Raw genomic sequence first — 223,882 nt, 5'->3', positions numbered from 1 at the left:
CCGCTGGAAGGCGAGGGCGATGCCGAGGACGGCCGTCGTGGCGAGCGCAGCGTGACCGACGGGATCGTCGCCGCCTGCGACGAGATCACCCGCCAGGACCCGCGCGGCGACGTGCTGGTGTTCCTGCCCGGCGAGCGCGAGATCCGCGACGTCCACCACGCGCTGGAGCGCCGCAAGTACCGCGACACCGAGGTCCTGCCGCTGTACGCGCGGTTGTCGGTGCGCGACCAGGACCGGGTGTTCAATCCCGGCGTGCAGCGGCGCATCGTGCTGGCGACCAATGTCGCCGAGACCTCGCTGACGGTGCCGCGGATCCGTTACGTGATCGATCCGGGCCTGGCCCGGGTCAAGCGCTACAGCCAGCGCGGCAAGCTCGACCGCCTGCATATCGAACCGATCAGCCAGGCCAGCGCCAACCAGCGCAAGGGCCGCTGCGGACGCATCGCAGAGGGCACCTGCTACCGGCTGTATTCGGAGGCCGATTTCCAGTCGCGGCCGCTGTATACCGACCCGGAGATCCTGCGCGCGGCGCTGGCCGGCGTGATCCTGCGGATGCTGGCACTGGGATTGGGCGATGTCGACGGTGCAGGCCCGGGATCGCGCAAGCGCGCATCCAGGCGCGAATCGGGGATCGCACGGACCATCGAGGATTTCCCGTTCCTGGAGCCGCCCGAGCCGCGCGCGATCGCCGACGGTTGGCAGCAGCTGAACGAACTGGGCGCGGTCGACGAGGCGCGCCGGCTGACCGCGACCGGGCGCCTGATGTCGCGGCTGCCGGTCGACGTGAAGCTGGCGCGGATGCTGGTCGCCGCCCAGGCCCACGGCTGTCTGCGCGAGATGCTGGCGATCGCCTCCTTCCTCGGCATCCAGGACCCGCGTGAGCGGCCGGCCGACCAGCGCGGGGCCGCCGATGCCGCGCATGCGCAGTTTGCCGATCCGAAGTCGGAGTTCGTCGGCATCCTCAAGCTGTGGGCCGCCTACGAGGACGCGCACCAGGAGCTGACCCAGTCGCGGCTGCGCAAGTGGTGCGAGAAGCACTTCCTCGGCTTCCTGCGCATGCGCGAGTGGCGCGAGCTGCACCGCCAGCTGAAGCTGATGGCGGCGGACATGGGCTGGGCGAGCGATAGCGCTCGCGAGCCACGGGTGGCCGGGCGCGGCGACCCGGAGCCTGCCCAGCCGCGCGATGACGGGCCGCGGGATGCCTGGGGTGAGATCGACACGGCCACCTATGCGACCCTGCATCGGGCGATCCTCGCCGGTTTGCCGACCCAGGTCGCGCATCGTGGCGATCGCGGCCTGTTCGAGGGGCCGCGCGGACGCCGTTTCCAGTTGTTTCCCGGCTCGCCGCTGTCGCGCAAGCCGCCGCCGTGGGTGCTGTCGGCGACCCTGCTCGATACCGAGCGGGTCTGGGGCCTGACCAATGCGGCGATCGAGCCGGACTGGGTCATCGCCGAGTTGCCGCACCTGCTGGCCCGGCGCCAGCACGACCCGCGCTGGGCGCGCTCGCAGGGCCGCGTCGTCGGCAGCGAGCAGATCAGCCTGTTCGGACTGGTGCTGGCGCCGAAGCGGCCGATCCACTACGGCGCGCTGTTCCCCGAGGAGAGCCGCGCGATCTTCGCCCGCGATGCCCTGGTCAGCGGCGAGATCAACACCCGGTCGGCGTTCCTGGCCCGCAATCTCGCGACCCTGGCGAAGGCGCGCGAGGAGGAGGCCAAGCAGCGTCGCGTCGGCCTGGTCGTCGACGAGGACTGGATGACCCGCTGGTACCTCGACCGGCTGCCGGCGGACGTGCACAACGCGCAGGCGCTGGATGCCTGGTATCGCAAGCTGTCGCCCGTGGACAAGGCCGGGCTGGAATGGTCGCTGGACGATCTGATGGTCGTCGACGAAAGCGACGCGGCGCGGTTCCCGCCGTACATCTCGCTGGGCGATGCGCGATTGGCGGTCAAATACCGCTTCGAGCCGGGCGCGGTCGACGACGGCATGACTGTGGCGGTGCCGTTGCACCTGCTCAACGCACTCGACCCGGTAAGGCTGGGATGGCTGGCGCCGGGATTCGTCGAGGACAAGGCGACCGCGCTGATCAAGTCGCTGCCGAAGGCGCAACGGCGCAATTTCGTGCCGGCGCCCGACTTCGCCCGCGCGTTCCACGAGGCCCATCCCGACGGCGATGTCGCCGACAGCCTGGGCGGCGCGCTGGCGCGGTTCCTGCACAAGCTCACCGGCGCCGAGGTCGCCGCCACGGACTTCGACGAGGCCGCGCTGGAGCCGCATCTGCGGATGAACCTGCGGCTGCTCGACAAGGACGGCCGCAAGGTGTTGGCGGAGTCGCGCGATCTGGACGATCTGAAGCGGCGCTTCGGCGAGCGCGCCGCGCGTGCCTTCGCCGCACGCGCGGCCGACGGCCTGGCCCGCGACGGTCTGACCGCGTTCCCGGACCAGTCGATTCCGGCGTCGGTGCCCGGCGCCGGTGGGGTGCCGGCCTGGCCGGCGCTGCACGACGACGGCGACAGCGTGTCCTTGCGCGTGCATGCCGAGCGCGAGGTCGCCGAGGCCGCGCACCCGGCGGGCGTGCGGCGGCTGCTGGCGCTGGCGTTGGCGGACCGGATGCGGCAGGCCCGCCGCCAGTTGCCGGTGTCGCCGAAGACAGGGCTGTTGTACGCGGCGATCGAATCGCAGGCGCCGCGCAGCGACGGTCTCAAGGACGGCGATCGCCTGCGCGCGGACCTGGTCGATGGCGCGTTCGCGGCGCTGTCGTCCGATGGACTGGGGACGATCCGCGATCCGCAGGCGTTCGCCGAGCGTCTGGACGCCGTCGGCAAGGGCCTGTTCCCGGAGGCGGTCGAACGCCTGAAGCGCGCCGAGGGCATCCTCGCCGCGGTCGCCGAGGTCCGCGCCGGGCTGGAGTCGCCGTTGATGGGCTGGGCCAGCGGCAATCTCGACGACATGCGCGCGCACCTGGCCGCGTTGGCGCCACCGGGCTTCCTGCGCGATGTGCCGGCCGAGTCGTTGCGCGAGTACCCGCGTTATCTGAAGGCGCTGACACTGCGCGGCGAGCGCGCCCTGCGCGATCCCGCCCGCGACCAGGCGCGGATGCTGGAGCTCAAGCCGTTCGTCGATGCACTGGACGCCGCGCGCACGCAGGGCCGTGCCGACGATCCGGCCTGGCGGGCCTTCGCCCACGATCTGGAGGAATTGCGGGTATCGCTGTTCGCGCAGGAATTGGGCACCCGCGGCGGCGTATCGCCGAAGAAGCTGGCGCAACGCTTGCAGTCACTCGACCGCTCCTAACGGTATACCTCCCAACGGTACGCCCCAGCCCCCTGAGTCAGGGGGCGATTCGTGCCGCAGGCACGAATGGGGGTGTGGAAGCGCAACGGCGGGGCCCAAGGTTTGCGCAGCAAACTTTGGGAGATATCCGGGCGCAGCCGGATATCGTTCCCCCCTGAGTCAGGGGGCGATTCGCGCCGAAGGCGCGAATGGGGGTGTGGAAGCGCAACGGCGGGGCCCAAGGTTTGCGCAGCAAACTTTGGGAGATATCCGGGCGCAGCCGGATATCGTTCCCCCTGAGTCAGGGGGCGATTCGCGCCGAAGGCGCGAATGGGGGTGTGGAAGCGCAACGGCGGGGCCCAAGGTTTGCGCAGCAAACTTTGGGAGATATCCGGGCGCAGCCGGATATCGTTCCCCCCTGAGTCAGGGGGCGATTCGTGCCGCAGGCACGAATGGGGGTGTGGAAGCGCAACGGTGGGGCCCAAGGTTTGCGAAGCAAACTTTGGGAGATATCCGGGCGCAGCCGGATATCGTTCCCCCCTGAGTCAGGGGGCGATTCGTGCCGCAGGCACGAATGGGGGGTGTGGAAGCGTAACGGCGGGGCCCAAGGTTTGCGCAGCAAACTTTGGGAGATATCCGGGCGCAGCCGGATATCGTTCCCCCCTGAGTCAGGGGGCGATTCGCGCCGCAGGCGCGAATGGCGGTGTGGAAGCGCGCCGGCGCGGCCCAAGGTTTGCGAAGCAAACTTTGGGAGACATCCGGGCGCAGCCGGATATCGTTCCCCCTGTAGGAGCGGCGTAAGCCGCGAGGGCCTTCCCATGAAAGCTCCATCGCGGCTTACGCCGCTCCTACGAGATGCGATATGGCACGGCCCCGGCCCCCTGCAGAGAGGGGGCGATTCGAATCGCAGATGCGAATGGGGGTGTGGAAGCGCGCCGGCGCGGCCCGGAGCCTCCCGGAGCCGTCACTCCACCCGCTTGACCTTGGCGCGGGTGTTGTAGCCCTCCACCGACATGTACCAGGCGGTTCCGACCACGCTGGGGCGGATCGTCACCTGTGGGTTGCGATTGCGCACGCCGACCAGGGAGGCGCTGTCGACCTGCTCCCAGACCTGGCCGTTGTCGAGGGTGTAGCGGCGGCCCTTGCCGAAGCCGCGGAACTCGCTGGTCACGGTGCCGACCACCGGCTCCTCGGAGCCGAAGCTCAGGAAGCCGCGGTTCTCGTCCTCGACCTTCTTCTTGGCCGCGGCGGCGGCCAGCGCGGTCTCGGCCTCGATCTTGCGGCCGAGCCAGCGGTTCAGACTGGCCAGCTCCTCGGCGTCGAGCTTGTCCAGGCCGGCGGCACGGAATTCCTCGGCGCTCATCTGTTGCTGGATCGGCTGGTCGCTCGTCGCCTGCTGCTGCGCCAACGCCAGCGGACTCAGGGCCAGGCAGCCGAACAGGGCAAGTGTGCGAAAGGACAGGGGGCGCATCATGGTGTTCCTCCAGGCAGTTGGCGCTAGTGTAGTCGTCACGAATGCCGCCATCACGTCCGCGCTCCCCACGCCACTCCCCCCGATCCTCTTGAACGCGTCCCCTCCAACGCCCGCCGACGACCTGGCCCGGCTGCTCGATGCGCCGGCGCTGGAGGCCGTCGACGCCGGCGATCGTGAATCGCTGCGCGACGCGCTGGCCGCGCCCGAGGGTGGCGCGGACGCGCGCGACCCGCTGCCGGTGGTGCTGGACATGCTCGACTCGCTGAGTCGGCTGGGGGCCGATGGCGACACCGTAATGGCGACCCTGCTGCGCCAGTATCCGGCCCTGCCCGGGAGGCTCGGCAAGGCGTTCGAGCAGCGCCATCCGGCGGTGTTCGGGCTGCTGGAGGGGCAGCAGGCGGCGACCCAGGTACGCGCGCTGCATGCCGAACAGGCCGGTCACGGCAGCGCCGAGGGCCTGCGCCGGCTGTTGCTGGCGATCGTGCGCGACCTGCGGGTGGTGTCGATCCTGCTGGCGCGCCAACTCGCGCGGATGCGGCACGCCTCCGAGCTGGACCCGGAACAGCGGCGTCAACTGGCCCGCCTCACCCGCGACATCCATGCGCCGCTGGCCAACCGGCTCGGCATCTGGCAGTTGAAGTGGGAACTGGAAGACCTTTCGTTCCGTTACCTGGAGCCGGACACCTACAAACAGATCGCGCGCCTGCTGGATGAGAAGCGCGGGGATCGTGAGCGCTACATCGAGGGCGTCAAGCAGACCCTGCGCGAGGCGATGGCCGCGCAGGGCATCCGTGCCGAAATCGCCGGCCGGCCCAAGCACATCTACAGCATCTGGAAGAAGATGCAGCGCAAGGACGTGCCGATCGGCGAGCTCTACGACCTGCGCGCGGTGCGGGTGATGGTCGACGACGTCGCCGCCTGCTACGCCGCGCTGGGCGCGGTGCACGCGCAGTGGGCGCCGGTCCCGGCCGAGTTCGACGACTACATCGCCCGGCCCAAGCGCAACGACTACCGCTCGCTGCACACCGCGGTGATCGGACCGGAAGGCAAGACCCTTGAGGTGCAGATCCGCACCCACGAGATGCACCGCCAGGCCGAGCTGGGCGTGGCCGCGCACTGGAAGTACAAGGAGTCCGGCAGCCAGGCCGCCGACGCCGCGTTCGACCGCAAGATCGCGTGGATGCGCAAGCTGCTGGAGGGCCGCGACGACGAGGCGATCCTGGCCGGCGAGCTCGACAGCGAGCTGATCGAGGACCGGGTCTACGTGCTCACGCCCAAGGGCGAGGTGGTCGATCTGCCGGCCGGGGCGACGCCGCTGGATTTCGCCTATCACGTGCATACCGAGGTCGGGCACCGTTGCCGCGGGGCCAAGATCGACGGCCGGATCGTGCCGCTGGATCACAAGCTCAGCAGCGGCGACCGGGTCGAGATCATGACCGCGAAGACCGGCGAGCCCCGCCGCGACTGGCTGATCGAGTCCAACGGCTTCCTCGCCAGCAGCCGCTCGCGGCAGAAGGTCCGCACCTGGTTCCACAAGCTCGACCGCGCCCGCAACGAGCAGGCCGGCAAGGAACTGCTGGACAAGGAGCTGCGCCGGCTCGGCCTGCTCGGGGCCGACCTGGCGCCGGCGCGCGAGCGCTTCAGCGTCGCCCACGACAGCGACCTCTACATCCTGGTCGCGCTGGGCGATCTGGGTCCGCACCAGATCGGCCGGGTGCTGCTGGAACACGAGCGCGCGCAGGAGGCTCCCAGGGCCTCGGCGCCGCCCGCGGTCGCGAGCGCGCCCGCGCCCGCGCCGCAGCGGCAGCCGGCGCGGTCCAGCGAGTTCACCGTCGAGGGCGTCGGCAACGTGTTGACCCAGCTGGCACGCTGCTGCCAGCCGCTGCCGGGCGAGGCGATCGTCGGCTATCTGACCCGCGGTCGCGGCGTCAGCGTGCATCGCCCCGGCTGCGCGACCTTCCTGCGCCTGTCCGCGCAGCAGCCGCAGCGGGTGCTGCCGGTGGAATGGGGACGGGCCGGCAGCAGCCACGAGATCGACGCCGAATTGCGTGCGATCGATCGCAAGTGGCTGCTCAAGGACATCACCAACCTGGTCGCGCAGGACAATGTGCACGTGACCAACATGCGCAGCGACTTCGAGCGCGATCGCGCCCACGTGCGCATCCGCCTGCGCCTGCGGGTCGCCGACTTCGGCCAGTTGTCGAGCGTGCTGGGCAAGCTGGCGTCGCTGCCGGGCGTGGAGTACGCGCGCCGGGTCTAGGTCCGGCTTCGTCCAGGCCCGGCTCACGCGGCATGCAACGGCAAGCGATTATGCTGGGGCGCACATGGACAGGAACCGCAACGCGCGCAGGGGCCCGGGACGCCGCCGGATCGAGCCGACGCTGGCCCCGGATCGGGCCGATGTCGCCGCGACCGGCGATGATTGGCGCCCGCTCCGGCAACGGCAATCCTCGCCGGCGTGGCGTTGGTGGGGCGCGCTGGCCTGCATCGCGCTGGCGATCGTCGCGCTGATGGTGTTCAGGCAGCCGCTGGCCGATCGCCTGTGGCCCGAAACCCGCGCCCAGCAGCTGCGCACCGATGCCGAGCAGGCCTTGTCCGAGGGGCGGCTGACCGCGACCGACGGCAGCGGCGCGCGCGAGTTGTACGAAGCCGCGCTGGCACTGGAGCCCGATCGCATCGAGGCCCGCGCCGGCCTGTCCCGGGTCGCGCGGCAGGCGCTGGCGCAGGCGCGGATGGCGATGGATACCGGGCGCTACGATGATGCCTATCGCATGTTGACGCTGGCCCGTGAGCTGGGGGTGCCGCGGGCCGACGCCGATGCGTTGGCCGCTCAGCTGCGCGCCCGCGAAACGGCGCGGGCCGACGTCGATCAATGGCTGGTGTCGGCGGCCTCGGCGCTGAAGGCGGGCGATCTCAGCGGCAACGACCATGCGGCGTTGCCGCTGTACCGACGGGTGTTGGCGGTGCAGCCCAACCGTACCGAGGCGCTGGAGGGGCGCGAGGATGCGATCAGCGCGATGCTGCAGCGCGCCTGGGACCGCATGCGGGCCGACGAGCTCGCCGCCGCCGGGGCGCTGATTGCGCAAGCACGCGGCTTCGACGCCGGTCACGCCGAGTTGCCGGACGCGACCGCCGAACTTGCCCGGCTGCTGGAGCGCCGCCGCGAGCGTGCCCGGGCGGCGCTGGGCCGGGGCCGCCTGGAGCAGGCGCGTACGCTGTGGCGGAGCGTGCTGGCGGTGGAGCGCTACGACATGGAAGCGCACCAGGGCTTGCTGGCGGTGGCGCGCGCCCAGGCCGCGCAGGCGACCCGGGAGGCGCGCGATTTCCGTTTCGACGCGGCCGAGGCGGCGCTGGCCGAGGCCCGCGACACCGCCGCCGATGCACCGGATGCGGCCCCGGCGATCGCCGAAGCGGAGCGTTCGCTGCAGCAGGCGCGGCAGTCCCGGCAGCGTCTGCAGGCGGTGGACGGTTCGATGACGCCGGCCGAGCGCGAACAGCGGGTGAGCCGGTTGCTGCGCTCGGCGCTGGCCGCCGAGGAGCGCGGCGACCTGCTGCTGCCGCCGGGCGAGAGCGCCTTCGATGCCTTGCGTGCGGCGCGCGCGCTGGCGCCGGACGACGCGCGTATCGCGCGGGCCACGGCGCGGCTGCTGCCGGCTTCGCAGCAGTGCTATCGCGACGCCCTGCGCGGCAACCGCCTGCAGCGCGCCGGCCGCTGCCTGCAGGCCGGCGAAGTGCTGGGCGCCGATCCGGACACGCTGCGCGATCAGCGGCGGCGATTGGCCCAACGCTGGATCGCGGTCGGCGACGAGCGCCTGGGGGCGGGCGAGCTGGGCGCGGCGCGGGCGGCGCTGGAGGCGGCCCGCACGCTGGATCCGTCGGTGGCGGGGCTGAATGCGTTCGCCAGGCGGGTGGAGGCGGCGACCGCGGCCAACTAGTCCGCGCCCGGGGCGGTTCCGTCGCGGCCCAGCAATACCCGGCGCACCACCTCGCGGCCGGCATCGAAGGAGAAGTGGCGCTGGACGTTGTCGCGGGCGTTGGCGGCCAGGCGTCGCCACAGGCCGGCGTCGCGATAGGCGCGCACGATCGCGTCGGCGAAGGCGTCCGGGGTGTCGGCGACCAGGACATCGACGCCGTCGCGAAGATGCATGCCCTCCACCGCGCACGAGGTAGCGACCACCGGCTGGCCGTGCGCCATGCTCTGGTTGACCTTGCCCTTGACCCCGGCGCCGAACCGCAGCGGGGCGATCGCCAGCCGCGCGCCGTCCAGGTACGGGGACAGGTCCGGCACGTGGCCGTGGATGTGGATGCCGTCGTGGCCATGCCGGGTCGCGATCGGGTCCGGCACGTCGGCGCCGATGCAGTGGAAGCGCAGCTCCGGCAGGCTGGCGCGGACCTTCGGCCAGACCTCGTCGAGGAACCAGCGCACCGCATCGACATTGGGCGGATGGCGGAAGCCGCCGACGAACATCAGGTCCTGGCGCGCTTCGTAGTCCGGACCCGCCGCGGCCAGCCGGTGCAGGTTGGAGAGGATGTCGACCCGGGCGTCGGGCGCGTCGCTCGCCAGCAATCGCCGCTCCACGTCGCTGACCACCAGGGTGGCGTCGCTGCGCGCGATCACATCCAGTTCGAGGGCGCGGGTCCGCTCGGCGCTGCGTGCCAGTGCCGGGTCGGCGGCCAGTTCGGCGCCGCGCCGTTCGCGCAGATAGTGCAGATCGACGCTGTCGAACACCACGCGCGCCCGTGGCGCGTGCAGTCGCAGCAGCGGCAGCATCTCGCGCATCACGTAATGGCGGCAGACGACGGCGGCGTCGAAGCGCGGTCCATGCTCGCGCAGCCAGGTCGGCCAGCTGCCCGAATGCGGCGCGTACCAGACCTCCACCCCCAGTTGCTGGAGCTCGACGGTGGCGGCGCCGGCATGCTGCTGGTCGGCGGCCATGAAGACGACATGGGCGCCTTCCTCGCGCAGCAGTCGCATCAGGTTGACCAGTCGCAGCGAGCCCGAGTCGCGGTCCGGCTGCGGGGTCAGCGCGTCGACGACGAGCACGTTGCGGCGCCGGCGGGGGCGCGCCGCCTGGTCCGGATCCGTGCCGGGAACCGACTGAGCGGCCAGTTCATCGCGCCATTTGTCGGCGAAGATGCCGCGGTTGCGGACCTGGTAGGCCTTCGGTCCCTGGCTGGTGTCGGTGCCGGAGGTCGTGCCCTCATCGTGGACCACCCGGGCGGCCGGCTGATAGATGGACTTCAGGCCGTGGCGGCGGACCGCGAAGGCCAGGTCGGTGTCCTCGTAGTAGGCGGGCGCATAGCGCGGGTCGAAGCCGCCGAGCTGGATGAACAGCGTGCGCGGCAACGCCACCGCGGCCCCGGACATGTAGTCGGCCTCGCGCAGGAAGGCGTAGCGCGGGTCCAGTGCGGACTCGAAGCGACCGTAGTTCCAGCCGCTGCCGTCGGCAAACACGATCCCACCCGCCTCCTGTAGACGTCCATCCGGATACAGCAGCTGCGCGCCGACCAGGCCGGTGCCGGGGTGGGCGTCGAAGGTCTCCAGCAGCGCGTCCAGCCAGCCCGGCTGGGGCACGGTGTCGTTGTTGAGGAACACCAGGTAGTCGCCAGTCGCCAGTGCGGCGCCATCGTTGCAGGCGGCGATGAAGCCGCCGTTGGCGGCGCGGCGGTGGTAGCGCAGACCCTCGACCTGGGTCAGCGCCGCTTCGGTCTCGTCGCTGGAGCCGTCGTCGACGACGATCACCTCGACCGGGGCGGTCGGCGGATGCGCCGCGATCGCGCGCAGGCAGCCCAGGGTGTGGGCGAACTGGTTGTAGACCGGGATCACGATGCTGGCCCGCGGCTGCACCGACGCCGGCACCGCGAACGGTTGCCACGGGGTCGCCTCCGGCAGGAACAGCGCCGGGCGCTGGTGCGCGGGGACCCGATGGAACTGCTTGAGCACCCGCTGCCAGGAGGCGCGCCATCCGCGGGTACGCAGGCTGGACAGGCCGCGCCAGGCCAGCCCGGTGGCCCGGTCGATCAGGAACCGGAGGTGGGCGAGACTCATGCGGCTACGGTGTCTGGCATTGCTGAAGGAACTCCATCGGGCGGTCGGCACCGGCGCTGGGACGCGGTCGGGCTGCGCTAGACTCGGACGATTCAGGGGCGCAGCCCCGCCATTGTCCCACGCCGTGGCCCGGAACCCGCACAAGAAAGCCAAGTACGACGAAGACGACAACGACGACGCGCCGCGCCCGCAGTGGCGCCGCCGGCTGGTCACGGCGGTGCTGGCGCTGGCGGCGCTGGGCCTGGGCTTCCTGATCCCGTACACGGTCTACCTCAATCACGAGGTGAGCGAACGCTTCGGCCAGTTGCAGTGGCAGATCCCGACCCGCGTGTATGCGCGGCCGCTGGTGCTCGAACCGGGGTTGGCGCTGGATGCGGCGACCCTGAAGACCGAGCTCGATGCCGCCGCCTACCACGAGGGCGACGGCCTGGCGCCGGGCACCTACCGGCGCGACGGCAGCCGCTGGAAGGTATCCAGCCGCGGCTTCAACGATGTCGACGGCGCGGTGCCGGCGCGGCGGCTGGAGCTGACCCTGGCGAGCGGCCGGGTGTCGCGGCTGCACGAGGTCGGAGTCGATGGCGAAACCGGCAAGGCGACCAGGCGCGCGCGCCTGGATCCGGCCCGGATCGCGACCCTGTACGGGCAGAAGCAGGAAGAGCGGCGACTGGTCCGGATCCGCGACGTGCCCGAGTTGCTGGTGACCGGTCTGCAGGCGGTCGAGGACCGCGACTTCGCCCATCACCACGGCATCGATGTCGGCGGCATGCTGCGTGCGGCCTGGGTCAATCTGCGATCGGGCCGGGCCCGCCAGGGCGCGAGCACGCTGACCCAGCAGCTGGCGCGCAGCGGCCTGCTCGGGATCGGCCGCGAACAGACCTTCACCCGCAAGGGCAAGGAGATCCTCTACGCGCTGTTGATCGAGGCCCGCTACGAGAAGGGCACGATCCTGGAGGCCTACCTGAACCAGGTCTACCTCGGCCAGCGCGGGGCACAGGCGGTGCACGGCGTCGCCGCCGGCGCCGAGTTCTGGTTCGGGCGCGACCTCAAGAGCCTGAGCACCGAGCAGATCGCGCTGCTGGTCGGCATCGTCAAGGGACCGTCGGCCTACGATCCGCGCCGGCACCCGCAGTCGGCCCTGCAGCGGCGCAACTTCGTGCTGGGCGAGATGCACGAGACCGGCCTGATCGACGACACCGAGTACAAGCGCGCGCTGGACGCACCGCTGGGAATCAGCGACAGCCCCGGCAGCCTGTCGGCCAACCGTTTTCCGGCCTATGTCGACCTGATCCGGCGACAGCTGGCGCGCGACTATCCGGCCGATGCGCTGTCCGGCGCCGGCCTGAGCGTGATGAGCGGCATGTCGCCGTCGGCCCAGGCTTACGCCGAGGCCGCGGTGACCCGCACCCTGAAGTCGCTGGACAACGAGCGCCGGCCGCCGCTGGAGGCGGGCCTGGTGCTCACCGACGTCCACAACGGCGACGTGGTCGCCCTGGTCGGCAGCCGCGAGTTCACCGCCCATGGCTTCAATCGCGCGATCGAGGCGCAGCGTCCGGTCGGCTCGCTGATCAAGCCCTTCGTCAACCTGCTGGCGCTGGCGCAACCGGGGCGCTGGTCGCTGGCGAGCTGGGTGGACGACTCGCCGGTCACGGTCACCCTCGGCCGCGGCAAGACCTGGTCGCCCGGCAACTCCGATGGCCGCAGCCACGGCAGCGTGCGCCTGATCGACGCGCTGGCGCATTCCTACAACCAGGCCACGGTGCGGATCGGCATGGACGTGGCGCCCGAGCGGATCGCGGCCCTGCTCAAGACCCTGGCCGGGATCGAGGCGGAACCGAATCCGGCGCTGATCCTGGGGTCGCTCGACCAGAGTCCGTATGCGATGGCGCAGGCCTACCAGTTCCTGGCCTCCGGCGGCGAGATCCAGCCGTTGCACGCGGTGCGCGGCGTGCTCGATGCCGGCGGCAAGGCCCTCAACCGCTACGACGAGGCGCCGGCGCCGGCGCAGGAGGGCGATGCGATCGCCGCGCGCCTGATCACCATCGCGCTGCAGCGTGCGGTCAGTGGCGGCACCGGCCGGCGCCTGGTCGCCGACGGTCTCGGCCACCTGTCCCCGGCCGGCAAGACCGGCACCAGCAACGACGGCCGCGACAGCTGGTTCGCCGGCTGGACCGGCGATCATCTGGCGGTGGTCTGGGTCGGCAACGACCAGAACAAGGCGACCGGCCTGTACGGCGCGACCGGTGCGATGCGGGTGTGGTCGAACATCTTCCTCAACCTGCCCACGGCGACCCTGACCGTCGGCAACGAGGGTCTGGACTGGCAGTGGGTGGTCGGCTCCAACAGCACCGATGCCGGCTGCCCGGAGGCGCGCCGGTTCGCCTTCGTCGCCGGCTACGCCCCCGAGTACGCGTCGTGCACGCTGCCCGAGCCGGAACCGGAGGAGCGAGACGAGGGCCGCCGGAGTTGGCGCGACTGGTTCGGCTTCGGACGCGACCGCGACGAAGAGCAGGCGTCCTCGCAGCCCTCGCCGCAGGAGACGCCCGCGCAATGAAACGCTTCCGAAATCGCCGCGCCCGGCTCCTGCCGATGGCGCTCTGCTCACTGCTGCTGGGCGCCTGCGCGAGCCGTGCGCCCGAGCGGGCGCCGCCGCCGGACTTCGATGCCGCGGCCGCGGTCGCCGCGATCCGTGCCGCCGGCACCGCCAGCGGCGGCGAGCTGGACGTGCAGCCGTTGCGCGACCCGCAGGTCAGCGACCTCAGCGAGGAGGCCACGCGGCTGGAGGCCGGCCGCCTGTACCAGGCCGCCGCCGATCGCCTCGACCAGGCCCTGGAGATTTCGGCGCAGGATCCGAACCTGTTGCAGCAACGCGCCGAGATCGCGCTGTTGCTGGGCCAGACCGACTTGGCCGAGCGCCTGGCGCTGCAGGCGCGCGCGGCCGGCACCGATGTCGGCCCGCTGTGCCGGCGCAACTGGGAAACGGTGGTGCGCGCCCGCGCGGGTGGTTCGCGTCCGCCCGATACCGCCGGCCTGCCCAGGGTCTCGGTCGAAGAGGCCGGACGGCGACGCGATGCCTGCACGGTCGCACCGCCGCCGCGTTACTGATTGCGGGACGAGGCGATGGCAGAACAGGACTCCCGGCTCGCTCGGGCGGCGCGGGAAGCGCTGGAGGAGGGCGGCGCGCTGGCCCGCAACCTGGAGGCGTTCGCGCCGCGTCCGGCCCAGCAGGCGCTGTCGGTGGCGATCGCGACCGCGTTCGAATCGCGCGGCACGCCGCTGGGCACCCTGATCGCCGAGGCCGGCACCGGTACCGGCAAGACCTTCGCCTACCTGGTGCCGGCGTTGCTGTCGGGGGTCAAGACCATTGTTTCCACCGGCACGCGCGCGCTGCAGGACCAGCTCTATCACCGCGACCTGCCGCGCGTGCGCGACGCCCTCGGCGTCGGCCTGAAGACCGCGCTGTTGAAGGGGCGCGCGAACTACCTCTGCCACTACCGGATGCATCAGGCCAAGGGCGAGCCGCGTTTCGCCAGTCGCGAGATCGCCGCCCAGTTCCAGCGCATCGTCGCCTGGGCCGGACGCACGCGGATGGGCGATCTGGCCGAGGTCGAGGGCCTGGGCGAGGATTCGCCGCTGATCCCGGTGGTGACCTCGACGGTCGACAATTGCCTGGGCAGCGAGTGCCCGTTCTTTTCCGACTGCTTCGTCGTCCAGGCCCGCCAGCGGGCGCAATCGGCCGACCTGGTGGTGGTCAATCATCATCTGCTGCTGGCCGACCTGGCGCTCAAGCAGGAGGGCTTCGGCGAGATCCTGCCCGGTGCCCAGGCCTTCGTCGTCGACGAGGCCCATCAGTTGCCCGACCTGGCCTCGCAGTTCTTCGGCGAGGCCCTGAGCGCGCGGCCGCTGGTGGAGCTGGCGCGCGACGCCCTGGCCGAGTGCAAGGAGGTGCCCGGCGCGCTGGCGGCGGTGCAGGAACCGGCGCGTGCGCTGGAGCAGGCGACCCGCGCACTGCGCGCGGCGATGGACGACCTGCCGGTGCGCGGCACCCGCGCGCGCGCCGCCGAGCTGGCCGCTGCCGAGGACGCGCTGGAGGCGCTGGCGCAGGCGCTGGCCGCGCTGGCGGCGGTGCTGGAACCGTTGCGCGGCGCCTCGCCGGGCTTCGAGGCCTGCACCTTCCGCGCCGGCGACTACGCGGCACGGTTGCGGCGCTGGCGCGACATCGCCGCCGACGAGGCGCCAGCGCAGCCGCCGGCGGACCCCGACGACCGGATGCCGCCGCAGGTGCCGGACGACGCCGACAGCGTGCGCTGGTACGAGCTGACCGCGCGCGGTTTCCGTCTCAGTCGCACGCCGCTCGATGTCGCCGGGCCATTGGCCGAGCACCGCGAGCGTTCGAAGGCGGCGTGGGTGTTCACCTCGGCCACGCTCGCGATCGGCGGCCAGTTCGGGCACTACGCCGACAAGCTCGGCCTGGCCGAACCGCAGACCCTGCTGGCGCCCAGCCCGTTCGACTGGCAGACCCAGGCGCTGTGCTACCTGCCGCGGCGGATGCCCGATCCGGGGTCGCGCGACTACGGCACGGCCCTGGTCGATGCGGTGCGGCCGGTGCTGGAGGCTTCCGGCGGACGCGCCTTCCTGTTGTTCGCCTCGCACCGGGCGTTGCGCGAGGTGGCCGCGCTGCTGCGAGGTTCCGAGTGCCCGTGGCCGCTGTTCGTCCAGGGCGAGGCGCCGCGTGGCTTGTTGTTGGAGCGCTTCCGCGCCTCCGGCAACGGGGTGCTGCTGGGGGCGGCCAGTTTCCGCGAGGGCGTCGACGTCGCCGGCGATGCGCTGAGCGTGGTGGTGATCGACAAGCTGCCGTTCGCCGCCCCCGACGACCCGGTATTCGAGGCGCGGCTGGAGGCGATCCGCCGCAACGGCGGCAATCCGTTCCGCGACGAGCAGTTGCCGCAGGCGGTGATCGCGCTCAAGCAGGGCGCCGGCCGTCTGATCCGCAGCGAGCGCGATCGCGGGGTGCTGGTGTTGTGCGACCCGCGCCTGCTCGGGCGCAGCTACGGCAAGGTGTTTCTCGAGTCGCTGCCGCCACTGCCGCGCAGCCGCGACGTCGACGACGTGCGCACCTTCTTTGGGCGAGAATGTGGGTTCGAGGCACCCGCGCCGCGCGGTGCCGACCTGTTCTGAGGAGAGCTTCGATGGCTGACGACAATGCCCGCGACAAGCCCCGCGTTCACGGCCTGGGCGGCGTGTTCTTCAAGGCCGAGGATCCCGGCGCGCTGGCCGCCTGGTACGCCGAGCACCTCGGTGTCGGCGTGCAGGACTGGGGCGGAGCGGTGTTCCCGTGGCGCCGCGAGGACACCGGCGGCAGCGCCTACACGGTGTGGTCGCCGTTCAAGTCCAGCAGTGAGTACTTCAAGCCCAGCGACAAGCCGTTCATGCTCAACTTCCGCGTCGACGACCTCGACGCGATGCTGGAGGCGCTGCGCGCGGCCGGTTGCAACGTGCTCGACCGCAGCGAGGACGGCGAGCAGGGCCGGTTCGGCTACGTCGTGGACCCGGAGGGGCACCTGGTCGAGCTGTGGCAGCCGGCCGTGGAAGAGAGCGGCGAGTGAAGCTGCTGGCGCTCGAGACCGCGACCGAGGCCTGTTCGGTCGCGCTCTGGCTCGATGGCGAGGTCGTCGAGCGTTTCCAGGTCGCGCCGCGCCGTCATGCCGAGCTGACCCTGCCGTGGGCCGGGCAGCTGCTGGCCGACGCCGGCGTCGCCCGCGGCCAGCTCGATGCGATCGCGGTCGGGCGCGGTCCGGGGGCGTTCACCGGCGTGCGCCTGGCGATCGCGCTGGCACAGGGCATGGCGCTGGCGCTGGACCGGCCGTTGTTGCCTGTGTCGACCCTGGAGGCGTTGGCGATGCGCTCCAGCGGCGGGCAGGTGCTTGCCGCGATAGACGCGCGCATGGGCGAGGTCTACGTGGCCGCCTATCGGCGCCGCCAGGACGGTCAGGCGCTGGCGCGCCAGGGCGAGGAGGCGGTGTTGCCGCCGATCGAGGTGAGGCTTCCGGAAGGCGCGGAGGCCTGGCACGGCGTGGGCACCGGGTTCGACGCGGTCGAGGGCGCGCTTCGCCAGCAACTGGGCGGCCGTCTGGCATCGGTCGCCGCCCAGGAACTGCCGCACGCCGCCGATGTCGCCCGTCTCGCCGCGGCGGCGTTCGCCCGCGGCGAGTCGGTCGCGCCGGAGCGGGTCGAACCGGCCTACCTGCGCAACAACGTTGCGCTTACCCTCGCCGAGCAGCAGGCCCTGCGCGAATCGCGCGCCGAGTGAACGGGACCTGGCCGCTGGCCGCGACCGGGCTTTCCCGTGAGGACCATCGCGGCTTACGCCGCTCCTACGAAGAGCGGGCCGGTCCCCGGTCTGGGCCACATCCTGCCTTGCCTCGTGCTGGCGATGGCCGGCATCGGCGATGCATTGCAGACATCCGACGGCTCCGGTAGGAGCGGCGTGAGCCGCGATTCTCGTGCGGTGCCGCAGCGGTGAGCGCGGCGTCAGTCGTCGATCAGTTCGCCGCCGGGCAGGAAGTTCCAGGTACGGGTCACGTGGAGAATGTCGGGATTCTCCTCGGTCCTGGGCAGCGGCGGATACGGCTCGGCGAGGCGGGCGATGCGCAGTGCCGAGGAGTCCAGCAGCGGGGTGCCGCTGCTCTTGACGATGTCCGAGCGCTCGACCGATCCGTCGCGACGGATCGCCACGCTGATCACGACCTGGCCGCCGAGCCGGCGCCGGCGCGCTTCGTCGGGATAGTTCAGATTGCCGATCCGCTCGACCCGGTCGACCCATTCGCGCAGATAGCTCGCCCAGGCGTATTCCTGGGTGCTGGCGGAGACGAACTTGCGCTTCGGGCGCTTGGCATAGCGTTCCGAGCGCAGGTGGATCTCGGCCGCCAGCCGCGCCATCGCCATGTCGCGCTCGATCTTCTCCTCGCCCGGCGGCAGCGGCAGGGTGTCGGGATCGGGGGTGTCGCGCTCGCGCGCGACGGTGGTGTCGCCGCGTGCGCTGCTGATGACACGTGCGACCGGCTCCGGCTGCGCCTGCGGCGACTGCGCGCGCAGCGGGCGCGGCGCCACTCCGGGCTGCTCCTGCGGCGCCGGACCGGTCTGGTTGTCGCGCGGGCGGGTGCTTTTGTCGTGCTCGCCGCCGCCCTGGTTGCTGGCCTGGGCGAGGAAGTCGGCCTGGGCCTGGGTCAGCGGGCTGCGGGTCTGGGTCAGGATCACGTCCAGGGTCGGCACCACCGGCGCGGCCCGCTCCAGCGCGAAGCCCACGCCCAGCAACAGCACGCCGTGGACCAGCAGCGACAGCACCAGGGTCGCGGTCAGGCGGCCGTCTTCGGAGGCTGGCGTGGAGGCGGCGAGGGAGGACATCTGCGGGGCGGCGGGACGGATTGGAAGCTCGATTGCGACAGGATAGTGCAGTGGCGGATGCCGGGGAGCGTCCGCGCGGCCCCCTAGGCGGAGGCTTGCGCGGCGGCCCTGGCTTCGATCGCGTCGAACAGCTGGCCGGCGATGTTGGTGCCGAAGGCGGCGTCGATCTCGCGGATGCAGGTCGGACTGGTGACGTTGACCTCGGTCAGGTAGTCGCCGATCACGTCCAGGCCGACGAACAGCATGCCGCGGCGCTTCATCTCCGGGCCGACCCGGGCGGCGATCCAGCGGTCGCGTTCGCTCAACGGGCGGGCCTCGCCGCGACCACCGGCGGCGAGATTGCCGCGGAACTCGTCGCCCTGCGGGATCCGGGCCAGACAGTAGTCGACCGGCTCGCCGTCGATCAGCAGGATGCGCTTGTCGCCGTCGGCGATCTCCGGCAGGTAGCGCTGGGCCATCGCCAGCCGCCTGCCTCCCTCGGTCAGGGTCTCCAGGATCACGTTGAGGTTGGGCTCGCCGGCGCGGGCGCGGAAGATCGAGCGCCCGCCCATGCCATCCAGAGGCTTGAGCACCGCCTCGCCATGCTCGGCGACGAAGGCCTTCAGGATCGCGTTGTCGCGGGTGACCACGGTCGCCGGGCAGCATTCGGGGAACAGCAGCGCGGCCAGCTTCTCGTTGTAGTCGCGCAGGCCCTGGGGGTCGTTGACGATCAGCGCGCCGGCCAGCTGGGCGATGCCGAGGATCTGGGTGTCGTGGATGTACTCGGCGTCGACCGGCGGGTCCTTGCGCATCAGCACGACCTGGCCGTGGCCGAGCTCAATATGTGATGCCTGTTCCAGTTCGAACCAGCTCGTCGCGTCCTCGCGCACGCTCAGTCCGGCCACCTGCGCGATCGGCCGGCCGTCCCGCATCGACAGTCCTCCCGGCGGTACGTACAGCAGGCGATGTCCGCGCCGCTGCGCTTCCAGCAACATGGCGAAGGTAGAGTCCTTGGCGATCTTGATGGAGCCGATGGGGTCCATCACGACGACGATGTCGAGCGGCATGGCGAGCGCTATCGTGGGGGCGTCGAAGGGATGGCGATAGTAGCAGGGGTCGGCAGCGCGGGCGCGTGCCCGAGGCGACGGCCTCACCCGCCGGCGCGACGGCAACCGACGGAAGGGTGCCGTGCGTCGAAAGTTCGCGTGAAACCAGCCTGTTTAGCATTTTCGTCGTGAACTTTGTGCTTGACAGTGGCTGTCAGGCTTGGAATAAAGGCGGGTATCGCGAGGCACCGCGAGACGCGACATAACTATCAGGTGCCCGCACATGGGGAAACCCCGGGGAAGCAGGAATGTTTGACGAGGGCCGTACCGGCAGTCTCGATGGTTTGAGGGTCATGGTGATCGACGACTCCAAGACCATCAGACGCACCGCAGAGACGTTGCTGAAACGTGAGGGCTGTGACGTGGTCACCGCCATCGATGGATTCGAAGCACTGGCGAAGATCGCCGACCAGCAGCCGCATATCATCTTCGTGGATATCATGATGCCGCGACTGGATGGGTATCAGACCTGCGCGTTGATCAAGAGCAACCAGCTGTTCAAGGGCACCCCCGTGATCATGCTGTCATCCAAGGACGGGTTGTTCGACAAGGCGCGCGGCAGGATCGTCGGTTCCGAGCAGTACCTGACCAAGCCATTCACGCGCGAGGAGCTGCTCGGCGCGATCCGCACACACGTTCACACAGAAGCACACAACGCCTGACCGGGGGGTAGGGCAACGATGGCACGCATTCTCTTGATCGAGGACTCGCCGACCGATACGGCGGTCCTGACCCAGTTGCTCGAGCGCAACGGCCACCAGGTGCTGGCATCCGACAGCGCCGAAGACGGTATCGATGTCTGCCGCCGCGAGCGCCCCGACCTGGTGCTGATGGATGTCGTGCTTCCCGGGATGAACGGTTTCCAGGCGACGCGTGCGTTGTCGCGCGACGCCGACACCAAGCACATCCCGGTGCTGATCGTCAGCACCAAGGGCATGGATACGGACAAGGCCTGGGGCCTGCGTCAGGGCGCGAAGGACTACATCGTCAAGCCGCCGCGCGAGGACGAGCTGGTCGCGCGCATCAACGACCTGCTGGGCGATTGAGGCGACAGTGACGACAGCGATGACCCCGTTCGACGTGCTGGCCGACTACGAGCGCCGCAGCCTTGCGCACGTGGTCGGCCTGCCGGAGCAGATCGACGCGCCGGGCATGTGGCGCGGCGTCGGCTACCGCATCGGCAGCCACCGTCTTGCCTCGGATTTCGACGAGGTGGTCGAGATCCTGACCCTGCCGCAGGTGACGCCCGTCCCTGGCGCGCAGCCGTGGCTGCTCGGCCTGGCCAACGTGCGCGGCAACCTGTTGCCGGTGGTCGATCTGAAACAGTTCCTGCAGGGCGAGCGGACGGTGCTGCACGAGGGGCACCGGATCCTGCTGGTCCGACAGCCCGGCGGCAACGTCGCGGTGTTGATCGACGAGTTGTATGGTCAGCGCAGCTTCGTCGAGGAGAACACGGTCGAGGCCGGAGAGGCCGAGGGCGGCGCGGAGAACGTCGCCATCGCCGGCCGCTACCAGCACTTCGTCGATCGCGCCTATCGGCTCGACGGCGTCACCTGGGGCATCTTCAGCCTCGACAGACTCACCCGCACCCCCGAATTCAGGCAGGCCGCGTCGGACATGCCGCGCGCCGAACATCTTGCCGGACCAGGCAATCGCAACGCACTTGAGGTCGAATCATGAGCAGTGACATGAATAACGCTGTAGGCAAGGTCCGCCAGTACGGCGTCAATACCTGGCTTACGGTGCTGGGTTTCGCCCTGCTGGTGTTCGGCCTCAATACCGGCTACTCGATCTACAAGGCCTCGCGCCTGGGTGGCGCCAGCACCTCGGCCTCGGACTTGCGCGTGCTCTCGCAGCAGTTGGCGGTGCAGGGACGAGCGGCGGTCGGCGGTGACCAGGCCGCGTTCGACGCGTTCAAGACCACCAAGTCGGAGATCGACGCCGACGTGTCGGAGCTGAATGCGAACTTCGGCAGCACCGACGGCGTTTCCGGGCCGATCCGCAGCGTGTCCGAGACCTGGGCGCCGCTGGGCAAGAGCGCCGACCAGCTGATCGCCAGCGAGCAGGCGGTGCTGGGCTTCGCCGGCAACGCCAACAACTTCAGCGCCAAGGTGCCGCAGCTGCAGGCCAACCTCGACGAGCTGGTCCGCGCGATGTCGTCCAGCGGCTCGCCGTCCTCGCAGGTCTACTACGCCCTGCGCCAGGTGGTGCTGTCGGGCACCATCGCCCGCCGCATCACCGAAATCCAGGCCGGCGGCAGCGGCGCGTCGATGGCCGGCGAGGCGCTGGCCCGCGACGTGCTGGTGTTCGACAACGTCCTGGCCGGTCTGCGCAACGGTGCCGAGAACCCGAACATCACCGCGCTGAGCAACTCCGGTGCGGTCGCCGCGCTCGGTCAGGTCGAGGCGCTGTGGGCGGAGATGAAGAAGGATGCCGACGCGATCCTGGCCGCCTCGCCCGACCTGTTCCAGGCCCAGACTTCGGTGACCACGATCACCGAGGGCGCCGACACCCTGCTGGAAGGCAGCGATCGCCTGTTCCAGGCGTTCACCGCGTTCGGTTCGCTGAAGGACACCAGCCTGCTCGGCAACATCTGGATCAGCATCGTCTCCGGTGCGATCGCGCTGCTGGCAATCGTCCTGCTGGTGGTCTCGCTGAACACCGCGCAGAAGCAGCGCTACCTGACCACCAAGGAACTCAACGACCGCAACCAGGAGGCGATCATGCGCCTGCTGGACGAAATGGGTTCGCTCGCGGAAGGCGATCTGACCGTGAAGGCGACCGTGACCGAGGACATGACCGGCGCGATCGCCGACTCGATCAACTTCGCGGTCGAGCAGCTGCGCAGCCTGGTGCAGACGATTACCGACACCTCGGTGCAGGTGGCCTCCAGCGCCCAGGAGACCCAGGCCACCGCGATGCACCTGGCCGAGGCCGCCGAGCACCAGGCCCAGGAGATCAACTCCGCGTCCAGCCGCATCAGCGAAATCGCGCAGAGCATCAACCAGGTCTCGCGCAACTCCGCCGAGTCCGCGGACGTGGCGCAGCGTTCGGTGCAGATCGCGACCAAGGGCGCGGGCGTGGTGCGCCAGACGATCGCCGGCATGGACAACATCCGCGACCAGATCCAGGAGACCTCGAAGCGCATCAAGCGGCTGGGCGAAAGCTCGCAGGAGATCGGCTCGATCGTTGAACTGATCAACGACATCTCCGAGCAGACCAACATCCTGGCGCTGAACGCGGCGATCCAGGCGGCGTCGGCCGGTGAGGCGGGCCGCGGCTTCGCGGTGGTGGCCGACGAAGTGCAGCGACTCGCGGAACGCGCGTCCAACGCAACCAAGCGAATCGAGACGCTGGTCCAGACAATTCAGTCCGATACCAACGAAGCTGTCAGCTCGATGGAGCAGACGACGTCCGAAGTGGTCGCGGGTGCGCGACTGGCCGAGGACGCGGGTACCGCGCTGGGCGAGATCGAAAAGGTGTCGTCGGACCTGTCCGGGCTGATCCAGGGTATCTCCAACGCGGCGCAGCAGCAGACCAGCGCGGCGTCGAACATCACCGAAACCATGAACACCATCCAGTCGATCACCGCACAGACCTCGCAGGGCGCCAGCCAGACGGCCCAGTCGATCGGAAACCTGGCCCAGCTGGCCGCCGATCTGCGTCGTTCGGTTGCAGACTTCAAGCTCCCGGCCTGACCCGGGACCGGCAGTAGGATGAGCGAGCCGAGCATGTTCGATTCACGGACGCAGACATTGCAGAGGTTGCGCCCCCGCGCAGGAGCGGAGGGGCGGGCATGACCGTGATGAGCGATGCGATCGATACCACCACGCTTGGTTGGATCAAGCCCGAGCTCGACCAGACCCTGAGTCAGGCGCGCGAGGAGATCGAGGCCTTTGCCGAGAACCAGGCCGACACCTCGCGGATGCGCAGCTGCGCCGCCCACCTGCATCAGGTGCACGGCACCCTGAGGATGGTCGAGCTGTACGCCCCGGCGATGGTCGCCGAGGAGATGGAGCGCCTGTCCCTGGCGCTGCTGCACGGCGAGATCGACAACCGCGACGAGGCCTGCGCCGTGCTGATGCGCGGCGCCGTGCAGCTGCCGGATTATCTGGAGCGCCTGCAGGGCGGCCATCGCGACATTCCGATCGTGCTGCTGCCGCTGCTCAACGAGCTGCGTGCGACCCGCGGCGAGGTGGGCTTGAACGAGAGCGTGCTGTTCGCGCCCAATCTCGACCGGCCGCTGCCCGACAGCCTGCCGATGCCGGTGTCCGGTACGGTCAGCGAGGCCGAATCGGCGTCGCACCTGGGCGCATTCCGCCAGGTGCTGTCCAACTGGCCGGAGAATGGCAGTCCCGCCGATCCGGCGGCCCTGGTCGCGGCGATCGACGGACTGTTGTCCGACGTCACCGTCGAACGCCTGCGGCGGATGCTGTGGGTCGCCCATTCGGTGGCCTGCGCGATCCGCGACGGCGCCCAGGAACCGACCCGCGCCCTGCGCCAGGCCTTTGGCGGCGTCGAGCGCGAAGCCCGGCAGATGCTCGAGGGCGACGATTTCAGCGGTCCCCGCAGCACGCCCGCGGCGGAACCGACCCGGCAGCTGCTCTACCACGTCGCCCACAGTTCGGCGGTTCATCCCGGACTGGACGGGCTGCGCAAGACCTTCGACCTCGACGCCCAGCTGCCCAGCGAATCGGAGCTCGAACATGCCCGCGGCAGCCTGAGCGGACGCAATCGCGAGCTGCTCGATACCGTGTCGGCGGCGATCAAGGAGGACCTGCTGCGGGTCAAGGACGCGCTCGACCTGTACCTGCGCACCAACCAGAACGACGTGTCCGACCTCGCTCCGCAGGTCGACGTGCTGACCAGCGTCGCCGATACCCTCGGCATGATGGGGCTGGGGATGGCGCGCAACGTCGTGGTCCAGCACCGCGACACGCTGCGCCAGGTCGTTGCCGGCGAGCGCGCGGCCGACGAGGGCGTGCTGCTCGACGTCGCCGGCGCGCTGCTGTACGTGGACGCGACCCTCGACGACCAGGTCTCGCGGTTGGGCCACGTCGACGAGAAGGTCGCCGAGGACAGCCTGCTCGCCAGCGAGTCGCGACGCGTGCTCGACGTGGTCGTGCGCGAGGCGATCGCCAATTTCAGCGACGCCAGGCAGTCGTTCGTCGCCTTCGTGGAGACCAACTGGAGCCACGACGAGCTGGTCGAAGTACCGCGCCTGCTGGATGAGGTCAGCGGCGCGATGCGGATGCTGGAACTGCCGCTGCCCAGCGAATACCTGATCGGGCTGCGGCGCTACACCGAGGCCGAGCTGCTCGGCAAGCGGCGGGTCCCCAGCGGTCCGCAGCTCGACACCATGGCCGACACCCTGGCCAGCCTGGAGTACTACCTGGAGGCGGTGCGCGAGCAACGCCCCAACCGCGACCGGATACTCGACATCGCCCGCCAGAGCCTGGAGGCGCTGGGCTACTGGCCGGTTCCGGACGGTGCCGACCATGTCGCCGCCGGCGACGTGCCCGGTGCCGTCGGCATCGACGAGGAGACCCGCCAGGCGGTGTCGCAGGCGCTGGCCGGGGTCATGTCGCAGGACATCGTCTCCGGACCGGCGGCGACGCCGAAGCCGGTGGCCACGTCGTCGTTGGCGACGCCCGAGCCGACCGCCAGCACCGCACCGGCGGCGCAGGGGCCGATCAGCGGCGCCGAGGGCGGCTTCGAGCAGAACGAGGACATCGACGACGAGATTCGCGAGGTCTTCCTCGAAGAGCTGGTCGAGGAGATGGCGAATCTCGGTGCGCTGCTGCCGGTCTGGCAGGAAGAGCCCGACAACATGGAGCGCCTGCGCCCGATCCGGCGCGTGTTCCATACCCTCAAGGGCAGCGGACGACTGGTCGGCGCGCGCGCGCTGGGCGAGTTCAGCTGGAAGATCGAGAGCATGCTCAACCGCGTGCTCGACGCCGATCATGGCCGCAAGGCGAGCCCGGCGGTGGTGGCGATCGTCCAGCAGGCATTCGAGACGCTGCCGCAGTTGCGGGCGGCGCTGGAGGGCTCGGCCGGCGTCACCGCCGATCTCGACGCCATGGCCGAGGTCGCCGACCGCATTGCCGCGGGCGAGGAAGCGTTCTATACCGCGCCGGTGGTGGCCGATGTCCAGCAGCCGGAGGCCGAGGCGCCTCCGGCAGCCGAGTCTGCGGGCGATTCGTCCACGGTCGACGAGCCCGTCGTCGACGAGCCCGTGGCGCAGGATCAGGCCAGCAGCGGGGAGGCCGATGCCGACGTGCCGGCGCAGGCGCCGCCCGAGGGCGTGCCGGCCTCGGTCGACGCGGTGTTGCTGGAGATCCTCGATGCCGAGGTCACCGGCCACCTGTCGACCATCGAAACCTGGATCGAGAGCGCGCAGGCCGCGCCGCAGCCGGCCAACGATGCCCTGCAACGCGCGATCCACACGCTCAACGGCGCGTTCGCGATGACCGAAGTGCCGGTGATCACCGAGATCACCGGTCCCGCCGAAGGTTATGTCAAGCGCCTGCTCGCGCAGGGCGGGGGTGTCGGCGCCGAGGGCGTCGCGGCGCTCTCGGCGGTTGCCGACGCGATCCGCAGCACCCTGGCCGCGTTGAAGACGCCTTCGCCGCGCGTGCCGGTGTTCGAGGGGCTGTCGGCTCGCGTCGCCGCGTTGCGCGACGCGCTTCCGAATGTCCAGGCCGCACCGCCGGAGCTGGTCGAGCCGGGTCCCGCCGCCGGTACAACCGGTACCGCGAACGAGGTCGAGCTGGACTCGCTGGACCTCAGCGGGTTCGCCGATCGCGCCGAGGATGCGATTCCGCAGAACCTGCTGCGGCCGAGCGCGGCCGTGGAGCAGGAGCTGGCCGAGGCCGCCCGTATCGAAGCCGAGCGGCAGGAAACCGAGCGGCAGTCGGCCGAGCGCCTGGAGATCGAGCGTCTGCGGGCCGAGCGCGCGACCATCGAGCAGGCCGAGGCCGAACGCGTCGAAGCCGAACGTCGGGCTGCCGAGCGTGTCGAGTCCGAGCGGCTCGAAGCCGAGCGCCTTGAGGCAGAGCGCCTCGAAGTCGAGCGCGCTGAAACCGAGCGAGCCGAAGCCGAACGCGCCGAGGCGGCCCGTATCGAGGCCGAGCGCATCGAAGCCGAGCGTGCCGAGGCGGCCCGTCTCGAAGCCGAGCGCGCCGAAGCGGCCCGTCTCGAAGCCGAGCGTGCCGAAGCCGAGCGCGCCGAAGCGGCCCGTCTCGAAGCCGAGCGTGCCGAAGCCGAGCGCGCCGAAGCGGCCCGTCTCGAAGCCGAGCGCGCGGAAGCCGAGCGTGCCGAAGCGGCCCGTGTCGAAGCCGAGCGCATCGAAGCCGAACGTGTTGAGGCGGCCCGTCTCGAGGCAGAGCGTCTCGAAGCCGAGCGCGCGGAAGCCAGGCGCCGCGAGGCCGAGGAGGCCGCCGAGTACGCGCGCCTGGAAGCCGAGTATGCCGAGCAGGCCCGGCAGGCGGTCGCGGCGGCAAGCGTCCCCGAGCCTGCGCCGGCGGCGACCCACGCGATGCTGGCCGCATTGGCGGTGGAGTCGGATCCGGACCAGCCGCTCGATGTCAGCGAGCTGGACATCGAGCTCGTCGACATCTTCGTCGAGGAAGGCGGCGATCTGCTCGATCACTCCGATGGTCTGCTCGCGCGCCTGCGCGAGGCGACCGACGATCGCGATGCGCTGATCGGCCTGCAGCGCGACCTGCACACGCTCAAGGGCGGTGCGCGCATGGCCGGCATCATGGCCGTGGGCGAACTGGGCCACGTGATGGAGTCGCTGCTGGAGGCGGTGGCCGAACAGCGGCAGGCGCTGGGTCGCGATGGCGTGCCGCTGCTGGAGCAGGGCTTCGACCGTCTGCACGCGATGATTACCCGGGTCGGCGAACGCCAGTCGATCGCGATGCCGGAGGCGATGATCGCCGAGTTCGAGGCGCGCGCCCGCGGCACCACCACCCTGGTCGCGACCGATGCGGAGCCGATCGCGACCGAAGCCGGAGCCGAGAGTTCGACCGTTGCCGCGAGCGAGCCGGCGCAGCCGCTGCGTCCGCTGTCGGCTCCGATCAGCGAGGATGTGCTCGGCGACGACGACGAGATCACTGCCCGCGCTCCGCAGGAGCAGGTCCGGATCCGTGCCGACCTGCTCGATCGCCTGGTCAACTACGCCGGCGAGGTCGCGATCTACCGTGCCCGTCTGGAACAGCAGCTGGGCGCGTTCCGCGGCGCGATTGCCGAAATGGCGCAGACCAACACCCGTATGCGCGATCAGTTGCGCCGCCTCGAGATCGAGACCGAGGCGCAGATCGTCGCGCGCTACCAGCGCGAGGCGGACAGCGCCGAGCAGGCATTCGATCCGCTCGAGCTGGACCGCTTCTCGACCCTCCAGCAGCTGTCGCGCGCGTTGTCCGAGTCGGCCAACGACCAGGGCAGCCTGCAGCAGACCCTGGACGATCTGACCCGCCAGTACGAGACCCTGCTGCTGCAACAGTCGCGGGTCAGCTCGGAACTGCAGGAAGGCCTCATGCGCACGCGCATGGTGCCGATCGACTCGATGCTGCCGCGCCTGCGCCGGGTGGTCCGTCAGGCCTCCGGCGAGCTGGGCAAGCAGGTCCAGTTGAAGCTGGAAGGCTCGCAGGGCGAACTCGATCGCAACGTGCTCGAACGCATGACCGCGCCGCTGGAGCACATGCTCCGCAACGCGGTCGCGCATGGCCTGGAGGCTCCGGCCGAGCGCAAGCAGGCCGGCAAGTCCGAGGAAGGCAGCATCCGTATCGCGGTGCGCCGCGAGGGCTCGGAAGTCGTGCTGGTGGTCGGCGACGACGGCCGCGGCCTGGATCGCGATGCGATCCGCAAGCGCGGCGTCGAGCGCGGCCTGGTCGGCGAGAACGCCGTGCTCGCCGACAGCGAGCTGGACATGCTGATCCTCGAGCCGGGCTTCTCGACCGCCAACGAGGTCAGCCGCCTGGCCGGCCGCGGCGTCGGCATGGACGTGGTCGCCAGCGAGGTCCATCAGCTCGGCGGCAGCCTCGACATCCATTCGGTGCCGGGCAAGGGCGTCACCTTCACCCTGCGCCTGCCGCAGACGCTGGCGGTCACCCAGGCGGTGTTCGTCAAGGTCGGCGAGACCTCGTTCGCGGTGCCGATCGCTTCGGTGCAGGGCGTGGGTCGCGTTGCCCGCGATGTGCTGGAAAGCGAGTCGCCGAGCTACGAGTACGGCGGCGAGGACTACGCCGTGCACGACCTCGGCGAGCTGATCGGACACGGTCCGGCCAAGGCCGAGGGCCACCTGCAGATGCCGGTGTTGCTGATCCGTTCCGGCGACCTGCGCGCGGCGGTCTGCGTCGACCAGGTCATCGGCAACCGCGAGATCGTGGTGAAGACGGTCGGTCCGCAGGTCGCCTCGGTGCCCGGCATCTTCGGCGCGACCATCATGGGCGACGGCCGCGTGGTGGTGATCCTCGACGTGGCGCCGCTGGTGCGTCGCCGCAACGCCTTGCCGCGCGATGTCGCGATCGAACCGCCGCAGGTGGCGGAGACGCGGCGGGTGCCGCTGGTGATGGTGGTCGACGATTCGGTCACCATGCGCAAGGTCACCGGTCGCGTGCTCGAGCGCCAGGGCTTCGAGGTCGCCACCGCCAAGGACGGTGTCGACGCGCTGGAGCGGATGGCCGAGATGGTGCCGGACCTGATGCTGCTCGACATCGAGATGCCGCGCATGGACGGCTATGAGCTGGCCACGCAGATGAAGGGCGAAGCGCGCCTGCGCGACGTGCCGATCGTGATGATCACCTCGCGTACCGGCGAGAAGCACCGCCAGCGCGCGATGGAGATCGGCGTCAACCGCTACCTGGGCAAGCCCTATCAGGAGGCGGAGCTGTTGCGGAACGTATACGAACTGCTGGGCATCGAGCAGAAGAATGACTGAGCCCGTACGCCGCGTAGCCCTGCTCGTGCGCCACCCCGCAGCCGGCGAACGGCTGCGGAGCCTGCTGGCCGAGGCCGGCATCGAGAGCGTGTTGCAGGGCGATCCGACCCAGATCGCGGTCGAGTCGCTGACCCAGGCCAGTCCGGAAGTGGTGCTCGTCGCACTGGACCCGGACATCGAGGACGCGCTGGAGCGTTTCGAATCGGTGCTCGGCAATCCGGGTATCGACGTCATCTACGAAGAGGCCGAGCTTGCCGCCGCGCGTGAGGGCTGGGAGGCGGCGCGCTGGAAGCGCCATCTGCTGGCCAAGTTGCAGGGCCACGATCGGGTGCTGCCGCCGCGCCCCGACGGCGCCCACGACGAGCCCGCGTTGCGCCTGAGCAGCGTGCCGGAGGTCAGCGACGAGGATTACGCGGCGTTCGATCCCGTCGCCGGTGCCGTCGACGGTTTCGACGTGCCGGAACCGGAGCGTTCGTCGCCGGCGCCCGTAGGTGCCGCCGACCCGGCCGCTCCCGCGATTGAAGCCGGCCCGGTCGAAAGCAGCACGCTTGAAACCACCAAGGTCGAAACCACCGCATTCAACGTCGAAACCACCGCATTCGAGGCGGCTCCGTTCGAAACCGCCGCGTCGCCTGAAGTGCCGCCGCCGCCGCCGATCGAAGCGGCCGCGGACGAGGCCGGCCCGGCGCGTCCGCAGGCCGGCTACGCTTTCGACCCGGTGAACGCCGAGGATGCCGCCGATGCGGGCAGCCCGGACGAAGCGACGTCGGGCTTCGAGATCAGCTTCGATGCCAGCGCCGTCGAGTCCGACGACAACGGCGATCTGGAGTTCAGCGAAAACGACAGTGAAAGCGGTGGCTTCGATATCGTCTTCGATGACGGTGCGCAGAGCGGAACGGCGCCGAAGGCGCCCGCTGAGCCGAGCTTCGGCCTCGACGAGCATCTGCGCAGTCTGTCGCTGGAACCGCAGCAGGAAAGCGACGCGGCGGCGGGCAGCGAGACCATCGACACGACGGCAGCTGCGGCGGAACAATCCGCCGCGGAGGCGCCTGCCGCTGCCGTTCCGGTGTCCGCTTCGACCTTCGGCGAGCTGACCCTCGACGACGGCAACGGCAGTTACGCCCCGGCCGATGCGCGCGCCGACGACGAGCGCTTCGGCCGCGATCTCGCGGACCTGGACCAGCGCATCGCGTCGCTGGAGCTGGTCGAGGACCATGTCGACGCGCGCCTGCCCGGTGCGGTGCTGGTGCTGGCCGGAATCGGCGGCCCGGACGCGGTGCGTCAGTTGCTTGGTGCGCTGCCGGTCGATTTCCCGCGCCCGGTGCTGGTGCAGCAGCGGCTCGACGGCGGCCGTTACGATCGTCTGGTCGCGCAGATGCAGCGGGCGACGACCCTGCCGGTGCACCTGGCCGAGCCGGGACGCATGGCGATGGCCGGCTTCGTCTACGTGCTGCCCGCGGGGCTCGGCATCGAGACCGCCGCCGACGGAATGCGCTTCGTCGGCGAAGGCCAGATTCTGCCGGCGCTGCCGTCGGCAGACAGCGCCGTGCTGCTGCTCAGTGGCAGCGATCCGGCCGATGTCGACGCCGTGCTCAAGCACCGAGTGGGAGGGGCGCTGGTGGCCGGACAATCGGCCGAGGGCTGTTACGACCCGGCCGCGCCCGAGCAGCTGGCCGCCCGCGGAGGCGACCTCGCGGCGCCGACCGACCTTGCACAACGCCTGGCCGAGCGCTGGCCCGGTTAAGACCGTATCGCCGAGGAAGCAGTAATGTCCGATTCCCGTTCCAACCCGGTCGCGGCGCCGGCCAATGACATTCGCGGCGTGCTGATCCAGGTGGCCCGGGCGAGGTTGTTGCTGCCCAACGCGACCATCGCCGAGGTGCTGTCCTATGCGCCGCCGGAGCCGTTGGCCGACGCGCCGGACTGGTTGCTCGGACGCATCCGCTGGCATGGCTGGAAGGTGCCGCTGGTGGGGTTCTCGGCCCTGGCCGGCATCGCCGGCGAGCAGCCGGGCCTGGGCAGCAAGGTGGTGGTACTGAAGGCGCTGGGCGGCAATCCGCGCGCGCCGTACTTCGCGATCGTGGCGCAGGGCTTCCCGCGTCTGGTGACGGTCAGCCGCGCCGGCCTGGGTGTCGAGGCCGACCAGGAAGGCCTGCCCGACGGCGTCCAGGCACGCGTGCTGCACAACGACGAGCCGGCCCTGCTGCCGGACCTGGCCTTCGTCGAGGCGCGGATCGTCGAGGCGCTGTCCCGCCAGGCCGCCTGAGCCGGCGGCAACGGGCACCTGGCCGCGTTGGCGACCGCTCCGCCCGCGCCGATGCCGCGACTGGCTTCGGTCGACGCGCTGCGCGGGCTCACCGTCGCGGCGATGCTGCTGGTCAACAATCCCGGTGACTGGGGCCATGTCTACGCGCCGTTGCTGCATGCCCACTGGCACGGCTTCACCGCGACCGACCTGATCTTTCCGCTGTTCCTGTTCATCGTCGGTGTCTCGTTGAGCCTGGCGCTCGGGCGCCAGCTGGACAAGGGTGTCGCGTCCGCCGACCTGTTGCCGCCGGTGGCGGCGCGCGCCGCGCGCATCGTCGGGCTGGGCCTGTTGCTGCATCTATGCGCGTGGTGGGCGTTCGACCTCGAGCACTACCGGGTGATGGGCGTGCTGCAACGGATCGGCCTGTGCTACCTGGCGGCGGCCGCGGTCGCGCTGTGGTTGCCGGCGCGATCGCAGTGGGTCTTGCTGCTGGCGCTGCTGGCCGGCTACGCCGGACTGCTGGGGTGGGGCGGCTCGCTGGCGCCGCTGGACAACATCGCCAGCCGCATCGACACCGCCGTGCTGGGCGTGCACCTCTACGAGTACGAGGCAATCGGCGGCCGCGGCCACGATCCCGAGGGTCTGGTCAGCACGCTGGGAGCGTTGGCGACGACCCTGCTGGGCCTGCGCGCCGGCGACTGGCTGCGGCTCGGTCATGCGAAGCGGCTGCCGCTTGCGGCGATCGTATTGCTGGCGGCGGGCGCGGCCTGGGCCACGTGGCTGCCGTTGAACAAGAACCTGTGGACGCCGTCCTACGTGTTGTGGTCCGGAGGGCTGGCCTGCGCGTTGCTGGCGTTGTGCCACTGGCGGGTCGATGTGCGCGGCGGCCCGCCGCTGGGCCGCGCGTTCGGCGTCAACGCGATCGCCGCCTATGCCGGTTCGGCGTTCATGCTGTACGGACTGGTCGCGGCAGGCTGGCTGGAACCGCTGTACCGGCACGGCTTCGCCGACTGGATGACGCCACGCTTCGGACCGTACCTGCCATCGCTGGCCTACGCGCTGGTCTTCGTCGCGTTGTGGTGGGGCGTGGTGCGCTGGCTGGATGCCCGTCGGATCTACTTCAAGGTCTGAGCGGGCAAGGTCTGAGCGGGCAAGGTCTGAGCGGGCAAGGTCTGAGCGGGCAAGGTCTGGCAGGGCAAGGTCTGGCAGGGCGAGGTCTGGCGGGGCAAGGTCAGCGCGGAGCGCTCAGCGGAAGTCGCCGAAGCGCGCCTGCAGCGCGGCGATCGCGGCCAGGCCGGCGGTCTCGGTGCGCAGGATCCGCGGGCCCAGTCGCAGGCCGTCGAAGCCGGCCGCCTGCAACTGCTCGCGGTCGCGTGGCGACCAGCCGCCCTCCGGACCGACCGCCAGCACCACGGTCGACGCCGCCGGCGGCGCGAGCCTGGGCAGGGCGGCGTCGCCTTCGGGGTCGAGGGTCAGCCGCAGGCCGCCGTCGGGCAACGCCGCCAACGCCTGATCCAGGGGCGCGGCCACCGCGACCGGCGGTACCCGTGTCCGACCGCTCTGCTCGCAGGCCGAGGCGACCACGCTGCGCCAGTGGGCCAAGCGCTTCTCGGCGCGCGCGCCGTCGAGCCTGACCTCGCTGCGCTGCGACCACAGCGGCACCACCGCGGCGACGCCGAGTTCGGTCGCCTTCTGCAGGATCAGGTCCATCTTCTCGCCGCGGGCGACGCCCTGCAGCAGCACGATCGACAACGGCGACTCGCGGTCGACCGCGGTGGCGGCTCCGACCGCGACCCGCAGCTCGCGCTTGCCGGCGGCGACGATTCGGGCGTCGTAGTCGTTGCCGTCGCCGTTGAACAGCACGCAGGCATCGCCGACGCCGAGCCGCAGCACCCGCACCAGGTGCGCCGCCGCGCCTTCCGGCAGCGCCAGTTCCTGCCCCGGCGCGAGCGCGGCGTCGACATGGACGCGGGTCAGCCTCATTGTCCGGCCCCGTCGATGGCGGCGTCGATCGCGGCGACGGTGGTGGCGGCGAGCAGCTCCAGCGCCTCCTCGTCGATGCAGTAAGGCGGCATCCAGTACAGCACGTCGCCAAGCGGGCGCAGCAGCACGCCGTCGCTGGCGCCGCCGTTGGCCAGGGCCGCGCGGTAGGCGTGCAGGCCGATCCGCCGCGCCGGCTCGAACGGCGTGGCCTTGTCGCCGTTGCGGGTCAGCTCGAACGCGACCACCATTCCGGCCTGGCGCACGTCGGCGACGTGGCGGTGCTCGCGCAGCGGCGCCGCCAGCGCGGCCATGCGCTCGGCGGTCGCGCGGTTGCGGACAATCACCCGGTCCTGCTCGAAGATCGACAGGGTCGCCAGCGCGGCGGCGCAGGCCAGCGGGTTGCCGGTGTAGCTGTGCGAGTGCAGGAAGGCCTTTTCGCGGGATTCGTCGAGGAAGCCCTCGTAGACGGAGTCGGTGGTCAGTACTGCCGCCAGCGGCAGCGAGCCGCCGGTCAGGCCCTTGGACAGGCACAGGAAGTCCGGCGCGATCCCGGCCTGCTCGCAGGCGAACATGGTGCCGGTGCGGCCGAAGCCCGCCGCGATCTCGTCGGCGATCAGGAACACGCCGTGAGCGTCGCACAGCTCGCGCGCCAGCTTCAGATACAAGGGGTCGTGCATGCGCATGCCGCCGGCGCATTGCAGACGCGGTTCCAGGATCAGCGCGCAGACCTCGCCGGCATGGCGCTCGAGCAGTTCGCGCAGTGCATCGGCGGCACGGCGGGCGCGGTCGGCGGCGGTCTCGCCCGGTTCGCACAGGTAGGCGTCGGGGGAGGGCGCGAACAGCGCCTCGGCCAGCAGCGGTGCGTACACCCGGCGGTACAGCGGGATGTCGCCGACCGCCAGCGCGCCCAGGGTCTCGCCGTGATAGCCGCCCTCCAGCGCGATGAACCGGGTCCTGCCCTCGATGCCGCGGTTGCGGAACCAGTGGAAGGCCATCTTCAGCGCCACCTCGACCCCGGCCGAGCCGTTGTCGGCGTAGAACACCTTCGACAGCGGCGCGCGCTTGCCCTCGCGCGGCGCGATCGCCAGCAGCCGCTCGGCCAGCTCGACCGCCGGTGCGTGCGAGCAGCCGGCCAGGATCACGTGTTCCAGCGTCGACGCCTGCTCGGCGATGGCGGCGGCGATGCGCGGCTCGGCATGTCCGAAGATGTTGGTCCACCAACTGCTGATCGCGTCCAGGTAACGGCGGCCATCGCGCCCGATCAGCCAGGGGCCCTGCCCGCGCGCGATCGGCAGCAGCGGCATCAGGCCGTCCTCGCCGGTGTCGTTGCCGCCGTGCAGGTGCTCGCGCATCTGCGTGCAGGGGTGCCAGAGCACGGCGAGGTCGCGCTGGCGCCATCGACGGGCGGTTTCGACGCCGGCCTCTGCTAGCATCGCGGAATCGTGATCGTTCTTGTCCATTCCGCCATTATCGTGCCTGTCGCCCCGTTTTCCCGAATCGCGCCCGACCGTCGCGGCCGCACCGCCGGTGCGACGCCGTGAGCCGCCGTCTGCCGACCATCCATGGCATCACCGAGCACGATGCCGGTCCGTACCGTCTCGAACGGCTGGACCTGGAGTTCAGCAACGGCGAGCGGCGCCGCTACGAACGCCTGCACGGGCGCGGCCATGGCGCGGTGGTGGTGGTGCCGATGCTGGACGCGGAGACCGTGCTGCTGGTCCGCGAGTACGCCGCCGGCGTCCACCGCTACGAGCTGGGCCTGGTCAAGGGCCGCATCGACGCCGGCGAGACGCCGTTGCAGGCGGCCGACCGCGAGCTGAAGGAAGAGGCCGGCTACGGTGCCCGTTCGCTGACCGTGCTGAGGGCGTTGACCCTGGCGCCGACCTACATGAGCCATGAGGCGCATCTGGTGGTCGCCCGCGACCTGTACCCCGAGCGCCTGCCCGGCGACGAGCCGGAGGAGCTGGAGGTGGTGCCGTGGAAGCTCGATGCGCTGCACGAGCTGATCCTGCGCGAGGACTTCTCGGAAGGACGCTCGATCGCGGCGCTGTTCATCGCCCGCGAGTGGCTGCGGATGCAGGCGGCATGACGCCGCACTCGACGCCCCGGTCCACGTCAACACCCGACATCTGGAAGGAGATCCGAGTCCGATGATTCCCAATGAGCTGCGCGAGCAGGTGATCCGGCTGGCCTATCGCGCCGCCGAGGCGATCCTGGAGGTCTACGACAGCGAATTCGCGGTCCAGCACAAGGACGACCGTTCGCCGCTGACCGCCGCCGACCTGGCCGCGCACCGCTGCATCGTCGCCGGCCTGGCCGAGCTGACCCCGGATATCCCGGTGTTGTCGGAAGAGTCCGCCGATGAAGTGCCGCTGGAGCGCCGGCGCGGCTGGCCGCGACTGTGGGTGGTGGACCCGCTCGACGGTACCCGCGAGTTCGTCAAGCGCAATGGCGAGTTCACCGTCAACATCGCCCTGGTCGAGGATGGCGTTCCGGTGTTCGGAGTGGTGCAGGCACCGGTGACCGCGGTGGCCTGGCACGGCGGCCTCGAGCTGGGCGCGTTCCGCCGCGAGCACGGCGCCGATGTCGCGCTGCAGACGCGTCGGCCGGCCTCGCCGCCGCTCAAGGTCGCCGCCAGCCGCTCCCATCGCGACGAACACACCGAGGCCTTCATTGCGCGGATGGGCGAGGTCGAGCCGATCGGGCTGGGGTCCTCGCTGAAGTTCTGCCGGATCGCCGAGGGCGGCATGGACGTCTATCCCCGCTTCGGACCGACCAGCGAATGGGATACCGCGGCCGGCCAGTGCGTGCTGGAGGGCGCCGGCGGCGTCGTGCTCGATCCGCAGGGGCGGCCGTTCCGCTACAACCAGCGCGACACCCTGCTCAACGGCCGCTTCATCGCCCTGGGCGATCCGCGGCTGCCCTGGCGCGATTGGGCCGGCGAGGGCGCCTAGCGCGCCGGCCGGCATCCGCCGTCCGCGCACGCATCGCCATCGACGGCGGACGCGCTCCCGGAGTGAAACATGGCTGAAGCGAGACATGACTGAGGAAAGCCACGACATCGACCGCCTGCTCGAGATCATGGCGCGCCTGCGCGACCCGCAACGCGGTTGCCCATGGGACGTCGAGCAGGACTTCGCCAGCATCGCGCCGTACACGATCGAGGAGGCCTACGAGGTCGCCGATGCGATCGACCGCGGCGATATGGCCGATCTGAAGGACGAACTCGGCGACCTGCTGCTGCAGGTGGTGTTCCACGCGCGCATGGCCGAAGAGCAGGGCGCGTTTGCCTTCGCCGATGTCGTCGCCGCGATCAACGACAAGATGGTGCGTCGCCACCCGCATGTGTTCGGGGACGCCTCGGTCGAGGATGCGCGGGCGCAGACCGAGGCCTGGGAAGCGCAGAAGCGGCGCGAACGCGAGCGCAACGGCGACACCGACGGCTCGGCCCTGGCCGGCATCGCGCGCGGTCTGCCCGAGTGGCAGCGGGCGGTGAAGCTGCAGAAGCGCGCGGCCCGGGTCGGCTTCGACTGGCCCGGCATCGACCCGGTCCTGGCCAAGCTGGAAGAGGAGGTCGGCGAGGTCCGCGCCGAGTTCGACGCGGACGGCAAGCCACCCGCCGACACCGCCGCGCAGGCACGGCTGGAGGAGGAGATCGGCGACCTGCTGTTCGTCGCCGCCAATGTCGCCCGTCACGGCGGAGTCGACGTCGGCAGCGCGTTGCGCCGTGCCAATCTCAAGTTCGAGCGCAGGTTCCGGGCGATGGAGGCGATGGCCGCCGCCGACGGCACCCCTCTTGAGAAGCTGGGCCTGGACGCGCAGGATGGTTACTGGGAGCGGGCCAAGGCGGGCGAATGAGGCCGCCGTCCCGCTGCCGGGACAATCCAATCACTGAGCATCATGGCGGGGGGCTTATGAGCTGGTGGTCGAAACTGTTCGGCAGGCGCAGACAGGCCGCGGGCGAACACGCGGTGATCGTCTCCTTCGATTACGGGTCGCGGGATCTGACACCGCTGCTGACCCTGGGCGAGAGCCTGCGCGAGGCGGTGCGCAAGGCCGGGACCGGCGAGTACGACGGTCACGAGGTGGCCGAGAACGGCAGCGACGGCGCCTTCTTCCTGTACGGCCCCGACGCCGACCGTCTGCTGGAGAGCGTGCGCCCGATGCTGCTGTCCAGCGGGCTGCTCAAGCACCCCAGCGTCCGCCTGCGCTATGGTGAGGCCGGCCGCAACGCGCCTGAAACCGTGCTTGAGATAGGCTGATGGCGAGACGTTTCAACAGCTTCCGCGAGTTCTATCCGTTCTATCTGGACGAACATCGCGACCGCACCAGCCGCCGGTTGCACTTCGTCGGCAGCTGCGGGGTGCTGGCGCTGGTCGCCGTCGCGATCGTCCAGGCCAACGCCTGGTGGCTGCTGGCGGCGCTGTTGTGCGGGTACGGATGCGCCTGGGTCGGTCATTTCTTCTTCGAGAAGAACCGTCCGGCGACCTTCAGTCACCCGTTCTATTCGTTCGCCGGCGACTGGGTGATGTTCAGGGACATCCTGACCGGGAAAATCCGGTTCTGAGAGCCGTGTCACACGCGGGTGGTCGCTGCCCGCGGTGATGGAGGTTCACGGTCGCGGCGTTCAGCCTGGAGTGGGGGATTTGACCGAATCTGGCGGCTGCTTTCACAGGGCATCGACCTTGTCGAAGGCAGCCTTCACGAAACTGAAGACGCAGGAGCTGGTATGCAAGGCACACGCGAGGGCGGGTTGGTCCTGATCGTCGAGGACAATCGCAACATCTCCGAGATGGTCGGCGAATACCTCGAGGGGCGCGGATTCGAGGTCGATTACGCCGCCGATGGTGTGGACGCCTACCGTCTGGCGACCGACAACAACTACGACGTGATCGTGCTCGACCTGATGCTGCCGCGGATGGACGGCATCGAGGTCTGCAAGCGTCTGCGCGAGGAAGCCCGCAAGTCGACCCCGGTGCTGATGCTGACCGCGCGCGACACCCTCGACGAAAAGCTCAGCGGGCTGTCGGTGGGGGCCGACGATTACCTGACCAAGCCGTTCGCGATCCAGGAACTGGAGGCCCGCCTGCGCGCGCTGATCCGCCGCGAGCGCCGCCAGGTCGGCGGCGAGGTGCTGAAGGTCGCCGACCTGGTACTGGACCCGGCCAGCCTGCGGGTGACCCGCGGCGGCAACGAGCTGCAGCTGTCGCCGATCGGCCTGCGCCTGCTGACGATCCTGATGCGCGAGTCGCCGCGGGTGGTCAGCCGGCAGGAGATCGAACGCGAGATCTGGGGCAATGGCCTGCCCGATTCCGACACCCTGCGCAGCCATCTGTACAACCTGCGCAAGACCATCGACAAGCCGTTCGACAAGCAGCTGCTGCATACCGTGCAGAGTGCGGGCTATCGGATCGCGGACATCTCGCAGTCGCCGGACTGACGGCGCCTCCGGTCACCCGCCACCATGTCGCACGGCCTGCCGCGCCAGATCAAACTGGTGTTCGTCCTCCAGGCGCTGATCAGCAGTCTGCTGATCGCGATGGGCATCGTGCTGCTGGGCATGGCGGTGCGCCACGGCATCCTGCATCACCGGATGCAGGCCGAGGCCGAGGCCTACTGGTCGCAGCGGGAGCGGGATCCGGCGCATCCGCTGCCGATGACCTCGAACATGGAAAGCTTCCTCGATCTGGGCGATGCGTCCAGACCCGAGCACACGCTGCCCGAGGGATTCCAGGCCCTGTCCGAAGGGCTGCACTGGCTGCCGTCGCGGCGGCTGAGCGTGTACGTGGACCGGCGCTCCGAGGGCACGCTGTACCTGCAACTGGCGGCCGGCGACATCGAGCTGGCGATCCTGCTGACCGGCCTGTCCAGCCTGTTGCTGGCGATGCTGACGATCGCGGTGATCTCGTGGCTGAGTTACCGCACCTCCAAACGCCTGGTATCGCCGGTCAGCTGGCTGGCCAACATCGTCTCGCGCTGGGATCCGCGCTCGCCCGATACCGAGGCGATCGCCAGCGACGAACTGCCGGTCGACGCCGGTCGCGAAGTGCGTTCCCTGGCGCGCGCGCTGCGTGGCCTGGCCGGTCGGGTCGAGGAGTTCGTCACCCGCGAGCGCGACTTCACCCGCGATGCCAGTCACGAGCTGCGCACGCCGCTGACCGTGATCCGGGTCGCCGCCGACCTGATGCTGGCCGATCCGGAGGCCAGCGTGCAGACGCGGCGCTCGCTGAGCCGGATCCAGCGCGCCGGACGCGACATGGAGTCGGTCATCGAGGCCTTCCTGATCCTCGCGCGCGAGGCCGAGATCGCCCCCCAGAGCGAGGAGTTCGAGGTCATCGACGTGGTCCGCCACGAGGTCGATCGGGTGCTGCCGTTGCTGGAGGGGCGTCCGGTCGAGCTGACCGTCGACGACCGCGGCGCGCCGCGCCTGTACGCGCCGCCCAACGTCCTCAACGTGATGCTCGGCAACCTGCTCAGCAATGCGGTCCGCTTCACCGAGAGCGGGCGGATCGACGTGCAGGTCCACCCCGACCGCATCGAGGTGCGAGATACCGGGATCGGCATGAGCCGCGAGGCGCTGGCGCGGGTGTTCGACCCGTTCTACCGGGTCGACCCCGAGCGCGACGGCCGCGGCATGGGGCTGTCGATCGTGCGCCGGCTCGGCGACCGCTTCGGCTGGCCGGTCGCGTTGCACAGCGCGCCGGGCGAAGGCACCGTGGCCACGATCCACTTCGAGCTGTAGGCGTTCCGGTGCCCGTGCCGGACCGGACGACGGGCATCCACGGCTGTCCCCGGGCTGAATCCGCGGCGCGGCGCGGACCGGGCCTGTCAACGCTCCCGCCGGGCGGGCGTTGAAGCCGATACCTTTCCCGCATCGATCCGGTCCGGCCGCCTGATGAGCGCTTCCTCCCGTTCCCCCGTCACCTCCCGCCGTCGTTCCTGGGGCCGCCTCGGCACGATCGCCGTCGTCGTCGCCGCGCTGGCCGCGGGCGGTTACTACCTGAGGCAGCGCAGCGCGGAAGCGTCGTCCTCGGCCTATCGCAGCGCGCAGGTGGAGCAGGGCAGCATCCGGGTCGGGATATCGGCGACCGGCAGCCTGTCGGCGATATCCACGGTCGATGTCGGCAGCCAGATTTCCGGCCAGGTCACCGAGGTGCTGGCCGACTACAACGATCATGTCGACAAGGGCCAGGTGATCGCGCGCATCGATCCGAGCACCTATCAGGCGCAGATCGCCCAGGGCGACGCCTCGGTCGCCAGCGCCCGCGCCAGCCTCGCCACCGCGCAGGCGGCCCTGGCCAACGCCGAGGCCGACTACCGGCGCAAGAGCGCGCTGGTCGGCCGCCAGTTGGTCGCGCGCAGCGATGCCGACCTCGCCCTGGCCGCCCGCGATCAGGCGCTGGCCCAGGTCGCCTCGGCGCGCGCGCAGATCGATCAGCAGATCGCCTCGACCCGGACCGCGCGGCTCAACCTCGATCGCACGGTGATCCGCTCGCCGGTCGACGGCGTGGTGCTGACCCGTTCGATCGAACCGGGCCAGACCGTCGCCGCCAGCCTGCAGGCACCGGTGCTGTTCCAGATCGCCGAGGACCTGTCGAAGATGGAGATCGTGCTCGCCATCGACGAGGCCGACATCGGCCAGGTCAAGCCCGGGCAGGCGGTGGCCTTCACCGTCGACGCGTTTCCGGATCGCCGCTTCCGCGGCGAAGTGCAGCAGGTGCGGCTGTCGGCGACCAACACCAGCAACGTGATCACCTATCCGGTCGTGGTCTCGGTCGACAACCGCGAGCAGTTGTTGCTGCCGGGCATGACCGCCAATGCCGAGATCGAGGTGGAGAGCCGCGACGACGTGCTGCGGGTGCCGAACGCGGCGCTGCGCTACCGCCCCGACGACGGCGAGTTGGCGACGCCGGCGGCGCCGTCGCGGCGCTCCGGCATGCAGGACGAGTTGCCGCGGATCGCGGCGGCACTCGATCTCGAGGCCGGACAGAAAGGTCTTTTCGATACCGCGCTGGCGGCGATGCGCGAGCGTGCGCAGGCCCGGCGCGAGGCCGCGGCGGCGGGCGATCAGGGCGGCGGCAGCGTGCTGTTCGGCGGCGGTCGTGGCCGTGGCGGTCCGGGGGGCGGCGGTTCGGCCGGCAGCGGCGGGATGGATGGCGCGCTGCGCCAGCGCATGGTCGAGCGCTTCAACCAGCAGTTCGAGGCGTTCCGCGCATCGCTCGACGAGGGTCAGCGGGCGCGGTGGGATGCCGAGCTGACGGCCCTGGTCGGCGCGCGCCGCGCGCCGTTGTACCGGTTGCGCGACGGCCGGATCGAAGCGGTGGCGGTGCGCGTCGGCGCCAGCGACGGCAGCTGGACCGAGGTGTCCGGCGACATCGCCGACGGCGATGCGGTGGTCACCGGCCGCGAGCGCGGCGCCCAATGAATGCGGTGACGGATACCCGGGAGGATGCTCCGGCCGTGATCCAGACCATCGGCCTGGGCAAGGTCTACGCGGCCGGCACCCCGGCCGAGGTGATCGCGCTGCGCGATGTCGACATGCGCATCGGGTCCGGCGAACTGGTGTCGATCATGGGACCGTCGGGCTCGGGCAAGTCGACCCTGATGAACCTGATCGGTTGTCTGGATACGCCCAGCAGCGGCCAGTACCTGTGCGGTGGCACCGATGTCGCCAGCCTCGATGCCGAGCAACGCGCGCAACTGCGGCTGGAGCGGATCGGCTTCGTGTTCCAGGGCTTCAACCTGCTGGGCCGGATGAGTGCGCTGGAGAACGTGGCGATGCCGATGGGCTATGCCGGCATCCCACGCCCGCAGCGCCTGCAGCGTGCGCAGGAAGCGCTGGCCGCGGTCGGCCTGGCCGAGCGTGCCGGGCACCGGCCCAGCGAGCTGTCCGGCGGCCAGCAGCAACGTGTCGCGATCGCCCGCGCGCTGGTCAACCGGCCTTCGATCCTGCTGGCCGACGAGCCCACCGGCGCGCTCGACAGCCGTACCGGCGAGGAGATCCTGGCCTTGTTCAAGCGCCTGCAGGACGACGGCCAGACGGTGGTCCTGATCACCCACGACCCCGGGGTCGCGGCGCACTGCGACCGGGTGATGGAGATGCATGATGGGCGAATCACCGCGTGAGGCCGTGCCCCGTCGGCACCGGCTGCGGTGATGAGCGCCCGGCCATGGGCTGCTTGCATCGCAAGCGGCGGGCGCACATGGAGGTGCGCCCCGGACTTGTCTCGCGAAGCAGGATGCGAAGCCGAGCAAGGCCGGGCCGGTGGTTGGAGTACAGGGGTGTCGCGCCAGGGACGGCATCCGAGGCTGAGGTATCTGGAGATATGTACGCATGAACCTGCTCGAAGTCCTGCGCACCGCCGCCTTCGCCCTGCGCGGCAACTGGCTGCGCAGCGCGCTGACCTCGCTGGGCGTGATCATCGGCATCGCCGCGGTGATCGTGATGGTCTCGGTCGGCCAGGGCACCCAGGCCGAGATCGACAAGCTGGTGTCAGGGCTGGGTTCGAACCGCCTCGACATCAGCCCCGGCGCGGGCCGGCCGATGGGGGGCGTGCGGATGAGTTCGAGCAGCTTCTTCACCATCAACGAGGGCGATGCCGACGCGATCCGCCGCGACATTCCCGAGGTCGAGTACGTCGCCGCGTCGCTGCGCGGCGGTACCCAGGTCGTGTTCGCCGAGAACAACTGGTCGACCCAGTGGCAGGGCGTGCAGCCGGACTTCTTCTCGATCGAGAGCTGGGAGATCGCCAGCGGCGCCGCGTTCGAAGCGCGCGACTATTCCAGCGCGGCCAAGTCGGTGATCATCGGCGAAACCCTGCGCCGCGAGCTGTTCGGCGACAGCGACCCGATCGGTCAGACCCTGCGCGTCGGCCGGGTGCCGTTCACCGTGATCGCCACGCTCAAGCCCAAGGGGCAGGGGGGGTGGGGTCAGGATCAGGACGACATCCTGCTGGTGCCGCTGGAGACCGCGCGCCGGCGGCTGATGGGCGCGATGGCGCTGCCGCCGGGCGCGGTCCAGCAGATCGCGCTCGGGGTCGCCGACGCCGACGACCTGTCCTACGTGCAGGGCGAGGTCGAGGCGCTGTTGCGCCAGCGCCATCGCATCCAGCCCGGTGCCGAGGACGACTTCCGGGTCCGCAACATCGCCGAGATCATCGAGACCCGTACCGCGACCACGCGGCTGATGTCGCTGCTGCTGGGCGCGGTGGCGACGATCTCGCTGGTGGTCGGCGGCATCGGCATCATGAACATCATGCTGGTGTCGGTGACCGAGCGGATCCGCGAGATCGGCCTGCGCATGGCGGTCGGTGCCGGCCCCTCCGACGTGCGCCGGCAGTTCCTCGCCGAGGCGATGCTGATCTCGCTGATCGGCGGCGTGCTCGGCATCGCGATCGGCGTGGTCGGGGCGCTGGTGGTCGGCCGTATCGGCTCGTTGCCGGTGGCGCTCAACGGCCAGGTGATCGGGCTGGCGGCCGGCTTCTCGATCTGCACCGGCCTGTTCTTCGGCTACTACCCGGCGCGCAAGGCCTCGCAGCTGGATCCGATCGAGGCGTTGCGGCAGCAGTAGGCGCGGCGCTCAGGGCGCGACCGGGCGGGCGAGGATGCCGTAGGCGCGGCTCGAGCCCAGCGTCAGGCCGCGGCCGTCCGGCGCCGGCGAGATCGAGAAGCTCTTGCCGACGTAGCGGCCGTCCTCCTCGCGCTCGAACGCCATCGTCACCGGCGCCGTCCCGGCATGGTCGGAGTGGATGCGCAGGATCAGGCGTTCGCCCTCGAAGCCGACCTCGTAGGAAGCCTCAAGCTCGTCCGCGCGATAGCGGCCGGGATGGATCGTTGTGGCGTCCGCGGCCGACTCCGTGTTTCCAAGTGCCACCCCGTACAGGGCGAGCGCCTGTTCGCCCAGGGCCTGGGCGTTGCGGTCGCCGCGGTTGCACAGCACCGCGACGCCGATGCCGGCGTCGGGCAGGTGGGCGAAGGCGCTGCGGAAGGCCTCGGCCGATCCGCCGTGCTGGATCACCCGCTGGCCGCCGCGTTCTCCGACCAGCAGACCGCCGGCATAGGCCAGCTGCTGCTTCGGATGCAGGGCGACGCTGCCGTCGAGCAGGGTGCCGGGCTTCAGCAGGATGCGGCGGATCTCGGCGGTCCAGACGACATGCCCGCTGGCGAGATCGGCCTGGTAGCGGGCGAGGTCGTTGATCGAGGTCATCAAGCCGCCGGACCCGCCGAAGCGCGGGTAGGTGTCGCGGACGACGAACGCCCCCGCCTGGTCGATGTAGCCATGGGCAACGTTGCCGCCCTCGGCGTCGCCCTGCAGGATGTGGCTTCGCCGCATGCCCAGCGGATCGAGCACGTGGCGCTTGAGATAGTCGGGGAAGGACTCGCCGCTGACCCGCGCGACCACTTCGGCCAGCAGCAGGTAGCCGCCGTTGGAGTACAGGTACTGCGTGCCTGGAGCGAAGTTGGTGGTCTGCTGGCGGTACAGCAGTTCCAGCGCCGTCTCGCGGGTGTTGCCGGAGGCGCTGCCCAGTCCGGCCATGCGGATCAGCGACAGGAAGTCGCGGACGCCTGAGGTGTGGTGCAGCAGCATCGACAGGGTGACCGGAGCGCTGTACCGCGGCAGCTCCGGGATGAACTCGCGGACGTCGTCGTCCAGCGACAGCTTGCCGTCGGCCACCAGTTGCGCGACCGCCAGCGCGGTGAACTGCTTCGACACCGACGCCGCGTAGAACAGGGTGTCGCCGTCGATCGGCCGGCCGGCGTCGACATCGGCGAGTCCGGCGAAGGCCATCCGATCGGCCTGGCCGTCCCGGAACAGTCCGACCGCGCAGCCCGGCGCGCCCGCTTCGCTGGTGCCGGCGACCAGCGATTGCAAGGACGGTTTGCCGGCCTCCGATGCCCAGACCGGCGCGCAGGCGGCGGCCAGCAACACAACAGCGACGCGCTTCATGACTCCAACCTCCAGCAGGCCCGGACGGACCGCGCGGTCCGTCCGGGTGACGGGCGTCCGATGCTCAGAAATCGAACCTGACGCCGACATTGTAGGTGCGGCCGATCACATCGTAGAGCGAGCGCACGGTGGGGAAGCCGCCGGTACCGGTGATCGGCGGGTCCTTGTCGAACACGTTGCGGACCGATGCGAACAGGCTGATGTTGCCGTTGGCGCCGGTGTGGAAGTCGTAGGAGCCGCCGAGGTCGAAGTAGGTGCGCCCGGAATGGGTGAGGATGTTCATGTCCTTGGCGGTGTACTCGTTCTTGATCCGCCCGCCGCCGACGTGGCGCACGCCGGCATTGAAGGCGAGGTCGCCGATCCGGTAGTTGGCGTACAGGTTGCCGCGCCAGCGCGGCGACCCGCCGATGCTGGCGATGGTCGGCTGGTCGGTGCTGCCGGCCATGTCGATCACGTTCTGGCCGTCGTCCAGGCGCAGGGTGTCGACGTAGGACAACAGGCTGCGCAGGCCCAGTTGTCCGTTGCCGACCGGCAGGCTGTAGGACAGCTCGAAGTCGGCGCCGCTGACCCGCATCGTCTGCAGGTTCTGCGGGGACACGTTGACGTGGTCGATCTCGCCGCTGACCGGATCGCGCACGATCAGGTCGCAGACCGCGGCCTGGCCGTCGTAGCAGCGTTCGACGATCGAGCGGGCCTGGAAGGTGGTGATCGCCTTGTCGACGTCGATCCGGTAATAGTCCAGAGACATCACCAGGTCGGGCAGCGGATTGAGCACGATGCCGGCGGTGGTGGTGTCCGCCTCCTCGGGCTCGAGCTCGGCGTTTCCGGAGGTGATCGACTGCACCGAGTAGGTGCTGCCCAGCTCCGGGTCGAACACGTTGAAGATCGCCGTGGTCGAACCGCCGAACAGCTCGGCCAGCGACGGCGCGCGGATGTCGCGCGACTGGGTGGCGCGGAACCGGATCAGGTCGTTGACCTGCCAGGAGCTGCCGAGCTTCCAGGACACGACTGTGCCCGAGGTGCTGTAGTCGGTCATGCGCGCGGCGAGGTTGAGGTCGAGCGAATCCGCCCAGGCGGTGTCGACGGCCAGCGGAACGACCAGTTCGCCGAAGGCTTCCTTCACCGTCACCGAGCCGCTCCAGGGCACGGTGTTGCCGGTGTTGAACGCGCCCGCCATCGACAGCGGATCGGAGGTGACCACCGCCTTCTCGCGGCGCCATTCCAGGCCGGTCGCCATCGACACCGGGCCGGCCCAGGTCTCGAAGGGCTCGCCGCGCAGGGTGGCGCTGGCCGCATCCTGGGTGATCCTCGACATCGTGTGCGAGGTGCCAAGGACGTAGTCGCGCGCTTGCTGCGAAGGCGCGCCCTCGCCGAACAGGTTGATCGGCTGGCAACCTTCGGCGCGGGCGGCGGCGTCGCGGCAGACGGCGGCGCCGGTGACCGGGTCGATGATCGAGTCCAGCGCGTACTCGAAGGTGGAGGTGATGCGCTTCTTCGACGAATGCAGGTTGGTCTCGCTCTCGCCGTGGGTGACGTAGGCGTCCCAGCTCCAGTAGTTGTCGAGATAGCCCTCCAGGCCGGCGACGAAGCGCGCGGTCTCGCTCGATTTGTCGTTGAAGGCGCGGGCGTAGTCGCGGTTGTAGCGGCCTATGGTGAAGCTGGTCAGGCCCAGATCGTCCATCGACTGGGCGATGCTGTCGGGAAGGAAGGCGTTGTCGCGCTTGATCGTCAGGCTGGAGTCGTTGCGGGTCAGGCTGTCGTAGCGGGTCTTGGATTTGGCCCAGGACGCCTCGACGAAGCCGGTGATCGCCGGCGAGAACTCATAGGAAACGCGCCCGTAGGTGCTCTGGCGCTCCAGCGGCGCCTCCAGCACGAACGCCGCCGAACCGTCGGCGCCGTCGCCGCCGACCATGCTCGACTTGGTGACCAGGTCGCCGTACTCGAACGGGATCGGGTTGCCGTCGGCATCGAACTGGATGCCCTTGAGCGGGCCGCTGTTGATGACGCCGCCGTAGGACCTGTTGGCGTCGCGGGTGTTGCGCACCAGCAACAGACGCGGCTCGTCGTTGTCGGGGGTGTAGGCCGGATTGGCGATCTTGCCCCAGCCGGCCGCGCCCCAGTCGCGGCTGTCGAGCCGTTCGATGCCGTCGCTGCTGGCGCTCTCGGCGGCCAGCAGCAGGTGGCCGCGACCGTCGGCGAAGGCGTGGCCGAAGGCGATCGAGCCGAGGTTGTTGTCGCGATCGCCGTGGCTGGTGGTGCCGGCCTGGAGCAGGCCCTTGAAGCCTTCCAGGCCGCGATCGAAACGGAAATTGACCACGCCCGCGACCGCGTCCGAGCCCCAGGCCGCGGAGGCGCCGCCGGTGACGATGTCGACGCTGCTGATCAGCGCCTGCGGCACCGAGTTGATGTCGACCGGCCCCTGGATCTGGGTCGGCACCACGCGCTTGCCGTCGACCAGGACCAGGGTGCGGTTGAAGCCAAGGCCGCGCAGGTCGAGGTAGTAGCCGCCGGCGTACTGCGAATTGTTGGTGGTGCTGACCGGAGTCAGCGACGGGCGCACCGACGGCATCTGGTTGACGACCTCGGCGACGTTGGTGGCCGCGGTGGCATTGATCTCGTCGGTGGTGATGCTGGTGGTCGGGGTGGGGGCGCTGAAGCCGCCACGCATCACCCGCGACGCGGTCACCGTGACCTGGTCCAGGTCGGTGGCGGACGCCTGTGCGGCGGGCTCGGCTGGCGCCTGCGCCTCTGCAGTGGATTCCTGAGCGAGCGCGCCGCCGGCGCATGCCCAGACCGCCAGTACCGACGCGCAGGCATGCACCAGCCTGTGCCTGCGAACCGGGGCGTGTCGCTGCGGATGGTCCGCGAACGGGCGGGAAGGGTGTGGGGCCGAGCTGGCTGACATTTTCTTGGCGCGCACTTTCTCTCTCCGGTGATGCGGTTGATGTCGCGTGTTCGCGGGGTTGTCCGATCGTGGTGCGTGGGCGCCTGGTATCCGTGTCCGCTGTCGTCGTCCGGCCCCGCCCTCCGCGGTCGATCGCCATTGCCCGGGCGCGGGTCCCTGCCGCGCCGACGCAAAGGCGCCCCTGGTCCAAAGGCCGCGTTTTCGGTGGGCGTGTATTGCAGCGACGTGAAACGGGCCTTTCAATGCACCTTAGCCAGCGGGTTCGACGTCAACCAATGAAAAGGCACGGCGCGGGGATAACTTGAGGTTATCCATGGACGCAGGCTGGGAAGGGAGCTGCGTGGATGCGTCGGACACCCGTCGCGTTGGTGTCGGCGGGCAGGGCTTTACCCGATCAGTTCGTCGAGCAGTCGCGTCTTGACCAGCTTCAGGAACCGCTTCTGGATCGTGCTCAGGCTCTCGCCCTCGCGGCAGGTGGCATACAGCGGCACGTCCAGGCGCGGCTCCAGGATCCGGGCCTGGATGCCGTCGGTGTCGGCATCCATCGCCGTGAACGGATCGACCAGGGCCATGCCATGGCCGTCGGCGACCAGCGAGCGGGCCAACTGGTAGGTCTGTACCCAGATCGAGACCTCGGGCGCGGGATCGATGTGCTCGATGTGGGTTCGCAGCATCCGCCCCAGGCCGTCGTTGGCAGCGATGCCGATCATCGGGCGCCCGGCCAGCGCGTCGACAGGGATCGGGGCGCCGGTGTCGTCCCACCAGCCGGCCGGCGCGATGACCCTCACCGGCGCGCTGCACAGCGGTTCCTGGTGGATGCCCGGGTGGTGGATCTCCTGCAGGGTCAGGCCGATGTCGCTTTCGCGCACCAGCAGCGACCGGAGCATCTCGCGCGAGTGTTCGGTGACCAGCTCGATCGAGGCGTCGGCGAATTCCTGGCGGATCCGGGTGATCGCGGCCGGGACCAGGCGGGTGGCCAGGGTCGGGATGCTGACCACCCTCAGCGGGTGGTGTCCGGACTGGCGGATGCTGCCGCACAGGCGCTCGAGTTCGCGCAGCTCGTCGAACACGCGTTCGACCCGATCCTGCAACAGGCGTCCCTCGCGGGTGATCCGCAAGCGTCCGCGCACGCGGTTGAACAGTTTGAAGCCCAGTTGCAGTTCCGCGTGCTGCAGCAGCTTGGTCGCGGCCGGCTGGGTGATGTTGAGTATCCGGGCCGCCCCGGTCAGCGTTCCCGCCTGCAGCGTTGCCTGGAATATCTCGATGTGGCGCAGGCGCATGTCGGTCCCGGTCGCACTGTGGATACGTCGTCGAACGGGGATTATCGGGTCTTCGCCGGGGCGGCCGGAACCTCCATCGGTCATGGCTTCCAGAAATTCAGGAAGCCGGTGATCACCAGCGCGTTGGCGAAATCGATGAAGAACGCGCCGACCAGCGGCGCGACCAGGAAGGCGCGTGGTGCCATGCCGTAGCGCTGCACCAGGGTCTGCATCACCGCCATCGCGTTGGCGGTGGTGCCGAGCATGAAGCCGACGAAGCCGCCGCCCATCACCGCCGCGTCATAGTCGCGCCCCATCACCCGGTAGACCAGGCCGGCCGCGAACAAGGTCACCAGCAGGGCCTGGGCGACGAGGATCGCCAGCAACGGCAGGGCCAGCCCGGCCAGTTCCCACAGTTTGAGGTTCATCAGCGCCAGGGCCAGGAACATCGCCAGGCAGACGTTGCCGATCACCTCGATCGTCGGCGCCGACAGCTTCAGCCATCCGGTGCGGTCGTCGACATTGCGCATCAGCGCGCCGACCAGCATCGCACCGACATAGGCCGGCAGGGTCAGCCCGATCGCGCCGAAGCCCTTGCTGATCCACGCACCCAGCCACATCGCAAGCAGGATCCACACGACGCTGCGCAGCGCATGCGCTTCGCGCATCTGCGCGGACGCGGCCCCGACGGCGGTGTCGTGCGACGGGGCGCTCGCCGGCGCGCCGGTCGCACCGGACCCATCGCCTCCCGGCGCATGCAGGCCGTGGCGACGCATCAGCAGGGTCGCCACCGGCCCGCCGAGCAGGCCGCCGCAGATGATCCCGGCCATTGCCGCGGTGATCGCGACCGACTGCGCGCCGGCCACGCCGGCTTCCTGGAACAGCGGCGCGAACGCCAGCCCGGTGGCCGGCCCGCCGGCCATCGTGGTCGAGCCGGCCAGCACGCCGAACAGCGGCGACAATCCGAACAGGCTGGCGATGGCGATGCCGGTCAGGTTCTGGATCACGGTGAATGCGCCTGCCAGCGCGAGGAAGATCATCACCTGCCGCCCGCTGACGCGCAGCAGCGACAGGCTGGCATGGGTGCCGATCGCGGTGAAGAACGCCACCATCAGTGGCGTCTGCAGGCTGGTGTCGAGCGAGAACAGGGTGACATCCATGCCGTGGGCGAACAGCGAGGCCAGCGCCAGCAGCAGGCCGCCGACCACCGGGGCCGGGATGTTGTAGTGCGCCAGCACCGGGATGCGTCGGCACAGGGCGTGGCCGACGAACAGGCTCAGCCCCGCCAGTGCCAGGGTCTGGGTCGCGTCCAGTTCAAGCATCGGGCCTCCCGTTGCGGAGCGTGCGCGGAGCGCGCCGGCGGGTGCCTGCCACCGCCGTCACCGGCAACCGCCCGCGGTCGATGTGTGGGCGAGCAGGCGGCCGGCGAGGACATCGCCGAGCTCGCCGTCGGCGATCGCGGGCTGGCCGTTGACCAGCAGATGGACCACGCCGCGCGACGGTTCCCGCGGGCGCAGGTAGTCGGCGCGCGGTGCGTAGGTGTCCGGGTCGAACACCACCACGTCGGCGAAATGGCCCGGGCGCAGCACGCCGCGTTGTTCCAGTCCCAGCGTCCGCGCGCTCAATCCGGTCGAGCGGTGGATGAACTCGCCCAGGGTGAGCACCTTCTGTTGTCTGACGTAGGTGTCGTACTTCTTCGGGAAGGTCGCGTACTGGCGCGGATGGCCGTCGGATCCGTCGGAACTGGTGATCACCCAGGGCTGTCGCATCAGCAGGCGGATGTCGTCCTCGTCCATGTTGAACGAGGCCACCGATCCGGCCGAGCGCACGCCCGGTGGGCGCTCGTCGCCTTCGACGATACGCAGCGCCGCCGCGATCGGATCGATCCCCCAGCCGCGCGCGACCGCGTCCAGCCGCTGGCCCGTCCACGGGTGCCCGGCGGCGGTCAGCAGCAGCGAGCCGGCACCGCCGCGGCGACGCAGGTTGTCCGCCATCTCCGCGACGATCCTCGCCCTCAGGGCCGGGTCGCGCAGGCGCGCGAGCATCGCCGGACGGCCGCCGTCGAGGGCCCAGCGCGGCAGCAGCGCCGATTTCAGATTGGTGCCCGAGGCCAGCCAGGGGTACTGGTCGGCAGTGACCCGGATGCCCTCGGCGCGCGCGGACTCGACGATCGAGACCAGCTCGGCTGCCTCGCCGTGGACGTCCACGCCCAGCGCCTTGATGTGGGCGATGTGCACGGGCAGCCCGGCGCGGCGCCCGATCTCGATCGCCTCGCGGGTGGAGTCGAGCAGGCCCAGCGAATACGAGGATTCGTCGCGCTGGTGGGTGTCGTAGATGCCGCCGTGGCGACCCGCCTCGCGCGCGAGCGCGACGACCTCCGCGGTGCGGGAGAAGCTCTGCGGCGCGTAGAACAGTCCGGTCGAGAAGCCGAAAGCGCCCTCGCACATGGCCTTGTCCACCAGGGCGCGCATCGCCTCCAGCTCGGCGGCATCGGGTGCGCGGTCGGCCTCGCCGAGCACCGACCGCCGCACCGGGCCGAAGCCGACATAGGGGGCGAGGTTGGTGCCGACGCCGTGGCGGGCGAACCATTCGCGCTCGGCCTGGACGTCCGGGCTGCCGCCGCCGTCCACGCCGATCATCAGGGTCGTCACGCCCTGGTACAGCCACGGCGCGTTGCGACGCGTGCCGGGATCGTCGGCGCGCACGTAGGTCGCCGGGTGCGCATGCGCGTCGATGAAGCCCGGCGCGACCACCTGTCCGTCCGCATCGATCCTGCGGGTGGCGCGGTAGCGCCGTTCCAGCGCCGGTCCGACCGCGACGATCCGATCGCCGCGGATCGCCACATCGAGCCGTTGCGGTTCGACGCTTTCACCGTCGTACACCGTGCCGCCGACGATCAGCAGGTCGACGTTCCGTCGCGCGGGAGCGGTGGTGGCGCATGCGCTCAACGCGATCAGGAGGCAGCCGGCCTGCAGGGAACGACGGAGCGTGCGGTGGGGACGGGTGCGATGGGTCAAGAGCGGGAATCCATTGGGAGAGGGCGGAGACGGCTATCCCCAGAAGCCGGGCGACGGAGGCAGCAGGAGGCCGTGCCGGAAGCGCGCGCCGTCGGGATCGTCCTCGCGCAGCCACCAGGGGCCGTCGAGGTCGATGAAGTCGGCGCGCGGCGCCAGTCGCAGCGCCGGTGCGATGCCGAGAGAGGAGCACACCATGCAGCCGACCATGATCTGGAAGCCGGCCGCGCGGGCGGCATCGAGCAGCTCCAGCGCCTCGGTCAGACCGCCGGTCTTGTCGAGCTTGATGTTGACCGCCTGGTAGCGCGTGGCGAGCCGCGGCAGGTCGGCGGCGACGTGGCAGGACTCGTCCGCGCAGATCGGGCGCGATGGCGAGAAACCCTCCAGCACGTAGTCCATGTCGGCCGGCAAGGGCTGTTCGAGCAGGGCGACGTCGGCCCGTTCGAGCAGCGGCTGCATCCGGCACAGCAGCTTGTAGTCCCAGCTCTCGTTGGGGTCGACGATCAGTCGCGCGTCCGGCGCCCCGGCGCGGACCGCGGCGATCTGCGCATCGGGCGCGGTGGCGTCGACCTTGACCTTAATCAGCGGCGCGTGGGCGACCGCCTCGGCGGCGGCGCGCATCCTCGCGGGGCTGTCGATGCCGACCGTGATCGCGGTGACCAGATCGCGCGGCGGCTCGATCGCGTTGCCGCCACCGCGTCCGGCCTCCAGGTCCCACAGCGCCGCGTCGAGCGCATTGCGGGCGGCGCCGGGGGGCAGCAGGGCGCGCAGCTGTCCACGGTCGGCACCGGCTTCGAGTTGCGGCCTGGCCCGTTCGATCTGTTCGAGCACCGAGTCGATGGTTTCGCCGTAGCGCGCGTAGGGCACCGATTCGCCGCGTCCGCAGCCATCGCCGTCGTGCAGTCGCACCTCGATCACCTCGGCCGAGGTCTTGACCCCGCGGGAGATCCGGAACGGTGCCGCCAGCGGCCGGCTGCGATGCGCGGCGCTCAGTCGCCGAAGCATGACTGCACCCGGTCGACGATTCGGGAAACGCCCATCGAGACGGGATCCTGGCATGGCAGGTCGAAGGCGACTTCGATCGCCCGGCACACGTCGCGGGCGTCGTCGGCGCCGAGTCGCGACGTGTTGAGGGCGACGCCGACGACCTGCACGGCGGGGTTGGTCAGGCGTGCGGCCGCCAGATTGGCTTCCAGGCAGGCGCGCAGGTCCGGCAACGGCTGTCCCGGCAGTCCGCGCATGTGCGCGCGGTTGGGCTCGTGGCACAGCACCAGGGCGTCGGGCTGGCTGCCGTGCAGCAGGCCGAGCGAGACGCCGGCATAGGAGGGATGGAACAACGAGCCCTGGCCCTCGATCAGGTCCCAGCCGTCGTCCTCGCGCGGTGGCGAGATCCACTCGGCGGCGCCGGAGATGAAATCGGCGACCACCGCGTCGATGGGGACGCCGCCGCCGGCGATGAAGATGCCGGTCTGGCCGGTGGCGCGGAAATCGGCGGCCAGGCCGCGACGACGGAACTCCTGCTCCAGGGCGAGGGTCGCGTACATCTTGCCGACCGAGCAGTCGCTGCCCACGGTCAGCAGGCGACGCCCGGCGCGGGGACGGCCGCTGCCCACCTGCAGCAGCGGGGGATGGCGCGCATCGAACAACTGCAGGCCATTGCGGTTCGCGGCGGCGACGATCGGCGCGCAGCTGGACAGGCGCTGGTGCAGCCCGGAAGCGACGTGCATGCCGTTGTCCAGCGCGGCAACGATGTCGTCGACGGTGTCCGCGTCCATCAGCCCGCCGGCGTTGGCGACGCCGACGATCATGGTGTTCGCGCCGTTGGCGCGGGCCTGGGCGAAGTCCATGTCCGCAAGCCCCACCGTGGTCCGGCATCCGGACCGGCGGTGCTGGCCGATGCACCATTGCGGCCGCCAGTGCGCCAGGCCGCGCGCGGTCTTGGCCGCCAGCTCATCGTGGGCATTGCCCAGATAGAGCAGATAGGGCGGTCCCCAACCGTTCGGAGGGTGTTGGACCGGTGGGTGTGCGGAGCTCGACGTGGCGGCCTCGGAGGAGGTGGCGGACATGACGTTGGCGGAAGTGTCCATTCGCGTGTGCGGAGTGTGGAGAGGCCGCGGCAGGGCGCTGTCGGGCATGCCGCGGGCGTGCGATTCACCTTAGGTAGCGGTCGCCGCCGGCACCAATGAAAAGGCACCGCCCACGCATAACGGCGGGTTATGCGTGGGCGCTGCGGTCCGGGACCGCGCCGGCGGCGGGCCCGCGGCGGTTGGCGGTATGCTCGGGGGCGTGTGGATCACGCCGGTACCGGAGGTTGCAATGCGCCGTATGCTCGTCACGTTGTCCCTGCTCTCATCCATGGTGATCGCGATGAACGTCCAGGCCGAGGAGGCGACGACCGCCAGGACCGCCCTGGTCATCCACGGCGGCGCCGGGTTCGTGCCGAAGGACGCGCTCAGCGAGGAGGACCGGCGCGAGGTGCATGCGACGCTGAACCGCGCACTGGATGCCGGCAATGCGGTATTGGCGGGCGGTGGCGCCGCGCTGGATGCGGTCGAGGCGGCGATCCTGGTGCTGGAGGAGTCGCCGCGCTTCAACGCCGGCAAGGGGGCGGTGTTCAATGCCGTTGGCGGTCACGAACTCGACGCTTCGGTGATGGAGGGCCACACGCGCCGCGCCGGCGCGGTCGCCGGCGTGAGCACCGTGCGCAACCCGATCCGGCTGGCCCGCGCGGTGATGGAGCACAGCCCGCACGTGATGATGGCCGGCGCCGGCGCCGAAGCCTTCGCCGATTCGCGGCCGGAGATCGAGCGGGTCGAGAACGCCTGGTTCGATACCGAGCACCGCCGTCGCGCGCTGGAGAAGGCGCAGGAGAGGGAAGCGCGCGACCGCAATGCGGGAATCGACGACGGCGACGAGGGGCCGGCCTATTTCGGCACCGTCGGCGCGGTCGCGCTGGACGCGCACGGCCATATCGCCGCCGGCACCAGCACCGGGGGCATGACCAACAAGCGCTTCGGCCGGGTCGGCGACTCGCCGGTGATCGGCGCCGGCACCTGGGCCGACGACCGCTGCGGCGTCTCAGGCACCGGCTGGGGCGAGTTCTACATCCGCAATGCGGTCGCCCACGATATCTGCGCGCGGGTCGCCTATCGCGGCGACAGCCTGGCCGAAGCCGCCGACGAGGTGGTCAACCGGATCGTTCCCGCGGCGGGCGGCGACGGCGGCGCGATCGCGCTGGACCGCGACGGCAACATCGCGATGCCGTTCAACAGCGGCAGCATGTTCCGCGGCTGGATCGGGCCGGACGGCACCCGCGGTACCGCGATCCACGAGGCCGACGACGACCGCTGAGCGCCGCGCCGGCCCGGAGGGGCGGGCCGGGAGCGGCGGGTGTGCCGGCCGAGCGGGCGGGCGTTCGGCCCCGGTAATGTCCGGCTGTGGCAAAATCGTGCGCTGTGCCGGATTCCGGGCGCGGCCATCGTGCCGGTTCCGGTCCGGCGCCGGCATCCCGCGGCCATGACCCGGCCGGAGGCCTGATCCAGCGCTTCCGGCCGACTTCGCACGCGTCGCGGTCGCGCCGGTCCACGGCTTCCTCCATCCAGCGAGACCCACGATCCATGGCCGATGAATTCGGACACCTGCCGCGGCGCCCCAGCCGCATCTTCAAGGCCACGATCTGGTCGATGCAGGGGCTCAAGGCGGCCTGGCTGCACGAATCCTCGTTCAGGCTCGAGGTCTATCTGTTCGTGGTCCTCGCACCGCTGGGCTGGTGGCTTGGTCACGGCCCGCTCGAGCGGGCGCTGATGATCGGTTCGATGATGCTGGTGCTCAGCGTCGAGCTGCTCAACTCCTCGATCGAGGCGGTGATCGAACGCTTCGGCGACGAGCACCACGAGCTGGCCGGGCGCGCCAAGGACATGGGCTCGGCGGCGGTGTTCGTGGTGATGATGAACGTGCTGCTGGTCTGGGGCGCGATCCTGGCGCCGCGGCTGTTCTGAGCCGCCCCCATTCCGACCGGCCGCCGGCGGCCGTAACCCGACAGACGCAGGAACCTTGCGGTGATTGAACTACTGACCGATCCGAACGCCTGGATCACCCTCCTGACCCTGAGCGCGATCGAGATCGTGCTGGGCATCGACAACCTGGTGTTCATCTCGATCGCGGTCAGCAAGCTGCCCACGCACCGGCGCGAGGTCGCGCGCAAGTTCGGCATCGCGGTCGCCTGCGTCACCCGCATCTGTCTGCTGCTGACCCTGGCCTGGCTGGCGGGGCTGACCCACGATCTGTTCAGCGTGTTCGGCCAGGGCATCTCGGTGCGCGACCTGGTGCTGATCGTCGGTGGCGGCTTCCTGCTGGTGAAGGGCACGATGGAGATCCGCGACCTGATCGCCGGCGAACCCGAGTCCGACGACGTCCATACCCGTCCGGCGGCCTCGTTCTGGATGGTGATCGCGCAGATCGCGGTCATCGACATCGTGTTCTCGCTCGACTCGGTGATCGCCGCGGTCGGCCTGGCCGACCAGCGCGTGATCATGGTGTTCGCGATCCTGCTGGCGGTCGGCGTGATGCTGCTGGCGGCGCGTCCGCTGGGCCAGTTCATCGACAACAATCCGACCATCAAGATGCTGGCCCTGGCCTTCATCGTCCTGGTCGGCGTGTACCTGATCGCCGACGGCCTGGAGATGCATATCCCGCGCGGTTATATCTATGGCGCGATGGGCTTCTCGGCCCTAGTCGAGTGCCTGAACCTGTGGGCCAGGCGTGGCAGCGAGCGCCGTGTCCTGAGCGATTGAGCCGTAGGCTCCGGTCGGCTCGGGCCGGCCCCGTTGGCAGGCCGTTGCGGGTGGCGTCCGCCGCCGCCGTTGCGCCGCGGGCGCCACGGTGGTGCAATCGGCGCACCGTCGTGCTTCGAGGAACCGTCATGGAACTGTCGCGCTCCCGCCCTTCGTTTCGGGGCCTGCCGCTGAAGTGCCTGCTGTTGGCGCTGCTCGCCTCGTTGCTCAGCGGCTGTGGCTACAACACCATCCAGGAGAAGGACGAAGCGGTGACCGCGGCCTGGTCGCAGGTGCTCAACGTCTACCAGCGGCGCGCCGACCTGGTGCCGAACCTGGTCGCGACGGTGAAGGGCTACGCCGCCCATGAGGAGCAGGTGTTCACCCAGGTCACCGAGGCGCGCGCCAAGGTCGGCAGCATCAACATCGACGCCGCCGACCCGGCCTCGATCGAACAGTTCCAGCAGGCCCAGGGCCAGTTGCAGAACGCGATCGGCCGGCTGTTGCTGGTCAGCGAGAACTACCCGCAGCTGAAGGCCGACCAGAGCTTCCTGCAACTGCAGGCGCAGCTGGAGGGCGCGGAGAACCGGATCAGCGTCGAGCGCCAGCGCTACATCCAGGCGGTGCAGGACTACAACACCTACATCCGCCGGTTTCCGGTCAACCTGACCGCGATGATGTTCGGCTACGAGCCCAAGCCCAATTTCAGCGTCGAGAACGAGGCCCGGATCCAGCAGGCGCCGACGGTCGACTTCGGCGACGGCAGCGGCGGCTGATCGCCGGTGACGGGGCTGCGCGCATGGTTGGGAGCCTGGCTGCTGGCGGCCGTCGCGCTGCTGTGGACGGTACCGGGCCTGGCCCAGGCGCTGGCGCCGATTCCGCCGCTGGATTCGCCGGTGGTCGACACCACCGGCACCCTCGATGCGGCGGCCCGCCAGTCGCTGGAGGCCCGGGCGCTGGCGCTGCAGCAACGCAAGGGCAGCCAGTTGCAGGTGCTGATGGTGCCGACCACGCAGCCGGAGGACATCGCCCAGTACGCGGTGCGGGTGTTCGAGACCTGGAAGCTGGGACGCAAGGGCGTCGATGACGGCGTGCTGCTGGTGGTCGCCAGGGACGACCGGCGGGTGCATATCGAGGTCGGCTATGGACTGGAGGGAGCGATCCCGGACGCGACCGCGCACCGGGTGATCCAGGAATACCTGGTGCCGCGCTTCCGCGCCGGCGACTTCGCCGGCGGCGTCGGCGAGGCCAGCGCCGCACTGGCCGGCCTGATCGACGGCGAGCCGCTGCCGGCGCCGATGGCGGACGCCCGGCCGCGCGCGGACAGCGACGGCGACAACGACTACTGGGCGATCGCCTTGTTTGTCTCGCTGTTCGTGGCCCAGTTCGCGCGCGGCCTGTTCGGTCGCCTGCCGGGGCTGGCGCGCGGGGTGATCGGCGGCGGACTGTCCGGCCTGGTGGCCTGGATGTTCTCCTCGATGCTGCTGATCGGCGCAATTGGCGGCCTGATCGGATTCTTCATCGGGCTGCTCCCCAAGGGTGGTGGTCGCGGCGGCCGGTTTGCCCGCGACAGCGGTTGGGGCGGCTTCGGTGGCGGCGGTGGAAGCTGGGGCGGCGGCTCTTCGGGCGGTTCCGGCGGCGGTTGGTCCGGTGGCGGCGGCATGAGCGGAGGCGGCGGCGCCTCCGGGAGCTGGTGAACCATGGCCCGTCTGCAACGCCTGCTCCGTCACCTGTTCGCGCCGTCCTCGCGGCGTCGGTTCCCGGCCGACGCCCTGCAGCGGATCACCCGGGCGATCGTCGACGGCGAGCGCCGCCACCGCGGCGAGGTCTGTTTCGCGGTCGAGGCCGGGCTGCCGGCGGCCATGGTCTGGCGCGGTGTCGACGCCCGCGACCACGCCGCCGACGTGTTCGCACGGCTGCGGGTCTGGGACACCGAGGCCAACAACGGGGTCCTGCTGTACCTGCTGCTGGCCGATCATCGCATCGAGATCGTCGCCGACCGCGGTTTCGACGGCCGGGTCAGCGATGCGCAGTGGCGCGGTGTCTGCCAGCTGATCGAGACCCGGCTGAAGGCCGGCGAGCACGAGGCGGCGGTGGTGGCCGGCATCGAGGCGCTGTCGGAACTGGTCGCCCGGCATTTCCCGCGCGCGGAGGGCGATGCCGATGTCAACGAGCTGCCGGACGACCCGCACCTGCTGTAGGCGCCGTCGCGGCGCTCCCGCGTGAACGGCGCGCGGGCGGGTGTTCCCGATCCACGTCCACGGTCGGGCACAATAGGGGCCCCGCCGCCGACCGGAGTCCGCCGTCCGCATGATCGTCCTGCACCAGATCGATCCGATCGCCTTCGGGCTGGGTCCGCTCAAGGTCCACTGGTACGGCATCATGTACCTGCTCGGCTTCCTGACCGCGTGGTGGCTCGGACGCCTGCGCATCCGCGCCGGCCGCCTGCCGGGGGTCGATGAGCAGGGCTTCAGCGACCTGCTGTTCTACGCGATGATCGGCGTGGTGCTGGGTGGGCGCCTGGGCTATGTGTTCTTCTACGGGTTCTCCGAGCTCCTGCAAGACCCGTTGATGCTGTTCCGCATCTGGGAAGGCGGGATGAGCTTCCACGGCGGCCTGGTCGGGGTGATGGCGGCGGCGCTGTGGTGGGCGCGCCGCAACGGCCTGCATTTCTTCGACGTGATGGATTTCGTCGCCCCGCTGGTGCCGCCGGGCCTGGGGTTCGGACGGCTGGGCAACTACATCGGCGGCGAGCTCTGGGGCAAGCCGACCGGCGCCGACTGGGGCGTGGTGTTCCCGCACGCGCTGCCGGAGCAGTACGCCAACCTGCCGCTGGAGCAGCTGCGCGCGCTGCACGCGAACGGCGCCCTCGACGCCTTTGCCCGCCATCCCTCGCAGCTCTACCAGGCCAGTCTGGAAGGGCTGGCGATGTTCCTGCTGCTGTGGTGGTTCTCGCGCCGTCCGCGGCCGCGCTACGCGGTGGCCGGCATGTTCGCGCTGCTGTACGGCTGCTTCCGCTTCCTGGTCGAATTCGTGCGCGTGCCGGACGTGCAGCTGGGATACCTGGCCTTCGACTGGCTGACGATGGGGCAGGTGCTCAGCACCCCGCTGATCGCGCTCGGCCTGTTCTGGCTGTGGCTGTCGCGACGCTCGCCGACCCTGCAGCCGGTCCCGCCGACGACCAAGGAGTAGTTCCGATGCGCGCCTATCTCGACCTGCTGCGTCACGTCCTCGAACACGGCACCGACAAGGGCGACCGCACCGGCACCGGTACCCGCAGCGTGTTCGGTTGGCAGATGCGTTTCGACCTGTCGCAGGGCTTTCCGCTGGTCACGACCAAGAAGCTGCACCTGCGCTCGATTGTCCATGAGCTGCTGTGGTTCCTGCGCGGCGACACCAACATCGCCTACCTGAAGGACAACAAGGTCTCGATCTGGGACGAATGGGCGGATGCCGACGGCGAACTCGGTCCGGTCTACGGCCACCAGTGGCGGCACTGGGGCGGCGACAAGGAGGGCGGCATCGACCAGATCCGCTGGGTGGTCGAGGAGATCAAGCGCAATCCCGATTCGCGCCGGCTGATCGTCAGTGCCTGGAACGTCGCCGACCTGCCGCGGATGGCGCTGATGCCGTGCCACACGATGTTCCAGTTCTACGTGGTCGACGGCAGGCTCAGCTGCCAGCTCTACCAGCGCAGCGGCGACATCTTCCTCGGCGTGCCGTTCAACATCGCCAGTTACGCGCTGCTGACCCACATGGTCGCGCAGGTCTGCGAGCTGGAGGTCGGCGATTTCGTGCACACGCTCGGGGATGCGCACCTGTACTCGAACCACTTCGAGCAGGCCCGCGAACAGCTCGCGCGCGCGCCGCGCGCGCTGCCTCGGCTGGCCTTGAATCCGCAGGTCCGCGACATCTTCGGGTTCGACTACGACGACATCGCGATCGAGGGCTACGACCCGCATCCGGCGATCAAGGCGCCGGTCGCGGTCTGACATCCGCGGGTACCGGTGGCGTCCGCCTACCGATACCGGCATCCATCGCCACAGGGGAGGCGAACATGCGCACCACACCCGGAAACGACTTCCTGCGGCGGACCGCCGCACTGCTGTTGTCGGTCGCGGCGGCGGCGCCGGCGCTGGCCGGCAATCGCGCCTACGAGGCATCGCTCGACCGCTATTTCGAGCTGACCTATGGCACTCGGCTCGCGGCGGTCGACGTCGACCGGCTGGTCGAGGACTTCCGCGCCAAGATGGCCGGGAAGCCGCAGACGCAGAGTTGTCCCGCGCTGAAGCGTGCGATGGACGACTTCGCCGACAACGAGTTCCGCGACGCCGTGCAGGGCTACTTCGGTTCCGGTGAGCTGGAAGCGCAGATCAAGGACGTGCTGCGCCGGCGCTTGTCCCACGAGGACCTGGAGGCCTTCATCGCCTTTGCAGACAGTCCGGCGGGTGCGGCCTATCTCCGCAACAGCCAGGCCGCCGACAGCGACGTCCAGGCCACCCTGAAGGCTTCGCATGAGCAATTGATGAGCTCGCCGGCGATGAAGAAGCTGGTGTCGGACATGGGGGCCAAGGTGTTGCCGGTCATGCTCGAATGCCAGAACTGAGATCGCACCGGGTGGAGCGCGGGCGATGACCGGGCTGGTCCTGGTCGCCGCGCTCGACCGCAATCATGTCATCGGTCGCGGCAACGAGTTGCCGTGGCGGTTGCCGGCCGACCTGAAGCGGTTCAAGGCGCTGACCCTGGGCAAGCCATTGTTGATGGGACGCAAGACCGCCGAGTCGCTCGGACGTGCGCTGCCGGGACGACGCAACCTGGTGCTGACCCGCGGCGGCCGGGTGCCGTTCGAGGGTATGCAGGCGGTCGCCAGCGTCGAGGAGGCGCGTCGCCTGGCCGAGGCCGATGGCGCCGACGCGTTGTGCGTGATCGGCGGCGGCGAGGTCTATGCGTTGTGCCTGCCGATGGCGGAGCGGATGTGCCTGACCCACGTGGATGCGGCGGTCGAGGGGGGCGATGCGTTCTTCCCGCGGTTCGATCCGCTGGCGTGGCGGGTGCTGGCGCGCGAGGCGCACCCGGCCGATGCGCGGCATGCGCACGCCTTCGAGTTCGTCGACTACGTACGGATCTGAGCGTGCGGGGCTGAGCATTCGGTTCCGAGCGCGCTGACCCTGGCGTCCGGCGTCAATGCGGCGGCGGACGATAGTGGCCGTTCAAGGTATACGCGAACAGCACGTTTTCCTCGCGGGTGCCGTGGCCGACGTTGTGGATGATCAGCGGCACGCCGTCGCTGCCGCGCCGGTCCGAAACGATGCCGATGTGCGGCAGGCCGCTTCCGGGCAGGCGCCAGCTGACCAGGTCGCCGGGCCGATAGTCCCCGGCACGCGCCCGCAGCGGCAGCGACCAGCCCTGGCGTTCGAACCAGCGCTCCAGGTTGGGCACCCGGCGGTGGTCGATGCTGCGGTCCGGGCGCCGCAGCCCCCAGCGTTGCGGATAGGCGTCGAAGTGCGCGCGCATGTCCTCGTGGACCGCCTGTTGCAGGTCCAGGCCCTCGGCGCGCAAGGCCCGCACGACGACGTCGCTGCAGACGCCCCGGTCCTCGGCGACATCGCCACCGGGGTAGTCGAGGGCGACATAGGCGGGATCGTAGAGACGGGTGCGACCGATCCGCGCCCGCGCGGCCCGCACCCTGGGCGGGGCCTGGGCTTCGGAACGCGCCGGGTCGCTGGCGGGCGGTTGGCGGGCTTCGCCGACGGTGGCCGTCGCGGGTGCGACCTCGGGCACCGGGTCGACCGGTGCCGCGCCGAATGGCGGCAGCCGGATCGCGATCAGCAGTGCGGCGAGCGTGATCATCGCGCCGATGGCCGGCCACACCCATCGCCGGGGTGCCGCGTGCCGACCGGAGCCGCGCGCGGGCACCCGCTCAGCGCCGCTGGCCGTTGCGCGGCTTGGACTTGTGCCGCTGCCTGGGCGGGGCCGCAGGCTGGTCGCGGCCGGGCACCTGGACCAGGTTCAGGCCTTCGCAGTCGAGCTGCAGCGCGGTCAGCTTGCCGCCCCAGACCGCACCGGTGTCGATCGCGTGCACGCCATAGCCGATGAACAGGCCCAGCGTCGACCAGTGTCCGCAGACGATCCTGAGATCGCGCTCGGCGCGACCCGGCACCTCGTACCAGGGATAGAGACCGGCCTGCTGGGTGCCCGGGACGCCCTTGTCCTCGAACGAGATCCGTCCGCGCGGCGTGCAGTAGCGCAGGCGGGTCATCACATTGATGATCGCGCGCAGCCGGTCGTTGCCGGCCAGGCGCGGGTTCCAGGCCGGGCCGTCGCCGTACATCGACCTCAGCAGCCGGCCGTACTGGTCGCCGTGCAGCTTGTGCTCGACTTCGCGGGCGTGGCGCTCGGCCATCGAAACCGTCCACTTCGGCGCAAGCCCCGCGTGCACCATCATCCAGCCCAGCTCCCGGTCGACGTGGCAGAGCTTCTGCATGCGCAGCCACCCGAGCAGGGCGTCGCGGTCCTCGGCCAGCACGATCCTCTGCAGGTCGGGGTTGACCTTGCGTTGCTCCTCCTCGCTGCGCTGGCCGATCGCCAGCAACGACAGGTCGTGGTTGCCGAGCACGACGACGGCGTGTTCGCGCAGGGAGTGGACCAGCCGCAGGGTTTCCAGCGACTGTCCGCCGCGGTTGACCAGGTCGCCGCAGAACCACAGACGGTCGCGGGCGGGGTCGAAGGCGATCTTATCCAGCAGCCGCTGGGTCGCGTCGTAGCAGCCCTGCAGGTCGCCGATGGCCCAGATACTCATCGCAACATGGCCCCGGTCAGTGCAGCGTGCGCGGCACGGTCAGGGTAAAGGGCGGAATCGGCGCGTCGAACTGGGTGCCGTCGTCGGCGAGCATGCGGTAGTGGCCCTGCATCGTGCCCAGATCGGTTTCCAGCATCGCGCCGGAGGTGTATTCGAAGTCCTCGCCGGGACGCAGCCAGGGCTGCTCGCCGACCACGCCGTCGCCCTCGACCTCCTGGACCTTGCCGTTGGCATCGGTGATGACCCAGTGCCGGGCAAGCAGGCGCGCGGGCACCGTGCCGCGATTGCGGATGTGGATGGTGTAGGCGAAGACGTAGCGATCCTGTTCGGGCTCGGACTGGTCGTCCAGATAGCGGGTCGCGACTTCGATGTCGAGGGCGTATTCGGCGGGGCGATTCATGCGGACAGTGTACCCGGCACGGGCCGGGCGGGCGGGTCTTGCGGGCGGTGGGAATCAGGAGGCCAGGGCGTTGGCGAGACGCACGAAGTCGGCGACCTCGAGCTGTTCGGCGCGCAGGTCCGGACGGATGCCGGCGGCCTCTATCCGTTCGCTGTCGCATTGCTGCGAAAGCGCGTTGCGCAGGGTCTTGCGGCGCTGGCCGAAGGCGTCGCGCACGACCGCCGCGAACCGGGCCGGGTCGTCGATCCCGATCGTCTCGGGGGCGCGTGGCAGCAGCCGCACCACCGCCGAATCGACTTTCGGCGGCGGACGGAACGCCCCGGGAGGGACGCTGAACAACGGCGTCACCTCGCAGTAGGCCTGCAGCATCACGCTGAGCCGTCCGTAGGTCTTGCTGCCGGGGCCGGCGGCCATGCGGTCGACCACCTCCTTCTGCAGCATGAAGGTCATGTCGCGGATCACCGCGGCGTGCTCCAGGGCGTGGAACAGGATCGGAGAGGACAGGTTGTAGGGCAGGTTGCCAACCAGGCGCAGCGGGCCCTCCTCGCCGGCCAGCGCGGTGAAGTCGACCTCCAGCACGTTGCGGTGGATCACCCGCAGGGTGCCGTGCTCGCGCGCGGCCTCGGTCAACGGAAAGATCAGGTCGCGATCGAACTCGATCACGGTCAGCCGGCCGTGCGCGTCGAGCAGCGGAAAGGTGATCGCGCCCTGGCCGGGGCCGATCTCGACCAGGCGGTCGTCGGGCTTCGGATTCACCGCCCTGACGATGCGATCGATGATCCCGCGCTCGTGCAGGAAGTGCTGGCCCAGCGACTTCTTGGCCTCGGCGGAAAAGCCCTTCGATGGCGCCCTTGCGGGATCGGTGGAGTGGCGTCGGCTCATCGGTTCGGGACTCGGGACAGGGGCGTGCGCGGCATCGTGCGGCGACGGGCGATCCGCGCGCAGGCATCGGCGGCGGCGAACAGGCTGGAAGGATCGGCGCGGCCGCTGCCGGCCAGGTCGAGCGCGGTGCCGTGGTCGACCGCGACGCGCGGGTAGGGCAGGCCGAGGGTGATGTTGACCGCCTGCTCGAAGCCGCTGTACTTGAGCACCGGCAGGCCCTGGTCGTGGTACATCGCCAGCACCGCGTCGTAGCCACGCAGCTTGCCGGGCAGGAATGCGGTATCGGCCGGCAGCGGACCGATCAGTCGCATGCCCTCCTCGCGCAGGGCCGCCAGCAGCGGTTCGATCACCTCGATTTCCTCGGCGCCGAGATGACCGGACTCGCCGGCGTGCGGATTGAGGCCGAGCACGGCGACGACCGGGTCGGCCAGGCCGAAGTCGTCGTGGAGGGCGCGGTGGACGATCCGCAGGCTGCGTTCGAGCGCGGCCGCGGTGATCGCATCGGGAACCTCGCGCAGCGGCAGGTGGGTGGTCGCCAGCGCGACCCGGACGATGTCGTTGGCCAGCATCATCACCACTTCGCAGCCGGCCTGCGCGGCCAGCAGCTCGGTGGTGCCGGTGTAGGCGATGCCGCCCTCGTTGATCACCGCCTTGTGCACCGGCCCGGTGACCAGGCCGTCGTGGTCGCCGGCCAGGCAACTGGCGGCGGCGCGCTCCAGTGCGCCGATCACCGCCGCCGCGTTGCGGGCGTCGGGGGCGCCGGGCGTGGCCGGCACCGCATTGGGAACCTCGACGATCGCCAGCTCGCCCGGGGTCGCCGGACCTTCGCCGGGGGCGGTCAGAGTCAGCGGCAGTTCCAGTCGCGCGGCCGCCTCCCGCAGGCTGCGGGCGTCGGCGAAGGCGGTCAGTCGATAGTCGCGCGGGCGCTGGGCGAGGCGGACGCACAGTTCCGGCCCGACGCCGGCCGGCTCGCCCGGCACCAGCGCGAGCCGGGGCAGGGCCATGTCAGCCGCCGCTGGCGGCGTCGGCCGTCTGCGGGCCGACCCGCAGGTCGACGAAGGCCTCGCCGCGCAATTCGCGCAGGAAGCGGTTCCACTCGTCTTCCAGCTTGCGCCGGCCGATGGTCTCGGCGACCTGGTTGCGGCGGTTCTGGTCGGTGACGTTGGTCTGGCGGCTGCCGGTGCGCTCGACGATATGCCAGCCGGTCGAGGTACGGAACGGCGCCGATACCTGGCCGTCGGCGAGACGGGTGACCTGGCCGCCGAATTCGAGGCCGAAGGCGTCGGCGCTGAACCAGCCCAGATCGCCGCCGCGGGCCTTGCTGTTGAGATCCTGCGACTGCTCGCGGGCGAGGGTGTCGAAGTCGGCGCCGCCGGCCAGGCGCGCGGCGAGGGTGTCGATCTCGGCCTTGGCCTCGGCGTCGCTGTTGTTCTCGTCGACGCGGATCAGGATGTGGCGCGCCTTGTACTGGGTGACCATCTGGTCCGGAACCGCGCTGGCGTCGCGGGTTTCGACCATCTGCAGCAACTGGAATCCGCTGGGGCCGCGCAGCGGTTGGCTGACCGCGCCCGGCGACATGTCGCGGACCATCTGCATGAACGCGTTCGGGATCTCGTCCAGGCTGCGCCATCCCAGATCGCCGCCTTCCAGCGCGTTGGGGCTGTCGGAATAGCGCACCGCGGCGGCGGCGAAGTCCATCTCGCCACGGTCGAGCAGGGCCTTGATGCCCTCGATCTTGCGTTGCGCGGTCTCGATCTGCTCGGGGGTCGCGCCGTCGGGCAGGGCGACCAGGATGTGGGCGAGGTGGTACTGGGCGCCGCCGGACTGCTGGGCCTCCATCGCCGCCTCGATCTCGGCGTCGCTGACCGAGACCCGCGACTGCGCGTAACGCTGGCGCAGCTTCTGGATCATCAGTTCTTCGCGGACCGATTGCCGGAACTCCTCATAGGAGGTGCCGTCGCGGGCCAGCTGCTGGCTCAGCTGGTCGATGCTGATGCCGTTCTGGCCGGCGATGTTGGCGATCGCGGCGTCGACTTCCTGGTTGTTGGCCCGGACTCCGGTGCCCTCGGCGCGCGCGACCTGGAGCTTGACCAGGACCAGACGCTCGAGCACCTGCCGTTCCAGCACCTCACGCGGCGGCAACTGGCCTTCGCGGCCGCCGTACTGGGCGAGGATGTTGGCGATCGCGCGCTCGAGCTCGCTGCGCAGGATCACGTCCTCGTCGACGATGGCGGCGATGCCGTCGATCGTCTGTCCCTGTATCGGCGCCTGGGGCGTCTGCTGGGCCTGGACGGACGAGGTGAACATGGCCGCGGCAAGGGCACAGGCAAGGTATTTCTTCATAGGATCGGATCGGGCGAGGAGTCGACGTTGTCGTCGGTGATGAGGGACGGAGGGACCAGGTACAGGTCGTCTCGGTCGTAGCCGAGAATAGCACGGCGCAGTTCGCGCTCGGTTTTCTGGCCGGCCGAGCCCAGGCCCTTGAGCTCGAACTCAAGGCGCAGCGAATCGTCGAGGTCGCCGTCGCGGTTGCGGACGTAGCGGCGGGCGACCAGGCGCACCGCCAGGCAGCAGCTTTCCCACTGCACGCCGGCGATCGACTCCAGCAGTTTGTCGTCGAGCAGCGAGTAGTAGTAGCGGCCGACCACGCTCCAGTTGTGGTCGATCGGATACAGGAACGAGAAGTCGACCTGCTCCAGCAGGTCCTCGCGGGTGGTCGGGTTGCGCCGGTAGCGGTAGCCGAGGTTGACCACCCCGGCCTCGCCGATCAGGTAGCGCAGGCGCAGGCTGGCCAGATCCTCGCCGCGGAACTTCGGGTCCCACTGGTAGCCGACGTTGATGTTCCAGCGGTCGCTGGGCGAGACGCTGACGTCCGCGATCCAGGCCGACTTGCCCTGTTCGATCGGGCGCTCGCCGCCGAGGGTGGTGCGGACATCGTCGAAGTACTGGATCTGGCCGATGCTGGCCGACAGCCGCTCGCGACCGTCGTCCTCGCTGATCAGGCGGGTGGTCAGCGCGGTGGTCAGCTGGTTGGCGTCGGTCTGGCGGTCGGCGCCGGTGTAGCGGTTGTCGCGGAACAACTGGCCCCAGCTGTAGGTCATCGCGGTGGTGTCGAACCGGGGCAGGTCGGACTGGTCGCGGTACGGCGCGTTGAGGTAGTAGATCCGCGGTTCCAGCGTGTGCAGATAGCGCTCGCCGCGGATCGTGGTGCTGCGGTCGAAGTAGACCCCGGCATCGAGCGAGGCGATCGGCAGGCTGCGACTCGGGGAGTCGTTGCGGAATCGCGCGATCAGGTCCGGAGTCACCGTCCCGCCGGTTTCGTCGGCGAAGGCTTTTGCACGATCGGTGGCGATGCTGTCGGCGAGGTTGGCGTCGAGGCCGTACGAGGTGTAGCGCCAGGCCAGGGTCGGGCGCAGGAACCAGCTGGCGCCTTCCAGCGGCATGCTGATGTAGGGCTTGAAGTCCAGGCGGCTGCCTTCGTCGCGCACATCGTGGCGGAACTGCACCGCCTCGGCGGACAGTCCGGCCTCGAACCAGTTGCCGAACGGCTGCGACCAGTTGAAGTTGGCACGCGGCAGGCGGTCGTAGCGCAGATTGCGCTCCGGAACGGTGTAGTCGGTCAGTTGCTGGTGATCGGCCATCAGGCCGGCATCCCAGTAGCGGCCACGTCCGTACAGGCCGATGGTGCTGGTCATCTGATAGGACGAGCGGCCGAACAGGCTGTTGCTGAAGTCGTCCAGATAGTGGGTGTCGCTGACCCAGCCGAGGTTGGCGCGAGCCTGCCAGCGGCCGCCGAACCAATCGCCGAGGTTGTGGTTGGCCTTCAGCCGGAGCAGGCCGCGGTCGTCCTCGGGCAGGGTCGCGCCGGCGATCGGATTGCCGTTGTCGTCGCGCAGGTAGCGGTCCGGCTCGCTGCCGGGCAGCTTGTCGTGCGGCATCCATTCGCCATAGAACTCGCCGCGGCCGCCCGGGTACAGCCAGCGGAACTCGGTGCCGATCATCGCGCCGCGCTCGGACATGATCCGCGGCGTCAGGGTGGCGTCGTAGTTGGGCGCGAGGTTGAGGTAGATCGGCTGCTTCCAGTCAAGCCCGTTGCGCCCGGACATCGAGATCGACGGGTACAGCAGGCCGGTGCGGCGGCGGTCGTCGATCGGGAACATGAACCACGGGACGTACAGGATCGGCACGTCGTGGATCTTCACCACCGCATTGCGCGCCACCGCCATGCCTTCCTCGGTGTCGATGTCGATGCGCTGGGCCTTCAGCTGCCATTGCTGGTCGTCGGGATCGCAGGTGGTGTAGGTCGAGCCGACCAGCGAGCCCTGCGCGCCGTGCAGGTCGATCCGCTCGGCGCCGCCGTTGCCGCGTCGTTCGGTCAGCTGGTACTGCAGGTCCTGGATGCTGTGGCGGTCGGCGTTCTGGTCGCCTTCGGCACGCTCGGCGAGGATCCGCATCCCCGAGTCCTGGTAGCGCACCCCGCCTTCGGCGACGTACTGGCCGCTCTCTTCGTTGTAGCTGAGCACGTCGGTGTGCAGGAACTGGTCGCCGCGGCTGAGTCGGACGTTGTCCTGGACGACGATGTTCTCGCCATCGCTCTCGCGCGACAGGCTGCCGCCCTCGATGTCGGTCGGCGCGTTCGGCCGGTCGGCCGCGGTCGCGTCGGTCGCGGGCGCATCCTCGAACGGCGGCACGGCGTCGCCGACCGGACACAGGCTCCAGTCTTCCTGTTCCTCGGCCGCCATCGCCGGCAGGGCGAGGGCGATGCACAACGAAAGCGGGAGCAGCTGGAGGGTCTTGCGCACGCGGCCTTCCATATTCAGAGACGAAAGCGGTCGCTAGCTTGCCGCATCGGCGATGCCGGCGGCAACGCGGGAGCGGTCCGGGGGCGGTTCGTGTTCATTTTGGTCGCCTCGGCGTCGATGCCCTTGTTCAGGTTCGCGGATCAGCCGCCATGGCCGATCAACTCGCGGACATGGGCGACGCTGCACTCGCGCAGCGCGTCCAGATCGTAGCCGCCCTCCAGCATCGACACGATCCTGCCGTCGGCGTGACGGTCGGCGACCGCGCCCAGCTCGGCGGTCAGCCAGGCGAAGTCGTCGGCCTCCAGCTCCAGCTGCGCCAGCGGGTCGAGACGGTGGCCGTCGAAGCCGGCCGACACCAGCACCAGTTGCGGCCGGAAGCCGGCCAGTGCCGGCAACAGGCGTTCGCGCCAGACGCTGCGGAAGGCCTCGCTGCCGCTGCCGGGCTGCAGCGGGGCGTTGAGGACATTGCCGATGCCGCGTTCGTGGACGCGGCCGGTGTCGGGGTAGAGCGGCATCTGGTGCGAGCTCAGATACATCACCCGCGGGTCGCTTTCGAAGATCGCCTGGGTGCCGTTGCCGTGATGGACATCGAAGTCGACCACCGCGACCCGGGCCAGACCGTGGCGTTCGCAGGCGTGCGCGGCGGCCACGGCGATGTTGTTGAACAGGCAGAAGCCCATCGCGACCGAGCCGGTGGCATGGTGGCCGGGCGGACGTATCGCGCAGAAGGCGCGCCGGGTCGACCCGCCCATCACCGCGTCGACCGCGGCGATGCCCGCGCCCGCGGCATGCAGGGCCGCTTCGGCCGAGTCGGGTCCGAGCAGGGTGTCGGGGTCGAGCGGGGTCGGTTCGGTCACCGGGGTGTCGAGCACCAGGGCCAGCAGGGCGTCGTCGTGGACCCGCAGCAGCTGGCCGCGGCTGGCGCGCGGCGCCTCTTCCCAGGGCAGTTGCGGGAACGCCCCGCGCAGCGCGTCGGTCACCGCGCTCAGCCGGGACGGCCGTTCGGCATGGCTGGCGCCGGGATCGTGGCGGAGGCAGGCGGGGTGGGTGTACAGGCGCATCGGCTCAGCGCGGGGCGCGTGGGCGCCAGGCCATGTTCATGTACGCGTCGCCGCGGCGCAGTTCGTCGAGCATCTGTTGCAGGCGCCTGCTGCGGGTGTCCTCGCGCCGGGTGCGGGCGATCCAGCCGAGACAGTCGTTGCGCTGGCAGGCGGGGCGTGCGCGATGGGCGTCGAGCAGGCCCCTCTCCCGCAGCGCCGCGAGCACTTCGGCGGGCATCGGGTCGAGTTCGCGCTTGAGGCCGCCGGCGGTCGCCATGCCGATCCTCAGACCCGGCGCCGCTCGTGCTTCCACAGCACCTCGCCGTGGCCATCGGCGCGGGCCAGCACCCGCGCCAGCACGAACAGCAGGTCGGACAGCCGGTTGAGGTAGCGGATCGCCTCGGGACGGACGTCCTCGACGCGCGCCAGCGCCACCGCCTCGCGCTCGGCGCGGCGGACCACGGTGCGGGCGACATGGCAGCGCGCCGCCGCCTCGCCGCCGCCGGGCAGGATGAAGTCCTTCAGCGGCGGCAGGGCATCGTTGAACCGGTCCAGGTGCGTTTCCAGGCGCTCGACGTCCTCGCCGCCGATCGCGGCGTGGCCCGGTATGCACAGCTCGCCGCCGAGGTCGAACATCTGGTGTTGTACGCCGGTCAGCAGGGTGCGGACATCGTCGTCGATATGGTCGCAGGCGAGGACCAGGCCGATGCAGGAATTGGCCTCGTCGACGGTGCCATAGGCGGCGACCCGGGCCGAGTCCTTGCCGGTGCGGCTGCCGTCGCCCAGGCCGGTGCTGCCATCGTCGCCGGTGCGGGTGTAAATCTTGGAGAGACGGTTACCCATGATCGGGGGGCGGGGGACGTCACTGCCGGAGCCGCGGCCCGACAGCCCGGTCCCTTATGCCGTCTGCGCCCGCAGCGCCGGAACGCGGCTGCGCAGCAGGGCGAAGCCGCCGAACAGCAGCGCCGAGTAGAACAGGGTGCCGAGCACGGTCCACTGGAAGAACGGGATCGCCGCGGTATAGGCCATGCCCAGGCCGCCGACGCTCTTCGGGTACTCCGGCATCATCAGCCAGGCGCCGAAGTTGCTGGCCACGAAGAACAGCACCGACGCGGCCAGGCCGAAGCCCAGCACCCGGCCGCCGCCGACGCGGCCACGCAGGCCGAAGCCCAGGGCCGTGGTCAGCGCCACGCAGGCATAGCCCAGCCAGATGCCGACGCCGCTGAACCAACTGGCGTAGATGCCGCCGTTGATCGAGGCCAGCGCCAGGTCGGAGATCAGCATCGCGACCAGCGGCACGATGAAGGCCCACTGCCGGGAGGCGAAGTAGGCGCCGCCGAACAACGCGATCGCGGCGACCGGCGAGAAGTTCGGCGGGTGCGGCAGCAGGCGGGTCAGCGCCGCGGCCAGGATCAGGCCGGCGAGCACCATCGGGCCGGCGGCGAAGGTGCCGACGGAGGGGCCGGTGGGAGCGGACGGGGAGGCGGTGGCGGCGGGCTTCATCGGACAGGGGAACCGGTACGGACGGAAGGTGTCTAGCATACCCCACCGGCCCGCCCGGACCGCGGCGGGCCCGCCCCCTGCGTTCCCCGGGGGCAGGCGCCGAGGCGCCATGCCGGTAAACTGATGGGCATGCCGAATGCCGCCTCCGCTTCCACGACATCCGCTTCGGGCTCCGACGCATCGGGCCCGGACCCCGCCACTACGACCTGCCACGACGTCCTGATCGTCGGCGGTGGCCTGGTCGGCGCCAGCCTGGCGATCGCGCTCGATCGGATCGGGCTCGACGTCGGCCTGATCGAGGCCGCGCCGCCGGGCTCGTTGCCGGCGGTGTTCGACGAGCGCAACCTCAGCTTCGCCGAAGCCACGGTCAATGCGCTGGAGGCGCTCGGGGTGATGCAGAAACTGCATGCGCCGACCGGGGCGATCCGTCGCATCCACATCAGCCGGCGCGGCGACTTCGGCCGCGCGGTGCTGGAGGCGCGCGACCACGGTCGCGAGGCGTTCGGCCAGGTGGTGATCGCCCGCGACTTCGGCGATGCGCTGGAGGCGCGGTTGGCCGAGCTGCCGCGATTGATGCGCTATCGCCCGGTGCTTTTCGTGGGACTGGAGCCGGGCCCGGTCGACGGCGTGCGCGCGGTGCGGGTTTCGGACGGTGGCGGCGAGCGGGTCCTGCGCACCCGCCTGCTGGTGGCCGCCGACGGCACCCGCAGCCAGGTGCGCGAGGCCCTGGGCATCGCCTGCGATTCGCATGATTACGGGCAGACCCTGTTCGTCACCCGCCTGCGTAGCGAGCGGGCGCCCGACGGCACCGCCTACGAGCGTCTTGGCGACCATGGTCCGACCGCGCTGCTGCCGCGCGGCGACCGTCACTTCGGGCTGGTCCACGGGGTCGCCCGCGACGAGGCCGACGCGGTCGCCGCGCTGGACGAGGCCGCGTTCCTGGAACGGGCGCAGCAGGCGTTCGGATGGCGGGTCGGCCGCTTCCTGGCCTGTGGCCGGCCCAGCACCTATCCGGCGATCCGGACCGTCGCCGGCCGTCTGACCGCGCCGCGCGCAGTGCTGGTCGGCAACGCCGCGCAGACCGTGCATCCGATCGGCGCGCAGGGCTTCAACCTCGGCCTGCGCGATGCGCTGACCCTGGCTGAACTGATCGAGGCCGCGCGCGCGGCCGACCCGGCCGCCGATTGCGGCGACGCCGGGCTGTTGGCCCGCTACGTGCGCCGGCGCGGGGACGATCGCGAGCAGACCCTGGCCTTCTCCGACGGTCTGGCGCGGGTGACCGCGAACGATGCCTCGCTGCTGCGCCCGTTGCGCAGTGCCGGGCTGTTCGCGCTGGACCGGCTGCCGTCGGTGCAGGCGGCGATCGTCGGCGGCGCGCTGGGCTACCGTGGCCGGGTGCCGGCGCTGTGCCGGGCCGGGAGCGGCGCATGAGCCGGCGCGACCGTTACGACATCGTGGTCGTCGGTGCCGGCGTGGTCGGCGCGGCGGCGGCGCTGGCCTGCGCCCGCGATGGTCTGCGCGTGGCCCTGGTCGAGGCGCGTGCGCCGGCGCAGTGGCGCGCCGACGCGCCGGATCTGCGGGTGTACGCGTTCGCGCCCGACAACGCGGCGCTGCTGGAGGACCTGGGTGTCTGGGCCGCGGTGGCCTCGGCACGGCTGCAGCCGTACCGGGCGATGCGGGTCTGGGACGCCGGCGGCGGCGATCCGATCGTGTTCGAGGCCGATGCCTTTGCGCGCACCGAGCTGGGCTGGATCGTCGAGCATGGCCTGCTGGTCGACCGGCTGTGGTCGGCGCTGCCGGCGGCGGGGGTCGAACTGCACTGCCCGGACCGGGTTTCCGGCCTGGAACAGGACGAGGACAGCGCGACGGTGCTGCTGGAGTCCGGACTGCGTCTGCGCGCGCGACTGGTGCTGGCGGCGGACGGCGGCGACTCGCAACTGCGGGCGATGGCCGGCATCGACACCGTCACCCGCGACCGCGGCCAGAGCGGCCTGGTCGCCTTCATCGATCATGCCAACCCGCACCAGGCGACCTGCTGGCAGCGGTTCCTGCCGACCGGGCCGCTGGCCTTCCTGCCGTTCGCCGGCAGTGATGGCGGCGAAGGGCGGCGCAGCTCGATCGTCTGGACCCTGCCCGAGGCCGAGGCGCTGCGTCTGCGCGACTGCGACGAGGCGAGCTTCCTGGTCGAACTCGATCGCGCCTTCGACGGTCCGCTGGGGCCGATGCGGGCGGTGTCGAAGCGGGTCGCGTTTCCACTCAAGCGGCAGTTGGCCGAGTCCGTCGTCGCCGGCCGGGTCGCCCTGATCGGCGACGCCGCCCATGTGGTCCATCCGTTGGCGGGGCAGGGGGTGAACCTGGGCCTGCGCGATGTCGCCGCGCTGAGGGCGACCCTGCGCGAGGCGGCCGCCGGTGGTGGCGACATCGCCGCGCCGTCGCGGCTGACACGCTGGGCGCGCACGCGCAGGAGCGAGAACACGGTCGCCGCGCACGCCTTCGACGGTCTCAACCGGCTGTTCTCCAACGATGCCCTGGTGCCGACCCTGCTGCGCGGCCCGCTGATGGGCCTGGTCGGCAAAATGCCGCCGCTGACCCACGCGTTCTGGCGACGCGCGGCCGGGCTGTAGGGCGACGGGGCGGTCGCCGCTCAGCGCGGCCTTGCGAACACGGTGATCTCTTCGCGGTCGTGGTAGAGCTGGCGGGCGCGGATCGTCAGCGGCCTGCCGGCCTGGGCTTCGAGCAGGTCCAGGCACAGCCGGGTCTCGTCCCAGCGCTTCTTCATCGGCAGCTTGAGGTTGAAGATCGTCTGCCGGCACCAGCCCTCGCGCAGCCAGGCCGCCATCCGTACGGCGACCCGTCGCGGCTGCTCGACCATGTCGCAGACCATCCAGTCCAGCGGCTGGGCCGGTTGCCAGCGGAAGCCATCGGCGCGCAGGTGTTCGAGCCGGCCGGTCTCGAACAGGTGCGGTCGCAGTGGCCCGTTGTCGATCGCGGTCATGTGCAGGCCGTGGCCAAGCATCACCCAGGTCCAGCCACCGGGCGCGGCACCCAGGTCGGCGCCGGTCAGACCGTCGCGCAGCAACGCGGCGCGTTCGTCGCGGTCGAGCAGGACGAGCAATGCCTCCTCCAGCTTCAGCGCCGAGCGGCTGGGCGCCTGTGCATGCATGCGCAGGCGCGGGATGCCCTGCGGCCACGGCGCGCTGTCGCCGGGATGGCTGCGACCGAGCAACAGATGATCGCCGTCCAGCAGCACCACGTGCAGACGCGGCAGTCGCGGCTGTTCGCGGGCGCTGAGCCAGCCGGCCTTGCGCAGGGCCGGCCGCAAGGCGTTGCCGAAGCTGCGGGCGAGTCCGGACAGCGGGCGGCCGGCATCGGAGTCCGGGTGCTCGACCCACAGCTCGCCGAATGCCGCACCGTCGCGGTCGTGGCTGCAGATCGTGTCGAGCGTGGCCAGGACCGGGCCGATCCGGTCGCGCGGATCGATGCCGCGCAGTTCGGCCAGGCGCAGCAGCTTCTGGCGGGCGAAGATCAGCGCCGCGAACGGCAGTTGCCGGGCCAGTTGCGCGGCGTCGTCGCAGAGGTATTCGACAAAGCCGCTGCCGCGCTGGGTCCGCGGGTAGCCGGCATGGCCCAGCGCGGCGGCGCGCTCGGCCAGCTCGGCGGCCAGTTCGGGTTCAAAGCCCGGCCGGCAGTGGCAGAACAGGGCGTCGCCGCTCACGCGCGGCTCCCGCGGTCTGCCTGAACCTCGAGGTCGAGGGTCATGAAGGCGCTGTAGGGGTCATCGGCATAGTCGGCGAACGGTTCGCACGGCCGGAAGCCCGAACGCGCGTACAGCGCGTGCGCCGGGGCGAACACGGCCATCGAACCGGTCTCCAGGCTGAGCCGGCGCCAGCCACGTCGGCGCGCCTCGCCGATCAGGTGATCGAGCATCGCGGCAGCGACGCCCTGGCGCAGATGCGCCCGTGCGGTGCGCATCGACTTGATCTCGCCGTGACCATCGCCGAGCACTTTCAGTGCGCCGCAGCCGAGCAGATCCTGGTCGCGCCATGCGGTCCAGAAGCTGATTCCGGGGGCGCGCAGGGCGTCCAGGTCCAGCGCATGGATGCTTTCTGGCGGCGAGTGCAGGGCCATGTCCTGCAGATGCTCGCGCAGCAGCGCATGGACGCGCGGATCGCTGAGGTCGTCGGGGCGGATGTCCATGCGCGGCGCCGATCAGTAACGCGGACCGCCGCGTTCGCCGTAGTCGCGCAGCACTTCGCGCGCGGCATCGCGCTGCAGGTCGCGGACCACGGCGATGCCGCGACGCTCCAGCTCGCCGACCCAGTCGGCCGGCAGCGGGCCCTCGTCGAACTCGGTCAGCGACTCCACGTCCTCGGCGCGCGCGCCGATCAGCAGCCGGTCGACGCCGGCCCACACGGTCGCGCCGTAGCACTGGCAGCACGGTTGCGACGAGGTGGCCAGGGTGATCGGTCCGCACGGACGGTCGTCGGCGTCGCGGTTCAGGCGCAGGCGCTGGGTGCGCTGCTGGGCCAGCATGTAGGCCATGTTCTCGGCGTGCGCCAGCGAGCAGCTGTGCGGCACCACCCGGTTCACGCCGATCGCGATGATGCGGTCGTCGGGCCCGAACACCACCGCGCCGAACGGTCCACCGGTGTCGGCCTCGACGTTGCGCCGCGACAGTTCGACCGCGAGCGCGACCTTGTCGGCGTCGTCGGTGTAGGTACGGGCGGTGTCGACCGTCTCGTGCACCCACGCCGGCAGGGTCAGGTGGACCTGGGCATACAGCATCTTTCAAACTCCTTGTTGAACGGTGTCCTTACTGGATCGCGGGCAGGGCGGCGCTCTGCGCCTGGCAGCTGCCTTCGACGCACTGGCAGCCCTCGATGGCCGGAAAACCGCAGACGCTCATCATTCCCGATTCGGCGCAGGCGGCCTTGACCCCTTCCGGGTCGGTCGGGCTGTTCACGTTGACGCAGGCCGGGTAGTAGCCGCAGCAGTTGCCGACGTTCTTGACCGTGCAGTCGGCGTCGGTCTTGCAGCTCTTGTCGATGCGGACCGCGCCGGTCGGGCCGGCGTCCGGCGTCCGGGCGCGATCGTCGGTGGACTGCGGCGGCTCGGCGGCGACCGCCGAACCGGTGGTCGACGGCGCGACGCAGGCGCCGAGCAACAGCACGGCGGCGAGCAGGGCGATGAGCGCGGGGGCGGACGGGCGGACCCGGCCGCGGGCGATGAGCGTGTCGAACATGCGAACCTCCTTGGACGGTGCCTGCCAGGCACGGTGGCGACAGTGCGGCCGGACGCGCGAGGCGGCCGGCCGAGGCAGGGTAGGGCAAGCGCCCTGCACGCGGCCACAACCGCGATGCGGGCGCCCGCCGCGGATCGCTCAGGCCTTGCCGGCCCAGGTGTCGCGCAGGGTCACGGCGCGGTTGAACACCGGCTTCTCGGGCGAGTGGTCGTAACGGTCGGCGACGAAGTAGCCGCTGCGCTCGAACTGGAACGCCTGCTCCGGCGCCGCGACCGCGGCGGCCGGCTCGACATAGCCGGTCACGACCCGCCGCGAGCCCGGGTTGAGGTGGTCCTGATAGGTCCTGACCACGCCGTTCTCGTCCGGGGTGTCGTCGTCCGGGTCGGCCACGTCGAACAGACGATCGTACAGGCGCACCTCGGCCGCGACCGCGTGGGCGGCGCTGACCCAGTGGATGGTGCCCTTGATCTTGCGGTTGGCGCCCTCCATGCCCGGACGCGACTCGGGGTCGAGGCTGCCGCGCAGTTCGACGATCTCGCCGGCGTCGTTCTTCACCACCTCGTCGCAGCGGACGATGCCGGCGCCGCGCAGGCGCACCTCGCCCCCCGGAACCAGGCGCTTGAAGCCCTTCGGCGGCACCTCGGCGAAGTCCTCGCGTTCGATCCACAGCGCATTGGAGAACGGCATCCGGCGGCTGCCGAAGCTCTCGTCCTTGGGGTGGTTGGGGAAGCTCAGCGATTCCTCGTGGCCTTCCGGCAGGTTGGTGATCGTCAGCTTCAGCGGCTCGATCACCGCCATCCGTCGCGGCGCGATCGCGTCCAGGTCCTCGCGCAGGCAGCCTTCCAGCACCGAGTAGTCGATCAGCGAGTTCTGCTTGCTGATGCCCAGCCGCTCGGCGAACAGACGCAGCGACGCAGGCGTGTAGCCGCGGCGGCGGATGCCCTGCAGCGTCGGCATGCGCGGGTCGTCCCAGCCGTCGACCAGTCCGGCCTGCACCAGCGCCATCAGCTTGCGCTTGCTCATCACCGTGTAATTGATGTTCGCGCGCGAGAACTCGATCTGGCGGGGCTTGGCCGCCTCCAGCGGCAGGCCCTTGTCGGTCAGCGGCTTCAGCAGCGCGGGGTCGCCGGCGAGGTCGACCTTCTCCACGCACCAGTCGTACAGCGGGCGGTGGTCCTCGAACTCCAGCGTGCACAACGAGTGGGTGATGCCCTCGATCGCGTCGCCCAGCGAGTGGGCATAGTCGTACATCGGGTAGATGCACCAGCCGGCGCCGGCGATCGGGTGCGGCACGTGCTTGATCCGGTACAGCGCCGGATCGCGCAGGTTCATGTTGCCGCTGGCCATGTCGATCTTCGCCCGCAGGGTGCGGGCGCCGTCCGGGAACTCGCCGGCGCGCATGCGGCGGAACAGGTCGAGGTTCTCCTCGGCGCCGCGGTCGCGGTACGGCGAGTCGCGGCCGGGCTCGGTCAGGGTGCCGCGGTACTCGCGCACCTGCTCGGCGCTCAGATCGCAGACGAAGGCGTCGCCCTGGCGGATCAGCTTCTCGGCGGCGAGGTAGTAGACCTCGAAGTAGTCCGAGGAGTGCCGCAGCGCATTCCATTCGAAGCCCAGCCAGCGCACGTCCTCCTGGATCGCGCGCACGTACTCGGGGTCTTCCTTCACCGGGTTGGTGTCGTCGAAGCGCAGGTTGCAGGTGCCGCCGAACTCGCGGGCAATGCCGAAGTCCAGGCAGATCGCCTTGGCATGGCCGATATGCAGATAGCCGTTGGGCTCGGGCGGGAAGCGGGTACGGATCGCCTCGTGCCGGCCGCTGGCGAGGTCGTCGCGGACGATCTGCCTGATGAAATCCTTCTTCTCGGCGGCAGGCGCCTGCGCCGCCGTATCTCCGGCGGCGGTGGAGGGGGCAGGGCGTTCGGGGGTTGCGGACATGCGGCACGGTGTCGACGGGGGTGGAACCGTGCAGTTTAGCGGTTCGGGATCGCGGAAACCTCCACCGGCGCCTACCACGGCGGCGTTGGCAACGCTTCCTTGACGCCGGGGCCTTGACGGCAGGCGTATGCTCACAGGCAGGCCACCGAAGAAGGTCCCGCCGATGAAGGTCGTCTACGAAGCCGACACCCTGATCGATGCCCACCTGGTCAAGCACGCGCTGGAGGACGCCGGGATTCCGGTGTTCCTGCGCGGCGAGGCCCTGGTCGGCGGCATGGGCGAGCTGCCGCTGTTCGGCGTGGTCGCGGTCTGCGTGCCCGACAGCGCCTGGCCCGAGGCCAGCGAACTGGTCGCCGGCCTGCCGCTGTCCGAACCGCCGCCGGCCGCGCAGGAAGACGACGATGGCATCGGCGCCGGCGACTGGGTCCCGGCCTGAGCCGGCGGACCGCCCCCTACATGGAACCCCCGCGATGCCCCCTGCCGACGATGCAGGCCGTCCCGCATCCACCCCGGTAGCGGCACCGGTCGACGAACTGGACGTCGACGCGTTGCGCGCCTGGATCCTCGACGTTCCCAACTTCCCGTCCGCGGGCGTGCTGTTCCGCGACGTGACCCCGATGCTGGCCGACGCCGAGGCGTTCGGTCGCTGCATCGATGCGCTGGCGGCGCCGTGGCAGGACGCCGGGGTCGAGGCGGTATGCGGGATCGAGTCGCGCGGCTTCATCTTCGGCGCGGCGCTGGCGCGGCGGCTGGAAGTGGGCTTCGTGCCGCTGCGCAAGCCAGGCAAGCTGCCGCCGCCGCTGGTCGAGGTCGAGTACGCGCTGGAATACGGCCGCGATCGCCTGCAGGCCCGGAGCGGCATCCTCGACGGTGGGCTGCGGACCCTGATCGTCGACGACGTGCTCGCCACCGGCGGCACCCTCGCGGCCGCGCACGAACTGGTCACCCGGCTCGGCGGCTTGACCGTCGGTGCCGGGGTGGTGATCGAGCTGTCCGCCCTCGGCGGCCGTGCGCGCTGGCCGCGCGAGCTGCCGTTGCGCGCGCTGCTGGATTATTGATCGACGGGAGTATCCCGTAGAGGCGGCTTCGTACCGTAGGAGCGGCGTAGGCCGCGATGAAGCTTTCACGGGAATGCCCGATCGCGGCTCACGCCGCTGCTGCGTGTCCCCACGCACCGACCCTGGAGTTCCGACATGCTCGGTATAGGAGCTTTCAAACAACGCCTGCCCGCGCCCGGCGACGCACTGCCCGGACGCCCGACCGCGCTGCCGCTGCGCAATGCCCACCACGTGCATGGCCGGCCGCTGCGCGACGCCTTCGCCGGCATGGCCCGCCTGCAGTTCGGGATGGGCTGCTTCTGGGGCGCCGAACGGATGTTCTGGTCGATCCCCGGTGTGTTCTCCACCGCGGTCGGCTATTCCGGCGGCTATACGCCGAACCCGACCTACCGCGAGGTCTGCAGCGGCATGACCGGTCATGCCGAGACCGTGCTGGTGGTCTACGCGCCGTCCGAGGTCTCGGCCGAGGCCCTGTTGAAGGCGTTCTGGGAGGGGCACGACCCGACCCAGGGCATGCGCCAGGGCAACGACGTCGGCAGCCAGTACCGCTCGGTGATCTTCTGCGAGGACGAAGTCCAGTACGCGGCGGCGACCGCCAGTCGCGACGCGTTCCAGCAGCGGCTCGGCGCGGCCGGGCTGGGCGCGATCACCACCGAGATCGGCTGTCCGGCGCCACCGTTCTACTATGCCGAGGACGAGCATCAGCAGTATCTGTCCAAGCATCCGGACGGCTACTGCGGACTCGGCGGCACCGGCGTCAGTTGTCCGATCGGTACCGGTGCCTAGGGCCGGTGGAAACCATCGACAGCGGCCGCGCCGGGATTGCCGCCATCGTCACGCGGTTCCGGCCAAGCTCGGCCCCGATGCGGGTCCGGCGGCTGCGATGAAAGGCCGCACCGCATCGCCGTCCTGTTGGAGCTCCCCTTGAAGATCGCCCCCACTGCCGTGTCGACCCTGCCGCGCGTCCCGCTCGCGCGCGCCATCCAGGCGATGCCCGCGTTGGGCATTGTCGTCCTGCTTGCCGCCTGTCAGCCGCCGTCGCCCACCGATCGCGGCGCCGTAGCGACCGATGTCGCGGTGCCCATGCAGGCGCCGCCGCAACGGCCCGCCGACGGGCCGTCGTTCGACTGCCGCGAGGTGGTCGGAGAGGACGAGCGGTTGATCTGCGACGACCCCGGACTCGCCGCGCTCGACCGGCGCCTCGATGCCGCCTACCGCGAGGCGCTGGAGGCGGCCGGCGACGGACGCGACACCCTGAAGGCGACCCAGATCGGATGGCTCAAGGGCCGCGGCGACTGCTGGAAGGCCGAGGACAAGGTCAACTGCGTGCGCGAGGCCTATCTGACCCGCCTGGTCGACCTCCAGATCAACAGCGGCGCGGTCGTGGTGCCGACCCCGGTCGAGTACCGCTGCGACGACGACGGCAAGCCGTTCACGGCGACCTTCTACAACGACCTCGATCCGCGCGCGGCGGTGCTGACCTGGGGCAACGACCAGGCGATCGTGTTCGCCCGGCCCGCCGCCAGCGGCACCCGTTACGGGCGCGAGGGCCTGGACTTCCGCGAGCACCAGGGCGAGGTGCGGGTCGATTTCCACGGCAACGCCCTGGTCTGCAGGCCGGCCGACTGAGCGAGTCTGCGCCGGCCCGGGCCTCGCGCGTTCAGGCGTCGCCGTTGGCGAGCGCGTCGGCGGCCAACCGCAAAGCGTAGTCGCGCAGGTCGCGCGGCCAGTTTCCGGTGTGACGGGCGAAGCCGGCCCCGTCGCCGGCGAACAGCGCGCGGTTGGCTTCCTCGTAGCCGGGCAGGTCGCCGGCCAGAGTGGTCATGAAGCGATAGGCCGCCTCCTGGCTGCGGCGCCTGCCGTCGCGGTCGGCATTGGCGTGGCGGGCGCTTTCGACCAGCCGGCGCAGCGCGGCGGAGGCGCCGCCCGGCTGTTCGGCGAGCCATTCCCAGTGCCTTGGCAGCAGGGTGACCTCGCGTGCGACCACGCCGAGCTTCGGCCGTCCGCGCGGGCGCGGCGTGTCGGCCGTTTCGTCGGCCCGGCCGCGTGGCGGGATGCCGATCCTGCGAAGGGCCTCGCGGCGGTTGCCGGGCGCGGCCGGCGGTGACGCCGACGCTGGAGTCGCGGCCAGCCGTTGCCGGATCTCGTCGGCACTGCCGCGCAGGTCGAGGTCGACCACCCGTCCGCTGTCGTCGGCGAATACCAGTACCGGGTCATGGCCGTCGTCGCCGTGGGCGGCAGCCGCGCAGGCGACCTCGTCCAGCGGCCCGTGGGCCAGGAGCGTCTGGCCGGCGAAGGCGGTGTAGCGGGAGGGTGAGGCGTTCATGGGCGGGTCCGTAGGGGTGTCGTGGTTGGAGATTTTGCCCGGGTAAATTACGGGATGTCAATATTGCCCGGGTAATAAATTGCGCTTGACTGCGGATTTTATTTCGATAATTCTGGAAATATGGAAACATTAGATGCCCTGAGCGCACTGCGCGCCCTCGGTCACGAGAATCGGCTGGCGGCTTTCCGCGCCCTGGTCCAGGCCGGTCTGCAGGGGCTGGCGGTCGGCGAGCTGCGCGAGCGGCTGGGGCTGCCGGCGGCGACCCTCAGCGCACATCTCAACGTGCTGCGCGCGGCCGGTCTGGTGCAGGACGCGCGCGAGGGACGGGTGATCCGGGTCAGCGCCGACTACGCGCGCATGAACGCATTGCTCGCCTACCTGACCGAAAACTGCTGTGCCGGCGCCGGCGAATGCGCACCGGCTTCCAACGTCTGTTCGCCCCCATCCCGAGGAGATCGTGCATGAACCGGTTCCACGTGCATCTGAACGTCGCCGACCTGTCGGCCAGCATCCGTTTCTACACCGCCTTGTTCGCCAGCGAACCGGCCGTGCTCAAGGACGACTACGCGAAGTGGATGCTGGAGGATCCGAGAGTGAACTTCGCGATCTCCAGCCGCGATCGCGCGTCGGGCGTCGACCACCTCGGTTTCCAGGTCGAGTCGGAGTCGATGCTGGCCGCGCTCGGCGAGCGCCTGGACGCGGCCGGTGTCGCCAGCCAGCCGGAGACCGGCGCGATCTGCTGCTATGCGCGTTCGGACAAGGTCTGGGTCGAGGACCCGCAGGGTGTGAAGTGGGAGAGTTTCCGCACCCTCGGCGAGGCGACGACCTACAACGGCGGTGCGCGCGCCTGCGCCACCGACGGCAGCAGCTGCTCGCCGGACATGCCGGCCGAACGGCGCGCGGTCGAGCCGCCGGCCAGTTGCTGCGCGCCCGACTCCAACTGCTGCTGAGACCATCGCCATGACCGGCTCCCGTGCCCGCGTTCTGTTCGTCTGTGTCGAGAATTCCAACCGCAGCCAGATGGCCGAGGCCTTCGCCCACATCCACGGCGGCGAGACCGTCGAAGCGCTCAGCGCGGGTTCGGCGCCGTCGGGGCGGATCAACCCGAAGGCGGTGCGCTTCATGGCCGAGCTCGGCTATGACCTGTCCGGCCATGCATCCAAGTCGCTGGAGCAGATCGGCGGCGAGTTCGACGCGGTGATCACGATGGGATGCGGCGACAACTGTCCGTGGGTGCCGGCGAAGCGGCGCGAGGACTGGGGCCTGCCCGACCCGCGCGACATGGACGACGACGGCTATCGCGCAGTGCGCGACGAGATCGGCGAGCGAGTGCGGGCGCTGCTGGAGTCCTTGCGGTGAGCGCAGCGGGACCTGCGCGTCGACCGCTGGGCGGGCGCCTGCTGGCCGAGTTCATCGGCACCGCGCTGCTGCTGGCGACCGTGGTCGGCTCCGGAATCATGGGCGTGAACCTGGCCGCGGGCAACGACGCACTGGCCCTATTGGCCAATGCGATGGCCACCGCCGGCGTCCTGTACGTGCTGATCGTGCTGTTCGGGCCGCTGTCGGGGGCGCACTTCAATCCGGCGGTGACGGTGGCGATGCGGGTGCGTGGTGAGCTCGACAATCGCGAGGCCGGCGCCTATGTACTGGTCCAGGTGGCCGGGGCGGTCGTCGGCGTGATACTCGCCCACGCGATGTTCGACCAGGCCCTGCTGCAGCCGGGCGTGCGCGTGCGCAGCGGCGCCTCGCAGTGGCTGAGCGAGGCGATCGCGACCTTCGGTCTGCTGTTGACGATCCTGCTCGGCCTGCGCCATCGCCCGGCGGCGGTGCCGGTGCTGGTCGCGGCCTGGATCTTCGCCGCGTACTGGTTCACCGCCAGTACCTCGTTCGCCAATCCGGCGGTCACCATCGCGCGCGCGCTGACCCGCAGCTTCGCCGGCATCCGTCCCGACGACGTCGCCGGATTCGTCGCCGCCCAGTTGGCCGGCGCCGTCGTCGCATTGTGGGTGGCGCGTTGGCTGCCGTCGCCGCGGCCGCGGGGCGATCGGGTATCTGAGGGGGTATCTGCGGGCGGCGGCGATACGGTCGCTGACGACGCCGCGGTCTCCTGATCGGCAGCGGTCTCGATCATCGATAGAATCCGGCAGGTATTCGCGCACCGCTGGACAGGCCGCATGAAGGGCAACACCAAGACCCGCAACACCCTTCTCTGGCTGACGCTCGCCGCGACCGTGGCGGCACTGGCGGCGACCTTCCTGATCGGGCGGACGCCGCCGTTGCCGGCGTTCGAGGAAGCCGGGCCGCCACCGACACGGCTGGGCTGGCGGGGGCGGGTCGGGCTGGTGGCCGGCGACGGCGTCGGCGGCGCCACCGACGGTCCGGCCGCACGATCCCGTTTCGCCGACCCCTGGGGGCTGGCGCTGTGGGAGCCGCCGGTGCGTGCGCAGACGGACGACGCGCGGGAAGAGGGCGCCGTCGCCGTGGCCGACGAAGCCCGGTTGTACGCGACCGACGCCGGCGACAACAACCGCATCCGGGTGATCCATGCCGACGGTCGGGTGACGACCCTGGCCGGTGGCGGCGAGGGTTTCGTCGACGGTCCGGCGGCGGTCGCCCGCTTTCACACCCCGTCCGGCCTGGCGCTGGACCTGGCCGGCAACCTCTACGTCGCCGACACCGGCAACCACGCGATCCGCAAGGTCACTCCTCGGGGCGTGGTCAGCACCCTGGCGGGCACCGGTACGCCCGGTTTCCGCGACGGGCCCGGTGCGCAGGCACAGTTCAACGGCCCGATCGGGATCGCGGTCGATGTCGGCGGTCGCGTCCATGTCGCCGACACCTACAACGACCGCATCCGCATCATCGAGCCCGACGGCCGTGTCCATACCCTGGCCGGCGACGGCCTGCCCGGCGATCGCGACGGTGCCGGCGTCCAGGCCCGCTTCGATACTCCGACCGGACTGGCGGTGAACGCGCGCGGCGACGTATGGGTCGCCGATGCCGGCAATCGCAGCATCCGTCACGTGTCGTCGCGCGGCGAGGTCGCCACCGTGCTGCGCGATGCGCCGACCACGCCGGTCGGCCTGGCCCGCAGTCACGATGGCGTGCTCTACGCCGCCGGCATCTGGCCGGCGATGGTGTTGCAGGTCGCCGGAGGCGGCCGCCATCACGATATCGGCGCGGCCATCGATGGCCGCTTCTCGCGCCCGGCCGGCATCGCGCTCGACGCCGGTGGCCGGCTCTACCTCAGCGATGCCGGTGCCCATCGCCTTCACCGCATCGAGAACGCCGACCGCGCCGGCGCGGAGGCGGCCGCGATCGCCACGGTGGCCGCGGCGCCGGGCGACGGCACCGGCGTGCTGGGGCCTTCGCCGCTGGATCCGCTGCCCGACAACCGCGGCCGTTGGCCGCTGCGCCCGCAACTGGGCTGGCACGAGGTCGTCGGCACCCTCGGCGAGGTCCGTGGCGACTATCAGGGCGAGAGTCGCCATCACCTGCATGGTGGGCTCGACATCCGCGGTGACGTCGGCCAGGACGTGCTGGCGATCGCCGACGCCAAGATCGCCAGCCCGTTGCCGGCGTGGGGCATGGGACGCCTTGGCGAGGGCATGGCGCTGGACACCGTGCAATACATCCACATGCGGGTCGGTCGCCGTCCGAACGGTGAGCTGATCGATACGGCACGCTTCGCGCGGGTCGATGACGAGGACGGCACGCTGCGCAGGATCCGCGTGCGGCGCGGCACCCGCTTCGCCGCCGGCGACGTGCTGGGCACGATCAATCCGATGGCGCATGTGCACCTGCAGGTCGGCGCCAGCGGCTACGAGGTCAACGCCGCCGCGCTGGCGTTCGCCAACTATGCCGACAGCCAGCCGCCCCGGATCGAGGGCATCGCCCTGCTCGACAGCGCCGATCGCGCGTTGCCGCGGGACGCGGGGCGGGTGCAGGTTCCGGCCGACGCGCGCGATCTGCGGATCGTGGTCGATGCCTGGGATCAGGTCGACCGCAACCTGGCGCGGCGCCGGCTGGGGTTGTACGCGATGGGCTACCAGTGGCTCGATGCGTCCGGGCGGCCATTGCCGGGCTACGAATCGCCACGGTTGAACATCGAGTTCAACCGCATGCCGGTCGACAGGGAGGCGGTCAAGGTCGCCTATGCGCCGGGCAGCGGGATCACCGTGCACGGCAGCGCGGTCACCCGCTTCCGCTACGAGCTGACCAACACCCTGCGCGACGGCAATCTCGCGACCGGTTACTGGCAACCGTCCGAGCTGGCGCCGGGCGACTATCTGCTGCGGATCACCGCGCGCGACTGGAGCGGCAACGAGGCCGCGACCGGTCGCGACCTGCCGGTGACCGTGCTGGCGCCGACGGTGGCGCCGCCTCCGTCCGGATAGGGCGGAGACGATACCTCGCAGAACGAGTCGGTCACGGCGGCGCACGGCCGCAGCCGCCGAAACCACCCCGCTCAGGCAAGCGGTTCGCGCATGTCCCGCCGTGGCCGCAGCTGGTGCGCGCCGGCATTGCCGTGCTCCAGTGGCCTCCTGTCGCCGCTGAGTGCGCAATGCACTCCAGATCCTCATCAGGATCCCAGTGTCATCGCCACTGGTTTCTGCTGGAGCATCCCGCCATGTCTCGCCGCCGATACGCGAGCGGTGACGGGTGTGCGGTGGTGCTTACGAACTTGAGGGGGCCATTGGTCGCCGCGGTCCCGCGGCGACTGATGGAAGCCGGGTGATATCCGTCCGACGTCGAGGTGCCGTGTCCCGGCAGGGCCGGTGCACGGGAGCGCTCAGTCACCGGGGCGTTCCCGAAATCGTCACAGACGCAATCCTGCGTCGCCACTCAGAAGAGGAGATGTCCATGTCACGCATTCTTGAGCTGCAGAAGATGACAGCGACGAGCGTTGACTCGGTCGAAGAAGGACAGACGACCAGCAGCAACAACAGCTGCGACTGTTCGGCAACCAGCGTCAACTCCTGCCTCATCGACGGCGGCTTCATAGCCGTATGAGCGAGCAGAGCTGAGCCCGGAAGCCAGGCGCCTCCGGGATCTTGATCGTATGTCCTGCGTTTGAAACGGCTGGATGCATTGGGTTCCAGCCGCATCCGGGTCCATGCCGATGAGATCGATGACGGGTTTCGTTCGCCGGATTCGAACTTGATATCAGCTGGATGGAAATCGCACAGGCGATTGCTTCAATGGATGGAAGGGACCCTTCTCGGGTCAGGACTTGGATCCCGATGCCGGAAGCATGACTTCGGCAGGCGAACGAGTCCTTCGGCGGTCCGCCAGTAGAGAGGTCGGCATGAATCAGTCGGCAGATGGATGAAGGGTTTTGGCGGACGAATACGAAATAGAAACAGGTAGGACGAAGAAGAACGCGATTCAACTGCTTCAACTCCGCTTTCCAGGGAGTCTGGATCCGCAGAAGCGGATGCCGGCAAGGAACGCTGGGGGCGGAACCCGATACGTCCACCGGATCAGGTCCGGGGGCACTGCCAGGCGATCGCCGCCTGGCGCCGAGATGTCATTCCCGAGCGTGGGAATTGGCGTGTCCCGGCAGTCTCATGACGAGGCGGCCAGGGTGTAGGAACGACGCATCCGCGTCATCAATCAACCTAAAGGAGATGTATATGTCCCGCATTCTCGAACTGCAGAAGATGACCTCCATCAACTCGCTCCCGGACCGGGACCTCGACGACAGCACCAGCAGCAACAACGGCTGTGCCTGTTCGACCGAGAGCGCCGCGGTGTGCTTCATGGGCGACGAGTTCATCGCCGTCTGATCGTGTCGTACGGAAGACTTGGGGGCACGCGTGCCTCCAAGTCTTCTGATCCGATCCGGCGCGATCTCCGGATCGGACTCGGCACCAGCCAAGCTCAGCACGATCCCGAATCCAACAAATCACCAAGCTCTCGCGAGGCCGGACATGCAAGAACTCATCATCCAGGACAAGTTGAACTACCTGTTGGCGGACAGGCAGTTCTACGAGCCACTGTCACGATATCCGGCCCAGCAGAAGGACCTACATGAACCCTTGCGCCGGATCCTGCCGAGTGGGTGGACGCTGAAGCAACGCAACCTGTGGTCCGACGTTTCGCCGCCGAGCCTGAAGTTGCCAACGCATGGCTGGAAGATCCATCTCTCGGCCACGCCGGCCCATGCGCCCGCGATCCTGATGTCCGCCGCGCGGGTCCTGTTCGAGGCCGGAGTGTCGTTCAAGTTCGTATCCGACCGCATATTGTTGTCGATCGTGAACGGCAAGCGTTGGAACCGCGGCGGTGCCGGCAAGTTCATCACTGCGTATCCCAGGGATGCGGAAGAGTGCGGCGAGTTGCTGGAGGCCCTGCACAAGGCCACGATCGGATACTGGGGACCCTACATTCTTTCCGATCGTCGCTACAAGGACAGCCGGGTAGTGCACTACCGATACGGTGGCATCCTGCCTATCCGTCGCGCCGACACCGACGGAAAGTCCGTCCTGATCATCCGCAACGACGATGGCGAGTTCGTCGACGACGAGCGTACGCCGTACTTCAACCTTCCCAAGGGCGTGAAGGATCCGTTCGTGGGGGAGGAGCCGGAGGTGGACGAGGGCGACCCCGGACTGCTGAAAGCCGGACGCTACCGGATCGAGTCGCCGCTGGCATTCAGCAACTCCGGGGGCGTGTACCTGGCTGAGGACACCGAGACCTCGGCCACTGTTCTGATCAAGGAGGCGCGCCCGTACACGAACGTTTCCAGTCGTGGTCTGGACGCGGTGCAATTGCTGAAGAAGGAACACCGTCTGCTCGAGGTCGTTGCCGATCTCGGTATCGCTCCGAAGCCCTACGACTTCTTCATGGACTGGGAGCATGCCTACCTGGTCGAGGAGTACTTCGACGGCTACGCGACTCTGCGGTCGTATCTGTCCAAGAACTCCCTGTCGCTGCGAACCCGGCCCGACACCGAGGTCAGCCGTAACTTCTATCGAAAGTACCGCGAGCTTTTCACGAAGCTGGCCGCCATCGTCCAGAGCCTGCACGACCGCAATATCGTCTTCAGCGACCTGTCCATGGCCAACGTGATGGTCAAGGAAGGCGAAGATGGCGGGATCGACGTGAAGCTGATCGATTTCGAGGGCGGCTACGAGGAAGGCGTCGACGTGCCGACGCACCTGTTCACGCCGGGCTTCTCGACCGACGAGATGGAAATGCGCGGCATGGCGACGCGTGCCGACGACTGCTACGCACTGGGTAGCCTGATGATGGCCGGGTTGTTCCCGATGAACGCCATGCTGGCCCTCAATCGCGCCGCTCACGAGACCTATCTGCAGTCCTTCCAGCGCGACTTCGGGTTGCCGGATTCCATCGCGGATCTGATCCGCCGTTTGATGTCCGTAGACGCAGGCAAGCGTCCCAACCCGGCCGACATCATCGCTGTGCTGAGTGTCGAGTTCAGTCCGGCCGAGCCGCGGATCGGAACCACCGAGGTCGACGATATCGACCTGGCCGGGACCACGTCCCGGATACTGGACTACGTTGACTCGGTGGCAAGCTTCGATCGCGCCGATCGCCTGTATCCGGCCGATCCGGCCGTGTTCGAGACCAATCCACTCAGTATCGCCCACGGTGCCTGCGGTGTGGCCCATGTCATGCATCGCATACGCGGGCAGGTTGATGGCCGGGTCATCGATTGGATTCGCAGCCGCGATGTCGTGCGCGAGAGCTACTCGCCGGGGTTGTTCATGGGCCTCTCGGGGATCGCCTGGTCGCTGCTGGAAATGGGGTGCACGGAGGATGCGCGCCGGATGCTCGACATGACCCGCGACCATCATCTGCTGTGGCGGTCCCCCGAGCTCTTCAACGGCATGGCAGGTTGGGGCATGGCCCAGCTGCGCTTCTTTGCCTCGCTGGGGGACGAAGCGTTCCTCCAGAGCGCGATCCAGGCCGGCGATCGTCTGCTGGACAGCCGCAAGTTCGAGCAGGACGAAGCGAAGGGCTGCTACTGGGAGAACGGTATCGGAATGTCCGACAGCCTCGGCCATGGCGGCGCCGGCGTCGCGCTGTACTTGTTGTACCTGGCGCAGGCAAGTGGAGAGCGCAAGTACCTGGAAGCAGGCCGTCAGGCACTGGAGTGGGTGCTGGGCAACAGCCTGGTGAACGCTGACGGTGGCATGAGCTGGATCGCTCGCGACAGCAACCGCTCCTACACCCCCTACTGGCGTTGGGGCAGTTCGGGTATCGGCAGGACGCTGCTGCGCTACTGGCATGCGACCGGCGACGAGCGCTACGCCAGTGCCCTGGATCAGGTGCAGATCGATTGCGACCGCAAATACACGATTTTCCCGGGCTATTTCTTCGGAATTTCGGGCATCTGCGAGATGTTCCTGGACATGGCGCGGTTCCCGCGCTGGGAGGCCCAGGCGCAGAACAGTGTCCGCCGATTGCTGGCCGGGTGCATGCTGTTCCCGTTCGAGCGTGATGGCGGGCTGGCCTTCCCGGGCGAGTCGCTCAACCGGATCAGCTGCGACTTCGGCACCGGCGGCGCGGGTATCGCCCTGGTCATGAACCGCTATCTCAAGCGCGACGGCGCCTCCTTCATGCTGGATGAGCTGTTGTCGGGCTGGCATGCGGAGGATCGCTGCGCGCGGCTCGATCTGGCAGTCGGCGCGAACTGAGGGTGGACCCGGTGCACCCTTCGTCGTCCGCGCACGGCTCGCAGATATGGCGGATGCTCTCGATGGCGCGACCCCACTTGCCGGGGGTCGCGCTATGCCTGGTCCTGATCCTGGTCGCGATGGCCATCCAGTTGAGTCTGCCGCTGGGCGTGCAGGCGATATTCGACCGGGTCCTGTCCAGCGGAGACAAGCGGCAGGTACACATCGTCGCCGGCGGGCTGCTGCTGTTCTTCGTGGTCCGGTCGTTGCTGAGCTTCTGGGGGCAGTTCCTGCTGCAGCGCATCGGCGACACCATCGTTGTCGATCTGCGCAAGCAGCTGTTCAGGCACTACCACGATCTCGGGCTTCTCTATCATCACAAGCAGAACGTCGGTGATCTGCTGTCGCGCCTGGGCAGCGATGTGGCCGCGTTGCGCAACGCGGTCTCCAATCTTCTCGTCGCATTCCTGACCAACTTCTTCCAGCTCGCCGGTGCGACGGTGATCATGATGCTGATGAACTGGAAGCTGGGACTGATGGTTCTGGCGGTCAGTCCGCTGGTGTCGGTCCTGACCCGTGTATGCGCGCCGGTGTTCCGACGCTTGTCGGCAACGATACAGGACAGGCTCGCCAGCTCGACGACGATTGCCCAGGAGTCGCTTGCGGGTATCGAGATCACCAAGACGTTCGGGCGTGAAGCGTACGAATCAGGACGGTACGGGGACTCCATGACAAGGTTCCTGGAGTCGGCGATACGGGCGCGCAGGATCGATGCCGCGTTCAACGCGACCATTGCGTTCCTGACGTCGTTCTCGACCATCGCCATATTCTGGTACGGCGGTATCGAGGTGGCCGATGGGGGGCTGAGCGCGGGCACCCTGGTCGCGTTCCTGCTGTACTCGCAGAACGTCACCCAGGGCATTGCCGGAATCGCCCAGCACTACTCGTCGTTCAGCGCCGCCGCCGGGGCGACTCGCAGGGTGTTCGAGATCCTGGACACCCCGGTTGAGGTGCGAGACGCGGAGGACGCGATCCCGTTCGAAGGGCCTGGGGCGGCGATCAGGTTCGATGACGTAGGATTCCAGTACCGCAGCGGCGTCAGGGTTCTGCAGGACATCAGCTTCGATGTCGGTGCGGGCCAGACCGTCGCGCTGGTCGGGGCAAGCGGCGCGGGCAAGTCCACCCTGGTGAAGCTGATCTCCCGCCTGTTCGACCCCACCGAGGGCAGCATCAGGCTCAACGGCAGGGATCTGCGCGACTACTCGCTGCAGTCCGTACGAAATGCGGTCGCGGTGGTTTCCCAGGATGTGTTCCTGTTTGGTTCGAGCATCATGGAGAACATCCGCTACGGTCGCCTGGATGCCAGCGATGCCGAGGTCGAGGCGGCGGCGCGCGCGGCCAACGCCCACGAGTTCATCGAGCGATTGTCCGACGGCTACATGACCCAGGTCGGCGAGCGCGGAGTCCAGCTCAGCGGCGGACAACGGCAGCGGATATCGATCGCGCGCGCACTGCTCAGAAATGCGCCGATCCTGATTCTCGACGAGGCGACTTCCGCGATAGACGGTCGCTCCGAGGCGCTCATACAGGACGCGATCGACCGCATGAGGTCGTCCAGGACCACCTTCATGATCGCGCATCGCCATGAAACCCTGCGCAATGCCGACAGGATCCTGGTCCTGTCGGGCGGCAGGATCATCGGCAGCCCGGACTATCAGCAATTGATCGGCGAGGATGACGGTGGAGGTCGCAGATGGCTGAAGGAAGCCTAGATATTGCCGTGACCGTGCCGTGCCGGCCGGGCGCGGACCCGGTTCTCCGTCGCGGAGGAGCCCACCGGCAATCTGCTCGCAGCGGGCGCGACGCTCCAATGAGCGGGGTCATCATGCCCGTCTTTTCCGGTCTCGATCGGCAGTCGTGTTGTGTATGCTTGGATGCTGACTTCGGAAGCCAGGGAGAGGTTATGAACGAAGTGTGTAATAGCGACGCCGGAGACGTGACGATTCTGCTCGGCGCCTGGCGCCAGGGCGATACCAAGGCTTCGGATGCGCTGTTCAACCTGGTCTATCCGGAGCTGCGCGGCATTGCCGGACGACGGCTGGCCCGGTTGGGCGTGCCCGTCCTCGACCCGACCGAGCTCGTCAACGAGGCGATGCTGCGTCTTCTGGGCGACCGGGTGGATGCGCAGAACCGCAAGGACTTCTTCGGTATCGCCGCTACCGTGATTCGTTGCGTGCTGGTCGACATCATCCGTCGGCAGCAGGCCGACAAGCGCGGCGGCGGTGCGATCGAGATCACTCTGTCCGGCGCCTCCCATGTATCGGCTGCCGGCGAAAGCTGGCTGGAAGTGGAAGAGGCGCTGGGGGTGCTCGAGAAGCGCGATCCACGCAAGTGCCGGGTCATCGAGTTGTCATTCATCATGGGCCTGAACCAGCAACAGATCGCGGAAGAACTCGATGTCTCGCTGGCGACCGTCGAGCGCGACCTGCGCTATGCGAAGGCCTGGTTGCGCGATCACCTTTCATGACGAAGGAGAGAGAGGACAGGGTCGAGTTCCTGTTTCATGAGGCGCTCGACCGGCCCCGGGAGGAGCGCGACCTCTACCTGGAGACCGAGGAGTCCGATCCGGAGATCGTCGCCACGGTCAAGCGCCTGATCGAGTACGACGACGATACGGAAGCCGATCCGATCTCGGAGCGACTGGCCAGTGTGGCCCAGTGCTCCACCGCGCGGGTGATAGGCCGCTACCGGTTGCTGCAGGAGCTCGGCGTCGGCGGGATGGGGACCGTGTTCCTCGCCGAACGCGATATCGAGGGACGTCCCCAGCAGGTGGCGCTGAAAGTGCTCAGGGGGGTACCCAACGCCACCGGCAAGCGCCGGATGGCACGCGAGCGGTCGATTCTCGCCGGTCTCAACCACCCGAACATCGCCCGCCACATCGACGGAGGCGAGAGCGCCGAGGGCCAACCCTACCTGGTGATGGATTATGTCGACGGGTTGCCACTTCCCAGCTACCTGAAGACAACCAGGCCGTCGCTGACGCGCAGGCTCGAACTGTTCCTGCACCTATGCGACGCGGTCCAGCATGCCCATCAGCGCCTGGTCCTGCACCGGGACATCAAGCCATCCAACGTGGTGGTACGCGACGATGGCACCCCGGTCCTGCTGGACTTCGGTGTCGGCGCCCTGCTCGAGGAAGGCGGGGAAAGCGGCACGGTGACGCGAGCGTTCACGCCCGGTTACAGCGCGCCGGAGCAGCGAAGCGGTCAGGCCGAGACCACGGTCACCGACGTATTCGGGCTGGGAGCCCTGCTGTTCGACCTGTTGACCGACAAGCGTCATCCCGAGTTCTGCAAGGAAGGCGCCGCGATGCCCGCGCCTTCCCGGGTATCGACGCTCGAGGAACGGCGCCGGCTGCATGGCGATCTAGACTACGTGGTCGCCAAGGCGACCCACATCGAACCGGAGCGTCGCTACAGCACCGTGGCCGAGCTGTCCGAGGACGTGCGTCGCTACCTGGGCGGCTTCCCGGTCACAGCCGGCCCGGATAGCGCGCTGTATCGGCTCACCAAGTTCGTCCTCAGGCACAGGACGGTCGCCATCGCCAGCGTCGCCATGCTGACGCTCGGTGCGGTGTCGGTCTGGAAGCTCGATATCGAGCGCGCGCGGGCGCTGGAGGCCGAGCGGACATCCCAGCGGGAGGCCGTCAACGCGAAGGCATCCCGGGACTTCCTGGTGTCGGTACTGGCGGAAGCGTCTCCGGAGGCGGTGCGAGGACAGACCGTCGCAGTCTCCACCCTGCTGTCGAACGCGGCCGCCAAGCTCAGGCAGGGGCACATCCAGGACCCGCGCGCCCGGGCCATGGCGTGGATGACCGTGGCCGAGGTCTATGCCGACATCAACGATCCCAAGTCCGCCCTGGCCGCCGCCGAGACCGCGTTCGGGCTGGTCGAGAAGCTGGACGGAGGCGATCTGGATATCGAGGCCCGCGCCTCCCATGTGCGCGGCCTGGCCCTTATCCAGCTCGAGCGTGCGCCCGAGGCCCGGGACGCCCTGAACCATGCGATCGATCTGAGCAGGCAACTGGGCAAGAGCGCGCCGGTCATGGCCCGTATGCGCAGCGACTATGGCACCGCGTTGTTGTACGGCGGCGCGTTCGAGCCGTCCGAACAGGAGCACCGCAAGGCGCTGGAGCTGCTCGACGCGCATCCGAGCCGCGACCCGTTGCTGCGCACCCGGATACTGCTTGGTCTGGCCAGGACGCTGTACCACAAGGGCGACATCGGTTCCGCTGCGCGGTTCATCGATCAGGCCAGGGCCGAGGGGCGCAGGACACTGGCCGATGACGGGTTCCAGTCCTATCAGCTGCACCGTGTCGCGATGATGGTCCGCCACGCCGAACAGCGCTACGACGAGGCGCTGGAACATGCCGAGCAGGCGCTGAGCCAGGCGTATCGGGTGTACGGCGAGAAGAGTCGCTTCACCGCCGACATGGAGCTGTATCTGGGCGCGCTGCTCGACGATCTTGGGCGGTCGAGGACGGCACTTTCGCACTATCACCGCTCGCAACAGATAGCGAAGGAACTCAACCTGAGCGATGCGATCCAGGCGCGCGATGCAGTCCGTCTGGCGATGGCCCACTCCAACCTGTCCGATCACGACACGGTGATCGCGTTGACCAGCGACGCGCTGCGGCGGATGCCGGACGATCCGGTATACGCGCCCTGGCGCATACGGGCCCGCTATACGCGGGCCTTGTCGTTGGGGACGCTCGGGCGCTACGACGAAGCGGACGAGGATCTGAGGGAGGCGGTCGTGCTCTCGGCCGGTCAGGGCGACGCCAGCTTCACCAGCCTCCCGTTCGTGAAGCTGCGTTCGGCCGAGGCGCTGATGGCAATGGAGCGCTATGAGGAAGCCGGCTCCGCGCTGGCGGAGGCCGCGCCGGTGGAGCATGCCGCCGGTTCCGACCCCAAGGCCGTGCTGGCGCTGATGCACCTCCAGGCCAGGCTGGATGCGCAGCGGGGCGACATGGATGCCGCCCGTCGTCACGGCGAGCAGGCGCTGGCCCTGGCTCGAAAACACTATCTGCCCGATACCCTGCCGATTGCGAGGATCGAGCTGGACACGGCGCGGATCGCGATACGACAGGACGACCAGGTCCGGGGGCGTGAGCTGCTCGACCTTGCCCTGCCGGTACTGAGGCGGGAGCTGGATCCGCGGGCCGCCGAACTGGTCGAAGTGGCCCGCCTGGTGGGTGGAGCGACGCATAGCCGCTAGCAGGGCGGCTCTATAGCGCCGTCAGCGGAGTCCCGTCGGCGGCGGCATTGGCACGTCTGCCTTCCGGCGATGGCCCGCCATCGGCGGCGGCCGCGGAGTGGCTTCTGCGGCAGTCACGCCGTACTGGCCGGGGGCGGATGCGACCGTATTTCCGAGGTGAGGATGAGGCCGCGTCAGTCGGCCGTCGCGGAAGCGCGCCTGTTCCGGGAACGTTCCTGTCGGTCCACTCGAACGGATGGAGCGGCTTCGCGCGGCGGGCACGTGCGGTAGCGATGCCGTGCCAAGAAAGAAAGTTTTCATGAAAACGCTCCATTCGATGACGGGTTCCATCGTCCGCCTACGAACTCTTAGGTAACCGCGCGCTTATCTGTCCAGGCAAGCGAGGCGGGATTGACCGACAAGAGTCTGGGCGAACCATATTCAACGAGGGATTTCACATGCGACTGGGAACGTGTTTGTTCGCTTTTCTGCTTTTCTTGGGTGCTGCAGGTCATTCGGTTGCATTCGCACAGGACGAGTTGGTGGAGGATCCGGGCACCTGCGGAATGCCGCCCTTCGATGGTCCCCCGTACTGCGATCCCGACATCGCGGTGATGGGGCCGATCGAAGGCGACCGCGACGCAGCCCGCCAGGCCCGGCACGACGAAGGACAGACGTCGGAGCAGACGGGGAAGGCCCGACGCCTCCCGATCTGGAACTACTCGATCACCGGACAGTCGTTCTGAAGGGTGGAGCGATGGCGGTGGCCCGGCGCAGATCAGGAGGCCTTCCCGATCTGTGCCGGGACGCAATGAGGGAGTCGAGGGCGTTGGTGGTGGCGGTGTCCTGGCGCGATCGTCGCGCCATGGGTGCCGGCTTGCCAAGGCGATGATATCGGCGCGGTGCAGGGAGTCGTTTCATGCTCGCATACTCGGTGCAGGTCGCGATACGCAACCTGATGCGAAACAGGATGATATCGGTGCTGATGGTCATGGCGCTGGCGATCGGTATCGGCGCGGCAATGACGACGCTGACGCTGTCGCGGGCATTGTCCGCCGACCCTTTGCCGGGGCGCAGTCACGACATCTTTCGTGTGCAACTGGATGCCGAACCGATGACAGGCTATGCACCGGGCAGCGAGCCGACGAAATACCTGACCCGTCGCGACGCCGAGCAGCTGCTGGCCGACCGCCACGCGGACGCGCAGACGGTAATGGCGGCCGGCGTCGTCAGCATCGAACACGAACGAATCGAGACGGGGGCATGGATGAGCGCCGCCCGATACGCCAGTTCCGAAATGTTCGGCATGTTCGTGCCGCCGTTCCTGTATGGCGGCGGTTGGGGAAGGCAAGAGGACGAGACGCGCTCGCGTGTCATCGCGATTTCCAGGAAGCTCAACGACAAGGTATTCGCCGGAGCGGACAGCGTCGGAGAGACGCTGAGCCTGGACGGGCACAGCTTCCGCGTGATCGGGGTGTTCGACGACTGGCGACCGGTGCCGAGGTTCTACGACCTCAGTGGCGATCCGTTCGCCGAGCCCGAGGATGTCTTCATGCCGTATGCCACGGCTGTCGACCTGGAACTGAGCACCAACGGAAGTACGGTCTGCTGGGGGGATGTCGATGCCCGGGCGGGTGGGGTGATCGCGCCGAACGCGCCTTGTGCGTGGCTTCAGTACTGGGTGCGGCTGCAGCCTTCGCAACAGGGATCGTATCGGCGGTACCTGGAGCGATACTCGGACCAGCAGCGGTCGGACGGACGCTTCCGGCGTCCCCCCAACGTGCGGCTGCGGAACGTCAACGAATGGATTGCGTTCAACGAGGTCGTTCCGAACGAGGTGCGGATGCAGACCTGGATAGCGCTTGGGTTCCTGGCCGTGTGCCTGGCCAACTCGATCAGTCTGCTTCTGGCCAAGTCCCTGCAGCAAAGCGGCGAGGTTGGGCTGCGTCGGGCGCTGGGCGCGACGCGGCGACAGATCCTGATGCATTCGATGGTCGAGGTCGGAATGATCGGCGCATGCGGCGGACTTCTGGGGTTGTTGCTTACGCTGATCGGGTTGTGGGTCGTCCGCCAGCAGCCCGATCGCTACGCGCAGCTTGCCCAGTTGGACGGGGGAATGTTCGCGGCCACGTTCGCGCTGGCGCTGCTGGCCAGTGCCGCGGTCGGCCTGCTGCCTGCATGGCGGGCGATGCGGATCGAGCCCGCGCTCAGGATCAGATCGTCATGAGGGCGGGAACGAGTCTTCCCTCCGCCGGCAACAACGGAGACGTGTCATGGACGTGATGCCGATACTGTCGAGTCTGAAGAAGAGAAAAGTCGCAACGGTCCTGGTGGTCGCGCAGATCGCATTGTGCTGCGCGGTGTTGTGCAATCTCATGTCCATGATCGGCGAGCGCGTCGGGCGTCTGCAGCGGGACAGTGGACTGGATGAGGCGCATGTCGTGGTGGTGCAGGTCATGGGTGGCTCCGTCGCCGACGACGGCGCCGCGATCGCCCGCAGCGATCTGGCTGCGATACAGGCGCTGCCAGGGGTGGCCGCGGCAAGCACCGCCAGCCTGGTTCCATTCGCCAATGGTGCCTGGAACAACGCCGTCAGCCTCCAGGCCGGGCAACAGCACCCCAACCTCAGCGCATCGACCTACATGGGGAGCGAACAGTTGATCAGCGCGATGGGGCTGGAGCTGGTCGCCGGACGGGAGTTCCTGCCCAGCGAGTTCGTCGACTGGGGAGCGCGCGACGCCGATGGCATGGTCACGCCCGTGCCGGCGGTTATCGTTACCCGCGCGGTCGCCGAGGATCTGTTTCCGGACGCAAGCGCGGTCGGTGAGGTGATCTACAGCTTCGGCGACACCCCATTGCGGGTGGTTGGCGTGGTCGAGCGATTGGTCCGCGCCCGCGATGGCGGCAGTTCGGCGAACTACGAACATTCGATCCTGCTGCCGGCGCGGCTACCGTACTCCGGGTTCGCGCGCTACGTGGTCCGGGTAAATTCTCCCGGTGACCGGCAACGCGTACTCAAGGCGGCCGGCAGGGCCATTGTGCAGAACCACCCGGGTCGCATTCTCATCGAGGCCTATACCGGAACTCTGGAGGCCTTGCGGGAGAACTACTACCGCAAGGACCGCGCCATGGTCCTGTTGCTGGTCACCTTCTGCATCGCCCTGTTGACGGTGGCGGCGCTGGGCATTGTCGGCCTGGCCAGTTTCTGGGTGACCCAGCGTACCCGGCAGATCGGCGTCAGGCGGGCGCTGGGCGCGACCCGTACCGACATCGTCCGCTACTTCCAGACCGAGAACTTCCTGCTGTCCAGTGCCGGCATCGTGATGGGCATGTTGTTCGCGTATGCGATCAACCGCTGGCTGATGGACGCGTACGAGATGTCGCGATTGTCGTTGGCCTACCTGCCGGCCGGTGCGCTGGTCATCTGGCTGCTGGGACAGGTCGCCGTGCTGTTGCCGGCCCGGCGCGCCGCGGCGGTGCCGCCGGCGATGGCGACCCGCAACGCGTTGTAGTCTTCGGCGGCCCGTTGCGGAGTTGGTTCATCGCCGGGTCCGGGACAGCGCCGCGCCAGGCATGACGAAGGAGGGTCCCGCGTCGGCGGGACCCTCCGCTGATGCCGGCGCCGGACGCCGGCAGGGGGCGCGGGCCGTGCCCGCGCCGCGCGGGTCAGCGATTGCCGGCGGACGACACGCTCAGGCCGCTGGCGTCGACATCGACGACGCCCTCGGTGTTGCGGGCGATCGAGACCGCCTCGTCGATCTCGGCCTGGCTGGCGAGGGCGCCGGACAGATGGACCACGCCCTCCAGCGTGTCGACGTCGATCTCGCTGCCTTCGACGTCGTCGTCGGCCAGCAACTGGGCCTTGACCTTGGTGGTGATCCAGCTGTCGCCGACCGGCTGGGTCGATTCGGCCTCGTTCACCGTTTCCCCGCGCGCCCCGGCCTGCATCGGCGCGCTGGCGACCGCGTAGGCGGTGCCGGTCATCAGCAACGCCGCCAGCGCGGCGCGCGCGCCCAGTTGCGACAGGCGTCCGAACCGGGTCTGGTCGCGGACCGAGACCAGGTTCGGGGTGTCGGTATCGATGTGCGTGTGATTGTGGGTCATATGACCTCCTTCGTGCTCGCCATCCGGGTTGGGGGAGGGGGTGGATGGCTCGGGTCCGACGCTATCGGGGAGTGGGTGAACCGCGCACGAGCCGGATGTTCGTGTTGTGTTCGCGGCGCGTGAAATCCGCGTTCGATCGTGTGCCCGGTCACGGTCCGCGATCACCGCCGGCTGAACGCCGTGGATCCGGGGATCCGGCGTTCAGCCGGCGTCGGGCGTGGGGGCGCCCGCAGGCGCTCAGCCCTCGAACGTCACCTCGACCGAGGCCGCGCTGCGCTTGGCCGGGCCATGATGGACCGCCTCGATGTTGTTGCCGTCCGGGTCGAGCACGAACGCGCCGTAGTAGCCGGGGTGGTAGGGACGCAGGCCGGGCGCGCCGTTGTCGCGGCCGCCGGCGGCCAGCGCGGCGCGGTGGAAGGCTTCGACCATGGCCTCGTCGCGGGCCTGGAACGCCAGGTGCACGCGCCCGGTCAGGGTGCCCTGCGCGGCCGGACTCTCGGCGCTGGATACGAACAGTTCGTCGGCCCAGAAGAAGCCGTCGCCGTCGCCGCCGATCGGCACCTCCAGCGCGTCGAGCACCGCCTGGTAGAAGCGGCGGCTGGCGTCCAGGTCCCTGACGACCAGGTGGATGTGGTCGACCAGGCGGCCACGGTGCAGTTGCATGGTTTCCATACGGGCTCCTCGGGTTGGGATGCCGCAGATAGGGCCACACTGGCGCCGGATTGTCGTTGATCGTGCTTGCGCACAACGAAGGACGCCGCGCGGGCAGGACATGTGAGGGCACGGCGATCGCGCGCGTGCGAAATCGAGATGCTTGCCTGCGGCCCCCCGGCTCCATACGCTAGTCAACGGTCCGTCGGGAGAGGGGAAGCTCCCGTTGCCGCAGCTGGCGGGCCGCTCAGGGGCGATCCATCGCGCCGTCAGCATACCTATCACTCAGGGGGACATATGTTCAATCATGCGAAGGCCATGATGGCCTTGGCCGTGCTCGTGATCGCGGGCGCCGTTTTCCCGGCACATGGCCAGGAGTCCGAGGCCCAGGCCAATCCGGTCGACGAACTGCCGTGGCAGACCGGACCGACCCAGGGCCGGATCGGCGGCAACGCCGAGATCGAGGTGCCGGAGGGTTACGCGTTCCTCGACGCCAAGGCGACACGCACGCTCAACGAGCTGTACGAGAATCCGGACAGCGGTCGTGACGAGTACACCTTCGCGCCGGCCGGCCGCGACTGGATCGCGTTCTTCAGCTTCGACGACATCGGCTACGTCAAGGACGACGAGTCCATAGACGCCGATGAGATCCTGGAGTCGATCCGCGAGGGCACCGAGTTCTCCAACGAGGAGCGGCGCCAGCGCGGCTGGGAGGAGATCCATGTGACCGGCTGGACCTTCAAGCCGCAGTACGACAAGGAGCTCAATGCGCTGGCCTGGGCGATCGAGGCGGAAGCCGGCGACTCCGGACGCAAGATCGTCAACTTCAACACCCGCCTGCTCGGCCGCAAGGGCGTGATGGAGGTGACCCTGGTCGCCTCGCCCGAGGACCTGCAGCCGGCGATCGGCCAGTTCAAGGCCCTGATGCCGGGGTACGCCTTCAACGACGGTGAGCGCTACGCGGACTATCGCGAGGGCGACCACATCGCCGAGTACGGGCTTGCCGCGCTGATCACCGGCGGCGCCGCCGCGGTGGCCACCAAGAAGGGCTTCTTCGCCGCGATCGGCGTATTCCTGGCCAAGGCCTGGAAGCTGATCCTGATCGGGCTGGTCGCCGTTGGCGCCGGTATCCGCAAGCTGTTCGGCGGCAAGCAGGAGTCGAACGAGGAATGAACCTGCCGATGGAGCTCCTGCTGGTGATCGGCGTGATCGCCTTCTACCTGCAGGACTCCATGCTGTGGCTGCACTACGACGAGGTCGCCCTGGTGCGCACGCGCCGCGGCTGGGCGGCCTCGGTCGGTGCGCGGGCGCAGTTGCGTGGCCGCCACCCGTACCTGCCCAATCCGTTGATGCCTGGCCGGCCGCTGTTCCGGAGCGGTTGGCTGTCCGGAGCGGGGGATGGCGGCGGCGTCCGGGAAAACTGGCAGGCCTTCGTCGACGTTCTGGACCGTTTCCGCGGCGGCTGCAGGGTGCTTTGGCTGTTGCTGCTGTTCGCGCTGCCGGTGCTGCTGTTCGTCTACCCGCATCCCCTGGCCCTGCTGACCCTGTTGGGGCTGGTCTATGCCGGCATCGCCTCGCTGGTGCTGGGGCTGTGGCGTCACCGCGATGCGCTGGGACTGTCGCGGCGCGCGGCGGCCTCGATCGGGTTCGAACTGTTCTGTTGCCCGCCCTACGCGATCAACCTGGTCCGTCGTCTGAGCCTGCGTCGCGGCCTGGACGTCGACGCGATTGCCGCCGCTCGCCATCTGCTCGATGACGATGGCTGGCGCGGATTGCGCAAGGGGATCGATGCGCGCATCGCCACCGCTCTGGCCTTCCACGAGTCCGTCGGGGAGGGCGAGCGCGAGACGGGCGGGCGCGACGGGACCGCAACGAGACTGCGGCGCGCGCGTGCGCGCCTGGAGGAACTGCAATGCGTGTGAGCGAATGGATCGTGATCGTCGGCGGCGGCGTGCTGGGCTACTGGGCGGTTGCGGTGTTGTGGCCGCTGCTGCGCGGCCCGCGCGAACACCGGCCGGCGCCATCGGCGACGGATGCGCCGCAGGCACCGGCGGAGTCCTGGCACCAGGTCCTCGGGGTGCCGGCCGATGCCGATCGCGAAACCGTCGACGCGGCCTACCGGGCGAAAATCTCCGAGTACGCCCCCGAGCGCATCGCCGGGCTTGCGAACGAGGCGCAGGCCGCCGCCCGCGAGCGGCGACAGCAGTTGGAGCTGGCTTACGACGCCGCCCTGCGCGATCTGGAGTGGCTGCGTCCGCGTTCGCGCGACGTGCCGATGTAGTCGCGCGGTGCGGCATGCCGCCGCCATGAGGTGTATCGTCCGCGCATGGTCGGCATCCGCCCCGGGGATACGCTGCAACCCTTCGTTCAGGCCCTGTGGGTCGCCGACGCGGTTGCCGCGCCCGCCGCCCGCGAGCATTCGCTGCCCGCGGGCGCGATGCACCTGGCGATACGCCTGGATGCGCCGTTGCGCCTGCATTCCGACGCCGGTGACGCGGTCGGTCGGGCGATCGGCCAGGCGGTGATCGCCGGAGCGCGGGCCGGCTATTGCATCAAGGACACCTCGGTGCCGTCCCGTTCGGTGGGCGCGGTGCTGCGACCGGGCGCGGCACGGGCCTTGTTCGGCTGCAGCGCGCTGGAGCTGGCGGATCGGCACGTGCCGCTGGAGCAGGTGTGGGGCGCGGATGCCGGGCGCCTGCTCGAATGGCTGCAGGCGCAGGCCGATCCGCAGCGGCGACTGGAGGACTTCGCCGCCGCGTTGCGGGCACGCCTGCGCCCGACCGGTGGCCTGCATCCGCCGGTCGCCGCCGCCCTGCAGGCGCTGGCGAGGGGCGCCACGGTCGCCGAGGCCGCGGCCACCTCGGGCCACAGTCACCGCCATTTCATCGCCCGATTCTCCGAGGCGGTCGGACTGGCGCCCAAGCGCTATGCGCGGGTGCGGCGTTTCCAGCACGCCCTGCATCGCCTCGCCGGCGGGGAGTCGCTGGCCGCGATCGCGCAGGCCGTCGGCTACAGCGACCAGGCCCACTTCCAGCGCGAGTTCCACGCCTTGGCCGGAGTGACGCCCCGGACGTTCCGCGCGGCGCGGCCGGTCCGTCCCCAGCACCTGCCGGTGAATGTTCCGCGTTCGGATCTTCCGCGTTGAGCCGGCGGGTCAATTTCCTTCAATACCCGGGCCCGATGCCGGCGGATGCTGGCAACCCGCATCCGACAGGAGTTCCGCCATGGCCGTACACGAACTGTTCGCCTACCTCTGTGTCGACGACGCCGAACGGGCGATCGCCTTCTATCGCGACGCCTTCGGCGCGACCGAGCTGTTCCGCCTGACCGAACCCGGCGGCCGCATCGGCCATGCCGAGGTCTCGCTGGGCGGCAACACCCTGATGCTGAGCGAGGAGTATCCGGAGTACGGCATCCGCCGCCCGGACCCGGACGCGGCGACCAGCGTGACCCTGCACATCCACGTGGACGATGCCGACGCGGTGGTCGAACGCGCGCTCGCCCACGGCGCCCATCTGGTGATGGCGCCCAAGGACATGTTCTACGGCGAGCGTTCCGGCGTCGTCCGCGACCCGTTCGGGCATCGCTGGAATATCGGCCACAGCATCGAGGAGGTCGCTCCGGAGGAGATGCAGCGGCGCTTCGAGCGGATCGGCGATCCCTGCTGAGCGGGGCTGGCGGCGCGAGTCGTCGCCTTGTCGCCCAGCGGGAGGGCCGCTCAGGGCAGGGTGGTGTCCGGCCCCGCCGGCGGCGGCTGCAGCAGCGCCGGCGGCAGCTGGCGGAACTCCTCGGCAAGCTTGCCGAGGAAGCCGCCCATCGCCGAGCTCTTGCGCCAGACCATCGCGATCCGCCGGTGCGGCGGATCGCTGTCGAACCGCAGCAGGCGGATGTCGGGCGAGGGCGGTACCGGCGGCTGCACCGCCAGCACCGGCAGCAGGGTGATGCCGACCCCGGAGGCGACCATCTGACGCAGGGTTTCCAGACTGGTCGCGCGGAAACCGTCGCGCTCGTCGGCGCCGGCCATGCGGCACACGTCCAGCGCCTGGTCGCGCAGGCAGTGGCCCTCTTCGAGCAACAGCAGGTGCAGCTCGTCGAGGTCGTGCAGGGCGAGCCGGCTGCGCGTCGCCATCGGGTGCTGGCGCGGCACCGCGAGCAGGAAGGGTTCGTCGAACAGCGGCTCGACGTGCAGTTGCTCGTCGTGGATCGGCAGCGCGAGCAGGCCGGCATCGAGACGACCATCGCGCAGGCGGGCGAGGATCTGGTCGGTCTTCTCCTCGACCAGCAGCAGTTCCAGCCGCGGGAAACGCTCGCGCAGGTGCGGCACCACGTGCGGCAGCAGGTAGGGGCCGAGGGTCGGGAACATGCCCAGCCGTACCGAGCCGGCCTCGGGGTCCTGGCTGCGCCGCGCGATCTCGGACATCTGCTCGACCTCGGCGATCACCTTGCGGGCGCGCTCGGCGATCTCCAGCCCGATCGGGGTCAGCATGACCCGACGCGGCGCCCGCTCGACCAGGGCCACACCGAGCTCGTCCTCCAGCTTCTTGATCTGGGTCGACAGCGTCGGCTGGCTGACGAAGCTGGCGGCGGCGGCGCGACCGAAGTGCTTGTGCTCGGCCAGCGCCACCAGGTACTTGAGGTCACGCAGGTTCACGGCGGTCTTCCTCCCGGGCGCGCGCGGTGCGAGCCCTTCTCGACAATGACGGGGTCCGTCCGGGAGAGCGGACCCCGCGGGTCATGCAACGGCGGCTTCGGTCAGCGCCTGCGTCGCCGCGGATTCGACCGGCGCCGAGCTGCGGATCAGGTGGTCGAAGGCGCTCAGCGCCGCGGTCGAGCCGGCGCCCATCGCGATCACGATCTGCTTGTACGGCACCGTGGTGGCATCGCCGGCGGCGAACACGCCCGGGACGCTGGTCTGGCCGCGTTCGTCGATCACGATCTCGCCGCGCGGCGACAGTTCCAGCGTGCCCTTCAGCCACTCGGTGTTGGGCAGCAGGCCGATCTGCACGAACACGCCTTCCAGCTCCAGCCGGTTCAGGTCGCCGCTGTCGCGGTCCTTGTAGCTCAGGCCGGATACCTTCTGGCCGTCGCCGAGGACCTCGGTGGTCTGCGCGCTGACGATCACCTCGACGTTCGGCAGGCTGCGCAGCTTGCGCTGCAGGACCTCGTCGGCGCGCAGCTTCGCGTCGAACTCGATCAGGGTGACATGGGCGACGATGCCGGCGAGGTCGATCGCGGCCTCGACGCCGGAATTGCCGCCGCCGATCACCGCGACCCGCTTGCCCTTGAACAGGGGGCCGTCGCAGTGCGGGCAGTACGCCACGCCCTTGTTGCGGTACTGGTCCTCGCCGGGCACGCCCATCTGCCGCCAGCGCGCGCCGGTGGACAGGACCACCGAGCGCGACTTCAGCGACGGGCCCGGTTCGCCATCGGCGCCGGCCAGTCGCACTTCGATCAGGCCGCCCGGTTCCGTCGCCGGCACCAGCGCGGTCGCGCGCTGCAGGTTCATCACATCGACATCGTACTCGCGCACGTGCTGCTCCAGCGCGGCGGCGAGCTTGGGACCCTCGGTGTACGGCACCGAGATGAAGTTCTCGATCGCCATCGTGTCCAGCACCTGGCCGCCGAAGCGCTCGGCGGCGACGCCGGTGCGGATGCCCTTGCGGGCGGCGTAGACCGCGGCCGCGGCGCCTGCGGGGCCGCCACCGATCACCAGCACGTCGAAGGCGTCCTTGGCCTTGATCTGCTCGGCGGCGCGGGCGGCGGCGCCGGTGTCGATCTTCGCGAGGATCTGCTCGACCGTCATCCGGCCCTGGTCGAAGGGCTCGCCGTTGAGCAGCACGGTCGGCACCGACATGATCTGGCGGGCCTCGACCTCGTCCTGGAACAGCGCACCGTCGATCGAGACGTGCCGGATCCTGGGGTTGATCACGCTGATCGCGTTCAGCGCCTGAACGGTGTCCGGGCAGTTCTGGCAGGACAGCGAGAAATAGGTCTCGAACTGGAACTCTCCCTCGATCGCGCGGATCTGCGCGACGATCTCGTCCGACAGCTTCGGCGGATGGCCGCCAACCTGCAGCAGCGCCAGCACCAGCGAGGTGAACTCGTGGCCCATCGGCAGGCCGGCGAAGCGGACTTCGATGTCGGTGCCGGCGCGGCGGATCGCGAACGAGGGGCGGCGTGCGTCGTCGTCGGCGCGCGAGCAGGTGACCTTGTCAGACAGTCCGGCGATGTCGCGCAGCAGCGCGTCGAGTTCCTGCGATTTGGCGCCGTCGTCGAGCGAGGCGACCAGCTCGATCGGGTGGGTGACCTTCTCGAGGTAAGCCTTCAACTGGGTCTTGAGTGCGGCGTCGAGCATGACAACGGCTCCGGGAGCAGAGGGGGGAGGGGGAATGGCGCGCGTCCGGGAGGAAGAGAGAGGGGGATCGCCCGGACGCGGCGGACATTCGTCGAACGTGGACGCCGCCGAACCGCTGGCGTCCGGGTGGGCGGCCCGGCGGGGGGAGTGCCGGGCCGCGCCGTGCGGCACTTCGGGTTGCCGCGTCGCCCGAGGGCGAGAAGACGGGCGGCGCGATCGCGTCGCCGCCCGGGTACTGCGTGGATCTACTGCGGTATTGCGATCGCGTCGCGAACGACGCGGTGAACCGGCGCGGGTCCGATCAGATCTTGCCGACCAAGTCCAGCGACGGCGCCAGCGTCTTCTCGCCTTCCTTCCACTTGGCCGGGCAGACCTCGTTCGGGTTGGCGGCGACGTACTGGGCGGCCTTCAGCTTGCGCAGGGTCTCGGAGATGTCGCGGGCGATCGCGTTGTCGTGGATCTCCAGGGTCTTGATCACGCCTTCCGGGTTGACGATGAAGGTGCCGCGCAGGGCCAGGCCTTCCTCTTCGATGTGCACGCCGAAGGCGCGGGTCAGCTGGTGGGTCGGGTCGCCGACCAGCGGGAACTGGGCCTTGCCGACCGCCGGCGAGGTTTCGTGCCAGACCTTGTGCGAGAAGTGGGTGTCGGTGGTGACGATGTAGACCTCGGCACCGGCCTTCTGGAACTCGGCGTAGTTCTCGGCGGCGTCCTCGACCTCGGTCGGGCAGTTGAAGGTGAAGGCGGCCGGCATGAAGATCAGGACCGACCACTTGCCCTTGAGGCTGGCGTCGGTGACTTCGACGAACTCGCCGGCCTGGAACGCGGTGGCCTTGAACGGCTGGATTTCAGTGTTGATAAGCGACATCAGGATCAATCCTCATGGTCTGTGGGGTGGGTCGTGTGCGACCGGCGGGGCCGGATCGCGATAGGGAGAGCTTAGGGATCGGCTATTAATCAATCAAGTTGATTGATCGAATTGAATCAATAGCTATCATCTATTAATCCGATTCGCAGGCCGATGCGGCAGCGCCGCCGCCCTCATCCTCCCTGCTCCAGGTGAAGCGTCTGCGTCACCGCAGCCGGCCCCGGGCGGGCGGTAGGATGTGCGCCCGATCCGATTCGATCCGCGAACACGCCCCGCATGCCCCGTATCGACGAACTGCTGCGCGCCGCCCGCGCCGACACCGAGCCCGGCGACGCCGAGGCGTTGATGGCGCATGCGCTCGGGCGTCCGGCCAGCTGGTTGTACGCGCATGGCGACGACGAGCCGGCGGCCGAGGCGCAGGCGGCGTTCGAGGCCCTGCTCGCGCGCCGCCGGGCCGGCGCGCCGGTGGCCTACCTGACCGGACGGCGCGGGTTCTGGCGCTTCGAGCTGCGGGTCACCGCGGACACCCTGATCCCGCGTCCGGAAACCGAACGGCTGGTCGAACTGGCGCTGGAACGGCTGCCGGCCGACGCCGATCTGGCGGTGGCCGACCTGGGCACCGGCAGCGGCGCGATCGCGCTGGCGCTGGCGCTGGAGCGGCCACGGGCGCGGGTCGACGCGGTCGACGCCAGCGCCGCCGCGCTGGCGGTGGCCCGAGACAATGCCGCCGAGCTGGCCGTGGGCAACGTGCGTTTCCATCACGGCAGCTGGTTCGCGCCGCTGGCGGGCCGTCGCTACGATCTGATCGCGAGCAACCCGCCATATATCGCCGACCACGACCCGCACCTGCGCCGTGGCGATCTTCGCGCCGAACCGCTGACCGCGCTGGCGTCCGGCCCCGACGGTCTGGACGCGATCCGCGAGATCGCCGCCGGCGCAGGCGCCTGCCTCGAACCCGGCGGCTGGCTGCTGATCGAACACGGCTGGGAGCAGGGCGAGGCGGTGCGCGCAATCCTCTCCGCCGTCGGCCTGGTCGAGGTCGCGACCGCGCAGGATCTGGAGCAACGCGACCGGGTCACGCTCGGCCGCCGCGCGAACGGTGAAGACGTCCTTTAACCTGCAGCCGCTACACTTGCGCGACCTGCAAAGCGAGACCCTGCATGCGCAAGCTCTACCCCGAGATCGAGCCCTTCAACTCCGGCAAGCTCGAAGTCGACGACCGCCATACGCTCTACTTCGAGGAGTGCGGCAATCCCGACGGCAAGCCCGTCGTCATTCTCCACGGCGGCCCGGGCGGCGGCTGCAGCGCCAAGATGCGCCGCTTCCACGACCCGTCCAAGTACCGCATCGTGCTGTTCGACCAGCGCGGCTCCGGCCGCTCGACACCGCATGCGGACCTGGTCGACAACACCACCTGGGAACTGGTCGAGGACATCGAGAAGCTGCGCAGCCGGCTCGGCATCGACCGCTGGCAGGTGTTCGGCGGATCCTGGGGCTCGACCCTGGCCCTGGCCTACGCCGAGAAGCATCCCAAGCGCGTCACCGAGCTGGTGCTGCGCGGCATCTTCATGCTGCGTCGCTGGGAGCTGGAATGGTTCTACCAGGAAGGCGCGTCGCGGCTGTTCCCGGAAGCCTGGGATCGCTACGTCGCGGCGATCCCGACGGTCGAGCGCCACGACCTGATCTCGGCGTTCCATCGCCGCCTGACCTCCGAGGACGAGGCGACGCGCCTGGCCGCGGCCAAGGCCTGGAGCGTGTGGGAAGGCGCGACCAGCTTCCTGCACGTCGACGACGACTTCGCCTCCAGCCACGAGGATCCGCACTTCGCGCTGGCGTTCGCGCGGATCGAGAACCACTACTTCGTCAACAGCGGCTTCTTCGAGGTCGACGACCAGTTGCTGCGCGACGCCGGAAAGATCGCCGACATTCCCGGCGTGATCGTCCACGGCCGCTACGACGTGGTCTGTCCGGTCCAGAACGCCTGGGACCTGCACAAGGCCTGGCCCAAGGCCGAGCTGGTGATCACCCCGGCCTCGGGCCACTCGGCGTTCGAGGAAGAGAACATCGACGCCCTGGTCGCGGCGACCGATCGCTTCGCCTGAGGCGCGCGAAGCGTCCGATGAAAGAGCCCGGCCCTGGCCGGGCTCTGTCGTTTCCGTGCCCGACGTCAGTAGCGGGCGCGGATGGTCACCCGCGCGACCGGGTTGCGCCAGTCGCGTTCGGCGGCATCGAAGTCGCCGATGCCGTGGATACCGTTGTGGATGTGCACGAAACCCTCGGCACCGGCCTCCGGCGCGCCGCTGCCGCCCGGTCCGTTGCACTCGGGATACTCCGGTCCCGGAATCGAGGCGCAGGACTCGTCGTTGGGCTCGCTGCCGGCGTCGTAGGCGTACAGGGTGTAGCTGACCGAACGCCCGGGCGCGGGCAGACGCGCCGCGTCCAGTCCCACGAAGCCGTCGTTGGTCGGGATCATCATCGCGGCCAGGCTGATCCGGTAGCCGGGCGTCGGCGCGTCGATCGCGATCGCGGTTTTCTGCCCGGGCGCGGTCAGGCCATCGCCGCGCGCGGTCGCGCTCACCCCCCGGGTGGCGTCGAGCCGGTCGGACAGCGGCACCGGGTTGCCGGTTTCGGCCAGCGTCGCCAGTTCGGGCAGGGCCGGGGCGCCGGGCTCGAATACATCGACCGACGGATGATGGATCGCCACCAGCAGCGGCGTGAACTGTTGCGCGCGGGTCAGGTTCACGACCTCGACCTGGTAGTGGATGCCGCCGTGGTGACGGCCGTGCTGGGGACCGCGCGAAGCTGCCGGCAGGCTGGTGGCCAGTGCGACCGCGGCGATGCCGATGGCCGCGATCCTGCAGTGGAACGTGTTGCGGAACTTGCTCATGAAGGGTTCCTCCGTCCGGATGGGAACGGCCGGCGTCGGCGCCGGCCGGACGCGCGCGGCTCGTGGGGGACGGGGGAACCGCGGGCGCCACTGGCCCGCTACGCAGGACGGTGGCGAAGGTTACGTCCGGCTGTCGCCATTACCGGCGTGTCGTTTGCATGCCTGCATGTGGGCACGGAGCGAACCCTCCCGCAAGAGTCCTTTGGCGATCTTTGTTTCGAGAGTCTGTCAGGAAGCCCCTCCAGTGGAGCGGCCATCGCCGTCGCTTGTCCGCCTCTGTCCGGGCGATACGAAGTTGAAGTTAAGGAATGAGTGCCCGGAGATCTCAATCCATGAGAGTGGGGTACGGCATTCTCGGTCTATTGCCAGCGGGCTCTCCAGGGCGGTCGGTGCTTGCGGTTCAGCGCGTGTCTTGCGTTGGCATCAGGTCGTGCAAGAGGTTCCATGGCTTGCATGGCTGCGAAGCCGGTGATATGACTCGCGTCACGCTTCGAGTTTGAAGTTGGAGTGTGTCAGGAAGCGGGATTCTAGGGAATGCGGCCGGTCGTGGCTGCAACGGAAGGAATAGAGCCGAATGAAAATCAGGCAATGGACCTTGGCCGCCATGCTGTTGACGGTCGCGGGAGCGGGCTCCGCGCAGGAACAGGGCAAGGCGCTCTGGGAGGAGTACGACAAGCTGATCGACAAGCGCTCGGCGATCACCGCGCTGGGCCCGGACCTGTTCGGCGACAACGTCGACCTCTACACCGGTAACTTGTCGTTCTCGGCCACCGACGTCAGCGTGCCTGGTAACAATGCGCTGCCGGTTGCGGTGGGGCGCCGCTACGGCATCGACAATCACAGCGTCGGCCATCCGGGTGTCGACGGTTACGACCTGGCGTTCGCGGACTGGGACCTGGACGTGCCGAAGATCAGCGGCGTGTTCGCGACCACCTGGCACGACCAGCGTTGCAGTGGCGCTGCGCAGCCGCCAGCGGTACAGGTCAGCGACAAGTACTTCCAGCCCAACGACTATTGGCAAGGCCACAACGCCAGCCTGCCCGGGGGCGGCGAAATGCTGATCGGCAGCGCTTCGACCACCCGCCCGGCGAACGGCGGTCCCTGGCGCTGGACCACCGATGGCCAGACCTGGTTCAGCTGCTTGGCGACGATCAAGAACGGTAGCGGCGAGGGCTTCCTCGCGACCACCGCGGACGGCACCCGCTACTGGTTCGACTGGATGGCACAACATGCCGAAACCCCGCTGAGGGACAAGAACAACAGCGGGTTGACGATCTACCTGCCGCGGCGCAGGAACGTGCTGTATGCGACCCGGGTCGAGGACCGCTTCGGCAACTGGGTCACCTACACCTACACCAATGCCTACAACGCGCGGACGCGCCTGACCGCGATCAATGCCAGCGACGGCCGCGCGATTACCCTGGGCTACAACGGCGATGGCCATATCGCCAGCATCAACGATGGCTCCAGGACCTGGCGGTACGAGTATGCCTACGTCGGTAGCGGCCAGTTGAAGAGCACGCTCACCGCCGTGGTACTGCCCGACGACAGCCGCTGGGCAATCGACTTCGTCGATTTCAGCGAAGCCGGCTTCGGCTACCACAAGAGCCGGGAGCCCGGAGATTTCTATCGCAGTTGCTTCGATCCCGGCGATGCGGTGAATGCGACCCCTATTGTCGGCAGTATCACCCATCCGGCCGGCGCCACTGGCGTCTTTACCATGTCGGTCCTCCGGCATGGCCGCTCCAACGTGCCAGCACTGTGCGGCGGTTACTCCCTGCCGGACAACAACCCCAACGACGATGTCGCCTACTACCCGATCAACTGGGATGCCTACACGCTGAGCCGCAAGCAGGTCAGTGGGCCGGGATTGGGCACCGATGCCTGGACCTACGCCTACTTCAGCGATATCTCATGGTTCTATCCGCCCAGCGGTGGCGGACTGCCGGTCTGCCAGGACTCGAATGGCTGCCAAGCGCCGGGATGCACGGACGACAACTGCGCCGGCAACGCGGTCACCACGGTCGCCGCGCCGGATGGCAGCTGGACCCGTTACACCTTCGGCAACAGCTACCGCTACAACGAAGGCAAGCTGTTGAAGACGCAAAAGGGGACCGGCACCACCCCGCTGCAGACCGAGCGGATACAGTATGAGCTGGCGCAGTCCGGGCAGCCGTACCCGACCCCGATCGGCATTAGCCCGCAGGCCCGCGGCAACGCCTTCACCAGCGAGTACCTGCGCCCGCAGAAGCGCCGCGAGACCGTCCGCGAGGGGTCGCGCTACATCAACGAGGTCGAGCAGTTCGATCAGTTCGCGCGCCCGTTGCGGGTGCGCAGGCGCAGCTTCGCGACCGGCGGCTTCCACGTCGATCCGCCGGCCGCGGCACCGGCCCTGACCGCGCCGGCGAGCAGCACCACCGGCACCTACGGACTGAGCTGGACCAGCGTTGGCGAGGCGACCCGCTATCCGCTGGAAATGCGGGTGGGCGCCGGCAGCTGGAGCACGGTGCAGGACAGCTCGGCCACGACTTGGTCGGCCTCCGGCCAGGGCAGCGGCAGCTATGCCTACCGCGTCCGCGCCTGCAACGAGGCCGGCTGCAGCGCCTACAGCGCGACGAAGACCACCCAGGTCACCCTGCCGCCGGCTTCGCCGCCGGTGGTGACCGCGCCGGCCAGCGACAACAACGGCGCCTACACCGTGAGCTGGACCAGCGTGGCCGAGACCACCGAGTACCGTCTGGACCAGCGCAAGGACGGCGGCAGCTGGAGCCAGGTCCATCTAGGCCCCGCGACCAGCAAGGCCGTGTCCGGCCTCGGCGACGGTACCTACGACTATCGTGTCCGCGCCTGCAACACGGCCGGCTGCACCGGCTACTCGGCGACCGATACCACGGTGGTGACCCATCCGCCGGCCAGCACGCCGGTAGTGACCGCGCCGGCCAGCGACGGCGATGGCGCCTACACCGTGACCTGGACCAGTGTGACCTCGACCACCCAGTACCGCCTGGACCAGCGCAAGGACGGCGGCAGCTGGAGCCAGGTCCACCTCGGCCCCGCGACCAGCAAGGCGGTGTCGGGGCTGTCCAACGGCAGTTACGACTACCGCGTCCGCGCCTGCAACGTCGGTGGCTGCAGCGCGTATTCGGCGATCGACACCACCGTGGTGCTGCTGCCGCCGGCCGGCACCCCTACGGTGACCGCGCCGAGCAGCGACAACAATGGCGCCTTTACCGTCAGCTGGACCAGCGTGAGCACCGCTGCCGACTATCGTCTGGAGCAGCGCAAGGACAGCGGCAGCTGGTCCCAGATCTACAGCGGCACCGCGACCAGCAAGGCGGTGTCCGGCCTGGCCAACGGGACCTACGACTACCGGGTGCGCGCCTGCAACAGCGGCGGCTGCGGCAGCTATTCCTCGACCGATTCGACGGTCGTGCTGCTGCCGCCGGCCTCCGCGCCGACGGTGACCGCGCCGTCCAGCGACAACAACGGTGCCTACACCGTGACCTGGACCGGTGTGAGCACCGCCAACGAGTATCGCCTGGAGCAGCGCAAGGACGGCGGCAGCTGGAGCCAGATCCATGCCGGCACCGGTACCAGCAAGGCGGTCTCGGGCCTGACCAACGGCAGCTACGGCTACCGGGCGCGCGCCTGCAACGCCAGCGGTTGCAGCGGCTATTCGGCGATCAAGACCACGGTGGTCACCCATCCGCCGGGCTCTGCTCCGACCTTGTATGCGCCCTCGAGCGCGAATACGAATCAGGACTTCACCGTCAGCTGGACTGCGGTCAGTACCGCGACCAGCTATGAGCTGCAGCATGATGCCAGTACGGGATCCTGGACGGTGATCTATAGCGGTACCGGGACCTACAAGGTCGAGAACTACCGTTTTGAGCGCGAGCACACCTACCGCGTCCGTGCCTGCAATGCCGGCGGTTGCGGTCTCTTCTCGACAATCAAGGCGGTTTACGTGATCGACACGGGTGGCGGCAACTGCGGTGGCGGCCCCTGTCCGGAGCCGCTCGGCATCGATCCGGTGTCGTCGCAGTTGCTTCAGACTCCACCGAGCGAAGGAGAGGGCCAATGAGCGCGCGCATGGACGGGCTGCGGCCGGCGATTCTCTCGGCACTGCTGGCGATGGGGGCCGTCCTGGTCCCCTGTTCGGCAATGGCCGAGGACTACGACAAGACCGAGGTGATCGTCTATCACGACGACGCCAGCGCCTGGGTGATGGGCCAGGTCGAGACGGTGACCGATGTCGAGACCGGCCGGGTGATATCGCAGACCGAATACGGTTGGAACCACCTGCCGGTGAAGCAGTACAGCTTCGGGCGGCTGGTGCAGGAAATCGGCTACAACACCGCCGATGGCACCGTTGCCCATGTCAAGGACGGTGCCGGCCACACCACGACCGTCGGCGGCTGGAAGCGCGGCATTCCGCAGAGCATCACCTATGCCGACAGCACGAGCCAGAGTGCGGTGGTCAGCAACGACGGCACCCTCGCCTCGGTCACGGACGCCAACGGCAACAAGACCTGCTACGCCTACGATGCGATGGGCCGCCTGAGCCAGGTGACGTACACCTCGGAGAGCGCGGCGGGCGTCTGCGATACATCGGCATGGGCGCCCACGACCCAGGTGTTCGAGCAGATCGATGTGAGCGAGGGCGGAATACCTGCCGGGCACTGGCGCCAGATCGTCAAGACAGGAAGCGGCCAGAAGACCACGTACTACGACGGCCTGTGGCGGCCGTTGCTGGTGCAGGAGCACCATCTGGGCAATTACGATGCGACCAAGCGCTTCACCCGCTTCGCCTACGACCATGACGGTCGAACCGTATTCGCCTCGTATCCCAGCTCGGCCTACAACACCGCGGTCGGTACCTACACCGAATACGACGTGCTGGGGCGCCCGCTACGGATCGAGCAGGACTCGGAGCTGGGGGCGCCGTTGGTCACCACCACCTGGTACGGCAACAATGCCGATGGCGACTACAGCAAGGTCACCAACCCGCGTGGCCAGATCACCCGGACCTGGCATCAGAACTTCGACCAGCCCGGCATGGACGCGCCAACCACGATCTGGCATCCGGAAGGGGCATTCACCCATATTCCTCGCGACGACTTCGGCAAGCCGACCCGGATCCGTCGCAGCAACAGTGCCAGCCTGACCGGCGGCACTGTCGCCATCGACCGCGAGTACTTCTACAACGCCCAGCAACAGTTGTGTCGGGTAAAGGAGCCGGAGACCGGCGACACCTTCATGGGCTACGACGCGGCCGGCAACCTGGCGTGGTCGGCGGCGGGCTACCGCTCGGCCGCGGCGGCATGCGTGGAAGCCACCGCGGTGGCGGCGCGCCGGGCCGATCGCGGCTACGACCTGCGCAACCGGATCGTGTCGCTGAGCTTCCCCGACGGCCGCGGCAACACTACCCACACCTACACCGCGGACGGCCTGCCGGAGACCATCACCGTCAACAACGACGGCGGCACCGGCCAGATCGTCACCACCAGTTATGCCTACAACAGGCGTCGCCTGCCGGTACAGGAGCGGATGCAGTGGGGCAGCGTCGATTGGACCCTGGGCTACGGCTACAACGCCAACGGCCACCTGGCCAGCCAGGTGTACCCGGACGGCACCAGCGTCGACTATGCGCCCAATGCGCTGGGCCAGCCGACGCAGGCCGGCAGCTACGCCAGTAACGTCAGCTACTTCCCCAACGGCGCGATCAAGCAGTTCACCTACGGCAACGGCATCGTCCACACCCTGACCCAGAACGCGCGTGGCCTGCCGGACATCAGCACCGATGCCTATAGCGGCACCGCGTTCCTGGCCGACAGCTACGACTACGACGCCAACGGCAATGTCGCCGCGATCACCGACGGCGCGACCGGTACCGGCCAGCGCGGCAATCGCGACATGGTCTACGACGGCCTGGACCGCTTGACCGGCACGACCTCGCCGATGTTCGGCACTGCGACCTATGCCTACGACGTGTTGGACAACCTGACCCGGCTCAGTGTGAGTGGCGGTACCGCCGCGCGCGACCACTATTATTGCTACGACGCGAACTGGCAGCTGACCAACATCAAGACCGGCAGTTGCAGCGGTACGACCGTGGTTGGCCTGGGGTACGACGCGCAGGGCAACCTGGCCAACAAGAGCGGCGCCAACTTCGACTTCGACTACGGCAACCGCCTGCGCGGCGCCAGCGGCATCGGCGTGACCGCCAGCGGCTATGTCTATGATGGTCTGGGCCGGCGCGTGCGCGACGTCACCAGCGGCAGCAAGTACAGCCTGTATAGCCAGTCGGGGCAGTTGGCCTTCGCCAGCGACCTGCGCAAGGGCACGCAGCACGTGTACATCTACCTGGGCGGCAGCCTGGTGGGGGTGCGCGACAAGGTCACCGCCACCGGCGCGGTATCGGTCAAATACCAGCACACCGATGCGCTGGGCAGCCCGGTGGTGATCACCGACGCCAATCGCACCGAGCTGGAACGCCGCGAGTACGAACCCTACGGCAAGCAACTGACCCCGACTCCGCAGGACGGCCCCGGCTACACCGGCCACGTGTTCGACGCCGCCACCGGCCTGGTCTACGCCCAGCAGCGCTACTATGACGACGATATCGGGCGGTTCCTGTCAGCGGACCCGGTGACGGTGGACGGCGATACGGGTGGGAATTTCAATCGATATCAGTATGTGAGGAATGATCCATACTCTAGAGTTGACCCTGATGGTGAGCGAGATATATATATTGGAGGTGCGTCTGATAAAGATGGGAGTAAAATTGTTGAGAATTTTGCTGATGCACGGAAGGGGAAGCCCCCTGGGCGAGATGTTCAATACTTCGGCTGGCATCAGCGTAAAGAAATCCAGGCTGCGATCGCTGCACCCCTTTCGGAGGGCGAGCCTTTGAATATTATCGGGCACAGCCTTGGTGGGCGCGAAGCGATTTGGCAGGCAAATAATACCTCGGCTTTAATAAGTAATATGGTGACGGTTGATCCGGTTGGCGCTTCTGGTGATGGCTCTAAGCCATTGAATGTATCCTCTTGGACTAATGTTATTGCAAAGGCAGGTCGAATTCATAGGTCGGATTTAGTTGCATATGCTGGGCGAAGACTTGAAGGGGTTACGAATACTTCGGGGGCCGATAATTTAGTGGTATCCTCTGCGAGTCACGGTGATTTTTCAAAGATGATGCAGGATGCTGCAGTTATTCAAGTTATCAATGCTTCGTACATTGATACTGCGGCTAGTGCGGCAGGTCCTGGCGGAAATGCTTCCAGTCTTGATTTCGATCCTTAGGAAGCACTTTTTCTGTTCGTGGATTTCAGCCTCAATTTTGCAGGAAATTTCATGGCGAGTTGGGGGTTTGATTTTATTATTTGTGTTCATGGGTCTCATGCCAATAGGTGCGGGGGCTGTGTATGAAGGCAATGGATTCGATAAAAAGTGTGCGTATTCTTGCCGTGGCTTTCGTTGCATTTTTAATGGTTGGGTGTGAGCTTGATGTGCCAATAATTTCAGCTAGTGCTCGACAAGTAGGTGATGATGAGGTGATAGAGGTAGATATTTCGTCAAGATATGCGAGCCGCATAAAGTCTCGGCAGTATTATTTTTATGTCTTGGTTGTTGATTGCAAGGAGGGTGGAGAAGTTTTTGCCATGGATCCTTATGTCGGAGGAAAGAGGGCGGTTGAGTTTGATTACGATATTGATGGCGAGGTGACAAAGATAGTTGGAGCCATGCCCGCTGAAGTTTTTGCCGCCTACTCTGATCCGTGTGCTGCTATCGAAGGCGGGGGGTATTTTAGTGGAAGGTTGAGGTCGACTCGTTTTCCGCTGCGTACTGCAGTTGGAGATAAGAAAAATTAATTCTTGGCGTTTTAGGGTTGGAGTAGGCCCATCAGGGTGGGGCTGCTTCTGCTTGTCGCCAGTAACGCCTGATACTTCCCAAATAGAGCGATCGAATAGTTCACCTACGGCAACGGCATCGTCCACACCCTGACCCAGAACGCGCGGGGCCTGCCGGACATCAGCACCGATGCCTATGGCGGCACCGCGTTCCTGGCCGACAGCTACGATTACGACGCCAACGGCAATGTCGCCGCGATCACCGACGGCGCGACCGGCACCAACCAGAAGGGCAATCGCGACATGGTCTACGACGGCCTGGACCGCCTGACCGGCGCGACCTCGCCGATGTTCGGCACCGCGACCTACGCCTACGACGTGCTGGACAACCTGACCCGGCTCAGCGTGAGCGGCGGCGCCGCCGCGCGAGATCATTACTACTGCTACTGACCTGCCCCCACTGAGCCATACCAGTCGAATCTGAGTAAAGTCCGTCAACCCGAGAGGATGGACATGCGCAAGAGTCGATTCACCACCCAGCAGATCATTGGGTTCCTGAAGCAGGTCGAGGCCGGCATGGCGGTCGCCGAGCTGGCCCGCCAGCACGGCCAGCTTCTACCAGTGGCGGGCCAAGTACGGCGGGATGGAAGCCGAAGATGCCAAGCGACTGAAGGAGCTGGAGGCTGAGAACAACCGGCTGAAGCGGTTGCTGGCCGAGGCCCACCTGGACATCGAGGCGCTGAAGGTCGGCTTCGGGGTAAAACGCTAGCCCCGCAACGCAAGCGCGAGGCGGTCCGGCGCATGCTTGAACACACGAAATTGAGCGAGCGCCGGGCCTGCCGCCTTGCGGGGCTATCCCGCGATGCCTTCCGCAACGAGCCGGTCCCAACACCTGCCACACAGACGCTGTCGGCCCGGATCATCGAACTGGCTCAGCTGCGCCGGCGCTTCGGCTATCGCCGCCTGCACGACTTGCTGCGCCCGGAGTTCCCGAACGTGAACCACAAGAAGGTCTATCGCCTGTACCGCGAGGCGAACTTGGCCGTGTGTCGTCGCCGGAAGGCCAAGCGGCCGGTTGTAGAACGCCAGCCCTTGTTGCAGGCGAACCAGCCTAACGCGGTCTGGAGCATGGATTTCGTGAGCGACGCCCTGGCCAATGGCCGCCGGTTGAAGTGCCTGACCGTCGCCGACGACTTCAGCCACGAGTGCGTCGACATCGTGGTCGACCATGGCATCAGCGGCGCCTACGTCGTGCGCATGTTGGATCAGGCGGCCTGCTTCCGCGGCCATCCCCGTGCCGTGCGCACCGACAACGGCCCGGAGTTCACCAGCCGCGCCTTCATCGCCTGGACGCAGCAGCACGGCATCGAACACCTGCTGATCGAACCCGGCCGGCCGATGCAGAACGGCTACATCGAGAGCTTCAACGGCAAGTTCCGCGACGAATGCCTGAACGAGCATTGGTTCACGTCACTCGCCCAAGCCCGTGACGTCATCGCCGACTGGAGACGTGATTACAACGAGGTTCGACCGCACAGCAGCTGCGGCCGCATCCCGCCATCGCAGTTCGCTGCCAACCACCGAGCACAACAAGCCAACAACGCAGTAACCTTCAATCCCGGGCTTTGTCAGGAATGACTGGTACGGCTATCGGGGGCAGGTCAACTCTCGAACCGGTGGCGGTGGGCGCACTGTTCCTTAAGCGTCCGGATCACCCGTTCCACAATGCCGTTCCGCTGCGGACAGTGCGGGGTGATGAACTCCTGCTTCAGCCCATAGCTGCGCACCAGCCGGGTGTACTTGCGGCTGGTGAAGACCAGACCATTGTCCGAGCGCAGCAGAAAGGGCTCTTCCACCCGTCCCAACGTCCCGAACCGGGTAATCTGCGCCTGCTCCAGGGCCGCGACGGCCGTGCCGGCCACCGTCCGATACCCGAACGAGGGCTCGGCCTCGATCAACACGCGGATCGGCTCGGCCAGTTCCGGCTTGACCTTCGGCGGCGCCTTGCTCGGCCGGTAGTACACGCTGCGGCGGGCCACACCGAACCAGCGGCACAGCTTCGCCATCGACACCTCAAACCCGTCAGCCATCAAGCCCTGCTGGATCGCGACCATCAGGCCTCGTCCTTGCCCAGCAGGGCCGCCAGCTTTTTTCGCGCGCGCAGTTCAAGCATCGCCTCTCCGTACGCCTCCTGCAGGTCCTTGAGCTGGCGCTCGTACTGCTCGCGCACGTCTTCGGGCTTGGCCCGCAAAGCGTTCTCCATCCCGCGCTTGCCTTCCTCCACCCAGCCTTCGATCTCCGCAGGTGTCAGGTCGAACTGCCGGCTCGCCTGTGCCACGGTCTTCTTGCCCTGGATGATCTCCAGCACCAGCGCAGACTTGCGCCGGGCTGTCCAACGCTTGATCTCTTCTTCCATCACTTCGCTCATCGGTGTCTCCTTCCTCGGAAAGCAACACCTGAGCAGAAATTCAGTGGGTCATTACAGCCAGGCTAAACATCATCAGACAGGCGGAGCGCGACGCTCTTCATTTGTCCGCCGGGCTGCCGTCCGGGTTGCGGTCGATCATCCACAAGCCCGCCCAGAGCTTGAGGTCGAGTTCGTAGCCTTCCGCCTGCCGGGCCATCAGCCATGCCGGCGCCTGCTCGCGCGCGACTTCGTGGACGATGATCGCCTCGTCGTCGACGCCGCCACCGGCGCCGACCCGGGTCAGGCCGGTCGCGCGGACGAAGGCGATCCGCTCGTTGCTCATCCCCGAGGAGGTCGGGCCGACCAGCAGCACGTCGACGCGGGCCGGCTCCCAGCCGGTCTCCTCGATCAGTTCGCGGTGGGCGGCCGAGGCCAGCGTGTCGTCGGCATGGTCGTCGCCGACCAGGCCGGCCGGCATCTCGATCGTGCGGGCGCCGAGCGGGGCGCGGAACTGCTCGACGAACACCACCTTGTCGTCGGGGGTGACCGCGATGATGATCACCGCCATGCCCTTGCCGTGGGTGCGCTCGGCGAACTCCCAGCGGCCGCGCCGGCTCAGCCGCAGCCACTGGCCCTCGTACAGGGTCTCGGTCGGGGTCTGGGTCGATTCGATTTCGGAGTCGTCGCTGGCGGTGTCCATGCCCCGATCCTAGCGCGTCTGCATGACGCCCCGCGAACATTTCCGTGCGCGCGGAGCGCGCCGCCTCATGCTCAGCCGGCGGTGTAGTCCAGACCGGCGGCCTCGTGCAGCCGGCGTCGGGTCAGCGGACCGAATCGCAGGGACTCGCACAGTGCCAGCAGGGTGGCGGCGTCGCCGCTGCCGCGCGCGAACTGGGGGCGGGCGCCGTCCAGCGGTGCGTCCAGCGCGATCGTGGTCAGTTGGCGGCATAGCAGTGCCTGTTCGCGGTGTTCGCGCAGTTTCTTCGCGGTGCTGGCGGCGCCACGGATGCGCAGGAACGGCACTTCGTCGATGCGCTCGAGCAGGGCGTCGAGGGTGTCGAAGTGACCCAGCAGGGCGGCGGCGGTCTTGGCGCCGATGCCGGGCACGCCGGGAATGTTGTCGATGCTGTCGCCGGTCAGCGCCAGGTAGTCGGCGATCTGGCGCGCCTCGACCCCGTGGCGGGCGGGCACGCCGGCGGCGCCCCAGCGTTGGTTGCGCGCGTAGTCCCACTGCTCGTCGCCGTCGCCGAGCAACTGCGAGAGGTCCTTGTCGGCGGAGACGATCACCGCGCGGAAGCCGTCCGCGCGGGCGGCATGGGCGGCGCTGCCGATCAGGTCGTCGGCCTCGTACTGATCGTGAGAGAGCACGTCCAGGCCGAGCGCGCCGCACAGCGTCCGGCAATGCGCGAACTGGCGCTTCAGCGTTTCCGGCGCCGGCTCGCGGTTGGCCTTGTAGGCCGGATAGATCCGGTTGCGGAAACAGGAGTCCAGCGCCTCGTCGAAGGCGATCGCGATGTGCGCCGGACGGGTGCGCTCGAGCAGTTCGGCGAGGAAGCGGGCGAAGCCGTGCACCGCGTTGGTCGGCCAGCCCTCGCTGTCGCTGAATTCGTCCGGCATCGAGTGCCAGGCGCGGAATACGTACAGGCTGGCGTCGACCAGGTAGAGCTTGTTCATCGGAGCCAGTGTGCCCGAATGCCGGTTCCGGCGTCACCGGCCCGGTGCGTGCGGGAAGCGCCGCTCATGCCGCCGGTGCGCTCCATTCTTCCAGCAGGGTCGCCGGGTCGGGGCGTTCGCGCTCGGGCGCGTCCAGTCGCGGCGTGCCGATATGGATGAAGCCGGCGACGCGCTCGTCCGCGGCCAGTCCCAGCCAGCCATGCACGGTCGCGTCGTAGGCCGGCCAACCGGTCAGCCAGGTGGCGCCGTAGCCCAGCGCCTGCGCGGCCTGCAGCAGGGCGAAACAGACGCAGCCGGCGGTCAGCAGGCGCTCCTGCTCGGGAATCTTCTCATCCGGTCCGAGGCGGGCGATCACCGTCACCACCAGCGGCGCATGCGAGAAGCGCTGGCGGTCCTTCTCGATCGCGGCCTCGCCGGCGCCGGCGTCGCGCTCGCGGGTCAGCGCGGCCAGGCGTTCGCCCAGCGCGTGACGGGCCTCGCCGCGGATCGCGAGGTAGCGCCACGGCACCCGCCTGCCGTGATCGGGCACGCGGCTGGCCGAGCGCAGCATCCGCAACAGGGTGGCATCGTCGGGGGCCGGCTCGTCCAGTTGCCGGGCCGGTACCGAGCGGCGGCTGTCGAGGGCGTGGAGGGCTTGGTCGGTGCCGGATCCGGCAGCGGGTCGAGGATCAATAGGCGACATCAGTCACAGTTCTGGAAGGTCGGACAGGGGGCCAATACGAAGTGACTCATATTGCCACTATGCTGCGGTCTACGCCGGAAACCGGCGTTGTGCGTCACCGGTCGGCACCAGGGGGTGTCGACGGGGTGGCGGTCGAATAGGGGATCTGGGGATGAGTGTACCCACTCCAACGCATGCGACGCGTGGCGAACCGCTGCGCGTCCTTGAGGAGATCAAGCGGCAGGCGGTCGAGCAGCTCGGCAGCATCCCCGATGCGCTGTACCCCGGAATCGAACAGGCGTTGTCGGTGGCGTTGCAGTCCGGCGATGTCGGCCCCGGCCATTTCGAGGACCTGACCTCGCTGAGGATGTTGCGGCAGCAGGCGGCGACCTTGCTGATGCGCTATCGCCAGCAGTTGGCCAAGGGCTTCGACGACTTCCGTGGCCTGCGCGTACGCTCGCGCGGCGACCTGCCGCTGGGCCTGATCGAGGACTCCCACCTGGCGTTCCACCTCGATGGCCAGCGGGTGATCGAGGCGCTCGATGGCCGCTTCGCCGAGCCATTGCAGGTCATGCGGCAGCGGCTGCATGCGATGGCCGAGGCGCTGGGGATGCCGGAGGTGGCGAATCCGATCGGACCGGAGCGGCTGATCGGGGCGTTCGTCGAGTCGTTCCGGGAAACCGAACCGACTCCGCACGTGCGCGAGCTGCTGTTCCGCCAGTACGAGGGCGAGCTGACGCGTCGGCTCGGCGATTTCTACGGCAGGGCCAATGCCCTGCTCGCGGCAACGGGATACGGACGCTCGGCTCCGTCGTCCCACACTTCGACGCAGCACGGCTATCGGCACGAGACGGTCGAGTCCGTGCCCTACCGGGGACAGGTGGCGATGACAGGCATGGAGGCGATGCACGGCGCAATGGGAAGGATGGAAGGGTACGGCGACGGCCACGGCGGCTCGGCGGGCGGCTACGGCGGCATGTCGGTGCCCGGCGAGGACATCGCCGATCTGCGCACGATGCTGCGGATGTGGCGCGACGGCACGTTGCAGACGCCGCAGTCGGGCGCCGGCGGTGCCGATGCCCAGTCCCGGTCCCAAGCGTCGCGACAGGAGCACGGCATGGGCGCGCGGCGCGAGCTGCGCGTGGACGAGATGCTGAGCGTGGTGAGCATGCTGCAGTCCGAGCCGCCGGACGCGTTCGCGCGTGCGCTGGCCGGCCCCGGCCGCCTCGGCGCGGCGATCCGCGACCATCTCAGCGACGGTGCGCGGCGGATCGGCGTCGATCCCGACCAGACCCGCTTCAGCGCCGACGAAGAAGACGCGATCGATCTGGTCGCGTTGTTGTTCGACTCGCTGTTCCGCACCAATTCCCTGCAGGACCGTGCCCGTCGCCTGTACGGCCGGCTGGTGCTGCCCTACGTCAAGGTCGCGCTGACCGACGACGGCCTGTTCGTGCAGCGCGAGCATCCGGCGCGCAAGCTGCTGGACTCGATCACCGAGGCCTGCGAGGGCAACCAGGCGAACACGCCGCAGGAGCGCGAATTGCTCGACCGCGCCGCCGCCGCCTCGCAGCGGGTGGTCGCCGAGTACAACGAGGACGTCGCGGTGTTCGAGCTGGCGCATGCCGAGCTGGATTCGCTGCTCGGCCAGCATCGCCGCCGCAGTGCGCTGCAGGAAGAGCGGCTGGTCAAGGCGACGCTGGGCCGCGAGCGTCTGGACCAGGCGCGCGAGACCGCCGACGACGCGCTGATGAAGCGCCTGCGCACCACCCGTCTGACCCCGGCGGTCGCCGACTTCCTGGCGATGCCGTGGCGCCATCACATCGTCCAGACCCTGCTGCGCGACGAGGATCCGCAGCGTCGCGACGAAGCGATCGCACTGGGCGACGCGCTGCTGCTGGCCGACCGCCTGGCGGCCGAGAACCGCGGCCGCGAACTGGCCGATCACCTGCTGTCGATCGAACCGCTGGTGTTGCGCTGCCTGGCCAGCTCCGGGCTCGACGACAGCGCCGCCCAGCACGGTCTTGCCGGGCTGGTGCGGGCCCTGGCCTCGCCCGACGGTCCGCGTCGTGCGCAGACCGCCAAGCCGCTGGCCGGCGGCGAGACCGTCGAGTCCGGCGAGGAGCGACGGCTGTGGTTGGCCGGTGGCACGGCCACTGTCGGCCATGCCCCCGAAGTCGCCGCGCGGATGCGCGAGCTGGCGATCGGTGACTGGGTCCGGCTCACCGACGTGCACGGCGAGATCGTCGCTGCGAAGATCGCATGGGTCAGTCCGATGACCTCGCGTTTCCTGCTGGTCAACCGGCGCGGCCTGCGGGTGCTGGTCGCCTCGGCCGAGGAGCTGGCGGTGATGCACGAGGATGGCCGTCTGGTGATCGGTTCCGAGCGCTCGGCCTTCGACGAGGCGATGCGCCGCGTCCGCGAGCGCCTGGACAACACCGCCGCCGCCGACTGAGCCGGGTTGCGGACGGCGGGCCGCCGCCCGGGCGTCGCGCCTGGGCGACGCTTTCGCTAGGATCGCCCAGATCGGGGTCATGACGCCCCTTCGCGGAGTCCAGGCATGGCGGCAGAGACGGCAGGCAATCCGGAACAGGGTTCGACGGGCACCGCGATGGTGGCGACGGTCGCCGCCGCGCGCGAACGCGCACAGGGTGAGCGCCGGGTCGCGATCACTCCCGAGACCTGCCGCAAGTTCGTCGCCGCCGGCGCGAAGGTGGTGATCGAGCGCGGTGCCGGCAATGGCGCCGCCGTCACCGACGAGGCCTATGAACAGGCCGGTGCGACCCTGCTCGACGACGCCGGCGCGGTGTATGCGGCCGCCGATGTGCTGTTGTGCGTGCAGGCGCCTGAGGCCGGATCCATCGCATGCCTGCGCGAGGGCGCGGCCCTGGTCGGCCTGCTCGCGCCGCAGGCCGACCCGGCCCGGGCGCAGGCGATCCAGGCGCGCGGAATCGTCGCGTTTCCGCTGGAGCGGCTGCCGCGCACGACCCGCGCCCAGGCCATGGATGTGCTCAGCTCGCAAGCCGGCATGGCCGGCTACAAGGCGGTGCTGATCGCCGCCCAGCTGGCGCCGCGCTTCTTTCCGATGCTGACCACGGCCGCCGGCACGATCCGGCCGTCGAAGGTGCTGGTGGTCGGTGCCGGCGTGGCCGGTCTGCAGGCGATCGCGACGGCCAAGCGGCTCGGCGCCCAGGTCGAGGGTTTCGACGTGCGCCCGGAGACCCGCGAGCAGATCGAATCGCTGGGAGGGCGTTTTCTCGACCTGGGGGTCAGCGCTGCCGGCGAGGGCGGCTACGCGCGTCAGCTCACCGACGAGGAGCGCGCCGAGCAGCAAAGGCGCCTGGCCGAGCATCTCAAGGGCATCGACGTGGTCGTGTGCACCGCCGCGGTGCCGGGACGGCCGGCGCCGAAGATCGTCACCTCGGCGATGGTGGCCGGCATGCGCCCCGGCAGCGTAATCGTCGATCTTGCCGCCGAGACCGGCGGCAACTGCGAGTTGACCCGGCCCGGCGAGACCGTCGAGGCCGGTGGCGTCGCCGTGTCCGGTCCGCTGAACCTGGCCAGCAGCGGTGCGGTCCATGCCAGCGAGATGTACGCGCGCAATCTCTACAACTTCGCGCTCCTGTTCCTGGCCGATGGACGCCTGGTCGATGGACGGATCGGCTTCGATTGGGACGACGAGTTGTTGGCGAAGACGGTCTGGCCCGAACGCAACGGAGACGGTACGGCGGCCGGCTGAAGCCTGCGCGGCGCGTCTGCGCCGCTCCCGGTGAGTGGCTGGCGGACGGCTTGCGCCGCGATCCCGCATGGGCGCAGGCATCACCGGCGCCGGGCGACCTCGCCGGGGTGCCGTTCGCGGCGAGCCGGTGGAGCCTTGAACGTCTTTACTCTTCCCCGCGCTGCCGCTCGACCCACTCGCGTCGCTGCTCGGGGGTCATCTGTCGCCATTGCGCCTTCAGGGCGCTGCGCTGCTCGGGTGTCATTTCGCGCATCGCCTTGAACAGCACCCGGGTCTGCGCGCGCTGCTCGGGGTTCATGTGCTCCCAGCGATTGCGGCCGTGGCGCGCGCGGCGGCGCTGCTCGGGCGTGAGCTCCTGCCAGCGACGGGCGTGGTCGAGCATGTTCTGGCGCCGCTCCGGTTCGCTGTTCCAGCGGTCGCGGATCGGTGCGATCAGCAGCTCGCGCTGTGCCGCGGTCAACTGCTCCCAGGCGGGAGGCGGCGGGCCGTGCGCGGGAGGCGGTGGCGGCGGGTCGCCGGCCACGGCGGCCGGTACCAGCAGGCAGCCCAGCACCAGCGCCAGCAAGGCGCGGAGGCGGGGCGTGCGACGGACGGGGAATGCGGTGCGGGACATCGTCAGCGCTCCATCAACGGGGGCAGGGCGTCGTCGTTGGCGGCCAGCCACAGGTACAGGTCGGGGTCTTCGTCGAGTGGCGCCATCACCGCCTCGACCTCGGCGGCCAGCAGCGCATCGCCGGCGTCGGTCGCGGTGGCGGTCCGGGCCAGCGTCGGCGGCGCCGGGTCGGCGGCGGGCGGGTCGGAGCGCAGCCAGGATACGCCGATCGCGAACGCGCACACCGCGGCGGCGGCGCTGGCCAGGCCCCAGCCGAACGGGCGCGCGCGGCGGGAAGCCGCCAACGCGTCGCCGCGGGCCGCGCGCAGGCGGGCCAGGGTCGCCGGCGACAGCCGTTCCAGCGATTCGGCGTGGCGTTGTCGCATCGTCCGGTCGAAGCCGGCCTCATGCGCGTGCCCGAGGGGCTCGGGTCCGCTTGGGTTGTCGTGCGTGGCGGTCATCGCCAGTCCTCCAGTTTCCGTTGCAGGGCCTCGCGGGCCCGCGACAGGTGTGTCTTCACCGCGCCTTCGCTACAGCCCATCGCCCGCGCGGTCGTGGCGACGTCGAGTTCCTCCAGCACGCGCAGGGAGAACGCTTCGCGCTGGCGGGCCGGCAACGTCGCCAGTGCCGCCGACAGCTGCGCGTAGCCCTCGCTGCCGTCGTGGGCGCGCGACGGGTCCGGACCGTCGTCGGCCCAGTCGACCGCGCTGCCGTCCTCGTGGCGCGGCTCCGGCGACAGCCAGCCGAGCCGGAAACGCCGACGCCGCTGGATGTCGATGATCCGCCGCCGCAGGATGCTCCAGAACAGCGGCGTCCATTCCCCGGCCGGGCGATCCTGGTAGCCCAGCATCTTCATCATCGCGTCCTGCACCGCGTCCAGCGCGTCCTCGCGCTGGCGCAGGCCCGCCTCGGCGAAGCGGAACGCACGGGTGCCGATGCCGGCCAGGAACTGCTCCAGCGACGCCGGTCGTTCCGGGACGGCCGGTTCGGCGGCGGGGCGCTCCGGGTCTGCGCTGGCGTCGGGTTCGGTAGCCACGCGTTGCAGCATACGGCGTCGGCTCAGCAGCGGCGGTCCCAGCGGCGGTCACCGTGGCGATCGAGGCGGCGTTCGACACGGTCGCCGGCCTGCGCGCCGGCGCCAGCCAGCAGCAGCGCACCCGGCAGGACGATGGACAGCAGCTGCTTCATCACGGTTTCCTCGCTTGGCAGGTCGGCCCTGCGCGGAATACAACGCCCGCGGCGGGCTCCGGTTGACAGCCTCCGGGAGCCACTGGACGGGGCCGGTTCATCGGCGGTTATGATGCCGGTGTCGATGACCGACCTTGGCGTGGGGGATGGACGATGGGTGACGGGTTCGTGGCGCTCTACATCTTCATGTTGGCGGCGATTGCCGGCCACGTGATCATCTCGCGGGTGCCGGTGATCCTGCACACGCCGTTGATGTCCGGTTCCAATTTCATCCACGGCATCGTGCTGATCGGCGCGATGGTCGTGCTCGGCCATGCCGATACCACCCTGGAGAAGGCGATCGGCTTCGTCGCGGTGCTGCTGGGCGCCGGCAACGCCGCCGGTGGCTACGTGGTGACCGAGCGGATGCTGGAGATGTTCAAGAGCAGCCGCAAGCCCGGCGGTGGCCAGGGCGGAGGCAAGGCATGAGCGCGCAGGTGCTGCTGGCGTCGGCCAGCTATTTCGTCGCCGCGACCCTGTTCCTGCTCGGCCTGCAGCGCATGGCCTCGCCGATGACCGCGCGCAGCGGCATCCGCTGGGCCGGCTGGGGCATGATCATCGCCACCGCGGCGACCTTCCTGCTGCCGGACCTGCACAACCTCGGCCTGATCGTGACCGCGCTGGTGCTGGGCACGGTGCTGGCCTGGGTCTCGGGCAAGAAGGTGGCGATCACCGACATGCCGCAGATGGTCGCGCTGTACAACGGCATGGGCGGAGGCTCGGCGGCGGCGATCGGCGCGGTGGAGCTGCTCAAGTACAGCGGGATGGCGGCGGCGCTCGGCGTCGCATCGGCATCGGCGGTCGGGGTCTCGAAGGTGACCCTGACCCTGGCGGTGCTCGGCTCGGCGATCGGCGCGGTGTCGCTGTCGGGCTCGGTGATCGCCTGGGCCAAGCTCGACGGTCGGCTCGACAAGCGGGTGATGTTCCCGGGCCAGCAGGCGTTCAACCTGCTGGTCGCGGCGGCGCTGGTGGTGCTCGGCGTGCTCGCCGCGACCACGCTGTCGACCCCCTGGATCGTCGCCTTCTTCGGGGTCGCGCTGGCGCTGGGCATCCTGATGACCCTGCCGATCGGCGGCGCCGACATGCCGGTGGTGATCTCGCTGTACAACGCCTTCACCGGTCTGGCGGTGTCGTTCGAGGGCTATGTGCTCGGCAACGAGGCCCTGATCATCGCCGGCATGATGGTCGGCGCGGCCGGCATGCTGCTGACCCGGCTGATGGCCAAGGCGATGAACCGGCCGATCCGCAACGTGCTGTTCGGCAGTTTCGGCGCCGGCGGCCCGGCGCAGGAGATCAGCGGCTCGCAGAAGCCGATCGAGGCCGGCGACGTCGCCGCGATGATGGCCTTCGCCGAGCGGGTGGTGATCGTGCCCGGCTACGGCATGGCCGTGGCCCAGGCCCAGCACAAGATCTGGGAGCTGACCCAGAAGCTGACCGAACGCGGGGTCAAGGTGAAGTTCGCGATCCACCCGGTCGCCGGACGCATGCCCGGGCACATGAACGTGCTGTTGGCCGAGGCCGGGGTGCCGTACGACCTGATCGCCGACATGGACGACATCAATCCCGAATTCCCCAACACCGACGTCTCGCTGGTGATCGGCGCCAACGACGTGGTCAACCCGGTCGCCAAGACCGATCCGGCCAGTCCGATCTACGGCATGCCGATCCTCGACGTCGCCGCGTCGCGGAACACCATCGTGATCAAGCGCGGCAAGGGTACCGGCTTCGCCGGCATCGAGAACGCGCTGTTCTACGCCGACAACACCCGCATGCTGTACGGCGACGGCGCCGAGATGGCCAGTGCCCTGGTCAGCGAGCTGAAGGCGCTGGACGGCGGCGGTCACTAGCGGCGTCCATGGCCGCCCGTGTGGCGGTCATTCGCGCGCGGGCGCCAGGCACAACTCGCCGCTGAGCTCGGTGGTCACCTCGCCGGCCGGGGTCTTGCTGCCGCTGACGAAAAAGTGCCCGCCAGGCGCCCTGGAAGCGGCCGCTGCCGCTTTCGACCCGCTGGTAGGCGGTGACCACGGCCGGGTCGGTGACCCCGATTTCGCGCATGTACAGGGTGCCGTCGGCGGTGTGGTACTCGAACGCGCCGCTGTAGGAGATGAACCCCGGCGCCGCCGATGGGCCCGGTGCCCAGCCGTCGGAGGCGAAGTGGGTGCTGCCGTTGAGTCCGTGGTTGCCGTCGACCTCGCCGAGGAAGCACGAGTCCAGACCAGCGTTGCAGCCTTCGTTGCTGCGGAATTCGGACAGTTCGGCATGGATGCGCTTGCAGGCGCCGTTCGCGGGGGCCGCGACCGCCACCGCGGAGACGGCCAGGGCGACGGCGGGCAGGGCAAGCCGTAAAAGAGGGTGCGGCACTCGCGCATGGGCGGGCTGTGCTGCCTGCATCGGAAGCTTCCTGGATCGGGGTGTGATGGTGCGGACCGGCAGTGGGGGAGGGGCGGGTTCGTGGTCAGGCTGGGGCCTGGCATTGGTTCCATCAAGGGCCCAAGCCTGATATTTTCAAGGTGCCAATTATCGCGCCCGCCACGTTGCCCGCCGAGGCGCGCGACCTGCCGACCGATCAAGGAGTCGCCCTTGCTTTTGCATCTGCAGATGGATGGACGAGGCCCCCTGCACGCGCAGCTGACCCGTGCGTTGAAGGCGGTCATGCTCGATGGCCGCATGGGCGCCGGCGAGCGGCTGCCGCCGACCCGGTTGTTGGCGCGGGAGTTGGAGGTGTCCCGCAACACCGTGCTCGCCGCCTACGAACAATTGCAGGCCGAGGGCTTCCTGCATGGACGGGTGGGGTCCGGCAGCTTCGTCGCCCCCGGCCTGCAGGTACGGCCGGAGGCGGGCGACGGTGGTGCGGCCGGCGAGCGCGTCGCCGTCGTCGATGCGCTGCCGCCGCAGTCGGCCTATGCCGGGCGCGCGCGCCGCTTCCACGACCATGCCCGCATCCCGGGGCGCACCGTGCCCGGCACCCGCTACGCGTTCCAGTACGGAGTGCCGATGACCAATCCGGCGCTGACCAGTGCCTGGGCGCGGGAGCTGTCGCGGGCCGCCAGCTACACCCGGCCCCACTATCCGCCGACCCAGGGGCTGCCGGAGCTGCGTGAGGCGGTCGCCGGCTATCTGGCGCGCCGTCGCGGTGTGCAGGTGTCGGCCAGGGACGTATTGATCGTCAACGGCACCCAGCAGGCGATCGCGTTGACCGCGCGGGTCCTGCTCGACCCGGGGGCCGCGGCGGCGATCGAGGAGCCGCAGTACTTCGCGATCCGGGAGGTGTTGCAGATCCATGGCGCGCGCCTGCAGCCGGTGCCGGTCGACGGCGAGGGGCTGCGCGTGGACGCCCTGCCGGTGCCGGCGCCGCGGCTGGTTTGCGTGACGCCTTCGCACCAGTTCCCGACCGGGGCGGTGCTGTCGCTGGCGCGGCGGCAGGCGCTGCTCGACTATGTCCACGCCCACGACAGCTGGATCTTCGAGGACGATTACGACGGCGAGTTCCGTTACGACGCGCGTCCGCTGTCGGCGCTGCGCTCGCTGGACCGCCATGGGCGCGTGGTCTACGTCGGCAGCTTCTCCAAGGTGATGTTCCCGGCGCTGCGACTGGGCTACCTGGTGATGCCGCCGGGGCTGCGCCGGGACTTCATCAATGCCAAGTGGGCCGAGGATTTCGGCTCATCGGCGGTCGAGCAGGCGGCCCTGGCCCGTTTCATCGAGGACGGCGGGTTCGAGCGTCACCTGCGGCGCACCGGCAAGGCGCTGAGGGAGCGCCGGGCGGCGTTGTTGCGGGGGCTGCGCGAACGGCTGGGCGAGCGCATCGAGATCGCCGATTCCAATGCCGGCATGCACCTGCTCGCCTGGCTGCGCGGCGCCAGCCTGGAGCAGGGCGAGCGGCTGATCGAGGTCGCCGCCAGCCGCGGCCTGGGCCTGCATCCGATCGCGCCGTTCTACCTGGAGCCGCCGCGACGGCCGGGCCTGCTGATGGGCTATGCCGGCATGCCGCTGGCCGACATCGATCCGGCGTTGCGACTGTTCGGCGAGTGCATGGACGCGGTGATTCCGGCCCGCTGAGCCGCGGTTGCCCGCTGTTTACGGGGACGGCCCTTACGGGGACGGCTCAGCGCGAGGCGAGCAGTGCGATCGCGGCGGCGAGCGCCAGACAGGCCAGGTCCCAGGGGCCGTTGGAGAGCGTGGCCAGGGTCCAGGCGTGGTGGACGCCGAGCCGGACCGCGGCCTCGAACGACGACATTCCGAGCTGGCTGCCGATCGACGAGGAGAACGTGAGCCACTGCACCGCGATCGCCACCAGCGCGGTCGCGCCCAGCCCGAGCAGGGCGCGGAAAATACCGGGCCGCCAGCCGCCGAAGCGCAGCATCCACGCCACATCGAGCGCCACCACCACGGCCATCCAGCCGTGCAGGCTCTCGGTGTACAGGTTCACCTTCACCCAGGCCATCGTCAGCGCGACCATGCTCAGCAACAGCAGGGGGCCGCCGTGCAGCCGCAGGAACGGGGGGCGGCGGTCCGTCGTAGGGGACGCGCCCGCGCCCGCGCGCTCGGAAGGCTTCTCAGACGGCATCGTATCGGTGCTGGCGGACATGGAACGGGCAGGGGCACATAAGCCTCACAGCATACCGGAGGACGGCCCGCGCCCCGACCCTTGCCGCCCGCATCCGCCGCGAAGCGGACGCGGGGCGCTCCGCCCCGGTAAAATGAACACCCTTGCCTCCCGTACCGGCACCCCAATCTTTCCGGCATGTATTCCCGAAGCAGCGAACCCGTGCGCCTGGAGCGCGACTGCGCCGCCGTCCTGGTCCCCCAGGGCGAGCACGTCAACCTGCCCGCGGGCAGCATCGGCTATATCACCCAGGCGCTTGGAGGCAGTTACACGGTCTTCATCGAGGGCAATCTGTTCCGCATCGCCGGCAAGGACGCGGACGCGCTGGGCAAGGAACCGCCGCCGCCGCTGGAGCTGCCGGACGATGCCGACGACGAAGCGGTGGAGCGTCTGGTGTGGCAGCAGTTGCGCACCTGCTTCGATCCCGAGATTCCGATCAACGTGGTCGACCTGGGCCTGATCTACGAGGCGAGCGTGAAGCCGCACGATGAGGACGGGGGGCAGCGACGGATCGAGGTCCGGATGACCCTGACCGCGCCGGCCTGCGGCATGGGCGACATCCTGGTCGACGATGTGCGCAGCAAGCTGGAGATGATCCCGACCGTCGCCGAGGCCGACGTCGAACTGGTGTTCGACCCGCCGTGGAGCCGCAACATGATGTCGGAGGCCGCCCGGCTCGAGACCGGGATGCTTTGACGCCCCGCCGCGGCTGCCGCCTCCCGGACCTGTCGCCGGCGTGTCGGCGATCCCCGCGTCCGCCGCGGGGCTGATCGCGCACGCGTGACGCGGCAGCGGCGGCGTCCCGCTCCTTGTCTCGACTTCCTCTTGGCTGGCTGTTGCCGGTCCCGTCCGCGCGCCTGTCGTGGGGGGCGGTCGCGGTCGTGAGGGGCCGTGTGCGCCCGTCGGGCGCTGTCATGGCGCGGCTCCGGTTGCGGGTGCGGCGCGCCGGCGATTCAGCCTAGGATCTTCGAACCATCTCGTCGGGATCTTCAGGTTTTTCTCCTCTCTTTTTCAGATTGGCGACAGATCACGGGCCGATCATCCCTGGGTCAACATAAATTTGTGACTTGAATCACATATCTACAATCTCTTCCCGATCGAGGTAGGGGGGCGTTGCTTTGCCGACGTTGGCGATTCTGGGTCGTGTGAATCCGGCCTGACTCGCGGCGGTGCCGGCTGCCCGGGTGTGTTGTAACGACATCCGTTCGTCCAGGCCGTTCCGGGCGTCAGCGCCCGCAGACGGACATCGAAGCCCCCGGGTGTCGCCCGCCGCGCATTGCGCGGTCCGGCAGTTGTTTCCATCCGTTGTCCGGCAGGCGCCGGCGGCGCACACAACAACGCTACTTTTTTTGGGGGTTACACCAACATGCCACGCAAAGATCGGTCCATCCGCCTGAATGCCATTGCGGCAGCCACGGTGATCGCACTGTCCTCGTCGTTCGCCGTTTCGGCTGCCGAGCGGGTCAACATCGCCACCGTGCAATCGGATGGCCCGAACAACCGCTTCATCGTCAAGTACCGCGATGGCGCCACCGCGCCGGAAGCGACCGTGCAGAGCGCGCTCAACCGCGCCGCGTCCGCGTCCGGCCTGCGTGGCCAGGGCAAGGGCCTGGGTCTGCAGCGCCTGCGCCGGATGTCGATGGGCGCCGACGTGGTCAGTGCCGACCGTCGCCTGGATCGTGCCGAGGCCGAGACCCTGATGCGCCAGATCGCCGCCGATCCGAACGTCGAGTACGTCGAGGTCGACCAGATCATGCGTCCGCTGATGACGCCGAACGACACCCACTACGCGACCTACCTGTGGGGCATGCAGGACGGCACCGGCGGCATGAGGGTCAACCAGGCCTGGGACAGCGCCGACGGCGAGGGCGTGGTGGTGGCGGTGATCGACACCGGTATCGCCAGCCACAGCGACCTCAACGCCAACATCCTGCCCGGCTACGACTTCATCAGCGATTCGTCGATGGCGCGCGACGGCAACGGCCGTGACAGCAACCCCAACGACGAGGGCGACTGGTACGGCGCCAACGAGTGCGGCGGCAGCCATCCGGCCTCCGACTCCAGCTGGCACGGCACCCACGTCGCCGGCACCGTCGCCGCGGTCGGCAACAACAATGCCGGCGTGATCGGCGCAGCCTACAAGGCCAAGGTGGTTCCGGTGCGCGTGCTCGGCAAGTGCGGCGGCTACACCTCCGACATCGTCGACGGCATCGCCTGGGCGTCCGGTGGCAGCGTCTCCGGCGTGCCGGCCAATGCCAACCCGGCCGAAGTGATCAACATGAGCCTGGGCGGCGGCGGCGCCTGTTCGTCGACCTACCAGAACGCGATCAACGCCGCGGTCGCCCGTGGTACCACCGTGGTGGTCGCGGCCGGCAACGACAACGACAACGTCGCCAACTACAGCCCGGCCAGCTGCTCCAATGTGATTTCGGTTGCGGCGACCAACAAGACCGGCGGCCGCGCCAGCTACTCGAACTACGGCTCGCTGATCGACGTGGCCGCGCCGGGCGGCGACAGCCCGGACTGCACCACCCTGATCGTGTCGACCGGCAATGCCGGCGCCACCACGCCGACCTCCGAGAACTACAAGTGCATGGCCGGCACCTCGATGGCGGCGCCGCACGTGGCCGGCGCGGTTGCGCTGATGCAGTCGGTGGCGTCCTCGCCGATGACACCGGCCCAGATCGAGTCGACCCTGAAGGACACCGCGCGCGCGTTGCCGGGGACCTGCACGGGCGGTTGTGGCGCAGGCATCGTCGACGCCAAGGCCGCGGTCGATGCGGCGGCCGGCGGCACCACCCCGCCGCCGACCGGCAACGAGCTGGAGAAGGGCGTGCCGGCCACCGGCCTGTCGGCCAGCCAGGGCAACGACGTGACCTACACCATGGTCGTGCCGTCGGGTGCGTCGAACCTGAGCTTCACGATGTCCGGCGGCACCGGTGATGCCGACCTGTACGTCAAGTTCGGCAGCGCGCCGACCGACAGCAGCTACGACTGCCGTCCGTACAAGAGCGGCAACGCCGAAACCTGCAGCTTCGCCAGCCCGCAGGCCGGGACCTACCACGTCCGGGTCAAGGCCTACAGCAGCTTCTCCGGGGTCAGCCTGGTCGGCGACTACAGCACCGGTGGCAGCAGCGGTCCGCAGACCTACAGCAACGCCAGCGACTACACGATCAACGACAACGCCACGGTCGAGAGCCCGATCACCGTGTCCGGTCGCAGCGGCAATGCCCCCAGCAACGCCAGCGTGGATGTCGACATCCGCCACACCTACAAGGGCGACCTCAAGGTCGACCTGGTGGCGCCGGATGGCAGCACCTACAACATCCACAACCGCAGCGGCGGCAGTGCCGACAACGTGATCGGCACCTACACGCTGAACCTGTCCAGCGAGGCCCTCAACGGCACCTGGAAGCTGCGGGTCAACGACAACGCCAGCCAGGACACCGGCTACATCAACAGCTGGAGCGTCACGTTCTGAAGCGTCACGTTCTGACCGTCAGCAGGAAGCTGTCGTCAGTCGCCACCAGGGAAGGGGGTGCGGTGGCGCGATCGCCCAGGTGACCGCGCCACCGGGGAGCCGGTCCAGGCAGTGGATGCCACCGTCAGGTCTGCACACGGATGTGCGGACCGGTCTTCCAAAGCAACAAGGATGCGATGCCGCGGAGACGCACCCGGCATCGTTCACGTCTCTCTCCACCAGACTTTGGTGGGCGAACCCCGGCTCAGCCCCGGGGTTCTTTTTTTGTGTTCCGGCGAAGGCCCTTCCGAACAGGAGATCCGTGAACCCGGCTCGGTCGCGGTTCGCACGCACGCGCAGGTTTGCGGCGATGTCGCCGCCGCTTCCGGTGCCTGGCCAGGTGAACCGACGTCGCTGGCGCAGCGTGCGCGGACAGGCGGCCGTCGGCGGGCCGTGCCACCGCGATGGCGATGAATACTCGTCGCACAGCCAGCAAAAAGGCAGGACCCGGTTGCGACGACAAGCTCTCGACCTCCTCTTGAACGAGTGATTCGAGTCTCATATCGGCAAATATTTTCCCCAAAGAGAAGATATTGATCCGAACGAGATTGTCACCTCGGTCCCCGCGCATTCGAATCGGGCTTGATCCGTGCGCTGCCGGCGATCCGGATCGAGGGCTGATCTGATCGTTCAAGTGGAAAGCCCTCGTCAGGTGAAGCCACTCCAGGATGGAACCGCGCATCGTTGCGATGCCCCCTCGAGCGGTGCGGTCCGGCGCCCGTATCGCCAGTGCCGACGCGGACACGGTCCGTCGGCTTACCCACGACGCTATACAAGTAGGGGTCACCTCAGCATGTCAATCACGCAACGTTCCGTACGCCTGAGCGCGCTCGCCGCGGCCACGCTCATCGCACTGTCCTCTTCGTTCGCGGTCTCGGCCGCGGATCGGGTCCACCTCGCCACCGTGCAGCCGAACGGCGGCAACCAGCAGTTCATCGTCAAGTACCGCGACGCAAGCCGTGCGGGGGAAGCGACCCTGCAGGGGCGCCTCGACCGTGCCGCATCGACCTCCGGTCTGCTCAACAGCGCCGCTTCGCGGGGCCGGGGCAAGGGACTGGGGCTGCAGCGCCTGCGACGGATGGCGACCGGTGCCGAGGTCGTGCGTGCCGACCGCAAGCTCGATCGCACCGAGGCCGAAACCCTGATGCGCCAGATCGCCGCCGACCCGAACGTCGAATACGTCGAGGTCGACAGGCTCCGGCGGCCGCTCATGACGCCAAACGACACCCATTACGCGAACTATCTGTGGGGCATGCAGAGCGGCACCGGCGGAGCGAAGTTCAACCAGGCCTGGGACAGCGCCGATGGCGAGGGCGTGGTGGTCGCGGTGATCGACACCGGCATCGTTCCCCACGTCGATCTCGATGCCAACATCCTGCCCGGCTACGATTTCATCAGCAATTCCTTCGTTTCGCGTGACGGCAATGGTCGCGACAGCGACCCGACCGACGAAGGCGACTGGAACAACGCCACCGAGTGCGACGACCTGATTGGTCAGGATATCGATGCAGCGGACTCCAGCTGGCACGGCACCCACGTCGCCGGCACCGTCGCCGCGGTCGGCAACAACAACAAGGGCGTGATCGGTGGCGCCTACAAGGCCAAGGTGGTTCCGGTGCGCGTGCTGGGCCGCTGCGGCGGCTTCGACTCCGATATTTCCGATGCGATCATCTGGGCGTCGGGCGGCAGCGTTCCGGGCGTTCCTGACAACCCCAACCCGGTGGAGGTGATCAACATGAGCCTGGGCGGTGGCGGCGCCTGTCCGACCTCCTACCAGAACGCGATCAACGGTGCGGTCGGACGCGGCAGCACCGTGGTCGCTGCAGCCGGAAACGACAACGTCAACGTATCCCAGGCCACGCCGGCCAACTGTGCCAACGTGATCTCGGTCGCGGCGACCAACAAGAGCGGCGGCCGCGCCAGTTACTCGAACTACGGTTCGCTGATCGACGTGGCTGCGCCGGGTGGCGACTACCCCGACTGCACCACGCTGATCGTGTCGACCGGGAACACTGGCGATACCACGCAGGCTTCCGGGGAATATTATAAGTGCAGCGCAGGCACCTCGATGGCGGCGCCGCACGTGTCCGCCCTGGTGGCCCTGATGCAGTCGGTCGCGCCGGCCCCGCTGACTCCTGCGCAGGTCGAGTCGACGCTCAAGAGCACCGCGCGTGCGCTGCCGGGTTCGTGTTCGGGGGGCTGCGGCGCCGGCATCATCAACGCCAGGGCGGCGGTGGACGCGGTCGCCGGTAGCAGTGGCGGCGGCAACGCCGCGCAGACCTACAGCAACGGCACCGACTACACGATCAACGACTACGCCACCGTGGAAAGCCCGATCGCGGTGTCCGGCCGCAGCGGCAACGGCCCGGCCAGCGCCACGATCGCGGTCGACATCCGCCACACCTACAAGGGCGATCTCAAGGTCGATCTGGTCGCGCCGGATGGCAGCGTCTACAACCTGCACAACCGCAGCGGCGGCAGCGCCAACGACATCATCGGCAGCTACACCAAGAATCTGTCCAGCGAAGCCCTCAACGGCACCTGGAAGCTGCGGGTGAACGACAACTATGCCGGCGATACCGGCTACATCAACAGCTGGAGCATCGCGTTCTGAACCCCGCCATGTGGCGGTGCCGGCAGGCCACCGCCACTGCGCGAGGCCCCCATCCGGCGGCGGTCGCCACCGCGATCGTCGCCGGTGGGGGTGTCGGGAATGCGGGGAGCGGACGAAGGCTCCTCCGGCGATCGATGTTGCGGTCGGCGGTCCCCGGCAACGCGAGGGTGGCGCCTGTCACCGCCGACGATTTCTCTCTACCGGCAGCACTTGGTAGTGAACCCCGGCTTCAGCCCCGGGGTTCTTTTTTATGGAGGCGGGTCCGGCATCCGCATCGCATCGATTGCCAGATGCGACGGTGCCCGCGCTCAGGTCGCCTCGAAGCGGTTGGCGTCGACGTTCTTGCGGACCCGGGCCGGGTCCCAGATGCGGCCGTTCATGGCGATGTAGACGCCCGGCGGCAGCGCCTGCACCGCGCCGACCGCGCAACCGACGTTGAACTCGGCGTCGGAACCGCGGAAGCGGGCCGGACTCAAGGCGCCGGTCAGCACGATGGTCTTGTCGGTCAGACTGGCCAGTGCCCGGGCGGTGGCGACCATGGTGTCGGTGCCATGGGTGACCAGCACGTGACGGGCCGGCTGCGCGGCGATGGTCGCGCGGATCAGCTCGCGGTCGTCGTCGCTGATGTGCAGCGAGTCCTTGCGCAGGATCGGGATCACATTGAACCGGAACCCCACACCCAGCTCGTGCAGGATGCCGCCGATCTGCGGTTCGCCGATCTGGTAGTCCGACTTGTCGTCGAAGTAGATCTTGTCGATCGTGCCGCCGGTGGTGACGATGCAGAGCTGGTCCATGGGTGCGGTGCGGAAAGCGGGAGGATGCGCGGATTATAGGGCGCTCAGCGGCCGCGGCCGAAGCGCGCGCGCAGGCCGGGCAGGCTGCCGGTCACGATGATCGCCACCGACAGTACGATCACCGCCCAGGCCCAGCCGGCCTGGTCGCGATGCGCCCACGCCATCATCACCCCGTGGCAGAACCAGCCCAGCCCGAACACTCCGGACCAGAACACCGCGTGGCGGCTGCCGAACCAGGCGCCGACCGCGAGCAGCAGCGGCGGCAGCGCGAAGAAGCCCATTGCCGCGAGCAGTTGGGCGTCGTCGCGGAACCAGCCCGCGTAGACCAGGCTCAGTGTCAGCAGCAGGGCGGCAAGCCCGCGTCGCGGCGTGCGGCTCATGGCATCAGCTTCCCGGCGATCCGCGCCAGACGGCGCCCCAGCGCCCGCGCCAGCGTCGCCTCGTCCTCGCTGGGCTGCGGTTCGTCGTGGTTGCCGGAGACGTGGCTGGCGCCATAGGGGGTGCCGCCGCCGCGGGTGCTGCTCAGCGCGGGCTCGGTATAGGGAATGCCGACGATCACGCAGCCATGATGCAGCAGCGGGACCTGCATGCTCAGCAGGGTCGCCTCCTGTCCGCCGTGCATGGTCGCGGTGGAGGTGAACACCGCCGCCGGCTTGCCGACCAGGGTGCCGCTGGCCCACTGCGCGCCGAGGCCGTCGAACCAGTGCTTCATCGGCGCGGCCATGTTGCCGAATCGGGTCGGACTGCCGAAGGCGTAGCCGATGCACTGCTCCAGGTCGGAGGCCTCGACGTAGGGCGCGCCGTCCTCGGGGACCGGCGGCGTCGCGGTCTGGGTCACCGCCGCGACCGGCGGCACCGTGCGCAGCCGCGCCGACATGCCTTCGACCTCGCCGATGCCGCGGGCGATCTGCCGGGCCAGGCGGGCGACCGAGCCGCCTCGGCTGTAGTACAGGACCAGGATTTCGGGCATGGGGGGCGGACATCGGACGGGGCCGCACAGGATAGCGCGAGCGCGCCCGCCGCCGTGGCGGTCCGGGAGCCGGGCGCCCAGACACAAGCCTGGCGTCCCATCGGTTACCCTCACGGTCCATGGAACCACTGGATTCCCTCAACCGGCTTGGCGAGCGATTTCAGGATCGCGATCGCAACATCGCCTTCCTCAGGTTCATCGGTCGTCGGGCGCTCGACGACAACCTGTTCCAGGCTGCCGGCGCGCTGGCGTACACCACGGTGTTCGCGCTGGTGCCGCTGTCGATGGTGGTGTTCGGCGTGCTGTCGGCGTTCCCGGTGTTCTCGGAGTGGAGCGACAAGCTCACCGACTACGTGTTCACCAACTTCGTGCCCACCGCGGCCAGCGCGGTGGCCAAGTACCTGCGCGAGCTGTCCGACAATGCCGGCCAGCTCACCGCGGCCGGCGTGATCGCGCTGGTCGCTTCGGTGCTGATCACCCTCAACGGGATCGAGGCGACCTTCAACCGGATCTGGCGGGTCAAGTCGGCGCGCCCGCAGGTGATCCGCTTCATGGTCTATTGGACCGTGCTGACCCTGGGCGCGATGCTGGCGGCGGCCAGCTTCGCGCTGTCGGCGCGGTTCTTCGCGCTGGCGATCTTCAGCACCGAGACCGGCCATGCGCTGCAGGGACTCGCGTTGCGGCTGTCGCCGATGCTGATCGAGATGCTCGCCTTCACCGCGATCTACCGGGTGGTCCCGCATCGCACCGTGCACTGGCGGCACGCGCTGGCCGGGGCGCTGATCGCGGCGCTGCTGTTCGAGTCGATCAAGTCCGCGTTCGGGCTGTACCTGGGCAGCTTCAACGCGTACTCGAAGATCTACGGCGCGCTGGCGTTCCTGCCGATCTTCCTGTTGTGGATCTACCTGGGCTGGCTGTCGGTGTTGCTGGGTGCGTCGGTGGCCTCGGCGGTGTCCGCGTTCCGCTACCAGCCGGCCAGTCTGCGCCTGCCCGAGGGCTATGAAATCTACGGCCTGCTGCGCCTGCTGGGCCGCTTCAACGATGCCCGTCGCGAAGGCCAGGGTCTGCACAGCGACCGGATCCTGGAGCTGGAGCCGATCCTGACCGACGACCTGGTCCAGCAGATGCTGGGGCAGTTGGAAAGCATCGACGTGGTACGCCGTTCCGAGGCCGGCGAGTGGCTGCTCACGCGCGATCTCGACCGCCTGACCCTCGCCGACCTGTACGCCGCCTGCCAGCTGCGCATCCCGGTCGCCGAGGCCTACCTGCCATCCTGCGACGACGCCCTGGGGCGTTCGGCCATCGCCGCGATCGACGAGCTGCGGATGCCGTTGCGGGACCTGTTGAAACGCCGCGTGGGCACGATCCACGCCGACGAAGAGGATTGAGACGATGTACGGACACTTCCGCCCTTCATGCGCATGGATGCCGCTGCTGACCCTGCTGGCCACGCTGTTGCTGCTGGCCGCCTGCCAGCGCGCGCCGGAACCGGCCGCCGATCCCGGTCCGGAGGCGCCCGCGGCGGCCGACACCGCGACGGCGGACGCCGACGATACCGGTGCCGATGCCGGCGGCACCGTCGAGCAGCCCGAACTGAAGGCGGTCACCGTCGACGGTGCGCCCTACGATCTGGCCGAGCATCGCGGCCGCTGGGTGGTGGTCAATTTCTGGGCGACCTGGTGCAAGCCGTGCCTGAAGGAAATGCCCGAACTGTCCGCGCTGGACGCGATGCGCGAACACATTGAGGTCGTCGGGCTGGCCTACGAGGAGATCGAGGTCGCCGAGATGAAGGCGTTCCTGGAAAAGCACCCGGTGGTGTATCCGATCGTGATCGTCGACACCTACAACCCGCCGGCCGACTTCGAGACCCCGCGCGGGCTGCCGATGACCTACCTGATCGCGCCCGATGGCCGGGTCGCGGATCGCTTCCTGGGCCCGGTGACGGCGCCGGAGATCGAGGCGGCGATCGAGCGCATCGGCCAGGCCACCGGCATGGAACCGGCCGGCGAGACCGGGGAATAGGCGCGATGGCCGCCGCGCGGTTCTGGATATCGGGCAAGGTGCAGGGCGTGTGGTTCCGCGCCTCGACCTGCGAACGCGCGCAGGAACTGGGCCTGCGCGGCTACGCCCGCAATCTGGCCGACGGCCGGGTCGAGGTGCTGGCCGCCGGCGACGCCGACGCGCTCGACAGCCTCGACGCCTGGCTGCAGCACGGCCCGCCGCAGGCCCGGGTCGCCTCGGTCCGGCGCGAGGCCGCCGGCGAGGACGAGTCCGGGCCGGGCTTCACCGTCGGTTAGCGTGATGACGGCCGCGTTCAGCGCGGCGCGTAGCCGATCCAGGCGAACAGGCGGCGACTGAACAGCAGGCTCAGGCCGCTGAGCACCGCGACCATGCCGAAGTGGAACAACAGCACCATCAGCATGGTTTCCCCGGCATGGATCAGGCCGACCCCGGCCGAGGCCAGGGCGGCGGTGCTGAGGGTGGCGAGGGTCGCGGTGATCGCCGGACGGACCACGCCGGCGTGGCGCACCAGCAACAGCATCACCAGGCTCAACGGCAGGCTGGTCAGCGCGATCGCCTGCGCGCATTCGGCGCTGTCGGCATGGAAGGACAATGCCGAGGCGCCGTGCAGGGCGACCTCGTGCAGGCAGCCCCAGCCCATGCCGCCCAGCCACAGCAGCAGGGCAGGCAGCGGCAGCAGGGCCCAGCGCTGCGAGCGCCCCGGCACGCTGACCTGGAAGGTGGCATAGGCGGCGAGCACGCCGACCAGCAGGCTGGCGATCCACTCCAGGCGTCCGGCCGGGGCCTGCAGCGCACGCACCGCGCCGGGGTTGAGGCCGCTCACGGCGACGATCAACGCCAGCACCAGCGCCGCCAGCGCCAGCCACAGCAGCGTCCGCCGCAGCGGCGAGGCCAGCGGCCGCACGCGCTTGCCGCGCGAGGCCAGGTGATCGATCAGGCGGTTGGTGTCAGTCATGGCGGTGACCCGTGGTGTTGCTGGGGGTGTTGCCCGGCCCGCGGCCGGTATCGTCGTCGCGCGCTTCCGGCGGCGCTTCGTCGCTGTGGCCGAGTGCCTTGCGCAGCGACTTCAATGCGCGGTGGTAGGCGACCTTCAGCGCGCCGGTGCTCTGTTCGCTGAATTCGGCGGCCTCGCTCAGGGACAGCTCCTTCAGTCGCAGCAGGCGGACCGCCTCGCGCTGGCGTTCGGGCAGGGCCTCGACCGCTTCGTGCACCTCGCGTGCCGATTGCGCCCGGCTGGCCTCGTCCATCGGCGTTGCGGCGTTGTCGCCGGGGGCGCCCCACAGGTGTTCGGGGACGGCGTCGAAGTCGTCGAACTCGTGCCGCAGACGGTGCGCGCGCTTGCGCAGCAGGTCGATGCAGCGGCGGCTGGCGATCGTGCCCAGCCACGGCTTGAACGGGCGTCCGCGCTCGTAGGTATGGCGGATGCCGTGGACGATCATCAGGATCTCCTGCACCGCATCCTCGGTGTCCTCGCCGGGGCCGAGGTGGCGGCGGGCGATCGCCCGCACGTAGGGCGTGATCGATTGCAGCAGCGTGTGGTAGGCGACGCGGTCGCCGTCCTGCGCCTGTTCCATCAGCCGCTCCCACGGCACCGCGTCGACCGGGCGGTCGCGATGGTCGCCGGAGCGTGGCGCTCCGGCCGTTGGCTGTTCAGGGGACATCGGTGACGGGGATGTCCGGGCAAAGGGGACGATGGTGCCCATGATGACCTTGTCGCCGCCGACCCGCAAAACGCCCGCCCGCGGGCGCGGCCGCGGCGTCAGGATGGGCGACGATGTCCGGTTCCTCCATGCGGGGCGGGGACGCGCATCGTCCCGGTGCCGATGCCATGTGGATTCGGATGGGGGCGGAAAAGGTTACGCGGGCCCGCGGTGGCGGCCGCGTCGCGGCACTCAGTCGTCGTCGAAGTTCCGGATCGGTTTGAGCGCCCGGTAGCGTTCTTCCAGCGGCGGATGCCCGAGTGGCGGGTACTCGATCTCGGGCGTCGGCACCTCACGGTCGGGCAGGCGGTCGAGCAGGTCGCGGATCAGGGTCAGGCGACCGCGCTTCTGGTCGTTGAAATCGACCAGGGTCCAGGGCGCGTGCTTGCTGTGGGTGGCCTCCAGCATCGCCTCGCGGGCGTCGGTGTAGGCCTGGTAGCGCTCGCGCGCCTTCAGGTCGATCGGCGAGAGCTTCCAGCGCTTGAGCGGGTCCTCCAGCCGTTCGGCGAAGCGCTCCTCCTGCTTGTCCTGGTCGCAGCACAGCCAGTACTTGAACAGCAGGATGCCGTCGTCGACCAGCAGCTTCTCGAACACCGGCACCTGTTTCAGGAAGTGCGCGACCTGCTCTTCGCTGGCGAAGCCCATCACCTTCTCGACGCCGGCACGGTTGTACCAGCTGCGATCGAACAGCACGATCTCGCCGGCCGCCGGCAGGTGCGGCACGTAGCGCTGGAAGTACCACTGGCCGGCCTCGCGATCGCTGGGCTTGGGCAGGGCGACGGTGTGGCACTGGCGCGGGTTGAGGTGGTCGCTGAGCGCGCCGACCACGCCGCCCTTGCCGGCGGTGTCGCGGCCTTCGAGCACCACCAGCAGGCGCTTGCCGGTGTGTTGCAGCCAGCGCGCGACCGCCGCCAGCTCCAGTTGCATCGGTTCCAGTGCCTGTTCGTATTGCTTCTTCTTCATCGATCCCTTCTTCGTCGTGACGGCGGCCGGCGGGCTCAGCCTTTCCGGCGCGCGCCGCCCTTGCGGGGGGTGCCGCGCTTGCGGGGCGACGGATGCCCGGCCATCGTTCGCGCGACCTCGAGCAGGGCGCCCTGTTGGCGGGTGTTGAGCGCGCGGTAGGCGGCGAGCAGGTCGTGCTCGCCCGGGGTGCGGGCCGGGTCCAGGCTGCTGGCCAGTTCGGCCAGCAGGGCGCCGGCGGGGACTCCGAAGGTCCGTGCCAGCGCGTCGAGCTGGTCCTGGCCGGGCAGCTTGTCGCCCTTGAGCCAGGCATTGACCGTGGCGACGCCGGCGCGCGGAATCGCGGTGGCGATGTCGCTGACGCTCAGGCCGCGGGCGCGCGCCAGCAGGCGCAGGGTCTGGTCGATGGCCATCGGACTACTCCTTCAGACGTGGCTTCAGATTGGCGAGATTGCAGGGACGGGTGCGGGCGTCGAGCTGGGCGCGGATGATCTTCTCCCAGCCGGTGCGGCAGGCAGAGGTCGAGCCGGGCAGGGCGAACACGAAGGTGCCGTTGGCCAGGCCGGCGAACGCGCGCGACTGCAGGGTCGAGGTGCCGATCTCCTCGAAGCTGATCGCGCGGAACAGCTCGCCGAAGCCGTCCATCCGCTTGTCCAGCAGCGGCATCAACGCCTCGGGAGTGGAGTCGCGGCCGGTGAAGCCGGTGCCGCCGGTGACCAGGATGCCGTCCACCGCGTCGTCGGCGATCCATTGCGAGACCGTCGCCCGCAGCCGGTACTTGTCGTCCGGCAGCAGGGCGCGCGCGGCGAGGCGGTGGCCGGCATCGGCCAGGGCCTGCGCGAGGTAGTCGCCGGAGCTGTCGTTGGCGGGGGTGCGGCTGTCGGACACGGTCAGTACGCACAGCGAGAGCGGGAGGAAATCGGCGGATGCGGTCATGCCGCGAGCCTAACCCATTGCCGGCCGCGCCGGACCTCGATGCGAAGGCGGCGGCGCACCCAGCGCCCGGCATCTGTCGACCAGGAATCCGCGCAACCGGTGCACCGCCGGTCCGATCAGGCGGCGATCCGGACTGATCAGGTGCAGCGGCGAGGGTTCGCCGCTCCAGTCCGCGCACAGCAGTTGCAGGCGCGCGGCGGCGACGTCCTCGGCGACGTCCAGCCAGGACTTGTAGGCGATGCCGTGGCCGGCCAGCGCCCAGCGTCGTACCGCATCGCCGTCGTCGCTGACGCGGTCGCCGTCCACCGCCACCGCCAGCGGCTTGCCGTCGGCCGCGGTGAAGCGCCATTGGGTATGCAGGTCGTCGGCGAGCATGAAGCGCAGGCAGTTGTGATCGCGCAGCGCCTCCGGATGGCTTGGTGCTCCGGCGCGGGCGAGGTAGGCCGGCGACGCCACCAGCACCCGACGGTTGTCGGCATGGATCGGAAGCGCGACCAGCGACGAGTCCGGCGGCGGCCCGTAGCGCAGCGCGACGTCCACCGGTTGCCGGTAGATGTCGGCGATGCGGTCGGACAGGTACAGGCGCAGCTGCAGGGCCGGATGCGCCTGCTGGAACGCGTCCAGCCACGGTAGCAGTACGTGCCGGCCCAAGTCCGAGGGCGCCGAGATGCGCAGCTCGCCACGCAGCTCGGCGCCTTCGCCCCGCAGGGTCTGCACGCCCTCGTCGAGCGCGCGCAGCGCCTCGTGCGCGTGCGCAAGGAAGCGTTCGCCCTCGGCGGTGGCGCGCAGGGCGCGGGTGGAGCGCACGAACAGGCGGGTGTCGAGTTCGGCCTCCAGCCGTTTGATCGCCGCGCTGGCGACCGCAGGGCTGATGTCGAGCTGGCGTGCCGCGGCCGAGAGGCTGCCCAGGCGGGCGGCGAGGACGAACAGACGGAGGTCGGCGAGCGCCTTCATTTTCAATCCAGATTTGAAACAGAGGTTTTGGCGGGGCGCTTTTTCTTCCCGCAAAGATAGCTGAAATTGGCGTCACGTCGAATCAGCCCAGTGCCTGCCGCCCATGTCTCCCGCCTTCCGCTTCGATCACGTCAACCTGCACGTCGGCAGCGATTCGCCCGCGCGCCGCCTGTTCGCCGAGGTGATGGGTCTGCGCGAAGGCAGACGGCCGCCGTTCCCGTTTCCCGGCCAATGGCTCTACGGCGACGCCCCGGCCGCCCTGCTGCACCTGGTCCAGGCGCCGGCCGCGGCAGGCCCGGCGGTCCGGATCGGGCACGTCGCCTTCCGTAGCGACGAGCCTGCCGATGCGGTGCTGGCCCGTCTCGACGCGGCCGGCCTCGACTACGAGGTCGCGGTGGTGCCGGAGGATGGCGACGTGCAGATCTTCGTGCCGGTGCCCGGCGGACTGGTGATCGAACTCGATACGCCGGCCGACCCGGCGCGGCCAGCGGCCGCCTATCTCAGCCGGCTGGCACGGCGTGCCGTCTGAAGCCGGACCGGCGGCCTCCGCCACTTCCCCCACTCGCAACAGGAATCCACCATGTCAGACCCGCAGCTGTTCTCTCCCTTCCGGCTCGGCGCCCTCGATCTGCGCAACCGCATCGTGATGGCGCCGATGACCCGCGCCCGCAGCACCCAGCCCGGCGACGTGCCCAATGCCCTGAACGCGCAGTACTACGCGCAGCGTGCCGGGGCCGGACTGATCGTCAGCGAGGCGACCCAGATCTCGCCGCAGGGCAAGGGTTACTCGTTCACGCCCGGCATCCACAGCGAGGCGCAGGTGGCGGGCTGGCGCCAGGTCACCGACGCCGTGCACGCCGCCGGCGGTCGCATCTTCCTGCAGCTGTGGCACGTCGGCCGCATGTCGCATCCGGACTTCCACGACGGTGCGCTGCCGGTGGCGCCGTCGGCGCTGCCGTTCGACGGGGCGGTCTGGATGGTCGATCCCGCCACCGGGCAGGGCGGCATGGTCGCCTGTCCGACCCCGCGCGCGCTGGAGCCGGAGGAGATCGCCGCGATCGTCGACGACTTCCGCGCCGCGGCGCGGCGGGCGATGCGGGCCGGCTTCGACGGCGTGGAGATCCACGGCGCCAACGGCTATCTGATCGACCAGTTCCTGCGCACCTCGTCCAATACGCGCAGCGACGGCTACGGCGGCTCCCGCGAGAACCGGCTGCGCTTCTTCAAGGAGGTGGTGGATGCGGTGGCCGCGGAGGTCGGTCCCGAACGCACCGGCGTGCGGGTGGCGCCGTTCCTGACCGCGCGCGGGATGGCCTGCCCGGACATCCTGCCGACCCTGATCGAGGCCGCGCGCCACCTGGACGCGGCCGGTGTCGCCTACCTGCATCTGGTCGAGGCCGACTGGGACGATGCGCCGCAGTTCGAGCGCCGGTTCCGCGAAGCGGTCCGCGCGGCCTACCGCGGGGCGGTGATCGTCGCCGGCAAGTACGACCGCGCGCGTGCCGACGCCATCCTCGACGACGGACTGGCCGACCTGGTCGCGTTCGGCCGTCCGTTCATTGCCAATCCCGACCTGCCGCGACGCCTGCGCGAGGGCCTGCCGCTGGCCGACTACGACGGTGCTTCGCTGTTCGGTGGCGACGCGCAGGGCTATACCAGCTACCCGGCCAGCGCCGCCGCCTGAGCGCGGCGGCTGCTTGGGCCGCCGCGCGCAACCCATCGGCGATGCCTTCGAGGGCAGCTCTGCGGAGGTCCTGGCCGGGGCCGAGCACGTCCAGGGCCTGGGCGAGGTGGGCCAGTAGCGCGGGTGGTGGAACTCCAGTTCCGGCGAAGGCCTCCGGATGGCGGAGGCGTCGCCCGACGATCGCGCGGGCTGGGTCGGGCAATCGTCCCGGCCTGTTCCGTTCGTGCCGTTGGGCGGGCGTCCCGGAGCGGTCGGCGGAGGCGCCGGCGGCTCAGGGCCTGGACGGCGTCCGCGCCTCGTCCTCGATCGCGATCGGTCGCACCGTTTCCAGCAGGCTCACCAGGGTCTTGCCCGGCTCCTCCCACGGCACCATGTGCGCGGAGCGCTCGAACCAGATGCCGCGCTTGTAGGGCGCGTCGACCGCGTCCAGCCAGTCGGCGGTCGGCTGCGAGGGCGTGGTGTAGTCGTGCCGGCCCATCAGCATCACCACCGGAATCGGGAACCGCTCGACACCGCTGTAGTCGACCTGGAGGAAGGCGTCGAGGATGCGGCCCAGGGTGAACACGTTGCCGCGGTCGATCGCGCAGACGTCGGCGGCGTCGTAGTCCGGCGACAGTCGGCCGGCGCGATAGAAGTACAGGTTGGTCTCGTCGCGGAACGCGCTCATGCCGCCGTAGTGCTGGGCCCAGATCCGCGCGGTGACGATGCGTTCGCGGGTCAGCGGGGTATCGCCGGGGTAGGGCGCGATCGCCTCCAGCGCCCGCACCGCTGCTTCGTTGCGGTCGCGGCGGGCCTGCTCGAGCGCGTAGTCGAAGCTGATCCGCTCGTTCTCCTGCACGTCGATCACCTGGCCGATGCCGACATAGGCGTGGAACAGGTCGGGCCGCTTCAAGGCCGCGCCCATGCCGACGATGGTGCCCCAGCTGTGGCCCATCAGGATCAGTTTGCGCTTGCCGTAGCGCTCGCGGACGTGTTCGGCGACCTCGATCGCGTCGTCGATGTAGCGCGGGATGCGGATGGTGTCGGCGATCTTCTCCGGGTTGGACAGGTTGAACGTCCGGCCGGCCGCGCGCTGGTCCCAGGTGACCATCGTGAAGTACTCCTCCAGCGGCCGCTGGAACTGCCACAGGCTGGGGGTCAGCGGCGAGGCGGGGCCGCCGTGCACGAACAGGATCACCGGGTTGTCGCGGTCCTGGCCGCGCGCATTGATGTACTGCTCGACGCCGCCGATGTTTGCGGTGAACGATTCCTGCACGCCGTCGGGGGCGACGATCCGGGTCAGGTCGGCGATCACCTCGCGCGCGGGCTGGTACGGCGCGATGTCCGGACAGTCCTGGGCGCGGGCGCTGGAGAGGGCGGCAAGGGCGGTGAGGGCGACGCTGAACAGGATTGTCTTCATGGCCGCATCGTAGTCGCCGGACATGTCCGGCAACCCTGCAGGTCGTCACGGTGCCGGTGGTGTATCGACGAGGTCGCTCCCGTGCCTGCCCGGGCCAGGGGTGCGTGTTCTTCCCGATGGAGGCATGAGCCGGCGACGGTGTCGCGTGCAGGCGTCAGGCGGTAGAGTCCGGTATCGGTGTGCGGTCCGGGCCAGCAGGATCCGGGCCCTTGAGCGGTCATGGAGGACGCGATGACGACGAAAGCGGAGACGGGGAAGAGGCGCGGCCGGACACGGCTGGTGATCGGCCTGTTGTGCTCGATCGTGGCGGCGGCGATTCCGGTCGCGGCCACCCCCGGTTTTCTCAGCGTCGCCCAGTCCTTCGGCATCGAATTGCCGGTGATCGCCCGGCTGTTCGTCGATCATGGCGCGGTGTTCTGGGTGTTGCCGGTGCTGGTGCTGCTGGCCTGGTTCAAGTGGCCGAACCCGAAGCGACGTGGATTGATTGCGATGCTGATCGGCACGCTGGCGCTTGCCGTGATCGCACCGATCGCCTTTTTCGTGCTGTACCTTCCGGTCCTCCAGCTCGGAGCTTCGGGATGAGCGGCACGCCGTACGCGGAGGCCGTACGACCGCCGGGAACGGGTGCGGACCGGGCCGGCCGACGGAGCGGGACGCTGAAAAGCAGGAAGTTGAAAAGCAGGGAGTCGAAATGAGCAGAGAGGATTACATCGCGGTCGCGACGCGGCTTTTCGCGGTCTACATGCTGTTCGCCGCCATTGGCCAAATTCCCGGGATGGTGGTCGGGATATCGCAGCCCGGCGGCCAGACCTGGTTCTGGTTGTACCTGTTGGTGGTCGCGTTCTCGCTGTGCCTGGTCGGTCTGCTGTGGTTCTTCCCGTTGACGGTGGCGCGCAAGCTGTTGCCGGTGATGCGCGAGCCGCGTTCGGAGCAGGCGCTGGATGCGCCCACCGCGTTCTCGATCGGCATCACCCTGCTCGGATTGTGGTTCCTGGCCACCGGGCTCGCCGATGCGGTGTACTGGCTGACGTTCTGGCTCAGGCTCGGGCAGGCGGACGCCTTCGAACTCGAGTTGACCAACGACCAGGTCGCGGGGATGGTGACGACCGGGGTGGAGCTGCTGATTGCGCTGGTGCTGATACTCGGCAGCAGCGGCATCCGGCGGCTGATCTATCGCTACCGCTATGGCCGGATCGAGGCAACCGACGGCCGCGAGCCGTCGCCGGTTTCCAGGAGCGGACGGAATGATGGATGAGGCCGCCCGCCTGGGTCTGGTCGAGCGCTATATCGCGGCCTACAACCGGTTCGATGTCGACGGCATGCTGGCGCTGCTGGCGCCGGGCATCCGCTTCGAGAACCACGCCGGAGGGCAGCTGACCGCGCAGGCGGATGGCATCGACGGGTTCCGTCAGCTCGCCGAACACGCCGCGGCGCTGTTCCGCGAGCGCGAGCAACGGGTGATCGCGCGCCGCAGCGAGGCCGGCCGGGTCGTGGTCGAGATCGCCTACCGCGGCGTGCTGGCGGCGGACATCGCCGATGGACCGAAGGCCGGCAGCGTGCTGGAGATGACTGGACGGTCCGAGTTCGCGTTCGCCGATGGAAAGATCGGCCTGATCGTCGATCGCAGCTAGCGCGGAGCGGCCGTCGCGCCGTGTTCCGCAGTCGCGGCCATCCGCCGCACCGCGGTGGCGAAGTCGGCGGCGAAGGCGTCCATGTCGAACAGGCCGCTGCTGTCGCGCCTGTGGGCGAGCTCGGCACGCAGCGCGGCCAGCGCTTGTGGATCGCGTCCCAGCCGCACCGCGGTGTCGATGAAGGCGGTGTCGCTGTCGACATTCATCGCGTCCAGGCCCAGGTGATGGTTGAGGCTGCCGGCGACGCGCGCGGCGAAGGTCGCGCCCGGACGGGTCAGCACCGGGCAGCCGACCCACAGTGCGTCCGAGGCGGTGGTATGGGCATTGTAGGGGCCGGTATCGAGGAACAGGTCGGCCAGTTGCAGGCGCGCGAGGTAGTCGGCGTGCGGCTGCTTGGGCATGAATACCAGTCGCGCCGGGTCGATCCCGCGCGCTTGCGCATGCTCGCGCAGGCGCGCGTCGGCACGGCCGGGACCGGACAGCAGCCACAGGACGCTGCCAGGCACCTGCGCCAGCACCGCCAGGGCACGGTCGACGCTGGTCGGGTTCAGCTTGTAGCTGTTGTTGAAGCAGCAATAGACGACGCCCGCCTGCGCGTCGCCGCCGGGCAGCCCGCAGTCCTCGCGCGATGGCGCCGGCGGGACGGCGCGGCGGGTATCGGAGGGCTGGAAGCAACGCGGCAGGCGCACGACGCGCTCGCTGAAGTGCGCCTCCAGTGCTGCCGGCAGCACGAAGCCGTCGGCCAGAACGAAGTCGATCCAGGGCGCGCCCGAGGTGCCCGGGTAGGCCAGCCAGTTGACCTGGACCGGCGCCGGGCGCATCGCCAGCACTTCCGGCATGCCGCCGCCGCCCCAGCCGCGCAGGTCGAACAGCACGTCGATGCTGGCGTCGCGGATGCACTGGGCGACCGCCTGGTGGGAGCGGCCGGCGACGTCGTGGACCCGGGGCGCCGCGGCCAGGCGTCGACGGATCGCGCTGCCGTCATCGGGGTTGAGCGCGAACAGGTGCGGGTCGATGCCGTCCTCGCCGGCGCGCAGCGCTTCCAGCATCGCGACCGTCAGCAGTCCGGTCGGGTGCGCACCGAAGCCGTTGGACAGCAGGCCGACTCGGATTGGGCCGGGGCGGGTGCGCGGCGGTGCCGGTGGCAGTGGGCGGACCTGGTGGGCGATCGCCGCCGCGCGCAGGCGCGCGCACTGCAATTGTTCGGCGGCACTGCCGTCCTCGCTGAGGAAGGCGAACGGTTCGATCGCGGCGCGACCGCGGGCGACCGCGCCGCGGACCTGGGCGGCAAGGCGGTCGAGCTCGCGCCAGTCGCAGAGCTTGCGGCGCCAGGCCAGCAGGTAGGCGGCCAGCATCGGCTCCTCCGGCGCCAGCGCGTGGGCCCGGGCATAGGCATCGGCGGCGGCCTCGGCCTCGCCGGTGTCCTCCAGCACGTGGGCGAGCCAGACCTGGATGCCGGGATGCCGCGGCGCCGCCCCGGCAGCACCGCGCAGGCTGTCGGCGGCCTCGTGGTGACGCCCCTGCAGCGACTGCGCGCGACCGAGCCGGGCCAGCGCCTCCGGGTGGCCGGGGGCGAGCGCCAGCGCGCGCCGGCAGGCGGCCTCGCCGGCACGGGCGTCGCCGGCTTCCAGCTCGGCATCGCCGAGCAGGATCCAGGCATGGGCGTCGCCTGGACGCAGGCGCAGGCGTTCCCGCAGGGCAGGGCGGGGGTCGTTCACGCCGGTGCCAGCGACGGCGCCGCGTAGGCCCAGGCCTGGACCCCGGAGGCCAGGGTCACCCGCACGCGCCGGTAGTCGTCGCCCTCGTAGGCGTCCGCATGCGCGAGTTCGGCCGCGCTCAGTTGCAGGCGCATGCCGGCGACCCGGTCGCCGTCGGCGCTGCTGGCGTGGATGATCGGGTGGCGGAGGATGCCGCTTGTCGCCACCGCGGCCGGGTCGCGCAGCTCCAGCCAATCGAGCCGATAGCCGGGCAGGGCGTCGGCGCTGCCGGAAAGGGTGCGGCCGAACAGCCGTCGCTGGACCTGGGCGTCCTGCAAGGTGCCATAGACGAACAGCGACTCCTCGGCCGCGGCGTCGTCGAACGACAAGGCATACCACTGGGTCGCCTCTTCGTGCCAGCCGGCTTCGCGGTACAGCGCGCGCGCGGCGGCGTTGTCGCGCGAGGTTTCCAGCATCAGGCCGCTGGCGCCACCTTCGCGGGCGAAGCGTTCGGCGGTTTCCAGCAGGGCGCGGGCGACGCCGCGACGTCGCGCGGCCGGATCGACGTAGAGGTCGTTGAGGATCCACACGCGCGCGGTGCGTACCGAAGAGAACGACGGATAGAGCTGGACGAAGCCGGCCGGGACCTCGTCCACGTACGCGAGCAGGACGGTCGACTCGGCCTGCTGCAGTCGCTGTTGCAGGAAGCCGCGGGCGCGCGGCAGGTCGCCGGGCTGGCCATAGAAGCGCCGGTAGGCGTCGAACAGCGGGACCAGCATGTCCAGATCGGTCAGCGTCGCGCGGCGGATGGTCGTGGTCATCGGTACGTCCGTGAGGGCGGTCGTGGCGGATATTGTAGAAGCCCGATGGGACGATATCCGGCTGCGCCCGGATATCTCCCAAGGTTTGCTGCGCAAACCTCGGGCCCCGCCGTTGCGCTTCCACACCCCCATTCGCGCTGCGCGCGAATCGCCCCCTGACTCAGGGGGGAACGATATCCGGCTGCGCCCGGATATCTCCCAAGGTTTGCTGCGCAAACCTCGGGCCCCGCCGTTGCGCTTCCACACCCCCATTCGCGCTGCGCGCGAATCGCCCCCTGACTCAGGGGGGAACGATATCCGGCTGCGCCCGGATATCTCCCAAGGTTTGCTGCGCAAACCTTGGGCCCCGCCGTTGCGCTGCCACACCCCCATTCGCGCTACGCGCGAATCGCCCCCTGACTCAGGGGGCTGGGGCACGCGCCTTGACCCGGTAGGAGCGGCGTAAGCCGCGATGGGGTCTGCCTCCGGAACCCGGGGCTCGCGGCTTGCGCCGCTCCTGCGGTTCTGGCGCGCGGCGGGGACGGCCGTGCGGGCTCAGGAACCGGCGGTCAGGCGCGCGAGTTCGTCGGCCTGGTGCTCGGCCTGCAGGCGCTCGATCAGCGCATCGAGCTCGCCCTCGACGATGTTGGGCAGGTCGTACAGGGTCAGGCCGTCGACGCGATGGTCGGTGATCCGTCCCTGCGGGAAGTTGTAGGTGCGGATGCGCTGGCTGCGGTCCCCGCTGCCGACCTGCAGCTTGCGGGTCTCGGCCTGGGCGGCGGCGGCCTGCGCAGCCTGCGCCTCGGCCAGCATCGCCTGCAGCCGCTTCATCGCCTTGTCGCGGTTGGCATGCTGGCTGCGCTCGGTCTGGCTCTCGACCACGATGCCGCTGGGCAGGTGGGTGATGCGGATCGCCGAGTCGGTCTTGTTGACGTGCTGGCCGCCGGCGCCGCTGGACCGGAAGGTGTCGACCTTGAGATCGGCCGGGCTGATCACGATCGGCTCGCCCTCCGGCTCGACCGGGATGATCGCCACCGTCGCCGCCGAGGTATGGATGCGGCCCTGCGATTCGGTCTCCGGCACCCGCTGCACGCGGTGGGTGCCCGATTCGAACTTCAGCTTCGAGTACGCGCCCTGGCCCTCGACCCGGGCGATCACTTCCCTGAAACCGCCGTGCTCGCCGGGGTTGGCCGACTCGACCTCGACCCGCCAGCCCTGGCGCTCGGCGTAGCGCGAATACATCCGGAACAGGTCGCCGGCGAAGATCGCGGCCTCGTCGCCGCCGGTGCCGGCGCGCACCTCCAGGTACAGGTCGCCGTCGTCGCGCGGGTCCTTCGGCACCAGATGCGAAAGCAGCTCGCGGTCGAGCCGCTCCAGCCGCGCGTTGGCCGAGGCGATCTCCTCGTCGGCCAGCTCGCGCAGTTCCGGGTCGGCGCGCATCGCCTCGGCGGTGGCGAGGTCGTCGCGGGCGCGTGTCTCCTCGGCCAGGGCCAGCGCGACCGGTTCGAGCTGGGCGAACTCGCGCGACAGTCCGCGGAAGCGCCGGGCGTTGCCGATCACGTCGGGGTCGGCGAGCAGGCGTTCGAGCTCCTCGCGACGTTCGACCAGGGCTTCGAGTTTGCGGCGGAGGGTTTCCAGCATGGGACGGACCGGGCGTGGGAGTGGACGGGAGCGGAAGACGCAGTATGGGCGACAGGCCCGCTAGCGCTCCCGCTCCTCGTCGTCCCGCGCGCCGGGCGCGTCCTGCGGGAACAGCTTGTCGACCGCCCGGCCCAGCTCGGCGTTGCCGGTCAGCGCGGCCTCGCGCAGGGCGACGGTGGGCGCGTGCAGCAGCCGGTTGGTCAGGGTATGGGCGAGATAGCCCAGCAGTTCGTCGGGGTCGCCGCCGGCGGCCAGTTGCTGGCGCGCGCGCGCCAGCACCTCGGCCTTGGCCGCCTCGCCGTGCGCGCGCAGCCGCTTGAGCGGCTCGGTGCGGGTGCTGGCGGCGAGATTCTCGACGTAGCGCGCGACCTGCAGGTCGATGATCGCCTCGGCCTCGTCGGCCGCCTCGCGACGGCCGCGGCGGTTGTCCTCGATCGTGCGTTCCAGGTCGTCGACGGTATAGAGGTAGACGTCGGCCAGCTCGGCGACCTCGGCGGCGATGTCGCGCGGCACCGCCAGGTCCAGCAGCAGCATCGGTCGGTGCCGGCGTCGCGCCAGCGCGGCGGCGACCTGGGGGCGGTGCAGGATCGGCTGTTGCGCGGCGGTGGCCGACAACACGATGTCGGCCTCGTCCAGGTGCTTGTCGAGTTCGCTCAGCGGCAGCGCGACGCCGCCGTGGCGGCTGGCCAGCTCCTGCGCGTGGGCGAGGGTGCGGTTGGCGACCAGCAGGCGCTTGGCGCGGGCCTGGGCAAGGTGGCGCGCGGCCAGCTCGATGGTCTCGCCGGCGCCGATCAGCAGCACCGTGGAATCCTCCAGCCGGGCGAACGATTCCTGCGCCAGTCGCACCGCGGCCGACGCGACCGACACCGGGTTGGTGCCGATCCGGGTATGGGTGCGGGCGCGCTTGGCGGTCGAGAACGCGTGCTGGAACAACCGGTCGAGCTGACCGCCGAGGCTGCCGGCGCCGCGCGCGGTGGCCCAGGCATCCTTGACCTGGCCGAGGATCTGCGGTTCGCCGAGGACCAGCGAATCGAGCCCGGTCGCGACCCTGAACAGATGGCGCACGGCGTCGGCATCGGCGTGCCGGTACAGATAGCCGTGCAGGTCGCCGGTATCGTCGGGGTGGGTCGCCAGCCAGTCGGCCAGCACGCTGCCGTCGCCCTCGGCGACCGCATACAACTCGGTGCGATTGCAGGTCGACAGCAGCGCCGCCTCGCGGACACCGGGCAGGGCGCGGACCGCGCCCAGCGCCGGCCCGATCGCGTCGCCGGCAAACGCCACCCGTTCGCGCAGCGAAACCGGCGCGGTCTGATGGTTGATGCCGAGGACGAACAAACTCACGGGCGGTTCTCGTTCGGGGGCGGGCGCGTGGCGATCGAATGCCGGGGCGCGTCGGCTTTCCCGTTCAGGTGCTTGCGATAAGCTGCTGGCTTCCGAAGGCCGACATTCTACCCGGGCCCGGACGGCTTGGGCTCGCCGAAGCGCCGGATTCGTTCACGCGGCCGGCCCGTCCGCCGCCGCCGCCCCCGTTCCGTCCCGTCCGAAACCGCTGTCCGAATTCCACCGTCCGACCCCATGGGAGCCCGCTGATTCGATGCGACCGAGCCTCGTCACCCTTGCCATTGCCCTGGTCCTGACCGGTCTGCCGACGCTGCATGCCGCCGAGCCTGCCGCCGGCTCGGGGCCGCCCGCACCCGAGCTGGCGCCCCCGTCGGCCAGCGACGATCCGGCGGTGCGCGCGCTGGAGCCGCTGTTGGCGGCCGAGTTCGCGCTGCAGGCCGGGCGTCTGGACGAGGCGGCCGGTTGGTACCTGCAGGCCGCGCGCGATGCCCGCGACCCGGCCCTGGCCGAGCGCGCCACCCGCATCGCCCTGTTGGCCAAGGACGACACCGGGACCGCCGAGGCGCTGGCGCTGTGGCGCGAGCTGGGCGGCGAGCAGGACCCGGAGCAGGCCGGCAGCCTGATGGCGTCCGAGGCGGCGCTGTCGTTGCGCCAGGGCCGCCAGCGTGCGGCGCGCCGACAGTTGTCGGCACTGCTGGCGATGCCGGGGCGAGACGGCTGGCGACATGCCTTCGGGGTCCTGGCCACCGGCAGCCACGACCCGCGCCTGAGCGCGCAGGTGCTCGAATACCTGGTCCGCCGCGACCGCATCCCGCAGGTGCTGGAGGCGTGGATGGCGTTCGGCGGCCTGGCGTTGCGCCTGGATGCGCCGGAGGTGGTCGAGGACATCGTCGCCCGGGTGATCGAGCGCTTCCCGGGCGAGCCCCGGGTCGCCCTGCTGCATGCCGGTCAGCTGCGCGAGGCCGGCAAGCCCGAACAGGCGCGCGAGGTCCTCGACGGCATCGAGGTCGCCGCAGACGATCCGTTGCTGCGGCAGAGCCTGGCCAACGAGTACGAACGCCTCGGCGACCTGCATCGGGCCGAGCGCACCCTGGCCGAGGGGCCGCAGAGCGAGCAGATCTACGCGTTCCGCGCCTCGCTGCTGGCCCAGGCCGAGGACAAGCAGGCCCTGGGCGCGCTGTACGACGAGCTGCGGCGCGACGCCGGACGCCCGGACCCGCGCCGGCGGATGCTGCTCGGCCAGATCGCCGAGTTCCTCGAGCGCAACGACGAGGCCCTGGAGTGGTACGCCGGCGTCCCCGGCGGGGCCGCGCGCTGGCAGGCCCGGCTGCGCACCAGCACGGTGCTGCACAAGCTCGATCGCAAACAGGAGGCTTACGACCTGCTGCGCGGGATCCAGTCCGATGCCGCCGCCGAGGACGATGTCCGTCGCGATGCCTACCTGCTCGAGGCCGCGCTGCGCGAGGAGGACAAGGACCCGGCCGGTGAGCTGGATGCGTTCGCGCGCGGCCTGGCCGCGTTCCCGGACGAGCTGGACATCCTCTATGCCCGCGCGCTGGCGTGGGAGCGGCGCGACGACATCGCCCGCGCCGAGGCGGACTTTCGCAAGATCCTGGTGATCGACCCGGAAAGCACCGCGGCGCTGAACGCCCTGGGCTACACCCTGGCCGACCGCACCGAGCGCTACCAGGAGGCCTTGGAGCTGATCAACCGTGCCCGCGCCGCTGAGCCGGAGAACGCCGCGATCATCGACAGCTACGGGTGGGTGTTGTACCGGCTGGGTCGCAACGAGGAGGCGGTGATCGAGCTGCGCCGCGCGTTCGCGATGCAGGACGATGCCGAGATCGCCGCCCACCTGGCCGAAGTGCTGTGGGTGCTGGGGCGGCGCGAGGAGGCTCGCCGCGTGTTCGACAAGGCGCGGGCGCTGGACCCGGACAACCGGTCGTTGCGGCGCGCGCTGGAGAGCGTCGGCTTGCCGGTCGAGGCGCCGGTCGGCGAGGACGCCGCGCAGGATGCCGGCGCGGCCGACGCCGGGGCACCGGCTTGACTGTCGCCGTGGCAGGGCGCTTGGCTGCGGTCGTGCTCGTCGTCGCGCTGGCCGGCTGTGCCAGCATGCCGAAGGCGCCGTTGCCGCCGGCGGCGCAGGCGGCCGCGGCCGCGCATCAGCAGGCGCGCGAAGAGGCGCTGCGGACGGTCGGCGAGTGGTCCTTGAGCGGCCGGGTCGCGGTGTCGATGAACGGCCAGGGCGGCAGCGGGCGGCTGGAATGGCAGCAGCACGGCCCGCGTTTTGATATCCGTCTCAGCGCGCCGGTGACGCGCCAGAGCTGGCGACTGGCCGGCGGCCCGGACGGTGCGATGCTGGACGGCGTGGAGGGCGGCCCGCGAACCGGCTTCGACGCCGGTCAGCTGCTTTACGAAACCACCGGCTGGTACCTGCCGGTGTCGGCCCTGGCCGACTGGGCCCGGGGCCTGCGCGCCGCGGCCGGCGGTCCGTCCGACGCGGCCTACGGTCCCGACGGCCGGCTCGCGGTGCTGCAGCAGGACGGCTGGCGGATCGAGTACAGCTGGCCGGAAGCCGGCGACGGGGCCGGGCTGCCGCGACGGATCGATGCCCGCCGCGACGGGGCCGACGGCCGTCAGGCTCGGGTCAAGCTGGTGGTCGACCAGTGGGACATCGAGATGCCGGAGGCGGTCGCTGCCGGCGCCCTCGAGGAGTCGACCGGTGGCGGCGACTGAGCGCCCGCGCGGTGGCAACCCCTGGGTGATCGGCGATTCAGGTTTCGACATGCGGCCGGATCCCGCCGGCTGGGTCGCCTGGCCGGCCCCAGCCAAGCTGAACCTGTTCCTGCACATCGTCGGCCGCCGCGACGACGGCTATCACCTGTTGCAGACCGTGTTCCGCCTGCTCGACTGGGGCGACACGATCCGCCTGCGGCCTCGCGACGATGGTCGTATCGTCCGCCACGGCGCCTCGGTGGCGGGGGTCGAGGCGGCCGATGACCTCACTGTCCGTGCGGCAGGCTTGCTGCAATCTGCCGCCAATATCGACAAAGGTGCGGACATCGTCGTCGAAAAGCGCATTCCTGCGGGCGGTGGCTTCGGTGGCGGTTCCAGCGACGCGGCGACCGTGCTGGTGGCCCTGGATGCGATGTGGGGCGCCGGTCTGGGCGTCGATGCGCTGGCGGCTCTGGGGCTGCGGCTCGGGGCCGACGTGCCGGTGTTCGTGCGGGGCCACAACGCCTGGGCCGAGGGCGTGGGCGAGGCCCTGCAGCCGGTCGAGCTGGCTCCGGCCGGCTACGTGCTCGCCGACCCCGGCGTCCACGCGGCGACCGCGGAGCTGTTCCGCGCCCCGCAATTGACGCGCGATTGTCCGCCCGCGACAATAACGGACTTCGTTTCGGGCGTTCCGCTCGGCAACGTGTTCGAACCGGTCCTGCGCGCGCGGGAAGACGCCGTCGAGGCGGTCTTCGCGGCGCTGTCGCGGATCGGTCGGCCACGTCTGACCGGGTCGGGCAGTGGCTGTTTCGTCGAGTTCGATGGCCTCGAACCCGCCGGACGCGCGCTGGCGACGCTGCCTGCCGGGCTCAATGCCTGGGCGGCGGCCGGCGCGGCGCGATCGCCGTTGCTGGATGCGCTCGAGGCCTATACATCGTCAGCCAGCACCTGAAGTCTCCGCGCGCGCCGGCATGGGCCGCGGGGATGGTGGTCGGAAGCAACAGGGGCGTCGCCAAGAGGCCTAAGGCACCAGGTTTTGATCCTGGCATTCGTAGGTTCGAATCCTACCGCCCCTGCCAATTCCATCGCCGCGGGTATGGAGCCGGTTCGTGAAGCCTGGTTGATAGGGGCGTACCCAAGGACTCGTCCATCAGGCAGCGCGGGCCGTATCGCCCACGCAGCATTCCCAAACGAACGCCGACATCGCCGGAGTCCGATCGTGCAACCCGACCGCAACCTGCTGGTGTTCAGTGGCAACGCCAACCGTCCTCTCGCCCAGGCCGTCTGCCGCGAACTCGGCATCCGCCTGGGCAAGGCCCTCGTCGGCCGCTTCTCCGACGGGGAAGTCCAGGTCGAGATCGAGGAGAACGTACGTCGACAGGAAGTCTTCGTGATCCAGCCGACCTGCGCGCCGAGCGCGGAGAATCTGGTCGAGCTGCTGGTACTGGTGGATGCGCTCAAGCGCGCCTCGGCCAGCAACGTGACCGCGGTGGTGCCGTACTTCGGCTACGCCCGCCAGGATCGCCGTCCGCGCTCCTCGCGCGTGCCGATCACCGCCAAGGTCGCCGCGCGCATGTTCAGCGCGGTCGGTACCGACCGGGTGCTCACCGTCGACCTGCACGCGGACCAGATCCAGGGCTTCTTCGATCTGCCGGTCGACAACGTGTACGCCTCGCCGTTGCTGCTGGCCGACATCTGGCGCGCGCATGGCACCGACAACCTGATCGTGGTCAGCCCCGACGTCGGCGGCGTGGTCCGCGCCCGCGCGATCGCCAAGCGCCTCGACGACGCCGACCTGGCGATCATCGACAAGCGCCGCCCGCGCGCCAACGTCGCCACGGTGATGAACATCATCGGCGACGTCGAGGGCAAGACCTGCGTGCTGGTCGACGACATCGTCGACACCGCCGGCACCCTGTGCGCCGCGGCCAATGCGCTCAAGGCGCAGGGCGCGACCAAGGTGGTCGCCTACTGCACCCACCCGGTGCTGTCGGGCGCGGCGATCGACAATGTGACCAAGTCGCAGCTCGACGAGCTGGTGGTGACCGACACCATCCCGCTGACCGAGGCGGCCCGCGCCACCGGCCGCATCCGCCAGCTCAGCGTCGCCGAGCTGCTGGCCGAGACGATCCGGCGCATCGCGTTCGGCGAGTCGGTCAGCTCGTTGTACGTCGACTGACGCGGTCGCATCGAATCCGCCCCGTGGCTCCGGCCGCGGGGCACAACGGCTCACCTGGTCGCGGGTGAGTCATCCAAGCCGCCGCGAGGCGGATCAATGCTAGTGAAAGTGAGTAACCAAAATGTCCGAACACAGCCTCAAGGCCGTCAGCCGCAGCGATGAAGGGAAGGGTGCGAGCCGCCGCCTTCGTCACGCCGGCGTGATCCCGGCCATCGTCTACGGCGGCAAGTCCGCGCCCAAGTCCATCCAGCTCGACCACGAGCCGACCTGGCTGGCCCAGCAGAACGAGTGGTTCTACTCGTCGATCATCGACCTGGAAATCGACGGCAAGTCGGAGAAGGTCCTGCTGCGCGACATGCAGCGCCATCCGTACAAGCAGCTGATCATGCACCTGGACTTCCAGCGCGTCACCGCCGGTCAGGCGCTGCGCACCCGCGTGCCGCTGCACTTCGCCAACGAAGACAAGTCGCCGGCCGGCAAGGCCGCCGACGTGGTCGTGACCCACGAGCTGAACGAGATCGAGATCAGCTGCCTGCCGAAGAATCTGCCCGAGTTCATCGAGGTCGATCTGAGCGAGCTGAAGCTGGGCGAGACCATCCACCTGTCCGAGCTGAAGCTGCCCAAGGGCGTCGAGATCCCCGAGCTCAAGCTCGGCAAGGAGCACGACGTGGCGGTGGTCGTGGCCCGCGCCGGTCGCGTCGAGGCCGAGGATTCGGCCGCCGAGGAAGACTCGGCCGAAGTGCCGGCGTCCAAGGTCGAGAAGGGCGAGGAGTAATCGCGCCGTGTCGACGCTCCCGCACGGGCGGGGGCGTCGGCGCACGCCGATTGCATCGTTTCCGTATCGATGGCGGGACTTCGCCTCATCGTCGGGCTGGGCAATCCCGGTCCCGAGCACACCCGGACCCGGCACAACGCCGGGTTCTGGTTTGTGGACGCCCTGGCGGACCGCCTGGGCGGTCGTTTCAACGTCGACTCCAAGCTGTTCGGCTCGACCTGCCGGGTCGAGATCGGCGGCCAGCCGGTGTGGCTGCTGAAGCCGGCCACCTTCATGAACCTGTCCGGCAAGTCGGTGACCGCGGCACTGCGGTTCTGGAAGTTCGAGCCGGCCCAGGCGCTGCTGGCCCACGACGAGCTGGATCTGCCGACGGGCACCGCCCGGCTCAAGTTCGACGGTGGCCACGGCGGCCAGAACGGCCTGCGCGACATCATGCGCCTGCTCGGGCACGGCGGCTTTCATCGCCTGCGCATCGGCATCGGCCACCCCGGCCACAAGGACAAGGTCACGCCGTGGGTGCTGGGCCGTCCCAGCGGCGAGGACGAGACCCTGATCCTGCGCGCCATCGACGACGCGATCGACGTGCTGCCGCTGGCGGTCGCCGGCGACTACAGCGAAGCGATGAAGCGCCTGCACACGAAGAAGGACTAGCGACAGGATTGGCGATTGGGGATTCGGGATTCCCGCACCGCGAATGGTGGGCGGCGAATCCCGAATCCCGAATCACGAGTCCGGATTTCCAGACATGGGCATCAAATGCGGCATCGTCGGCCTGCCGAACGTCGGCAAGTCGACCCTTTTCAACGCGCTGACCAAGGCCGGGATCGCGGCGGCCAACTTTCCGTTCTGCACGATCGAACCCAATGTCGGGGTCGTGCCGGTTCCCGATCCGCGCCTGAACGCGCTGGCGGAGATCGTCAAGCCGCAGAAGCTGCTCCCGACCGCGATGGAGTTCGTCGACATCGCCGGCCTGGTCGCCGGCGCGGCCAAGGGCGAGGGCCTGGGCAACAAGTTCCTCGCCCACATCCGCGAAGTCGACGCGATCTCCCACGTGGTGCGCTGCTTCGAGCACGGCGACGTCGTCCACGTGTCCGGCAAGGTCGATCCGATCTCCGACATCGACACCATCGACACCGAGCTGGCGCTGGCCGACCTGGAGTCGGTCGAGAAGGCGCTGCAACGCGCCGAGCGCACCGCCAAGTCGGGGGACAAGGAGGCCAAGGTCCGGGTCGAGGTGCTCGGTCGCATCCGCGAAGGGCTGGATGCCGGTAGGCCGGCGCGCGCGCTGGACCTGTCCGAGGACGACCTGGTCGTGGTCCGCGACCTGTTCCTGCTGACCCTGAAGCCGGTGATGTACGTCGCCAACGTGCTCGAGGACGGGTTCGAGAACAATCCGCACCTGGACGCGGTGCGGGCGCGGGCCGCGGGCGAGGGCGCCGAGGTGGTGCCGGTGTCGGCGGCGATCGAGGAAGAGCTGGCCCAGCTCGACGATGCCGATCGCGACGCCTTCCTGACCGACCTCGGCCTGGAAGAGCCGGGCCTGAACCGGGTCATCCGCGCCGCCTACACCCTGCTGGGTCTGCAGACCTACTTCACCGCCGGGGTCAAGGAAGTGCGCGCCTGGACGGTGAAGAAGGGCGCGACCGCACCGCAGGCGGCGGCGGTGATCCATACCGATTTCGAGAAGGGCTTCATCCGCGCCGAGACCATCGCCTACGCCGACTTCATCCAGTACAAGGGCGAGGCCGGTGCGCGCGAGGCCGGGCGGATGCGCCTGGAAGGCAAGGAATACCGGGTCCAGGAAGGCGACGTGCTGCACTTCCGCTTCAACGTCTGACCCGTTCAACGCCTGACCTGTTCAACGTTTGACCCGTTCGACGTCCGGCCCCGTTCAACGCCGGGGCCGTCCGATATCCGGCCCGATCGTCCTTCGATCCGGCCGGGGCGTGGCGGCAATCGCGGTGGCCGATTGAGCGCGGGCGGCCACGCGTCCAGCAGTGGCCGCGCGTCGCCGCGCCGGCTCAGGGCCGGCTCAGGGCGCCGTAGCCCGTCCTCCACCGGTCGCTTCCGGCGGGGGCGGTTTCCAGCCCGCGGCGCGCCCGCGGTTGCATCGTTCGAACCGGCGGCCCTGGTAGCGATGACGCCCGGGTCGATGCGCCCGGCACGGCCGACCCTTCTCCTCCTGGACAGATCGATGCGCGCCGGCGGCCGGTGCGCGCATGCCTGTGTCCGCGATTCCGTCGCCGCAGTTGCGTTGACGCCGCTTAGACTGCTGGTCTAAATTGCCCGTCCGCTCGGACCGGCTCAAGACGAGACGGCCGCCATGTACCCCCTCACACGAAGTCGTCCATGAGTCGCAGGCATCGGGCGCGAGAGCGCCTGCAGAAACTTTTCCCGGCCCAGCGCGGCGCCTGGCTGGACATCGCCGAGGCCGAGTTCAGGGCGCACGGATTCGCGGCCGCTTCGCTGAACCGGATCCTCGCCAGCGCCGGTCTCAGCAAGGGGCAGGCCTACTACTACTTCGCCGACAAGGGCGAGCTGTATCGCGCGGTGATCGAGCGTGCGCTCGGTGAGCTCGCGGGCCTGCTCGATACGGGCTTGCCGGAGCCGGACTCGGCCGAGGCCTACTGGCGCGAGATGGAAGCGCTGTTCGGACGGCTGACCCGCGTCCTGAAACACAACCCGCGCCTGGCCGAGCTGGGGCGCGGCATCCATCGCGAGACCGCGGCCCAGGTGGCGGTCGCCGACCTGCTCGCGACCCTGCGCGACCGGCTCGGGCGAACGATCGAGATCGGTCAGCAGGTTGGCGCGGTGCGTTCGGATCTGCCGCTGGCGCTGTTGACCGACGTGGCTTTCGCGGTCGCCCGCGAGATCGATCGCTGGTTCGCGCTGGACGCGCAGGACCTGGACGAGGCGGCGGTGCTCGATCTCAACCGGCGTGCGGTCGGGCTGGTGATCGCGATGCTGGCCTCGGTCGATGCGGTGTCCGACACCGCGCACGAGTCCTTCCCCTCCTGGCAAGGCGTGATCCGATGAATGTCCGTCGCCTCGTTGTTGTCGTCCTGCTGGTCGCCTCGACCGTAAACCTGGCCCTGATGGTGCCCGGCGGCTTCGTCGAGACCCGCGATTTCAGCGCCTATCCGGCCTTCGTGCTCGCGGCGTTCAACGCGCTGCTGACGGTGCTGGGTCTGGGCAGCCTCGTGCTCGCCGTAGCGGTGGCGCGCAAGGGCCGTGGTCATGGCCTTTCGGCCCTGGCGGGACTGGTGTTCGCCGGCGTCTATCTGCTCGACCTGGGGGCGGTCTTTCCGGTGACGCCGAGCCCCATGTCGGCATTGCTGTCGGCGCTGGAGTGGCTTGGTGTCGGTCTGGGCGTGGCCCTGGCCGTGGCATCGATCGGACCGGCCCGAAGCGCGTCCATGCGCGCTGTGGACGGGCGCGCGGCTTCGCTGCCGTGGCCGCTGGGCGCCGCTCTCGCGCTGCTGGCGCTGGCCATCGTCGTCTTCGCGACCCGTGCGGCGATGGGCGGCTAGGGTGTCGCGGCCACACTCCGCATCTTCGCTTGCGCCGGATCTGCGTATATCCTTGTGCGCTACCCGTGCATCCGCTTCGGTGGAGTCGGTGGCGCATCACCCCGGAATCGTGGGCGGCAGCCATCGACGACAGGGCGTGTCGTGCGTCCGAGATCGGGCGCCGGCGACGGCGACAAAGAAATGTCGTCCCGATCGCAAAAAATGCATTGACAAGCTCGGAGACGAGCGCCAAAATTGCGGGCTCTTTTGGAGGGATACCCAAGCGGCCAACGGGGGCAGACTGTAAATCTGCTGGCTTACGCCTTCGGTGGTTCGAATCCACCTCCCTCCACCAGCTTCACAAGGTGGTAGCAGTAAAATCGGCAGGAAGGTTGCCGGAGCGAGCGAGAGGTGGGTGAGAGCCACCGCTGGTTCGGCGATGAAGCGACAGCTTCATCGTGCGCGCCGAGAGGCGCGGCCCGGAGGGTCAAGGTCGCGCAGCGACCGCGGCCATCCACCTCCCTCCACCAGCTTCAAAAGCAAGACCCCAAGGCCTTACCAGCCGAGGGTGCGGTACCCAAGCAGGTTTTCCGGCGCGGGAGTAGTTCAATGGTAGAACCTCAGCCTTCCAAGCTGATGGTGCGGGTTCGATTCCCGTCTCCCGCTCCATTGCTGCAACGCGCCACCTGCTGCGACAACCTGCTCACGTAGCTCAGTCGGTAGAGCACCTCCTTGGTAAGGAGGAGGTCGCTGGTTCGATTCCAGTCGTGAGCACCATATTCGTTTGAACTGGGCCGTTTGCCCGGCAGTTCCACTCAGTAAACCGTCAAGAGCGAGAAGCGATAGCCATGGCTAAAGGTAAATTCGAGCGCACCAAGCCGCACGTGAACGTCGGCACGATCGGCCACGTTGACCACGGCAAGACCACGCTGACGGCAGCGCTGACGAAGGTGGGCGCCGAGCGTTTCGGTGGCGAGTTCAAGGCGTACGATTCGATCGACGCGGCGCCGGAAGAGAAGGCGCGCGGCATCACGATCTCGACCGCGCACGTCGAGTACGAAAGCCCGACCCGTCACTACGCCCACGTGGATTGCCCGGGCCACGCCGACTACGTGAAGAACATGATCACGGGTGCGGCGCAGATGGACGGCGCGATCCTGGTGTGCTCGGCCGCTGACGGCCCGATGCCGCAGACCCGCGAGCACATCCTGCTGGCGCGTCAGGTTGGCGTGCCGTACATCGTGGTGTTCCTGAACAAGGCCGACATGGTCGACGACGCCGAGCTGCTCGAGCTGGTCGAGATGGAAGTGCGCGAGCTGCTGAGCAAGTACGACTTCCCGGGCGACGACACCCCGATCATCAAGGGTTCGGCGCTGAAGGCGCTGGAAGGCGACCAGTCGGAGATCGGCGTGCCGGCGATCCTGGCGCTGGTGGACGCGCTGGACAGCTACATTCCGGAGCCGGAGCGCGACGTCGACAAGAGCTTCCTGATGCCGGTCGAGGACGTGTTCTCGATCTCGGGTCGCGGCACCGTGGTGACCGGCCGTATCGAGCGCGGCATCATCAAGGTGGGCGACGAAATCGAGATCGTCGGTATCCGTCCGACCACCAAGACCACGGTCACGGGTGTGGAGATGTTCCGCAAGCTGCTGGACCAGGGTCAGGCGGGCGACAACGCGGGTCTGCTGCTGCGCGGCACCAAGCGTGACGAGGTCGAGCGTGGCCAGGTGCTGGCCAAGCCGGGTTCGATCACCCCGCACACCGACTTCGAGGCCGAGGTGTACGTGCTGTCGAAGGACGAGGGCGGCCGTCACACCCCGTTCTTCAAGGGCTACCGTCCGCAGTTCTACTTCCGCACCACCGACATCACCGGTGCGGTGACGCTGCCGGAAGGCACCGAGATGGTGATGCCGGGCGACAACGTGAAGATGGACGTCCAGCTGATCAACCCGGTCGCGATGGACGAGGGCCTGCGCTTCGCGATCCGCGAAGGCGGCCGCACCGTCGGCGCCGGCGTCGTCGCCAAGATCATCAAGTAATATGACGGGGCGGCCGCCAGGCGGTCGCCCGTCGCAGGCGGTTCAGACAGGCGAGCCGGCGACGGCTCGCCGTCGCCGTCTCAGGAAAACCGATATTTCTCTTACGTACGCCAGTAGCTCAATTGGCAGAGCAGCGGTCTCCAAAACCGCAGGTTGGGGGTTCGAGTCCCTCCTGGCGTGCCACTGGATGACGGGGCCGGAACCGGACCCGCGAAGAGCCGGATGAACAGCAAGGTCGAACAACACAACAGCGCCAGTGCCGGCGATATCGTCAAGTACGTCCTGGCCGTGGCCCTGGTGGCGGCCGGCGTGTTCGGTTACATCTGGTTCGACCAGTGGGCCGGTCCGCTGAGGGCCTTGCTGGTGGTCGCCGGCCTGCTGGCCGGTCTGGTCGTATTCTTCACCAGCGCCAAGGGCCTGCAGACCCGCGAGTTCCTCGCCGAGTCGCGCTTCGAGCTGCGCAAGGTGGTCTGGCCGACCCGCCAGGAAGCCCTGCGCACGACCTGGGTGGTGATGATCGCCGTGGTCGTGCTGAGCCTGATCCTGGCCGGCTTCGACTTCGTGATCCAGTTTGTGGTCAAGTCAATTTTGGGACGCTGAGCAGATGACGGAAAACAACAAGCGCTGGTACGTGGTCCACGCCTACTCGGGTTTCGAGAAGTCGGTGGCCCAGGCGCTGCGTGACCGCATCGCGCGCGCCGACATGGGTGATCGTTTCGGCGACGTCCTGGTCCCGACCGAGGAAGTCATCGAGATGCGCTCCGGCCAGAAGCGCCGCTCCGAGCGCAAGTTCTTTCCCGGCTATGTGCTGGTCCAGATCGCGACCCACGACGAGAACGGCATTCCGCGCATCGACAGCGAGTGCTGGCACCTGATCAAGGAAACCCCGAAGGTCATGGGCTTCATCGGCGGCACCGCCGACCGTCCGCTGCCGATCGCCGACCACGAGGCCGACGCGATCCTGAACCGCGTTCAGGAAGGCGTTGCCAAGCCCAAGCCGAAGGTCCTGTTCGAAGCCGGCGAGATGGTCCGGGTCATCGACGGGCCGTTCAACGACTTCAACGGCGTGGTCGAGGAAATCAATTACGAGAAGAGCCGCCTGCGCGTCGCGGTGCTGATCTTCGGCCGCTCGACCCCGGTCGAGCTGGAGTTCGGGCAGGTCGAAAAGGCCTGAACCCGGTCCGGGGCGGACTGGTTCCAATCTGTCCTGGAAATCTGGTACTATTTCCGGCTCGCTACCGTCGGTGCGAGCCAAGACCCTTCCGGCCGCCGTCCTGGCGGCCGTCGGCGTGTCGGGGTTCCCGGTCGGCGGCCCGGCGGGCGCCCGCTTCGGCAGGGCGCCGCCGCGCGAAGATTTCAACGTGAAGCCGGGACACGCGATCCTCCCGGCCCGATGGGGAGCCTGAGACCCAGGCGCTAGCACCCGGAGAGCAAAGCAATGGCAAAGAAAGTAATCGGCTATATCAAGCTGCAGGTCAAGGCCGGTCAGGCCAACCCGTCGCCGCCGGTGGGCCCGGCCCTCGGTCAGCGCGGCCTGAACATCATGGAGTTCTGCAAGGCGTTCAACGCCGCCACGCAGAAGATGGAGCCGGGTCTCCCGATTCCGACCGTGATCACCGCCTACTCCGACCGCACCTTCACCTTCATCACCAAGACGCCGCCGGCGTCGATCCTGCTGAAGAAGGCCGTCGGCATCCAGTCGGGCTCCAAGCGCCCGAACACCGAGAAGGTGGGCAAGGTCACCCGCGCCCAGCTCGAGGAGATCGCCAAGGCGAAGGAGCCGGACCTGACCGCGGCCGACCTGGACGCCGCCGTCCGCACGATCGCGGGTTCCGCCCGCTCCATGGGCCTGGTGGTGGAGGGTTAAGACATGGCAATGACCAAGCGTGAGAAGGCCATCAAGGCCGCTGTCGTCCCGGGCAAGAGCTACGCCTTCGACGAAGCCATCAAGATCATCAAGACCGCGACCAAGGCCAAGTTCGTCGAGTCCGTCGACGTCGCCGTGCGCCTGGGCGTGGATGCGAAGAAGTCCGACCAGCAGGTCCGCGGTTCGACCGTGCTGCCGGCCGGTACCGGCAAGAGCGTGCGCGTTGCCGTGTTCGCCCCGGCGGGCGCCAAGGCCGAGGAGGCCCTGGCCGCCGGTGCCGACGTGGTCGGCATGGATGACCTGGCCGAGAAGATGCAGGCCGGTGACCTGAACTACGACGTCGTGATCGCGACCCCGGACGCCATGCGCGTCGTCGGCAAGCTGGGTCAGGTGCTGGGCCCGCGTGGCCTGATGCCGAACCCGAAGGTCGGCACCGTGTCCCCGAACCCGGGCGAGGCGGTGAAGAACGCCAAGGGCGGCCAGGTCCGTTACCGCACCGACAAGGCCGGCATCATTCACTGCACGATCGGCAAGGCCGATTTCGACGACGGTTCGCTGAAGGGCAACCTGGAGGCGCTGCTGGCCGACCTGATCAAGGCCAAGCCGGCGACCGCCAAGGGCCAGTACCTGCAGAAGATCTCGATCAGCTCGACGATGGGCCCCGGCGTTTCCGTCGACCAGTCGTCGCTGTCGCTGAAGTAATCGATCCAACGCCGCCCCCGGGATTGGGGGCGGCGGCAAGTTTTGAGGGCGTCGCAACGGCTCCGGCCGGCGCGATAGCCGTCAAAGACCGCAGGCGCGGTCAGCGCACATCGAAGGCGGACAGGGAGTCCCATTGGCATGGAGTCGCCATCGATGGAAGCGGGATCGCTTAATCCAGCTCCGCCAAGGGGCCGGGCCTGCGTAGATGGTTGCCGACCCTCCAAGGAACATGGAAACGGCCACCACCCGGAACGCCATCCCGGCGTTCCCGGCATCGGGCCAAACGATGCCGACCGAGGACCGTCATGCGCGATTCTGCGCGGGGCGGAATTGAAGTACGGAGGAGTGCAATGGCTCTCAATCTGACACAGAAGCAGGAAGTCGTTGCCGAACTGGCCGAGGTCGCCGCCAAGGCGCACTCGCTGGTCGCTTCTGAGTACCTGGGTCTCAGTGCAGGTCAGTTGACCGATCTGCGCAAGAAGGCTCGTGAACAGGGCGTGTTCCTGAAGGTTGCAAAGAACACGCTGGTTTCGCGCGCGGTGGAGAACACCGACTATGCGGTCGTCCAGGAAGATCTGGTCGGTCCGCTGATGTACGCCTTCTCGCAGGAAGACCCCGGTGCGGCCGGACGTCTGATCAAGGAGTTCGCCAAGGCGAACGACAAGCTGAAGCCGCGCATCGTCGCGATCGGCGGGCAGAAGTACCCGGGCACCCACGTGGATGTCCTGGCTTCGCTGCCGACCCGTGATGAAGCGCTGTCGATGCTGCTCAGCGTCATGGTCCAGCCCGCCACCCAGCTGGTCCGCTTGCTCAGCGAACCGGCCTCGCAGGTCACCCGCGTCATCAACGCGGCCGGCCAGGCGAAGGCGGCCTAAGCCACCCAGTTCGGTTTCGAATTTCCGGAACCCAAGTCGTTTCCAAACTATTTATCTGAGGTAAACACAATGTCCCTGTCCAACGAGCAGATCATCGAAGCGATCGCCGGCAAGACCCTCGTCGAGGTGATGGAGCTGGTGAAGGCGATGGAAGAGAAGTTCGGCGTGTCGGCTGCCGCTCCGGTTGCCGTTGCCGCCGCCCCGGCCGCTGGCGGCGCCGCCGCCGCCGAGGAGCAGACCGAGTTCACCGTCGTGCTGAAGGCCGCCGGCGACAAGAAGGTCGAGGTCATCAAGGTCGTCCGCGCCGTCACCGGCCTGGGCCTGAAGGAAGCCAAGGACATGGTCGAAGGCGCCCCGAAGGAGATCAAGGAAGGCCTGTCCAAGGACGACGCCGAGAAGATCAAGAAGGATCTCGAGGCCGCCGGCGCCAGCGCCGAGCTGAAGTAAGCAGTACTTGCGTCGCCGGCCACAACTGGCGACCACCCAAGGCTGGGGGCGAAAGCCCCCGGCCTTTGGCCGTTGTTGCAAGGCCGGGAATCCGCGTCTCCGATCCGATCGTTGATCGCGGGTGTTCCGGCTCCAGGCCGAGTTGGCAGTTGGAAGTAGCGGGAGAGGGCGTGCTGGTGCCGGCAATACCAGCGACTTCCAACTGGCGATTCCATCGGGTCTCCGCGCGACGGAGTCCGACGAAACCACTTCCCCCAGGGCCGCGGACGCGCGGTCCGCTGAAAAGTCGAGGCGGTAGCTCACCATGACCACAGCTTCTACGTCGTATTCGTTCACCGAGAAGAAGCGCATCCGAAAGGATTTCGGCAAGCGCAAGTCCATCCTCGAGGTGCCGTTCCTGCTGGCGATCCAGGTCGACTCGTATCGCGAGTTCCTGCAGGAGCACACCGATTGGGCCAAGCGCGAGGACCGCGGCCTGCATGCCGCCCTGAAGTCGGTGTTTCCGATCGCCAGCTACAGCGGCAACGCCGCGCTGGAATACGTGGGCTACAAGCTCGGCGATCCGCCGTTCGACGAGCGCGAATGCCGTAACCGCGGCCTGAGCTACGGCGCGCCGCTGCGCGTGACCGTGCGCCTGGTGATCTACGACCGCGAGTCGTCGACCAAGGCGATCAAGTACGTGAAGGAGCAGGAGGTCTACATGGGCGAGATTCCGCTCATGACCGACAACGGCACCTTCATCGTCAACGGCACCGAGCGCGTCATCGTCTCGCAGCTGCACCGTTCGCCGGGCGTGTTCTTCGACCACGACCGCGGCAAGACCCACAGCTCGGGCAAGCTGCTGTACAGCGCCCGCATCATCCCCTACCGCGGTTCCTGGCTCGACTTCGAGTTCGACCCGAAGGATGGCCTGTTCACCCGTATCGACCGCCGCCGCAAGCTGCCGGTCACCATCCTGCTGCGCGCCCTGGGCTACAGCAACGAGGAGATGCTGGCCGAGTTCTTCGAGGTCAACACCTTCCACGTCGACCCCAGCGAAGGCGTCCAGCTCGAGCTGGTGCCCGAGCGTCTGCGCGGCGAGACCCTGGACTTCGACCTGGCCGACGGCGACAACGTGATCGTCGAGGCCGGCCGCCGCATCACCGCGCGTCACGTCAAGCAGCTCGAGGCCTCCGGCATCGAGGCGCTGGCCGTGCCCGACGCCTACCTGGTCGGCCGCATTCTTTCGCACGACGTGATCGACACCGCGACCGGCGAGCTGATCGCCTCGGCCAACGACGAGATCACCGAGGAGCAGCTGGAGCTGTTCCGCAAGGCCGGCATCGAGAGCGTCGGCACGATCTGGGTCAACGACCTCGATCGCGGCCCGTACATCTCCAACACCCTGCGCATCGATCCGACCAAGACCCAGCTCGAGGCGCTGGTCGAGATCTACCGCATGATGCGTCCGGGCGAGCCGCCGACCAAGGACGCGGCGCAGAACCTGTTCCACAACCTGTTCTTCACCTTCGAGCGCTACGACCTGTCGGCCGTGGGCCGGATGAAGTTCAACCGCCGGATCGGCCGCAAGGAGACCGTCGGCGCCTCGGTCCTGTACGACGCCAAGTACTACGCCGACCGCAAGGACGAGGAGTCCAAGCGCCTGGTCGAGGAGTGCGGCGACTCGTCCGACATCCTGGACGTGATCAAGGTCCTGACCGAGATCCGCAACGGCCGCGGCATCGTCGACGACATCGATCACCTCGGCAACCGCCGCGTGCGTTCGGTCGGCGAGATGGCCGAGAACGTGTTCCGCGTGGGCCTGGTCCGCGTCGAGCGCGCGGTCAAGGAGCGCCTGTCGATGGCCGAGTCCGAGGGCCTGACTCCGCAGGAGCTGATCAACGCCAAGCCTGTCGCCGCCGCGATCAAGGAGTTCTTCGGTTCCTCGCAGCTGTCGCAGTTCATGGACCAGAACAACCCGCTGTCGGAGGTCACCCACAAGCGCCGCGTCTCGGCGCTGGGCCCGGGCGGCCTGACCCGCGAGCGCGCCGGCTTCGAGGTGCGCGACGTGCACCCGACCCATTACGGCCGCGTCTGCACCATCGAGACCCCGGAAGGCCCGAACATCGGCCTGATCAACTCGCTGGCGGTGTTCGCCCGCACCAACAAGTACGGTTTCCTCGAGACCCCGTACCGCAAGGTCATCGACGGCAAGGTCACCGACGAGATCGAGTACCTGTCGGCGATCGAGGAGAACGAGTACGTCATCGCCCAGGCCAACGCCGAGCAGGACGAGAAGGGCAGGCTTGTCGCCCAGTTCGTCGCCTGCCGCCACGCCGGCGAGTCGCTGCTCAAGCCGCCGAGCGAGGTCGACTACATGGACGTCTCGCCGATGCAGACCGTGTCGGTCGCGGCGGCGCTGGTGCCGTTCCTGGAGCACGATGACGCCAACCGCGCACTGATGGGCGCGAACATGCAGCGCCAGGCGGTGCCGACGCTGCGCGCGCAGAAGCCGCTGGTCGGTACCGGTATCGAGCGCGCGGTGGCGCGCGACTCGGGCGTGACCGTGAACGCGCGGCGCGGCGGCGTGATCGAGCAGATCGACGCCGGTCGCATCGTGGTCAAGGTCAACGAGGAGGAGATCTCCGGCGAGACCGATGCCGGCGTCGACATCTACAGCCTGATCAAGTACACCCGCTCGAACCAGAACACCTGCATCAACCAGCGCCCGCTGGTCAGCGTGGGCGACGTGATCGCGCGCGGCGACGTGCTGGCCGACGGTCCCTCGACCGACATCGGCGAGCTGGCCCTGGGCCAGAACATGCTGGTCGCGTTCATGCCGTGGAACGGCTACAACTTCGAGGACTCGATCCTGCTCTCCGAGCGCGTGGTCGAGGAGGATCGCTACACCACGATCCACATCGAGGAGCTGACCTGCGTCGCCCGCGACACCAAGCTGGGTCCGGAGGAGATCTCCGCCGACATCCCGAACGTCTCCGAGAGCGCGCTCAACCGTCTCGACGAGTCGGGCGTGGTCTACATCGGCGCCGAGGTGCGTGCCGGCGACATCCTGGTCGGCAAGGTCACGCCGAAGGGCGAGAGCCAGCTGACCCCGGAAGAGAAGCTGCTGCGCGCGATCTTCGGCGAGAAGGCGTCCGACGTTAAGGACAGCTCGCTGCGCGTGCCGCCGGGCATGGACGGCACCGTCATCGACGTGCAGGTCTTCACCCGCGACGGCATCGAGAAGGACAAGCGCGCCAAGCTGATCGAGGACACCGAGATCCGCCGCGTCAAGAAGGACTTCGACGATCAGTTCCGGATCCTGGAGAGCGCGATCTACGCGCGTCTGCGCGGCCAGCTGATCGGCAGGGTCGCCAACGGCGGCCCGGGCCTGAAGAAGGGCGACACCGTCACCAGCCTGGTGCTGGACGGCCTGGCCAAGAAGGACTGGTTCGGCCTGCGCATGAAGGACGAGGAAGCGGTCGAGGCGATCGAGCGCGCGCAGAAGCAGATCGAGGTCCACGAGAAGGAGTTCGAGCGCCGTTTCGCCGACAAGCGCGCCAAGATCACCCAGGGCGACGATCTCGCCCCGGGCGTGCTGAAGATGGTCAAGGTGTTCCTGGCGGTGAAGCGCCGCATCCAGCCGGGCGACAAGATGGCCGGCCGTCACGGCAACAAGGGTGTCGTGTCGACCATCGTGCCGGTCGAGGACATGCCGTACATGGCCACCGGCGAGTCGGTGGACATCGTCCTCAACCCGCTGGGCGTGCCGAGCCGCATGAACATCGGCCAGATCCTCGAGACCCACCTGGGATGGGCCGCCAAGGGCCTGGGCCGCAAGATCCAGGCGATGCTCGAGGCGCAGGCCAAGATCGCCGAGCTGCGCAAGTTCCTCGACGAGATCTACAACCACGACGGCAAGCTGATCGGCGAACGCGTCGACCTGGGCCAGTTCTCCGACGAGGAGCTGCTGAACCTGGCGCGCAATCTCACCGACGGCGTGCCGATGGCGACCCCGGTGTTCGACGGCGCCGCCGAGGCCGAGATCAAGACGATGCTCGCGCTCGCCGACCTGCCCAGCAGCGGCCAGACCCAGCTGTTCGACGGTCGCACCGGCGAGGCGTTCGATCGTCACACCACGGTCGGCTACATGCACATGCTGAAGCTGAACCACCTGGTCGACGACAAGATGCACGCCCGCTCGACCGGCCCGTACTCGCTCGTCACCCAGCAGCCGCTGGGCGGCAAGGCGCAGTTCGGCGGCCAGCGCTTCGGTGAGATGGAAGTCTGGGCGCTGGAAGCCTACGGCGCGGCCTACACCCTGCAGGAAATGCTGACGGTGAAGTCCGACGACGTGCAGGGCCGCAACCAGATGTACAAGAACATCGTCGACGGCGAATACGAAATGGTGGCCGGCATGCCGGAGTCCTTCAACGTCCTGGTGAAGGAAATCCGATCGCTCGCGATCAACATGGAACTGGAAGAAAACTGATCGCTGCCGCCGCCTGAGGAGATATCCCGATGAAAGATTTGCTCAACCTGTTCAACCAGCAGCGGCCGGCGCTCGACTTCGACGCGATCAAGATCGCGTTGGCGTCGCCCGACCTGATCCGTTCGTGGTCGTTCGGCGAGGTCAAGAAGCCCGAGACGATCAACTACCGCACCTTCAAGCCGGAGCGTGACGGCCTGTTCTGCGCCGCGATCTTCGGACCGGTCAAGGACTACGAGTGCCTGTGCGGCAAGTACAAGCGCATGAAGCACCGTGGCGTGGTCTGCGAGAAGTGCGGCACCGAGGTCACCCTGGCCAAGGTCCGCCGCGAGCGCATGGGCCACATCGACCTGGCCAGCCCGGTCGCGCACATCTGGTTCCTGAAGTCGCTGCCGTCGCGCATCGGCCTGATGCTCGACATGACCCTGCGCGACATCGAGCGCATCCTGTACTTCGAGGCCTTCGTGGTCACCGAGCCGGGCCTGACGCCGATGGAACGCGGCATGCTGCTCACCGAGGAGCAGTACATGCAGGCGCGCCAGGAGCATGGCGACGACTTCGAGGCCGCGATGGGCGCCGAGGCGGTCTACGACCTGCTGCGCACGATCGACCTGCAGGCCGAGATGCTGCAGCTGAAGGAAGACGTCGCCGCGACCGGTTCGGAGACCAAGCTCAAGCGTCTGACCAAGCGGATCAAGCTGATCGAGGCGTTCCTGGAGTCCGGCAACCGTCCGGAATGGATGGTCATGACCGTGCTGCCGGTGCTGCCGCCGGACCTGCGTCCGCTGGTCCCGCTGGACGGCGGCCGCTTCGCGACCTCCGATCTGAACGACCTGTACCGCCGCGTGATCAACCGCAACAACCGCCTGCGTCGCCTGCTCGAGCTCAACGCGCCCGACATCATCGTGCGCAACGAGAAGCGCATGCTGCAGGAGTCGGTGGATGCGCTGATGGACAACGGCCGCCGCGGCCGCGCCATCACCGGCACCAACAAGCGCCCGCTCAAGTCGCTGGCCGACATGATCAAGGGCAAGCAGGGCCGCTTCCGCCAGAACCTGCTCGGCAAGCGCGTCGACTACTCCGGCCGTTCGGTCATCGTGGTCGGCCCGTACCTGAAGCTGCACCAGTGCGGCCTGCCGAAGAAGATGGCGCTGGAGCTGTTCAAGCCGTTCATCTTCGCCAAGCTGCAGCGCCGTGGCCTGGCCACGACGATCAAGGCGGCCAAGAAGCTGGTCGAGCGCGAAGAGGCCGAGGTGTGGGACATCCTCGAAGAGGTGATCCGCGAGCATCCGGTGCTGCTGAACCGCGCGCCGACCCTGCACCGTCTCGGCATCCAGGCGTTCGAGCCGGTGCTGATCGAGGGCAAGGCGATCCAGCTGCACCCGCTGGTCTGCACCGCGTTCAACGCCGACTTCGACGGTGACCAGATGGCCGTGCACGTCCCGCTGAGCCTGGAGGCCCAGCTGGAAGCGCGTGCGCTGATGATGTCGTCGAACAACATCCTGTCGCCAGCGAACGGCGAGCCGATCATCGTGCCGTCGCAGGACGTCGTGCTCGGCCTGTACTACATGACCCGCGCCCTGGAGAACAAGAAGGGCGAGGGCATGGTGTTCGCCAACGTCGCCGAGGTGAAGCGCGCGTACGACAACCGCGTCGTCGAGCTGCACGCCAAGGTCAAGGTGCGTCTGACCCAGACCGTGATCGACGAGCTGGGCAACCGCGAGAAGGTGACCTCGGTGGTCGACACCACCGTCGGCCGTGCGCTGCTGCACGAGATCCTGCCCGACGGCCTGCCGTTCGAGCTGGCCAACACCGAGCTGGTCAAGAAGAACATCAGTCGCCTGATCAACTCCTGCTACCGCATGCTCGGCCTGAAGGACACCGTGGTGTTCGCCGACAAGCTGATGTACACCGGCTTCGCCTACGCGACCCGCGCCGGCGTCTCGATCGGCATCGACGACATGGTGATCCCGGACGAGAAGAAGGACATCCTCGGCGAGGCCGAGGGCGAGGTGCTGGAGATCCAGGAGCAGTACCAGTCGGGTCTGGTCACCGCCGGCGAGCGCTACAACAAGGTCGTCGACATCTGGTCGCGCACCAACGAGCGCATCGCCAAGGCGATGATGGACGCGATCGGCACCGACAAGGTGGCCAACGCCAAGGGCGAGACCGTCGCCCAGAAGTCGATGAACTCGCTGTACATCATGGCCGACTCCGGCGCGCGTGGTTCGCAGGCGCAGATCCGTCAGCTGGCCGGCATGCGCGGCCTGATGGCGCGTCCGGACGGCTCGATCATCGAGACCCCGATCAAGGCGAACTTCCGCGAAGGGCTGAACGTGCAGGAGTACTTCAACTCCACCCACGGTGCCCGTAAGGGTCTGGCCGATACCGCGCTGAAGACGGCGAACTCGGGTTACCTGACCCGCCGTCTGGTCGACGTGGCCCAGGACGTGGTGATCACCGAGGACGACTGCGGCACCCTGGCCGGTCTGACCATGACCCCGATCGTCGAAGGCGGCGACGTGGTCGAGCCGCTGCGCGAGCGCGTGCTGGGCCGCATCGTGGCCGAGGACGTGTTCCTGCCGGGCGACGACGAGGAGCCGATCGTCACCCGCAACACCCTGCTCGACGAGGCCTGGGTGCAGAAGCTGGAAGAGGCCGGCGTGCAGGCGATCAAGGTCCGTTCGACCATCACCTGCGAATCCGCGTTCGGCGTCTGCGCGCACTGCTACGGGCGCGATCTGGCCCGCGGCCACCTGGTCAACCACGGCGAGGCGGTCGGCGTCGTCGCCGCGCAGTCGATCGGCGAGCCGGGCACGCAGCTGACCATGCGTACCTTCCACATCGGTGGTGCGGCTTCGCGTGCGGCGGCGATCGACAACGTGACGGTCAAGACCACCGGTTCGATCAAGTTCAACAACCTCAAGCACGTCAAGCACGCCAACGGCCACCTGGTCGCGGTGTCGCGTTCGGGCGAACTGTCGATCCTCGACAGCCACGGCCGCGAGCGCGAGCGCTACAAGCTGCCCTATGGCGCGAACGTGTCGGTCGACGACGGCGGCGCGGTCAAGGCCGGCCAGCAGGTCGCGAACTGGGATCCGCACAACCACCCGATCGTCTCGGAAGTCGCCGGTTTCGTGCGCTTCGTCGACTTCGTCGACGGCGTCACCGTGATCGAGAAGACCGACGAGCTGACCGGTCTGGCCTCGCGCGAGATCACCGATCCGAAGCGTCGCGGCTCTGCCGGCAAGGACCTGCGTCCGCTGGTCCGCATCGTCGACAAGAAGGGCAACGACCTGAGCATCCCGGGCACCGACCTGCCGGCGCAGTACCTGCTGCCGCCGCGCTCGGTCGTCAACCTGCAGGACGGCGACGCCGTCGGCGTGGGTGACGTGGTCGCCAAGATCCCGCAGGAAGCGTCCAAGACCCGCGACATCACCGGTGGTCTGCCGCGCGTGGCCGACCTGTTCGAGGCGCGCAAGCCCAAGGATCCGGCGATCCTGGCCGAGCGTTCGGGCGTGGTCAGCTTCGGCAAGGACACCAAGGGCAAGCAGCGTCTGATCATCAAGGATGCGGACGGCAGCGAGCACGAGGAGCTGATTCCGAAGTACCGCCAGATCATCGTGTTCGAAGGCGAGCACGTGGAGAAGGGCGAGACCGTGGTGGACGGCGAGCCGAGCCCGCAGGACATCCTGCGCCTGCTGGGTGTCGAGCCGCTGGCGGTCTACCTGACCAAGGAGATCCAGGACGTCTACCGCCTGCAGGGCGTGAAGATCAACGACAAGCACATCGAGGTGATCGTTCGCCAGATGCTGCGCAAGGTCGAGATCACCGACCAGGGCGACAGCAAGTTCCTCAATGGCGAGCAGGTCGAGCGCCAGCGCCTGGTCGAGGAGAATGCGCGCCTGGCCGGCAAGGACGAGATCCTGGCCCAGTACGATCCGGTCCTGCTGGGCATCACCAAGGCCTCGCTGGCGACCGAGTCGTTCATCTCGGCGGCGTCGTTCCAGGAGACCACCCGTGTGCTGACCGAGGCGGCCGTTCGCGGCACCCGCGACAGCCTGCGTGGCCTGAAGGAGAACGTCATCGTCGGCCGCCTGATTCCAGCGGGCACCGGTCTGGCGTACCATACGCAGCGTCGCCGCGGCGCCACCGGTCTCACCGAGTCCGAGATGGAGACCCTGGCCGCGCCGGTCGTGGCCGAGGTCGTGGACGAAGTCGCCGAGTCCGGCGAGGAGTCCAGCGCTTCCTGAGCGCACAGCGGTAACCGCGCCCCCACGGGGGCGCCCCAGATCACGAAATGAGGCGCAGGGAGCGCCTCGTGTTCGGCCCAGGGAGGGCGGGATCGCAGCACCATCGCCCCGGAACCTGTCCGCAGGTTCCGGGGTGGTTGTTGGTCATGCGTTGACGGTATCGTCAAACGCAGGCTATACTTTTCCGTCTCGGTGAGCTGGGAGTGTCCCGGCTTGCCGTTCGTTTTCACGTCGGGGTGTTGCCTGGTTGAATCGGGCCCGCCCTCCCAGCAAAGAGTTCCTGATGGCAACGATCAATCAGCTGGTCCGCAAGCCGCGGCAGGCCGCTACCTACAAGAGCGCCTCGCCGGCGCTGGCCAATTGCCCGCAGCGTCGCGGCGTCTGCACCCGCGTCTACACCACCACCCCGAAGAAGCCGAACTCGGCGATGCGCAAGGTGGCCAAGGTTCGTCTGACCAACGGTTACGAGGTCATCTCGTACATCGGCGGCGAGGGCCACAACCTGCAGGAGCACTCGGTGGTCCTGATCCGCGGCGGCCGCGTCAAGGATCTGCCCGGCGTGCGCTACCACACCGTGCGTGGCTCGCTCGACGCCGCCGGCGTCGCCAAGCGTCGCCAGCGTCGCTCCAAGTACGGCGCCAAGCGCCCGAAGTCCTGAGGAATTTGATCCATGTCGCGTAAAGGTTCCGCCCCGCAGCGTTCCGTCCTGCCTGATCCCAAGCACGGCAGCGAGACGATCGCGCGTTTCATCAACATGGTCATGAAGAGCGGCAAGAAGTCGGTCGCCGAGAAGATCGTCTATGGCGCCATGGACGTCATCGGCGAGAAGAACGACGCTCCGCTGGAGCTGGTCGAGAAGGCCCTGGGCAACGTGTCCCCGGCCGTCGAGGTGAAGTCCCGCCGCGTCGGCGGCGCCACCTACCAGGTCCCCGTCGAGGTCCGCGCGTCGCGCCGCATGGCGCTGGCGATGCGCTGGCTGATCGAGTCCGCCCGCAAGCGCGGCGAGAACAGCATGCCGCGCAAGCTGGCCGCCGAGCTGATCGACGCCTCCGAGAACCGCGGCGGTGCGATCAAGAAGCGTGAGGAAACCCACCGTATGGCCGAAGCCAACAAGGCGTTCGCGCACTACCGCTGGTGATCCGGGCAACCTTCGCGGGTCACCGCGGAGGCGTCTGAAGGCGACCTTGCGGCCGCCACGGCGACGACAACGCCGCCTTACGAACCGGATGCCGCCGTCAGGCGGCGTCCGGCCATCTGGAATTCGAAAACTTACGAGAGGGTCCCGTGGCTCGCACCACTCCCATCGAGCGTTACCGCAACTTCGGCATCATGGCCCACATCGATGCCGGCAAGACCACCACGTCAGAGCGCATCCTGTTCTACACCGGTGTCAGCCACAAGATCGGCGAAGTCCACGACGGCGCCGCCGTGATGGACTGGATGGAGCAGGAGCAGGAGCGCGGCATCACCATCACGTCCGCCGCCACCACGGCGTTCTGGACGGGCATGGACAAGTCGATGCCGCAGCACCGCCTGAACATCATCGACACCCCGGGCCACGTCGACTTCACCATCGAGGTGGAGCGTTCGCTGCGCGTGCTCGACGGTGCGGTGTTCGTGCTGTGCGCGGTCGGTGGCGTGCAGCCGCAGTCCGAGACCGTGTGGCGCCAGGCCAACAAGTACCGCGTGCCGCGGATGGCGTTCGTCAACAAGATGGACCGTACCGGCGCGAACTTCGAGAAGGTCGTCGAACAGCTGAAGACCCGCCTGGGCGCCTACCCGGTGCCGATGCAGGTGCCGGTCGGCGCCGAGGACAACTTCGAGGGCGTGATCGACCTGGTCAAGATGAAGGCGATCCATTGGGACGCCGCCTCCCAGGGCACCGTGTTCGAGTACCGCGACATCCCGGCCGACCTCGCCGACAAGTGCGCCGAGGCCCGCAGCTTCATGGTCGAGGCCGCGGCCGAGGCCAGCGAAGAGCTGATGGACAAGTACCTCAATGACGGCGACCTGTCCGAGGCCGATATCCTGTCGGGCCTGCGCCAGCGCACCCTGAAGGTCGAGATCGTGCCGGTCTTCTGCGGCACCGCGTTCAAGAACAAGGGCGTGCAGGCCATGCTCGACGGCGTGATCCAGCTGCTGCCGTCGCCGGTCGACGTGCCGGCGGTGCAGGGCGTCGACGAGGACGAGAAGGAAGCGACCCGTCCGGCCGACGACAAGGCGCCGTTCTCGGCGCTGGCGTTCAAGATCATGACCGACCCGTTCGTGGGCTCGCTGACCTTCTTCCGCGTCTATTCGGGCGTGCTCAACTCCGGCGACCAGGTCTACAACCCGGTCAAGTCGAAGAAGGAGCGCGTGGGCCGCATCCTGCAGATGCACTCCAACAACCGCGAGGAGATCAAGGAAGTCCGCGCCGGCGACATCGCCGCGGCCGTGGGCCTGAAGGACGTCACCACCGGTGACACCCTGTGCGCCCAGGACAACGTGATCACCCTCGAGCGGATGACCTTCCCGGAGCCGGTGATCTCGATGGCGGTCGAGCCGAAGACCAAGTCGGACCAGGAGAAGATGGGCATCGCCCTGGGCCGCCTGGCGCAGGAGGATCCGTCCTTCCGCGTGCGCACCGACGAGGAATCCGGTCAGACCATCATCGCCGGCATGGGCGAGCTGCACCTGGACATCCTGGTCGACCGCATGAAGCGCGAGTTCAACGTCGAGGCCAATGTCGGCAAGCCGCAGGTCGCGTACCGCGAGACCATCCGCAAGCCGATCAAGGTCGAGGGCAAGTTCGTCCGTCAGTCCGGCGGTAAGGGCCAGTTCGGCCACGTCTGGCTCGAGATGGAGCCGAACGAGCAGGGCGGCGGTTACGTGTTCGACAACGCCATCGTCGGCGGCGTCGTGCCGAAGGAGTACATCCCGGCGGTCGACAAGGGCATCCAGGAGGCCGCCGCCAACGGCGTGCTCGCCGGCTACCCGGTCGTCGACGTCAAGATCAAGCTCGTCGATGGTTCGTACCACGAGGTCGACTCCTCGGAAATGGCGTTCAAGATCGCCGGCTCGATGGCGTTCAAGGAAGGCTTCATGAAGGCCAGCCCGGTCCTGCTGGAGCCGATGATGAAGGTCGAGATCGTCACCCCCGAGGAGTACCTCGGCGACGTGATGGGCGACGTGAGCCGTCGTCGCGGCATGCTGGAAGGCCAGGACGACAGCCCGTCGGGCAAGATCATCAACGCCAAGATTCCGCTGGGCGAGATGTTCGGTTACGCGACCACCCTGCGCTCGATGTCGCAGGGCCGCGCGACATTCACGATGGAATTCGACCATTACGCCGAGGCGCCGGCCAACATCGCCGAAGCCGCGAGCAAGAAGAACTGAGTCGTGCCGGCTACGGCCGGCACTCTCGATCAACAAACACGCATAGACAATAAAAGGTAGATAACCATGGCTAAGGGTAAGTTCGAGCGCACCAAGCCGCACGTGAACGTCGGCACGATCGGCCACGTTGACCACGGCAAGACCACGCTGACGGCAGCGCTGACGAAGGTGGGCGCCGAGCGTTTCGGTGGCGAGTTCAAGGCGTACGATTCGATCGACGCGGCGCCGGAAGAGAAGGCGCGCGGCATCACGATCTCGACCGCGCACGTCGAGTACGAAAGCCCGACCCGTCACTACGCCCACGTGGATTGCCCGGGCCACGCCGACTACGTGAAGAACATGATCACGGGTGCGGCGCAGATGGACGGCGCGATCCTGGTGTGCTCGGCCGCTGACGGCCCGATGCCGCAGACCCGCGAGCACATCCTGCTGGCGCGTCAGGTTGGCGTGCCGTACATCGTGGTGTTCCTGAACAAGGCCGACATGGTCGACGACGCCGAGCTGCTCGAGCTGGTCGAGATGGAAGTGCGCGAGCTGCTGAGCAAGTACGACTTCCCGGGCGACGACACCCCGATCATCAAGGGTTCGGCGCTGAAGGCGCTGGAAGGCGACCAGTCGGAGATCGGCGTGCCGGCGATCCTGGCGCTGGTGGACGCGCTGGACAGCTACATTCCGGAGCCGGAGCGCGACGTCGACAAGAGCTTCCTGATGCCGGTCGAGGACGTGTTCTCGATCTCGGGTCGCGGCACCGTGGTGACCGGCCGTATCGAGCGCGGCATCATCAAGGTGGGCGACGAAATCGAGATCGTCGGTATCCGTCCGACCACCAAGACCACGGTCACGGGTGTGGAGATGTTCCGCAAGCTGCTGGACCAGGGTCAGGCGGGCGACAACGCGGGTCTGCTGCTGCGCGGCACCAAGCGTGACGAGGTCGAGCGTGGCCAGGTGCTGGCCAAGCCGGGTTCGATCACCCCGCACACCGACTTCGAGGCCGAGGTGTACGTGCTGTCGAAGGACGAGGGCGGCCGTCACACCCCGTTCTTCAAGGGCTACCGTCCGCAGTTCTACTTCCGCACCACCGACATCACCGGTGCGGTGACGCTGCCGGAAGGCACCGAGATGGTGATGCCGGGCGACAACGTGAAGATGGACGTCCAGCTGATCAACCCGGTCGCGATGGACGAGGGTCTGCGCTTCGCGATCCGCGAAGGCGGCCGCACCGTCGGCGCCGGCGTCGTCGCCAAGATCATCAAGTAAGACCCAGTCTGTCCGCACCCCGTGGTGCGGACAGCCGGTCGGGCCCGATGCCCGGCTGAACGGTCGGAGCAGGGGTGTCCCGGGTCGGCGCTTGCGTTGGCCCCGGATAACCCGCTAGAATGCGCGACCACCGCGTGGATCCGCCTTTTTGGCGCCACGCAGCCAGCGAAATGAGGGGCAGGATGCACCTCGTATTCGCCAGACAGGGACATGTCGCGCGGCGTCCGCCGCTCAGGGCCTCCGGGCTTCGAGCGGTGCTGCGCGTTCAGGTATTCCGTCTGGGCGGGCCGGGCAACCGGTCTGCCTTGTTTTTCTAGCAGGAGGCTCCGGAGCGAGGGTGAAGCTCCGGGGTATTGGCTTTTTCAAGGGGTCGGCACACCCAGAGGCCGGCCTGTCGCTCTTTTAACCGAGGAATTCCGTCATGGCGGACCAAAAGATCCGGATTCGGCTCAAGGCGTACGATCATCGTCTGATCGACCGCTCGGCCAGCGAGATCGTCGAGACGGCCAAGAGGACCGGCGCGCAGGTGCGCGGCCCGATCCCGCTGCCGACCAAGATCGAGCGTTACACCATTCTCGTCTCGCCGCACGTCGACAAGGACGCGCGCGACCAGTACGAGACCCGCACGCACAAGCGCGTGCTCGACATCGTCGACCCCAACGACAAGACCGTGGACGCGCTGATGAAGCTCGAGCTCGCGGCTGGCGTCGACGTCCAGATCAAGCTGACCTGAGGCCACCACCATGACCGCGAAGAAGTATTCGTTGGGCATCGTCGGTCGCAAGGCCGGCATGAGCCGCGTGTTCACCGCCGACGGCAAGTCGGTGCCGGTGACCCTCATCGAGGCCACCCCGAACCGCATCACCCAGATCAAGACCGTTGACAGCGACGGCTACAGCGCCGTGCAGGTCACCGCCGGCGTCAAGCGCGCCTCGCTGATCAACAAGCCCGAAGCCGGGCACCTGGCCAAGGCCAAGGTCGAAGCCGGCCGTGGCCTGTGGGAGTTCCGCGTGGCCGACGACCAGATCGGCGGTTTCGAGATCGGCGGCGAGATCAAGGCCGACATCTTCGAGGCCGGCCAGATCGTCGACGTCCAGGGCGTGACCAAGGGCAAGGGCTTCCAGGGCACCATCAAGCGCCACAACTTCCGCATGGGCGACGCGACGCACGGTAACTCGCTGTCGCACCGCGCTCCGGGCTCGATCGGCCAGCGCCAGACGCCGGGTCGCGTGTTCCCGGGCAAGAAGATGTCCGGCCACATGGGCGCCGTGCAGCAGTCCACGCAGGGCCTGGAAGTGGTGAAGGTCGACGCCGAGCGCGGCCTGATCGCCATCAAGGGTGCTGTGCCGGGTGCGCCGGGCGGTGACGTCATCGTGCGTCCGACGAGCAAGGCATAAGGAGAGATGACGATGGAACTCGCCATCAACAACAGCAAGAAGACGTTGTCGGTCTCCGATGCGATCTTTGGCCGTGAGTTCAGCGAAGACCTGGTCCACCAGGTTGTCGTTGCCTACCGCAATGCCGGCCGCGCCGGCACCAAGGCCCAGAAGACCCGCTCCGAAGTCGCCGGCACCACCAAGAAGTCCAAGCGCCAGAAGGGCGGCGGCGCCCGTCACGGCGCGCTGACCGCGCCGATCTTCATCGGCGGTGGCGTGACCTTCGCCGCGAAGCCCCGCAGCTTCGAGCAGAAGGTCAATCGCAAGATGTACCGCGCCGCGATCGCCGCGATCCTGTCCGAGCTGAACCGCCAGGGCCGGATCAAGGTCGTCGAGAGCTTCGATGTCGACGCCGCCAAGACCAAGAGCCTGGTCGCGAAGCTGAAGGAGCTGGAAGTCGGTCAGCGTCCGCTGATCGTCACCGAGGAAGCCACCGAGAACCTGTACCTCTCGGCGCGCAACCTGCCGTATGTCGAAGTCCGTGACGTGCAGGGCCTGGATCCGGTCGCGCTGGTTGGCGCCGACTCGGTCGTGGTCACCGCCGATGCGGTCAAGAAGATCGAGGAGTGGCTGGCATGAACGAGGCCAAGCTCTACACCATCATTCGTGCGCCGCGCGTGTCCGAGAAGACCGCGCGCCTGCAGGAAGTCTCCAACCAATACGTCTTCGAAGTGGCGACGGACGCGACCAAGGCCGACATCAAGGCCGCGGTCGAGAAGCTGTTCGACGTCAAGGTAGAGGCGGTCAACGTCGTGAACGTGAAGGGCAAGAGCAAGGCCTTCCGTTTCCGCATGGGCCGCCGTGCCGACTGGCGCAAGGCGTACGTGAAGCTGGCCGAAGGCCAGTCGATCGATGTGATGGCCACGGCCTGAGGATAGACCCATGGCATTGATGACATTCAAACCCACCTCGGCTGGCCGTCGTTCGGCCGTCCGCGTGGTGACGCCGGGCCTGCACAAGGGTGCGCCGCACGCCGCGCTGGTCGAGAAGAAGAACAAGAGCGGTGGCCGCAACCATCACGGTCGCATCACCACCCGCCACGTCGGCGGTGGCCACAAGCAGCACTACCGCATCATCGACTTCAAGCGCAACAAGGAAGGCATTCCGGCGCGCGTGGAGCGGATCGAATACGATCCCAACCGCACCGCCCACATCGCCCTGCTGTGCTACGTCGACGGCGAGCGTCGCTACATCATCGCTCCGAAGGGCCTGAAGGCCGGCGACCAGGTGATCGCGGGCCGTGACGCCCCGATCCGCGTCGGCAACACCCTGCCGCTGACCAACATTCCGGTCGGTTCGACCGTGCACTGCATCGAGATGAAGCCCGGCAAGGGCGCCCAGCTGGCGCGCGCCGCCGGCGCCGGCGTCCAGCTGGTCGCTCGGGAGCACGGCTACGCCACCCTGCGTCTGCGCTCCGGCGAGATGCGCAAGGTGCCGGCGGAGTGCCGCGCCACCATCGGCGAGGTCGGCAACGACGAGCACAACCTGGAGAAGCTGGGCAAGGCCGGCGCCAAGCGTTGGCGCGGTGTCCGCCCGACCGTTCGCGGTGCGGCCATGAACCCGGTCGACCATCCGCACGGCGGTGGTGAGGCCAAGGCCGGCCAGGGCAATCCGCACCCGGTCACGCCGTGGGGCGTCCCGACCAAGGGTTACAAGACCCGCAAGAACAAGCGCACCCAGCAGTTCATCGTGCGCGATCGCAGGAGCTAATCGGCCATGGCACGTTCACTCAAGAAGGGCCCGTTCGTTGACCACCACCTGATGAAGAAGGTGGAGAACGCGGGCAACAACAAGAAGCCGATCAAGACCTGGTCGCGTCGCTCGATGGTTCTGCCGGAGATGGTGGGTTTCACCATCGCCGTGCACAACGGTCGTAACCACATCCCCGTGCTGGTCAACGAGAACATGGTTGGCCACAAGCTCGGCGAGTTCGCCCTGACCCGGACCTTCAAGGGTCACGGCGGCGACAAGAAGAGCCGCTAAGGAGATGACCATGGAAGCGAAAGCCATCCTGCGCACCGCGCGCATCTCCCCGCAGAAGGCTCGTCTGGTCGCCGACCAGGTGCGTGGCCTGTCGGCCGAGCGCGCTGTCAACCTGCTGAAGTTCTCCGACAAGAAGGCCGCGGGCATGATCCGCAAGGTCGTCGAGTCGGCTATCGCCAACGCGGAGAACAACCAGGGCGCCGACATCGACGAGCTCAAGGTCAAGACCATCATGGTGGACGAGGGTCCGACGCTGAAGCGCTTCATGGCGCGGGCGAAGGGCCGCGGCACCCGCATCCTCAAGCGCACCAGCCACATCACTGTGGTTGTGGGCGCCGGCAAGTAAGGCGGAGTCAGACTAATGGGTCATAAAGTTCATCCGACCGGCATCCGCCTGGGCATTGCCAAGGACTGGAATTCCAAGTGGTTCGCCAACAAGAAGCAGTACGCCGAGTTCCTGGCGTCTGATCTGAAGGTCCGCGAGATGCTTCGCAAGAAGCTCGCGCAGGCCGGTATCTCCCGCATCTTCATCGAGCGTCCGGCCAATAACGCCCGCGTGACGATCCACACCGCCCGTCCGGGCGTGGTGATCGGCAAGCGCGGCGAGGACATCGAGAAGCTGCGCAAGGAAGTCAGCGACCTGATGGGCGTCCCGGCGCACATCAACGTCACCGAGGTCCGCAAGCCGGAGCTCGACGCGCAGCTGGTCGCCGAGTCGATCGCGCAGCAGCTGGAGCGTCGCATCATGTTCCGCCGCGCGATGAAGCGCGCGGTCGGCAATGCGATGCGCCTGGGCGCGCTGGGCATCAAGGTCAACGTCGCCGGCCGCCTCAACGGCGCGGAAATCGCCCGTTCGGAGTGGTACCGCGAAGGCCGCGTGCCGCTGCACACCCTGCGTGCGGACATCGACTACGGCTTTGCCGAGGCGAAGACGACCTACGGCATCATCGGCATCAAGGTGTGGGTCTACAAGGGCGAGATCTTCGATTTCTCCCAGGTCGGCCAGGAGAAGCCGGAAGAGAACTCGCGCGGCGACCGTGGCGAGCGTCCCTCCCGCCCGGCGCGTCCGGCCCGCCAGCCCCGCGAATCGAGGTAAACGACCATGTTGCAACCCAAGCGAACCAAATACCGCAAGGTGCACAAGGGCCGTAACGAGGGCCTGAGCTGGAACGGCAACGCCGTCAGCTTCGGCGAGTACGGCCTGAAGGCCACCGCGCACGGCCAGATCACCGCGCGTCAGATCGAGGCGGCCCGCCGTTCGATCAGCCGTTACGTGAAGCGTGGCGGCAAGATGTGGATCCGCGTGTTCCCCGACAAGCCGATCACCAAGAAGCCGATCGAAGTCCGAATGGGCTCCGGTAAGGGCAATGTCGAGTACTGGGTCGCGCAGATCCAGCCCGGCCGCATGATCTACGAGATCGAGGGCGTCAGCGAGGAAGTGGCACGCGAAGCGTTCCGCCTGGCCTCGGCCAAGCTGTCGGTCACCACCACTTTCGTTACCCGGACGGTGCGCTGATGGAACTCAAGCAACTCCGCGAGAAATCCGCTGACGAGCTGAAGGCCCACCTGGTCGAACTGCACAAGGAGAGCTTCGCCCTCCGCATGCAGAAGGCCACCGGCCAGCTCGCCAAGACCCACGAGGCCCGCCGCGTGCGCCGCGAGATCGCGCGCGTGAACACGCTGCTCGGCCAGAAGAAGTAAGGACCCGCCATGACCGACAACAATACAGAGAAGGCACTGCGCACGGTCGAGGGGCGCGTGGTCAGCAACAAGATGGACAAGACCGTCACGGTGCTCGTCGAGCGCCAGGTCAAGCATGCCCTCTACGGCAAGTACATCCGTCGCTCGACCAAGCTCCACGCCCACGACGCCGACAACGCGTGCAATGAGGGTGACGTCGTTCGCGTGAGCGAATGCGCGCCGATGTCCAAGACCAAGAACTGGCGCGTGGTGCAGATCGTCACCCGCGCGGCCGAATAACCGAGGAGGCTGAATCATGATCCAGATGCAAAGCTACCTCGGGGTGGCCGACAACTCCGGTGCCAAAGAAGTGATGTGCATCAAGGTGCTGGGCGGCTCCAAGCGCCGCTACGCCGGCATCGGCGACATCATCAAGGTGACCGTCAAGGACGCGATTCCGCGCGGCAAGGTCAAGAAGGGCGACGTCTACGACGCCGTCGTCGTGCGTACCCGCAAGGGTGTGCGTCGTCCGGACGGTTCGCTGATCCGCTTCGACGGCAACGCCGCCGTGCTGCTGAACAACAAGCATGAGCCGATCGGTACCCGCATCTTCGGGCCGGTGACCCGTGAGCTTCGTTCCGAGAAGTTCATGAAGATCGTCTCGCTCGCGCCTGAAGTGCTCTGAGCGGAGGAGATAGAGAAATGAACCGTATCCGCAAGGGTGACCAAGTCATCGTCACCGCCGGCAAGGACAAGGGCAAGAAGGGCGACGTGATCCGCGTCGACGGCGACAAGGTCGTCGTTTCGAACGTCAATGTCGTCAAGCGCCACACCAAGCCGAACCCGCAGGCCGGCCAGCCCGGTGGCGTGATCGAGCGCGAGGCGCCGATCCACATTTCCAACGTGATGCTGTTCAACCCGGCCTCCGGCAAGGGTGAGCGCATTGGTTTCAAGGTGCTGGAGGATGGACGCAAGCTGCGTGTGTTCCGCTCCAGCGGTGAGGCGGTTGACGCCTGAGGAATGCCCAAATGACCCGGCTTGAAAAGATTTACAAGGAAGAGGTGGTTCCGGCGCTGACCGAGAAGTTCGGTTACCAGAACCCGATGGAAGTGCCCCGCCTCGTCAAGATCACGCTCAACATGGGCGTCGGCGAAGCCGCCACCAACAAGAAGATCCTCGAGAACGCCGTCGCCGACATGGCCAAGATCACCGGCCAGCAGCCGATCGTGACCAAGAGCCGCGTCTCGGTGGCCTCGTTCAAGATCCGCGACGGCTGGCCGATCGGCTGCAAGGTGACCCTGCGTCGCGCCAAGATGTACGAGTTCCTCGATCGCCTGGTGAACGTTGCGCTGCCGCGCGTGCGCGACTTCCGCGGCGTGTCCGCCAAGTCGTTCGACGGTCGCGGCAACTACAACATGGGCGTGAAGGAGCAGATCATCTTCCCGGAGATCGACTACGACCAGGTCGACGCGCTGCGCGGCATGGACATCGCGATCACCACGACCGCGAAGACCGATGCCGAGGCCCGGGCCCTGCTCGAGGCGTTCCGCTTCCCGTTCCGCAACTGATCCGAGGACACACACCATGGCCAAGACCTCAATGGTCAACCGCGAGATCAAGCGGGCCAAGCTGGCGGCGAAGTACGCCGCCAAGCGCGAAGAACTGAAGAAGGTGATCTCCAGCGAGAATGCCTCCTACGAGGAGAAGCTGGAGGCGGCCGTCAAGCTGCAGAAGCTGCCTCGCGACTCGTCGCCGAGCCGTCAGCGCAACCGCTGCGCCCTGACCGGTCGTCCGCGTGGCGTCTACAGCAAGTTCGGCCTGGGCCGCAACAAGCTGCGCGAAGCCACCATGAAGGGCGACGTGCCGGGCCTGCGCAAGGCCAGCTGGTAACCGCGCAGGCGCCTCCCGCTGAACAGGGGGGCGCAAACGCCGGCGAGTTCTGCTAGACTCGCCGGCTTGCCCCGTCCGGGAGGCTCAGGCCGCCCTGGCGGGGTATCGCCGCTTCGGCGGCACCACAACGAAGCACACTGCTGAAAAGCCGCAATCCCGCGGATATCGGTGCTACTCATAAGGTGACATTCCATGAGCATGACTGATCCCATCGCCGACATGCTGGTCCGCATCAAGAATGCGGCGGCTGTCCGCAAGCCGACGGTGAAGATGCCGTCGTCCAAGATCAAGGTCGCGATCGCCCACGTCCTGAAGGACGAGGGCTACATCCTCGATTCCCAGGTCAGCGACCTGGGCAACGGCAAGGCCGAGCTCGAGATCGCGTTGAAGTACTACGAGGGCAAGCCGGTGATCGATCGCCTGGAGCGCTACTCGCGTTCGGGCCTGCGCCAGTATCGCGGCAAGGCCGAGCTGCCGAAGGTTCTCGGTGGCCTGGGCGTTGCCATCATCTCCACCTCGAAGGGCATCATGACCGATGCGCAGGCGCGCCAGCAGGGCGTCGGCGGCGAAGTCCTGTGCTTCGTGGCCTAAGGGAGGAACCGTAATGTCCCGAGTTGCCAAGAAGCCGATTGCCCTGCCGAAGGGCGTCGAACTGAACATCCAGGCCGACAGCGTCGCCGTCAAGGGCCCGAAGGGCACCCTGACGATCGCCAAGCCGGCCGGCGTCGAGATCAAGATCGAGGACGGCCAGGCCGTGCTTTCGGCCGCCGATCCGGCCCGGATCGCGATCACCGGCACCATCCGCGCGATCGTCGCCAACATGGTCAAGGGCGTCTCCGAAGGCTTCGAGCGCAAGCTCGAGCTGGTCGGCGTCGGCTACCGTGCGTCGATGCAGGGCAAGGATCTGAACCTGTCGCTGGGCTATTCGCATCCGATCGTGTTCCCGGCTCCGGAGGGGATCACCATCGCCACCCCGAGCCAGACCGAGGTCGTGGTGCAGGGCGCCGACAAGCAGCGCGTCGGTGAGGTCGCGGCGAAGATCCGTGGCTTCCGTCCGCCGGAGCCCTACAAGGGCAAGGGTGTGAAGTATTCCGACGAAACCATCATCCGCAAGGAAGCCAAGAAGGCCTAACCGGGTCTTCAGCTTTCGAGGAACAGATCATGAAGAAGAACATCGCCCGTCTGCGCCGCGCCAAGTCGACCCGTGCGCACATCCGCGAGCTCGGCGTGCCGCGCCTGTCGGTGCTGCGCACCGGCCAGCACCTGTATGCGCAGGTCTTCACCGCCGACGGTTCCAAGGTCCTGGCCGCCGCCTCGACCACCCAGGCCACCGTCAAGGACGGCCTGAAGAACGGTCGCAACATGGACGCCGCCGCCAAGGTCGGCCGCACCATTGCCGAGAAGGCCAAGGCCGCCGGTATCGAGAAGGTCGCCTTCGACCGTTCCGGCTACCGCTTCCACGGTCGCATCAAGGCCCTGGCCGATGCCGCCCGCGAAGGTGGCCTGCAGTTCTAAGGCTTGAAGCGGCATGGGGGCGACCCCATGCCGTCATTCCACCCGCCGGTACGGGCCGTGCCGGACGCCGCGATGAGTTCTCGTCGTGGCGGAACACCCGAAACGTTGCACAACGATAAGCGGCGACGCCGCAAATTTCTTCAAACACAGGAATTGCAAAGATGGCAGAAGATCGTGCACCGCGGGGTCGTGATCGCGACCGTAACCGCGAAGAGATCGATGATGGGATGGTCGAGAAGCTGATCGCGGTCAACCGCGTCAGCAAGACCGTCAAGGGCGGCCGCCAGTTCACCTTCACCGCGCTGACCGTGGTGGGCGACGGCGAGGGCCGCGTCGGCTTCGGTTACGGCAAGGCGCGCGAAGTGCCGGTCGCGATCCAGAAGTCGATGGAGTACGCGCGCAAGAGCATGGTCAACGTCGACCTGAACAACGGCACCCTGTGGCACCCGGTCAAGTCCGGCCACGGCGCCGCCCGCGTGTTCATGCAGCCGGCTTCCGAGGGTACCGGCGTGATCGCCGGCGGTGCGATGCGCGCCGTGCTGGAAGCGGTTGGTGTGAAGAACGTGCTGGCCAAGGCCGTCGGCTCGCGCAACCCGATCAATCTGGTGCGCGCGACCGTGCGCGGCCTGGCCGAGATGCAGTCGCCGGCCAAGATCGCGGCCAAGCGCGGCAAGAAGGTGGAGGATCTGAGCCATGGCTAAGAAGGGCGAGAACGCTGGCACCGTCAAGGTGCGTCTGGTCAAGGGCCTGCGCGGTTCGCAGGCGCGTCACCGCCTGTCGGTGCGTGCGCTGGGCCTGAACAAGCTCAACGATGTCCGTGAACTGAAGGACAGCCCGCAGGTACGCGGCCTGATCAACAAGGTCCATTACCTGGTGCGGGTGGAGGAGTAATCGTCATGCGTCTGAATACACTCAAGCCGGCTCCCGGCGCACGCACCGAGCGCACCCGCGTCGGTCGCGGTATCGGCTCGGGCCTGGGCAAGACCGCCGGCCGCGGCCACAAGGGCTCGTTCGCCCGCGCGGGCAAGGGCAAGATCAAGGCCGGCTTCGAAGGCGGCCAGATGCCGATGCACATGCGTCTGCCGAAGATCGGCTTCCGCTCGCGCATGGCCAAGGACACCGCCGAGGTGCTGCTGTACCAGCTGGACAAGCTGGAGGCCGGCGAGGTCGATTTCGCCAAGCTGCGCGCCGCCAAGCTGGTTCCGAGCACCGCGAAGAAGGCCAAGATCGTCAAGAAGGGCGAGTTGACCAAGGCGTTCGTGCTCAAGGGCCTGCTGGCAACGGCCGGCGCGAAGGCAGCCGTCGAGGCCGCCGGCGGCAAGGTCGAGGAGTAATCGTCCGATGGCGCGTAGCGGCAACGCGATGGCTGGCATGGGCGGCGGGCTCGGTAAGTTCACCGAGCTCCGCCAGCGTCTTCTGTTCGTCATCGGCGCACTGATCGTCTACCGCATCGGCTGCTACATCCCGGTGCCCGGCGTCAATCCCGACGCCATGCTCCAGCTGATGGAAAGCCAGGAAGGCACCATCGTGGACATGTTCAACATGTTCTCCGGTGGTGCCTTGTCGCGCTTCAGCCTGTTCGCGCTGAACGTGATGCCGTACATCTCGGCCTCGATCATCATCCAGTTGCTGGTCAACATGGTGCCGAGCCTGAAGGCCATCCAGAAGGAAGGCGAGTCGGGTCGGCGCAAGATCAACCAGTGGTCGCGGATGGGTGCGATTCCGCTGGCCGTGTTCCAGGCCTGGGGCATTGCGACCGCGCTGCAGGCCGGTGGCGCCAGCCAGGGCATCGCCGTGGTCTACAACCCGGGCCCGGGCTTCATCCTGACCGCGGTGGTCGCGTTGACCGCCGGCACGATGTTCCTGATGTGGCTGGGCGAGCAGATCACCGAGCGCGGCGTCGGCAACGGCATCTCGCTGATCATCTTCGCCGGTATCGTCGCCGGTCTGCCGTCCGCCGTCATCGGCATGTTCCAGCAGATCAACAACGGCGACATGAGTGCGATCACCGCGATCCTGATCGCCGCGATCGTGCTGGGCTTCACCTACTTCGTGGTGTTCGTCGAGCGTGGCCAGCGCCGGATCACGGTGAACTACGCCCGTCGCCAGGGCGGCCGCAACGCGTACATGAACCAGTCGTCGTTCCTGCCGCTGAAGCTGAACATGGCGGGCGTGATCCCGGCGATCTTCGCTTCCAGCATCGTGATGTTCCCGGCCACGGCGGCCAACTGGTTCAGCCAGGGCAGCTCCTCGTCGTGGCTGCTCCAGGTCAGCCAGTGGCTGAACCCGGGCGAGCCGCTGCACATGATCCTGTATGGCGGGATGATCGCGGGCTTTGCGTTCTTCTATACGGCGCTGGTGTTCAATTCGCAGGAAACCGCCGACAACCTGAAGAAGTCGGGCGCGCTGATCCCGGGCATCCGTCCGGGCAAGGCCACCGCCGACTACGTCGACGGCGTGCTGACCCGCCTGACCGCGGCCGGTGCGGCCTACCTGGTGCTGGTCTGCCTGTTGCCGGAGGTCATGCGCAAGGAGCTGAACACCTCGTTCTACTTCGGCGGCACGTCGCTGTTGATCGTGGTGGTGGTGGTGATGGACTTCATCGCGCAGATCCAGGCGCACCTGATGTCGCACCAGTACGAGAGCCTGCTGAAGAAGGCCAACCTGAAGGGTTCGCGGACCGGCCTGCCGGGTCGCTGAGCCTGATCGCCGGCCGGACGCCAGGGCGTCCGGTCCGGTTTGCCGCCCGACTGCACCGGCAGTCCGGCGGCCCGCAACACCACCGGCGGGGCCACGGCCCGGCCGAGGCGGCACCATCGGGTGCCGCGCCGACCCGGATTCCCGTCCGGGCACATTGATGGGCGACTCGCGCGGCGGTTCCGGGCGCGGGTGGGTCCAGGCCATACGCGCACCAGAGTAGTGCGCGGGGCCGGGCAGGGCAGGACAGCGCCCCGTCCGGTACAGCCTGGGGCCGTCGCCGGAGCATGGGCACACTCCCCATGCCGGGTCCTGCGCCGCTGTACGGGCGCGGGACTTCCTGAGATGCCGGAATCTTGGTATAATTTCCGATTCACTCCGCCGGGCAGCATCCGCGTCCGGCCGCCAAACCAGTTGGAGATCGCGTTATGGCGCGTATTGCGGGCGTCAATCTGCCCCCTCAGAAGCACGTCTGGGTGGGTATCCAGAGCATCTACGGCATCGGTCGTACCCGTTCGGTCCAGGTCTGCGAAGCAGCCGGCATCGAGAAGTCGACCAAGATCCGAGACCTGTCCGAGCCGGAAGTCGAGCGCCTGCGCGCCGAGATCGGCAAGTACGTGGTCGAGGGCGACCTGCGACGCGAAATCGGCATGTCGCTGAAGCGTCTGATGGACCTGGGCTGCTACCGCGGCCTGCGTCACCGTCGCGGCCTGCCTCTGCGCGGGCAGCGTACCCGGACCAATGCACGCACCCGCAAGGGTCCGCGCAAGGCCATCAGGAAGTAAGGAGCCCATACCATGGCCAAGCCGGCACAAGCCAAGACGAAGAAGAAGATCAAGCGCGTCGTCACCGACGGCATCGCCCACGTCCACGCTTCGTTCAACAACACCATCATCACGATCACCGACCGACAGGGCAATGCGCTGTCGTGGGCGACCTCCGGCGGCGCGGGTTTCCGCGGTTCGCGCAAGTCGACCCCGTTCGCCGCGCAGGTCGCCGCCGAGAAGGCCGGCCGCGCTGCGCTGGACTACGGCGTGAAGTCGCTGGAAGTCCGCATCAAGGGCCCGGGTCCGGGTCGTGAGTCCGCCGTTCGTTCGCTGAACAACGTCGGTTACAAGATCATCAACATCATCGACGTGACGCCGATCCCGCACAACGGGTGCCGTCCGCCGAAGAAGCGTCGCGTCTGAGGAGCTGAAAGAACATGGCTCGTTATATCGGTCCCAAGTGCAAGCTCTCGCGTCGCGAAGGCGCCGACCTCGGTCTGAAGTCGCCGGCGCGTGCGCTCGACTCCAAGTGCAAGCTGGAGCAGAAGCCCGGCCAGCACGGCCCCGTCGCCCGTCGCGGCAAGCTGTCCGACTACGCCAACCAACTGCGCGAGAAGCAGAAGGTCAAGCGTATCTACGGCCTGCTGGAGCGTCAGTTCCGCAATTACTACAAGAAGGCCTCGACCAAGAAGGGCAACACGGGTGAGAACCTGCTGCAGCTCCTCGAGACCCGTCTGGACAACGTCGTCTACCGCATGGGCTTCGCGGTGACCCGCCCGGCCGCGCGCCAGCTGGTCTCCCACCGCGGCGTCACCGTCAACGGCAAGTCGGTCAATCTGCCTTCGTACCAGGTCAAGGCCGGCGACGCGATCGCGCTGTCCGAGCGTGCCCAGAAGCAGCTCCGCGTGCAGGAGTCGCTGACCGTGGCGCAGCAGATGGACCTTCTCCCGTCCTGGGTCGAGGTCGACAGCAAGAAGTTCAGTGGCGTGTTCAAGGCGGTTCCGGATCGTGCCGATCTGCCGTCCGACATCAACGAAGCGCTGATCGTCGAGCTGTACTCGAAGTAATCCATTTCACGTGCCTCCGGTCCCCCTCCGGAGGCTCGCAGGAGACACCCAAACATGACGGTTACCGCCAATCAGGTGCTGCGTCCGCGCGGTCCCCAGATCGAACGACTCAACGGCAACCGTGCCAAGGTCGTGATCGAGCCGCTGGAGCGCGGCTACGGTCACACCCTCGGCAACGCGTTGCGCCGCGTGCTGCTGTCGTCGATCCCCGGCTTCGCCATCACCGAGGTCGAGATCGACGGCGTGCTTCACGAGTACACCACCGTGGAAGGCCTGCAGGAGGACGTGCTCGAGGTGCTGCTGAACCTCAAGGACGTCGCCATCCGCATGCATACCGGCGAGACCGCGACCCTGGTGCTGAGCAAGCAGGGCCCCGGCGTCGTTACGGCTGCTGACATCAAGGCCGACCACAACGTCGAGATCATCAACACCGATCACGTGATCGCGCACCTGACCAAGGACACCGCGGTCAACATGCGCCTCAAGATCGAGCGTGGTTACGGCTACCAGCCGGCCGCCGCGCGCCGCCGTCCCGACGAGGACACCCGTGCGATCGGCCGCCTGATGCTGGACGCCAGCTTCAGCCCGGTCCGCCGCGTGGCCTACGCGGTCGAGGCCGCGCGCGTCGAGCAGCGCACCGATCTCGACAAGCTGGTCCTGGACATCGAGACCAACGGCACGATCGACGCCGAGGAAGCCGTGCGCACCGCCGCCGACATCCTGACCGACCAGCTGTCGGTGTTCGGCGACTTCACCCAGCGTGACCGCGGCCAGGCCAAGCAGCCGACCGGCGGCGTCGACCCGATCCTGCTGCGCCCGATCGACGACCTGGAGCTGACCGTGCGTTCGGCCAACTGCCTGAAGGCCGAGAGCATCTACTACGTCGGCGATCTGATCCAGAAGACCGAGGTCGAGCTGCTGAAGACCCCGAACCTCGGCAAGAAGTCGCTGACCGAGATCAAGGAAGTCCTCGCCCAGCGCGGCCTTTCGCTCGGCATGAAGCTCGAGAACTGGCCGCCGGCCGGGATCGCCTCGCACGGCATGATGGGCTGAGCAAGGCGCGCGCCACTGGCGCGCGCCTTGCTCGGCACCCGGCCAGGGACGGCCGGGCAGGACTCTCCGGAGTCGGCAACACCTCGCCAGGGATGGCATCAGCAACAGCTCCAGCACGGCTGCACCACGAGCGCAGCCGCTGCTCCCACCGACGGGCGGAAAGCCCGCGCTAGGCCGGTCACGGAAACGACCGGCACGGACCATCCGCAGTCCATTGCTCCAGCGCCTGGATGGCGACAACGAAGTCCAACGATCCAACATTCATCTAGGAAGCCAACGTCATGCGCCACCAGAAATCCGGACGCAAGTTCAGCCGCACCAGCGCCCATCGCGACGCGATGTTCCGCAACATGGCCGCGTCCCTCATCAAGCACGGTCTGATCAAGACCACCCTGCCCAAGGCCAAGGAGCTGCGCCGCGTCGCCGAGCCGCTGATCACCCTGGCCAAGAACGACGGCGTCGCCAACCGCCGCCTGGCGTTCTCGCGCCTGCGCGACAAGGAAGCGGTCGGCACCCTGTTCGTCGAGCTGGGCCCGCGCTACCGCAACCGCCCGGGCGGCTACCTGCGCATCCTCAAGTGCGGTTTCCGCGCTGGCGACAATGCGCCGATGGCCTACGTCGAGCTGGTCGACCGTCCGCAGGTCGCCGAAGCCGTAGAGTAAGTCCTGGCGGCGCGCTTCGCCAGAAGCCGCAAAGATCGCATCGTGAGCCCCGGTTATCCGGGGCTCATGCGTTTTGGGGAAGGCATGCTGCCGATAGTGGCCCGGTGACGTGCCATCCGGGCTATGGGCAGCGCCGCGTTCAGCCCTTAAGCTGTGGCGTATGAACCGCTCAAAACGCCTCGCCGCCGCATCGTTCCGCAGCCGTTTCCTGTTGGGCTTCCTCGCCTGCGCAGGCTTGATCGGTTTCGCGGTCTATACCCAGTTGCGCGAAGTCAACCCGCTCGAACCCTGCCCACTGTGCATCTTCCAGCGGGTCGCGTTCGCGGCGTTGGGGCTGGCCTTCCTGGTCGGTGGCCTGCATGCGCCGGCGGGCGCCGGCGGGCGCCGGGTCTATGGCGTGCTGGCCGGCCTGGCCGGGCTGGCGGGAATCCTGGTCGCGGGCAACCACGTGCGCTTGCAGAACCTGCCGCCGGACCAGGTGCCGGCCTGCGGCCCCGGCCTGGACTACATGCTCGAAGCCATGCCGATCACCGGCGTGATCCGCAAGGTGATGACCGGCTCGGGCGAGTGCGCCAATGTCGACTGGGCCTTCCTCGGGCTGTCGATGCCCGCCTGGAGCCTGATCTGGTTCGTGCTGCTGACCGGCTGGGCCTGCTACGCGGCGTTCCGCCGCAACTGAACCCATCCCGCCCCGGTCCCGGGGCGCGTGCGCCCGCGAGGGCGCCTCGGTTGCCGACGAAACCGTTGCAGCGGCCAGCCGAACGGCGGATGATGGCTTGTCGCAATGCAACAAACCACTGCTGTCATGTCGAGCTCCGAACGCAATATCCAAGCCGTGAAACTCCCGACCGACTGGGCTCCGGATTCCTGGCGCGGCCGCACCGCGCTGCAGTTGCCGACCTATCCGGACGCGGCCGAGCTGGAAGGCGTGCTCGGCGAGTTGCGGGCGTTGCCGCCGCTGGTGACCTCGTGGGAGATCCTCGCGCTCAAGCAGCAGCTGGCCGAGGCCCAGGAGGGCAAGCGCTTCCTGCTCCAGGGGGGCGACTGTGCCGAGACCTTCGACGCCTGCTCGTCGGATGTGATCTCCAACCGACTGAAGGTGCTGCTGCAGATGAGCCTGGTGCTCGTCCACGGCATGCGCAAGCCGGTGGTCCGGGTCGGCCGCTTCGCCGGCCAGTATGCCAAGCCGCGCTCGGCCGATACCGAGACCGTCGACGGCGTCAGCCTGCCCAGCTATCGCGGCGACATGGTCAATGCGCCCGAGTTCAGCGAGGCCGCGCGGCGTCCGGATCCGCGCCGCATGATCAAGGGACACGCACGTTCGTCGATGACGATGAATTTCGTCCGCGCCCTGATCGACGGCGGTTTCGCCGACCTGCACCACCCCGAATACTGGAACCTGAGCTGGGTCGGGCATTCGCCGCTGGCCGATGAGTACCGCCGCATGGTCAACGCGATCGGCGATGCGGTGCGCTTCATGGAGACCTTGTCCGGCAGCGAGGTGCACAACCTCAACCGGGTCGATTTCTACACCTCGCACGAGGCGCTGCTGCTGCCGTACGAGGAGTCGATGACCCGGCAGGTGCCGCGCCACTGGGGCTGGTTCAACCTCAGCACCCATTATCCGTGGATCGGCATGCGTACCGCCGCGGTCGACGGCGCCCATGCCGAGTACTTCCGTGGTCTGCGCAATCCCATCGCATTGAAGGTCGGGCCCTCGGTCACCCCGGACCAGTTGCTGAAGACGATCGACCTGCTCAACCCCGAGGACGAGCCGGGCCGGCTGACCTTCATCCACCGCATGGGCGCGACCGGCATCGCCGACAAGCTGCCCGCGTTGCTGGATGCGGTGCGTCGCGACGGGCGCCGGGTGCTGTGGGTCTGCGATCCCATGCACGGCAATACCGAGAGCACCACCAACGGCTACAAGACCCGACGCTTCCGCAACATCCGCAGCGAGCTGGAACAGGCGTTCGAGCTGCATGCCGCGGCCGGTACCCGTCTGGGGGGCGTGCACCTGGAGCTGACCGGCGAGGACGTGACCGAATGCCTGGGCGGTGCCCGCGAGCTGACCGAGAGCGATCTGGAGCGAGCCTACAAGTCGACTGTCGATCCGCGCCTGAACTACGAGCAGGCGCTGGAAGTGGCGATGCTGATCGTGCGCAAGCAGTCCCAGCTCGGCACGCCGACCAGTGCCTGAGCCGGTGCCGGGAGCGGTTCCCGGCCGGCTTTCCCGATGATCTGTGGACCGGCGGCGCTCAGCCGCCGGTTTGCTTTGCGTCCGCTCCAGCTCCCGATGCCGTGCCGGCGTCGAACGGCAGGGTCGGCAGGAACCGCGGCGCGGTGCGGGCGCGGGTCTGCTGCTCGAAGGCGTGGGCGAGTCCGATCAACCGGGCCTCGCTCCACGCAGGCCCCATGAACACGATACCGACCGGCAAACCGTGCACGTCGCCCATCGGCACGGTCACGCTGGGGGTGCCGGCGACCGCGGCGACGCCGTAGCCGGCGCCAAGGAAATGATCGCCGTTGACCAGGTCGATCGGCCAGGCCGGCGATACCGCCGGCGCGATGATGGCGTCGAGCTGGTGCTCGGCCAGGGTCGCGTCGATGCCCTCGGTGCCCGCGAGGCGCCGCGCCGCGATCCGCGCTTCGATGTAGGCCTCGTCGTCCAACCGGCCGGCGCGTTGGGCCCGCTCGAACAGCTCCTGGCCGAACCAGGCCATCTCGGTGTCGGCATGTTTGCGGTTGTACTCGATGAGTCCGGCCAGGTCGCGGACCGGGGCCTGGCCGTTGCCGAGGTAGCGACCGACGCCGTGCTTGAACTCGTGCAGCAGCACCACCAGCTCCGCCTCCTGCCACTGGCCGTCGGTGGCGATGGCGACGTCGACCAGCTCGGCCCCGGCCTTGCGCAGTGCCTCCAGGTTGCGCTCGAACACCGCGTCCACGCCGTCGTGGTAACCCGAGGCGCTGCGCAACACGCCGATCCTGGCGCCCAGGAGGCTGCCGGCGTCGAGGCGCGCGTGGTAGTCGAAGATGGCGCGGCCGGTGCTCTCGGCGGTGCGCACGTCGCTCTCGTCGCGGCCGACCATCGCCGACAGCATCACCGCGGCGTCGGCGACCGTGCGCGCCATCGGCCCGGCGGTGTCCTGGCTGCTGGAGATCGGCACGATGCCGCCGCGACTGATCAGGCCCACGGTCGGCTTGATGCCGACCAGCCCGGCGACCGCCGAGGGGCAGATGATGCTGCCATCGGTCTCGGTGCCGACCCCGGCCGCGGCCAGGCTGGCGGCGATCGCGCTGCCGGTGCCGGAACTGGAGCCGCAGGGCGAGCGGTCGAGCACGTAGGGGTTGCGGGTCTGGCCGCCACGCGCGCTCCAGCCCGAGCTGGAGCGGGTCGAACGAAAATTGGCCCACTCGCTGAGGTTGGTCTTGCCCAGGATCACCGCGCCGGCCTCGCGCAGGCGCTGGACCAGGAAGGCATCGCTGCGCGGACGGTGCTCGGCCAGCGCGTTGGAGCCGGCCGAGGTGACCATCGGGGTCGCATCGATGTTGTCCTTGAGCAGGACCGGGATGCCGTGCAGGGGGCCGCGGATGCGGCCTGCGGAGCGCTCGGCGTCGCGTGCGGCGGCTTCCTCCAGCGCTTCCGGATTGAGTTCCAGCACCGCGTTGAGCATCGGTCCGGCATCGTCGATCGCGGCGATCCGATCCAGGTAGGCCTGGGTCAGCGTGGCGCTGGTCAACTTGCCGTGGCCCATCCGGGTCTGCAGTTCGGCGATGCCGACCTCGCCGAAGGCGAAGTCGCCGGTCGGCCGAGTGTCATCGCCGGCGGCACCGGCGTGCTCGCCGCGGTCGGCGGTCGTTCCAGTGGTGCTCGGGCCGGTATCGTCCGTGGCGCGCTGGCACGCGGTCAGACCGATGAGCAACGCAGCCAGAGGCAGATACACCCGTGGGAGATACAGACGCATGGCGATTCCCCGATCGCGAAAAGCGCCATCGAGCATATGCGATCGTCGGCGGTCGATACTGTGGGCGAGTTCGCGGGCGGGGCGAACGGTCGCCGGAGCGGGGTGTGCGGCATGTCAGCCATCCCGGCGCGGGGAAACTGCGCTCGGCTCAGGGCGACATCGCCGCCAGGCCGGCGATGCCCAGGGCATAGAGCGCGAGTACGCAGAGCGAGTCGACGCCGACTCCCAGTCGACGCCGGGCGTCGCGTCGCGCCATGCCGGCGAGATAGCACAGGGTAAGCAGCAGGCCGAGCGCGCCCAGGTACAGATCGCTGCCGCCCAGCTGCGGCAGGACCGCCTGTCCCGACAGCAGCGCGGCGAGCACCAGCAGCACCGGCAGGAATGCGTTGCCGCCGAAGATGTCGCTCATCGCCAGTTGCCAGCGCCTGAGGCGGATCGACTCCAGGCCGCTGGCGACCTCGGGGATGGCGGTCGCCGCGGCCAGGATCGTGGCCGCGAACACCGCGCCGCTCATGCCCAGGTCCTCGGCGATCGCGTCCCCGCTCAGCTCCAGCGCCACGCCGGCGACCAGGGTCGCCAGTGAGGCGATCGCGAAGTGCAGCAGGCAGCGTCGAAGCCCCGGACGGGCCCGGGGCGGTGTCGCGTTGGCCGCGTCGGCCGGCGTCGCCTGCGGCCGCGACAACCGTCGCATGCCGAGCAGGGCGGCGAACCAGGCGGCGACGATCAGCAGCCCCGGCACGCTGAGGCCGGCGACCTGCGGCGGCGATTCCCAGACATGCCCGAGCAGGACCAGGCCGAGCATCGCCACGACCAGGGCGGCTTCCAGTTTCAGCTGCGGCGACCCGGCCAGCGCCGACAGTGGCGCGCCCTCGCGGCGCGCGGCGAAGTCCAGCGCCACCAGTACCACGGTCTGGATCGCGACCCCGCCGAGCAGATTGCCGATCGCGACCTCGACGCGGCCCTGCAGCGACGCACTGGCGGTGATCGCGATTTCCGGCAGGTTGGTGACGATGGCCAGCAACACCATGCCGCCGATCGCCTCGCCCCAGCCGAACGCCTCGTCGAGTCGATCGGTGGTGCGCGAGAGCACGGTGCCGGCGCGCCACACCACCGCCGCGGCCAGCGCGAACAGCAGGCAAAGAAATGGCAGCGGGAGATCGCTCACGCTGCCATTCTAGGGTGCCGCCGGGCGGGGAAGCTCAGGCCGCGCGCGAGGCCCGCTTGCGATCGCTTTCGGTCAGGAACTTCTTGCGCAGGCGGATCTCCTTCGGGGTGATCTCCACCAGCTCGTCGTCCTCGATGAAGTCCAGGGCCTGCTCCAGCGAGAACTTGATCGCCGGGCTCAGCGCGATGGCGTCGTCCTTGCCCGAAGCGCGCATGTTGGTCAGCGGCTTGGGCTTGATCGCATTGACGGTCAGGTCGTTGTCCTTGGAATGGATGCCGACCAGCTGGCCCTCGTACACCGAGTCGCCTTCGGCGGCGAACAGCCTGCCGCGGTCCTGCAGCGGTCCCAGCGAGTAGGCGGGGGTGGTGCCGGCGGCATTGGCGATCATCACGCCGTTGATGCGCTTGGCGATCGCACCCTGTTCCTTCGGTCCGTAATGGTCGAACACGTGGAACAGCAGGCCCGAGCCCTGGGTCAGGGTCTTGAACTCGTTCTGGAAGCCGATCAGGCCGCGCGCCGGGATCATGTACTCCAGGCGCACGCGACCCTTGCCGTCGGGCTCCATGTTCTTCAGCTGGCCCTTGCGGGTGCCGAGCTTCTCCATCACGCCGCCCTGGTGGATCTCCTCGACATCGATCACCAACTGCTCGATCGGCTCCATCAGCTGGCCGTCGATTTCCTTGATGATCACCTCGGGGCGCGACACCGCCAGCTCGAAGCCCTCGCGGCGCATGTTCTCGATCAGCACCGACAGGTGCAGTTCGCCGCGGCCGGAGACCAGGAACTTGTCGGCATCCTCGAGCTGCTCGACCCGCAGCGCGACGTTGTGCACGGTCTCGCGTTCGAGGCGGTCCTTGATCTGGCGGCTGGTCAGGAACTTGCCGCCCGACAGGTCCTTGTTGCCGGCGAACGGCGAGTTGTTGACCTGGAAGGTCATCGAGATCGTCGGCTCGTCGACGGTCAGCGCCGGCAGCGCCTCGGGGGTGTCGAGGGCGCAGACGGTATCGGAGATGGTCAGTTCCTGGATGCCGGAGATGGCGACGATGTCGCCGGCCTGCGCGCTGTCCTGCTCGATCCGCTCCAGGCCCAGGAAGCCAAGCACCTGCAGCACCTTGCCCTGGCGCTTCTTGCCTTCGCGATCGATCACCGAGACCGGCATGTTCTTCTTCAGGGTGCCGCGCTGGATCCGGCCGATGCCGATCACGCCGACGAAGTTGCTGTAGTCCAGCTGGCTGATGCGCATCTGGAAGGGACCGTCCGGGTCCACTTCAGGCATCGGCGCGTGCTGCATGATCGCTTCGTACAGCGCGGTCATGTCGCCCGAGCGGACGCTGTCGTCGAGGCTGGCGTAGCCGTTCAGCGCCGAGGTGTAGACGATCGGGAAGTCGAGCTGCTCATTGGTCGCGCCGAGCTTGTCGAACAGGTCGAAGACCTGGTCGATCACCCAGTCGGGGCGCGCGCCGGGACGGTCGATCTTGTTGACCACCACGATCGGCTTGAAGCCCATCGCGAAGGCCTTCTGGGTCACGAAGCGGGTCTGCGGCATCGGCCCGTCCATCGCGTCGACCAGGATCAGCACGGTGTCGACCATCGACAGCACGCGCTCGACCTCGCCGCCGAAGTCGGCGTGCCCGGGGGTGTCGACGATGTTGATCCGGTTGCCGTTCCAGGTGATGGCGGTGTTCTTGGCCAGGATCGTGATGCCACGCTCCTTTTCCTGGTCGTTGCTGTCCATCACCCGCTCGGCGAGGACGGTGCGCTCGGACAGGGTGCCGGACTGCTTGAGCAGCTGGTCGACGAGGGTGGTCTTGCCATGATCGACGTGGGCGACGATGGCGATATTGCGCAGGCGTTCGACGGAGTTGGATGCGGACATGCGGAAAGGACGCCGGCGAAGGCATCAGGCTCGCGGAGGGAAGCCGACCATTATATCCGCCAAATGTGGCAATGGTCATATGAATGCGCGGTTTCCGGTTCCGGCTGCGGTATTCTAGGCGGTCCGCATTCAGCATTCCGCCCGCGGAACCGGTGTTCATCGTTTGTCGACCCGGGTTGGCGGACTCTGGAGCTTTCCCCCCGGGCGTCCCGTTCGCGGCGCGCCAGCCCCTTCACAGGAGCCGTATCCATGTCATTGACCGCCATTTTCGATACCGATCGCGGCCCGATCCGCGTCGAGCTCGCCGCCGACAAGGCGCCGCTTACCGTTGCCAGCTTCGTCAACCTGGTCCGCCGCGGCTTCTACGACGGCCTCAATTTCCACCGCGTGATCGCCGACTTCATGGTCCAGGGCGGCTGCCCGCTGGGCACCGGCACCGGCGGCCCCGGCTACCGTTTCGAGGACGAGACCGACAACGGCCTGCCCCACGAGCGCGGAGTGCTGTCGATGGCCAACGCCGGCCCCGGCACCAACGGCAGCCAGTTCTTCATCACCCACGTGGCGTGCCCGTGGCTGGACGGCAAGCACACCGTGTTCGGCAAGGTGGTCGAGGGCCTGGAGGTCGTCGACAAGATCCAGCAGGGCGACGAGATCCGCACGGTGAAGATCGAGGGCGACATCGAGCCGGTGCTGGCGGCCAGGGCCGATCGCGTGGCCGACTGGAACAAGACGCTGGACGCGAACGCGCGCGCCTGAGCGTCCGCGGCGGACATTGTCGTTGAACGGAACCCCGGGCCGTCGGTCCGGGGTTTTTCGTGTCCGCGCGGCGCGATCCCGGTGGCCGCGGGGTGTGCCGCCGGGTGCCGCCGCGGGGCAGAGCGGCTGGCGTGTGCGTGATACCATCAGGGGGCTTTGTCCAGGCCGCCCGACGGCCTGCCTCCCCTCCGTCACAACCCACCTGAGAGGTCCCCCGCGATGCCCCAGCTCGCCAGCCGTATCGGCCGCGCCAAGCCCAGTGCGATCATGCAGATTGCCGAGAAGGCCAAGCGCCTGAAAGCCGAAGGCCGCGACATCATCAGCTTCTCGATCGGCGTGCCGAACTTCCTGCCCGGCGAGCACGTCTACGAGGCCGCCCGCAATGCGCTGTCCCACGACAGCGGCCAGTACGGCAGCAACCGCGGCGCCGACCCGATGATCGACGCCTTCATCGAGCACATGGGGAAGCTGGGACTGACCGGTTACGGCCGGGTCAACTGCGCCAGCGGCGTGGGCGCCAAGCACCTGCTCTACAACCTGGCCGAGGCCCTGCTCGACGAGGGCGACACGATCGTCTTCCCGACGCCGTACTGGACCAGCTATCTCGACATCGCCGAGATCGTCAACGCCAAGGTCGAGCTGCTGCCGTGCCCGCCCGAGCAGGACTACAAGCTGACCCCCGCGCAGCTGGAGGCGGCGCTGGCGAAGAAGCCGCGCGTGTTCCTGTTCAACAACCCGTCGAACCCGACCGGCATGGTCTATACCCGCGAGGAGATCGACGCGCTGGCCGAGGTGCTGGTGAAGTACCCGGATACCTGGGTGATCACCGACGACATCTACAACAAGATGGTGTTCGACGGTGTCGGCTACCACAACTTCGTGCATTCCAGGCCGGAACTGAAGGAGCGGGTGATCTTCGTCGACTCGCTGTCCAAGACCTACGGCATGCCGGGTTGGCGGGTCGGCTTCATGGCCGGCCCGGAAGCGGTTGCCAAGGCCGTGGTGACGCTGAACTCCAATCACATCACCAATATTCCCGAGGTCACCACCGCCGCGGCGGTGGCCGCGCTGTCGGGTCCGCAGGACGTGCCCGAGGCCCGCTGCGCCGAGTTCCAGGCCAAGCGCGACCAGGTCATGGCGGTGATGAACGGCATTCCCGGCGTGGTCTGCCCGCGGCCGCAGGGCGCGTTCTACGTGTTCCCGGACGTGAGCTGCAGCTTCGGCAAGACCCACGGCCCGAGCGGCAAGAAGATCGAGAACGACGTCGACTTCTGCAGCGTGCTGCTGGAGGCCAAGGGCGTCGCCTGCGTGCCGGGTTCGGCATTCGGCGAGCCGCGCGCGATGCGCATCAGCTACACCTGTCCGACGCCGCAGCTGGCACCGGGCATGGAGCGCATCCGCGAGTTCTTCGCCGAGCTCGCCTGAGCCGTCGATGTCTCCGCTCCGGCTGCTCGTCATCATCGCGGTCCTCGTCGGGGCCTGGAAACTCTGGCCCCGCGAAGCGGCCGCGCTGCATCCGGATGATCCGCGCAACGCCACCGGTGACGACCGCATCGTGATGCTCGCCGCCGAGTGGTGCGGGTACTGCCGCAAGCAGCAGAAGGCGTTCGAGCTGTCCGAGGTCCGTTATCGCGTGATCGACATCGACACCGAGGCCGGGCAACGCGCGATGCGGGCCCTGCGCGCGCGCGGCGTGCCGACCACGGTGGTCGGCCAGGACGTGGTCTACGGCTACGACACCGAAGGCCTGCAGCAGAAGCTCGAACCGCTGGGCTATCGCGACGTGTTCTGACGTCGGCGCGGCCCGCACGAACGATTCGCCACACCCCCAGTCAAACGCAAGGAACTACCGATGAAAACCCCCGTCCGCGTTGCCGTTACCGGTGCTGCCGGCCAGATCGGCTATTCGCTGCTGTTCCGCATCGCCTCCGGCGAGATGCTCGGCAAGGATCAGCCGGTGATCCTGCAGCTGCTCGAGCTGCCGATGGAGAAGGCCCAGGCCGCGCTCAAGGGCGTGATGATGGAGCTGGAGGACTGCGCGTTCCCGCTGCTGGCCGGCATGGTCGGTACCGACGACGCCGAGGTCGCGTTCAAGGACGCCGACATCGCCCTGCTGGTCGGCGCGCGTCCGCGCGGCCCGGGCATGGAGCGCAAGGACCTGCTGCTTGAGAACGCCAAGATCTTCACCGCCCAGGGCGCCGCGCTGAACAAGGTCGCCAGCCGCGACGTCAAGGTGCTGGTGGTCGGCAACCCGGCCAACACCAACGCCTACATCGCGATGAAGTCGGCCCCGGATCTGCCCGCCAAGAACTTCACCGCGATGCTGCGCCTGGACCACAACCGCGCGCTGAGCCAGCTGGCCGGCAAGGCCGGCGTCGCCGTCGGCGACATCGAGAAGATGGTCGTGTGGGGCAACCACAGCCCGACCATGTACCCGGACTACCGCTTCGCCACCGTCGGCGGCGAGTCGCTGAAGGACAAGATCGGCGACGCCGACTGGAACGCGAACACCTTCATCCCGCAGGTCGGCAAGCGTGGCGCCGCGATCATCGAGGCGCGTGGCCTGTCCTCGGCCGCCTCGGCCGCCAATGCCGCGATCGACCACATCCACGACTGGGTGCTGGGCACCGACGGCAAGTGGGTGACGATGGGCGTGCCGTCCGACGGCAGCTACGGCATTCCCGAAGGCGTGATCTACGGCGTGCCGGTGACCTGCGCGAACGGCGAGTACGTCCGCGTCACCGACCTGCCGGTCGACGAGTTCAGCCGCGCGGCGATGGACAAGACCCTCGCCGAGCTCGAGGAAGAGCGTGCCGGCGTCGCGCATCTGCTCTGACGATGGACTCCCGGCATCGGGACTTCCGGCGGGGCGGCTTCGGCCGCCCCGTCCTGTTTCGGGCCGCCGTATCCGGTGGTATCCGGTGCTGCACAAGCCGATGAGCGCCGACATCGTCGTCATCCACGCCGACGCCCACCTGCTGGTGATCGCGAAGCCGGCCGGTCTGCTGTCGGTGCCGGGGCGGTTGCCGGAGAACCAGGACTGCGTGGTGTCGCGGTTGCAGGCGGTCTACCCGGATGCGCTGACCGTGCATCGCCTCGACCAGGTCACCAGCGGTCTGATGGTGTTCGCGCGGGGCAAGGACATGCAGCGGGCGCTGGCGAAGCAGTTCGAACGGCGCCAGGTATCCAAGCGCTATGTCGCGGTGGTCGAGGGCCGCGTCGAGGAGGCCGCGGGGGAGGTCGCGCTGCCGTTGATCTGCGACTGGCCGAACCGGCCCAAGCAGAAGGTGGACTTCGAGACCGGCAAACCGGCACTCACGCGATGGTGGCGGCTGGAGCATGGTTCCCGAGCAGGCGGGCCGGATACCCGCGAGAGCGACACCAGCCGGCTCGAGCTGGAACCGGTCACCGGCCGCAGCCACCAGCTGCGCCTGCACCTGGCCAGCATCGGCCATCCGATCGTCGGCGACACGATGTACGGTGCGGCCGCCGCCGACCGCGTATGTCTGCATGCCAGCCGGCTGTCGTTCGCGCACCCGGCCACTGGCGAGCCGATGGCCTTCGACAGCGCCGCGCCGTTCTGAGACGCGTTCGCATGCCGCTGCCGCGTCCTCGACCAAAGTCCGAATGAAGCCGTGCCGGTGGCGGCCTAGGCTAGGGGCATCGTTCCCCAGGGCTGCCGCCATGCGCTACGAGGCGTTCCACCAGCGTTCGATCGACGATCCGGAAGGCTTCTGGGCGGAGCAGGCCCGGGCCATCGACTGGCACACGCCGCCGCAGAAGGTCCTCGACTACCGCGATCCGCCGTTCCGGCGCTGGTTCTCCGGCGGCACCACCAATCTGTGCCACAACGCGGTCGACCGCCATCTCGACGCCCGTGGCGAACAGCTGGCGCTGGTGGCGATCTCCAGCGAGACCGGCGTCACCCGTGAGATCAGCTATCGCGAGCTGTTCGACGAGGTCAACGTGTTCGCCTCGGTGCTCAAGTCGCTCGATGTCGGTCGCGGCGACCGGGTGGTGATCTACATGCCGAACATGGCCGAGGCGGTATTCGCGATGCTCGCCTGTGCGCGCATCGGCGCGGTGCACTCGGTGGTGTTCGGCGGTTTCGCCTCGCACAACCTGGCCCTGCGCATCGACGACGCGCGGCCGAAGCTGCTGATCTGCGCCGACGCCGGCATGCGCGGCGGCAAGGTGATCGCGTACAAGCCCCTGGTCGATGCCGCCTGCACCGAGGCGCAGCATCCGCCGCCGCACGTGCTGATGGTGTCGCGCGGACTGGACCCGGACGCGAGCCGGGTCGAGGGCCGCGATGTCGACTACGACGCACTGCGTGCCGCGCATGCCGGCGCACGCGTGGAGGTGGAATGGCTGGAATCGAACGAACCCAGCTATCTGCTGTATACCTCCGGCACCACCGGCAAGCCCAAGGGCGTGCAGCGCGACGTCGGCGGCTATGCGGTGGCGCTGGCGTTGTCGATGTGGTCGATCTACGACGTCCGTGCCGGCCAGGTGATGTTCTCCACCTCCGATGTCGGCTGGGCGGTCGGGCATTCCTACAACGTCTACGGGCCGCTGATCGTCGGCGCGACCTCGATCCTCTACGAGGGGCTGCCGACGAATCCCGATCCCGGTGTGTGGTGGTCGATCTGCGAGAAGTACGGTGTGCGCACGATGTTCTCCTCGCCGACCGGCATCCGCGTGTTGAAGAAGCAGGATGCGGCCTGGCTGAAGAAGCACGACCTGTCGCAGCTGCAATGGCTGTTCCTGGCCGGCGAGCCGCTGGACGAGCCGACCGCGCACTGGATCACCGACGGCATCGGCAAGACCATCATCGACAACTACTGGCAGACCGAGACCGGCTGGCCGGTGCTGTCGCTGATGCCGGGGCTGGACATGAAACCGGTCAAGTTCGGATCGCCGGGGCTGCCGGCGCCGGGCTATCGGCTGCGGGTGATCGACGACGTCAGTGGGGCCGATGTCGGTGCGGGCGAGAAGGGCGTGCTGGTGATCGAGCCACCGCTGCCGCCGGGCTGCCTGACCACGGTCTGGGGCGACGACGCGCGCTTCATGCAGAGCTATTTCAGCCATTTCAAGGAGCTGCTGTACAGCTCGCTGGACTGGGCGATCCGCGACGAGGACGGCTACACCTTCATCCTCGGCCGCACCGACGACGTGATCAACGTCGCCGGACACCGGCTCGGCACCCGCGAGATCGAGGAGTCCTGCTCGACCCATCCCAGCGTCGCCGAGGCGGCGGTGATCGGCGTCCACGACGCCTTGAAGGGGCAGGTGCCGGTGGTGTTCGCGACCCTGCGCGAGGGCGACGCCGCGGCCGCGGCCGAGGGCATGCGCGCGCGGGTGGTCGAGCAGCTCGGCGCGGTGGCGCGGCCGGCCCGGGTCTACGTGGTCGGCGCGTTGCCGAAGACCCGTTCCGGCAAGTTGTTGCGCCGCTCGCTGCAGGCCCTGGCCGAGCAGCGCGATCCGGGCGATCTGTCGACCCTGGACGACCCCGGAGCCCTGGATGAGGTGCGCCGGGCGCTGGAGCGGGGCGCGGATTCAGGAGGCTGAGCCGGGCGGCTGAACCGGGCCGCCTGGGGCGTGGGCCGGACCGGCGACCGGGCCGGGTCGGATAGAATGGCGGACCCACGAGGAGATGCCATGACCAACGCACATTCCCGGGGCGCGCGTTTCCGCGCCGCCGTCTCCGAAGAGTCCCCGCTGCAGGTGATGGGCGCGATCACCGCCTACGCCGGCCTGATGGCCAAGCGGGTCGGCTACAAGGCGCTGTACCTGTCCGGAGGCGGCGTCGCCGCCAACTCGCTGGGCATGCCCGACCTGGGCATCAGCACCATGGAGGACGTGCTCACCGACGCGCGCCGCATCGTCGACGCCACCGACATGCCGTTGCTGGTCGACATCGACACCGGCTGGGGCGGCGCCTTCAACATCGCCCGCACGGTCCGGTCCTTCATCAACGTCGGCGTCGCCGCCGTGCACATGGAGGACCAGGTCGGGCAGAAGCGCTGCGGCCATCGTCCGGGCAAGGAAGTGGTGCCGAAGGCCGAGATGGTCGACCGGGTCAAGGCCGCGGTCGATGCGCGCACCGACGCCGGCTTCGTGATCATGGCGCGCACCGACGCCGCCGCTTCCGAGGGCATCGACAGCGCGATCGAGCGCGCGGTGGCCTACGTCGAAGCCGGCGCCGACATGATCTTCCCCGAGGCGATGAAGACGCTGGACGACTATCGCCGCTTCAAGGCCGCGGTGAAGGTGCCGATCCTGGCCAACCTGACCGAATTCGGATCGACCCCGTTCTTCACCACCGAGGAGCTTGGCGAGGCCGGCGTCGACATCGCCCTGTACTGCTGCGGCGCCTACCGGGCGATGAACAAGGCGGCGCTGAACTTCTACGAGACCGTGCGTCGAGAGGGCACGCAGAAGAACATCATCGACACCTTGCAGACGCGGGCCGAGCTGTACGACTTCCTCGGCTATCACGCCTACGAGGACAAGCTCGACGCGCTGTTCGCCGACGGCAAGTCCTGAGCTTGAGGTTCTGAACTTGAGGCTCTGAACCCACGGCGCGAAGGTCGGCCGACGGAGCGAACAGACTCCCGCCTTGCGGGCCCCCTGCATCGATCTCCGCCGGCGCGTCCGTCCGCCCTCCGGCTGCGGCAGGCGCGTGGCGCAGCCGCAGCCGGTGCGACCCACCGGTCGCATCCAGGCCTGAGCGTTGTCATTTCGGGACAACGCCCGGGTCGACCCACACCGGCCAGCCGGCGATAGGGCGGAACACACCGCCCATCGGCCCGCAGGCCCTCCACCAGCTTCGCCAAGCAGGAGAACCACGATGACCAAGGCCGCGACTCCCGACACCGCCCAAGCGGCGGCTCCCAAGCCGAAGAAGTCCGTCGCCCTGAGCGGCACCGCCGCCGGCAACACCGCCCTGTGCACGGTCGGCCGCAGCGGCAACGACCTGCACTACCGCGGCTACGACATCCACGACCTGGCGACCCGGTCCAGCTTCGAGGAGGTGTCCCACCTGCTGGTCCACGGCGTGCTGCCGACGGTGTCGCAGTTGAACGCCTACAAGGCCAAGCTCAAGCGCCTGCGCGGCCTGCCCGCGATCGTCGCCGAGGCGCTGGAGCTGGTGCCGGCCAACGCGCATCCGATGGACGTGCTGCGAACCGGCTGCTCGGTGCTGGGCACGGTGCTGCCCGAGCGCGAAGGCCATCCGGCCAGCGAGGCGCGCGACATCGCCGACAAGCTGATCGCCAGCTTCGGTTCTATGCTGCTTTACTGGTGGCACTTCACCCGCAACGGTCGCCGCATCGACGTGGAGACCGACGACGACAGCGTCGCCGCGCACTTCCTGCACCTGCTGCACGGCGAACCTCCCAGCGCGCTGCAGGCCGAGTCGCTGGACAAGTCGCTGGTGCTCTACGCCGAGCATGAGTTCAACGCCTCGACCTTCACCGCGCGGGTGATCGCCGGCACCGGCTCGGACCTGCATTCGTGCATCACCGGCGCGATCGGCGCGCTGCGCGGGCCCAAGCACGGCGGCGCCAACGAAGTGGCGATGGACATCATCAGCCGCTACAACAGCGCCGACGAGGCCGAGGCCGACATCCGCGCGCGGATGGAGCGCAAGGAGATCATCATCGGCTTCGGCCACCCGGTCTACACGATCGGCGATCCGCGCAATCCGATCATCAAGGAGATCAGCCGCAAGCTGTGCGAGGACGGTGGCAACCAGACCCTGTTCGACGTGTCCGAGCGCATCGAGAACCTGATGATGGACACCAAGAAGATGTTCCCGAACCTCGACTGGTACAGCGCGTCCGCCTATCACATGATGGGCATCCCGACGCCGATGTTCACCCCGCTGTTCGTGATCGCCCGCACCACCGGCTGGAGCGCGCACGTGATCGAACAGCGCGAGGATGGCAAGATCATCCGGCCGAGTGCGAACTACACCGGTCCGGAGGATCGCGAGTACGTGGCGATCGACAAGCGCTGAGCGCGCACGGACGGTGACGGGGGCCCGGCATGCCGGGCCCTTTTTCGTTTGACGCTATTCGACTCGCGGAGCGATGGGATGTACGAGGACTGGCCGACCAACCTGATCATCGCCTGCACCACGATCGCCGTGGTCGGGATCGTGATCCTGCTGCACTACGAGATGCTGAGCCGGATCGTCGCCCACAACCGGCGCCACGCCGAGGGGGCCGGCCGTCGTCGCCTGGTCGCGGTATACCTGTGGCTGCTGTTGCTGCACGTGGTCGAGATCTGGGTGTTCGGCCTGGCCTACTACCTGCTGCTGAACCTCGCCGGGGTCGGCGAGGTCCATGGCATGCATCACGACAACCTGTTCGACACCGTGTACTTCTCGGCGATGGTCTACACCACCGTCGGCTTCGGCGACATGGTGCCGGTGGGGCCGATCCGGCTGCTGACCGGTACCGAGGCCCTGGTCGGCCTGATGCTGATCACCTGGTCGGCCTCGTTCACCTATCTGGAGATGACCCAGTACTGGAAGGACCGCGACCGCTGAGGGCGCGCCGGCTGCGGATTCGCCCCGGCGCGCGGACAGCGCCGCGTGGACGGCTCAGGACAGGCCTTCGGCCTCCAGCGCCGCGCGGACCCCGGGGTCGGCGTCCATCCGCTGCTTGAAGGCGGACAGGTTGTCGAGCCCGGACAGGTCGACCTTCAGGCCGCCGGCCCAGCGCAGGGTGATGTAGAAGTAGGGGTCGGCGAAACTGCGGAAGCCGGCCAGCCAGTCGCGGTCCCGCAACTGCCGGTCGGCGCTCTCGAACAGCCCGCGCAGACGCTTGTGGGCGGCCTGGCGCACCGCGTCGTGGCCGTCGGCATCGACGCTGAACTGCGCGGGCGCGAACAGCGGCTTGAACGCCGGATGCAGGTCGGAGTTGACGAAGGCCAGCCAGCGGGCGGCCTCGGCGCGTTGGCGCGCGCTGCCGTCGCCGGCAAGGCCGGCCTCGGGGTGGGTGTCGGCGATATAGCCCATGATCGCGGCGTTCTGGGTCAGCACGAAGTCGCCGTCGACGATCGCCGGTACCGCGCCGGCCGGATTGATCGCGAGGAAGGCCGGCGCCTTCATCGTGCTCTTGTCGAGGATCTCGACCTCGAACGGCTGCCCGGTCCAGTGCAGGGCGATGTGATCGGCGGTCGAACAGGCACCAGGCTTGGTGTAAAGCTTCATCGGGCGCTCCGCGGCGGAAACGAGAACGGGCCGGCTACTATCGCCGACCCGTCGATTGCCGCTCAATGCCCGCGGCGGAACGTTGCGTCGCGCCCGCGGCGCTTACGACTTCGGTCCGCGCGGCTTCAGCGTCTGCACCTTGAGGAAGGTGTGGTCGCCGATCTGCGCGACCTGGTAGGCGTTGCGCCAGCTCGGGCTGGCGATCTTGTGGGCGAGGAAGTGGCTCGCGCCGGGCACGACCTCCTGGCGCTCGCCGGCCGGCAGCGCCCAGTTGCGCTCGGCCTCCAGGGCGACGGTGACCGCTTCGCCCCAGGCCTCGACATTGCTGAGGCGGGTGTTCGGCGAAACGATGGTCGGCGCGAACTGCTTGCGGGCGGTCACGACCTCGCAGACGCTGTCGCCCCACAAGCCGCTGTCGCGACGGCGCAGGGCGACCTCGGCGACCGCCTGCTGGCCGCGCACGGACTGGTCGCGGGCTTCCAGGTACAGCGTGGTGCTCAGGCAGAGCGAGTCGGCGGCGTTTGGCGGCAATACCGATGCCAGCCAGAGGATCCATGCCAGTTTCATGTGAACTCCAACTTCGTTGCGTCGACCGCACTCGGGCGTCCACCCCCTGCGGGGCGTTGACTCCTGGTACTGAACGACATGGCGTTGTTTCCGAGCGCGGCGATGGGACAGCCGGGCAGGGTGCGGAAATCGCATTACTAAGGGCGGCGGCTCTGTGGCGCGCTTTGCCCCCGGACACCGGGCCGCAGAACGCGGGTCGGTGTGGGTGGCCGCAAGAGGGGCGGCAGCAAAAGTTGGCGCAAGGTAGCGGCGCTTTGATAAACGCTGCGTGAACAAGGGAGGCTTGACGGAGCCGTTGGAGTCGGGCTGGAAGTCGATCCTCTATCATCTATCTGTATGTTTTTATTTGATTTTATATGGTCGGCGAGCGCGTAGGGATTGCTGACTGAGCGTTCAGGCGGCGAGCCTCGAAGCGCAGGGAGTCGGTTGCCGAAGCGTTCTCAGGAGCGCCGGTATCGTGGGCGGGGGGGATCCAGCGGGTTCACAGCACGACAGCAGGGCCCCCGTAGGGATGGGTGGCCAAGCCCCCTGAGTCAGGGGGCGATTCGCGCGTAGCGCGAATGGGGGTGTGGAAGCGCAACGGTGGGGCCCAAGGTTTGCGCAGCAAACTTTGGGAGATATCCGGGCGCGGCCGGATATCGTTCCCCCCTGAGTCAGGGGGCGATTCGCGCGTAGCGCGAATGGGGGTGTGGAAGCGCAACGGTGGGGCCCAAGGTTTGCGCAGCAAACTTTGGGAGATATCCGGGCGCGGCCGGATATCGTTCCCCCCTGAGTCAGGGGGCGATTCGCGCGTAGCGCGAATGGGGGTGTGGAAGCGCAACGGTGGGGCCCAAGGTTTGCGCAGCAAACTTTGGGAGATATCCGGGCGCGGCCGGATATCGTTCCCCCTGAGTCAGGGGGCGATTCGCGCGTAGCGCGAATGGGGGTGTGGAAGCGCAACGGCGGGGCCCAAGGTTTGCGCAGCAAACTTTGGGAGATATCCGGGCGCGGCCGGATATCGTTCCCCCCTGAGTCAGGGGGCGATTCGTGCCGCAGGCACGAATGGGGGTGTGGAAGCGCAACGGCGGGGCCCAAGGTTTGCGGAGCAAACTTTGGGGATTCCCGGGCGTAGCCCGGGAGTCGCCGGCTGCGCCTACAGCGAGGCGGCCAGACGGCTGCCCTGGGCGATCGCGCGCTTGGCGTCGAGTTCGGCGGCGACGTCGGCGCCACCGATCACGTGGGTCGCGATGCCGCGGCCCTCCAGCTCGGCGGCCAGCGGCTTGTACGGCTCCTGGCCGGCGCAGACCACCACCTGGTCCACCGGCAGCAACTGCTCGTCGCCGCCATCGACACGGATGCGCAGACCGCGGTCGTCGACGCCGAGGTATTCGACCCCGCCGAGCATCTGCACCCGGCGCGATTTCAGCGTCGCGCGGTGGATCCAGCCGGTGGTCTTGCCCAATCGCCTGCCGGGCTTGCCGGGGCTGCGTTGCAACAGCCAGACCTCGCGCGCGGGCGGCTGCGGACGCGCGTTGGCGAGGCCGCCGCGGTTGCCCTCGTAGCCGATGTCCACGCCCCATTCGGTGCGCCAGGCCTGGGCGTCGAGGCTCGGCGAGTGGCCGTGGTGGACGAGGAATTCGGCGACATCGAAGCCGATGCCGCCAGCACCGACGATGGCGACCCGCGGTCCGGCCTCGACTCGGCCGCTCAGCACGTCCAGGTAGCCGACGACCTTGGCGTGGTCGGCACCGGGGAAGTCGACCAAGCGCGGTTTGATGCCGGTCGCCAGCACCACCGCATCGAAGTCGGCCAGTGCGTCGGCGTCGGCGCGGTTGCGCAGACGCAGGTCGACCCCGGTCTGCTCGATGCGGCGGCGGAAGTAGCGCAGCGTTTCGTGGAACTCCTCCTTGCCGGGGATGCGCTTGGCGAGGTTGAACTGGCCGCCGATCTCGTCGCCGCCGTCGAACAGGGTCACCGCGTGGCCGCGTTCGGCGGCGACCGTCGCGCAGGCCAGTCCGGCCGGGCCGGCGCCGACCACCGCGATGCGCCGCGGCGCGCGGGTGGCGGTGTAGTTCAGCTCGGTTTCGGCGCAGGCGCGCGGATTGACCAGGCAGCTGGCGCGCTTGTTCTCGAACACGTGGTCCAGGCAGGCCTGGTTGCAGGCGATGCAGGTGTTGATGTCGTCCGCGTGTCCGGCGCGCGCTTTGTTCACCCAGGCCGGATCGGCCAGCAGCGGCCGCGCCATCGACACCATGTCGGCGTCGCCGCGGGCGAGCACGGCTTCGGCGACGTCGGGCATGTTGATGCGGTTGGTGGTGATCAGCGGCACCGATACGTGCGGCTTCAGGCGCGCGGTGATACCGGTGAAGGCCGCGCGCGGCACCGAGGTGGCGATGGTCGGGATGCGCGCCTCGTGCCAGCCGATGCCGGTGTTGATCAGGGTCGCGCCGGCGGCTTCGATCGCCTGCGCCTGCTGCACCACCTCGTCCCAGGCCAGGCCGTCGTCGACCAGGTCCAGGAGCGACAGCCGGTAGACGATGATGAAATCCGGTCCGCAGGCTTCGCGGATCCGGCGCACGATCTCGACCGCGAAACGCATGCGGCGAGCGGCGTCGCCGCCCCAGCTGTCGTCGCGCTTGTTGGTGCGCGGCGCGGTGAACTGGTTCAGCAGATAACCTTCCGAGCCCATCACCTCGACGCCGTCGTAGCCGCCGTCGCGGGCGAGCTGGGCGGTGCGCACGAACGCCGCGATCTGGCGTTCGACGCCGCGCGCCGACAACGCGCGCGGGGTGAACGGATTGATCGGCGCCTTGATCTTCGATGGCGCCACCTGCAACGGGTGATAGCCGTAGCGCCCCGCGTGCAGGATCTGCAGGCAGACCCGGCTGCCGTGCTCGTGCACGGCGCGGGTGACCTGGCGGTGCTTGCCGACTTCCCATGGCCAGCGCAGGGTGCCGCCGAACGGTTTGAGCCAGCCGACCAGGTTCGGCGAGAAGCCGCCGGTCACGATCAGGCCGACGCCGCCGGCGGCGCGTTCGCCGAAGTAGCGGGCCAGCTTGGGGAAGTCGGCGCTCTTGTCTTCCAGGCCGGTGTGCATCGATCCCATCAGCACGCGGTTGGACAGGGTGCAGAAGCCCAGGTCCAGCGGTTCGAACAGGTGCGGGTAGAGCGGGTGCGGTGCGCTGTCCGCGGCGGGGTGATTGGCTGGCATGGCGATACGCTGGCGTACGGAAGCCCGCACGATGCCGTGAAAGCGTGCCGGCTTCAACTTTTCCGGCCCGGCACCGCCTGTTCAGGCGACACCGCCCACGCCAGGGGCGCGGGCGGTGTGGGCATGGCATCCGCTCATGGGCGATCAGGGGCTGTGTCGCGAGTCGCCCGGGACCTGCCGGGGGCGAATGCACGGATCTCCGGGCCGGGCACGAAACCTGCCGCACCGGGGGCCGGTCGACACTTGCGCCGATACCGGGACCGACAGTCCCGCCGCAGCGGATTCCTATGCTTCGATGAGTCCGCGTTCGGCGAAGACTTCCCGGGCAGCGGTCGCGCCGTTCAAGGCGGCCGGGAAACCCGCGTAGACTGCCATCTGGATGATGACCTCGACGATCTCCTGCGATGTGCATC

Annotated in this window: 211 protein-coding genes, 5 tRNA genes and 4 pseudogenes (2 of these 220 running past the window's edge); 151 read left to right on the top strand and 69 right to left on the bottom strand. The window is 68.9% G+C overall.

Annotation, left to right across the window (positions count from 1 at the left end; translation table 11 throughout):
* Nucleotides 1-3,291, top strand: partial view of a DUF3418 domain-containing protein gene (locus tag C9I47_RS13590; RefSeq protein WP_111267227.1) — the 3' portion only. Its footprint begins 822 nt before the window's first position; the window shows 3,291 of its 4,113 coding nt (coding positions 823-4,113); its start codon lies beyond the left edge, outside the window; the stop codon is at nt 3,289-3,291.
* Between the two features lie 943 nt (nt 3,292-4,234).
* On the opposite strand, the gene C9I47_RS13585 is transcribed toward C9I47_RS13590, so the two are convergent.
* Complete coding sequence (locus C9I47_RS13585; protein ID WP_111267226.1) at nt 4,235-4,744, bottom strand: hypothetical protein; 510 nt, start codon at nt 4,742-4,744, stop codon at nt 4,235-4,237.
* Nucleotides 4,745-4,832: 88 nt separating this feature from the next.
* Here C9I47_RS13585 and C9I47_RS13580 point away from each other — a divergent pair, with 88 nt between their 5' ends.
* Both C9I47_RS13580 and C9I47_RS13575 read left to right on the top strand, forming a co-directional pair.
* Nucleotides 4,833-7,004: a RelA/SpoT family protein gene (locus C9I47_RS13580; protein WP_223250142.1), complete on the top strand. Its 2,172-nt coding sequence runs from the start codon at nt 4,833-4,835 to the stop codon at nt 7,002-7,004.
* A 64-nt stretch (nt 7,005-7,068) separates the two neighbouring features.
* Nucleotides 7,069-8,679 carry a hypothetical protein gene (locus C9I47_RS13575; RefSeq protein WP_111267224.1) on the top strand — a complete coding sequence of 537 codons (1,611 nt, stop codon included), beginning with the start codon at nt 7,069-7,071 and terminating at the stop codon, nt 8,677-8,679.
* On the opposite strand, the gene C9I47_RS13570 is transcribed toward C9I47_RS13575, so the two are convergent.
* Nucleotides 8,676-10,793 (bottom strand): glycosyltransferase, encoded by a 2,118-nt coding sequence (locus C9I47_RS13570; protein WP_111267223.1) that lies wholly within the window; start codon nt 10,791-10,793, stop codon nt 8,676-8,678. The genes C9I47_RS13575 and C9I47_RS13570 overlap by 4 nt on opposite strands.
* 112 nt (nt 10,794-10,905) lie before the next feature.
* Between C9I47_RS13570 and mrcB the strand changes: the two genes are divergently transcribed.
* Genes mrcB through tsaB form a run of 5 tightly spaced genes read left to right on the top strand, consistent with a single transcriptional unit; the run spans nt 10,906 to nt 17,100 of the window.
* Nucleotides 10,906-13,344, top strand: a complete 2,439-nt coding sequence (mrcB, locus tag C9I47_RS13565) for a penicillin-binding protein 1B (RefSeq protein WP_223250141.1) — start codon at nt 10,906-10,908, stop codon at nt 13,342-13,344.
* Nucleotides 13,341-13,895 carry a tetratricopeptide repeat protein gene (locus tag C9I47_RS13560; RefSeq protein WP_145985525.1) on the top strand — a complete coding sequence of 185 codons (555 nt, stop codon included), beginning with the start codon at nt 13,341-13,343 and terminating at the stop codon, nt 13,893-13,895. Before mrcB ends, C9I47_RS13560 begins: the two co-directional genes overlap by 4 nt.
* 15 nt (nt 13,896-13,910) lie before the next feature.
* The gene (locus C9I47_RS13555; RefSeq protein ID WP_111268145.1) at nt 13,911-15,968 is read left to right on the top strand and encodes an ATP-dependent DNA helicase; all 2,058 of its coding nucleotides are present in this window, start codon (nt 13,911-13,913) and stop codon (nt 15,966-15,968) included.
* An 11-nt stretch (nt 15,969-15,979) separates the two neighbouring features.
* Nucleotides 15,980-16,396 (top strand): VOC family protein, encoded by a 417-nt coding sequence (locus tag C9I47_RS13550; RefSeq protein ID WP_111267220.1) that lies wholly within the window; start codon nt 15,980-15,982, stop codon nt 16,394-16,396.
* Nucleotides 16,393-17,100, top strand: coding sequence for a tRNA (adenosine(37)-N6)-threonylcarbamoyltransferase complex dimerization subunit type 1 TsaB (tsaB, locus tag C9I47_RS13545; protein WP_111267219.1), 708 nt, complete (start codon nt 16,393-16,395; stop codon nt 17,098-17,100). The genes C9I47_RS13550 and tsaB overlap by 4 nt, the downstream gene beginning before the upstream one ends.
* 221 nt (nt 17,101-17,321) lie before the next feature.
* Here the strand turns inward: tsaB and C9I47_RS13540 are convergent, their stop codons facing one another.
* On the bottom strand, nt 17,322-18,194 hold the full coding sequence (locus C9I47_RS13540) for an energy transducer TonB (protein ID WP_111267218.1): 873 nt from the start codon (nt 18,192-18,194) through the stop codon (nt 17,322-17,324).
* Nucleotides 18,195-18,277: 83 nt separating this feature from the next.
* Complete coding sequence (gene gshB / locus C9I47_RS13535) at nt 18,278-19,240, bottom strand: glutathione synthase (RefSeq protein WP_111267217.1); 963 nt, start codon at nt 19,238-19,240, stop codon at nt 18,278-18,280.
* Between the two features lie 287 nt (nt 19,241-19,527).
* Between gshB and C9I47_RS13530 the strand changes: the two genes are divergently transcribed.
* The 5 genes and pseudogenes from C9I47_RS13530 to C9I47_RS18290 form a co-directional block, all read left to right on the top strand.
* Nucleotides 19,528-19,941, top strand: a complete 414-nt coding sequence (locus tag C9I47_RS13530) for a response regulator (protein ID WP_111267216.1) — start codon at nt 19,528-19,530, stop codon at nt 19,939-19,941.
* 18 nt (nt 19,942-19,959) lie between these two features.
* Nucleotides 19,960-20,325, top strand: a complete 366-nt coding sequence (locus tag C9I47_RS13525) for a response regulator (protein ID WP_111267215.1) — start codon at nt 19,960-19,962, stop codon at nt 20,323-20,325.
* Nucleotides 20,326-20,344: 19 nt separating this feature from the next.
* Nucleotides 20,345-20,893, top strand: a pseudogene (locus tag C9I47_RS13520) (chemotaxis protein CheW); the annotation flags it as partial.
* A gap of 74 nt (nt 20,894-20,967) precedes the next feature.
* The gene (locus tag C9I47_RS13515; protein WP_223250140.1) at nt 20,968-22,977 is read left to right on the top strand and encodes a methyl-accepting chemotaxis protein; all 2,010 of its coding nucleotides are present in this window, start codon (nt 20,968-20,970) and stop codon (nt 22,975-22,977) included.
* A 98-nt stretch (nt 22,978-23,075) separates the two neighbouring features.
* Nucleotides 23,076-25,289, top strand: a pseudogene (locus C9I47_RS18290) (Hpt domain-containing protein); the annotation flags it as partial.
* Nucleotides 25,290-26,064: 775 nt separating this feature from the next.
* Here the strand turns inward: C9I47_RS18290 and C9I47_RS18285 are convergent.
* The gene (locus C9I47_RS18285) at nt 26,065-26,829 is read right to left on the bottom strand and encodes a pentapeptide repeat-containing protein (RefSeq protein ID WP_223250381.1); all 765 of its coding nucleotides are present in this window, start codon (nt 26,827-26,829) and stop codon (nt 26,065-26,067) included.
* On the opposite strand from C9I47_RS18285, the gene C9I47_RS18280 reads away from it, so the two are divergent.
* Genes C9I47_RS18280 through C9I47_RS13495 form a run of 4 tightly spaced genes read left to right on the top strand, consistent with a single transcriptional unit; the run spans nt 26,817 to nt 32,601 of the window.
* The gene (locus C9I47_RS18280; protein ID WP_223250380.1) at nt 26,817-29,222 is read left to right on the top strand and encodes a response regulator; all 2,406 of its coding nucleotides are present in this window, start codon (nt 26,817-26,819) and stop codon (nt 29,220-29,222) included. The two genes, C9I47_RS18285 and C9I47_RS18280, sit on opposite strands and share 13 nt — an antisense overlap.
* Nucleotides 29,215-30,966 (top strand): chemotaxis protein CheB, encoded by a 1,752-nt coding sequence (locus C9I47_RS13505; protein WP_111267211.1) that lies wholly within the window; start codon nt 29,215-29,217, stop codon nt 30,964-30,966. Before C9I47_RS18280 ends, C9I47_RS13505 begins: the two co-directional genes overlap by 8 nt.
* 24 nt (nt 30,967-30,990) lie before the next feature.
* Entirely contained in the window at nt 30,991-31,488 is a 498-nt protein-coding gene (locus C9I47_RS13500) for a chemotaxis protein CheW (RefSeq protein ID WP_111267210.1), read from the top strand.
* A 51-nt stretch (nt 31,489-31,539) separates the two neighbouring features.
* Nucleotides 31,540-32,601, top strand: coding sequence for an acyltransferase family protein (locus C9I47_RS13495; protein ID WP_111267209.1), 1,062 nt, complete (start codon nt 31,540-31,542; stop codon nt 32,599-32,601).
* 114 nt (nt 32,602-32,715) lie between these two features.
* Here the strand turns inward: C9I47_RS13495 and C9I47_RS13490 are convergent, their stop codons facing one another.
* Nucleotides 32,716-33,453, bottom strand: a complete 738-nt coding sequence (locus C9I47_RS13490) for a 16S rRNA (uracil(1498)-N(3))-methyltransferase (RefSeq protein ID WP_111267208.1) — start codon at nt 33,451-33,453, stop codon at nt 32,716-32,718.
* A complete protein-coding gene (bioA, locus tag C9I47_RS13485; RefSeq protein WP_111267207.1) occupies nt 33,450-34,913 on the bottom strand; it encodes an adenosylmethionine--8-amino-7-oxononanoate transaminase in 1,464 nt (487 codons plus the stop codon). Before bioA ends, C9I47_RS13490 begins: the two co-directional genes overlap by 4 nt.
* A 77-nt stretch (nt 34,914-34,990) precedes the next feature.
* Here bioA and nudE point away from each other — a divergent pair, with 77 nt between their 5' ends.
* The 10 genes from nudE to C9I47_RS13435 all read left to right on the top strand — a co-directional run bounded on the left by nudE (nt 34,991) and on the right by C9I47_RS13435 (nt 44,023).
* A complete protein-coding gene (nudE, locus tag C9I47_RS13480) occupies nt 34,991-35,542 on the top strand; it encodes an ADP compounds hydrolase NudE (RefSeq protein ID WP_111267206.1) in 552 nt (183 codons plus the stop codon).
* Between the two features lie 61 nt (nt 35,543-35,603).
* Nucleotides 35,604-36,407 (top strand): 3'(2'),5'-bisphosphate nucleotidase CysQ, encoded by an 804-nt coding sequence (gene cysQ, locus C9I47_RS13475; protein WP_111267205.1) that lies wholly within the window; start codon nt 35,604-35,606, stop codon nt 36,405-36,407.
* 85 nt (nt 36,408-36,492) lie between these two features.
* Nucleotides 36,493-37,311, top strand: coding sequence for a nucleoside triphosphate pyrophosphohydrolase (gene mazG / locus C9I47_RS13470; RefSeq protein WP_111267204.1), 819 nt, complete (start codon nt 36,493-36,495; stop codon nt 37,309-37,311).
* Nucleotides 37,312-37,367: 56 nt separating this feature from the next.
* Entirely contained in the window at nt 37,368-37,715 is a 348-nt protein-coding gene (locus tag C9I47_RS13465) for a hypothetical protein (RefSeq protein ID WP_111267203.1), read from the top strand.
* Entirely contained in the window at nt 37,715-38,020 is a 306-nt protein-coding gene (locus C9I47_RS13460) for a DUF962 domain-containing protein (protein ID WP_111267202.1), read from the top strand. Before C9I47_RS13465 ends, C9I47_RS13460 begins: the two co-directional genes overlap by 1 nt.
* A 162-nt stretch (nt 38,021-38,182) precedes the next feature.
* Complete coding sequence (locus tag C9I47_RS13455; protein ID WP_111267201.1) at nt 38,183-38,893, top strand: response regulator transcription factor; 711 nt, start codon at nt 38,183-38,185, stop codon at nt 38,891-38,893.
* A 24-nt stretch (nt 38,894-38,917) separates the two neighbouring features.
* Nucleotides 38,918-40,195 (top strand): sensor histidine kinase, encoded by a 1,278-nt coding sequence (locus tag C9I47_RS13450; RefSeq protein WP_111267200.1) that lies wholly within the window; start codon nt 38,918-38,920, stop codon nt 40,193-40,195.
* 153 nt (nt 40,196-40,348) lie between these two features.
* Nucleotides 40,349-41,878 carry an efflux RND transporter periplasmic adaptor subunit gene (locus C9I47_RS13445; protein ID WP_111267199.1) on the top strand — a complete coding sequence of 510 codons (1,530 nt, stop codon included), beginning with the start codon at nt 40,349-40,351 and terminating at the stop codon, nt 41,876-41,878.
* 35 nt (nt 41,879-41,913) lie between these two features.
* Nucleotides 41,914-42,579, top strand: coding sequence for an ABC transporter ATP-binding protein (locus C9I47_RS13440; protein WP_223250139.1), 666 nt, complete (start codon nt 41,914-41,916; stop codon nt 42,577-42,579).
* A gap of 208 nt (nt 42,580-42,787) precedes the next feature.
* Nucleotides 42,788-44,023, top strand: a complete 1,236-nt coding sequence (locus C9I47_RS13435; protein WP_111267197.1) for an ABC transporter permease — start codon at nt 42,788-42,790, stop codon at nt 44,021-44,023.
* Nucleotides 44,024-44,032: 9 nt separating this feature from the next.
* On the opposite strand, the gene C9I47_RS13430 is transcribed toward C9I47_RS13435, so the two are convergent.
* The 7 genes from C9I47_RS13430 to dgcN all read right to left on the bottom strand — a co-directional run bounded on the left by C9I47_RS13430 (nt 44,033) and on the right by dgcN (nt 54,665).
* The gene (locus tag C9I47_RS13430; protein ID WP_190238513.1) at nt 44,033-45,400 is read right to left on the bottom strand and encodes a serine hydrolase domain-containing protein; all 1,368 of its coding nucleotides are present in this window, start codon (nt 45,398-45,400) and stop codon (nt 44,033-44,035) included.
* A 64-nt stretch (nt 45,401-45,464) separates the two neighbouring features.
* On the bottom strand, nt 45,465-48,221 hold the full coding sequence (locus C9I47_RS13425) for a TonB-dependent receptor (RefSeq protein WP_190238512.1): 2,757 nt from the start codon (nt 48,219-48,221) through the stop codon (nt 45,465-45,467).
* Between the two features lie 470 nt (nt 48,222-48,691).
* On the bottom strand, nt 48,692-49,585 hold the full coding sequence (locus C9I47_RS13420; RefSeq protein WP_111267194.1) for a LysR family transcriptional regulator: 894 nt from the start codon (nt 49,583-49,585) through the stop codon (nt 48,692-48,694).
* Nucleotides 49,586-49,665: 80 nt separating this feature from the next.
* On the bottom strand, nt 49,666-50,886 hold the full coding sequence (gene gltS / locus C9I47_RS13415) for a sodium/glutamate symporter (RefSeq protein ID WP_111267193.1): 1,221 nt from the start codon (nt 50,884-50,886) through the stop codon (nt 49,666-49,668).
* A gap of 57 nt (nt 50,887-50,943) precedes the next feature.
* Nucleotides 50,944-52,581, bottom strand: coding sequence for an N-acyl-D-amino-acid deacylase family protein (locus C9I47_RS13410; protein ID WP_223250138.1), 1,638 nt, complete (start codon nt 52,579-52,581; stop codon nt 50,944-50,946).
* A 33-nt stretch (nt 52,582-52,614) separates the two neighbouring features.
* On the bottom strand, nt 52,615-53,583 hold the full coding sequence (gene dgcA / locus C9I47_RS13405) for an N-acetyl-D-Glu racemase DgcA (RefSeq protein WP_111267192.1): 969 nt from the start codon (nt 53,581-53,583) through the stop codon (nt 52,615-52,617).
* Nucleotides 53,568-54,665 (bottom strand): N-acetyltransferase DgcN, encoded by a 1,098-nt coding sequence (gene dgcN, locus C9I47_RS13400; protein ID WP_223250137.1) that lies wholly within the window; start codon nt 54,663-54,665, stop codon nt 53,568-53,570. The genes dgcA and dgcN overlap by 16 nt, the downstream gene beginning before the upstream one ends.
* Before the next feature lie 229 nt (nt 54,666-54,894).
* On the opposite strand from dgcN, the gene C9I47_RS13395 reads away from it, so the two are divergent.
* The 10 genes from C9I47_RS13395 to C9I47_RS13350 all read left to right on the top strand — a co-directional run bounded on the left by C9I47_RS13395 (nt 54,895) and on the right by C9I47_RS13350 (nt 62,479).
* Nucleotides 54,895-55,929, top strand: a complete 1,035-nt coding sequence (locus C9I47_RS13395; protein WP_111267190.1) for an isoaspartyl peptidase/L-asparaginase — start codon at nt 54,895-54,897, stop codon at nt 55,927-55,929.
* 266 nt (nt 55,930-56,195) lie between these two features.
* Nucleotides 56,196-56,576 carry a diacylglycerol kinase gene (locus tag C9I47_RS13390; RefSeq protein WP_111267189.1) on the top strand — a complete coding sequence of 127 codons (381 nt, stop codon included), beginning with the start codon at nt 56,196-56,198 and terminating at the stop codon, nt 56,574-56,576.
* A 60-nt stretch (nt 56,577-56,636) separates the two neighbouring features.
* Nucleotides 56,637-57,371: a TerC family protein gene (locus tag C9I47_RS13385; RefSeq protein ID WP_111267188.1), complete on the top strand. Its 735-nt coding sequence runs from the start codon at nt 56,637-56,639 to the stop codon at nt 57,369-57,371.
* Between the two features lie 128 nt (nt 57,372-57,499).
* Complete coding sequence (locus tag C9I47_RS13380) at nt 57,500-58,126, top strand: LemA family protein (RefSeq protein ID WP_111267187.1); 627 nt, start codon at nt 57,500-57,502, stop codon at nt 58,124-58,126.
* Between the two features lie 6 nt (nt 58,127-58,132).
* Nucleotides 58,133-59,047, top strand: coding sequence for a TPM domain-containing protein (locus C9I47_RS13375; protein WP_407067481.1), 915 nt, complete (start codon nt 58,133-58,135; stop codon nt 59,045-59,047).
* Between the two features lie 3 nt (nt 59,048-59,050).
* Entirely contained in the window at nt 59,051-59,551 is a 501-nt protein-coding gene (locus tag C9I47_RS13370; protein ID WP_111267185.1) for a TPM domain-containing protein, read from the top strand.
* A gap of 109 nt (nt 59,552-59,660) precedes the next feature.
* The gene (lgt, locus tag C9I47_RS13365) at nt 59,661-60,542 is read left to right on the top strand and encodes a prolipoprotein diacylglyceryl transferase (RefSeq protein WP_111267184.1); all 882 of its coding nucleotides are present in this window, start codon (nt 59,661-59,663) and stop codon (nt 60,540-60,542) included.
* Nucleotides 60,543-60,547: 5 nt separating this feature from the next.
* Entirely contained in the window at nt 60,548-61,342 is a 795-nt protein-coding gene (locus C9I47_RS13360) for a thymidylate synthase (protein WP_111267183.1), read from the top strand.
* Nucleotides 61,343-61,407: 65 nt separating this feature from the next.
* Nucleotides 61,408-61,956 carry a DUF2059 domain-containing protein gene (locus tag C9I47_RS13355; protein ID WP_111267182.1) on the top strand — a complete coding sequence of 183 codons (549 nt, stop codon included), beginning with the start codon at nt 61,408-61,410 and terminating at the stop codon, nt 61,954-61,956.
* 25 nt (nt 61,957-61,981) lie between these two features.
* On the top strand, nt 61,982-62,479 hold the full coding sequence (locus C9I47_RS13350; RefSeq protein ID WP_111267181.1) for a dihydrofolate reductase: 498 nt from the start codon (nt 61,982-61,984) through the stop codon (nt 62,477-62,479).
* Between the two features lie 52 nt (nt 62,480-62,531).
* On the opposite strand, the gene C9I47_RS13345 is transcribed toward C9I47_RS13350, so the two are convergent.
* The 11 genes from C9I47_RS13345 to C9I47_RS13295 form a co-directional block, all read right to left on the bottom strand.
* On the bottom strand, nt 62,532-63,200 hold the full coding sequence (locus C9I47_RS13345; protein WP_111267180.1) for a DUF1287 domain-containing protein: 669 nt from the start codon (nt 63,198-63,200) through the stop codon (nt 62,532-62,534).
* Nucleotides 63,201-63,270: 70 nt separating this feature from the next.
* Nucleotides 63,271-64,149 carry a symmetrical bis(5'-nucleosyl)-tetraphosphatase gene (locus C9I47_RS13340; protein WP_111267179.1) on the bottom strand — a complete coding sequence of 293 codons (879 nt, stop codon included), beginning with the start codon at nt 64,147-64,149 and terminating at the stop codon, nt 63,271-63,273.
* Between the two features lie 16 nt (nt 64,150-64,165).
* A complete protein-coding gene (gene apaG, locus C9I47_RS13335) occupies nt 64,166-64,549 on the bottom strand; it encodes a Co2+/Mg2+ efflux protein ApaG (RefSeq protein WP_111267178.1) in 384 nt (127 codons plus the stop codon).
* 54 nt (nt 64,550-64,603) lie between these two features.
* Complete coding sequence (gene rsmA / locus C9I47_RS13330; RefSeq protein WP_111267177.1) at nt 64,604-65,431, bottom strand: 16S rRNA (adenine(1518)-N(6)/adenine(1519)-N(6))-dimethyltransferase RsmA; 828 nt, start codon at nt 65,429-65,431, stop codon at nt 64,604-64,606.
* Nucleotides 65,428-66,435, bottom strand: coding sequence for a 4-hydroxythreonine-4-phosphate dehydrogenase PdxA (pdxA, locus tag C9I47_RS13325; RefSeq protein ID WP_111267176.1), 1,008 nt, complete (start codon nt 66,433-66,435; stop codon nt 65,428-65,430). The genes rsmA and pdxA overlap by 4 nt, the downstream gene beginning before the upstream one ends.
* A gap of 1 nt (nt 66,436) precedes the next feature.
* Entirely contained in the window at nt 66,437-67,774 is a 1,338-nt protein-coding gene (locus tag C9I47_RS13320; RefSeq protein ID WP_111267175.1) for a peptidylprolyl isomerase, read from the bottom strand.
* Nucleotides 67,771-70,233, bottom strand: coding sequence for an LPS assembly protein LptD (lptD, locus tag C9I47_RS13315; protein ID WP_407067480.1), 2,463 nt, complete (start codon nt 70,231-70,233; stop codon nt 67,771-67,773). Before lptD ends, C9I47_RS13320 begins: the two co-directional genes overlap by 4 nt.
* A 140-nt stretch (nt 70,234-70,373) precedes the next feature.
* Nucleotides 70,374-71,294 (bottom strand): histone deacetylase family protein, encoded by a 921-nt coding sequence (locus C9I47_RS13310; RefSeq protein ID WP_111267173.1) that lies wholly within the window; start codon nt 71,292-71,294, stop codon nt 70,374-70,376.
* Nucleotides 71,295-71,298: 4 nt separating this feature from the next.
* Nucleotides 71,299-71,550, bottom strand: a complete 252-nt coding sequence (locus tag C9I47_RS13305; protein ID WP_190238511.1) for a YdeI/OmpD-associated family protein — start codon at nt 71,548-71,550, stop codon at nt 71,299-71,301.
* Between the two features lie 8 nt (nt 71,551-71,558).
* Nucleotides 71,559-72,116, bottom strand: a complete 558-nt coding sequence (locus tag C9I47_RS13300) for a cob(I)yrinic acid a,c-diamide adenosyltransferase (protein ID WP_111267172.1) — start codon at nt 72,114-72,116, stop codon at nt 71,559-71,561.
* A gap of 54 nt (nt 72,117-72,170) precedes the next feature.
* Nucleotides 72,171-72,776 (bottom strand): DUF6580 family putative transport protein, encoded by a 606-nt coding sequence (locus tag C9I47_RS13295; protein ID WP_111267171.1) that lies wholly within the window; start codon nt 72,774-72,776, stop codon nt 72,171-72,173.
* A gap of 123 nt (nt 72,777-72,899) precedes the next feature.
* Here C9I47_RS13295 and ubiH point away from each other — a divergent pair, with 123 nt between their 5' ends.
* Complete coding sequence (gene ubiH / locus C9I47_RS13290) at nt 72,900-74,207, top strand: 2-octaprenyl-6-methoxyphenyl hydroxylase (RefSeq protein WP_223250136.1); 1,308 nt, start codon at nt 72,900-72,902, stop codon at nt 74,205-74,207.
* A complete protein-coding gene (locus tag C9I47_RS13285; protein WP_111268142.1) occupies nt 74,204-75,400 on the top strand; it encodes an FAD-dependent oxidoreductase in 1,197 nt (398 codons plus the stop codon). Before ubiH ends, C9I47_RS13285 begins: the two co-directional genes overlap by 4 nt.
* A gap of 20 nt (nt 75,401-75,420) precedes the next feature.
* Here the strand turns inward: C9I47_RS13285 and rlmM are convergent, their stop codons facing one another.
* From rlmM to C9I47_RS13260, 5 genes are all read right to left on the bottom strand, one after another.
* Nucleotides 75,421-76,491, bottom strand: a complete 1,071-nt coding sequence (rlmM, locus tag C9I47_RS13280; protein ID WP_111267170.1) for a 23S rRNA (cytidine(2498)-2'-O)-methyltransferase RlmM — start codon at nt 76,489-76,491, stop codon at nt 75,421-75,423.
* Nucleotides 76,488-76,973, bottom strand: coding sequence for a GNAT family N-acetyltransferase (locus tag C9I47_RS13275; protein WP_111267169.1), 486 nt, complete (start codon nt 76,971-76,973; stop codon nt 76,488-76,490). Before C9I47_RS13275 ends, rlmM begins: the two co-directional genes overlap by 4 nt.
* Before the next feature lie 12 nt (nt 76,974-76,985).
* Complete coding sequence (locus tag C9I47_RS13270) at nt 76,986-77,561, bottom strand: nucleoside deaminase (protein WP_111267168.1); 576 nt, start codon at nt 77,559-77,561, stop codon at nt 76,986-76,988.
* 28 nt (nt 77,562-77,589) lie between these two features.
* Nucleotides 77,590-78,018 (bottom strand): hypothetical protein, encoded by a 429-nt coding sequence (locus C9I47_RS13265; RefSeq protein ID WP_223250135.1) that lies wholly within the window; start codon nt 78,016-78,018, stop codon nt 77,590-77,592.
* 138 nt (nt 78,019-78,156) lie between these two features.
* The gene (locus C9I47_RS13260; protein ID WP_111267167.1) at nt 78,157-79,950 is read right to left on the bottom strand and encodes a glutamine--tRNA ligase/YqeY domain fusion protein; all 1,794 of its coding nucleotides are present in this window, start codon (nt 79,948-79,950) and stop codon (nt 78,157-78,159) included.
* A 163-nt stretch (nt 79,951-80,113) separates the two neighbouring features.
* Between C9I47_RS13260 and C9I47_RS13255 the strand changes: the two genes are divergently transcribed.
* From C9I47_RS13255 to C9I47_RS13240, 4 genes are all read left to right on the top strand, one after another.
* Nucleotides 80,114-80,386, top strand: coding sequence for a putative signal transducing protein (locus C9I47_RS13255; RefSeq protein ID WP_111267166.1), 273 nt, complete (start codon nt 80,114-80,116; stop codon nt 80,384-80,386).
* Nucleotides 80,387-80,420: 34 nt separating this feature from the next.
* Nucleotides 80,421-81,008: an adenine phosphoribosyltransferase gene (locus C9I47_RS13250; RefSeq protein WP_111267165.1), complete on the top strand. Its 588-nt coding sequence runs from the start codon at nt 80,421-80,423 to the stop codon at nt 81,006-81,008.
* Nucleotides 81,009-81,143: 135 nt separating this feature from the next.
* Nucleotides 81,144-81,794: a peptide-methionine (S)-S-oxide reductase MsrA gene (gene msrA, locus C9I47_RS13245; RefSeq protein WP_111267164.1), complete on the top strand. Its 651-nt coding sequence runs from the start codon at nt 81,144-81,146 to the stop codon at nt 81,792-81,794.
* Nucleotides 81,795-81,932: 138 nt separating this feature from the next.
* Nucleotides 81,933-82,637: an MliC family protein gene (locus tag C9I47_RS13240; protein ID WP_111267163.1), complete on the top strand. Its 705-nt coding sequence runs from the start codon at nt 81,933-81,935 to the stop codon at nt 82,635-82,637.
* Nucleotides 82,638-82,668: 31 nt separating this feature from the next.
* Here the strand turns inward: C9I47_RS13240 and C9I47_RS13235 are convergent, their stop codons facing one another.
* On the bottom strand, nt 82,669-83,334 hold the full coding sequence (locus tag C9I47_RS13235) for a DUF2239 family protein (RefSeq protein WP_111267162.1): 666 nt from the start codon (nt 83,332-83,334) through the stop codon (nt 82,669-82,671).
* A 120-nt stretch (nt 83,335-83,454) separates the two neighbouring features.
* On the opposite strand from C9I47_RS13235, the gene C9I47_RS13230 reads away from it, so the two are divergent.
* The 14 genes from C9I47_RS13230 (at nt 83,455) to C9I47_RS13170 (ending at nt 100,744) form a co-directional block, all read left to right on the top strand.
* Nucleotides 83,455-83,799 (top strand): ArsR/SmtB family transcription factor, encoded by a 345-nt coding sequence (locus tag C9I47_RS13230; protein WP_111267161.1) that lies wholly within the window; start codon nt 83,455-83,457, stop codon nt 83,797-83,799.
* Nucleotides 83,796-84,284 carry an ArsI/CadI family heavy metal resistance metalloenzyme gene (locus tag C9I47_RS13225; protein ID WP_111267160.1) on the top strand — a complete coding sequence of 163 codons (489 nt, stop codon included), beginning with the start codon at nt 83,796-83,798 and terminating at the stop codon, nt 84,282-84,284. The genes C9I47_RS13230 and C9I47_RS13225 overlap by 4 nt, the downstream gene beginning before the upstream one ends.
* 10 nt (nt 84,285-84,294) lie before the next feature.
* The gene (locus C9I47_RS17985; protein ID WP_111267159.1) at nt 84,295-84,693 is read left to right on the top strand and encodes an arsenate reductase ArsC; all 399 of its coding nucleotides are present in this window, start codon (nt 84,295-84,297) and stop codon (nt 84,691-84,693) included.
* Complete coding sequence (locus C9I47_RS13215) at nt 84,690-85,445, top strand: aquaporin (RefSeq protein ID WP_223250134.1); 756 nt, start codon at nt 84,690-84,692, stop codon at nt 85,443-85,445. The genes C9I47_RS17985 and C9I47_RS13215 overlap by 4 nt, the downstream gene beginning before the upstream one ends.
* 63 nt (nt 85,446-85,508) lie before the next feature.
* Entirely contained in the window at nt 85,509-87,731 is a 2,223-nt protein-coding gene (locus C9I47_RS13210) for an NHL repeat-containing protein (protein ID WP_111267157.1), read from the top strand.
* Nucleotides 87,732-88,197: 466 nt separating this feature from the next.
* Nucleotides 88,198-88,347 carry a hypothetical protein gene (locus C9I47_RS17760; RefSeq protein WP_190238510.1) on the top strand — a complete coding sequence of 50 codons (150 nt, stop codon included), beginning with the start codon at nt 88,198-88,200 and terminating at the stop codon, nt 88,345-88,347.
* Nucleotides 88,348-88,970: 623 nt separating this feature from the next.
* Nucleotides 88,971-89,123, top strand: coding sequence for a hypothetical protein (locus C9I47_RS17755; protein WP_190238509.1), 153 nt, complete (start codon nt 88,971-88,973; stop codon nt 89,121-89,123).
* Between the two features lie 144 nt (nt 89,124-89,267).
* A complete protein-coding gene (gene lanKC / locus C9I47_RS13200) occupies nt 89,268-91,997 on the top strand; it encodes a class III lanthionine synthetase LanKC (RefSeq protein ID WP_111267155.1) in 2,730 nt (909 codons plus the stop codon).
* A gap of 62 nt (nt 91,998-92,059) precedes the next feature.
* Nucleotides 92,060-93,748, top strand: a complete 1,689-nt coding sequence (locus C9I47_RS13195) for an ABC transporter ATP-binding protein (protein ID WP_190238508.1) — start codon at nt 92,060-92,062, stop codon at nt 93,746-93,748.
* A 191-nt stretch (nt 93,749-93,939) separates the two neighbouring features.
* On the top strand, nt 93,940-94,503 hold the full coding sequence (locus C9I47_RS13190; protein WP_190238507.1) for an ECF-type sigma factor: 564 nt from the start codon (nt 93,940-93,942) through the stop codon (nt 94,501-94,503).
* On the top strand, nt 94,500-97,253 hold the full coding sequence (locus tag C9I47_RS13185) for a serine/threonine-protein kinase (protein ID WP_111267152.1): 2,754 nt from the start codon (nt 94,500-94,502) through the stop codon (nt 97,251-97,253). The genes C9I47_RS13190 and C9I47_RS13185 overlap by 4 nt, the downstream gene beginning before the upstream one ends.
* Nucleotides 97,254-97,690: 437 nt before the next feature.
* Nucleotides 97,691-97,978: a hypothetical protein gene (locus tag C9I47_RS17640; protein ID WP_145985522.1), complete on the top strand. Its 288-nt coding sequence runs from the start codon at nt 97,691-97,693 to the stop codon at nt 97,976-97,978.
* A gap of 173 nt (nt 97,979-98,151) precedes the next feature.
* Complete coding sequence (locus C9I47_RS13175; protein WP_111267150.1) at nt 98,152-99,459, top strand: ABC transporter permease; 1,308 nt, start codon at nt 98,152-98,154, stop codon at nt 99,457-99,459.
* A 46-nt stretch (nt 99,460-99,505) separates the two neighbouring features.
* Nucleotides 99,506-100,744, top strand: a complete 1,239-nt coding sequence (locus C9I47_RS13170; protein ID WP_111267149.1) for an ABC transporter permease — start codon at nt 99,506-99,508, stop codon at nt 100,742-100,744.
* A gap of 154 nt (nt 100,745-100,898) precedes the next feature.
* Here the strand turns inward: C9I47_RS13170 and C9I47_RS13165 are convergent, their stop codons facing one another.
* Nucleotides 100,899-101,336, bottom strand: coding sequence for a BON domain-containing protein (locus C9I47_RS13165; protein ID WP_111267148.1), 438 nt, complete (start codon nt 101,334-101,336; stop codon nt 100,899-100,901).
* A 237-nt stretch (nt 101,337-101,573) separates the two neighbouring features.
* A complete protein-coding gene (locus C9I47_RS13160; RefSeq protein WP_111267147.1) occupies nt 101,574-102,008 on the bottom strand; it encodes a VOC family protein in 435 nt (144 codons plus the stop codon).
* A gap of 297 nt (nt 102,009-102,305) precedes the next feature.
* Here C9I47_RS13160 and C9I47_RS13155 point away from each other — a divergent pair, with 297 nt between their 5' ends.
* From C9I47_RS13155 to C9I47_RS13135, 5 genes are all read left to right on the top strand, one after another.
* A complete protein-coding gene (locus C9I47_RS13155; RefSeq protein ID WP_190238506.1) occupies nt 102,306-103,160 on the top strand; it encodes a DUF2167 domain-containing protein in 855 nt (284 codons plus the stop codon).
* On the top strand, nt 103,157-103,909 hold the full coding sequence (locus C9I47_RS13150; protein ID WP_111267145.1) for a hypothetical protein: 753 nt from the start codon (nt 103,157-103,159) through the stop codon (nt 103,907-103,909). Before C9I47_RS13155 ends, C9I47_RS13150 begins: the two co-directional genes overlap by 4 nt.
* Nucleotides 103,900-104,268 carry a J domain-containing protein gene (locus C9I47_RS13145; protein ID WP_145985521.1) on the top strand — a complete coding sequence of 123 codons (369 nt, stop codon included), beginning with the start codon at nt 103,900-103,902 and terminating at the stop codon, nt 104,266-104,268. Before C9I47_RS13150 ends, C9I47_RS13145 begins: the two co-directional genes overlap by 10 nt.
* 45 nt (nt 104,269-104,313) lie before the next feature.
* On the top strand, nt 104,314-105,132 hold the full coding sequence (locus C9I47_RS13140) for a helix-turn-helix transcriptional regulator (protein ID WP_111267143.1): 819 nt from the start codon (nt 104,314-104,316) through the stop codon (nt 105,130-105,132).
* Between the two features lie 79 nt (nt 105,133-105,211).
* Nucleotides 105,212-105,655, top strand: coding sequence for a VOC family protein (locus tag C9I47_RS13135; protein ID WP_111267142.1), 444 nt, complete (start codon nt 105,212-105,214; stop codon nt 105,653-105,655).
* Between the two features lie 50 nt (nt 105,656-105,705).
* On the opposite strand, the gene oxyR is transcribed toward C9I47_RS13135, so the two are convergent.
* The 3 genes from oxyR to ahpC form a co-directional block, all read right to left on the bottom strand.
* Nucleotides 105,706-106,638 carry a DNA-binding transcriptional regulator OxyR gene (gene oxyR, locus C9I47_RS13130; protein ID WP_111267141.1) on the bottom strand — a complete coding sequence of 311 codons (933 nt, stop codon included), beginning with the start codon at nt 106,636-106,638 and terminating at the stop codon, nt 105,706-105,708.
* Nucleotides 106,639-106,719: 81 nt separating this feature from the next.
* The gene (gene ahpF, locus C9I47_RS13125; RefSeq protein WP_111267140.1) at nt 106,720-108,342 is read right to left on the bottom strand and encodes an alkyl hydroperoxide reductase subunit F; all 1,623 of its coding nucleotides are present in this window, start codon (nt 108,340-108,342) and stop codon (nt 106,720-106,722) included.
* Between the two features lie 301 nt (nt 108,343-108,643).
* A complete protein-coding gene (gene ahpC / locus C9I47_RS13120) occupies nt 108,644-109,207 on the bottom strand; it encodes an alkyl hydroperoxide reductase subunit C (protein WP_111267139.1) in 564 nt (187 codons plus the stop codon).
* 276 nt (nt 109,208-109,483) lie between these two features.
* Between ahpC and prmC the strand changes: the two genes are divergently transcribed.
* On the top strand, nt 109,484-110,323 hold the full coding sequence (prmC, locus tag C9I47_RS13115) for a peptide chain release factor N(5)-glutamine methyltransferase (RefSeq protein WP_111267138.1): 840 nt from the start codon (nt 109,484-109,486) through the stop codon (nt 110,321-110,323).
* A 44-nt stretch (nt 110,324-110,367) separates the two neighbouring features.
* Entirely contained in the window at nt 110,368-111,309 is a 942-nt protein-coding gene (pip, locus tag C9I47_RS13110) for a prolyl aminopeptidase (protein WP_111267137.1), read from the top strand.
* A 65-nt stretch (nt 111,310-111,374) separates the two neighbouring features.
* Here the strand turns inward: pip and C9I47_RS13105 are convergent, their stop codons facing one another.
* Nucleotides 111,375-112,094 (bottom strand): spondin domain-containing protein, encoded by a 720-nt coding sequence (locus C9I47_RS13105; protein WP_111267136.1) that lies wholly within the window; start codon nt 112,092-112,094, stop codon nt 111,375-111,377.
* Nucleotides 112,095-112,668: 574 nt separating this feature from the next.
* On the opposite strand from C9I47_RS13105, the gene C9I47_RS13100 reads away from it, so the two are divergent.
* The 5 genes and pseudogenes from C9I47_RS13100 (at nt 112,669) to C9I47_RS13085 (ending at nt 121,588) form a co-directional block, all read left to right on the top strand.
* The gene (locus tag C9I47_RS13100) at nt 112,669-116,178 is read left to right on the top strand and encodes a fibronectin type III domain-containing protein (protein WP_145985520.1); all 3,510 of its coding nucleotides are present in this window, start codon (nt 112,669-112,671) and stop codon (nt 116,176-116,178) included.
* Nucleotides 116,175-119,402, top strand: coding sequence for an RHS repeat domain-containing protein (locus C9I47_RS13095; protein ID WP_111267134.1), 3,228 nt, complete (start codon nt 116,175-116,177; stop codon nt 119,400-119,402). Before C9I47_RS13100 ends, C9I47_RS13095 begins: the two co-directional genes overlap by 4 nt.
* A gap of 122 nt (nt 119,403-119,524) precedes the next feature.
* Nucleotides 119,525-119,971: a hypothetical protein gene (locus C9I47_RS17635; RefSeq protein ID WP_145985519.1), complete on the top strand. Its 447-nt coding sequence runs from the start codon at nt 119,525-119,527 to the stop codon at nt 119,969-119,971.
* Nucleotides 119,972-120,253: 282 nt separating this feature from the next.
* On the top strand, nt 120,254-120,400 hold the full coding sequence (locus tag C9I47_RS17980) for a hypothetical protein (RefSeq protein WP_223250133.1): 147 nt from the start codon (nt 120,254-120,256) through the stop codon (nt 120,398-120,400).
* A 63-nt stretch (nt 120,401-120,463) separates the two neighbouring features.
* Nucleotides 120,464-121,588: pseudogene (locus tag C9I47_RS13085) on the top strand (IS3 family transposase).
* Between the two features lie 23 nt (nt 121,589-121,611).
* Here the strand turns inward: C9I47_RS13085 and C9I47_RS17975 are convergent.
* The 5 genes from C9I47_RS17975 to C9I47_RS13060 form a co-directional block, all read right to left on the bottom strand.
* Nucleotides 121,612-122,064, bottom strand: coding sequence for an integrase core domain-containing protein (locus C9I47_RS17975; RefSeq protein WP_223250132.1), 453 nt, complete (start codon nt 122,062-122,064; stop codon nt 121,612-121,614).
* Nucleotides 122,064-122,378 carry a DUF1153 domain-containing protein gene (locus C9I47_RS13075; RefSeq protein WP_111267133.1) on the bottom strand — a complete coding sequence of 105 codons (315 nt, stop codon included), beginning with the start codon at nt 122,376-122,378 and terminating at the stop codon, nt 122,064-122,066. Before C9I47_RS13075 ends, C9I47_RS17975 begins: the two co-directional genes overlap by 1 nt.
* Before the next feature lie 97 nt (nt 122,379-122,475).
* Nucleotides 122,476-123,057 (bottom strand): NUDIX hydrolase, encoded by a 582-nt coding sequence (locus C9I47_RS13070; RefSeq protein ID WP_111267132.1) that lies wholly within the window; start codon nt 123,055-123,057, stop codon nt 122,476-122,478.
* Nucleotides 123,058-123,128: 71 nt separating this feature from the next.
* Nucleotides 123,129-124,031, bottom strand: coding sequence for a 5'-3' exonuclease (locus C9I47_RS13065; RefSeq protein WP_111267131.1), 903 nt, complete (start codon nt 124,029-124,031; stop codon nt 123,129-123,131).
* Between the two features lie 64 nt (nt 124,032-124,095).
* Complete coding sequence (locus tag C9I47_RS13060) at nt 124,096-124,713, bottom strand: nitroreductase family protein (RefSeq protein WP_111267130.1); 618 nt, start codon at nt 124,711-124,713, stop codon at nt 124,096-124,098.
* A 151-nt stretch (nt 124,714-124,864) separates the two neighbouring features.
* On the opposite strand from C9I47_RS13060, the gene C9I47_RS13055 reads away from it, so the two are divergent.
* Together C9I47_RS13055 and C9I47_RS13050 are read left to right on the top strand one after the other, a co-directional pair.
* A complete protein-coding gene (locus tag C9I47_RS13055) occupies nt 124,865-127,144 on the top strand; it encodes a DUF1631 family protein (protein WP_111267129.1) in 2,280 nt (759 codons plus the stop codon).
* 156 nt (nt 127,145-127,300) lie between these two features.
* Complete coding sequence (locus tag C9I47_RS13050) at nt 127,301-128,428, top strand: NAD(P) transhydrogenase subunit alpha (protein WP_111268138.1); 1,128 nt, start codon at nt 127,301-127,303, stop codon at nt 128,426-128,428.
* A 145-nt stretch (nt 128,429-128,573) separates the two neighbouring features.
* Here C9I47_RS13050 and C9I47_RS13045 read toward each other — a convergent pair whose 3' ends face one another.
* The 4 genes from C9I47_RS13045 to C9I47_RS18095 are packed head-to-tail and all read right to left on the bottom strand — an operon-like array spanning nt 128,574 to nt 130,208.
* Nucleotides 128,574-129,041 carry a DUF3106 domain-containing protein gene (locus tag C9I47_RS13045; protein ID WP_111267128.1) on the bottom strand — a complete coding sequence of 156 codons (468 nt, stop codon included), beginning with the start codon at nt 129,039-129,041 and terminating at the stop codon, nt 128,574-128,576.
* Nucleotides 129,042-129,043: 2 nt separating this feature from the next.
* Nucleotides 129,044-129,481, bottom strand: a complete 438-nt coding sequence (locus C9I47_RS13040) for a hypothetical protein (protein WP_223250131.1) — start codon at nt 129,479-129,481, stop codon at nt 129,044-129,046.
* Nucleotides 129,478-130,056, bottom strand: coding sequence for an RNA polymerase sigma factor (locus tag C9I47_RS13035; protein ID WP_223250130.1), 579 nt, complete (start codon nt 130,054-130,056; stop codon nt 129,478-129,480). The genes C9I47_RS13040 and C9I47_RS13035 overlap by 4 nt, the downstream gene beginning before the upstream one ends.
* A gap of 23 nt (nt 130,057-130,079) precedes the next feature.
* Nucleotides 130,080-130,208: a hypothetical protein gene (locus tag C9I47_RS18095; RefSeq protein ID WP_262982904.1), complete on the bottom strand. Its 129-nt coding sequence runs from the start codon at nt 130,206-130,208 to the stop codon at nt 130,080-130,082.
* Between the two features lie 153 nt (nt 130,209-130,361).
* Here C9I47_RS18095 and C9I47_RS13030 point away from each other — a divergent pair, with 153 nt between their 5' ends.
* On the top strand, nt 130,362-130,676 hold the full coding sequence (locus tag C9I47_RS13030) for an NAD(P) transhydrogenase subunit alpha (protein WP_111267126.1): 315 nt from the start codon (nt 130,362-130,364) through the stop codon (nt 130,674-130,676).
* Nucleotides 130,673-132,094, top strand: a complete 1,422-nt coding sequence (locus C9I47_RS13025; RefSeq protein WP_111267125.1) for an NAD(P)(+) transhydrogenase (Re/Si-specific) subunit beta — start codon at nt 130,673-130,675, stop codon at nt 132,092-132,094. The genes C9I47_RS13030 and C9I47_RS13025 overlap by 4 nt, the downstream gene beginning before the upstream one ends.
* On the opposite strand, the gene C9I47_RS13020 is transcribed toward C9I47_RS13025, so the two are convergent.
* Nucleotides 132,057-132,638: a hypothetical protein gene (locus C9I47_RS13020; protein WP_111267124.1), complete on the bottom strand. Its 582-nt coding sequence runs from the start codon at nt 132,636-132,638 to the stop codon at nt 132,057-132,059. The genes C9I47_RS13025 and C9I47_RS13020 overlap by 38 nt on opposite strands.
* A 207-nt stretch (nt 132,639-132,845) precedes the next feature.
* On the opposite strand from C9I47_RS13020, the gene pdxR reads away from it, so the two are divergent.
* Nucleotides 132,846-134,306, top strand: coding sequence for a MocR-like pyridoxine biosynthesis transcription factor PdxR (gene pdxR, locus C9I47_RS13015; RefSeq protein WP_111268136.1), 1,461 nt, complete (start codon nt 132,846-132,848; stop codon nt 134,304-134,306).
* A 46-nt stretch (nt 134,307-134,352) separates the two neighbouring features.
* Here pdxR and C9I47_RS13010 read toward each other — a convergent pair whose 3' ends face one another.
* Nucleotides 134,353-134,814: a hypothetical protein gene (locus C9I47_RS13010; RefSeq protein WP_145985518.1), complete on the bottom strand. Its 462-nt coding sequence runs from the start codon at nt 134,812-134,814 to the stop codon at nt 134,353-134,355.
* Between the two features lie 177 nt (nt 134,815-134,991).
* Between C9I47_RS13010 and sufT the strand changes: the two genes are divergently transcribed.
* The 4 genes and pseudogenes from sufT (at nt 134,992) to C9I47_RS12995 (ending at nt 140,987) form a co-directional block, all read left to right on the top strand.
* Nucleotides 134,992-135,549 (top strand): putative Fe-S cluster assembly protein SufT, encoded by a 558-nt coding sequence (gene sufT / locus C9I47_RS13005; protein ID WP_111267122.1) that lies wholly within the window; start codon nt 134,992-134,994, stop codon nt 135,547-135,549.
* A 670-nt stretch (nt 135,550-136,219) separates the two neighbouring features.
* A pseudogene (locus C9I47_RS13000) lies at nt 136,220-137,971 on the top strand (S8 family peptidase); the annotation flags it as partial.
* A 90-nt stretch (nt 137,972-138,061) separates the two neighbouring features.
* Nucleotides 138,062-138,334, top strand: coding sequence for a proprotein convertase P-domain-containing protein (locus C9I47_RS17970; protein ID WP_223250377.1), 273 nt, complete (start codon nt 138,062-138,064; stop codon nt 138,332-138,334).
* 832 nt (nt 138,335-139,166) lie between these two features.
* Nucleotides 139,167-140,987, top strand: a complete 1,821-nt coding sequence (locus C9I47_RS12995) for a S8 family serine peptidase (RefSeq protein WP_111267120.1) — start codon at nt 139,167-139,169, stop codon at nt 140,985-140,987.
* A 308-nt stretch (nt 140,988-141,295) separates the two neighbouring features.
* On the opposite strand, the gene C9I47_RS12990 is transcribed toward C9I47_RS12995, so the two are convergent.
* From C9I47_RS12990 to wrbA, 3 genes are read right to left on the bottom strand one after another with little or no spacing between them, the layout of a single operon-like run.
* Nucleotides 141,296-141,781, bottom strand: coding sequence for an asparaginase domain-containing protein (locus tag C9I47_RS12990; RefSeq protein WP_111267119.1), 486 nt, complete (start codon nt 141,779-141,781; stop codon nt 141,296-141,298).
* A 44-nt stretch (nt 141,782-141,825) separates the two neighbouring features.
* A complete protein-coding gene (locus C9I47_RS12985; RefSeq protein ID WP_111267118.1) occupies nt 141,826-142,161 on the bottom strand; it encodes a DUF2069 domain-containing protein in 336 nt (111 codons plus the stop codon).
* The gene (wrbA, locus tag C9I47_RS12980; RefSeq protein WP_111267117.1) at nt 142,158-142,751 is read right to left on the bottom strand and encodes an NAD(P)H:quinone oxidoreductase; all 594 of its coding nucleotides are present in this window, start codon (nt 142,749-142,751) and stop codon (nt 142,158-142,160) included. Before wrbA ends, C9I47_RS12985 begins: the two co-directional genes overlap by 4 nt.
* 119 nt (nt 142,752-142,870) lie before the next feature.
* On the opposite strand from wrbA, the gene C9I47_RS12975 reads away from it, so the two are divergent.
* From C9I47_RS12975 to C9I47_RS12965, 3 genes are read left to right on the top strand one after another with little or no spacing between them, the layout of a single operon-like run.
* Nucleotides 142,871-144,139, top strand: a complete 1,269-nt coding sequence (locus C9I47_RS12975) for a YihY family inner membrane protein (RefSeq protein ID WP_111267116.1) — start codon at nt 142,871-142,873, stop codon at nt 144,137-144,139.
* A gap of 4 nt (nt 144,140-144,143) precedes the next feature.
* Nucleotides 144,144-144,773 carry a TlpA family protein disulfide reductase gene (locus tag C9I47_RS12970; protein ID WP_407067479.1) on the top strand — a complete coding sequence of 210 codons (630 nt, stop codon included), beginning with the start codon at nt 144,144-144,146 and terminating at the stop codon, nt 144,771-144,773.
* A 5-nt stretch (nt 144,774-144,778) separates the two neighbouring features.
* Nucleotides 144,779-145,048: an acylphosphatase gene (locus C9I47_RS12965; protein WP_111267114.1), complete on the top strand. Its 270-nt coding sequence runs from the start codon at nt 144,779-144,781 to the stop codon at nt 145,046-145,048.
* A 17-nt stretch (nt 145,049-145,065) separates the two neighbouring features.
* Here the strand turns inward: C9I47_RS12965 and C9I47_RS12960 are convergent, their stop codons facing one another.
* The 6 genes from C9I47_RS12960 to C9I47_RS12935 all read right to left on the bottom strand — a co-directional run bounded on the left by C9I47_RS12960 (nt 145,066) and on the right by C9I47_RS12935 (nt 149,323).
* Nucleotides 145,066-145,728, bottom strand: coding sequence for an NrsF family protein (locus tag C9I47_RS12960; protein WP_111267113.1), 663 nt, complete (start codon nt 145,726-145,728; stop codon nt 145,066-145,068).
* A complete protein-coding gene (locus C9I47_RS12955; RefSeq protein WP_190238505.1) occupies nt 145,721-146,434 on the bottom strand; it encodes a sigma-70 family RNA polymerase sigma factor in 714 nt (237 codons plus the stop codon). Before C9I47_RS12955 ends, C9I47_RS12960 begins: the two co-directional genes overlap by 8 nt.
* Before the next feature lie 231 nt (nt 146,435-146,665).
* Nucleotides 146,666-147,436, bottom strand: a complete 771-nt coding sequence (gene ppk2, locus C9I47_RS12950; RefSeq protein ID WP_111267111.1) for a polyphosphate kinase 2 — start codon at nt 147,434-147,436, stop codon at nt 146,666-146,668.
* A gap of 35 nt (nt 147,437-147,471) precedes the next feature.
* The gene (locus tag C9I47_RS12945; protein WP_111267110.1) at nt 147,472-147,846 is read right to left on the bottom strand and encodes a helix-turn-helix domain-containing protein; all 375 of its coding nucleotides are present in this window, start codon (nt 147,844-147,846) and stop codon (nt 147,472-147,474) included.
* 4 nt (nt 147,847-147,850) lie between these two features.
* Nucleotides 147,851-148,369 carry a molybdenum cofactor biosynthesis protein B gene (gene moaB / locus C9I47_RS12940; protein ID WP_111267109.1) on the bottom strand — a complete coding sequence of 173 codons (519 nt, stop codon included), beginning with the start codon at nt 148,367-148,369 and terminating at the stop codon, nt 147,851-147,853.
* Nucleotides 148,370-148,378: 9 nt separating this feature from the next.
* A complete protein-coding gene (locus C9I47_RS12935; protein ID WP_111267108.1) occupies nt 148,379-149,323 on the bottom strand; it encodes a LysR family transcriptional regulator in 945 nt (314 codons plus the stop codon).
* A 103-nt stretch (nt 149,324-149,426) separates the two neighbouring features.
* Between C9I47_RS12935 and C9I47_RS12930 the strand changes: the two genes are divergently transcribed.
* Nucleotides 149,427-149,852, top strand: a complete 426-nt coding sequence (locus C9I47_RS12930) for a VOC family protein (protein WP_111267107.1) — start codon at nt 149,427-149,429, stop codon at nt 149,850-149,852.
* 51 nt (nt 149,853-149,903) lie between these two features.
* A complete protein-coding gene (locus tag C9I47_RS12925; RefSeq protein ID WP_111267106.1) occupies nt 149,904-151,007 on the top strand; it encodes an alkene reductase in 1,104 nt (367 codons plus the stop codon).
* Between the two features lie 271 nt (nt 151,008-151,278).
* Here the strand turns inward: C9I47_RS12925 and C9I47_RS12920 are convergent, their stop codons facing one another.
* On the bottom strand, nt 151,279-152,406 hold the full coding sequence (locus C9I47_RS12920) for an alpha/beta fold hydrolase (protein WP_111268135.1): 1,128 nt from the start codon (nt 152,404-152,406) through the stop codon (nt 151,279-151,281).
* Nucleotides 152,407-152,637: 231 nt separating this feature from the next.
* On the opposite strand from C9I47_RS12920, the gene C9I47_RS12915 reads away from it, so the two are divergent.
* The 3 genes from C9I47_RS12915 to C9I47_RS12905 all read left to right on the top strand — a co-directional run bounded on the left by C9I47_RS12915 (nt 152,638) and on the right by C9I47_RS12905 (nt 154,037).
* On the top strand, nt 152,638-152,988 hold the full coding sequence (locus C9I47_RS12915) for a hypothetical protein (protein WP_141480717.1): 351 nt from the start codon (nt 152,638-152,640) through the stop codon (nt 152,986-152,988).
* Nucleotides 152,989-153,097: 109 nt separating this feature from the next.
* Nucleotides 153,098-153,661, top strand: a complete 564-nt coding sequence (locus C9I47_RS12910) for a hypothetical protein (protein WP_111267104.1) — start codon at nt 153,098-153,100, stop codon at nt 153,659-153,661.
* Entirely contained in the window at nt 153,651-154,037 is a 387-nt protein-coding gene (locus C9I47_RS12905; protein WP_223250129.1) for a nuclear transport factor 2 family protein, read from the top strand. The genes C9I47_RS12910 and C9I47_RS12905 overlap by 11 nt, the downstream gene beginning before the upstream one ends.
* On the opposite strand, the gene C9I47_RS12900 is transcribed toward C9I47_RS12905, so the two are convergent.
* From C9I47_RS12900 to hemA, 4 genes are all read right to left on the bottom strand, one after another.
* Nucleotides 154,034-155,755, bottom strand: a complete 1,722-nt coding sequence (locus C9I47_RS12900) for an O-linked N-acetylglucosamine transferase, SPINDLY family protein (RefSeq protein ID WP_111267102.1) — start codon at nt 155,753-155,755, stop codon at nt 154,034-154,036. The genes C9I47_RS12905 and C9I47_RS12900 overlap by 4 nt on opposite strands.
* Nucleotides 155,752-156,555, bottom strand: a complete 804-nt coding sequence (locus C9I47_RS18165) for a GNAT family N-acetyltransferase (RefSeq protein WP_190238504.1) — start codon at nt 156,553-156,555, stop codon at nt 155,752-155,754. Before C9I47_RS18165 ends, C9I47_RS12900 begins: the two co-directional genes overlap by 4 nt.
* Before the next feature lie 534 nt (nt 156,556-157,089).
* Nucleotides 157,090-158,175, bottom strand: a complete 1,086-nt coding sequence (gene prfA / locus C9I47_RS12890; RefSeq protein WP_111267101.1) for a peptide chain release factor 1 — start codon at nt 158,173-158,175, stop codon at nt 157,090-157,092.
* A 60-nt stretch (nt 158,176-158,235) separates the two neighbouring features.
* On the bottom strand, nt 158,236-159,516 hold the full coding sequence (gene hemA / locus C9I47_RS12885; RefSeq protein WP_111267100.1) for a glutamyl-tRNA reductase: 1,281 nt from the start codon (nt 159,514-159,516) through the stop codon (nt 158,236-158,238).
* A 253-nt stretch (nt 159,517-159,769) separates the two neighbouring features.
* Here hemA and C9I47_RS12880 point away from each other — a divergent pair, with 253 nt between their 5' ends.
* The 56 genes from C9I47_RS12880 (at nt 159,770) to C9I47_RS12605 (ending at nt 204,927) form a co-directional block, all read left to right on the top strand.
* Nucleotides 159,770-161,563 (top strand): tetratricopeptide repeat protein, encoded by a 1,794-nt coding sequence (locus C9I47_RS12880; protein WP_111267099.1) that lies wholly within the window; start codon nt 159,770-159,772, stop codon nt 161,561-161,563.
* A gap of 32 nt (nt 161,564-161,595) precedes the next feature.
* Nucleotides 161,596-162,252 (top strand): lipoprotein insertase outer membrane protein LolB, encoded by a 657-nt coding sequence (gene lolB / locus C9I47_RS12875; RefSeq protein WP_223250128.1) that lies wholly within the window; start codon nt 161,596-161,598, stop codon nt 162,250-162,252.
* 49 nt (nt 162,253-162,301) lie between these two features.
* Nucleotides 162,302-163,183, top strand: a complete 882-nt coding sequence (gene ispE / locus C9I47_RS12870) for a 4-(cytidine 5'-diphospho)-2-C-methyl-D-erythritol kinase (RefSeq protein WP_111267098.1) — start codon at nt 162,302-162,304, stop codon at nt 163,181-163,183.
* Nucleotides 163,184-163,233: 50 nt separating this feature from the next.
* Nucleotides 163,234-163,310: transfer RNA gene (locus tag C9I47_RS12865), tRNA-Gln, on the top strand.
* Nucleotides 163,311-163,450: 140 nt separating this feature from the next.
* The gene (locus C9I47_RS12860) at nt 163,451-164,410 is read left to right on the top strand and encodes a ribose-phosphate diphosphokinase (RefSeq protein WP_111267097.1); all 960 of its coding nucleotides are present in this window, start codon (nt 163,451-163,453) and stop codon (nt 164,408-164,410) included.
* Between the two features lie 121 nt (nt 164,411-164,531).
* The gene (locus C9I47_RS12855; RefSeq protein ID WP_111267096.1) at nt 164,532-165,185 is read left to right on the top strand and encodes a 50S ribosomal protein L25/general stress protein Ctc; all 654 of its coding nucleotides are present in this window, start codon (nt 164,532-164,534) and stop codon (nt 165,183-165,185) included.
* Nucleotides 165,186-165,254: 69 nt separating this feature from the next.
* On the top strand, nt 165,255-165,836 hold the full coding sequence (gene pth, locus C9I47_RS12850; protein ID WP_111267095.1) for an aminoacyl-tRNA hydrolase: 582 nt from the start codon (nt 165,255-165,257) through the stop codon (nt 165,834-165,836).
* Between the two features lie 94 nt (nt 165,837-165,930).
* The gene (gene ychF, locus C9I47_RS12845; RefSeq protein WP_111267094.1) at nt 165,931-167,022 is read left to right on the top strand and encodes a redox-regulated ATPase YchF; all 1,092 of its coding nucleotides are present in this window, start codon (nt 165,931-165,933) and stop codon (nt 167,020-167,022) included.
* A 512-nt stretch (nt 167,023-167,534) separates the two neighbouring features.
* Entirely contained in the window at nt 167,535-168,221 is a 687-nt protein-coding gene (locus C9I47_RS12840) for a TetR/AcrR family transcriptional regulator (RefSeq protein WP_111267093.1), read from the top strand.
* Nucleotides 168,218-168,715 (top strand): hypothetical protein, encoded by a 498-nt coding sequence (locus C9I47_RS12835; protein ID WP_111267092.1) that lies wholly within the window; start codon nt 168,218-168,220, stop codon nt 168,713-168,715. Before C9I47_RS12840 ends, C9I47_RS12835 begins: the two co-directional genes overlap by 4 nt.
* A 248-nt stretch (nt 168,716-168,963) precedes the next feature.
* Nucleotides 168,964-169,049: transfer RNA gene (locus C9I47_RS12830), tRNA-Tyr, on the top strand.
* A gap of 240 nt (nt 169,050-169,289) precedes the next feature.
* Nucleotides 169,290-169,363 (top strand) — tRNA-Gly (locus C9I47_RS12825).
* 32 nt (nt 169,364-169,395) lie between these two features.
* Nucleotides 169,396-169,471, top strand: a tRNA-Thr gene (locus tag C9I47_RS12820).
* 71 nt (nt 169,472-169,542) lie between these two features.
* Nucleotides 169,543-170,733: an elongation factor Tu gene (tuf, locus tag C9I47_RS12815; RefSeq protein ID WP_111267080.1), complete on the top strand. Its 1,191-nt coding sequence runs from the start codon at nt 169,543-169,545 to the stop codon at nt 170,731-170,733.
* A gap of 107 nt (nt 170,734-170,840) precedes the next feature.
* Nucleotides 170,841-170,916, top strand: a tRNA-Trp gene (locus C9I47_RS12810).
* Nucleotides 170,917-170,955: 39 nt separating this feature from the next.
* A complete protein-coding gene (gene secE, locus C9I47_RS12805; protein ID WP_111267091.1) occupies nt 170,956-171,333 on the top strand; it encodes a preprotein translocase subunit SecE in 378 nt (125 codons plus the stop codon).
* A 4-nt stretch (nt 171,334-171,337) separates the two neighbouring features.
* Entirely contained in the window at nt 171,338-171,907 is a 570-nt protein-coding gene (gene nusG, locus C9I47_RS12800) for a transcription termination/antitermination protein NusG (RefSeq protein ID WP_111267090.1), read from the top strand.
* 264 nt (nt 171,908-172,171) lie between these two features.
* A complete protein-coding gene (gene rplK, locus C9I47_RS12795; RefSeq protein ID WP_111267089.1) occupies nt 172,172-172,600 on the top strand; it encodes a 50S ribosomal protein L11 in 429 nt (142 codons plus the stop codon).
* 3 nt (nt 172,601-172,603) lie between these two features.
* A complete protein-coding gene (rplA, locus tag C9I47_RS12790) occupies nt 172,604-173,302 on the top strand; it encodes a 50S ribosomal protein L1 (protein ID WP_111267088.1) in 699 nt (232 codons plus the stop codon).
* Between the two features lie 350 nt (nt 173,303-173,652).
* Nucleotides 173,653-174,177 (top strand): 50S ribosomal protein L10, encoded by a 525-nt coding sequence (rplJ, locus tag C9I47_RS12785; RefSeq protein ID WP_111267087.1) that lies wholly within the window; start codon nt 173,653-173,655, stop codon nt 174,175-174,177.
* A gap of 69 nt (nt 174,178-174,246) precedes the next feature.
* Nucleotides 174,247-174,624, top strand: a complete 378-nt coding sequence (gene rplL, locus C9I47_RS12780; RefSeq protein WP_111267086.1) for a 50S ribosomal protein L7/L12 — start codon at nt 174,247-174,249, stop codon at nt 174,622-174,624.
* A gap of 304 nt (nt 174,625-174,928) precedes the next feature.
* On the top strand, nt 174,929-179,095 hold the full coding sequence (gene rpoB / locus C9I47_RS12775) for a DNA-directed RNA polymerase subunit beta (RefSeq protein WP_111267085.1): 4,167 nt from the start codon (nt 174,929-174,931) through the stop codon (nt 179,093-179,095).
* Between the two features lie 29 nt (nt 179,096-179,124).
* On the top strand, nt 179,125-183,345 hold the full coding sequence (gene rpoC, locus C9I47_RS12770) for a DNA-directed RNA polymerase subunit beta' (protein WP_111267084.1): 4,221 nt from the start codon (nt 179,125-179,127) through the stop codon (nt 183,343-183,345).
* A 283-nt stretch (nt 183,346-183,628) separates the two neighbouring features.
* A complete protein-coding gene (gene rpsL, locus C9I47_RS12765) occupies nt 183,629-184,003 on the top strand; it encodes a 30S ribosomal protein S12 (protein ID WP_111267083.1) in 375 nt (124 codons plus the stop codon).
* 12 nt (nt 184,004-184,015) lie between these two features.
* Entirely contained in the window at nt 184,016-184,483 is a 468-nt protein-coding gene (gene rpsG, locus C9I47_RS12760) for a 30S ribosomal protein S7 (protein WP_111267082.1), read from the top strand.
* A 146-nt stretch (nt 184,484-184,629) separates the two neighbouring features.
* On the top strand, nt 184,630-186,720 hold the full coding sequence (gene fusA / locus C9I47_RS12755) for an elongation factor G (RefSeq protein WP_111267081.1): 2,091 nt from the start codon (nt 184,630-184,632) through the stop codon (nt 186,718-186,720).
* Between the two features lie 66 nt (nt 186,721-186,786).
* On the top strand, nt 186,787-187,977 hold the full coding sequence (gene tuf, locus C9I47_RS12750) for an elongation factor Tu (RefSeq protein WP_111267080.1): 1,191 nt from the start codon (nt 186,787-186,789) through the stop codon (nt 187,975-187,977).
* A gap of 421 nt (nt 187,978-188,398) precedes the next feature.
* The gene (gene rpsJ / locus C9I47_RS12745; RefSeq protein ID WP_027070119.1) at nt 188,399-188,710 is read left to right on the top strand and encodes a 30S ribosomal protein S10; all 312 of its coding nucleotides are present in this window, start codon (nt 188,399-188,401) and stop codon (nt 188,708-188,710) included.
* 10 nt (nt 188,711-188,720) lie between these two features.
* On the top strand, nt 188,721-189,374 hold the full coding sequence (gene rplC, locus C9I47_RS12740) for a 50S ribosomal protein L3 (protein WP_111267079.1): 654 nt from the start codon (nt 188,721-188,723) through the stop codon (nt 189,372-189,374).
* A gap of 12 nt (nt 189,375-189,386) precedes the next feature.
* Nucleotides 189,387-189,992 (top strand): 50S ribosomal protein L4, encoded by a 606-nt coding sequence (gene rplD / locus C9I47_RS12735; RefSeq protein WP_111267078.1) that lies wholly within the window; start codon nt 189,387-189,389, stop codon nt 189,990-189,992.
* Nucleotides 189,989-190,285 (top strand): 50S ribosomal protein L23, encoded by a 297-nt coding sequence (gene rplW / locus C9I47_RS12730; protein WP_111267077.1) that lies wholly within the window; start codon nt 189,989-189,991, stop codon nt 190,283-190,285. The genes rplD and rplW overlap by 4 nt, the downstream gene beginning before the upstream one ends.
* A gap of 10 nt (nt 190,286-190,295) precedes the next feature.
* Nucleotides 190,296-191,123 (top strand): 50S ribosomal protein L2, encoded by an 828-nt coding sequence (rplB, locus tag C9I47_RS12725; protein ID WP_111267076.1) that lies wholly within the window; start codon nt 190,296-190,298, stop codon nt 191,121-191,123.
* A 6-nt stretch (nt 191,124-191,129) separates the two neighbouring features.
* Nucleotides 191,130-191,396 carry a 30S ribosomal protein S19 gene (gene rpsS, locus C9I47_RS12720; protein ID WP_111267075.1) on the top strand — a complete coding sequence of 89 codons (267 nt, stop codon included), beginning with the start codon at nt 191,130-191,132 and terminating at the stop codon, nt 191,394-191,396.
* Nucleotides 191,397-191,406: 10 nt separating this feature from the next.
* On the top strand, nt 191,407-191,742 hold the full coding sequence (gene rplV / locus C9I47_RS12715) for a 50S ribosomal protein L22 (protein WP_111267074.1): 336 nt from the start codon (nt 191,407-191,409) through the stop codon (nt 191,740-191,742).
* Between the two features lie 15 nt (nt 191,743-191,757).
* Nucleotides 191,758-192,492 (top strand): 30S ribosomal protein S3, encoded by a 735-nt coding sequence (rpsC, locus tag C9I47_RS12710; RefSeq protein ID WP_111267073.1) that lies wholly within the window; start codon nt 191,758-191,760, stop codon nt 192,490-192,492.
* Between the two features lie 6 nt (nt 192,493-192,498).
* Nucleotides 192,499-192,912, top strand: coding sequence for a 50S ribosomal protein L16 (gene rplP / locus C9I47_RS12705; RefSeq protein WP_111267072.1), 414 nt, complete (start codon nt 192,499-192,501; stop codon nt 192,910-192,912).
* Nucleotides 192,912-193,097: a 50S ribosomal protein L29 gene (gene rpmC, locus C9I47_RS12700; RefSeq protein WP_111267071.1), complete on the top strand. Its 186-nt coding sequence runs from the start codon at nt 192,912-192,914 to the stop codon at nt 193,095-193,097. Before rplP ends, rpmC begins: the two co-directional genes overlap by 1 nt.
* 9 nt (nt 193,098-193,106) lie before the next feature.
* Nucleotides 193,107-193,376, top strand: a complete 270-nt coding sequence (gene rpsQ / locus C9I47_RS12695; protein WP_111267070.1) for a 30S ribosomal protein S17 — start codon at nt 193,107-193,109, stop codon at nt 193,374-193,376.
* A 16-nt stretch (nt 193,377-193,392) separates the two neighbouring features.
* Entirely contained in the window at nt 193,393-193,761 is a 369-nt protein-coding gene (rplN, locus tag C9I47_RS12690; protein ID WP_111267069.1) for a 50S ribosomal protein L14, read from the top strand.
* Between the two features lie 17 nt (nt 193,762-193,778).
* Nucleotides 193,779-194,093 (top strand): 50S ribosomal protein L24, encoded by a 315-nt coding sequence (gene rplX / locus C9I47_RS12685; protein ID WP_111267068.1) that lies wholly within the window; start codon nt 193,779-193,781, stop codon nt 194,091-194,093.
* Between the two features lie 11 nt (nt 194,094-194,104).
* Entirely contained in the window at nt 194,105-194,644 is a 540-nt protein-coding gene (gene rplE, locus C9I47_RS12680; RefSeq protein ID WP_111267067.1) for a 50S ribosomal protein L5, read from the top strand.
* Nucleotides 194,645-194,660: 16 nt separating this feature from the next.
* Nucleotides 194,661-194,966: a 30S ribosomal protein S14 gene (gene rpsN, locus C9I47_RS12675; protein ID WP_111267066.1), complete on the top strand. Its 306-nt coding sequence runs from the start codon at nt 194,661-194,663 to the stop codon at nt 194,964-194,966.
* 192 nt (nt 194,967-195,158) lie between these two features.
* Nucleotides 195,159-195,557, top strand: coding sequence for a 30S ribosomal protein S8 (gene rpsH / locus C9I47_RS12670; protein ID WP_111267065.1), 399 nt, complete (start codon nt 195,159-195,161; stop codon nt 195,555-195,557).
* A gap of 13 nt (nt 195,558-195,570) precedes the next feature.
* Complete coding sequence (gene rplF, locus C9I47_RS12665) at nt 195,571-196,098, top strand: 50S ribosomal protein L6 (RefSeq protein ID WP_111267064.1); 528 nt, start codon at nt 195,571-195,573, stop codon at nt 196,096-196,098.
* Between the two features lie 29 nt (nt 196,099-196,127).
* Nucleotides 196,128-196,481, top strand: coding sequence for a 50S ribosomal protein L18 (gene rplR, locus C9I47_RS12660; RefSeq protein WP_111267063.1), 354 nt, complete (start codon nt 196,128-196,130; stop codon nt 196,479-196,481).
* Between the two features lie 161 nt (nt 196,482-196,642).
* Nucleotides 196,643-197,182: a 30S ribosomal protein S5 gene (rpsE, locus tag C9I47_RS12655; RefSeq protein ID WP_111267062.1), complete on the top strand. Its 540-nt coding sequence runs from the start codon at nt 196,643-196,645 to the stop codon at nt 197,180-197,182.
* On the top strand, nt 197,175-197,372 hold the full coding sequence (rpmD, locus tag C9I47_RS12650) for a 50S ribosomal protein L30 (protein ID WP_111267061.1): 198 nt from the start codon (nt 197,175-197,177) through the stop codon (nt 197,370-197,372). The genes rpsE and rpmD overlap by 8 nt, the downstream gene beginning before the upstream one ends.
* Entirely contained in the window at nt 197,372-197,815 is a 444-nt protein-coding gene (rplO, locus tag C9I47_RS12645) for a 50S ribosomal protein L15 (RefSeq protein WP_170288341.1), read from the top strand. Before rpmD ends, rplO begins: the two co-directional genes overlap by 1 nt.
* A gap of 28 nt (nt 197,816-197,843) precedes the next feature.
* Complete coding sequence (gene secY, locus C9I47_RS12640) at nt 197,844-199,181, top strand: preprotein translocase subunit SecY (protein ID WP_407067524.1); 1,338 nt, start codon at nt 197,844-197,846, stop codon at nt 199,179-199,181.
* Nucleotides 199,182-199,606: 425 nt separating this feature from the next.
* Nucleotides 199,607-199,963, top strand: coding sequence for a 30S ribosomal protein S13 (gene rpsM / locus C9I47_RS12635; protein ID WP_111267058.1), 357 nt, complete (start codon nt 199,607-199,609; stop codon nt 199,961-199,963).
* A gap of 12 nt (nt 199,964-199,975) precedes the next feature.
* Nucleotides 199,976-200,368 carry a 30S ribosomal protein S11 gene (rpsK, locus tag C9I47_RS12630; protein ID WP_036212595.1) on the top strand — a complete coding sequence of 131 codons (393 nt, stop codon included), beginning with the start codon at nt 199,976-199,978 and terminating at the stop codon, nt 200,366-200,368.
* 14 nt (nt 200,369-200,382) lie between these two features.
* Entirely contained in the window at nt 200,383-201,012 is a 630-nt protein-coding gene (gene rpsD / locus C9I47_RS12625) for a 30S ribosomal protein S4 (RefSeq protein WP_111267057.1), read from the top strand.
* Between the two features lie 54 nt (nt 201,013-201,066).
* Complete coding sequence (locus C9I47_RS12620; protein ID WP_111267056.1) at nt 201,067-202,065, top strand: DNA-directed RNA polymerase subunit alpha; 999 nt, start codon at nt 201,067-201,069, stop codon at nt 202,063-202,065.
* A 281-nt stretch (nt 202,066-202,346) separates the two neighbouring features.
* Complete coding sequence (rplQ, locus tag C9I47_RS12615; protein ID WP_111267055.1) at nt 202,347-202,727, top strand: 50S ribosomal protein L17; 381 nt, start codon at nt 202,347-202,349, stop codon at nt 202,725-202,727.
* A 160-nt stretch (nt 202,728-202,887) separates the two neighbouring features.
* The gene (locus C9I47_RS12610; RefSeq protein ID WP_111267054.1) at nt 202,888-203,406 is read left to right on the top strand and encodes a disulfide bond formation protein B; all 519 of its coding nucleotides are present in this window, start codon (nt 202,888-202,890) and stop codon (nt 203,404-203,406) included.
* Between the two features lie 126 nt (nt 203,407-203,532).
* Nucleotides 203,533-204,927, top strand: coding sequence for a class II 3-deoxy-7-phosphoheptulonate synthase (locus tag C9I47_RS12605; protein ID WP_111267053.1), 1,395 nt, complete (start codon nt 203,533-203,535; stop codon nt 204,925-204,927).
* Nucleotides 204,928-204,985: 58 nt separating this feature from the next.
* On the opposite strand, the gene C9I47_RS12600 is transcribed toward C9I47_RS12605, so the two are convergent.
* The 3 genes from C9I47_RS12600 to typA all read right to left on the bottom strand — a co-directional run bounded on the left by C9I47_RS12600 (nt 204,986) and on the right by typA (nt 209,733).
* Complete coding sequence (locus C9I47_RS12600; protein ID WP_111267052.1) at nt 204,986-206,692, bottom strand: amidase; 1,707 nt, start codon at nt 206,690-206,692, stop codon at nt 204,986-204,988.
* Between the two features lie 148 nt (nt 206,693-206,840).
* Nucleotides 206,841-207,857: a sodium:calcium antiporter gene (locus tag C9I47_RS12595; protein WP_111267051.1), complete on the bottom strand. Its 1,017-nt coding sequence runs from the start codon at nt 207,855-207,857 to the stop codon at nt 206,841-206,843.
* Between the two features lie 34 nt (nt 207,858-207,891).
* Nucleotides 207,892-209,733: a translational GTPase TypA gene (gene typA / locus C9I47_RS12590; RefSeq protein WP_111267050.1), complete on the bottom strand. Its 1,842-nt coding sequence runs from the start codon at nt 209,731-209,733 to the stop codon at nt 207,892-207,894.
* Between the two features lie 249 nt (nt 209,734-209,982).
* On the opposite strand from typA, the gene C9I47_RS12585 reads away from it, so the two are divergent.
* The 9 genes from C9I47_RS12585 to C9I47_RS12545 all read left to right on the top strand — a co-directional run bounded on the left by C9I47_RS12585 (nt 209,983) and on the right by C9I47_RS12545 (nt 219,046).
* Nucleotides 209,983-210,489, top strand: a complete 507-nt coding sequence (locus tag C9I47_RS12585) for a peptidylprolyl isomerase (RefSeq protein ID WP_111267049.1) — start codon at nt 209,983-209,985, stop codon at nt 210,487-210,489.
* 219 nt (nt 210,490-210,708) lie between these two features.
* The gene (locus tag C9I47_RS12580; protein ID WP_111267048.1) at nt 210,709-211,914 is read left to right on the top strand and encodes a pyridoxal phosphate-dependent aminotransferase; all 1,206 of its coding nucleotides are present in this window, start codon (nt 210,709-210,711) and stop codon (nt 211,912-211,914) included.
* 7 nt (nt 211,915-211,921) lie between these two features.
* Entirely contained in the window at nt 211,922-212,281 is a 360-nt protein-coding gene (locus C9I47_RS12575; RefSeq protein WP_111267047.1) for a glutaredoxin domain-containing protein, read from the top strand.
* A 60-nt stretch (nt 212,282-212,341) separates the two neighbouring features.
* Nucleotides 212,342-213,325 carry a malate dehydrogenase gene (locus tag C9I47_RS12570; protein ID WP_111267046.1) on the top strand — a complete coding sequence of 328 codons (984 nt, stop codon included), beginning with the start codon at nt 212,342-212,344 and terminating at the stop codon, nt 213,323-213,325.
* 100 nt (nt 213,326-213,425) lie between these two features.
* Nucleotides 213,426-214,073, top strand: a complete 648-nt coding sequence (locus tag C9I47_RS12565) for an RluA family pseudouridine synthase (RefSeq protein ID WP_223250127.1) — start codon at nt 213,426-213,428, stop codon at nt 214,071-214,073.
* Nucleotides 214,074-214,173: 100 nt separating this feature from the next.
* Nucleotides 214,174-216,060 carry a propionate--CoA ligase gene (prpE, locus tag C9I47_RS12560; protein WP_111267045.1) on the top strand — a complete coding sequence of 629 codons (1,887 nt, stop codon included), beginning with the start codon at nt 214,174-214,176 and terminating at the stop codon, nt 216,058-216,060.
* Nucleotides 216,061-216,150: 90 nt separating this feature from the next.
* Entirely contained in the window at nt 216,151-217,038 is an 888-nt protein-coding gene (gene prpB, locus C9I47_RS12555) for a methylisocitrate lyase (RefSeq protein ID WP_111267044.1), read from the top strand.
* A gap of 304 nt (nt 217,039-217,342) precedes the next feature.
* Nucleotides 217,343-218,512: a bifunctional 2-methylcitrate synthase/citrate synthase gene (prpC, locus tag C9I47_RS12550; protein WP_111267043.1), complete on the top strand. Its 1,170-nt coding sequence runs from the start codon at nt 217,343-217,345 to the stop codon at nt 218,510-218,512.
* 78 nt (nt 218,513-218,590) lie between these two features.
* Complete coding sequence (locus C9I47_RS12545) at nt 218,591-219,046, top strand: potassium channel family protein (protein WP_111267042.1); 456 nt, start codon at nt 218,591-218,593, stop codon at nt 219,044-219,046.
* A 54-nt stretch (nt 219,047-219,100) separates the two neighbouring features.
* Here the strand turns inward: C9I47_RS12545 and C9I47_RS12540 are convergent, their stop codons facing one another.
* The 4 genes from C9I47_RS12540 to C9I47_RS12525 form a co-directional block, all read right to left on the bottom strand.
* Nucleotides 219,101-219,712, bottom strand: coding sequence for a glutathione S-transferase N-terminal domain-containing protein (locus C9I47_RS12540; RefSeq protein ID WP_111267041.1), 612 nt, complete (start codon nt 219,710-219,712; stop codon nt 219,101-219,103).
* A gap of 102 nt (nt 219,713-219,814) precedes the next feature.
* Nucleotides 219,815-220,279, bottom strand: a complete 465-nt coding sequence (locus C9I47_RS12535) for a cell wall hydrolase (RefSeq protein WP_111267040.1) — start codon at nt 220,277-220,279, stop codon at nt 219,815-219,817.
* A 1,132-nt stretch (nt 220,280-221,411) separates the two neighbouring features.
* Nucleotides 221,412-223,469, bottom strand: a complete 2,058-nt coding sequence (locus C9I47_RS12530; protein WP_111267039.1) for an NADPH-dependent 2,4-dienoyl-CoA reductase — start codon at nt 223,467-223,469, stop codon at nt 221,412-221,414.
* 285 nt (nt 223,470-223,754) lie between these two features.
* A protein-coding gene (locus C9I47_RS12525; RefSeq protein ID WP_111267038.1) for a carboxymuconolactone decarboxylase family protein crosses the window boundary here: on the bottom strand, nt 223,755-223,882 show its final stretch. Its footprint extends 283 nt past the window's final position; only the last 128 of its 411 coding nucleotides appear in the window; the start codon falls outside the window, past its right edge — the gene reads right to left on this strand; its stop codon occupies nt 223,755-223,757.

Origin of the sequence: Marilutibacter maris, from assembly GCF_003233695.1 — a bacterium.
GTDB classification, from domain to species: Bacteria; Pseudomonadota; Gammaproteobacteria; order Xanthomonadales; family Xanthomonadaceae; genus Marilutibacter; species Marilutibacter maris.
This window is presented reverse-complemented; position numbering and strand designations above follow the sequence as displayed.

What these genes read in the sequence shown, in the direction of transcription:
- C9I47_RS12575 (WP_111267047.1), top strand. Translation starts at nt 211,922, where the DNA reads ATGTCTCCGCTCCGGCTGCTCGTCATCATCGCGGTCCTCGTCGGGGCC.
- rplB (WP_111267076.1), top strand. Translation starts at nt 190,296, where the DNA reads ATGGCATTGATGACATTCAAACCCACCTCGGCTGGCCGTCGTTCGGCC.
- C9I47_RS13550 (WP_111267220.1), top strand. Translation starts at nt 15,980, where the DNA reads ATGGCTGACGACAATGCCCGCGACAAGCCCCGCGTTCACGGCCTGGGC.
- C9I47_RS17985 (WP_111267159.1), top strand. Translation starts at nt 84,295, where the DNA reads ATGACCGGCTCCCGTGCCCGCGTTCTGTTCGTCTGTGTCGAGAATTCC.
- rplF (WP_111267064.1), top strand. Translation starts at nt 195,571, where the DNA reads ATGTCCCGAGTTGCCAAGAAGCCGATTGCCCTGCCGAAGGGCGTCGAA.
- C9I47_RS13505 (WP_111267211.1), top strand. Translation starts at nt 29,215, where the DNA reads ATGACTGAGCCCGTACGCCGCGTAGCCCTGCTCGTGCGCCACCCCGCA.
- C9I47_RS13020 (WP_111267124.1), bottom strand. Translation starts at nt 132,638, where the DNA reads ATGCAGGCAGCACAGCCCGCCCATGCGCGAGTGCCGCACCCTCTTTTA.
- C9I47_RS12880 (WP_111267099.1), top strand. Translation starts at nt 159,770, where the DNA reads ATGCGACCGAGCCTCGTCACCCTTGCCATTGCCCTGGTCCTGACCGGT.
- C9I47_RS13450 (WP_111267200.1), top strand. Translation starts at nt 38,918, where the DNA reads ATGTCGCACGGCCTGCCGCGCCAGATCAAACTGGTGTTCGTCCTCCAG.
- C9I47_RS12535 (WP_111267040.1), bottom strand. Translation starts at nt 220,279, where the DNA reads ATGAAACTGGCATGGATCCTCTGGCTGGCATCGGTATTGCCGCCAAAC.
- rpsE (WP_111267062.1), top strand. Translation starts at nt 196,643, where the DNA reads ATGGCAGAAGATCGTGCACCGCGGGGTCGTGATCGCGACCGTAACCGC.
- C9I47_RS13225 (WP_111267160.1), top strand. Translation starts at nt 83,796, where the DNA reads ATGAACCGGTTCCACGTGCATCTGAACGTCGCCGACCTGTCGGCCAGC.
- C9I47_RS12945 (WP_111267110.1), bottom strand. Translation starts at nt 147,846, where the DNA reads ATGGCCATCGACCAGACCCTGCGCCTGCTGGCGCGCGCCCGCGGCCTG.
- C9I47_RS13070 (WP_111267132.1), bottom strand. Translation starts at nt 123,057, where the DNA reads ATGGACACCGCCAGCGACGACTCCGAAATCGAATCGACCCAGACCCCG.
- pdxR (WP_111268136.1), top strand. Translation starts at nt 132,846, where the DNA reads ATGGATGGACGAGGCCCCCTGCACGCGCAGCTGACCCGTGCGTTGAAG.
- C9I47_RS12600 (WP_111267052.1), bottom strand. Translation starts at nt 206,692, where the DNA reads ATGCGTCTGTATCTCCCACGGGTGTATCTGCCTCTGGCTGCGTTGCTC.
- ubiH (WP_223250136.1), top strand. Translation starts at nt 72,900, where the DNA reads ATGGGCATGCCGAATGCCGCCTCCGCTTCCACGACATCCGCTTCGGGC.
- rpmD (WP_111267061.1), top strand. Translation starts at nt 197,175, where the DNA reads ATGGCTAAGAAGGGCGAGAACGCTGGCACCGTCAAGGTGCGTCTGGTC.
- C9I47_RS13490 (WP_111267208.1), bottom strand. Translation starts at nt 33,453, where the DNA reads ATGAGGCTGACCCGCGTCCATGTCGACGCCGCGCTCGCGCCGGGGCAG.
- C9I47_RS17640 (WP_145985522.1), top strand. Translation starts at nt 97,691, where the DNA reads ATGCGACTGGGAACGTGTTTGTTCGCTTTTCTGCTTTTCTTGGGTGCT.
- C9I47_RS12855 (WP_111267096.1), top strand. Translation starts at nt 164,532, where the DNA reads ATGTCCGAACACAGCCTCAAGGCCGTCAGCCGCAGCGATGAAGGGAAG.
- rpsJ (WP_027070119.1), top strand. Translation starts at nt 188,399, where the DNA reads ATGGCGGACCAAAAGATCCGGATTCGGCTCAAGGCGTACGATCATCGT.
- secE (WP_111267091.1), top strand. Translation starts at nt 170,956, where the DNA reads ATGAACAGCAAGGTCGAACAACACAACAGCGCCAGTGCCGGCGATATC.
- nusG (WP_111267090.1), top strand. Translation starts at nt 171,338, where the DNA reads ATGACGGAAAACAACAAGCGCTGGTACGTGGTCCACGCCTACTCGGGT.
- C9I47_RS13515 (WP_223250140.1), top strand. Translation starts at nt 20,968, where the DNA reads ATGAATAACGCTGTAGGCAAGGTCCGCCAGTACGGCGTCAATACCTGG.
- C9I47_RS18095 (WP_262982904.1), bottom strand. Translation starts at nt 130,208, where the DNA reads ATGAAGCAGCTGCTGTCCATCGTCCTGCCGGGTGCGCTGCTGCTGGCT.
- C9I47_RS17755 (WP_190238509.1), top strand. Translation starts at nt 88,971, where the DNA reads ATGTCCCGCATTCTCGAACTGCAGAAGATGACCTCCATCAACTCGCTC.
- rsmA (WP_111267177.1), bottom strand. Translation starts at nt 65,431, where the DNA reads ATGAGCCGACGCCACTCCACCGATCCCGCAAGGGCGCCATCGAAGGGC.
- rpsK (WP_036212595.1), top strand. Translation starts at nt 199,976, where the DNA reads ATGGCCAAGCCGGCACAAGCCAAGACGAAGAAGAAGATCAAGCGCGTC.
- C9I47_RS13210 (WP_111267157.1), top strand. Translation starts at nt 85,509, where the DNA reads ATGAAGGGCAACACCAAGACCCGCAACACCCTTCTCTGGCTGACGCTC.
- ahpC (WP_111267139.1), bottom strand. Translation starts at nt 109,207, where the DNA reads ATGTCGCTTATCAACACTGAAATCCAGCCGTTCAAGGCCACCGCGTTC.
- C9I47_RS13145 (WP_145985521.1), top strand. Translation starts at nt 103,900, where the DNA reads ATGCGTGTGAGCGAATGGATCGTGATCGTCGGCGGCGGCGTGCTGGGC.
- C9I47_RS13575 (WP_111267224.1), top strand. Translation starts at nt 7,069, where the DNA reads ATGGACAGGAACCGCAACGCGCGCAGGGGCCCGGGACGCCGCCGGATC.
- rplE (WP_111267067.1), top strand. Translation starts at nt 194,105, where the DNA reads ATGACCCGGCTTGAAAAGATTTACAAGGAAGAGGTGGTTCCGGCGCTG.
- rplX (WP_111267068.1), top strand. Translation starts at nt 193,779, where the DNA reads ATGAACCGTATCCGCAAGGGTGACCAAGTCATCGTCACCGCCGGCAAG.
- C9I47_RS12975 (WP_111267116.1), top strand. Translation starts at nt 142,871, where the DNA reads ATGGAACCACTGGATTCCCTCAACCGGCTTGGCGAGCGATTTCAGGAT.
- rplJ (WP_111267087.1), top strand. Translation starts at nt 173,653, where the DNA reads ATGGCTCTCAATCTGACACAGAAGCAGGAAGTCGTTGCCGAACTGGCC.
- C9I47_RS13360 (WP_111267183.1), top strand. Translation starts at nt 60,548, where the DNA reads ATGCGCGCCTATCTCGACCTGCTGCGTCACGTCCTCGAACACGGCACC.
- C9I47_RS13430 (WP_190238513.1), bottom strand. Translation starts at nt 45,400, where the DNA reads ATGAAGCGCGTCGCTGTTGTGTTGCTGGCCGCCGCCTGCGCGCCGGTC.
- C9I47_RS12970 (WP_407067479.1), top strand. Translation starts at nt 144,144, where the DNA reads ATGTACGGACACTTCCGCCCTTCATGCGCATGGATGCCGCTGCTGACC.
- C9I47_RS13445 (WP_111267199.1), top strand. Translation starts at nt 40,349, where the DNA reads ATGAGCGCTTCCTCCCGTTCCCCCGTCACCTCCCGCCGTCGTTCCTGG.
- dgcA (WP_111267192.1), bottom strand. Translation starts at nt 53,583, where the DNA reads ATGCTTCGGCGACTGAGCGCCGCGCATCGCAGCCGGCCGCTGGCGGCA.
- C9I47_RS13455 (WP_111267201.1), top strand. Translation starts at nt 38,183, where the DNA reads ATGCAAGGCACACGCGAGGGCGGGTTGGTCCTGATCGTCGAGGACAAT.
- C9I47_RS13175 (WP_111267150.1), top strand. Translation starts at nt 98,152, where the DNA reads ATGCTCGCATACTCGGTGCAGGTCGCGATACGCAACCTGATGCGAAAC.
- ahpF (WP_111267140.1), bottom strand. Translation starts at nt 108,342, where the DNA reads ATGCTCGACGCCGCACTCAAGACCCAGTTGAAGGCTTACCTCGAGAAG.
- apaG (WP_111267178.1), bottom strand. Translation starts at nt 64,549, where the DNA reads ATGAATCGCCCCGCCGAATACGCCCTCGACATCGAAGTCGCGACCCGC.
- prpE (WP_111267045.1), top strand. Translation starts at nt 214,174, where the DNA reads ATGCGCTACGAGGCGTTCCACCAGCGTTCGATCGACGATCCGGAAGGC.
- C9I47_RS13105 (WP_111267136.1), bottom strand. Translation starts at nt 112,094, where the DNA reads ATGAGCAAGTTCCGCAACACGTTCCACTGCAGGATCGCGGCCATCGGC.
- C9I47_RS13570 (WP_111267223.1), bottom strand. Translation starts at nt 10,793, where the DNA reads ATGAGTCTCGCCCACCTCCGGTTCCTGATCGACCGGGCCACCGGGCTG.
- C9I47_RS12620 (WP_111267056.1), top strand. Translation starts at nt 201,067, where the DNA reads ATGACGGTTACCGCCAATCAGGTGCTGCGTCCGCGCGGTCCCCAGATC.
- C9I47_RS13100 (WP_145985520.1), top strand. Translation starts at nt 112,669, where the DNA reads ATGAAAATCAGGCAATGGACCTTGGCCGCCATGCTGTTGACGGTCGCG.
- C9I47_RS13265 (WP_223250135.1), bottom strand. Translation starts at nt 78,018, where the DNA reads ATGTTCGACACGCTCATCGCCCGCGGCCGGGTCCGCCCGTCCGCCCCC.
- C9I47_RS12545 (WP_111267042.1), top strand. Translation starts at nt 218,591, where the DNA reads ATGTACGAGGACTGGCCGACCAACCTGATCATCGCCTGCACCACGATC.
- C9I47_RS13050 (WP_111268138.1), top strand. Translation starts at nt 127,301, where the DNA reads ATGGTGGCGACGGTCGCCGCCGCGCGCGAACGCGCACAGGGTGAGCGC.
- rplA (WP_111267088.1), top strand. Translation starts at nt 172,604, where the DNA reads ATGGCAATGACCAAGCGTGAGAAGGCCATCAAGGCCGCTGTCGTCCCG.
- rpmC (WP_111267071.1), top strand. Translation starts at nt 192,912, where the DNA reads ATGGAACTCAAGCAACTCCGCGAGAAATCCGCTGACGAGCTGAAGGCC.
- C9I47_RS12610 (WP_111267054.1), top strand. Translation starts at nt 202,888, where the DNA reads ATGAACCGCTCAAAACGCCTCGCCGCCGCATCGTTCCGCAGCCGTTTC.
- C9I47_RS13460 (WP_111267202.1), top strand. Translation starts at nt 37,715, where the DNA reads ATGGCGAGACGTTTCAACAGCTTCCGCGAGTTCTATCCGTTCTATCTG.
- rpoB (WP_111267085.1), top strand. Translation starts at nt 174,929, where the DNA reads ATGACCACAGCTTCTACGTCGTATTCGTTCACCGAGAAGAAGCGCATC.
- C9I47_RS12965 (WP_111267114.1), top strand. Translation starts at nt 144,779, where the DNA reads ATGGCCGCCGCGCGGTTCTGGATATCGGGCAAGGTGCAGGGCGTGTGG.
- pth (WP_111267095.1), top strand. Translation starts at nt 165,255, where the DNA reads ATGGCGGGACTTCGCCTCATCGTCGGGCTGGGCAATCCCGGTCCCGAG.
- C9I47_RS13160 (WP_111267147.1), bottom strand. Translation starts at nt 102,008, where the DNA reads ATGGAAACCATGCAACTGCACCGTGGCCGCCTGGTCGACCACATCCAC.
- C9I47_RS17980 (WP_223250133.1), top strand. Translation starts at nt 120,254, where the DNA reads ATGGTCTACGACGGCCTGGACCGCCTGACCGGCGCGACCTCGCCGATG.
- C9I47_RS13235 (WP_111267162.1), bottom strand. Translation starts at nt 83,334, where the DNA reads ATGAACGCCTCACCCTCCCGCTACACCGCCTTCGCCGGCCAGACGCTC.
- rpsL (WP_111267083.1), top strand. Translation starts at nt 183,629, where the DNA reads ATGGCAACGATCAATCAGCTGGTCCGCAAGCCGCGGCAGGCCGCTACC.
- C9I47_RS12995 (WP_111267120.1), top strand. Translation starts at nt 139,167, where the DNA reads ATGTCAATCACGCAACGTTCCGTACGCCTGAGCGCGCTCGCCGCGGCC.
- rplL (WP_111267086.1), top strand. Translation starts at nt 174,247, where the DNA reads ATGTCCCTGTCCAACGAGCAGATCATCGAAGCGATCGCCGGCAAGACC.
- C9I47_RS13170 (WP_111267149.1), top strand. Translation starts at nt 99,506, where the DNA reads ATGGACGTGATGCCGATACTGTCGAGTCTGAAGAAGAGAAAAGTCGCA.
- C9I47_RS13435 (WP_111267197.1), top strand. Translation starts at nt 42,788, where the DNA reads ATGAACCTGCTCGAAGTCCTGCGCACCGCCGCCTTCGCCCTGCGCGGC.
- C9I47_RS13135 (WP_111267142.1), top strand. Translation starts at nt 105,212, where the DNA reads ATGGCCGTACACGAACTGTTCGCCTACCTCTGTGTCGACGACGCCGAA.
- C9I47_RS12915 (WP_141480717.1), top strand. Translation starts at nt 152,638, where the DNA reads ATGACGACGAAAGCGGAGACGGGGAAGAGGCGCGGCCGGACACGGCTG.
- C9I47_RS13045 (WP_111267128.1), bottom strand. Translation starts at nt 129,041, where the DNA reads ATGTCCCGCACCGCATTCCCCGTCCGTCGCACGCCCCGCCTCCGCGCC.
- rplN (WP_111267069.1), top strand. Translation starts at nt 193,393, where the DNA reads ATGATCCAGATGCAAAGCTACCTCGGGGTGGCCGACAACTCCGGTGCC.
- C9I47_RS13300 (WP_111267172.1), bottom strand. Translation starts at nt 72,116, where the DNA reads ATGGGTAACCGTCTCTCCAAGATTTACACCCGCACCGGCGACGATGGC.
- C9I47_RS18165 (WP_190238504.1), bottom strand. Translation starts at nt 156,555, where the DNA reads ATGACCACGACCATCCGCCGCGCGACGCTGACCGATCTGGACATGCTG.
- C9I47_RS13065 (WP_111267131.1), bottom strand. Translation starts at nt 124,031, where the DNA reads ATGAACAAGCTCTACCTGGTCGACGCCAGCCTGTACGTATTCCGCGCC.
- C9I47_RS13345 (WP_111267180.1), bottom strand. Translation starts at nt 63,200, where the DNA reads ATGATCACGCTCGCCGCACTGCTGATCGCGATCCGGCTGCCGCCATTC.
- C9I47_RS12935 (WP_111267108.1), bottom strand. Translation starts at nt 149,323, where the DNA reads ATGAAGGCGCTCGCCGACCTCCGTCTGTTCGTCCTCGCCGCCCGCCTG.
- gshB (WP_111267217.1), bottom strand. Translation starts at nt 19,240, where the DNA reads ATGCCGCTCGACATCGTCGTCGTGATGGACCCCATCGGCTCCATCAAG.
- rpsD (WP_111267057.1), top strand. Translation starts at nt 200,383, where the DNA reads ATGGCTCGTTATATCGGTCCCAAGTGCAAGCTCTCGCGTCGCGAAGGC.
- C9I47_RS13555 (WP_111268145.1), top strand. Translation starts at nt 13,911, where the DNA reads ATGGCAGAACAGGACTCCCGGCTCGCTCGGGCGGCGCGGGAAGCGCTG.
- C9I47_RS13275 (WP_111267169.1), bottom strand. Translation starts at nt 76,973, where the DNA reads ATGGACATCCGCCCCGACGACCTCAGCGATCCGCGCGTCCATGCGCTG.
- dgcN (WP_223250137.1), bottom strand. Translation starts at nt 54,665, where the DNA reads ATGGACACTTCCGCCAACGTCATGTCCGCCACCTCCTCCGAGGCCGCC.
- C9I47_RS12835 (WP_111267092.1), top strand. Translation starts at nt 168,218, where the DNA reads ATGAATGTCCGTCGCCTCGTTGTTGTCGTCCTGCTGGTCGCCTCGACC.
- C9I47_RS12580 (WP_111267048.1), top strand. Translation starts at nt 210,709, where the DNA reads ATGCCCCAGCTCGCCAGCCGTATCGGCCGCGCCAAGCCCAGTGCGATC.
- C9I47_RS17760 (WP_190238510.1), top strand. Translation starts at nt 88,198, where the DNA reads ATGTCACGCATTCTTGAGCTGCAGAAGATGACAGCGACGAGCGTTGAC.
- C9I47_RS13255 (WP_111267166.1), top strand. Translation starts at nt 80,114, where the DNA reads ATGAAGGTCGTCTACGAAGCCGACACCCTGATCGATGCCCACCTGGTC.
- C9I47_RS12905 (WP_223250129.1), top strand. Translation starts at nt 153,651, where the DNA reads ATGATGGATGAGGCCGCCCGCCTGGGTCTGGTCGAGCGCTATATCGCG.
- gltS (WP_111267193.1), bottom strand. Translation starts at nt 50,886, where the DNA reads ATGCTTGAACTGGACGCGACCCAGACCCTGGCACTGGCGGGGCTGAGC.
- pip (WP_111267137.1), top strand. Translation starts at nt 110,368, where the DNA reads ATGCGCAAGCTCTACCCCGAGATCGAGCCCTTCAACTCCGGCAAGCTC.
- prpC (WP_111267043.1), top strand. Translation starts at nt 217,343, where the DNA reads ATGACCAAGGCCGCGACTCCCGACACCGCCCAAGCGGCGGCTCCCAAG.
- C9I47_RS13340 (WP_111267179.1), bottom strand. Translation starts at nt 64,149, where the DNA reads ATGAGTATCTGGGCCATCGGCGACCTGCAGGGCTGCTACGACGCGACC.
- rpsH (WP_111267065.1), top strand. Translation starts at nt 195,159, where the DNA reads ATGAGCATGACTGATCCCATCGCCGACATGCTGGTCCGCATCAAGAAT.
- rplD (WP_111267078.1), top strand. Translation starts at nt 189,387, where the DNA reads ATGGAACTCGCCATCAACAACAGCAAGAAGACGTTGTCGGTCTCCGAT.
- msrA (WP_111267164.1), top strand. Translation starts at nt 81,144, where the DNA reads ATGCTCGGTATAGGAGCTTTCAAACAACGCCTGCCCGCGCCCGGCGAC.
- rplQ (WP_111267055.1), top strand. Translation starts at nt 202,347, where the DNA reads ATGCGCCACCAGAAATCCGGACGCAAGTTCAGCCGCACCAGCGCCCAT.
- lanKC (WP_111267155.1), top strand. Translation starts at nt 89,268, where the DNA reads ATGCAAGAACTCATCATCCAGGACAAGTTGAACTACCTGTTGGCGGAC.
- C9I47_RS13260 (WP_111267167.1), bottom strand. Translation starts at nt 79,950, where the DNA reads ATGTCCGCAACCCCCGAACGCCCTGCCCCCTCCACCGCCGCCGGAGAT.
- C9I47_RS13195 (WP_190238508.1), top strand. Translation starts at nt 92,060, where the DNA reads ATGGCGCGACCCCACTTGCCGGGGGTCGCGCTATGCCTGGTCCTGATC.
- C9I47_RS12990 (WP_111267119.1), bottom strand. Translation starts at nt 141,781, where the DNA reads ATGGACCAGCTCTGCATCGTCACCACCGGCGGCACGATCGACAAGATC.
- sufT (WP_111267122.1), top strand. Translation starts at nt 134,992, where the DNA reads ATGTATTCCCGAAGCAGCGAACCCGTGCGCCTGGAGCGCGACTGCGCC.
- C9I47_RS13285 (WP_111268142.1), top strand. Translation starts at nt 74,204, where the DNA reads ATGAGCCGGCGCGACCGTTACGACATCGTGGTCGTCGGTGCCGGCGTG.
- rpsC (WP_111267073.1), top strand. Translation starts at nt 191,758, where the DNA reads ATGGGTCATAAAGTTCATCCGACCGGCATCCGCCTGGGCATTGCCAAG.
- C9I47_RS13465 (WP_111267203.1), top strand. Translation starts at nt 37,368, where the DNA reads ATGAGCTGGTGGTCGAAACTGTTCGGCAGGCGCAGACAGGCCGCGGGC.
- C9I47_RS18280 (WP_223250380.1), top strand. Translation starts at nt 26,817, where the DNA reads ATGCTGGCCGCATTGGCGGTGGAGTCGGATCCGGACCAGCCGCTCGAT.
- C9I47_RS13350 (WP_111267181.1), top strand. Translation starts at nt 61,982, where the DNA reads ATGACCGGGCTGGTCCTGGTCGCCGCGCTCGACCGCAATCATGTCATC.
- C9I47_RS12920 (WP_111268135.1), bottom strand. Translation starts at nt 152,406, where the DNA reads ATGAAGACAATCCTGTTCAGCGTCGCCCTCACCGCCCTTGCCGCCCTC.
- ychF (WP_111267094.1), top strand. Translation starts at nt 165,931, where the DNA reads ATGGGCATCAAATGCGGCATCGTCGGCCTGCCGAACGTCGGCAAGTCG.
- C9I47_RS13380 (WP_111267187.1), top strand. Translation starts at nt 57,500, where the DNA reads ATGGAACTGTCGCGCTCCCGCCCTTCGTTTCGGGGCCTGCCGCTGAAG.
- rpsS (WP_111267075.1), top strand. Translation starts at nt 191,130, where the DNA reads ATGGCACGTTCACTCAAGAAGGGCCCGTTCGTTGACCACCACCTGATG.
- C9I47_RS13295 (WP_111267171.1), bottom strand. Translation starts at nt 72,776, where the DNA reads ATGAAGCCCGCCGCCACCGCCTCCCCGTCCGCTCCCACCGGCCCCTCC.
- ppk2 (WP_111267111.1), bottom strand. Translation starts at nt 147,436, where the DNA reads ATGAAGAAGAAGCAATACGAACAGGCACTGGAACCGATGCAACTGGAG.
- C9I47_RS12925 (WP_111267106.1), top strand. Translation starts at nt 149,904, where the DNA reads ATGTCAGACCCGCAGCTGTTCTCTCCCTTCCGGCTCGGCGCCCTCGAT.
- C9I47_RS12605 (WP_111267053.1), top strand. Translation starts at nt 203,533, where the DNA reads ATGTCGAGCTCCGAACGCAATATCCAAGCCGTGAAACTCCCGACCGAC.
- C9I47_RS12985 (WP_111267118.1), bottom strand. Translation starts at nt 142,161, where the DNA reads ATGAGCCGCACGCCGCGACGCGGGCTTGCCGCCCTGCTGCTGACACTG.
- tuf (WP_111267080.1), top strand. Translation starts at nt 186,787, where the DNA reads ATGGCTAAGGGTAAGTTCGAGCGCACCAAGCCGCACGTGAACGTCGGC.
- C9I47_RS18285 (WP_223250381.1), bottom strand. Translation starts at nt 26,829, where the DNA reads ATGCGGCCAGCATCGCGTGGGTCGCCGCCGGCGCAGGCTCGGGGACGC.
- C9I47_RS13390 (WP_111267189.1), top strand. Translation starts at nt 56,196, where the DNA reads ATGGCCGATGAATTCGGACACCTGCCGCGGCGCCCCAGCCGCATCTTC.
- rplR (WP_111267063.1), top strand. Translation starts at nt 196,128, where the DNA reads ATGAAGAAGAACATCGCCCGTCTGCGCCGCGCCAAGTCGACCCGTGCG.
- ispE (WP_111267098.1), top strand. Translation starts at nt 162,302, where the DNA reads ATGCGGCCGGATCCCGCCGGCTGGGTCGCCTGGCCGGCCCCAGCCAAG.
- C9I47_RS13150 (WP_111267145.1), top strand. Translation starts at nt 103,157, where the DNA reads ATGAACCTGCCGATGGAGCTCCTGCTGGTGATCGGCGTGATCGCCTTC.
- rpsQ (WP_111267070.1), top strand. Translation starts at nt 193,107, where the DNA reads ATGACCGACAACAATACAGAGAAGGCACTGCGCACGGTCGAGGGGCGC.
- C9I47_RS13270 (WP_111267168.1), bottom strand. Translation starts at nt 77,561, where the DNA reads ATGCTGTATGCCCAGGTCCACCTGACCCTGCCGGCGTGGGTGCACGAG.
- lgt (WP_111267184.1), top strand. Translation starts at nt 59,661, where the DNA reads ATGATCGTCCTGCACCAGATCGATCCGATCGCCTTCGGGCTGGGTCCG.
- C9I47_RS13190 (WP_190238507.1), top strand. Translation starts at nt 93,940, where the DNA reads ATGAACGAAGTGTGTAATAGCGACGCCGGAGACGTGACGATTCTGCTC.
- C9I47_RS13355 (WP_111267182.1), top strand. Translation starts at nt 61,408, where the DNA reads ATGCGCACCACACCCGGAAACGACTTCCTGCGGCGGACCGCCGCACTG.
- C9I47_RS13060 (WP_111267130.1), bottom strand. Translation starts at nt 124,713, where the DNA reads ATGTCGCCTATTGATCCTCGACCCGCTGCCGGATCCGGCACCGACCAA.
- C9I47_RS13305 (WP_190238511.1), bottom strand. Translation starts at nt 71,550, where the DNA reads ATGGCGACCGCCGGCGGCCTCAAGCGCGAACTCGACCCGATGCCCGCC.
- moaB (WP_111267109.1), bottom strand. Translation starts at nt 148,369, where the DNA reads ATGACCGCATCCGCCGATTTCCTCCCGCTCTCGCTGTGCGTACTGACC.
- C9I47_RS13530 (WP_111267216.1), top strand. Translation starts at nt 19,528, where the DNA reads ATGTTTGACGAGGGCCGTACCGGCAGTCTCGATGGTTTGAGGGTCATG.
- C9I47_RS13165 (WP_111267148.1), bottom strand. Translation starts at nt 101,336, where the DNA reads ATGACCCACAATCACACGCACATCGATACCGACACCCCGAACCTGGTC.
- rplW (WP_111267077.1), top strand. Translation starts at nt 189,989, where the DNA reads ATGAACGAGGCCAAGCTCTACACCATCATTCGTGCGCCGCGCGTGTCC.
- C9I47_RS13025 (WP_111267125.1), top strand. Translation starts at nt 130,673, where the DNA reads ATGAGCGCGCAGGTGCTGCTGGCGTCGGCCAGCTATTTCGTCGCCGCG.
- C9I47_RS13560 (WP_145985525.1), top strand. Translation starts at nt 13,341, where the DNA reads ATGAAACGCTTCCGAAATCGCCGCGCCCGGCTCCTGCCGATGGCGCTC.
- C9I47_RS12585 (WP_111267049.1), top strand. Translation starts at nt 209,983, where the DNA reads ATGTCATTGACCGCCATTTTCGATACCGATCGCGGCCCGATCCGCGTC.
- bioA (WP_111267207.1), bottom strand. Translation starts at nt 34,913, where the DNA reads ATGGACAAGAACGATCACGATTCCGCGATGCTAGCAGAGGCCGGCGTC.
- rpsM (WP_111267058.1), top strand. Translation starts at nt 199,607, where the DNA reads ATGGCGCGTATTGCGGGCGTCAATCTGCCCCCTCAGAAGCACGTCTGG.
- C9I47_RS13010 (WP_145985518.1), bottom strand. Translation starts at nt 134,814, where the DNA reads ATGCCGTCTGAGAAGCCTTCCGAGCGCGCGGGCGCGGGCGCGTCCCCT.
- C9I47_RS13395 (WP_111267190.1), top strand. Translation starts at nt 54,895, where the DNA reads ATGCGCCGTATGCTCGTCACGTTGTCCCTGCTCTCATCCATGGTGATC.
- C9I47_RS12530 (WP_111267039.1), bottom strand. Translation starts at nt 223,469, where the DNA reads ATGCCAGCCAATCACCCCGCCGCGGACAGCGCACCGCACCCGCTCTAC.
- C9I47_RS13040 (WP_223250131.1), bottom strand. Translation starts at nt 129,481, where the DNA reads ATGACCGCCACGCACGACAACCCAAGCGGACCCGAGCCCCTCGGGCAC.
- rplK (WP_111267089.1), top strand. Translation starts at nt 172,172, where the DNA reads ATGGCAAAGAAAGTAATCGGCTATATCAAGCTGCAGGTCAAGGCCGGT.
- prfA (WP_111267101.1), bottom strand. Translation starts at nt 158,175, where the DNA reads ATGCTGGAAACCCTCCGCCGCAAACTCGAAGCCCTGGTCGAACGTCGC.
- prpB (WP_111267044.1), top strand. Translation starts at nt 216,151, where the DNA reads ATGACCAACGCACATTCCCGGGGCGCGCGTTTCCGCGCCGCCGTCTCC.
- C9I47_RS12955 (WP_190238505.1), bottom strand. Translation starts at nt 146,434, where the DNA reads ATGTCCCCTGAACAGCCAACGGCCGGAGCGCCACGCTCCGGCGACCAT.
- wrbA (WP_111267117.1), bottom strand. Translation starts at nt 142,751, where the DNA reads ATGCCCGAAATCCTGGTCCTGTACTACAGCCGAGGCGGCTCGGTCGCC.
- C9I47_RS12565 (WP_223250127.1), top strand. Translation starts at nt 213,426, where the DNA reads ATGAGCGCCGACATCGTCGTCATCCACGCCGACGCCCACCTGCTGGTG.
- rpoC (WP_111267084.1), top strand. Translation starts at nt 179,125, where the DNA reads ATGAAAGATTTGCTCAACCTGTTCAACCAGCAGCGGCCGGCGCTCGAC.
- C9I47_RS13055 (WP_111267129.1), top strand. Translation starts at nt 124,865, where the DNA reads ATGAGTGTACCCACTCCAACGCATGCGACGCGTGGCGAACCGCTGCGC.
- C9I47_RS13320 (WP_111267175.1), bottom strand. Translation starts at nt 67,774, where the DNA reads ATGAAGAAATACCTTGCCTGTGCCCTTGCCGCGGCCATGTTCACCTCG.
- C9I47_RS13185 (WP_111267152.1), top strand. Translation starts at nt 94,500, where the DNA reads ATGACGAAGGAGAGAGAGGACAGGGTCGAGTTCCTGTTTCATGAGGCG.
- C9I47_RS12930 (WP_111267107.1), top strand. Translation starts at nt 149,427, where the DNA reads ATGTCTCCCGCCTTCCGCTTCGATCACGTCAACCTGCACGTCGGCAGC.
- C9I47_RS17975 (WP_223250132.1), bottom strand. Translation starts at nt 122,064, where the DNA reads ATGGTCGCGATCCAGCAGGGCTTGATGGCTGACGGGTTTGAGGTGTCG.
- C9I47_RS13525 (WP_111267215.1), top strand. Translation starts at nt 19,960, where the DNA reads ATGGCACGCATTCTCTTGATCGAGGACTCGCCGACCGATACGGCGGTC.
- rpsG (WP_111267082.1), top strand. Translation starts at nt 184,016, where the DNA reads ATGTCGCGTAAAGGTTCCGCCCCGCAGCGTTCCGTCCTGCCTGATCCC.
- C9I47_RS13500 (WP_111267210.1), top strand. Translation starts at nt 30,991, where the DNA reads ATGTCCGATTCCCGTTCCAACCCGGTCGCGGCGCCGGCCAATGACATT.
- C9I47_RS13230 (WP_111267161.1), top strand. Translation starts at nt 83,455, where the DNA reads ATGGAAACATTAGATGCCCTGAGCGCACTGCGCGCCCTCGGTCACGAG.
- rplP (WP_111267072.1), top strand. Translation starts at nt 192,499, where the DNA reads ATGTTGCAACCCAAGCGAACCAAATACCGCAAGGTGCACAAGGGCCGT.
- pdxA (WP_111267176.1), bottom strand. Translation starts at nt 66,435, where the DNA reads ATGGCCCTGCCCCGGCTCGCGCTGGTGCCGGGCGAGCCGGCCGGCGTC.
- rplV (WP_111267074.1), top strand. Translation starts at nt 191,407, where the DNA reads ATGGAAGCGAAAGCCATCCTGCGCACCGCGCGCATCTCCCCGCAGAAG.
- C9I47_RS13250 (WP_111267165.1), top strand. Translation starts at nt 80,421, where the DNA reads ATGCCCCCTGCCGACGATGCAGGCCGTCCCGCATCCACCCCGGTAGCG.
- rplC (WP_111267079.1), top strand. Translation starts at nt 188,721, where the DNA reads ATGACCGCGAAGAAGTATTCGTTGGGCATCGTCGGTCGCAAGGCCGGC.
- C9I47_RS13585 (WP_111267226.1), bottom strand. Translation starts at nt 4,744, where the DNA reads ATGATGCGCCCCCTGTCCTTTCGCACACTTGCCCTGTTCGGCTGCCTG.
- C9I47_RS13075 (WP_111267133.1), bottom strand. Translation starts at nt 122,378, where the DNA reads ATGAGCGAAGTGATGGAAGAAGAGATCAAGCGTTGGACAGCCCGGCGC.
- C9I47_RS13370 (WP_111267185.1), top strand. Translation starts at nt 59,051, where the DNA reads ATGGCCCGTCTGCAACGCCTGCTCCGTCACCTGTTCGCGCCGTCCTCG.
- tuf (WP_111267080.1), top strand. Translation starts at nt 169,543, where the DNA reads ATGGCTAAAGGTAAATTCGAGCGCACCAAGCCGCACGTGAACGTCGGC.
- cysQ (WP_111267205.1), top strand. Translation starts at nt 35,604, where the DNA reads ATGATTCCCAATGAGCTGCGCGAGCAGGTGATCCGGCTGGCCTATCGC.
- prmC (WP_111267138.1), top strand. Translation starts at nt 109,484, where the DNA reads ATGCCCCGTATCGACGAACTGCTGCGCGCCGCCCGCGCCGACACCGAG.
- C9I47_RS13095 (WP_111267134.1), top strand. Translation starts at nt 116,175, where the DNA reads ATGAGCGCGCGCATGGACGGGCTGCGGCCGGCGATTCTCTCGGCACTG.
- C9I47_RS13310 (WP_111267173.1), bottom strand. Translation starts at nt 71,294, where the DNA reads ATGCGCCTGTACACCCACCCCGCCTGCCTCCGCCACGATCCCGGCGCC.
- C9I47_RS12540 (WP_111267041.1), bottom strand. Translation starts at nt 219,712, where the DNA reads ATGAAGCTTTACACCAAGCCTGGTGCCTGTTCGACCGCCGATCACATC.
- C9I47_RS12910 (WP_111267104.1), top strand. Translation starts at nt 153,098, where the DNA reads ATGAGCAGAGAGGATTACATCGCGGTCGCGACGCGGCTTTTCGCGGTC.
- C9I47_RS13420 (WP_111267194.1), bottom strand. Translation starts at nt 49,585, where the DNA reads ATGCGCCTGCGCCACATCGAGATATTCCAGGCAACGCTGCAGGCGGGA.
- C9I47_RS12960 (WP_111267113.1), bottom strand. Translation starts at nt 145,728, where the DNA reads ATGACTGACACCAACCGCCTGATCGATCACCTGGCCTCGCGCGGCAAG.
- C9I47_RS13540 (WP_111267218.1), bottom strand. Translation starts at nt 18,194, where the DNA reads ATGTCCTCCCTCGCCGCCTCCACGCCAGCCTCCGAAGACGGCCGCCTG.
- C9I47_RS17635 (WP_145985519.1), top strand. Translation starts at nt 119,525, where the DNA reads ATGAAGGCAATGGATTCGATAAAAAGTGTGCGTATTCTTGCCGTGGCT.
- typA (WP_111267050.1), bottom strand. Translation starts at nt 209,733, where the DNA reads ATGTCCGCATCCAACTCCGTCGAACGCCTGCGCAATATCGCCATCGTC.
- C9I47_RS13140 (WP_111267143.1), top strand. Translation starts at nt 104,314, where the DNA reads ATGGTCGGCATCCGCCCCGGGGATACGCTGCAACCCTTCGTTCAGGCC.
- C9I47_RS12840 (WP_111267093.1), top strand. Translation starts at nt 167,535, where the DNA reads ATGAGTCGCAGGCATCGGGCGCGAGAGCGCCTGCAGAAACTTTTCCCG.
- secY (WP_407067524.1), top strand. Translation starts at nt 197,844, where the DNA reads ATGGCTGGCATGGGCGGCGGGCTCGGTAAGTTCACCGAGCTCCGCCAG.
- C9I47_RS13495 (WP_111267209.1), top strand. Translation starts at nt 31,540, where the DNA reads ATGCCGCGACTGGCTTCGGTCGACGCGCTGCGCGGGCTCACCGTCGCG.
- C9I47_RS13155 (WP_190238506.1), top strand. Translation starts at nt 102,306, where the DNA reads ATGATGGCCTTGGCCGTGCTCGTGATCGCGGGCGCCGTTTTCCCGGCA.
- mazG (WP_111267204.1), top strand. Translation starts at nt 36,493, where the DNA reads ATGACTGAGGAAAGCCACGACATCGACCGCCTGCTCGAGATCATGGCG.
- C9I47_RS12570 (WP_111267046.1), top strand. Translation starts at nt 212,342, where the DNA reads ATGAAAACCCCCGTCCGCGTTGCCGTTACCGGTGCTGCCGGCCAGATC.
- rpsN (WP_111267066.1), top strand. Translation starts at nt 194,661, where the DNA reads ATGGCCAAGACCTCAATGGTCAACCGCGAGATCAAGCGGGCCAAGCTG.
- C9I47_RS13030 (WP_111267126.1), top strand. Translation starts at nt 130,362, where the DNA reads ATGGGTGACGGGTTCGTGGCGCTCTACATCTTCATGTTGGCGGCGATT.